Source organism: Streptomyces diastaticus subsp. diastaticus (assembly GCF_011170125.1).
Classification (GTDB): domain Bacteria; phylum Actinomycetota; class Actinomycetes; order Streptomycetales; family Streptomycetaceae; genus Streptomyces; species Streptomyces diastaticus.
On record NZ_BLLN01000005.1, the window covers coordinates 230,687 to 461,372 of the forward strand.

183 protein-coding genes and 8 pseudogenes (2 of these 191 cut by a window edge) are annotated in these 230,686 nt (G+C 73.1%); 77 read left to right on the forward strand and 114 right to left on the reverse strand.

What is annotated here, in order from left to right; all coding sequences use genetic code 11:
• The 5 genes in view from Sdia_RS18725 to Sdia_RS18745 are tightly spaced (at most 25 nt apart) and all read right to left on the reverse strand, a layout consistent with a single transcriptional unit that may run on beyond the window.
• Positions 1-89 carry the start of a DUF6039 family protein gene (locus Sdia_RS18725; protein WP_308693556.1) on the reverse strand. It extends 1,024 nt beyond the left edge of the window, so only the first 89 of its 1,113 coding nucleotides appear in the window; it begins with the start codon at positions 87-89; its stop codon lies off the left edge, out of view.
• A gap of 25 nt (positions 90-114) precedes the next feature.
• On the reverse strand, positions 115-2,409 hold the full coding sequence (fabD, locus tag Sdia_RS18730; protein WP_189500234.1) for an ACP S-malonyltransferase: 2,295 nt from the start codon (positions 2,407-2,409) through the stop codon (positions 115-117).
• 19 nt (positions 2,410-2,428) lie between these two features.
• Positions 2,429-3,235, reverse strand: coding sequence for an enoyl-CoA hydratase-related protein (locus Sdia_RS18735; RefSeq protein ID WP_100454150.1), 807 nt, complete (start codon positions 3,233-3,235; stop codon positions 2,429-2,431).
• Positions 3,226-4,461 carry a hydroxymethylglutaryl-CoA synthase family protein gene (locus Sdia_RS18740; protein WP_189500233.1) on the reverse strand — a complete coding sequence of 412 codons (1,236 nt, stop codon included), beginning with the start codon at positions 4,459-4,461 and terminating at the stop codon, positions 3,226-3,228. The genes Sdia_RS18735 and Sdia_RS18740 overlap by 10 nt, the downstream gene beginning before the upstream one ends.
• On the reverse strand, positions 4,462-5,340 hold the full coding sequence (locus Sdia_RS18745; RefSeq protein ID WP_100454146.1) for a DUF6039 family protein: 879 nt from the start codon (positions 5,338-5,340) through the stop codon (positions 4,462-4,464).
• A gap of 243 nt (positions 5,341-5,583) precedes the next feature.
• Here Sdia_RS18745 and Sdia_RS18750 point away from each other — a divergent pair, with 243 nt between their 5' ends.
• From Sdia_RS18750 to Sdia_RS18765, 4 genes are all read left to right on the forward strand, one after another.
• Positions 5,584-6,342 (forward strand): class I SAM-dependent methyltransferase, encoded by a 759-nt coding sequence (locus Sdia_RS18750; protein ID WP_185393640.1) that lies wholly within the window; start codon positions 5,584-5,586, stop codon positions 6,340-6,342.
• Positions 6,343-6,359: 17 nt separating this feature from the next.
• A complete protein-coding gene (locus tag Sdia_RS18755; protein WP_185393639.1) occupies positions 6,360-8,078 on the forward strand; it encodes an AMP-binding protein in 1,719 nt (572 codons plus the stop codon).
• Positions 8,079-8,334: 256 nt separating this feature from the next.
• Positions 8,335-9,024, forward strand: coding sequence for a TetR/AcrR family transcriptional regulator (locus tag Sdia_RS18760; protein WP_185393638.1), 690 nt, complete (start codon positions 8,335-8,337; stop codon positions 9,022-9,024).
• 57 nt (positions 9,025-9,081) lie between these two features.
• Positions 9,082-10,587 (forward strand): MFS transporter, encoded by a 1,506-nt coding sequence (locus Sdia_RS18765; protein WP_202854048.1) that lies wholly within the window; start codon positions 9,082-9,084, stop codon positions 10,585-10,587.
• Between the two features lie 76 nt (positions 10,588-10,663).
• Here the strand turns inward: Sdia_RS18765 and Sdia_RS18770 are convergent, their stop codons facing one another.
• Both Sdia_RS18770 and rfbA read right to left on the reverse strand, forming a co-directional pair.
• A complete protein-coding gene (locus tag Sdia_RS18770) occupies positions 10,664-11,878 on the reverse strand; it encodes a glycosyltransferase (RefSeq protein WP_100454137.1) in 1,215 nt (404 codons plus the stop codon).
• A 126-nt stretch (positions 11,879-12,004) separates the two neighbouring features.
• The gene (gene rfbA, locus Sdia_RS18775; RefSeq protein WP_100454134.1) at positions 12,005-12,874 is read right to left on the reverse strand and encodes a glucose-1-phosphate thymidylyltransferase RfbA; all 870 of its coding nucleotides are present in this window, start codon (positions 12,872-12,874) and stop codon (positions 12,005-12,007) included.
• Positions 12,875-13,099: 225 nt separating this feature from the next.
• On the opposite strand from rfbA, the gene Sdia_RS18780 reads away from it, so the two are divergent.
• The 3 genes from Sdia_RS18780 to Sdia_RS18790 are packed head-to-tail and all read left to right on the forward strand — an operon-like array spanning position 13,100 to position 17,025.
• Complete coding sequence (locus Sdia_RS18780) at positions 13,100-14,596, forward strand: cation:proton antiporter (protein ID WP_189500232.1); 1,497 nt, start codon at positions 13,100-13,102, stop codon at positions 14,594-14,596.
• Positions 14,597-14,612: 16 nt separating this feature from the next.
• Complete coding sequence (rfbB, locus tag Sdia_RS18785) at positions 14,613-15,602, forward strand: dTDP-glucose 4,6-dehydratase (RefSeq protein WP_189500231.1); 990 nt, start codon at positions 14,613-14,615, stop codon at positions 15,600-15,602.
• A gap of 19 nt (positions 15,603-15,621) precedes the next feature.
• Positions 15,622-17,025 (forward strand): NDP-hexose 2,3-dehydratase family protein, encoded by a 1,404-nt coding sequence (locus Sdia_RS18790; RefSeq protein WP_189500230.1) that lies wholly within the window; start codon positions 15,622-15,624, stop codon positions 17,023-17,025.
• A 73-nt stretch (positions 17,026-17,098) separates the two neighbouring features.
• Here Sdia_RS18790 and Sdia_RS18795 read toward each other — a convergent pair whose 3' ends face one another.
• Both Sdia_RS18795 and Sdia_RS18800 read right to left on the reverse strand, forming a co-directional pair.
• On the reverse strand, positions 17,099-17,623 hold the full coding sequence (locus tag Sdia_RS18795; protein WP_100454125.1) for a hypothetical protein: 525 nt from the start codon (positions 17,621-17,623) through the stop codon (positions 17,099-17,101).
• Positions 17,624-18,078: 455 nt separating this feature from the next.
• Entirely contained in the window at positions 18,079-18,444 is a 366-nt protein-coding gene (locus tag Sdia_RS18800; protein ID WP_100454122.1) for a DUF488 domain-containing protein, read from the reverse strand.
• A gap of 230 nt (positions 18,445-18,674) precedes the next feature.
• Between Sdia_RS18800 and Sdia_RS18805 the strand changes: the two genes are divergently transcribed.
• Positions 18,675-19,211 carry a DoxX family protein gene (locus Sdia_RS18805; protein WP_100454119.1) on the forward strand — a complete coding sequence of 179 codons (537 nt, stop codon included), beginning with the start codon at positions 18,675-18,677 and terminating at the stop codon, positions 19,209-19,211.
• Positions 19,212-19,645: 434 nt separating this feature from the next.
• A complete protein-coding gene (locus Sdia_RS18810) occupies positions 19,646-21,181 on the forward strand; it encodes an MFS transporter (RefSeq protein WP_189399391.1) in 1,536 nt (511 codons plus the stop codon).
• Positions 21,182-21,433: 252 nt separating this feature from the next.
• On the opposite strand, the gene Sdia_RS18815 is transcribed toward Sdia_RS18810, so the two are convergent.
• The 3 genes and pseudogenes from Sdia_RS18815 to Sdia_RS18825 all read right to left on the reverse strand — a co-directional run bounded on the left by Sdia_RS18815 (position 21,434) and on the right by Sdia_RS18825 (position 24,762).
• Positions 21,434-21,697, reverse strand: a complete 264-nt coding sequence (locus Sdia_RS18815) for a hypothetical protein (RefSeq protein ID WP_100454115.1) — start codon at positions 21,695-21,697, stop codon at positions 21,434-21,436.
• Between the two features lie 70 nt (positions 21,698-21,767).
• A complete protein-coding gene (locus Sdia_RS18820) occupies positions 21,768-24,149 on the reverse strand; it encodes a glycoside hydrolase family 65 protein (RefSeq protein WP_189500229.1) in 2,382 nt (793 codons plus the stop codon).
• Positions 24,146-24,762 (reverse strand): annotated as a pseudogene (locus tag Sdia_RS18825) (HAD family hydrolase). Before Sdia_RS18825 ends, Sdia_RS18820 begins: the two are co-directional and overlap by 4 nt.
• A gap of 165 nt (positions 24,763-24,927) precedes the next feature.
• Here Sdia_RS18825 and Sdia_RS18830 point away from each other — a divergent pair.
• Positions 24,928-26,475 (forward strand): ATP-dependent DNA ligase, encoded by a 1,548-nt coding sequence (locus Sdia_RS18830; protein WP_100454108.1) that lies wholly within the window; start codon positions 24,928-24,930, stop codon positions 26,473-26,475.
• Between the two features lie 291 nt (positions 26,476-26,766).
• On the opposite strand, the gene Sdia_RS18835 is transcribed toward Sdia_RS18830, so the two are convergent.
• Positions 26,767-27,498, reverse strand: a complete 732-nt coding sequence (locus Sdia_RS18835) for a GNAT family N-acetyltransferase (protein ID WP_100454106.1) — start codon at positions 27,496-27,498, stop codon at positions 26,767-26,769.
• A gap of 806 nt (positions 27,499-28,304) precedes the next feature.
• Here Sdia_RS18835 and Sdia_RS18840 point away from each other — a divergent pair.
• Both Sdia_RS18840 and Sdia_RS18845 read left to right on the forward strand, forming a co-directional pair.
• Complete coding sequence (locus Sdia_RS18840) at positions 28,305-29,864, forward strand: peptidoglycan-binding protein (RefSeq protein ID WP_100454104.1); 1,560 nt, start codon at positions 28,305-28,307, stop codon at positions 29,862-29,864.
• A 144-nt stretch (positions 29,865-30,008) separates the two neighbouring features.
• The gene (locus tag Sdia_RS18845; RefSeq protein ID WP_115069411.1) at positions 30,009-31,385 is read left to right on the forward strand and encodes an FAD-binding oxidoreductase; all 1,377 of its coding nucleotides are present in this window, start codon (positions 30,009-30,011) and stop codon (positions 31,383-31,385) included.
• A 183-nt stretch (positions 31,386-31,568) separates the two neighbouring features.
• On the opposite strand, the gene Sdia_RS18850 is transcribed toward Sdia_RS18845, so the two are convergent.
• The gene (locus Sdia_RS18850; protein ID WP_115069410.1) at positions 31,569-32,528 is read right to left on the reverse strand and encodes a LysR family transcriptional regulator; all 960 of its coding nucleotides are present in this window, start codon (positions 32,526-32,528) and stop codon (positions 31,569-31,571) included.
• 220 nt (positions 32,529-32,748) lie between these two features.
• On the opposite strand from Sdia_RS18850, the gene Sdia_RS18855 reads away from it, so the two are divergent.
• Complete coding sequence (locus tag Sdia_RS18855) at positions 32,749-34,032, forward strand: PAS domain-containing protein (protein ID WP_189500228.1); 1,284 nt, start codon at positions 32,749-32,751, stop codon at positions 34,030-34,032.
• 148 nt (positions 34,033-34,180) lie between these two features.
• Here Sdia_RS18855 and Sdia_RS18860 read toward each other — a convergent pair whose 3' ends face one another.
• Complete coding sequence (locus Sdia_RS18860; protein ID WP_100454096.1) at positions 34,181-35,680, reverse strand: DNA-binding protein NsdB; 1,500 nt, start codon at positions 35,678-35,680, stop codon at positions 34,181-34,183.
• A gap of 235 nt (positions 35,681-35,915) precedes the next feature.
• On the opposite strand from Sdia_RS18860, the gene Sdia_RS18865 reads away from it, so the two are divergent.
• On the forward strand, positions 35,916-37,073 hold the full coding sequence (locus Sdia_RS18865) for an aminoglycoside phosphotransferase family protein (protein WP_100454094.1): 1,158 nt from the start codon (positions 35,916-35,918) through the stop codon (positions 37,071-37,073).
• 379 nt (positions 37,074-37,452) lie between these two features.
• Positions 37,453-39,378, forward strand: a complete 1,926-nt coding sequence (locus Sdia_RS18870; protein WP_100454092.1) for an N-acetylmuramoyl-L-alanine amidase — start codon at positions 37,453-37,455, stop codon at positions 39,376-39,378.
• Between the two features lie 68 nt (positions 39,379-39,446).
• On the opposite strand, the gene Sdia_RS18875 is transcribed toward Sdia_RS18870, so the two are convergent.
• From Sdia_RS18875 to Sdia_RS18890, 4 genes are all read right to left on the reverse strand, one after another.
• Positions 39,447-39,947 carry a hypothetical protein gene (locus Sdia_RS18875; protein ID WP_100454091.1) on the reverse strand — a complete coding sequence of 167 codons (501 nt, stop codon included), beginning with the start codon at positions 39,945-39,947 and terminating at the stop codon, positions 39,447-39,449.
• A 148-nt stretch (positions 39,948-40,095) separates the two neighbouring features.
• On the reverse strand, positions 40,096-41,046 hold the full coding sequence (locus tag Sdia_RS18880) for a universal stress protein (RefSeq protein ID WP_100454089.1): 951 nt from the start codon (positions 41,044-41,046) through the stop codon (positions 40,096-40,098).
• Positions 41,047-41,188: 142 nt separating this feature from the next.
• Positions 41,189-42,682, reverse strand: a complete 1,494-nt coding sequence (locus tag Sdia_RS18885) for a fatty acyl-CoA synthetase (RefSeq protein ID WP_124287773.1) — start codon at positions 42,680-42,682, stop codon at positions 41,189-41,191.
• Between the two features lie 104 nt (positions 42,683-42,786).
• Positions 42,787-43,674 (reverse strand): universal stress protein, encoded by an 888-nt coding sequence (locus tag Sdia_RS18890; RefSeq protein WP_100454085.1) that lies wholly within the window; start codon positions 43,672-43,674, stop codon positions 42,787-42,789.
• A 283-nt stretch (positions 43,675-43,957) separates the two neighbouring features.
• On the opposite strand from Sdia_RS18890, the gene Sdia_RS18895 reads away from it, so the two are divergent.
• A complete protein-coding gene (locus Sdia_RS18895; protein WP_189500227.1) occupies positions 43,958-45,766 on the forward strand; it encodes a serine hydrolase domain-containing protein in 1,809 nt (602 codons plus the stop codon).
• Positions 45,767-45,813: 47 nt separating this feature from the next.
• On the opposite strand, the gene Sdia_RS18900 is transcribed toward Sdia_RS18895, so the two are convergent.
• Positions 45,814-47,004, reverse strand: a complete 1,191-nt coding sequence (locus Sdia_RS18900) for a methyltransferase (protein ID WP_189500226.1) — start codon at positions 47,002-47,004, stop codon at positions 45,814-45,816.
• Positions 47,005-47,066: 62 nt separating this feature from the next.
• On the opposite strand from Sdia_RS18900, the pseudogene Sdia_RS18905 reads away from it, so the two are divergent.
• A pseudogene (locus Sdia_RS18905) lies at positions 47,067-47,782 on the forward strand (nitroreductase family protein).
• Positions 47,783-47,993: 211 nt separating this feature from the next.
• Positions 47,994-48,839: an endonuclease I family protein gene (locus tag Sdia_RS18910; protein ID WP_189500225.1), complete on the forward strand. Its 846-nt coding sequence runs from the start codon at positions 47,994-47,996 to the stop codon at positions 48,837-48,839.
• 43 nt (positions 48,840-48,882) lie between these two features.
• Here the strand turns inward: Sdia_RS18910 and Sdia_RS18915 are convergent, their stop codons facing one another.
• Entirely contained in the window at positions 48,883-49,842 is a 960-nt protein-coding gene (locus Sdia_RS18915) for a PrsW family intramembrane metalloprotease (RefSeq protein WP_189500224.1), read from the reverse strand.
• 97 nt (positions 49,843-49,939) lie between these two features.
• Positions 49,940-50,602 (reverse strand): VanZ family protein, encoded by a 663-nt coding sequence (locus Sdia_RS18920; protein ID WP_189500223.1) that lies wholly within the window; start codon positions 50,600-50,602, stop codon positions 49,940-49,942.
• 161 nt (positions 50,603-50,763) lie between these two features.
• Between Sdia_RS18920 and Sdia_RS18925 the strand changes: the two genes are divergently transcribed.
• The 4 genes from Sdia_RS18925 (at position 50,764) to Sdia_RS18940 (ending at position 56,407) form a co-directional block, all read left to right on the forward strand.
• On the forward strand, positions 50,764-51,774 hold the full coding sequence (locus Sdia_RS18925) for a zinc-binding dehydrogenase (RefSeq protein WP_115069405.1): 1,011 nt from the start codon (positions 50,764-50,766) through the stop codon (positions 51,772-51,774).
• Positions 51,775-51,958: 184 nt separating this feature from the next.
• A complete protein-coding gene (locus tag Sdia_RS18930; RefSeq protein WP_181844092.1) occupies positions 51,959-52,537 on the forward strand; it encodes a TetR family transcriptional regulator in 579 nt (192 codons plus the stop codon).
• Between the two features lie 144 nt (positions 52,538-52,681).
• Positions 52,682-55,300, forward strand: coding sequence for an excinuclease ABC subunit UvrA (locus Sdia_RS18935; RefSeq protein ID WP_185393634.1), 2,619 nt, complete (start codon positions 52,682-52,684; stop codon positions 55,298-55,300).
• A 309-nt stretch (positions 55,301-55,609) separates the two neighbouring features.
• Positions 55,610-56,407 (forward strand): NAD(P)-dependent oxidoreductase, encoded by a 798-nt coding sequence (locus Sdia_RS18940; protein WP_100454069.1) that lies wholly within the window; start codon positions 55,610-55,612, stop codon positions 56,405-56,407.
• 159 nt (positions 56,408-56,566) lie between these two features.
• Here the strand turns inward: Sdia_RS18940 and Sdia_RS18945 are convergent, their stop codons facing one another.
• Positions 56,567-57,517, reverse strand: coding sequence for an ion transporter (locus tag Sdia_RS18945; RefSeq protein ID WP_100454066.1), 951 nt, complete (start codon positions 57,515-57,517; stop codon positions 56,567-56,569).
• Between the two features lie 155 nt (positions 57,518-57,672).
• Between Sdia_RS18945 and Sdia_RS18950 the strand changes: the two genes are divergently transcribed.
• From Sdia_RS18950 to Sdia_RS18960, 3 genes are all read left to right on the forward strand, one after another.
• A complete protein-coding gene (locus tag Sdia_RS18950; protein WP_100454064.1) occupies positions 57,673-58,740 on the forward strand; it encodes a hypothetical protein in 1,068 nt (355 codons plus the stop codon).
• A gap of 83 nt (positions 58,741-58,823) precedes the next feature.
• Positions 58,824-59,783, forward strand: coding sequence for a prolyl aminopeptidase (pip, locus tag Sdia_RS18955; RefSeq protein ID WP_100454062.1), 960 nt, complete (start codon positions 58,824-58,826; stop codon positions 59,781-59,783).
• 75 nt (positions 59,784-59,858) lie between these two features.
• Positions 59,859-60,881, forward strand: a complete 1,023-nt coding sequence (locus Sdia_RS18960) for a P1 family peptidase (protein ID WP_100454060.1) — start codon at positions 59,859-59,861, stop codon at positions 60,879-60,881.
• A 21-nt stretch (positions 60,882-60,902) separates the two neighbouring features.
• Here the strand turns inward: Sdia_RS18960 and Sdia_RS18965 are convergent, their stop codons facing one another.
• The 10 genes from Sdia_RS18965 to Sdia_RS19010 form a co-directional block, all read right to left on the reverse strand.
• On the reverse strand, positions 60,903-61,337 hold the full coding sequence (locus Sdia_RS18965) for an RNHCP domain-containing protein (protein ID WP_100454058.1): 435 nt from the start codon (positions 61,335-61,337) through the stop codon (positions 60,903-60,905).
• A gap of 11 nt (positions 61,338-61,348) precedes the next feature.
• Positions 61,349-61,681, reverse strand: a complete 333-nt coding sequence (locus Sdia_RS18970) for an RNHCP domain-containing protein (protein WP_100454056.1) — start codon at positions 61,679-61,681, stop codon at positions 61,349-61,351.
• A 275-nt stretch (positions 61,682-61,956) separates the two neighbouring features.
• Complete coding sequence (locus Sdia_RS18975) at positions 61,957-63,372, reverse strand: NADH-quinone oxidoreductase subunit N (RefSeq protein ID WP_100454051.1); 1,416 nt, start codon at positions 63,370-63,372, stop codon at positions 61,957-61,959.
• Positions 63,369-64,880 carry a complex I subunit 4 family protein gene (locus tag Sdia_RS18980; RefSeq protein WP_100454050.1) on the reverse strand — a complete coding sequence of 504 codons (1,512 nt, stop codon included), beginning with the start codon at positions 64,878-64,880 and terminating at the stop codon, positions 63,369-63,371. Before Sdia_RS18980 ends, Sdia_RS18975 begins: the two co-directional genes overlap by 4 nt.
• Before the next feature lie 97 nt (positions 64,881-64,977).
• On the reverse strand, positions 64,978-66,810 hold the full coding sequence (locus Sdia_RS18985; RefSeq protein WP_100454047.1) for a proton-conducting transporter transmembrane domain-containing protein: 1,833 nt from the start codon (positions 66,808-66,810) through the stop codon (positions 64,978-64,980).
• Positions 66,807-67,112, reverse strand: a complete 306-nt coding sequence (gene nuoK / locus Sdia_RS18990) for an NADH-quinone oxidoreductase subunit NuoK (RefSeq protein WP_100454045.1) — start codon at positions 67,110-67,112, stop codon at positions 66,807-66,809. Before nuoK ends, Sdia_RS18985 begins: the two co-directional genes overlap by 4 nt.
• The gene (locus Sdia_RS18995; protein WP_124287778.1) at positions 67,109-67,672 is read right to left on the reverse strand and encodes an NADH-quinone oxidoreductase subunit J; all 564 of its coding nucleotides are present in this window, start codon (positions 67,670-67,672) and stop codon (positions 67,109-67,111) included. Before Sdia_RS18995 ends, nuoK begins: the two co-directional genes overlap by 4 nt.
• Positions 67,673-67,715: 43 nt before the next feature.
• Positions 67,716-68,600: an NADH-quinone oxidoreductase subunit H gene (locus Sdia_RS19000; RefSeq protein ID WP_100454039.1), complete on the reverse strand. Its 885-nt coding sequence runs from the start codon at positions 68,598-68,600 to the stop codon at positions 67,716-67,718.
• Entirely contained in the window at positions 68,593-69,864 is a 1,272-nt protein-coding gene (locus tag Sdia_RS19005) for a hypothetical protein (RefSeq protein ID WP_100454036.1), read from the reverse strand. The genes Sdia_RS19000 and Sdia_RS19005 overlap by 8 nt, the downstream gene beginning before the upstream one ends.
• Complete coding sequence (locus Sdia_RS19010) at positions 69,855-70,190, reverse strand: NADH-quinone oxidoreductase subunit A (protein ID WP_100454034.1); 336 nt, start codon at positions 70,188-70,190, stop codon at positions 69,855-69,857. Before Sdia_RS19010 ends, Sdia_RS19005 begins: the two co-directional genes overlap by 10 nt.
• Positions 70,191-70,395: 205 nt before the next feature.
• Here Sdia_RS19010 and Sdia_RS19015 point away from each other — a divergent pair, with 205 nt between their 5' ends.
• Entirely contained in the window at positions 70,396-70,776 is a 381-nt protein-coding gene (locus Sdia_RS19015) for a DoxX family protein (protein WP_100454032.1), read from the forward strand.
• 326 nt (positions 70,777-71,102) lie between these two features.
• Positions 71,103-71,999, forward strand: a complete 897-nt coding sequence (locus Sdia_RS19020; RefSeq protein WP_100454030.1) for a fibronectin type III domain-containing protein — start codon at positions 71,103-71,105, stop codon at positions 71,997-71,999.
• Positions 72,000-72,345: 346 nt separating this feature from the next.
• On the opposite strand, the gene Sdia_RS19025 is transcribed toward Sdia_RS19020, so the two are convergent.
• The 3 genes from Sdia_RS19025 to Sdia_RS19035 all read right to left on the reverse strand — a co-directional run bounded on the left by Sdia_RS19025 (position 72,346) and on the right by Sdia_RS19035 (position 75,509).
• A complete protein-coding gene (locus tag Sdia_RS19025) occupies positions 72,346-72,906 on the reverse strand; it encodes a PadR family transcriptional regulator (protein ID WP_100454027.1) in 561 nt (186 codons plus the stop codon).
• An 89-nt stretch (positions 72,907-72,995) separates the two neighbouring features.
• Positions 72,996-75,026: an NADPH-dependent 2,4-dienoyl-CoA reductase gene (locus tag Sdia_RS19030; RefSeq protein WP_100454025.1), complete on the reverse strand. Its 2,031-nt coding sequence runs from the start codon at positions 75,024-75,026 to the stop codon at positions 72,996-72,998.
• A 96-nt stretch (positions 75,027-75,122) separates the two neighbouring features.
• Complete coding sequence (locus Sdia_RS19035; RefSeq protein ID WP_229831289.1) at positions 75,123-75,509, reverse strand: hypothetical protein; 387 nt, start codon at positions 75,507-75,509, stop codon at positions 75,123-75,125.
• A gap of 271 nt (positions 75,510-75,780) precedes the next feature.
• Between Sdia_RS19035 and Sdia_RS19040 the strand changes: the two genes are divergently transcribed.
• The 3 genes from Sdia_RS19040 (at position 75,781) to Sdia_RS19050 (ending at position 79,061) form a co-directional block, all read left to right on the forward strand.
• Positions 75,781-76,341: a rhodanese-like domain-containing protein gene (locus Sdia_RS19040; protein WP_100454022.1), complete on the forward strand. Its 561-nt coding sequence runs from the start codon at positions 75,781-75,783 to the stop codon at positions 76,339-76,341.
• 99 nt (positions 76,342-76,440) lie between these two features.
• Positions 76,441-77,547 carry a transposase family protein gene (locus Sdia_RS19045; RefSeq protein ID WP_229831287.1) on the forward strand — a complete coding sequence of 369 codons (1,107 nt, stop codon included), beginning with the start codon at positions 76,441-76,443 and terminating at the stop codon, positions 77,545-77,547.
• Between the two features lie 224 nt (positions 77,548-77,771).
• Positions 77,772-79,061, forward strand: coding sequence for an MFS transporter (locus Sdia_RS19050; RefSeq protein ID WP_100454020.1), 1,290 nt, complete (start codon positions 77,772-77,774; stop codon positions 79,059-79,061).
• A 22-nt stretch (positions 79,062-79,083) separates the two neighbouring features.
• On the opposite strand, the pseudogene Sdia_RS19055 reads toward Sdia_RS19050, so the two are convergent.
• A pseudogene (locus tag Sdia_RS19055) lies at positions 79,084-79,810 on the reverse strand (IS5 family transposase); the annotation flags it as partial.
• Positions 79,811-80,591: 781 nt separating this feature from the next.
• Here Sdia_RS19055 and Sdia_RS19060 point away from each other — a divergent pair.
• Positions 80,592-81,494, forward strand: a complete 903-nt coding sequence (locus tag Sdia_RS19060; RefSeq protein WP_189500222.1) for an alpha/beta fold hydrolase — start codon at positions 80,592-80,594, stop codon at positions 81,492-81,494.
• Between the two features lie 49 nt (positions 81,495-81,543).
• On the opposite strand, the pseudogene Sdia_RS19065 reads toward Sdia_RS19060, so the two are convergent.
• The 7 genes and pseudogenes from Sdia_RS19065 to Sdia_RS19095 all read right to left on the reverse strand — a co-directional run.
• Positions 81,544-82,724, reverse strand: a pseudogene (locus tag Sdia_RS19065) (cytochrome P450 family protein); the annotation flags it as partial.
• A gap of 252 nt (positions 82,725-82,976) precedes the next feature.
• Positions 82,977-83,699, reverse strand: a complete 723-nt coding sequence (locus tag Sdia_RS19070) for a chitinase (RefSeq protein ID WP_100454016.1) — start codon at positions 83,697-83,699, stop codon at positions 82,977-82,979.
• A 265-nt stretch (positions 83,700-83,964) separates the two neighbouring features.
• On the reverse strand, positions 83,965-84,480 hold the full coding sequence (locus tag Sdia_RS19075) for a lytic polysaccharide monooxygenase auxiliary activity family 9 protein (protein ID WP_100454014.1): 516 nt from the start codon (positions 84,478-84,480) through the stop codon (positions 83,965-83,967).
• 325 nt (positions 84,481-84,805) lie between these two features.
• Complete coding sequence (locus tag Sdia_RS19080) at positions 84,806-85,504, reverse strand: D-Ala-D-Ala carboxypeptidase family metallohydrolase (RefSeq protein ID WP_100454411.1); 699 nt, start codon at positions 85,502-85,504, stop codon at positions 84,806-84,808.
• A 210-nt stretch (positions 85,505-85,714) separates the two neighbouring features.
• Complete coding sequence (locus Sdia_RS19085; protein ID WP_189500221.1) at positions 85,715-87,010, reverse strand: cation:proton antiporter; 1,296 nt, start codon at positions 87,008-87,010, stop codon at positions 85,715-85,717.
• Between the two features lie 6 nt (positions 87,011-87,016).
• Positions 87,017-87,499, reverse strand: a complete 483-nt coding sequence (locus tag Sdia_RS19090) for a cation:proton antiporter regulatory subunit (protein WP_100454012.1) — start codon at positions 87,497-87,499, stop codon at positions 87,017-87,019.
• 724 nt (positions 87,500-88,223) lie between these two features.
• Positions 88,224-88,514 (reverse strand): DUF3040 domain-containing protein, encoded by a 291-nt coding sequence (locus Sdia_RS19095; protein ID WP_164380343.1) that lies wholly within the window; start codon positions 88,512-88,514, stop codon positions 88,224-88,226.
• Between the two features lie 514 nt (positions 88,515-89,028).
• Between Sdia_RS19095 and Sdia_RS19100 the strand changes: the two genes are divergently transcribed.
• From Sdia_RS19100 to Sdia_RS19110, 3 genes are all read left to right on the forward strand, one after another.
• Positions 89,029-90,048, forward strand: coding sequence for a HAMP domain-containing sensor histidine kinase (locus Sdia_RS19100; RefSeq protein WP_100454409.1), 1,020 nt, complete (start codon positions 89,029-89,031; stop codon positions 90,046-90,048).
• Positions 90,049-90,068: 20 nt separating this feature from the next.
• Positions 90,069-90,728 carry a response regulator gene (locus Sdia_RS19105; RefSeq protein ID WP_008409348.1) on the forward strand — a complete coding sequence of 220 codons (660 nt, stop codon included), beginning with the start codon at positions 90,069-90,071 and terminating at the stop codon, positions 90,726-90,728.
• Positions 90,729-90,822: 94 nt separating this feature from the next.
• On the forward strand, positions 90,823-92,178 hold the full coding sequence (locus Sdia_RS19110) for a radical SAM protein (protein WP_100454007.1): 1,356 nt from the start codon (positions 90,823-90,825) through the stop codon (positions 92,176-92,178).
• 271 nt (positions 92,179-92,449) lie between these two features.
• Here Sdia_RS19110 and Sdia_RS19115 read toward each other — a convergent pair whose 3' ends face one another.
• From Sdia_RS19115 to Sdia_RS19125, 3 genes are all read right to left on the reverse strand, one after another.
• On the reverse strand, positions 92,450-93,283 hold the full coding sequence (locus tag Sdia_RS19115) for a cytochrome c oxidase assembly protein (protein ID WP_189500220.1): 834 nt from the start codon (positions 93,281-93,283) through the stop codon (positions 92,450-92,452).
• A complete protein-coding gene (locus Sdia_RS19120) occupies positions 93,283-93,843 on the reverse strand; it encodes a DUF2243 domain-containing protein (RefSeq protein WP_189500219.1) in 561 nt (186 codons plus the stop codon). The genes Sdia_RS19115 and Sdia_RS19120 overlap by 1 nt, the downstream gene beginning before the upstream one ends.
• Before the next feature lie 174 nt (positions 93,844-94,017).
• Positions 94,018-94,533, reverse strand: a complete 516-nt coding sequence (locus Sdia_RS19125; protein WP_100453999.1) for a hypothetical protein — start codon at positions 94,531-94,533, stop codon at positions 94,018-94,020.
• A gap of 524 nt (positions 94,534-95,057) precedes the next feature.
• Between Sdia_RS19125 and Sdia_RS19130 the strand changes: the two genes are divergently transcribed.
• Positions 95,058-96,083: an FUSC family protein gene (locus tag Sdia_RS19130; protein ID WP_191835367.1), complete on the forward strand. Its 1,026-nt coding sequence runs from the start codon at positions 95,058-95,060 to the stop codon at positions 96,081-96,083.
• A 202-nt stretch (positions 96,084-96,285) separates the two neighbouring features.
• Here Sdia_RS19130 and pepE read toward each other — a convergent pair whose 3' ends face one another.
• Both pepE and Sdia_RS19140 read right to left on the reverse strand, forming a co-directional pair.
• Positions 96,286-97,017 (reverse strand): dipeptidase PepE, encoded by a 732-nt coding sequence (gene pepE / locus Sdia_RS19135; RefSeq protein WP_100453994.1) that lies wholly within the window; start codon positions 97,015-97,017, stop codon positions 96,286-96,288.
• Positions 97,018-97,021: 4 nt separating this feature from the next.
• Positions 97,022-97,855, reverse strand: a complete 834-nt coding sequence (locus tag Sdia_RS19140; protein WP_100453993.1) for an IclR family transcriptional regulator — start codon at positions 97,853-97,855, stop codon at positions 97,022-97,024.
• Positions 97,856-98,004: 149 nt separating this feature from the next.
• On the opposite strand from Sdia_RS19140, the gene Sdia_RS19145 reads away from it, so the two are divergent.
• The 4 genes and pseudogenes from Sdia_RS19145 to Sdia_RS19160 all read left to right on the forward strand — a co-directional run bounded on the left by Sdia_RS19145 (position 98,005) and on the right by Sdia_RS19160 (position 102,998).
• Positions 98,005-98,997: a DUF1177 domain-containing protein gene (locus tag Sdia_RS19145; RefSeq protein WP_100453992.1), complete on the forward strand. Its 993-nt coding sequence runs from the start codon at positions 98,005-98,007 to the stop codon at positions 98,995-98,997.
• Between the two features lie 41 nt (positions 98,998-99,038).
• Positions 99,039-100,712: an OPT/YSL family transporter gene (locus Sdia_RS19150; RefSeq protein ID WP_115069385.1), complete on the forward strand. Its 1,674-nt coding sequence runs from the start codon at positions 99,039-99,041 to the stop codon at positions 100,710-100,712.
• Positions 100,713-100,732: 20 nt separating this feature from the next.
• A complete protein-coding gene (locus Sdia_RS19155) occupies positions 100,733-101,449 on the forward strand; it encodes an AroM family protein (protein WP_115069384.1) in 717 nt (238 codons plus the stop codon).
• A gap of 266 nt (positions 101,450-101,715) precedes the next feature.
• Positions 101,716-102,998 (forward strand): annotated as a pseudogene (locus Sdia_RS19160) (MFS transporter).
• Between the two features lie 19 nt (positions 102,999-103,017).
• On the opposite strand, the gene Sdia_RS30790 reads toward Sdia_RS19160, so the two are convergent.
• Positions 103,018-103,662: an alpha/beta hydrolase gene (locus tag Sdia_RS30790; protein ID WP_371874276.1), complete on the reverse strand. Its 645-nt coding sequence runs from the start codon at positions 103,660-103,662 to the stop codon at positions 103,018-103,020.
• Between the two features lie 355 nt (positions 103,663-104,017).
• On the opposite strand from Sdia_RS30790, the gene Sdia_RS19165 reads away from it, so the two are divergent.
• Complete coding sequence (locus Sdia_RS19165; RefSeq protein ID WP_189500217.1) at positions 104,018-104,815, forward strand: TetR/AcrR family transcriptional regulator C-terminal domain-containing protein; 798 nt, start codon at positions 104,018-104,020, stop codon at positions 104,813-104,815.
• Here the strand turns inward: Sdia_RS19165 and Sdia_RS19170 are convergent.
• The 6 genes from Sdia_RS19170 to Sdia_RS19195 all read right to left on the reverse strand — a co-directional run bounded on the left by Sdia_RS19170 (position 104,802) and on the right by Sdia_RS19195 (position 111,008).
• Complete coding sequence (locus Sdia_RS19170) at positions 104,802-105,509, reverse strand: ribonuclease H family protein (RefSeq protein ID WP_100453978.1); 708 nt, start codon at positions 105,507-105,509, stop codon at positions 104,802-104,804. The two genes, Sdia_RS19165 and Sdia_RS19170, sit on opposite strands and share 14 nt — an antisense overlap.
• Positions 105,510-105,780: 271 nt before the next feature.
• Positions 105,781-106,662 carry a glycoside hydrolase family 19 protein gene (locus tag Sdia_RS19175; RefSeq protein WP_100453976.1) on the reverse strand — a complete coding sequence of 294 codons (882 nt, stop codon included), beginning with the start codon at positions 106,660-106,662 and terminating at the stop codon, positions 105,781-105,783.
• Positions 106,663-106,735: 73 nt separating this feature from the next.
• Positions 106,736-107,544, reverse strand: a protein-coding gene (locus tag Sdia_RS19180) for an IS5 family transposase (RefSeq protein WP_371874218.1) whose coding sequence is annotated in 2 segments (ribosomal slippage) — positions 106,736-107,196 and positions 107,196-107,544 — 810 coding nt in all. Because the reading frame shifts where the segments join, the coding sequence is not laid out codon by codon here.
• 141 nt (positions 107,545-107,685) lie between these two features.
• Positions 107,686-108,396, reverse strand: a complete 711-nt coding sequence (locus Sdia_RS19185) for a YoaK family protein (protein ID WP_189501024.1) — start codon at positions 108,394-108,396, stop codon at positions 107,686-107,688.
• Positions 108,397-108,493: 97 nt separating this feature from the next.
• A complete protein-coding gene (locus Sdia_RS19190; RefSeq protein WP_100453972.1) occupies positions 108,494-108,856 on the reverse strand; it encodes a hypothetical protein in 363 nt (120 codons plus the stop codon).
• 133 nt (positions 108,857-108,989) lie between these two features.
• Positions 108,990-111,008 carry a M4 family metallopeptidase gene (locus Sdia_RS19195; protein WP_189501026.1) on the reverse strand — a complete coding sequence of 673 codons (2,019 nt, stop codon included), beginning with the start codon at positions 111,006-111,008 and terminating at the stop codon, positions 108,990-108,992.
• Positions 111,009-111,653: 645 nt separating this feature from the next.
• On the opposite strand from Sdia_RS19195, the gene Sdia_RS19200 reads away from it, so the two are divergent.
• The 3 genes from Sdia_RS19200 to Sdia_RS19210 are packed head-to-tail and all read left to right on the forward strand — an operon-like array spanning position 111,654 to position 113,512.
• On the forward strand, positions 111,654-112,154 hold the full coding sequence (locus Sdia_RS19200) for a hypothetical protein (RefSeq protein ID WP_100453968.1): 501 nt from the start codon (positions 111,654-111,656) through the stop codon (positions 112,152-112,154).
• Between the two features lie 43 nt (positions 112,155-112,197).
• Positions 112,198-112,752, forward strand: a complete 555-nt coding sequence (locus Sdia_RS19205) for a SigE family RNA polymerase sigma factor (RefSeq protein WP_100453966.1) — start codon at positions 112,198-112,200, stop codon at positions 112,750-112,752.
• Entirely contained in the window at positions 112,739-113,512 is a 774-nt protein-coding gene (locus Sdia_RS19210) for a hypothetical protein (protein ID WP_189501030.1), read from the forward strand. Before Sdia_RS19205 ends, Sdia_RS19210 begins: the two co-directional genes overlap by 14 nt.
• Before the next feature lie 82 nt (positions 113,513-113,594).
• Here the strand turns inward: Sdia_RS19210 and Sdia_RS19215 are convergent, their stop codons facing one another.
• Positions 113,595-115,151 carry a serine hydrolase domain-containing protein gene (locus tag Sdia_RS19215; protein ID WP_189501032.1) on the reverse strand — a complete coding sequence of 519 codons (1,557 nt, stop codon included), beginning with the start codon at positions 115,149-115,151 and terminating at the stop codon, positions 113,595-113,597.
• A gap of 109 nt (positions 115,152-115,260) precedes the next feature.
• Between Sdia_RS19215 and Sdia_RS19220 the strand changes: the two genes are divergently transcribed.
• The gene (locus Sdia_RS19220; protein ID WP_115069376.1) at positions 115,261-116,466 is read left to right on the forward strand and encodes a sensor histidine kinase; all 1,206 of its coding nucleotides are present in this window, start codon (positions 115,261-115,263) and stop codon (positions 116,464-116,466) included.
• The gene (locus Sdia_RS19225) at positions 116,457-117,104 is read left to right on the forward strand and encodes a response regulator (RefSeq protein WP_100453957.1); all 648 of its coding nucleotides are present in this window, start codon (positions 116,457-116,459) and stop codon (positions 117,102-117,104) included. Before Sdia_RS19220 ends, Sdia_RS19225 begins: the two co-directional genes overlap by 10 nt.
• Before the next feature lie 501 nt (positions 117,105-117,605).
• Here Sdia_RS19225 and Sdia_RS19230 read toward each other — a convergent pair.
• Positions 117,606-118,535: an NADP-dependent oxidoreductase gene (locus tag Sdia_RS19230; RefSeq protein ID WP_100454408.1), complete on the reverse strand. Its 930-nt coding sequence runs from the start codon at positions 118,533-118,535 to the stop codon at positions 117,606-117,608.
• Positions 118,536-118,672: 137 nt separating this feature from the next.
• Positions 118,673-119,761 (reverse strand): MGDG synthase family glycosyltransferase, encoded by a 1,089-nt coding sequence (locus tag Sdia_RS19235; RefSeq protein WP_115069374.1) that lies wholly within the window; start codon positions 119,759-119,761, stop codon positions 118,673-118,675.
• Between the two features lie 196 nt (positions 119,762-119,957).
• Here Sdia_RS19235 and Sdia_RS19240 point away from each other — a divergent pair, with 196 nt between their 5' ends.
• From Sdia_RS19240 to Sdia_RS19255, 4 genes are all read left to right on the forward strand, one after another.
• Positions 119,958-120,749, forward strand: coding sequence for an SDR family NAD(P)-dependent oxidoreductase (locus Sdia_RS19240; RefSeq protein WP_189399437.1), 792 nt, complete (start codon positions 119,958-119,960; stop codon positions 120,747-120,749).
• 15 nt (positions 120,750-120,764) lie between these two features.
• A complete protein-coding gene (locus tag Sdia_RS19245) occupies positions 120,765-121,643 on the forward strand; it encodes a DMT family transporter (protein ID WP_115069373.1) in 879 nt (292 codons plus the stop codon).
• 229 nt (positions 121,644-121,872) lie between these two features.
• The gene (locus Sdia_RS19250; RefSeq protein WP_100453950.1) at positions 121,873-122,685 is read left to right on the forward strand and encodes a polysaccharide deacetylase family protein; all 813 of its coding nucleotides are present in this window, start codon (positions 121,873-121,875) and stop codon (positions 122,683-122,685) included.
• A 182-nt stretch (positions 122,686-122,867) separates the two neighbouring features.
• Positions 122,868-123,662, forward strand: a complete 795-nt coding sequence (locus tag Sdia_RS19255) for an SDR family NAD(P)-dependent oxidoreductase (protein WP_100453947.1) — start codon at positions 122,868-122,870, stop codon at positions 123,660-123,662.
• 81 nt (positions 123,663-123,743) lie between these two features.
• Here the strand turns inward: Sdia_RS19255 and Sdia_RS19260 are convergent, their stop codons facing one another.
• The 5 genes from Sdia_RS19260 to Sdia_RS19280 form a co-directional block, all read right to left on the reverse strand.
• Positions 123,744-125,072, reverse strand: coding sequence for a GAF domain-containing SpoIIE family protein phosphatase (locus Sdia_RS19260; RefSeq protein WP_189501035.1), 1,329 nt, complete (start codon positions 125,070-125,072; stop codon positions 123,744-123,746).
• 145 nt (positions 125,073-125,217) lie between these two features.
• Positions 125,218-126,219, reverse strand: coding sequence for a ferric reductase-like transmembrane domain-containing protein (locus Sdia_RS19265; RefSeq protein WP_189501037.1), 1,002 nt, complete (start codon positions 126,217-126,219; stop codon positions 125,218-125,220).
• 181 nt (positions 126,220-126,400) lie between these two features.
• On the reverse strand, positions 126,401-129,463 hold the full coding sequence (locus Sdia_RS19270; RefSeq protein WP_189501039.1) for a hypothetical protein: 3,063 nt from the start codon (positions 129,461-129,463) through the stop codon (positions 126,401-126,403).
• The gene (locus tag Sdia_RS19275; protein ID WP_189501041.1) at positions 129,463-131,325 is read right to left on the reverse strand and encodes an HSP90 family protein; all 1,863 of its coding nucleotides are present in this window, start codon (positions 131,323-131,325) and stop codon (positions 129,463-129,465) included. Before Sdia_RS19275 ends, Sdia_RS19270 begins: the two co-directional genes overlap by 1 nt.
• 116 nt (positions 131,326-131,441) lie before the next feature.
• On the reverse strand, positions 131,442-132,371 hold the full coding sequence (locus Sdia_RS19280; protein ID WP_229831678.1) for a hypothetical protein: 930 nt from the start codon (positions 132,369-132,371) through the stop codon (positions 131,442-131,444).
• A gap of 615 nt (positions 132,372-132,986) precedes the next feature.
• On the opposite strand from Sdia_RS19280, the gene Sdia_RS19285 reads away from it, so the two are divergent.
• Entirely contained in the window at positions 132,987-134,471 is a 1,485-nt protein-coding gene (locus tag Sdia_RS19285; RefSeq protein ID WP_189501043.1) for an oxidoreductase, read from the forward strand.
• Positions 134,472-134,570: 99 nt separating this feature from the next.
• Here Sdia_RS19285 and Sdia_RS19290 read toward each other — a convergent pair whose 3' ends face one another.
• The 3 genes and pseudogenes from Sdia_RS19290 to Sdia_RS19300 all read right to left on the reverse strand — a co-directional run bounded on the left by Sdia_RS19290 (position 134,571) and on the right by Sdia_RS19300 (position 136,344).
• Complete coding sequence (locus Sdia_RS19290; protein WP_100453934.1) at positions 134,571-134,957, reverse strand: VOC family protein; 387 nt, start codon at positions 134,955-134,957, stop codon at positions 134,571-134,573.
• A pseudogene (locus tag Sdia_RS19295) lies at positions 134,954-135,251 on the reverse strand (transcriptional regulator). Before Sdia_RS19295 ends, Sdia_RS19290 begins: the two are co-directional and overlap by 4 nt.
• Positions 135,252-136,020: 769 nt before the next feature.
• A complete protein-coding gene (locus tag Sdia_RS19300; protein ID WP_100453930.1) occupies positions 136,021-136,344 on the reverse strand; it encodes an alpha-amylase inhibitor in 324 nt (107 codons plus the stop codon).
• Between the two features lie 429 nt (positions 136,345-136,773).
• Between Sdia_RS19300 and Sdia_RS19305 the strand changes: the two genes are divergently transcribed.
• The 6 genes from Sdia_RS19305 (at position 136,774) to Sdia_RS19330 (ending at position 143,880) form a co-directional block, all read left to right on the forward strand.
• On the forward strand, positions 136,774-137,535 hold the full coding sequence (locus Sdia_RS19305; RefSeq protein ID WP_164380961.1) for a DeoR/GlpR family DNA-binding transcription regulator: 762 nt from the start codon (positions 136,774-136,776) through the stop codon (positions 137,533-137,535).
• Positions 137,532-138,479: a 1-phosphofructokinase gene (pfkB, locus tag Sdia_RS19310; RefSeq protein WP_189501045.1), complete on the forward strand. Its 948-nt coding sequence runs from the start codon at positions 137,532-137,534 to the stop codon at positions 138,477-138,479. The genes Sdia_RS19305 and pfkB overlap by 4 nt, the downstream gene beginning before the upstream one ends.
• A gap of 109 nt (positions 138,480-138,588) precedes the next feature.
• Positions 138,589-140,625: a PTS fructose transporter subunit IIABC gene (locus Sdia_RS19315; protein ID WP_189501047.1), complete on the forward strand. Its 2,037-nt coding sequence runs from the start codon at positions 138,589-138,591 to the stop codon at positions 140,623-140,625.
• Positions 140,626-140,717: 92 nt separating this feature from the next.
• The gene (locus tag Sdia_RS19320) at positions 140,718-140,996 is read left to right on the forward strand and encodes an HPr family phosphocarrier protein (protein ID WP_100453922.1); all 279 of its coding nucleotides are present in this window, start codon (positions 140,718-140,720) and stop codon (positions 140,994-140,996) included.
• On the forward strand, positions 140,993-142,663 hold the full coding sequence (gene ptsP / locus Sdia_RS19325) for a phosphoenolpyruvate--protein phosphotransferase (RefSeq protein ID WP_189501050.1): 1,671 nt from the start codon (positions 140,993-140,995) through the stop codon (positions 142,661-142,663). The genes Sdia_RS19320 and ptsP overlap by 4 nt, the downstream gene beginning before the upstream one ends.
• 935 nt (positions 142,664-143,598) lie before the next feature.
• Complete coding sequence (locus Sdia_RS19330; RefSeq protein ID WP_100453918.1) at positions 143,599-143,880, forward strand: hypothetical protein; 282 nt, start codon at positions 143,599-143,601, stop codon at positions 143,878-143,880.
• Positions 143,881-143,911: 31 nt separating this feature from the next.
• Here the strand turns inward: Sdia_RS19330 and Sdia_RS19335 are convergent, their stop codons facing one another.
• Together Sdia_RS19335 and Sdia_RS19340 are read right to left on the reverse strand one after the other, a co-directional pair.
• The gene (locus Sdia_RS19335; RefSeq protein WP_124287800.1) at positions 143,912-144,385 is read right to left on the reverse strand and encodes a GreA/GreB family elongation factor; all 474 of its coding nucleotides are present in this window, start codon (positions 144,383-144,385) and stop codon (positions 143,912-143,914) included.
• A gap of 186 nt (positions 144,386-144,571) precedes the next feature.
• A complete protein-coding gene (locus tag Sdia_RS19340) occupies positions 144,572-145,855 on the reverse strand; it encodes a YhgE/Pip domain-containing protein (RefSeq protein ID WP_100453914.1) in 1,284 nt (427 codons plus the stop codon).
• A 317-nt stretch (positions 145,856-146,172) separates the two neighbouring features.
• On the opposite strand from Sdia_RS19340, the gene Sdia_RS19345 reads away from it, so the two are divergent.
• The 8 genes from Sdia_RS19345 to Sdia_RS19375 all read left to right on the forward strand — a co-directional run bounded on the left by Sdia_RS19345 (position 146,173) and on the right by Sdia_RS19375 (position 152,983).
• The gene (locus tag Sdia_RS19345; RefSeq protein WP_100453911.1) at positions 146,173-146,514 is read left to right on the forward strand and encodes a PadR family transcriptional regulator; all 342 of its coding nucleotides are present in this window, start codon (positions 146,173-146,175) and stop codon (positions 146,512-146,514) included.
• Positions 146,511-147,473 carry a hypothetical protein gene (locus Sdia_RS19350; RefSeq protein WP_189501052.1) on the forward strand — a complete coding sequence of 321 codons (963 nt, stop codon included), beginning with the start codon at positions 146,511-146,513 and terminating at the stop codon, positions 147,471-147,473. The genes Sdia_RS19345 and Sdia_RS19350 overlap by 4 nt, the downstream gene beginning before the upstream one ends.
• A gap of 43 nt (positions 147,474-147,516) precedes the next feature.
• Positions 147,517-148,452 (forward strand): phosphatase PAP2 family protein, encoded by a 936-nt coding sequence (locus Sdia_RS19355; protein WP_189501054.1) that lies wholly within the window; start codon positions 147,517-147,519, stop codon positions 148,450-148,452.
• 695 nt (positions 148,453-149,147) lie between these two features.
• Positions 149,148-149,270, forward strand: coding sequence for a hypothetical protein (locus tag Sdia_RS30280; protein WP_262417723.1), 123 nt, complete (start codon positions 149,148-149,150; stop codon positions 149,268-149,270).
• Between the two features lie 358 nt (positions 149,271-149,628).
• Positions 149,629-151,026: a hypothetical protein gene (locus Sdia_RS19360; protein WP_189501056.1), complete on the forward strand. Its 1,398-nt coding sequence runs from the start codon at positions 149,629-149,631 to the stop codon at positions 151,024-151,026.
• 337 nt (positions 151,027-151,363) lie between these two features.
• Positions 151,364-151,735, forward strand: a complete 372-nt coding sequence (locus Sdia_RS19365; protein ID WP_191835368.1) for a hypothetical protein — start codon at positions 151,364-151,366, stop codon at positions 151,733-151,735.
• A gap of 4 nt (positions 151,736-151,739) precedes the next feature.
• Positions 151,740-152,588, forward strand: coding sequence for an IS5 family transposase (locus tag Sdia_RS19370; RefSeq protein ID WP_124287724.1), 849 nt, complete (start codon positions 151,740-151,742; stop codon positions 152,586-152,588).
• Positions 152,585-152,983, forward strand: coding sequence for a hypothetical protein (locus Sdia_RS19375; RefSeq protein ID WP_100457938.1), 399 nt, complete (start codon positions 152,585-152,587; stop codon positions 152,981-152,983). The genes Sdia_RS19370 and Sdia_RS19375 overlap by 4 nt, the downstream gene beginning before the upstream one ends.
• A 285-nt stretch (positions 152,984-153,268) precedes the next feature.
• Here the strand turns inward: Sdia_RS19375 and tpg are convergent, their stop codons facing one another.
• The 3 genes from tpg to Sdia_RS19390 form a co-directional block, all read right to left on the reverse strand.
• Positions 153,269-153,823 (reverse strand): telomere-protecting terminal protein Tpg, encoded by a 555-nt coding sequence (gene tpg, locus Sdia_RS19380; protein WP_129820410.1) that lies wholly within the window; start codon positions 153,821-153,823, stop codon positions 153,269-153,271.
• A gap of 3 nt (positions 153,824-153,826) precedes the next feature.
• Positions 153,827-154,219: a hypothetical protein gene (locus Sdia_RS19385; RefSeq protein WP_189500929.1), complete on the reverse strand. Its 393-nt coding sequence runs from the start codon at positions 154,217-154,219 to the stop codon at positions 153,827-153,829.
• 216 nt (positions 154,220-154,435) lie between these two features.
• The gene (locus tag Sdia_RS19390; RefSeq protein WP_028442350.1) at positions 154,436-154,972 is read right to left on the reverse strand and encodes a hypothetical protein; all 537 of its coding nucleotides are present in this window, start codon (positions 154,970-154,972) and stop codon (positions 154,436-154,438) included.
• Between the two features lie 210 nt (positions 154,973-155,182).
• Here Sdia_RS19390 and Sdia_RS19395 point away from each other — a divergent pair, with 210 nt between their 5' ends.
• The 3 genes from Sdia_RS19395 (at position 155,183) to Sdia_RS19405 (ending at position 156,649) form a co-directional block, all read left to right on the forward strand.
• Complete coding sequence (locus tag Sdia_RS19395; protein WP_189500931.1) at positions 155,183-155,707, forward strand: hypothetical protein; 525 nt, start codon at positions 155,183-155,185, stop codon at positions 155,705-155,707.
• A 79-nt stretch (positions 155,708-155,786) separates the two neighbouring features.
• On the forward strand, positions 155,787-155,993 hold the full coding sequence (locus Sdia_RS19400; protein WP_189500934.1) for a hypothetical protein: 207 nt from the start codon (positions 155,787-155,789) through the stop codon (positions 155,991-155,993).
• A gap of 374 nt (positions 155,994-156,367) precedes the next feature.
• Positions 156,368-156,649 (forward strand): DUF6087 family protein, encoded by a 282-nt coding sequence (locus Sdia_RS19405; RefSeq protein ID WP_229831670.1) that lies wholly within the window; start codon positions 156,368-156,370, stop codon positions 156,647-156,649.
• 254 nt (positions 156,650-156,903) lie between these two features.
• On the opposite strand, the gene Sdia_RS19410 is transcribed toward Sdia_RS19405, so the two are convergent.
• The 6 genes from Sdia_RS19410 to tap form a co-directional block, all read right to left on the reverse strand.
• Entirely contained in the window at positions 156,904-157,239 is a 336-nt protein-coding gene (locus tag Sdia_RS19410) for a hypothetical protein (RefSeq protein WP_189500936.1), read from the reverse strand.
• A 143-nt stretch (positions 157,240-157,382) separates the two neighbouring features.
• A complete protein-coding gene (locus Sdia_RS19415) occupies positions 157,383-159,692 on the reverse strand; it encodes a TniQ family protein (RefSeq protein WP_189500938.1) in 2,310 nt (769 codons plus the stop codon).
• Positions 159,689-160,816: an AAA family ATPase gene (locus Sdia_RS19420; RefSeq protein ID WP_189500940.1), complete on the reverse strand. Its 1,128-nt coding sequence runs from the start codon at positions 160,814-160,816 to the stop codon at positions 159,689-159,691. Before Sdia_RS19420 ends, Sdia_RS19415 begins: the two co-directional genes overlap by 4 nt.
• Positions 160,813-162,930, reverse strand: a complete 2,118-nt coding sequence (locus Sdia_RS19425; protein WP_189500942.1) for a TnsB C-terminal domain-containing protein — start codon at positions 162,928-162,930, stop codon at positions 160,813-160,815. The genes Sdia_RS19420 and Sdia_RS19425 overlap by 4 nt, the downstream gene beginning before the upstream one ends.
• A complete protein-coding gene (locus Sdia_RS19430; protein WP_229831671.1) occupies positions 162,927-163,718 on the reverse strand; it encodes a TnsA-like heteromeric transposase endonuclease subunit in 792 nt (263 codons plus the stop codon). The genes Sdia_RS19425 and Sdia_RS19430 overlap by 4 nt, the downstream gene beginning before the upstream one ends.
• Before the next feature lie 188 nt (positions 163,719-163,906).
• A complete protein-coding gene (gene tap, locus Sdia_RS19435; RefSeq protein ID WP_189500944.1) occupies positions 163,907-165,994 on the reverse strand; it encodes a telomere-associated protein Tap in 2,088 nt (695 codons plus the stop codon).
• A gap of 731 nt (positions 165,995-166,725) precedes the next feature.
• Between tap and Sdia_RS19440 the strand changes: the two genes are divergently transcribed.
• The 3 genes from Sdia_RS19440 (at position 166,726) to Sdia_RS19450 (ending at position 170,751) form a co-directional block, all read left to right on the forward strand.
• Complete coding sequence (locus Sdia_RS19440; RefSeq protein WP_189500946.1) at positions 166,726-168,369, forward strand: hypothetical protein; 1,644 nt, start codon at positions 166,726-166,728, stop codon at positions 168,367-168,369.
• Between the two features lie 140 nt (positions 168,370-168,509).
• Positions 168,510-168,773 (forward strand): hypothetical protein, encoded by a 264-nt coding sequence (locus tag Sdia_RS19445; protein ID WP_189500948.1) that lies wholly within the window; start codon positions 168,510-168,512, stop codon positions 168,771-168,773.
• Positions 168,774-168,903: 130 nt separating this feature from the next.
• The gene (locus Sdia_RS19450; protein WP_189500950.1) at positions 168,904-170,751 is read left to right on the forward strand and encodes a P-loop NTPase family protein; all 1,848 of its coding nucleotides are present in this window, start codon (positions 168,904-168,906) and stop codon (positions 170,749-170,751) included.
• Positions 170,752-170,973: 222 nt separating this feature from the next.
• Here the strand turns inward: Sdia_RS19450 and Sdia_RS30630 are convergent, their stop codons facing one another.
• Positions 170,974-173,364: a UvrD-helicase domain-containing protein gene (locus Sdia_RS30630; RefSeq protein WP_189500952.1), complete on the reverse strand. Its 2,391-nt coding sequence runs from the start codon at positions 173,362-173,364 to the stop codon at positions 170,974-170,976.
• A 460-nt stretch (positions 173,365-173,824) separates the two neighbouring features.
• On the reverse strand, positions 173,825-174,655 hold the full coding sequence (locus tag Sdia_RS19460; RefSeq protein WP_229831672.1) for a 4'-phosphopantetheinyl transferase family protein: 831 nt from the start codon (positions 174,653-174,655) through the stop codon (positions 173,825-173,827).
• A 22-nt stretch (positions 174,656-174,677) separates the two neighbouring features.
• Here Sdia_RS19460 and Sdia_RS30795 point away from each other — a divergent pair.
• Positions 174,678-174,860: pseudogene (locus Sdia_RS30795) on the forward strand (hypothetical protein); the annotation flags it as partial.
• A 31-nt stretch (positions 174,861-174,891) separates the two neighbouring features.
• Here Sdia_RS30795 and Sdia_RS19470 read toward each other — a convergent pair.
• Positions 174,892-176,574 (reverse strand): ABC-F family ATP-binding cassette domain-containing protein, encoded by a 1,683-nt coding sequence (locus Sdia_RS19470; protein WP_189500956.1) that lies wholly within the window; start codon positions 176,572-176,574, stop codon positions 174,892-174,894.
• 187 nt (positions 176,575-176,761) lie between these two features.
• Between Sdia_RS19470 and Sdia_RS19475 the strand changes: the two genes are divergently transcribed.
• Positions 176,762-177,538: a thioesterase II family protein gene (locus Sdia_RS19475; RefSeq protein ID WP_189500958.1), complete on the forward strand. Its 777-nt coding sequence runs from the start codon at positions 176,762-176,764 to the stop codon at positions 177,536-177,538.
• On the opposite strand, the gene Sdia_RS19480 is transcribed toward Sdia_RS19475, so the two are convergent.
• From Sdia_RS19480 to Sdia_RS19560, 17 genes are all read right to left on the reverse strand, one after another.
• The gene (locus Sdia_RS19480; protein WP_189500960.1) at positions 177,501-178,751 is read right to left on the reverse strand and encodes a cytochrome P450; all 1,251 of its coding nucleotides are present in this window, start codon (positions 178,749-178,751) and stop codon (positions 177,501-177,503) included. The genes Sdia_RS19475 and Sdia_RS19480 overlap by 38 nt on opposite strands.
• Positions 178,748-180,502 carry a non-ribosomal peptide synthetase gene (locus Sdia_RS19485; protein WP_189500962.1) on the reverse strand — a complete coding sequence of 585 codons (1,755 nt, stop codon included), beginning with the start codon at positions 180,500-180,502 and terminating at the stop codon, positions 178,748-178,750. The genes Sdia_RS19480 and Sdia_RS19485 overlap by 4 nt, the downstream gene beginning before the upstream one ends.
• A gap of 1 nt (position 180,503) precedes the next feature.
• Positions 180,504-182,804, reverse strand: coding sequence for a penicillin acylase family protein (locus tag Sdia_RS19490; RefSeq protein ID WP_189500964.1), 2,301 nt, complete (start codon positions 182,802-182,804; stop codon positions 180,504-180,506).
• Positions 182,805-182,808: 4 nt separating this feature from the next.
• Positions 182,809-183,114 carry a phosphopantetheine-binding protein gene (locus tag Sdia_RS19495; RefSeq protein ID WP_189500965.1) on the reverse strand — a complete coding sequence of 102 codons (306 nt, stop codon included), beginning with the start codon at positions 183,112-183,114 and terminating at the stop codon, positions 182,809-182,811.
• Positions 183,115-183,140: 26 nt separating this feature from the next.
• Positions 183,141-186,260 carry a non-ribosomal peptide synthetase gene (locus tag Sdia_RS19500; protein WP_189500968.1) on the reverse strand — a complete coding sequence of 1,040 codons (3,120 nt, stop codon included), beginning with the start codon at positions 186,258-186,260 and terminating at the stop codon, positions 183,141-183,143.
• Positions 186,257-194,050 carry a non-ribosomal peptide synthetase gene (locus Sdia_RS19505; protein WP_189500970.1) on the reverse strand — a complete coding sequence of 2,598 codons (7,794 nt, stop codon included), beginning with the start codon at positions 194,048-194,050 and terminating at the stop codon, positions 186,257-186,259. The genes Sdia_RS19500 and Sdia_RS19505 overlap by 4 nt, the downstream gene beginning before the upstream one ends.
• Positions 194,047-200,583 (reverse strand): non-ribosomal peptide synthetase, encoded by a 6,537-nt coding sequence (locus tag Sdia_RS19510; protein ID WP_189500972.1) that lies wholly within the window; start codon positions 200,581-200,583, stop codon positions 194,047-194,049. The genes Sdia_RS19505 and Sdia_RS19510 overlap by 4 nt, the downstream gene beginning before the upstream one ends.
• A gap of 164 nt (positions 200,584-200,747) precedes the next feature.
• Entirely contained in the window at positions 200,748-201,740 is a 993-nt protein-coding gene (locus Sdia_RS19515) for a cupin-like domain-containing protein (RefSeq protein WP_229831673.1), read from the reverse strand.
• On the reverse strand, positions 201,737-202,819 hold the full coding sequence (locus Sdia_RS19520; RefSeq protein ID WP_189500974.1) for an amidinotransferase: 1,083 nt from the start codon (positions 202,817-202,819) through the stop codon (positions 201,737-201,739). Before Sdia_RS19520 ends, Sdia_RS19515 begins: the two co-directional genes overlap by 4 nt.
• A gap of 44 nt (positions 202,820-202,863) precedes the next feature.
• The gene (locus Sdia_RS19525; RefSeq protein ID WP_189500977.1) at positions 202,864-203,748 is read right to left on the reverse strand and encodes a formylglycine-generating enzyme family protein; all 885 of its coding nucleotides are present in this window, start codon (positions 203,746-203,748) and stop codon (positions 202,864-202,866) included.
• Positions 203,745-204,995 (reverse strand): MFS transporter, encoded by a 1,251-nt coding sequence (locus Sdia_RS19530; protein ID WP_161499825.1) that lies wholly within the window; start codon positions 204,993-204,995, stop codon positions 203,745-203,747. Before Sdia_RS19530 ends, Sdia_RS19525 begins: the two co-directional genes overlap by 4 nt.
• Entirely contained in the window at positions 204,992-206,557 is a 1,566-nt protein-coding gene (locus tag Sdia_RS19535; protein WP_100457935.1) for a DUF885 family protein, read from the reverse strand. Before Sdia_RS19535 ends, Sdia_RS19530 begins: the two co-directional genes overlap by 4 nt.
• A complete protein-coding gene (locus tag Sdia_RS19540) occupies positions 206,558-206,698 on the reverse strand; it encodes a hypothetical protein (RefSeq protein ID WP_161499824.1) in 141 nt (46 codons plus the stop codon).
• Positions 206,695-207,720: a 2,3-diaminopropionate biosynthesis protein SbnB gene (gene sbnB, locus Sdia_RS19545; protein ID WP_100457934.1), complete on the reverse strand. Its 1,026-nt coding sequence runs from the start codon at positions 207,718-207,720 to the stop codon at positions 206,695-206,697. The genes Sdia_RS19540 and sbnB overlap by 4 nt, the downstream gene beginning before the upstream one ends.
• A 68-nt stretch (positions 207,721-207,788) precedes the next feature.
• Positions 207,789-208,826 carry a 2,3-diaminopropionate biosynthesis protein SbnA gene (sbnA, locus tag Sdia_RS19550; RefSeq protein ID WP_371874277.1) on the reverse strand — a complete coding sequence of 346 codons (1,038 nt, stop codon included), beginning with the start codon at positions 208,824-208,826 and terminating at the stop codon, positions 207,789-207,791.
• Positions 208,823-209,020, reverse strand: coding sequence for an MbtH family protein (locus Sdia_RS19555; protein WP_124287721.1), 198 nt, complete (start codon positions 209,018-209,020; stop codon positions 208,823-208,825). The genes sbnA and Sdia_RS19555 overlap by 4 nt, the downstream gene beginning before the upstream one ends.
• 86 nt (positions 209,021-209,106) lie before the next feature.
• A complete protein-coding gene (locus Sdia_RS19560) occupies positions 209,107-210,318 on the reverse strand; it encodes a diaminobutyrate--2-oxoglutarate transaminase (RefSeq protein WP_100457933.1) in 1,212 nt (403 codons plus the stop codon).
• A 696-nt stretch (positions 210,319-211,014) separates the two neighbouring features.
• Here Sdia_RS19560 and Sdia_RS19565 point away from each other — a divergent pair.
• Positions 211,015-211,260, forward strand: coding sequence for a hypothetical protein (locus Sdia_RS19565; RefSeq protein ID WP_124287722.1), 246 nt, complete (start codon positions 211,015-211,017; stop codon positions 211,258-211,260).
• Between the two features lie 99 nt (positions 211,261-211,359).
• Here Sdia_RS19565 and Sdia_RS19570 read toward each other — a convergent pair whose 3' ends face one another.
• The 6 genes from Sdia_RS19570 to Sdia_RS19595 form a co-directional block, all read right to left on the reverse strand.
• Positions 211,360-211,647 carry a hypothetical protein gene (locus tag Sdia_RS19570; protein ID WP_124287723.1) on the reverse strand — a complete coding sequence of 96 codons (288 nt, stop codon included), beginning with the start codon at positions 211,645-211,647 and terminating at the stop codon, positions 211,360-211,362.
• Entirely contained in the window at positions 211,608-211,982 is a 375-nt protein-coding gene (locus Sdia_RS19575; RefSeq protein WP_101281570.1) for a hypothetical protein, read from the reverse strand. The genes Sdia_RS19570 and Sdia_RS19575 overlap by 40 nt, the downstream gene beginning before the upstream one ends.
• Before the next feature lie 44 nt (positions 211,983-212,026).
• Positions 212,027-213,145, reverse strand: coding sequence for a hypothetical protein (locus Sdia_RS19580; RefSeq protein ID WP_189500979.1), 1,119 nt, complete (start codon positions 213,143-213,145; stop codon positions 212,027-212,029).
• A 328-nt stretch (positions 213,146-213,473) separates the two neighbouring features.
• Positions 213,474-214,282, reverse strand: a protein-coding gene (locus tag Sdia_RS19585) for an IS5 family transposase (RefSeq protein ID WP_371874218.1) whose coding sequence is annotated in 2 segments (ribosomal slippage) — positions 213,474-213,934 and positions 213,934-214,282 — 810 coding nt in all. Because the reading frame shifts where the segments join, the coding sequence is not laid out codon by codon here.
• A gap of 115 nt (positions 214,283-214,397) precedes the next feature.
• A complete protein-coding gene (locus Sdia_RS19590; RefSeq protein ID WP_100457938.1) occupies positions 214,398-214,796 on the reverse strand; it encodes a hypothetical protein in 399 nt (132 codons plus the stop codon).
• Positions 214,793-215,641 carry an IS5 family transposase gene (locus Sdia_RS19595; RefSeq protein WP_124287724.1) on the reverse strand — a complete coding sequence of 283 codons (849 nt, stop codon included), beginning with the start codon at positions 215,639-215,641 and terminating at the stop codon, positions 214,793-214,795. The genes Sdia_RS19590 and Sdia_RS19595 overlap by 4 nt, the downstream gene beginning before the upstream one ends.
• Positions 215,642-215,667: 26 nt before the next feature.
• On the opposite strand from Sdia_RS19595, the gene Sdia_RS19600 reads away from it, so the two are divergent.
• Positions 215,668-216,489, forward strand: coding sequence for a sacsin N-terminal ATP-binding-like domain-containing protein (locus Sdia_RS19600; protein WP_191835369.1), 822 nt, complete (start codon positions 215,668-215,670; stop codon positions 216,487-216,489).
• Between the two features lie 592 nt (positions 216,490-217,081).
• Here the strand turns inward: Sdia_RS19600 and Sdia_RS19605 are convergent.
• On the reverse strand, positions 217,082-218,047 hold the full coding sequence (locus Sdia_RS19605) for a hypothetical protein (RefSeq protein WP_189501309.1): 966 nt from the start codon (positions 218,045-218,047) through the stop codon (positions 217,082-217,084).
• Positions 218,048-218,125: 78 nt separating this feature from the next.
• Positions 218,126-218,359 (reverse strand): hypothetical protein, encoded by a 234-nt coding sequence (locus tag Sdia_RS19610; protein ID WP_189501307.1) that lies wholly within the window; start codon positions 218,357-218,359, stop codon positions 218,126-218,128.
• A gap of 333 nt (positions 218,360-218,692) precedes the next feature.
• Between Sdia_RS19610 and Sdia_RS19615 the strand changes: the two genes are divergently transcribed.
• The 3 genes from Sdia_RS19615 to Sdia_RS19625 all read left to right on the forward strand — a co-directional run bounded on the left by Sdia_RS19615 (position 218,693) and on the right by Sdia_RS19625 (position 223,048).
• Positions 218,693-219,088, forward strand: a complete 396-nt coding sequence (locus Sdia_RS19615) for a hypothetical protein (RefSeq protein WP_167795708.1) — start codon at positions 218,693-218,695, stop codon at positions 219,086-219,088.
• Positions 219,089-219,639: 551 nt separating this feature from the next.
• Positions 219,640-220,448, forward strand: a protein-coding gene (locus Sdia_RS19620) for an IS5 family transposase (protein ID WP_371874218.1) whose coding sequence is annotated in 2 segments (ribosomal slippage) — positions 219,640-219,988 and positions 219,988-220,448 — 810 coding nt in all. Because the reading frame shifts where the segments join, the coding sequence is not laid out codon by codon here.
• 1,175 nt (positions 220,449-221,623) lie between these two features.
• Positions 221,624-223,048, forward strand: a complete 1,425-nt coding sequence (locus Sdia_RS19625) for an MFS transporter (RefSeq protein WP_189499925.1) — start codon at positions 221,624-221,626, stop codon at positions 223,046-223,048.
• 78 nt (positions 223,049-223,126) lie between these two features.
• Here Sdia_RS19625 and Sdia_RS19630 read toward each other — a convergent pair.
• The 8 genes and pseudogenes from Sdia_RS19630 to Sdia_RS19665 form a co-directional block, all read right to left on the reverse strand.
• Positions 223,127-225,057 (reverse strand): annotated as a pseudogene (locus Sdia_RS19630) (helix-turn-helix domain-containing protein).
• Positions 225,058-225,133: 76 nt separating this feature from the next.
• Entirely contained in the window at positions 225,134-225,343 is a 210-nt protein-coding gene (locus Sdia_RS19635; protein ID WP_189499924.1) for a hypothetical protein, read from the reverse strand.
• 325 nt (positions 225,344-225,668) lie between these two features.
• Positions 225,669-226,466, reverse strand: a complete 798-nt coding sequence (locus tag Sdia_RS19640) for a 3-hydroxybutyrate dehydrogenase (protein ID WP_100453903.1) — start codon at positions 226,464-226,466, stop codon at positions 225,669-225,671.
• A gap of 122 nt (positions 226,467-226,588) precedes the next feature.
• On the reverse strand, positions 226,589-227,110 hold the full coding sequence (locus Sdia_RS19645; protein ID WP_100453901.1) for an NUDIX hydrolase: 522 nt from the start codon (positions 227,108-227,110) through the stop codon (positions 226,589-226,591).
• An 81-nt stretch (positions 227,111-227,191) separates the two neighbouring features.
• Positions 227,192-228,811 (reverse strand): apolipoprotein N-acyltransferase, encoded by a 1,620-nt coding sequence (gene lnt, locus Sdia_RS19650; RefSeq protein ID WP_100453899.1) that lies wholly within the window; start codon positions 228,809-228,811, stop codon positions 227,192-227,194.
• Between the two features lie 101 nt (positions 228,812-228,912).
• The gene (locus Sdia_RS19655; RefSeq protein ID WP_100453897.1) at positions 228,913-229,488 is read right to left on the reverse strand and encodes a PH domain-containing protein; all 576 of its coding nucleotides are present in this window, start codon (positions 229,486-229,488) and stop codon (positions 228,913-228,915) included.
• Positions 229,489-229,565: 77 nt separating this feature from the next.
• Positions 229,566-230,351 (reverse strand): glutamate racemase, encoded by a 786-nt coding sequence (locus Sdia_RS19660; protein ID WP_100453895.1) that lies wholly within the window; start codon positions 230,349-230,351, stop codon positions 229,566-229,568.
• Between the two features lie 92 nt (positions 230,352-230,443).
• On the reverse strand, positions 230,444-230,686 hold the 3' end of the coding sequence (locus Sdia_RS19665) for a TerD family protein (protein WP_100454402.1). Its footprint extends 966 nt past the window's final position; 243 of the gene's 1,209 nt are visible here — the last part of the coding sequence; its start codon lies off the right edge, out of view; it ends in the stop codon at positions 230,444-230,446.

The window sequence follows — 230,686 nt, forward strand, 5'->3', positions numbered from 1 at the left end:
ACAAGCGAAAGATCACAGGTCGCATTTCTCGAACATTTCCCCGCGAGGCTATTCAAGGGAATAGGGGGAGGCTGCTCATTATTGTGCACGGACAATGCGCCGGGCTTTGGGAATTCACGGTTCCGGGTGGCCGGCCAGCGTGTGCAGGCGGTCGGTCAGCACACCGGCCGCCCCGGTCATCAGCAGGCCGGCCACCACCTCCACGTGGCGCCGACGCCAGTCGGCCAGCTCCGTGCCGGCGACCAGGCGGTTGAACGCGCCCATCGCCGGGCCGCAGTGGATCTGGTAGTTGACGCGCTCCTCCGGGACGCCCCTGAGGGCCACCCTGGTGGAGTGCACGAAGTACCAGCGGAAGACCAGCGCCATCCGGTACCGCGGGTTCGCCTCGGCGCGCGCCAGTTCCTCCGGGCGCTTGGCAGCGAGGTGGCGCTCGGTCTCCCGCCAGACCTCCGCCAGCGAACGGCCGAAGCACTGCTCCTCCAGCGACCGCCGGGTGGCCTCGTCCAGCTCCTCGAGCGAGCCGTGCCGCTGGTAGAGCTGGTGGAGCTTGTTGGCCCGCGCCGCGAACAGCGTTCCCTTGCGCACCACCTGGACCCGCGCGCCCAGTTCGAACATGTCGCCCGCCGGCGCGTACGCGGTGTCCTGCACACCGATCCGGGCCAGCAGGTCCTTCACCTCGTCCGAGGTCCCGGCCTGAGGGGAGCACTGGTTCACCGAGCCGGTCAGCACGAAGTCGGCGCCCATCAGGAACGCCGCCGCCACCGCCTCGGGCGTGCCCAGCCCGCCCGCGGCCCCCACCCGGATACGCCATGGGCGGCCGTGGACCGCCGGCGCGGTCTCCCGCAGCCGGGCGATCGTCGGGAAGAGGGTGAGTGCGCCCGCGCCGTCGGTGTGCCCGCCGGAGTCCGCCTCCACACAGAGGTCGCCGCTGACCGGCAGTTCCCGCGCGAGGGCGGCCTCCTCGGCGGTGAGGCCGCCACCGGCCACGAGCCGGTCCAGGAGCGCGCCGGGAGCGGGAGCGGCGAACGCCTCGGCCATCTCCGGGCGGGAGACCTTCGCCACCACGTGGCGCCCGGCCACCGCCCGGCCCTGGCGGTCCCGGTGGGAGCCGCTGAACCGCACGCGCACCAGCGCGGGTGTGATCCGGGTGAAGCCGGCCGCCTCCACGCGGCGCACCCCGTGCCGCAGGAGGAGGTCGGCCACCGCCTCCTCACGGGCCGGATCGTCCGGCGTGTGCAGCAGGTTGACTCCGTACGGCCGGTCCGGGCCGGACTCGCGGGCCAGCAGGCCGAGCGCCGCGTCGATCTCCTCCGTGGGCAGCCCGCCCGAGCCGAAGAAGCCGAGCAGGCCCGCTCTGCCCATGCGCAGCACGAGGTCGGTCGAGGAGACGCCCTGGTACATGGAACCGGCGAGGTAGGCGTGGCGCAGGCCGTGGTCACGGCGGAACTCCTCGCTTCCCAGGTCCTCGGCGCAGAAGCGCGGAAGCCCCTGGTCCCGCCGCCCCGCCGGTTCCCGGGCCGGCCGCGGCGGCCTGCGCTCCGCGGCGCGGGCGGGCGGCGCCGCCTCGTACTGGCGGCGGGCCGTGTGCCACAGGTCGGTGAGGACGTTCCCGGGTCCCTGCTCCGTCACGTCGGTCGCCCCGAGGTCCAGCAGGTGACGCATGGAGGGCTCCCATCGGACCGGCTCGGCGATCTGCCGGACGAGTGTGCCCGCGACATCGGACCCGTACGGCCGGGCTGTCGCGTTGGCGATGACCGGCGTGTCCGGCTCCCGGAGGCGGAAACGGGCCAGGAACTCCGCGAAGTCCGCCGCGGCGTCACGCATGTGGCGGGAGTGGAACGGGGCGCTGACGCGCAGCGGCACGCTCCTGGCGAGGCCCTCCTCCTTCAGCCGGGCCGCCACCTCGTCGAGCGCCTCCCGCGGGCCCGCGAGCACGACCTGCGTCGCGGAGTTGTGGTTGGCGATGTCCACGGCCGCGGCCCCGTGGCGCTCCAGCGCCTTCGCCACCTCCGCGAGCGGGAGCCCCAGCACCGCGAGCATCGAGCCCGGGGCGGCGCGGGCCATCAGTTCCCCTCGGTGCCGGGTGAGCCGTACACCGGTCTCGAAGTCGAAGCAGCCGGCCGTGAACAGCGCGGCGTACTCCCCCAGGCTGTGTCCGGCCAGCACGCCGGGCGGGGGTGCGCCGTCCTCCCGGGCGGCCAGGGCGGTGAGGGCCTCCACCACGAACAACGCGGGCTGGACGTGCCTCGTGTCGCGCAGGAGCCCGCCGGAGTCGTGGAGGCACAGTTCCCCGACCGCCAGGCCGAGGATCTCGTCCGCCGCCGCCACGTGGTCGGGGAATCGTTTCAGGACGTCGGCGCCCATGCCGGGGCGGTGCGATCCTTGTCCGGGAAAGAGCCAGGCGTGCACCGAACCCCCTAGGCGTCCGTCATGGAAGATCCGTCGAAAACCTCACCGCCGCCTGTCCGGACGCGAACTCCGTGATCCGTCGGCGGACCGCGTCCGAGGACATCAGGCGGGAGAACTCACCGACCGCGAGGTCCTGCGTGGCGCCGTCGACGATCCACAGACGGCGCAGATACCGCTTGAGATCACCGACGACGGTCCCGTCGAACCGCGAGGCCCGGAACAGCAGCCGGCGCAGGAAGGGCCACGCGTCCTCGGTGACCTCGTCCACCAGCCGGCAGCGCTCGGCCTCGGCCGCCCCCACCGGCAGGGTGCTCAGCGCCATCGTGTGGGCACGCTGGAACCCGACGCGGCGCACGAGGAAGGGGAGGACCGAGCAGGGCATGAGCCCCCACAGCGCCTCCGGGAGGCTGAACTGGCTCCGTGCGGTGGCGAGGACGAAGTCGCTCGCGGCCACCAGCCCGACGCCGCCGCCGACCACCTGGCCGTCGACCCGTGCCACCACGATCCGCCCCACCGAGGTCAGTCGTTCGAGCAGGTCGTAGTAGGCGGTGCCCCCCTGGTCCGCGTCCGCGGTGCCGGGGCCCACCGCGTCGTACAGGTCCATGCCGCTGCAGAAGGTGCCGCCCTCGGCCTCCAGCACCACCAGGCGGCAGTCCTCGAGACGTTCGGCCAGGTCGAGGGCGGCGTCCAGTTCGGCGAGGAGGACGGGCGTGATGCTGTTCTGCCGCTCGGGCCGGGTGAGCCTGACGGTGAGCATCCCCCGGTCGTAGGCGAGGCTCAGCGTCCGGTGGGCCGTCGGCCCGGCGCCGTCGAGGGTCAGGTCCATCGGTACCTCCGGTGGAAGTCCCGGATCTCGTCGAGCACGAGCAGCCCACGCCCCTCGAACCGGCTCTCGTACACCGCCGCGTAGGGCGCGGGGTCGAACGCCTGGTCGCGCACGCCGCACATGCGCTGCGCGGCGCCGTCGGCGATCACCTCGTACTCGGCCATCGTCAGCGGGTGGCGGTCCTCGATGGCGCCCGCCATGTCCATCGCCGCGAGTTCCGCCGCGGCGGTGCCGGGGACGACACCGCTGTAGAACTCCGAGGCGCACCCCGAGCCGTAGGAGAACATGCCCACCCTGCGGCCTCCGGCGTCCGCGCCGTCCTGGTCGACCAGGGAGCACAGGGCGAGGTACAGCGCGGCGGAGTAGATGTTCCCGACGCGTGCGCAGTAGGCCAGCGACCCGGCGGTGCGGCGTTCGAAGTCGGCCTCGACCTTCTCCGCGGGCCAGCCCTTGAGCTTGCGCAGCAGGGTGCGGTGCGCGCCCTTGACCATGCCGGCGAACGGGGTGTGCAGGACCAGGCGGTCGAAGGTCTCGGCGATGTCCGCACCGACGACGCGTTCCGCGTAGTGCTGGTAGCTCTGCTCCAGACAGGTCATGTACGACAGCAGCGAGAGGTCGGAGTCGCCGGCCTCCAGGTCGGGCCGGGGCCGCAGGGTGTCCATGACCTCGTAGCTGTGGAAGCCGCTCGCTCCGGGGTCGAGGGCCAGGACGCGCGGGCGACTGCCGACGATCATGGCGACCGCCCCCGCGCCCTGGGAGGGTTCCCAGTAGGTGTCACGGGCCGCCGCGCTGGCGGCGTCGGCCGCCACCACCAGCGCCTTCGCCTCCGGGTCGCCCCCCGAGTCGAGCAGGGCGGCGGCGGTCCGCAGGGCGGCGGTGCCTCCGTAGCAGGCGTGTTTGGTCTCGAACGACCGGCAGCGCCTGCCGAGCCCCAGAGCGTCGTGCACATAGGTGCTCAGCGGCTTGCCGAAGTCCAGCCCCGACTCGGTGCCCACGATGACCAGTTCGATGCGGTCCCGCTCGTGAGGGGCGAGCGCCTCGACGAGTGGTTTGGCCGCGTTGACGGCGTTGGTGACCGCGTCCTCGCACGGCAGGTTCACCGACTTCTGCCGCATCATCAGGTTGCCGAAGCGCCGCATGTCCAGGCCCCGAGCCTCGAACAGGGTGCGGGTGTCCAGCGAGGCGCCGCCGACGTAGGCGTTGACCGCCTCTATCCCGAGGTCCATTCAGCCGCCGCCCGCGCCCGGGTAGTGCGGCACCAGGACGGTGTCGTGGAACGTCCCGTCGAGGAACATCCGCCCCCAGTTCCCTCCTCCTTGGCGGCTGGGGACCCACTGGGCCGTCAGGAGTTCGCGCAGCCGAGCGTCCTGGGACTCCAGCTCCAGGACACGCCGGTAGTCGTCGAGCGTGGGGAGGTGGATCAGCCAGTGCAGGCGGTCCTGCCGGCCCCACTGTTCCTCGTAGAGGAGGACCGTCGCGTGCCCTTCCAGCCGCTCGTTGACGCGGGCGAGCCAGTCCATGGCGAACTTCCGGCCCTCCTTGCGGAGCGCGAACCGCACCTGGCCGGTGCGGTGCACGACGACACGGGCGTTCGCGCTGTGCAGCATGTGCTCGGCGGACTGCCCGGCCTGGAAGCGCGCGGGCACGGCGAACAGGCCGTCGAGGTCCTCGTCCTCGGCGTGGGTGAAGCCGTGCTGCGGGACGATCACCCGCTCCTGGAAGGACCCTTCGACGAACATCCTCTCCCAGTTCCCCCCGCCCTGCTCCTCGAGCCGGTCGGAGGTGGAGACCTCCTGGAATTCGGAGTCGTGGTCGACCATCTCCAGCAGTCGGCCGTAGTCATTGGGCGCCCGCATGTGGATCAGCCAGTGCATCCTGTCCTGAACGCCGAACAGCTCCTCGTACAGGAGCGTCGTCGCATAGGGATGCAGCGATTTGTTGGTGAAGAACTGAAGGTCCCGCGCGAAAGACCGGGCTTCCTTTCTGAATTCGTAGGAGATCTGGCCGACCCGGTGGATTATCAGGCCTGCGTTCGCCGAGTTGAGCAGTTCCTCGGCGGGATGGTCGACCTGTTCCTGGGCCGGTGGGACGAAAGACCACGCCATGGTGTCGCATCTCCCTTTCCCGCACGGTTCTCCGGTGTCCCGGACACCGCGCAATACGTCGGTCCCGACGGTGCGGAGCACGCTAGCCGCGCCCGAGCGGCGCGCTCTGCTCAAAGTTGGGCAACGCCTCGGTGCCCGGCCTCCACTACAATCTCGCCGGAAGCGGACCGCCCGGTCCACTTGAGCCGAACCAGCGGCGGGGGCCGGTGTGAGGGTGTCCCGCCCGGATTGGAGTGCACGCCCATGGCCCAAGTCACCGCCGAGTCGCTGTCGTTCGACACCGCCGCCGACGAGTACGACGCCTACCACGGTGGTCTGGAACGCGGGCAGAAGGCAGCCGAGGACCTCGCCCCTCATCTCCTGCCCGGAACCGTCCTCGACATCGGCCTGGGCACGGGACTGGTCGATGTCGCCCTGCGCGAGCTGGGCCACCCCGTCATCGGCGTGGAACTGGCCCCCGAGATGGTCTCCCGGGCCCACAAGCGCCTGGGGGGACGGGTCGCCCTGGGCGACGCCCAGTCCCTGCCGTTCGCCTCGGCCTCCCTGCCCAACGTCGTGATGGTGCACGTCCTGCACGTCCTGGACGACATGGACCAGGCCCTCGCCGAGGTGTCACGCGTGCTCGCTCCAGGAGGGCGGCTGGTGACCGTGCACGGTGTGCCCATCGCCGAACCGGACGAGCTGGTCGAGGCCGAGGAGCCCCTCGCCGTCCTCAAGCCCCAGGTGCCCGACACTCCCGAACGACTCGCGGAGGCCGCCGCGAAGGCGGGGCTGCGGGTGCTGGAGGAGGCGGCCGTCAACCCGTACGAGATCGACCTGTCGCCCCATCAGTACGCGGACAGCATCGAGGGCCGCGTGTGGTCGTACCTCAAGAACGTCGGCGACGAGGACTGGCAGCGGCTCGTCGTCCCCGTCGCCGCGGCGCTGCGCGCCCTGCCCGACCCGGACCGGGAACGGCATCAGGTGTGGCGGGTCCCACTCACCGTCCTCGTCAAGGACTGACCGTCCAGGGAGCCCACATGGAATCCCCGACCATCGCCTCCAACGACGCCGTTCCCGATTTCACCTTCACCGACCTGCTCCGCGAACGGGCCCGGGAGGACCCTGACGGCGCCGCCCTCACGGTCGACGGAGGCGCCACACTGACCTACGGCGAGTGGCACCGCAGGGCGGACGCGGTCGCCGGCGGCCTGCTGCGCCTGGGCGAGGCCCGTCTGTGCCAGGTCGCCCTGTTCTTCGGCGGCCTCGACTGGGCGGACTACGCCGTCGCGTACCACGGCGCGCAACGCGTCGGCGCGACCACGGTGCACCTCAACGACACCATGCCCCCCGAGGAGGTCTTCCGAAGACTGGAAGAGTGCGGGATCAACGGGATCGTGCACGGCGACGGACTACGACCGCCCGCCGGTTTCACCGGCTGGACGGCGACCGTCGCGGAGCTCGGCGCGCACGAACCGCCCCCGCCGCCACGGCGCCCTGCCACCGACGCCGTCGCGGACATCCTCTACACCTCGGGCACCACCGGGCCGGCGAAGGCCATCACGGTGACGCACGGGAACATGATGTACGGGCGCGCCCGGCCCACCATCGACACCCTCGGGGAATCCGAGTACCTGGTGGCGGCCATGCCCCTGGGCACCTCCTCCAGCCAGGGCACCATCTCGCTGCCGCTGTTGTCGCGCAGCACGCTGCTCACGGTGCTGCCCGACTCCCCCGAGCGGACGGCGGAGCTGATCCAGCGTTTCCGCGTCGGCTCGGTGATGATCACTCCGGCGACCGCGCTGACCCTCGTCCAGGCGCGGGTGCACGAGCGGTACGACCTGAGCAGCGTGCACACCGTGACCAGCGCGTCCTCCGCCTTCCCCCCGGCCGTCGCCGTCAGACTGCTGGCCATGCTGCCGGGTGCCCGGCTCGCCACGGCGTACACCTCGCTGGAGGCGTCGCCCGCGGTGGTGCTCAACCTCTTCGACGCGGCCAAGCCGCTCTCCCTCGGCCACCCCGGCCACGGAACCGGGGTCCGGATAGCCGACGAGCGGGGGGACGCCCTGCCCGCCGGCCAGGTCGGGGAGATATGGCTGCACAGCGAGGCGCCCACGCGCCGCTACCTCGACACCGCCCTGGACAAGCGGTTCCACACCGGCGGGTGGACGCGTATGACGGACCTGGGGTGGCTGGACGAGGACGGCGAGCTGTACTTCTTCGACCGGGCGGCGGACGCCGTCCGCCCGGACGGCGGCCTGGTCTCCAGCATCGAGGTGGAGGCGGTCCTCTACGAGCACCCGGCCGTGCGGGAGGTGGCCGTGATCGGCACACCCGGCCACCACGGGGGCGAGGTGGTGACCGCGGTGCTGGTCCTGACCGCGCCCGAGGAACTGGACGCGGTCCGCGCCTTCGTCGAGGCCCGGCTGCCCGCCGCCAAGGCTCCCGTCCAGTACCTCACGACTGAGTCCCTGCCCCGCAGCTTCCTCGGCAAGGTACTCAAACGCGAGCTGCGCGACCGCTACGCGAATCCCGGCGTCCCGGCACAGCAACGGCGCGTGCCCGAGTCCGCCCTCACAAGGAGAACGACCATGCCGCTCGACAGCGACCTCCTCGACGTCCTCGCCTGTCCCGACCACCCCGACGCGGGGCTGCGGCACGAGGGGCGGGACCAGACCCTGACCTGCCTGGAGTGCGGTCACGGGTTCCCCGTGTTGCAGGGGGTCCCCGTCATGCTGCCGCAGCGCGCCAGAAAGTGAAGCGGTCGCTCACCCGGCCTCGACCGCGCCCGGCCGGGCCGCGGTGAGCGGCACGGCTGCCGGAACCGGCCGGCTCCGGCGCACCCGGCGGGCCGGGCGCACCCGCCGTCCGCCGGGCACGACCGGGGGAGGGCCGTGGCCGGCCGGCCGGCGCCGATGCCGGAAAATTCCCGGCACACGGCACCGAAGGCTGCCCACGGCCCTGCCGCGCACCGCACGATGCCGCCGTCCTCTCCCCCGGCACCCGGAGGTACACATGTCCACCCGCGCTCCCGCACGTTCCCGCACCGACGCCGTGCGCAACCAACAGCTACTGGTCGAGGCCGCCGCCCGCGCCTTCGCCGAGCACGGCCTGGGTGTCCCCATCTCACGGATCGTGCGGGAGGCAGGCCTGGGCAAGGGGACGGTCTTCCGCTGCTTCCCCACCAAGGACCACCTCGTGGCGGCTGTCGTACGCGAGCGGTTCGGCGAACTCGCCGAGACGGCCGAGTCGCTGCTCGCCGAGGAGGACGCCGGGAAGGCCCTGCGCTCCTTCATGGCGAGCACGGTGGAGGTGTACATCGGCGACCGGGGATTCTTCGAGTCGCTCTCCTTGCCGCCTCGCTCCCACCCGGAAGTCCGTGAGGTCGAGAAGCGACTGATCGACGCCGTGGAGGGGCTGCTGAAGCGGGCTCAGCGCCAGGGAGTGGTGCGCGCGGACATCACGCCGGTGGACGTCCTCCTGCTGCTGGGCGGTGTCCGGCAGGCCGCCGCTCCGTTGAGCACCACCGTGCCGGACCTGTGGCGGCGCTACCTCGGTCTCGTCTTCGACGGGCTCGCCCCGACGCGGGAGGAGCCTTCCCTGGCTCCGCCCGCTCCCTCCAGGGAGCAGTACGAGGACTCCACGCGGAGTCCGGCCCGGGACTCCCCCGCGCCCACCGAACGCGACCGCGAGGTCCATCCGTAGTCCGTCCGGCGGCACAGGCCGCCGGGCCGTCCCGTCCCCGTCGTCTCAGGAGTTCTCGTGACCGTCTCACCAGCGAACGACACGGACCCGGCCGGGGAGGAGGCCGCCCCCGGCGGCCCCGCCCGCCCGGGGCTGCTGCTCCTCTTCCTCTGTCTGGCGGACCTCATGGTCGTGCTGGACGCCACGATCGTGAACGTCGCCCTTCCGTCGATGAAGAGCGGGCTGGGCATGACCCAGACCGATCTCCAATGGGTCGTCAACGGGTACGCGCTGCTCTTCGGCGGCTTCCTGATGCTGGGAGGAAAGCTCGGCGACCTCTTCGGCCGCAAGCGGCTGTTCCTGATCGGCGTGGTGATGTTCACCGTCGCCTCGGTGGTCAACGGCTTCGCCGAGAGCTCTCTGGTGCTGATCGTCGGCCGCTGCCTCCAGGGAGTGGCGGGCGCGCTGATCGCCCCCACCGGCCTGTCGATCATCAACACCTCCTTCAAGGACACCTCCATGCGCACCAAGGCGCTCGGAGCGTGGGGCACCATCGCGGCGGCCGGTGGCGCGCTGGGCCTGCTGCTCGGCGGTGTCCTCAGCAGCGCCCTGTCGTGGCACTGGATCTTCTTCATCAACCTCCCGGTCGGGCTCGTGGTGCTGCTGGGGTCGCGTCTGATCCCCGACTCCCGCGAACGGGGGGAGAACCCGTCGGTCGACTACGTGGGAGCCGTGACCCTGACCGGTGGTCTGCTGCTGCTGGTCCTGGCACTCAGCCACGGGCAGTCGTGGGGCTGGACGTCCGCCCGCCTCCTCGGGACGGTGGCGACGGCGCTGCTCCTGCTGGCCGCCTTCCTGGTGGCCTCGGTCCGCAGCCGTTCACCGATCGTCCGGCTCGGGATCTTCCGCATCCGCACGCTGGCCGTCGCGGACCTGGTCCTGCTGATGCTGACCTCCGGCATCTTCTCGATGTTCTTCTTCTCCTCCCTCTACCTCCAGGACGTCCTGGAGTACAGCCCGATCCGCGCGGGTCTGGCCTTCCTGCCCGCGGCCATCGGTGTGATGGTGGGTGCGACCCTCGCGCAACCGGTGGTGAAGCGGCTGGGTCCCGTCGCGGTCGGCTCCGCCGGACTGGTGGTCGGTGCGGCCGGAATGCTGTTCCTCGCCCGGCTGCCCGTCGAGGGCGACTACGCCGGCGGCCTGCTGCCGGGGCTGCTGACGCTCTCGATCGGCCTCGGACTGGCCTTCGTCCCGGTGACGCTGCTGGCCACCTCCGGTGTTCCGGAGGAGGACGCGGGCCTCGCCTCGGGGCTCTACCAGACCGTCCAGGAGATCGGCGGGGCGATCGGCCTCGCCGTGCTGTCGGCGCTGGCGGTGCGCCGGGCCGCGGCGGAGCTGGACGGCTCCTCCGCGGCCGACACCGCGAGCCAGGTGGCGGCGCAGGTCGCCGGTTTCCGTACCGCGTTCCTCGGTGGAGCGGTGGCGCTGCTGGCGGGAGCCGTGGTGCTCGCGGCCCTGCTGCGTAAGCGCCATGTCGACCCGGTGATGGAGCAGGCGGCCAACTCCGAGGCCCAGCCGGCCTGACCGCGACGCCACGGCGGCCGGAGGCGCCGGCGCCCGCACACCAGCGGGCACCGGCGCCTCCGGCCGCCGTACCGCTCTACCGGGCGCCCGCCGGCTCCTGGCCCGCCGCGAGCCGCTCCAGCAGCCCGACGGCCTCCCGGGGGCCCGGCAGATCCCGCAGTTCGGACTGCATCCGCAGTGCCCCGGCCCGGTACTCGGGTTCCGAGATCACCTCGCGTACCGCGGCGCGCACGGCCTCGGAGGTGAGCGTCGCCGGCTCCACCACCTTCGCCAGTCCCAGCTCCGCGCACCGGCGCGCGTTGTCCGGGTGGTCCCCCAGGAAGGGCACGACGACCTGCGGGACGCCCGCGTCGAAGGCACCCACCACGGTGTTGAAGCCGCCGTGTGTCACCGCCGCCGCGCAGAGGGGCAGCAGGAGACTCTGCGGGATGTAGCGCTCCACCCGGACGTTCGCGGGCAGCGCCTTGAGGTCGGCCGGGTCGCTGTCCCGGTCGACGGTGGCGACCACGTTCACCGGCTCGCCCTCGAAGGCGGCCAGTACCTCGCGGAAGAGGCCGGGGAAGGCACCTGGCACCCAGCGGTTCGTGATGGTGCCGAAGGTGACGTACACCAGCGGGCGGTCGGGCAGCCGGCTCACCCAGTCGGGAAGGTCCTCACCGTGGGCCCGGTCGAAGGGCATCGGCCGCAGGGCGCGCAGGGTCTTCGGCCGGGCCCGCCCCGAGGGCAGATAGCTCGGTGGCGCGCAGCACAGGTGCAGGTGGCGATGGAGCATGTGCTGCTCCGGGTCGGGCGGCAGCCCGGCCTCCTCGCGGGCACGGTCGAGTTCACGCCGGATGTCCGCGCGCAGCGGCGCCATGTCGTACAGCGGTGTGGTGTCCAGGGCGGCGTGGGGAACGCCGAGGGCCTCGGCGGCGACCGCGCCCCCCGCCTCGTAGCTGTCCCGCACGACGACGTCCGGACGCCACTGGCGCGCGAGGCCGAGCAGGTCCGGCACCATGCGCCGCGTCCGTACGCCGTACATGGTCCGGGCTATGGCCACGCGGTCCATCTCGACACCGGCGGAGGGCAGGCCCCGCGCGCTCCGCTTGATCTCCAGGAACTCCGCGTCCTGGTCGCCGTCCCGGCTCAGTCCCGCCTCGAAGGCCCGGAAGCCCAGCGCCTCGGCGGACTCCAGCATCGGCCGCCCGGTGGCGAACGCCACGTCGTGGCCCGCCTGACGGGCGGCCGTGGCGAGAGGGACGAGCGGGTGGAAATGTCCGGGGGCCGGTGTCGTCGTGAACAGCACGCGCATCGCAGGACTCCTCACCTGTCGGTTGCCGAGGTGTCTACCGGACCCCTCACCGCGTCGGCTGCTCAACTGTGCCCAGACGGCCGTCCCGGGGAGGGCCCGGCCGACGGCCGGGCGGCCGTTCCGGAACTACCCGGGAGTTCCCAGCAGTTCCAGCAGGTAGCGGCCGTACCCGTTGCGGGCCAGGGGCTCGGCGAGCGTCCGCAGTTGCTCGTCGTCGATGAGGCCCCGGCGCCAGGCGGCCTCCTCGACACAGCCGATCTTCAGCCCCTGCCGCTCCTCGATGACGCGGACGAACTCCGAGGCCGCCGCCATCGCCTGGACCGTCCCCGTGTCGAGCCAGGCCACGCCCCGCTCCAGCACGGTCACGTCCAGTCGCCCCCGCCGCAGGTACTCGGCGTTCACCGCGGTGATCTCCAGTTCACCGCGGGCACTCGGCCGGACGCCCCGCGCGATCTCGACGATCTGGTTGTCGTAGAAGTACAGCCCGGGGATGGCGAACGCCGAACGCGGGTGGAGCGGCTTCTCCTCCAGGGAGAGCGCCCGGCCGTCGCCGTCGAACTCCACCACGCCGTACGCGCGCGGGTCCGCCACCCGGTGGGCGAAGATCCGCGCGCCTGCGGGCCGGGTGTGGGAACTCAGCTGTTCCCCGAGGCCGACCCCGTAGAAGACGTTGTCCCCGAGGATCAGCGCGACGGGCTCGTCCCCGATGAAGCGCTCCCCGATGAGGAGCGCCTGGGCGACGCCTTCGGGACGGGGCTGCGCGGCGTACTCCAGGCGCAGCCCCAGCCGGCTCCCGTCGCCGAGGAGGCAGCGGAAGGCGGGCAGCGCGTCGGGAGAGGTCACCACCAGGATCTCCCTGATCCCGGCCATGATCAGAGTGGTCAGCGGGTAATAGACCATCGGCTTGTCGAACACCGGCAGAAGCTGTTTGCACACCGCACGGGTCAGCGGCCACAGTCTGCTGCCGGTTCCCCCCGCCAGAACGATTCCGCGCATCGCCCGCCTCCGCGTCCGCCTGCGTCCGCTGTCCTCCCGGCCTCCCGGCCCCGCAGCATGGCAGCCGGGTCGTGAGCGCCCCGCTCAGGATTGAGCACAGCCGTCAGGGAGAGACCCCGGCGCCACGCGCGGGCGGGGCAATGCGCAATTGTGCGTATCCGCCCTCAGCACCACCTCCTACCGTCTGGCCCCACCGACGGCGGACGCTCGAGGGAGGCGGAGCAGATGGACGGGACACGGGGAACGGGCAGTTCCACGGGCAGGCGGCGCCTCGTCCTGGTGGCCTGCGTCTTCGTCGTCCTGCCAGCACTCGTCGGCGGCCTGGTGCTGTGGTACCAGGTGAGCGCGCACGGCACCGCGGCCCCGGGGCACCGGATCGTGCCGGGGGCGGACATGGCCGCCCGCCTGCTGATGGCCGCCGCCGTGGTGCTCGGCGCGTCCCACGCGGCGGGCCGCCTGGCCGTGCTGCTGGGCCAGCCGCCGGTGATCGGGGAGATCTGCGCCGGGATACTGCTCGGCCCCTCGCTCCTCGGGCGAGCCGCGCCCCAGCTGTGGGCCCGGCTGTTCCCCGAGGGCATCCTGCCGATGCTGGACGGCCTCGCCCAGCTCGGTCTGGTCTTCTTCATGTTCAAGGTGGGGCGTGACCTGTCCTCCGTACGCCTGCGCGCCCTGGGCGGACGGACCCTCCTGGTGAGCCTGGCGTCCCTGGCCGTGCCGTTCGCCGGTGGTGCCGTGGCGGCCGTCGCACTGGCGGACGGCCACGCCGGGCCGGCCGGCCCGGTCGCCTTCACCGTCTTCCTCGGCTGCGCCCTGGGCATCACCGCCTTCCCCGTCCTGGCGCGCATCCTGTCGGAACTCGGCCTCTCGCACACCGCCGTCGGCCGCACGAGTCTGCTCGCGGCGGCGATCGGGGACGCGGGGGCCTGGCTGCTGCTGGCCACGGCCGTCGCGGCGGCCGGCGCTGCGGGCTCCTCCGGACCGGGGATCGCCCTGATGGTCGCGGGGACCACGGTGGCCGCCGTCCTCCTCGGTCCGCTGCGGCGGGCACTCCGCCGGGCGCTGTCCCGGCGGTACGGGAACAACGGCGAGGAAGGCGCCGCCGGGCTCCCCGTGCCCCTCCTGGCCTGCGCCGTCTGCGGCTGTGCGGCGTTCACCTCGGCGGTAGGACTGCACGCGGCGATCGGCGCCTTCCTCGCCGGTGCCGTCCTGCCGGCCGGGAGCGGCCCCGTCTCCTCGGCGGCCGATCGCCTCGGGTCCTTCTCCGCCGGGATCCTGATGCCCTTCTTCTTCCTGGGCTTCGGCCTCTCGGTCGACCTGTCGGCCCTGTCGCCCGACTCGCGAACGGTGGTCACCGGAAGTGTGCTGCTGGCCCTGGCCGTCCTCACCAAGCTGCTCGGGCCGGGGCTGTGCGCGTGGGTGACGGGCATGTCCCGAGGGGACGCGCTGAAGTTGGGCGTCCTCCTCAACGCCCGGGGGCTCACCGAACTCGTCGTTCTCGGCATCGGCCTGCAGGCCGGACTCATCGACCGGCAGATGTTCACCGTGCTGACCGCCGTCACGCTCACCACCACGATCCTGCCCGCACCCGTTCTGCGGCTGATGGACCGGCGGGCGAAGCGGGCGCCGAGCGGTGCGTCCCCACCCGGCGCACCGGCCCGCGGCGCTCCGGAGGAGCAGGCGCCGCAGCCGTCGGGCGGGCCCTTGGCGCCGGAGGAGCGTTGACGAGAGGAGGACGCCGATGCGCGGGCGAACCCCAGCGCTGCTGGTGACCGGAGGAGCCGGGTTCATCGGGTCGCACTTCGTGCGCTCCCTCCTGGCGGGCGCGTATCCGCGGTGGGCCGGCGCGAGCGTGACCGTGCTGGACAAACTGGGCTACTGCGGCAACCTGGAGAACCTCGCTCCCGTGGCCGGCCACCCCGGATTCCGTTTCGTCCGGGGCGAGGTGGAGGAGACGGTCCTGCTCGACCAGGTCGTACCCGGCCACGATCACGTGGTGCACTTCGCCGCCGAGTCCCATGTGGACCGGTCCATCGACGGGGCGGGGCCGTTCGCCGTGACCAACGTGCTCGGCACCCAGCGCCTGCTCGACGCGGCACTGCGGCACGGCGTCCGGCGCTTCCTCCAGGTGTCGACGGACGAGGTGTACGGCTCCACGGACGAGGGGGCGTGGACCGAGGAGCAGCCCCTGGCACCGAGGTCGCCCTACGCGGCCACCAAGGCCGCCGCCGATCTGCTCGCGCTCGCCTGGCACACCACGTACGGGCTCGACGTGGTCGTCACCCGCTGCTCCAACAACTTCGGCCCCTACCAGTACCCGGAGAAGATGGTCCCGCGCTTCGTGACCAACCTGCTCCGGGACCGGCGCGTCCCGCTGTACGGCGACGGCTCGCACGTCAGGGACTGGGTGCACGTGGACGACCACTGCCGCGGCGTGGCCTCGGCCCTCGAACGGGGCAGGGCGGGGCAGGTCTACCACCTCGGCGGCGGCTGCGAACTGAGCAACCGCGAGCTGACCGGGCGCATCCTGCGGGCGTGCGGCGCGGGCTGGGAGATGGTCGAGAACGTCGCCGACCGGCGGGGCCACGACCGGCGTTACGCCCTGGACATCTCCAAGTCGACCGCGGAACTCGGCTACGCCCCGCGCGTCGGGTTCGACGAGGGGCTGTTGCAGACACTCACCTGGTATCGCGCGAACCGCTCCTGGTGGGAGCGGCTCGTCGGCGACTGACCGTTGACGGAGACGACACATGTCCGAGACAGACACCCACGGCCTTCAGCGGCGTCTTCGGCTGTCCGCGGCGGCCGAGGACAGTCCGGTGTTCCCCCAGGACCGCTTCGACGCATGGCTCGCCGGGCGCTCGGCGGAGCGGTTCAGGGTCTCGCGGGTCCCCTTCGCCGACCTCGAGCAGTGGTCCTTCGACTCCGGCAGCGGAAACCTGCGGCACCGCACCGGACGGTTCTTCTCCATCGAGGGGCTGTGGACGCCCGCCGACGGCCAGGACGCGGCGCAGGAGTACCAGCCGGTCATCGTCCAGCCGGAGATCGGCACCCTCGGCATCCTCATGAAGGACTTCGGCGGAGTACCGCACTTCCTGATGCAGGCGAAGATGGAGCCGGGCAACGTCAACACCCTCCAGCTGTCGCCCACGGTGCAGGCGACACGGAGCAACTCCGCTCGCGCGCACGGTGGTTCGACAGTCCGCCATCTGGAGTTCTTCGCCGGGCACGGACCGGGCGGGACGGGGCGGGGAAGGGTCCTCCTGGACGTCCTGCAGTCCGAACACGGCTCGTACTTCCTGCACAAGCGCAACCGGCACATGGTGGTGGAGACGCAGGAGGACATCCCCGAGCACGAGGACTTCAGGTGGCTGACCCTCGGCCAGATCCACCGGCTCCTGCGCCGGGACCACCTCGTGAACATGGACGCGCGGACGGTCCTCTCCTGCGTCCTGCCGGGCGCGGCGGGCCCGGCGCCGGCCGGCTCGTCCTTCGCCGACGCCGTGCTCCACTCACTGAGCCGCTCCGCGGCGCCCCGGCACTCCCTGCCCGAACTCATGAGCTGGCTGACCGGGGTGCGGACTCACGCACGCCCGCCCGCGCGACCGGTGCCCCTGAGGGCGACAGCCGCGGACGGATGGTTGCGGGGGCCGGACCGGCTGGAGCGCCGTGGCGGCGGGCCCTTCACCGTCGTCGGCGCCCGGGTGGAGGCGCCCACGCGGGAGGTGCCCTCCTGGACCCAGCCGCTCGTCGAGCCCACCGGCACGGCACTGAGCGCCTTCGTGACCGCGAGGCTCGGCGGAGTGCTGCACGTCCTGGTCGAGGCCCGTGCGGAGCCGGGGTGCCTCGACGGGCCCGAACTCCACCCGACGGTGCACTGCCTGCCGGGCGGGACGCACCCGCTCCTCGACCACGTCCTCGGCACACCGCCGTCCCGGGTGCGCTACGACGTGGAACTCTCCGAGGAGGGCGGGCGCTTCCACCATGCCCGGTGCCGCAACCTGATGGTGGAGGCGGAGGACGCTTTCCCGCTGGACGCGCCGGCCACCCACCGCTGGATGACGCTCGGCCAGCTCGCCCGGCTCACCGGCTTCGGCCAGTATGTGAGCATCCAGGCGCGCACCCTGCTCGCCTGCGCCCCGGCCGCGGTGTGACGGGCGCCCATGCCGCAGCGGGCCGCCTTCCGCCGGTACCGGCGGAAGGCGGCCCGCTGCGTCCGCGGACGGCTCAGGAAGCCGTCACACGGGTCGTCGCCGCGGGGGCGACGGTCTCGTCCGGGGTGCAGAGCACATCCAGACCGAGCATGTTCAGCCGCAGGTCGGAGGGGGTGAACGTGACGTCGCCCGGGGCGGGCGCGGTGACGGTCGCCGTACCGCCCTCCAGAACGACCGCCTCGCCGGCCGGTACGGCGGCCGTGTTGGTCAGGCCCCCGGCGACGGCGGTCCCGGAGCCGGTGCCCCCGACGGCGACGTCGAGTTCCCCCCGGACACCGCCGGCCGGCACCTCCTCGGTACCCGGAGTGCCGTCCTCGACGGTCACGGAAAGAGCGATCTCCTCTCCCTGCACGGCGGTCGCCGGTGCGGTGATCGTGATCTTCTCGGTGGTCTGCAGCGTGTCGCCGCCCGCGGCGCAGCTGTAGGCGGCGGACACCGTGTCGGCCGCGGCCGGGCCGGCCCCCAGGGCCAGCACGCCCGCCGCCGCGACGGCGGTGACGGCGCAGGCGGTCGAGCGCAGTGCAGTACGACGCATCATGGTCTCCCAGTCGTTGTCGTTCCGGTTTTCCGCACGGACGAGGGATCGGCCACCGGCGCACCTCACCGCCCGTGGTCGATCGCCCTTGCACCGTAGGCACTGCTTCACGCGGCGCAACGCTCACAGTTGAGCAGGCACCCGACGGCGGCCGACGACATGGCCTGAACCTGACGGGCCCGTTCCGGCGCCCTCCCGGTAAGGGCGCGGGCCTCGCACGACTGTTCGCGCGCACCGCGCCACCTCCGTCATCTCCCGCTGGTGGCTCACCCGACTCTCCCCAGGGCCCCCGGTCCGGCCTGCGCACCGGGCGGGAGGGCCGGGCCCGGATGAACCGAACGCGGCGGGACCCGGTCGGCGACGCCCGCGGGGCCGGCCCGCGCCATCACGGACGCCGGGGCCCCGGTCCGGTTCGTGACGGTGCGCCGGCCCGTGCCTTCCCCTCTCGCCGGCCGGTGTCAGCCCTCTGGTTCGTTCAGCCACTTGGCGAGCACCGCGGCTTCGCTGCGGTCGACGTCCTTGGTGGCCGTCAGCAGCGTCACCTTGGCGTGGGCCGCCAGGTCGCGCAGGTACCGCACAGCTTCCTCGTGCTCGGGGTCCCGCAGCTCGTCGATGTAGCGGGCCCGGAAGCCGTCGAAGCGTTCGGGGTCGTGGTGGTACCAGTGCCGTAGGTCGGTGGAGGGCGCGATGTCCTTCAGCCACTCGTCGAGATCGGCTCTGTCCTTGCTCATCCCCCGGGGCCACAGCCGGTCGACGAGCACGCGCTTGCCGTCCTGCTCGGAGGGGTCCTCGTAGATCCTGCGACAGGTGACAGGTCGGGTCATGGCAAGCGCCCTCCTCGGGCCTATCGGGTCGTGCTTCTGCCGACGCGCGTCCGGGGTCCGATCGGGCCCCGGGGGCCGATCGGTCCATTGTCGCCTCGGGTCACCGGCCTGTCGCGCCGCCGTGGCACCAGCCCCGCCCCCGTACGCCTACCGCGTGCGACGGGGCGGGGGCGGTGCCATGGTGGGAGAGGGAGGGAAGACCTGGCCGCGACCCCGGGAGGCGTACCGCTGTGACGTGTCCGACACGCCGGGACACCGGCCTGCTCCTGCTGCGGATAGGCGTGAGCGGGCCGTTGATCGCCCACGGCACCCAGAAGCTCTTCGGCTGGTTCGCAGGCGCCGGGCTCCAGGGCTCGGCGGAGTTCATGGAACAGCAGGGTTACAGGCCAGGCAAGTTGAGCGCGATCGCCGCCGGTCTCGCCGAGGCCGGAGGCGGGGCTCTGCTCGGTCTCGGACTCGCCACGCCCGTGGGCGGCGCCGCGGTCGCCGCCGGCATGACCGGCGCCGCCGCCGTACACACCCCTCACGGCTTCTGGGGCTACGCGGGCGGCTACGAACTCAACACCGTCTACGGCGTGGCCGCGGCCGCCCTCGCGCTGACCGGCCCGGGGCGCGTCTCCCTGGACCACGTCACCGGTCACCGCCTGGACCGCGGGTGGATGGCCCCGGCGGCGCTGGGAGCCGGTGCCGTTCTGGCGGCACTGGCCGTGGGCGCACGGCAGGTTCGGACGAGGCGGACCCGAGAGGGCTCCGACACCGAGTCCTGATCCGACCGGACCGAGGGCCGGGACCGCTTGGTCCCGCCGGCCCACCGAACCTCCTCCGAGGGACTCTCGGGCACCCGGCACCTGGCTCTCCCGGGCCTGCCCGCGTCCGGCCGGGAGGGCCGGAGGCACCTCCCTCGAACGGCACACGGCACCCGGATGGGCACGGCAGGGGAGGAAGTGCGGCCTCGCGGAGCGGCGGGCCGGAGCAGGTCCGGCGGGCAGCGTGTGCGGGTCCGCCCAGCCCCCGGCGCCCCGGCCGGACCGTGCGGCCGCCGCTCCTCGACGGGGCCGGGCGAGCGGGCGGCCACCCGGTCAGCCGCTCGTGCCGCGGTGCGGGCGGGCGGAGCGGGAGGAGCAGGCGCATAGTGCCCGGAGGAGAGGAGTCGGGCACCGTGCCACGGCCTTGCCGCTCCGTACGAGGAGGTGCCGAAGGAATGCCCCAGCCCTCGGATGCGCGCGGCCCCGGTGAGGAGGCCGCGGCGCCCGGCGACTCCGGCCTCGGGACCATCACGACGGCGGTGCCGGCGCGGCTGGACCGGCTGCCGTGGTCGCGCTGGCACTGGATGATCGTCGTCGGCCTCGGCACGGTGTGGATCCTCGACGGTCTGGAGGTGACGACCGTCGGGAACATCGCCAGCCGTCTCTCCGAGGAGGGCTCCGGGCTGCCGATCACCGCCGCGCAGGTCACCGGGATCGGGGCCGCGCTCTATGTCGCGGGAGCCTGTTCGGGCGCGCTCTTCTTCGGCCGCCTCACCGACCGGTACGGGCGCAAGAAGCTGTTCATGGTCACGCTCGCCGTCTACCTCGGCGCGACGGCCATGACCGGCCTCTCCTTCGCCCCCTGGTGGTTCTTCCTCTTCCGCTTCCTGACCGGTTTCGGTATCGGCGGCGAGTACGCCGCCATCAACTCGGCGATCGACGAGCTGATCCCCTCGAAGTACCGGGGCCGGGTCGACCTGATCATCAACGGCAGTTACTGGCTGGGCGCGGTGGGCGGGGCGCTGCTGTCCGTCGTCGCCCTCAACACCGGCCTCTTCCCGAAGAACATCGGCTGGCGGCTCACCTTCGGGCTCGGCGTCGTCCTCGGGCTGGCCATCCTGCTGGTGCGGCGGCACGTGCCGGAGAGTCCCCGGTGGCAGTTCATCCACGGGCACGGTGACGAGGCGGAGCACCTGGTCGACGCGGTGGAGCGGGGGGTCGAGAAGGAGAAGGGGCGCGCGCTGCCGCCGCCGGCCGGAGAGATCACGGTCCACCAGCGCAAGAGCATCGGTTTCGGACTCATCGCCAGGACGGTGTTCGCCCACTACCCCAAGCGGGCCGTGCTCGGCTTCGCGCTCTTCATCGGCCAGGCGTTCCTCTACAACGCCATCACCTTCGGCTTCGGCACGATCCTCACCACCTTCTACGACGTGGGCACGGGAAGTACCGGCTACTACTTCGCGGTCATCGCGGCCGGCAACTTTCTCGGTCCGCTGCTGCTGGGGCATCTCTTCGACACGGTCGGCCGCCGCGTCATGATCTCCAGTACGTACATCCTGCCGGGCCTGCTGCTGTTCGGCACCGCCTGGCTGTTCGACCGGGGTGCGCTCACCGCGACGACCCTCACCGCCTGCTGGTGCGTGGTGCTCTTCTTCGCCTCGGCGGGCGCGAGCAGCGCCTACCTGACCGTCTCCGAGGTGTTCCCCATGGAGACCCGCGCCATGGCCATCGCCTTCTTCTACGCGATCGGCACGGCCGCGGGCGGGATCTCCGGCCCGCTCATCTTCGCCGGCCTCACCGAGTCGGGCGTCGCCGGTGACACCGCTCTCGCGTTCTGCATCGGTGCCGGGCTGATGTGCGCGGCCGGACTCATCGCCGCCTTCCTGGCGGTGGACGCGGAGGGCCGCGGCCTGGAGGACATCGCCGCCCCCCTCTCCAAGACGGAGTCCGGGAACGGCGGGACGGCACGGACCGACGGCGGGGCGGCGTAGGCCCCCCACGGTCCGCAGGGCCCGCCGGCCACGGGGCCGGCCCGGCGGGCGTCCCGGTGGACCTGGCGACCGCCGTCGGCGTGGCGGCACCGCGCCCGTCGGCGGGGCTGCCAGTGTCCGCGTGATTTCGGAGCCCTGACGGGCCGCTGGTACCGGGCCGGAAGGCACCCGGCCGTTCGGACGGCACGGCGGCGGGCTCCGCTCCCCCACCACGGCCACGCCGGGAAACGCGACGGAACGAGGAAATTGCGGTCACACCTGCTGATCGTCCTGGATGGCCGTCGTCAGGGTCTCGGACAGGTGCCACGCCCTGGGCGGCGAGGTGACGCGTGAGCCCCGGGCGTACAGAACCGGCTTCGCGGACAGGCCGGCGGTGTCCGCGTCGGGGTTGTCGTCCTCGCCCCCGGCACCGTCCTCCGTCCGGCCGACCCGCTCGGCGAGGGCGTCGGCGTCCAGCCCCGCCCGCCGGGCGATCCCGACGACGTCCCCCTCGTCGACGTCCTGCCGCGAGCGCACGAGGGCGTCGTGCAGTTCCCAGAACTCGCCCTGGGCGGCGGCTGCCTCCGGGCCGGGCGCGACGGTCGTCCTAGTCTTCCAGCGTCACCCGGCGGGACTCCCCGGGCGTCAGTTCGAAGTGGCCCTGCGGCAGCGTGATGGTGATCGGGTACCGGTCCGAGGACGGGACCGCGATGTCCAGGAGTCCGGGGCTGGCCTGGATCTGGACGCCCCAGTGCCCCTGGTAGCGCAGGGAGAAGCGGTAGTGGGACAGTTCCGGCAGGGGCACGGGGTCCAGGGCCAGGCCGCCCGGCCGGGTCTCCAGGCCGGTCAGGCCGCTCTGGACCAGGTCGAGGGTTCCGGCCATCGCCCCGAGGTGGATGCCCTCGCCGGTGGTGCCGCCCTGCAGGTCGGCGATGTCCCCGCGCAGGGCCTCCAGGACGAACGTCCACGCGTCGGTGCGGCGCACCCGGGCGAGGACCCAGCCGTGGACCAGGCCGCTGAGGGTCGAGCCGTGGCTGGTGCGGCGCAGGTAGTACTCGACGGTGCGGCCCCACAGGGCGTCGTCGAAGGTGTGGCCGAGGCGGGCGAACAGCTCGGCGAGTTCGGCGGGCGAGAAGAGGTAGCCGAGCATGAGGACGTCGGCCTGTTTCGACGCCTGGTAGCGGTCGACGGTGTCGCCCTCGGCCTCCAGGATGCGGTCGAGCCGGCGGATGTCGCCGTACTTGGCGCGGTAGCCGTCCCAGTCGAGTTCCCGCAGTTCCCCGTATCCGTCGAACTGGCTGATGACGCCGTCGTGGAAGGGGATGTGGAGGTTGCGGGAGACCTCTTCCCAGCGTTCCTCCTCCTCGGAGTCGAACCCCGTGTGCAGGGCCAGTTCCGCACGGCGGGGCGCGGGCAGGTTGCGGAGCAGCTCCAGGGCACGGGTGATCACCCAGGTGGCGGTGATGTTGGTGTACGCGTTGTCGTCGAGGCCGGGGCGTTCCGCGTCCGGGTACGCCTCGTGGTATTCGTCGGGGCCCATGACGCCGAGGATCCGGTAGCGGCTCAGACCGGCGTCCCAGGTGGCCGAGCGGACCCAGAAGCGGGCGATCTGCAGCAGCATCTTGGCGCCCTTGGTGTGGTGGAAGTGGGCGTCGCCGGATGCCTCGTAGTACTTGACGACGTTGTAGGCGATGGCGGAGCTGACGTGGCGCTGGAGGTGTGAATGGTCCTCCAGCCAGCGGCCGGAGCGGGGGTTGAGGTGGAGCTGCTGGGTCTCCTCGCGACCGTCGCTGCCGCTCTGCCACGGATACATGGCGCCGCCCAGCCCGACCGCCTCGGCCGCCGCGACGGCGTGCTCCAGGCGGCGGTGGCGGTAGGTCAGCAGGGCCCGGGAGACTTCCGGGAAGTGGAGGTTGAGGTAGCGCAGGACGAACAGTTCGTCCCAGAAGACGTGCCCGCGGTAGGCCTCGCCGTGCAGTCCGCGGGCGGGGACGCCGGCGTCGAGTTCGGCGGTGTGCGGGGAGAGGGTCTGCAGGACGTGGAAGAGGTGCAGGCGCAGGATCTGCCCGGCCTTGTTGGGCACGTCCAGTTCGGCCCGGCGCCACAGGTCGCGCCAGGCGGCGCGCTGCTCGGCGACGAGCTGGTCGAAGGCGGGAGCGGTGCGGGCGTGTTCCACCGCGGCGTCGCGCGGCTCGCTGATCGCGCGGTCGTGGCCGGTGTACAGGGCGACGGTCTTGTCGATGACCTGGCTGTGGCCCGAGCGGAGGGCGAGGCGGAATCCGCGGACGCTGCGGCCCTCGGTGTCGGCCTCCCGCACGGCGGTGTCCGGCGGCAGGTCGTAGCGGGCGGCGAGCGCGATCTCGATGTCGGAGTTGTTGGTGGAGCAGGTCAGCCAGGCCACGTCGCCGGAGTTCGCGGCGCCGGTGCGCGGGGCGGTGAGGTGCCGGCCGTCCAGCGCGCGGTAACGGGCGACGCCGGAGTTGGTGACCGTGCCGTCCAGGGCCGCCTCGACCTCGACCTCACCCTCCCAGTTCTCGGCGGTCAGTTCCGTGCGCAGGGCGGCGAGGTGCGGGTTCTCCATGCTCACCAGACGGGTCTGGCGGACGAGCAGGAGGCGGCCGTCGGGGTCCTCGTAGCGGGTGCGGCGCTCCAGCACGCCGGCGTCCAGGCGGAGGGTCTGGCTGTGTTCGACGATCCGGGCGGTGCCGGGGGTGAACCAGGTGCCGCCCTCCACGCGCCGGACCCGCAGCGGGAGCCAGTTGGGGAGGTTGACCATGTCCTCGTTCTCGACGTCGCGGCCGGAGACGTGCGAGGTGAGGCGGTTGTAGATGCCCGCGGCGTAGGTACCGGGGTAGTGGATGTCGTCGGCGTCGCACTCGGGGAAGGCCCCACGGGTGGCGAAGTAGCCGTTGCCGAGGGTGCAGAGCGATTCGCGCAGCTGCTCGTCGGCGGGGACCCACTCGTCGTACTCCCAGGTCCAGGACGTCATGATGCCTCCTCGCGCGGATGGTCGGCGGTGTGGGTGAGGCCGGGTGACGCGGTCTCGGCCGCCCGGGTGAGGAGTTCGGCGAGGCCGCGGACGACGGTGTCGGCGCCGTGGGCCCGCCGGGCCGGTCCGTGGGCGCCGTCGCCGAGGCGGTCGGCACCGGTCACCGCGGCGAACCCGTCGCGGCGGCCGGCCTCGTGTCGGGCGAGGGCGTCCTCGACCACGGCGGTCCGGCCCGGCGGCCGGTGGAGGCGTTCGGCGGCGTGCGGGAAGAGGGCCGGGTCGGGTTCGCCGGGCAGGCCGAGGCGGCGGGAGCCGGCGACGGCGGCGACGAGACCGGCGGCCCCGGCCCGCCGGAGCAGTTCGGTGGCGTGCCGCGACGAGGCGGCGCCCCGTCGAGGCGGGGTCCTCCGTCGACGTGGCGGAGGTGGTCCGTCCCGGCGTCGAAGGGGCGACGCCGGGCCGGGCCGGCCGGTGGGTGTGCGCGGAGGCAGGCGTCGACCGCCTCCTTCCAGGCGGCGGCGTGGACACGCGCCGGGCCCGTCACCGCTCCGTCGACGTCGAAGACATCCGCGTCCGTCTCGCGCGGGGGTGGCAGAACGGTGGTCTGGGCCATCACGGGTCCTCCACGTCGCGGGGTCCGGAGGGTTCAGCCTCCCCCGCCGCCGGGGGCCGGGCCACTCGGGGCGGGGCCGGGCGGCACGGCGGCGGGGCCGTTCGGGTGAGCGGCCGGCGGGGTACGCGGGTGCGGGCGGGGCAGCGTGGTCCGACGATGGGTGGCATGGTGCTGGAGGAGTTGGCCGAGGTGTCGGCACAGGTCGCGGCCGTCTCGTCGCGGTCGCGCAAGACGGAGCTGCTGGCGGAGCTGTTCGCGCGGACGGAACCGGCCGAGCTGCCGGTGGTGATCGCCTACCTGTCGGGGCGGCTGCCGCAGGGCCGGCTGGGTGTGGGGTGGCGGGTGCTGCGGGACCCGGTGGCGCCTGCTCGGCAGGCGTCGTTGACGGTGGGGCAGGTCGACGCGGCGTTCACCGAAGTGGCGGCGGTGCGCGGCGCGGGGGCGCAGGCGGAGCGGCGGCGACTGGTGGAGGGGCTGTGGGGTGCGGCGACCGAGGCGGAGCAGCGGTTCCTGTACGGACTGGTGACGGGTGAGGTGCGCCAGGGCGCGCTGGACGCGGTGGCGGTGGAGGCGGTGGCGCGGGCGTCGGGCGTGCCGGTGGCCGGCGTGCGGCGGGCGGTGATGCTGAGCGGGTCGCTGGAGGAGGTGGCGGCGGCGGTGCTGGCGGACGGTGAGGCGGCGTTGGCGCGGTTCGGGCTGGTGGTGGGCCGGCCGGTGCAGCCGATGCTGGCGTCGGCGTCCGGGTCGGTCGCCGAGGCGGTGGCGGCGCTGGGACCGTGCGCGGTGGAGGAGAAACTGGACGGCATCCGGGTGCAGGTGCACCGGGACGGGGAGCGGGTGTCGGTGTACACGCGGACGCTGGACGACATCACGGTGCGGCTGCCGGAGGTGGTGGAGCTGGCGCGGTCGCTGCCCGCGGAGCGGTTCGTGCTGGACGGTGAGGTACTGGCACTGGACGAGGAGGGGCGTCCGCGGTCGTTCCAGGAGACGGCCGGCCGGGTGGGGTCGCGGCTTGACGTGGGGACGGCGGCCGAGGCGCTGCCGGTGTCGGTGGTCTTCTTCGACGTGCTCGCGGCGCGCGGGCGGGAGCTGCTGGATCTCGACTACGCCGAGCGGTCGGGGGCACTGGCGACGCTGGTGCCCGAGGCGGCGCGGGTGCGGCGCGCGGTCGTGGCCGATCCGGGTGCGGACGGCGCGGTGGAGGGTGCGGAGGCGTTCCTCGTGGAGGCGCTGGCGCGGGGCCATGAGGGCGTCGTGGTGAAGGGGCTGGACTCGGTGTACGCGGCGGGGCGACGGGGGGCGGCCTGGCGGAAGGTGAAGCCGGTGCGGACCGCGGACCTGGTGGTGCTGGCCGCTGAGTGGGGGCACGGGCGGCGGGCGGGGAAACTGTCCAACCTGCACCTGGGGGCGCGGGAGGCGGACGGTTCGCTGGTGATGCTGGGCAAGACGTTCAAGGGGATGACGGACGAGGTCCTGGCGTGGCAGACGGAGCGGCTGCGGCAGTTGGCGGTGAGTGACGACGGGCACGTGGTGGAGGTCCGGCCGGAGCTGGTGGTCGAGGTGGCGTTCGACGGACTCCAGCGGTCCTCGCGGTACGCGGCGGGGGTGACGCTGCGGTTCGCCCGGCTGGTGCGGTACCGGGAGGACAAGCCGGTGGCGGAGGCGGACTCGGTCTCCTCGGTGCGGGCGGCGGCCGGGTGGGAGAGCGGGTGACCTGCGCGAAGTCCGGGTGAGCGGTCGGCGCGGCCGGCCGGCGGGACACCTCGCCAGTGCTCCGGCGGGCCTGCCCCGCTCGCGTTCCGGCGGAGAGACCGGAGCGGGGCGGCCCGTCGGCGGGTGGCCCCCGAGGACCCTTCACCGCCTGCGCGGTGTCCACGGTGGTCGGTGCGTGCTCTCGGCGTGCCGGAGGGAGGTCCACGTAGCGCAGCTGCTCGGGCCTTCGGCCGGTGCGGTGCGCGTGCGTACCGGGCGCCGTGGACACCGTGCGGGAGGTGAGGGCGCCTCCTAGCCGGTGGCCGTGCGCGTGCGGACCTCGTGCGGCAGGGCCGCGGGGGCGCGCGCGCCCTGGAAGACGGTGTGGCGGCGCAGGGTGAAGCCCATCTGCTCGTAGAGCCGGATGGCGCCGGTGTTGGAGGCCGAGCCGTGCAGGCAGGGGATCTCGCCCCGGTCGCGGATGCCGGCGGCGACGGCGTCGACGAGGCGGCGGGCGAGGCCCTGTCCCCGGTGGGCCGGGTCGGTGCAGACGGCGCTGATCTCGGTCCAGCCCGGCGGACGGAGGCGTTCGCCGGCCATGGCGACGAGGGCGCCGCCTCGGCGGACACCGAGGTAGGTGCCCAGTTCGAGGGTGTGGGTCAGGAAGGGGCCGGGGCGGGTACGGGCCACCAGATCGAGCATCTCGGGGACGTCGGCGGGGCCGAGGCGTACGGCCTCCTCGTCGTGGGCGCCCCGGACCGCTTCGCCGGTCATCTGGACGCCGTCGACGCGGAACGTCGGCTCCCAGCCCGGGGGCAGGGCGGGATCGACGGCGGCGAGGGCGAGTTCGCCGCCCGGGCCCGCGAGGGCGGCGAGGTCGGCCCAGTCGCCGGGCCCCGCGTCGTCGGGGAGGGCGAACCACGGGGAGACGTCGACGGGGTAACGGGCGACCCGGCCGCGGCGTTCGGCGAAGTGGGCGTGGGGCCCGTTGAGGGAGGCGTGGCCCGGGTTGTCCAGCGGGTGCGGAGCGGCCATGGCGCTCATGCGGCGGGCTCCGCGGTGGCGCCGGGGCGCGGGCCGGGGCGCTTTGGTGGGAGGGGGTGTTCCGTGGGCATGGGTGTCGTCCTTGTCCTTCCGCTGTCGGTCCGCGCCGCGTCCCCGCCAGGGCGCGGCGCGGACGGGGCGGGCGCAGGCGGAGTGAGGCTCCGTTCTTCTCGGATGATCGCGCACGTGCCGGGCGGACCGCGAGCGCGTTCACGTGGTGGACACGGGGCCGTGGCGTCCGGTCCGCTCGGCAACGGGTCGTCCGCCGGAGCCCGAGCCGGCAAGAGGGCGCCCTCCCGCCGGCGTGAGAACGGTGGCCCTCCCGGTGGCGGTGGCGGTAGCCGTGGCAAGGGCAAGGGCGGATGCCTTCCGGCGCGAGTGGCGTGTGTCGACAGCGCGCCCCCGGCAGCACGTGCTCCAGGGGCCACGGGGGCGGCCCCGTACGGCGCCCCGGGGATGCGCAACCGGCGCCGGAAGCCGTCCACGGGCGGCGAGCTCGGGGCAGGTCCGGACCACGATGCGGAGGCCGTGGTGCCACGCCTGATTCAACGCGCGTATACACGCTCTGAGTTGGGCGGCAGCGGAATCATTGTCATGGCTCGATCACCCCACTACGCTGACCCCTCCGCGAGCCCCGGACGGCCCCACCCGTCCGGACGCCGCCGCCCCTGGACCGAGGAGCCCCGTTGCCGTATCCCCATCCCCCGTCCGCCGCGCGGCCCGGTGTGTCCACCGGCACCGCCCCCACCGCGGCCGGTACAACGTCCGGACCGGAGTCGTCCGGAAGACGAGAGGGAACCCCCCACATGACCGCAGGTCAGCACCACCGTCGCAGTGTCCCCGGCCGACGCGGCCGGCTGGCGGCGCTCGCCGCCTTCACCGTGCTCGCCTCAGGCGCGCTGACCGGCGTCGCGCCGGCTCTCGCCGCCGGGGCGGACCGGCCGTTCAACGAGGCCCTCGACCACGCCGCCGAGACCTACGACGTGCCGCGCGACCTGCTGGCCGCCGTCGGGTACGGCGAGAGCCGCCTCGACGGCCACGACGGACAGCCCAGTCAGGCAGGCGGCTACGGCGTCATGCACCTGGTCAGCAATCCGGACCAGCACACCTTGGAGGAGGCCGCCCGGCTCACCGGCGAGTCGCCCGCCGAGCTGCGCCGCGACACCGGCACCAACCTCCTGGGCGGCGCCGCCGTGCTGCGGGCCCGCGCCGACGCCCTCGGGCTGAGCGCGGCCGAACGGGACGACATCGACGCCTGGTACGCGGCGGTCGCCAAGTACAGCGGCGCCGAGCCGGCCACGGCCCGGCTCTACGCCGACACCGTCTACCGCTTCCTCGCCGACGGTCTGCACACCTCGGTCGACGGCGAGAAGGTCGAGGTCGCCGCCCGCGACGTGGCCCCCGAACTCCCCGAGGCGCCGGAGGTCGGCCCCGCCGCCGTCAGCCAGGACTACCCCTCGGCCCGCTGGGTCCCGGCCGCCGCGGGCAACTTCGCCTCGGGGCGCTCCGCCGCGATCAGCCAGGTGGTCGTGCACGTCACCCAGGGTTCGTACGCGGGGTCGATCAGCTGGTTCCAGAACCCGACGGCCCAGGTCAGCGCGCACTATGTGATCCGTTCCTCGGACGGCGAGGTGACCCAGATGGTCAAGGACGCCGACACCGCGTACCACGCGCGCAGCGCCAACGCCTCCACGCTCGGCATCGAGCACGAGGGGTACGTGGACGACCCGGCGTGGTTCACCGAGGCGATGTACCGCTCCTCCGCCGCGCTGACCGCCTACCTGTGCGACCAGTACGGCATCCCGAAGGACCGCTCGCACATCGTCGGCCACGTCGAGGTGCCCGGCAACGACCACACCGACCCCGGACCGCACTGGGACTGGGACCACTACATGGAGCTGGTCGGCGGGGAGAGCGGGGCGGTCGACGAGCTGACCTTCGCCTCCTACGCCACCCAGCTCAGCGGGTCGAGCGGACCGCAGGTCAAGGCGGTGCAACGGCTGCTGACCGAGCAGGACTACCAGCCCGGCGCGGTGGACGGCTCCTTCGGCCCGACGACGCAGACGGCCGTCCGCGCGTTCCAGCAGGACAAGGGGCTGGAGACCGACGGGATCGTGGGGAAGGCCACGTGGACCGCACTGCTCTCGGCGGGCACCACCCCCACGCTGCGCTCCGGTTCCTCGGGGGAGGCGGTGAGCAGGCTCCAGCGGGCGCTGACGGCGGCCTCGGGGAAGACCGTCGCCGTGGACGGCGACTTCGGTTCCGGCACGGCGGGAGCGGTCAAGGCCTTCCAGAGCGCGCGGTCGCTGGAGGCGGACGGCGTCGTGGGCGCGGCGACCTGGAAGGCGCTCCAGTCGGGCAGCTGACCGGCGGCCCGGCGCGCCCGTGCGGCCCGGTGGCGGGGGTCCTGCCCGCCACCGGGCCGTCCTGGTGTGAGATTCCTCCGTGCCGGCCGTGGCGGCACCGGGCGGAGAATGGAGGAGTTCCGTTCTCCAAGGAGGTGCCACAGCGTGGCGAACGCACCAGTCGACCGCATACCGGCCGCGAAGGTCATCACCGATCCGGCCGCCCTCGGCCGCTACCAGCACGACGAGGCGGAGTGGGCGCCGTACGGCACACCGCTGGCCGTGGTACGGCCCCGGACCGCCGAGGAGGTCCGCGACGTGGTGCGGTTCTGCCTGGAGCACCGGGTGCCGGTGATCGCCCGTGGCGCGGGCACCGGCCTGTCGGGCGGCGCCAACGCCGTGGACGGCGCGGTGATCCTCTCCTTCGAGGACATGGACCAGGTGCTGCGCATCGACACCGACGAGCGGTACGCCGTGGTGCAGCCGGGCGTCGTCAACGACGACCTGCGGGCCGCCTGCGCCGAGCACGGCCTGTGGTATCCGCCGGACCCGGCCAGCTCCCCGTGGTCGACGATCGGCGGGAACGTCGCCACCAACGCCGGCGGCATGTGCTGCGTGAAGTACGGCGTGACCCGCGACTACGTGCTGGAGCTGGAGCTGGTCAACGGCCGGGGCGAGCTGGTCCGGGTGGGCCGCCGGACCGCCAAGGGCGTGGCCGGTTACGACCTGGCGGGGCTGATGGTCGGCTCCGAGGGGACGCTCGGCGTCATCACGGAGATCACCGTGCGGCTGCGCCCCTCGCGTCCCCCGGAGCGGACGGTGGCGGGGTACTTCGACTCGGTGGTGGACGCCGGGCAGGCGGTCAGCGCGGTGACGGCGGCCGGGATCGTCCCCTCGGCGCTGGAGCTGGTGGACCGGCACTGCCTGGCGGCGGTCGACGCGTGGAAGAACATGGGGCTGTCCGCCGACGCCAACGTGGTGCTGCTGGGCCGGATCGACACCCCCGGCGCGGAGGGCGACGCCGAGGCGGAGCAGATGCGCGAGTGCTTCGAGAAGGCCGGCGCCGGGTGGGCCGTGGTCTCCACCGACCAGCAGGAGGCGGACGCGCTGTTCCAGGCGCGGCGGCTGGCCTACCCGGCGCTGGAGCGCCTGGGTCCGCTGCTGACCGAGGACGTGTGCGTGCCCCGGATGGCGCTGCCGGAGATGCTGCGCCGGATCGAGGAGATCTCCGAACGGCACGACGTCCACGTGGCCAACGTGGCGCACGCCGGGGACGGCAACCTGCACCCGCTGATCATCACGAAGGCCGGCGACGACGCGGCGAAGGCGCGGGCGCAGTTGGTCTTCGACGAGATCCTGGACGAGGCGATCGCGCTGGGCGGCACCGTGACGGGCGAGCACGGCGTGGGGCTGCTGAAGATGCGCGGCATGGACAAGGAGCTGGGCGAGGCGGTGCTGGGCATGCACCATGCGGTGAAGTCGGCGCTCGACCCGGCGGGCATCCTCAACCCGGGCAAGGTGGTGGCCGACCGCCGCGGGTGAGCGGAGCCTGCGCACCGGGGCCCGCGCGGGACCACGCCGTCCTCCCCGCGCGGCCCACGGAACCGCGCCCCTCCGGCTGAGGGCGGCGCTGAGGGCCTGGGAGCGGCGGCCCCGCCGAGGATGCCCCCGGGCGGCGGGGGCTCGTCGGGGACGGCGGTCACGGCGGACGGCGGGCCCGCGGTCTCAGGCCGGCGTACCGAAGCGAGGGTGGGCGGCGAGCCAGGCGCGGTAGCTGTCGCTGCGGCCCGCGGCCTCGCGGTGGGCGGCGCGGGCGTGGCCGAGGACGGCGCCGGCCGCGCCCGCGGCGGGCGAGCCGGGGTGGAGGCCGAGGAGGTGGCGCCAGCTGAGCGGGGCTCCCGCGAGGGGGCGGGTGACGAGGCCGGGGGTGGGCGGGAAGGTGGCACGGCAGAGGCCGACGGCGCGGCCGACCTGGACGAGGTGGACGCAGGAGGCGGTGTCGGTCTCGAAGACCGAGAGCGGAGTGAATCCGGCACGGGCGCAGGCGGCGGCGAAGCAGTCGGCGAAGCAGCCGTCCCCCGGCACGTCGGTCCACGCCTCGTGGGAGAGGCGGGCGAGGGGGATCTCCGTCTCGCCGGCGAGGGGGTGGCCCTCGGGGAGCATGACGAAGACCGGGTCCACGCCGACGACCTGCCAGACGAGGTCGGCCTCGCGGGGCGGGCTGCTCTCGCCGCAGACGCCGATGAGGGCGTAGTCGAGGCGTCCGGCGACGAGCAGGGAGCTGATCTCGTCGACGGACCAGGAGGTGTGCGTGGAGACGGGGGCGGCGGGTTCGGCGGCGGCGAGGCGGTCGACGAGGGCGCCGAGGAGTGGTCCGTGCGTGGCGCCGACGCGGAAGCGGCGGATGCGGTTCCAGGAGTTGGCGAAGCGGACGGCGTCGTCCTGGAGTTCGCGCATGGCGGGGAGGACGACGCGGGCGCGTTCCAGGACGAGTTCGCCGAGCAGGGTGGGTCGGGCGCCGGTGTGGTCACGGTCGAAGAGAGGGCCGCCGAGGGCCTTCTCGATGCGCCGCAGTTGACTGGAGAGGGCGGGCTGGGCGAGACCGAGGGCGGCGGCCGCGCGCGTGAGGCTTCCTTCGTCGGCGATGGCCCGTACGGTCCGCAGGTGACGCAACTCCAGGTCCATACCAGGAAGTTATGGCCGCCGGGTGGCGGCGGCAATACGCCGGAGGGCGGCGGTCGGCCGGGGGAGGCCGGGCCGGCGACCTCCAGGGCTTCCGGCATATGCCAGAAGCACCATCGGGTCGAGTATCGCCGAATCACTCCCGGGCGACCGGCCCCTGTGCCACAGTCGTACCCGGCCCGCTGTCGGCCGCCGTCCGCGTCCGCCCCGTCTCGGAGTACGTATGTCCTCGCGCTCCCCGGTCCACCCCGCGCCGGAGCCGTCCGCGCGCGGCTCGGTGCGGGCGCTGATCGACGGCACCCGGCGGTTACGGGGCGCATTGGACGCGGTACGGCAGGACGAGGAGGGCGGCGAGCCCGACCCGCCGCGCCGCCGCGCCCTCCACGACCTGGCGCTCCGCCAGCTGGACGCGGTGGGCGGGCACCTGGGGCGGCTCAGCGAGGGATGGTCCGGGGCCTCGCGCCCGGCGGTCCGGGGCGGCCCGGGGACCGCCGAGGGCAGCGCCGAGTGGGACCTGCTCACCGACGAGGTGTGCTGGTCCCCGGAGCTGTACCGCCTCCTCGGCCGCGACCCGGGCTCCCGCGCCCTGTCCCTGGACGAACTCCCCTCCCTCCTGCTCCCGGAGGACCAGCCGCTGCTCACCGCGATGGTCACCGACTGCCTGATCGACGGCAGGCCGCTGGACGGCGCCTTCCGCGTGGTGGGCGGCGACGGCGCCGTGCGCACCCTGCACATGAGCGGAGCACCGGTCCTCGACGAGCAGGGGTCCACCGCCTGCCTGCGCGCGGCCCTCCGCGACGTGACCGGCGCCCGCACCCCGGCCGGACGCACCCTCGCCGCTCCCCCGCCGTCCGCCGGCCCCGGCCCGGCGGCGCGGACCACGACAGCCGTACGCCAGCTGCCGCCGTGCCCGGGCGCCGAGCCGGACGGCCTCTGGTGCGACGTGCTGACCCTGCCGGACGGCCGCACCCTGCTGGCGGCGGGCGACCGCCCGCCCGCGCTCAGCCGGGACCTGCTCGCGGGCACGCTGCGCGGCCTCGTGGCCGCGGGCGAGGCACCCGAGGACGCGCTGGAGCTGGCGGCCGGCCTGCTCGGTGGTACCGGGACGGACCCGGTCGGACCCGCACTGTGCTGTGTGCACGACCCGGTGACCGGCACCCTGTTCTGGGGCCGCACCGGCGGTCACCCCGCTCCGCTGCTCCGGCGCGACGGCGTCCCCCTCCCGCTGGACCTCGGCGGACCGGAGGAGCGTCTGCTCCCCGGCGACCTGCTCCTCCTGCACACCCTGAGCACCGCCGGCCCTGCTGCGCCGGACCCTGGCCGCACCACGTCCACCGGTGTCCTGCTGGCCCTCTCCCCTGCCCTCGGCCCGGACCTCGATGCCGGCGCCTGCGCGGATCGGGCGGCCGAGGCGCTCGCCGAGTCGGCCGAGGACGGGCAGCGCGGAGCGGCGCAGGTGGTCGCCCTCCGGGCGGGCACCGGTTCGGGTCCGGCCGGGCACGGCTGAGCGCGGACACGCCGACGGGTGTCCGGGCGCCCGGACATGCGCCGGTCGCCGGTCGCCGGTCGCCGGTGAGAACCTCCGTCCACGACGCCTCGGAAGCACGCGGCGGGCCGGGTGTCGCGGGTGGGGCTTGCGTGGTGAGCCGGGCGCGTCAGGCCGGGGCGGCGCGCCGGCCGCCGACGGGCTTGGGCTGATCGCTCGGCATGACCATCTCGATCTCCTCGCGGAGACTCTCGATCCTCGGTGAGCCCGCGTAGTGCGCGGTGAGCCGGTACATCTCCCGCAGCCGGTCCCAGGTGCGGTGCGAGGAGTTGTCGCTCATCGAGGCGAGGGCCAGCCGCGCGTAGCGGTCGGCCTGCTCCGGATCGTCGGCGATGAAGCAGGCGGAGGCGAGCGAGAGGTGGTCGAAGATCTTCGACCGCTCCCGCTGCTCCGAGCGCAGCTCCAGGGCGATCTTGGCGTGGTGCTCGGCCTGCTTGGCCGCCGCCGGCTCGTGCTCGGCGAGGGTCCGGTAGGCGAGGGCCTGCATACCGTGCAGGTCGGCCTTGTCGAACATCTGCATCCAGTTGGGCGGCTCCTTGTCGCCGCGGTCGGAGACGAAGAGCGTCTCGGCCTCGCCGAGGGTGCGGCGCACGGCCTGGCCCCGGCCCATCGCCGCCTGCGCCCACGCCTCGATGGTGCGGAACATGGCGCGGGTTCGCGGCAGCGCCTCCTCACCGGAGCCGGTCTTGGCCAGCTTCATGAGGTCGAGCGCCTCGTCCGGCCTGCCGAGGTGCACCATCTGGCGGGCGGCGCGCGAGAGCGCCTCGCCGGCGCGTGGGCGGTCGCCGCCCTCACGGGCGGCGTGGGTGGCGATGACGAAGTACTTCTGCGCGGTGGGCTCCAGGCCCACGTCGTGGGACATCCAGCCGGCCAGGACGGCGAGGTTGGCGGCCACGCCCCACAGACGGCGCTGAAGGTGGTCCGGATGGCGGTAGGAGAGCATGCCGCCGACCTCGTTGAGCTGGCCGACCACGGCCTTGCGCTGGAGGCCGCCGCCCCGGGAGGCGTCCCAGGCACGGAAGATGTCGACGGAGTGTTCGAGTTCGGCGACCTCCTGGGAGCCGACCGGAGCCGCCTCGTAACGGTCGAAGCCGGCCTGGTCGGCGTAGCCGGCCCGGGGGCCCGGCAGGGCGGAGGGGGCAGCGGGGTCGGCCTGGAGCCAGTCGTACATGGCGGTGGAGAGCACGGAGCCCGCGGTGAGCGCGGCGCCCGCGCCCATCAAGCCTCGTCGGTTGAGCATGAGGTCCATTCCCGTGAATTCGGTGAGGACCGCAGCCGTTCGCTCGGGCGCCCATGGCACGCCGTCGGAGCGCTCGCCGCTCCCGCCCGGCCGCCGTTTCCCCGTGCGCCCGCGTCGAACCAGACCGAGATCCTCGATGGTCACGACACGGCCGAGTTGCTCGGTGAACAGGGCCGCCAGCACGGTGGGCACCGGGTCGCGCGGGATCTCTCCCGTGTCGATCCAGCGCCGGACCCGCGAGGTGTCGGTCGCCAGCTGGGGGTGGCCCATGGCCGCCGCCTGCCGGTTCACGAGCCGGGCGAGTTCCCCCTTGGACCAGCCGGTCAGGCCGAAGTGGTCCGCAAGGCGGGTGTTGGGTTGTCCGCTCACGTCAAGCCCCCAGGTTCTCGGCTGAGTTGACAGTAACCCCCTGTCAGTTGCTGAGCGACTATTCGCCAGGGTTCGCCAGGGTGCGCCAGATGGTGTGCCACCGGGGGGCGGGTGTCAGGTAGACATGCGCCTCCCCGACCCGGTGGCCGTCCCCCGCACTCCCCAGGGTGCGGCCCGGTGACCGGGCCGGGCGGGCGCGCACCTCACCAGGCACACGAAGGGATCTGTCAGGCTCATGTACGCAGCATCGTCCTCCGTGTCCGCCCCGTCCCGGCCGCCGCTCGGCACCCGCCCGCCCCGGGCGAGGGAAGCCACCCCGTCGGGCAGCGGCCCGTACCTCGACCCCGCGCGCCCTGCGGCCACAGTGCTCGCCTCCGGTCGGACCCGACGCGTCCCGGGGCTCGGCACACCACAGCTCAGCGGAAGGCTGGACCTGTCCGGCCCGCAGGGCGCGCAGTTGCGTTCGGCCGTCGCCGCCGTGCACCGCGTCTGCCCGGAGTTCCACCCGGTCCAGGTGCTGCGGCGCAGCCCGCGCTCCGTCCTGCTGGTCGGGACGAGCGGGCGCACCACCGCGGTCGCCAAGTGTTCAGTGGATCAGTCGGCCGAGCGGACGGCGCGGATCAGGCACGAGATAGCGACGTACCGTTCGTTCGTCCGGCACCGCCCGCCGGTACGGGTCCCGCGGCTGGTCGCCGCCGACCCGGACAACGGGACGCTGGTGATCGAGCGGATGGCGGGCCGGGCGGCGGCGCTCCAGCGCCACCCGGTGGAGGCGCCGCCCGCGGCCGACCTGCGGGCCGTGCTCGGCGCGGTGCGCCGCCTCAACCAGTGGCGGCCGCCGACCGGGATGTTCGGTGCTCCGCTGGACTACGCGGAGCGGATCTCCCGCTTCCACGCACTGGGGCTGCTGACCGACCGCGACCTCGGCGACCTCCAGAAGCTGCTGCACGGCATCGCCCGCTCCGCGGGCCGGGTCGCCACCCGCGAGTTCTGCCACGGTGACGCTCTCCTGTCGAACATCCTCCTCTCGCCCGCCGGCCCCGTGCTGGTCGACTGGGAGGAGGCCGGCTGGTACCTGCCCGGGTACGACCTGGCGACGCTGTGGGCGGTGGCCGGGGAGGCCCCGATGGCCCGTCAGCAGATCAGCCACCTCGCCCAGAGCAACGGCCCGGCGGCGCGCGACGCGTTCCTGGTCAACCTGATGCTGGTGCTGACCCGCGAGATCCGGGCGTGCGAGTCGGCGGTGCAGCGCAGCATGCGGGACACCCCCGCGGGCCCGGCCCGGGCGGGTGCCGCCCCGGCCGGTGAGGAGCAGCGGCTGCTGCTGCGCCGGCTGCACGACGACTGGGCGATGGTCCGCCGTGCGGTGCGGGCGGCGGTGGGCACGCGCTGACGTCCGTCCCCGGGTGCAGCGGCGCGGTCCGCCCTTGACGGGGGCGGACCGCGCCGCTGCACCCGGGACGCGGGCGGCAGAGGTGTACTCCTGTGACGCACCCCAGGCAGGAGTACCTGCGCTTCGGGAAGGGGCCGCAAGGGTGGCCGTGCGGGCGTGCCGGGCGCCGGAAAGGCGCCCCCGGACGACTGTTGACGGATCATCGTCAAGTCGGTACCACTGGTCCACGCCCCGCTTCGGTGATCAGGTACGCGCCGCGGTCCGGGCTCCCGCTGTTCCGCGCGTCCGGGCGGCGCGCGGCCCCGTCCCAGGAGGCCCTGTGCGAAGAAACGTCCCTGCTCTCTCCGGCGCGGGCGGGCGCAGAGCCCGCAGGACGGGGGTGGCGGCGCTGGCCAGCGCCGCGCTGGTGCTGCCGTTGCTGGGCGCGGCCCCCGGCCCTGCCCCGGCGGAGGCGGGCACCGGGCTCCAGGGGGCGTTCGCGGCGGCGGCCCGCGAGTACCGGGTGCCCGAGAGCGTGCTGCTGGGCGTCTCCTACCTCCAGTCACGGTGGGACACCCACCGGGGCAGGCCGAGTGTCACCGGCGGTTACGGGCCGATGCACCTGACCGACGCCCGCACGGCGCTGGCCCGGTCGACGGGCCACCACGGGGAGCACGGCGAGGACGCGCGGGGTGACGGGTCCCGGCCCGCCCGCGCCCCGGAGCCGGTCCTGCCGCCGGCCGGCGAGGAGCTCCCGGAGCGGCTGACGACGCTGCGCCAGGCGGCGCGGCTGAGCGGGCTGCCGGCCGAGCGGCTGCGCAGCGATCCGGCCGCCAACATCCGCGGCGGTGCCGCGCTGCTGGCCGAGGCGCAGCGGGAGCGCGGGGCGGCCCCCGGCGGGGACGCGGCCGACTGGTACGGCGCGGTGGCGGCGTTCTCCGGCGCCGAGGACCGGGCGACCGCCACGGCCTACGCCGACGAGGTCTTCTCGGTACTGCGCTCCGGCGAGGCGCGGACCACCGACAGCGGCGTCCGGGTGGTTCTGGCGCCGCAGCCCGGAGCGGTGGCGGACGCCTCCCAGACGGCGGGCCTCGGGCTGCGTGAGAGCGGCGCGAGGGGCTCGGTGGAGTGCCCGCGCACCGTCTCCTGCGAGTGGCTGCCCGCCCCGTACGAGGAGTTCGGCGAGGGCGACTACGGCAACCACGACAAGGCGGACCGGCCGCGCAGCGCGCGGATCGACTCCATCGTCATCCACGACACCGAGGCGACCTGGGACACCACGCTGGAACTGGTGCAGGACCCGGAGTACGTCTCGTGGCACTACTCGCTGCGCTCCACCGACGGGCACATCGCGCAGCACGTGCGGACCAAGGACGTGGGCTGGCACGCCGGCAACTGGTACACCAACGCCAAGTCGATCGGGCTGGAGCACGAGGGCTTCCTCGCCGACCCGGACGCCTGGTACACGGAGGCGATGTACCGGACCTCGGCGCGGCTGGTCTCGTACCTGGCGAAGAAGTACGGCATCCCGCTGGACCGGCAGCACATCCTCGGGCACGACACGGTGCCGGGGACCACTGCGGAGACGATCCCGGGGATGCACACCGACCCCGGACCGTACTGGGACTGGCAGCACTACTTCCAGCTCCTCGGGGCGCCGCTGAGGGCGTCGGCGGGGAAGAACTCCGAACTGGTGACGATCGCCCCGCGGTACGCGACGAACCGCCCCGAGTTCACCGGCTGCCAGAAGGCGGGGGAGCCCTGCGCGTCGCACGGCTCCAGCGCGGTGCGGGTGTACACGGCGCCGCGTGAGGACGCGCCGCTGGTCCAGGACATCGGGCTGCGGCCGGACGGCTCGCCGTCCACCATCGACGTCAACGACCTGGGCTCGCGGGTCTCGGCAGGGCAGAGCTACGCGGTCGCGGAGCGGCGCGGCGAGTGGACCGCGATCTGGTACCTCGGGCAGAAGGCGTGGTTCAAGAACCCGCGCCGGACGCCGGTGGCCGTGCCCGCCTCGGGCCGGGTGCTGACACCGAGGCCGGGCCTCGCGGAGGCCCCGGTGTACGGCAGGGCGTACCCGGAGAAGGAGGCGTACCCGGCGGGCGTCACCCCGCAGGAGCTGGTGCCGCTGCCGTACCGGATCGCGGCCGGCCAGCGGTACGCCACCGGCGGGCAGGTCCCGGGCGAGTACTACTTCTCGCCGACGTTCGACACGAGCGGGCACACGGTGGTGCGCGGGAAGCTGCGGTACTACGAGATCCAGTACGGGCACCGGGTCGGCTACGTGCGGGCCGACGACGTGGTGGTGCGTGCGGCGCGTCGCTGAGAGGCGCGGGAACGGCGCCGGCCGGGGACCGCTGAGGCGGTTCCCGGCCGGTGTGGTGTGCGTGGTGCTCAGCCCTGCTGGAAGAGTTCGGCGGGCAGCGGCTTGAGGAGGGCGTACAGGTCGTCGGTGATGGGTCGGTCCCAGGCGGCGACGGTGACCAGGACGTTGTCACTGCGGTCGAACTGGACGCAGGAGACGCGGCTCTCGGAGAGCTTCACGCGGCGCACGATCAGCAGGTTGTCGCCCTGCATCACGGGGACGTCCTCGGTGTCGACGACCTCGGTCTCCTCGTCGTTGCCGAGGGCGAGGAGGAGCTGGGCCACCTCGAACGGGGGCTGCTTGTCGGCGAGGTCACGGGCGGGGGAGCCCTCCGGGAGGTTGCCGATGACCATCGCGGGTCCCCGGCCGCCGAACAGGTCGTAGCGCAGAAAGACGCCCTGGCAGGAGCCGTCGGGCGCGGGCAGCAGCCCCGCGCCGAGATTGCCCGGCCAGTCCTCGGGGTCCATGGCCAGGACGTCGAAGTCCGGGCCCGCTGGTGTGGCGGCGCTGCGGCGGCGGAGGAAGGACATGCCGCCATGGTACGTGCACAGCCGTGCCGTGCGGCGGGCGGTGCCGGTGGGGATGCGGGCCGTTGACGCGAGGGCCGGCGGCCCTGGCGGGGCGGAGTACGGGGTGCCGGGGCCCGCGTCCGGCCGGGCCGGGCGCGGGCCCGTCGGGTCAGGCGGCGTCCTCGCCGGTGGACGCGGCGGCTTCCGCCAGTTCCTGGGCGGTGGGGACGACGGCGACAGGGGCGGGCGCGTGCAGAAGGACGGCGTGGGTGACCGAGCCGAGCATCCGCACGGGCGAGAAGGCGCGGGGCCGGTGGCGGCCGACGACCACCAGTTCGGCGCCACGGGCGGCGGCGACCAGGTGGCCGGCGGCGTCCCCGGGCGCGACCTGGGCCTCCACGGTGACCTGCGGGTAGGTGTCCTTCAGGGTGGCGACGCGCTCGGTGACGAGCTGGCGGCACTCCGCCTCGGCGGCCTCCTGGTCGGCGGCGGAGGGCATGTACTCGCCCGCGGCGGCCCAGGCGATCACGGGCCACGGGTACGCGCAGACGACGTGCAGCCGGGCGGAGCGCATCGCGGCCTCGCGGAAGGCGAAGGCGAGGACCGGGTCGGGACCGGGGCCGGCCGGGTCCGGGAACTCGGCGGACATCCCGAGGACGACGCGAGTGCCGGGCGCGGGCTCCGGGGCGTCGGTGTGGACCTCTCGGCCGGGGCGGGGCACGACGACGACGGGGCTGTCGGCGTCGCGGGCGCAGGCCATGCCGTTGGAGCCGAGGAGGAGGCTGGCGAAGCCGCCGCGGCCGCGGGAGCCGAGCACCAGGAGCTGGGCCTCGGCACCGAGCTCGGGGAGGATCGAGGCGGCGCTGGAGTCGAGGGTGGCGAAGGAGACGTCGGGCAGCCCGGGACGTCCGGCGAGGACCTGGCGCGTCTCGACGATGACGGAGCTGTCGGGGGCGTCGGCCCCGGCGGGGGGTTCGGCACCGCGCGGGGTGGCGGTGCGGACGGCGTGGACGATGCGGAGGGGGGCCTCGCGCAGACGGGCCTCCTCCAGGGCCCATTCCAGGGCGCGGTTGCTGTCGTCGGATCCGTCGACGGCCGCGATGACGGGCAGGGTGCTCATGGTTCTCGCCTCCGGGGCGCAGCGGTGGTGCGGCTGGTTCCGCTGCCAGCTTCGCTCAGTCCGGGGCCGGAAGGGAGGGACCTTGGTCCCGTGTCGCGGCCGAGTGGCCCCCGGCGGAGCGGGCCGGGGGGCGGGGCCGGGGTCAGCCGAGGCGGTCGCGGAGTTCGCGTTTGAGGATCTTGCCGCTGGCGTTGCGCGGGAGAGCGTCGGCGAAGACGATCCGCTTGGGCGTCTGGAACGAGGCGAGGCGCTCGCGGGTGTGGGCGAGCAGTTCGGCCTCGGTGGTCTCCGCGCGGGTGACGACGACGGCGGTGACGGCCTCGATCCACTTGTCGTCCGGGAGGCCCACGACGGCGGTCTCGGCGACGGCCGGGTGGGTGTAGAGGGCGTCCTCGACCTGGCGCGAGGCGACCAGGACGCCGCCGGAGTTGATGACGTCCTTGAGCCGGTCGACGACGGTGAAGTAGCCGTCCTCGTCGCGGACGGCGAGGTCGCCGGAGTGGAACCAGCCGCCGCGGAACGCCTCGGCGCTCTCCTCGGGCAGACCCCAGTAGCCGTCGCACAGCTGCGGGGAGCGGTAGACGATCTCGCCGGGGGTGCCGTCGGGGACCTCCGCGCCGTCCTCGTCCACGACGCGGGCCTCGACGAAGAGGACGGGCCGGCCGCAGGAGTCGAGGCGGCCCTCGTGCTCGTCGGGGCCGAGGACCAGGGCGAGCGGTCCGATCTCGCTCTGCCCGAAGCAGTTGGAGAAGGCGAGTTCCGGCAGGCGGGCGCGGAGCCGTTCCAGCACGGGGACCGGCATGATCGAGGCGCCGTAGAACGCCTTGCGCAGGGCGGTCAGGTCCCGGGTGGCGAACGAGGGGTGCTGGGAGAGGGCGATCCAGACCGTGGGCGGGGCGAAGAGGGAGTCGGCGCGTCCCGCCTCCACGAGGGAGAGCACGGTCTCGGGGTCGGGTCCGTCGAGGACGGTGTTGTCGGCGCCGACGGCGAGGTAGGGCAGCAGGAAGACGTGCATCTGCGCCGAGTGGTAGAGCGGCAGCGTGTGCAACGGGCGGTCCTGGGCGCTCAGGCCGAGGGTGTGCAGGGCACTGGTGTAGGCGTGGACCAGGGCGCGGTGGCTCATCATCGCGCCCTTGGGCAGGGCGGTGGTGCCGGAGGTGTAGAGGAGCTGGGCGACGGCCTCGGGGGCGGGCTCGGGACCGTCGTACGGGGGCGCCTCGGCGAGCAGGGCGAGCAGCGAGTCGTCGGTGTCGCGCAGCGGCAGCACGTCCGTGCCGTCGGGCAGGTGCCCGGCGAGGGCGGGGTCGGCGAGGACGGTGCGGCTGCCGGAGCTGGTGAGGATGTGGGTGAGGCCGGCGCCGGTGAGGTTCTGGTTGACGGGCACGTGGATCAGGCCGGCGCGCGAGCAGGCGAGGAAGCCGATGAGGTACGCGTCGGAGTTGTGGCCGTAGGCGGCGACGCGGTCGCCGGGGGCGAGGCCGCGGGCGGTGAGGACCTGGGCGGCGGCCGAGACGGCGCCGTCGAGCTCGGCGTAGCTCCAGACGCGGTCGGCGTAGCGCAGGGCGGTGGCGCGCGGGGTGCGGCGGGCGCTGCGGCGCAGCACTCCGTCGACGGTGTTGCCTTGGGGTGCCGTCATGGGCGTGATCCTCGGCCCGCCCGGGTGGGCCGGTCAAGGGTGGTGCGGCCGCCGGTTGCGGCGCGTCCCGGGAGACGGGCTCCGCGGGCGCGCCGCGAGCCGGGTCAGCTGTCGGCGGGCACGTCGCGGATGACGGCGACGGGGCAGTCGGCGTGGTGGAGCAGGGCCTGGCTGGCGGAGCCGAGCAGCAGTCCGGCGAAGCCGCCCCGGCCCCGGGCGCCGACGACGATCAGCTGGGCGGTGCGGCTGGCCTCGATCAGGGCGGGCCTGGTCCGGGAGCGGAGCAGACGGCGTTCGACCTGGACCTGCGGATAGCGGGCCTGCCATCCGGCGAGTGCCTCGGCGAGCAGGCGCTGCTCGTCCTCCTGGAGGCGGTCCAGGTCGGTGACGAGGGGCATGGGTTCGCCGGGGTTGCGGTGGGCGGGCTGGGTCCAGTTGCTCCAGGCGTGCAGGGCGACGAGCGGCGCGGCACGGCGGGCGGCGGTGGCGAAGGCGAAGCCGACGGCGCCGTCGGCCTGCGGGGAGCCGTCGAGGCCGAGGACGACGGGGCCCTGCGGGTCGGGCCGTCCGCGCAGGACCAGGACGGGGCTCTCGCCGTGGGCGGCGAGGTGGATGGCGGTGGAGCCGAGGAGGAGGCTGCTGAACCCGCCCAGGCCCCGGCTGGCGACGACGGTGAGGACCGCGTCGCGGGACTCCGCGGCGAGGACGGAGAGGGCTTCCCCGGTGATGAGTTCGGGGTCGGTCTCCAGGCCGGGCACGGTGGCCTCGGCGCGGGCGACGGCTTCGTCGAGGAAGGTCCTGGCCTGGTTGAGGAGGCCGCCCTCGGTGGGGCCGAGCGCGGAGGCGGTGAGCTGGACGTGGAGCATCGGCCAGATGAAGGCGTGGACGATGCGCAGCGGGCAGCCCCGGTCGGCCGCCTCGCGGGCGGCGGCGGCGACCGCGTCGAGGCTCTCCTCGGAGCCGTCGATGCCGACGAGTACGGGCCTGGTCATGCGGTGCTCCTGGGCGCGAGGTGTCCGGTGGGGGGCCGGTGGGCGGGCTGGGGCATGGGGACCTCCTTCGTTCCAGCTTTGCCCCGCGCGCGGGGACGTGCCCCGGGCCGCTGGTCCCTAGGGGCAGGACCTTCGTCCTTTCGGGGGGTTTGGCGTGGGCCGGTTGCCGGGCGGCGGGCGGCCCGCGGCGGAGCGGGCGGCAGGGTTGACACGGACCCGTCATGACATGAAAGTTTCGCGGGTCGGGCGTCATCTCGAAAGATTCTTTCAGGGGGTGCGGTTCATGGCCGAGCAGCCGGAGGACGGTCGGTGGGCGGGCGGGGTCTCCCGGCGCCGTCTGGGAACGGCGGCACTGGCACTCGGCGGGGCGGTGGCCCTGGTGCCGTTCCCCGCCGGTCCGGCCGCGGCGGTCCCCGCCGCGCCGGGGGCGGGGGCCAGGGGTGCGACGACGCTGCGGCGCGGCAGCGCCCGGCGTGCCGGACTGCTGGCGGGGCAGCTGCGCCGGCTGGTCACCGACGCGGAGCGGTTCCTCGGCCCCTCCCCCACGCACCCCTGGTACGCCGGGGCGGTGCTGCTGGCCGGGCGTGGCGGCACGGTGGCGCTGCACGAGCCGATCGGGCACGCGGTGCGCTACGAGCGGTACGACGAGGTGGCCGACACCGGGGTGGAGCTGCCCCCCGAGCGGCAGGTGCCGATGGCCGAGGACACCGTCTTCGACCTGGCCTCCGTCTCGAAGCTGTTCACCTCGCTGCTGGCGGTGCGGCGGCTGGAGCGCGGGGAACTGGAGCTCGGCGCCCCGGTCGCCTCGTACCTGCCCCGGTTCGCCGGCGGCGGCAAGGCCGGGGTGACGGTGGTGCAGCTGCTCACGCACACCTCGGGGTTCCCGTCGTGGATCCCGCTGTACGAGGAACCGACGCACGAGGCGCGGCTGGCGCGGATCTGGGCGCAGGAACTGGTGGCCGGACCGGGCACCGCGTACCTCTACTCGGACCTCAACCTGATCACTCTCCAGCTGCTGCTGGAGGAGGTGACGGGGACGCCCCTGGACGAGCTGCTGCGCGAGGAGATCACCGGGCCGCTCGGCATGACCCGGACCCGCTACAACCCGCCCGCCTCGTGGCGGCCGAAGATCGCGGCCACGGAGGACTCCCGGCCGCCCTGGGCGGGGCTGGACCGGGGCATGATCCGCGGTGAGGTGCACGACGAGAACGCCTTCGCCATGGGCGGGGTGGCGGGGCACGCCGGGGTGTTCTCCTGCGCGTGGGACCTGGCCGTGCTGGGGCGGACCCTGTTGAACGGGGGTGTGTACGGCGGGCGGCGGATCCTGCGCGAGGAGTCCGTGGAGCTGATGTTCCGGGACTTCACCCCGGAGTTCCCCGGCGACGCGCACGGCCTGGGGTTCGAGCTGTACCAGCACTGGTACATGGGAGCGATGGCGACGCCCCGGTCGGCGGGGCACACCGGCTTCACCGGGACGAGCCTGGTGCTCGACCCGAGTACCGACTCCTTCCTGGTGGTGCTCGGCAACTCGGTGCACCCGGTGCGTTCCTGGCGCTCCGGCAGCGCGCCCCGGGTGGCGGCGGCCGACCGGATGGCACGGGCGGTGCCGGTGAGGCCGCGCACGGGGCGGACGGCCTGGTTCTCCCAGATGGCCTCGGACACCACGGCGGTCCTCGCACTGCCACCGCTGAAGCTGTCCGGCGGCGGGGCGCGGCTGCGCTGCGGCCTGTGGTGGGACACCGAACCGGGCGCCGACCCGCTGGCGCTGGAGGTGTCGGCCGGCGGAGAGACGTGGGAGCCGCTGGCGTTCACCACCCGCCGCCGGGGCGGGGAGCCGTCCGAGCACCCCGAGGGGACGGCGGGCGGCTGGTCGGGCCGTGTCTGGCACGAACTGGAGGCGGACCTGGACCGGTGGCGCGGGAGCCGGGTACGGCTGCGCTGGCGGTACACGACCGACCGGCTGTACGTGGGCCGGGGTGTCTACGTCGACGCGGTGCGGGTGACCGAGGGGCGCCGGGTCCGTTTCGACGAGCGGCGGCCCGGGGACGCGGCGCGGATCGAGGCGGACGGCTGGGTCCGCTCGTCGGACTGACGGCGACCGGTCGCCGCGGCGCCGGGGAGGTGCCGGCGCCGCGGCGGTCAGCCCTTGACGGCCCGCAGGACGACGAACTTCGGGTCGGAGGCGACGGTCGCGCAGTTCCCGAAGAGGCGCCGCAGCCTCTGGTGGTGGCCGAGGTGGCGGTTGGCGACGACCCACAGCTCGCCACCGGGCCGCAGCACGCGCCGGGCTCCGGCGAACATCCGGCGGGCGGTGGCGTCGGTGACGGCCTGGTGGGAGTGGAAGGGCGGGTTGGTCAGCACCAGGTCGACGGAGGAGCCGGCGACGGCGGCCGGGTCGGAGAGGCCGTCGGTGACCAGGAAGGTGCCGCGCAGCGGGTCGGGAGCGTTGTCGCGGAAGGTCCGCTCGGCGGAGGCGACGGCCTGGTGGGACTCGTCGACGAAGACGATCTCCGCCTCGGGGCTGGTGCGGGCGACGGCGGTGCCGACGACGCCGTTGCCGCAGCCGAGGTCCACCACCCGGGCGGGGCCGGCGGGGGCCGGGAGCTGCCCGAGGAAGAAGCGGGTGCCGATGTCGAGGCGGTCGGCGCAGAAGATCCCGGCGTGGTTGGTGACGGTGCGGCCGGACATGGCTCCGATGCCGTCCGGCAGCGCGTACCGCAGCGGCCAGGGGCTCGGGGCGCGGTTCTCGCGGCGGGCCACCGTGGCGTGGATGAGGCGTGCCTTCTGCTCGGCCAGGGAGGTGCGGGTGGGCCCGACGATCCGCTCGAAGAGACGCAGGGTGGAGGTGTGGATCTCCTTGACCATACCGGTGCCGACGACGAGCGAGCCGGCGTGCAGCGCGGGGGCGAGCCGGTGGAGCTGGTCCTCCAGCAGGGCGAGGCTCTTCGGGACGCGGACGAGGAGCACGTCGATCCGCTCGGGCGGCGCGTCCTGGGTGGTGAGCAGACCGACCCCGGCGGCCTGCGGGTCGCCGGCCCCGGCGCGCGCGAGGTTGGCGCGGGTGGCGGAGCGGGCGAGGTGGGAGTCGCTGATCTGGACCGGCCGGTGCGCGGCGAGGGCGGTGGTGAGGGCGCCCCAGCGGTCCAGGGCGACGACGAGCGCGCCGCCGTCCGGCCGGTCCCGGCCGTCGGCACCGGCCAGGGCACCACTCTGCGCGAGGTGGCGCAGGAGGTAGGCGTCGGCGGCGTCCCAGGCGCGGAACGGGTCGCGGGGGTCCTCGGGGAAGCGGGTGAGGTCGTGCGTGCCCCACTCCGTGGTCAGACGGTTCATCGTCCGTCCAGGCTAGCGGAGGAGGGTGGGCCGGGGACGGGCGCGTCCGTACGCTCCCGGCCATGGACGATCCCGGAAGACCGGCGGACCCTGGCCTGTTCTCGCCCCGGTCGACGCTGCGGGCGATGCGCCGGCTGAAGCCCGACCCGGTCCCCGGCGGGCTGCTGGAGCGGCTGGTGCAGGCGGCGGTGCGGGGCCGAGCGGCTCCGACGCGCAGGGCTGCCGGTACGTGGTGGCGACCGACCGGGCGGTGACGGCGCGGCCGGCCCCGCTGTGGGCGCGGCGCGTGGACGCCTACCTGGCGACGGCGGGCCGTGCGGTGCCCGAGGGGATGGACCCGGCGGCGTACGCGCGGACGGTGGCCGACCGTCCGCCACCAGCGCGACCACTTCGCCGAGACGCCCGCGCTGGTCATCCCCTGCTACCGCTGGCCGGCACTGAAGCCGGAGGCGGCCGGGCCGAAGGAGTCGGCGACGGCACTGGGGGCGGCCGCCTCACTGCGGCCGGCGCGGCGGCAGAAGCGGATCCTGTCGCTGACCGAGGCGTCGAGCGTCTGTCCCGGAGCGCAGAACCTGCTGCTGGCAGCGCGCCGGCTCGGGCTCGCGGCCGACACCACCAGCTGGCGCCTGATGCTGGAGCGAGCACGAGGGGAAGGAGGAGCTGGCGATCCCGAAGGGCGTGAAGACCTTCGCGGCGATCCCGGTGGGGTGGCGCGCGGGCGGTTCGGACCGGTGCGCCGCCGCCCGTGGGGAGCGTGATCCGCCGCGACGGATGGTGACGGCGGCACGGACGGGTGGTGACGGCCGGTCAGGGGAGAACCGGCGCACCCCACTCGACACTTGACCTGCACATGATGGATACAGGGTGTTCATACGGTGCGGCGGGCGCTGTGGAAAGCTCCGGCAGACCGGAAAGCCACACACGCCCACCGCCCGGCCCCTCCCCCACTCCGGCGGCCGAGCGGTGTCCGTACCGAGAGGACACCCCACATGTCCCGTCGTCATATCCCCGGCCGTCGGCCCGTGCTGGCAGTGCTGGCGGCCGGCGCGCTGATCGGCACGCTCGGTGCCGCCGGGCCGGTGACCGGCGATCCCGCCACCGCGCCCGCCGCGACCGCCACCGCCACCGCCACCGCCACCGCCGTCGTACTGGACGACACGTACTACCAGGACGCGCTCGGCAAGTCGGGCGAAGAACTGAAGTCGGCGCTGAACACCATCATCAGCGACCAGACCAAGCTGTCGTACAGCCAGGTCTGGGACGCGCTCAAGGACACCGACGAGGACCCCGAGGACTCCTCGAACGTGGTCCTCCTGTACACCGGCCGTTCGCAGTCCAAGGACAGCAACGGCGGCGGCAGCGGCCAGTGGAACCGCGAGCACGTCTGGGCCAAGTCCCACGGCGACTTCGGTACCTCCACCGGACCCGGCACCGACATCCACCACCTGCGCCCCACGGATGTCCAGGTCAACTCCACGCGCGGCAACAAGGACTTCGACGAGGGCGGCTCGGAGCTCTCCGACGCGCCCGGCAACTTCACCGACGGCGACTCGTTCGAGCCCCGCGACGAGGTCAAGGGCGACGTGGCGCGCATGATCCTCTACATGGCGGTGCGGTACGAGGGCACCGACTCCTTCCCGGACCTGGAGCCCAACGACCAGGTCGACAACGGCTCGCAGCCCTACATGGGGCGGCTGTCGGTGCTGAAGCAGTGGAGTCAGGAGGACCCGCCGGACAGCTTCGAGCAGCGGCGCAACGACGTGATCTTCGAGCAGTACCAGCACAACCGCAACCCGTTCATCGACCACCCGGAGTGGGTCGACGAGATCTGGTAGTCCCGGACACCCCGGCCGCTGAGCCCCGCCCGCCGGGCGGGGCTCAGCGCTCTCCCCAGCCCGGCCACGACGGGGCGGTGCGCTCTCCCGCGGCGGCGTCCAGCGGGCGGGAGCGCCGGGCGAGGGCGCGCAGCCAGCCGAGCGCGACCAGGCTGACCACCAGCCAGCCGCCCCACTGGAGGCCGGTGATGAAGCCGACCTGGGCGGAGGTGGGCCGGGGCACGTAGCCCGTCTCCAGCAGGTGCCACTGCCAGTCGGTGCCGGTGAACAGCAGGGCGAGTGCGGCGGCGACCGCGTGCATGGCGTCCCACAGCGCGTGCAGCACGGAGAGCCCGAGCCAGGCCGCGACCACCGAGCCGGTCAGCCGCAGCCTCCCGGACCGGGCGGAGGCGGCGAAGAGCACACCGCCCGCGATCGCCGTCCACAGGCCGTGCCCGAAGGGGGCGAGCAGGCCGCGCAGGATCTCGGTCTGCACCAGGTCGGTCAGCGACAGGCCCTTCACGGTGAGCAGGGCGGTCAGCGCGTAGCCGGAGGACTCCAGCGCGGCGAAGCCGAAGCCGACGGCGGCGCCGAGGACCATGCCGTCGCGCGGCCGGTGCGGGCGCAGCCTGGCCGCCATCAGCCAGAGCGCGGCGATCTTCACGCCCTCCTCGATGAGCCCGACGCCCAGCCACATCCACGGCGAGGGACGCAGGAGCGAGGACTCCAGTACGGAGGCGCCCAGCACGCCGAGGGTGCCGCCGGCCAGGAAGGCCGCCATGAGGCGCTGCGGGGTCAGCACGCCGTCGGGCCCGGCCCGGTCGAAGGCCCACGCCACGAAGGTGACCGGCACCAGGAAGCTGCCGAGGAGCACCAGGGTGGGGATGAGGTTGGCGTTGCGGGTGGAGAAGGTGACGGCGACGGTCAGCAGCCACAGCAACAGGCCGACCACGAAGATGACCAGCCAGGGCCGGGGGCCGTGGCGGACGCCTCGCGCCGGGGCGGGCTGACGGTCCGGCGCCATGGACTCCCCTTCTCGGCTCGGCTGCTCGTCCGAGCCTCCGGCTGGTCCGGGGGCCGCGCCAGCGGGCCGGGTCCGGCGGGGTGAGCCGGTACTCCGGTCAGGGCGCCGGCTTCCTCCCCGCCTGCACGGCACCGGCTGCCGGCCTGGCCCCGCCGCGCCGGAACCGGTTCCGCAGCCCGGCGAGGCGCCCCGCTCGGGCCGCGGCCGGGGCCTTGTCCGGGGCGGGCGCGGGCTCGGCGGGGCCGGGGCGGGGCGCCTCGTCGGCCGTGGCGCCGGCGAGGGAGTGGTAGCGGTGGCCGATCCGGCGGCCGAGGAGCAGGTAGGCGAGGAGGGCGCCGCCCGTGTTGAGGAGGACGTCGTCGATGTCGAAGGCGCGGCCCTCCACCACGGAGCCCTGCGCCAGCTCCACCAGGACCATGACGACGGCGGTCAGTCCGACCACCCGCAGCAGCCGCAACCGGCGGGCGACCAGCACCGGCAGCAGCAGGCCGAAGGGGAAGCCGAGGAGGAGGTTGCCGCCGGCCTGCTTGAGGGCGGCGAGGAAGGTGTAGTCCTCGGCGTAGCTGCGCAGGGAGCGGCCGGGGGTGAGGTTGGCGTGGACCAGGTCGGCCGAGGCGGGTGAGGGCGTGAGCGTCACCTGCGCGAGGACGACCGAGAAGGCCACCATGGCGGCGAAGGCCACTGTCACGACCAGGGCGCGCGCCAGGGCGCGGACCCATGCGGCGCGGCGCGGTCGGGGGTCTTGCGCTCTGGTTGTCATGGACACCTGATGCCCCGGCGGGCCAGGGTCATACGCGCCGGTTCCGGCGGGCCGCGGGGCTCCTCGCCGGGTGGTGCCGCCGGTGCGGGAGTACGTTGGACGGTGGGTGTCGCGCCGTCCGGCGGCGGGCGCCCGCCGTACCGCGAGAAAGGCCCCTGACCATGGACACCATGCGCGCCGCGCGCCTCCACGTCCCCTCCCGCACCCTGTCCGTCGAGGACGTGCCGAAGCCCGTTCCGGGACCGGGTCAGGTCCGGGTGAAGGTCGAGGCGGCGGGCGTGTGCCTGTCGGACGTCCACCTGATCGACGGCACTTTGAGCCCGCTCTACCTGGAGGGGGAGACGGTGACCCTGGGCCACGAGGTGGCGGGCACGGTCGACGCGGCAGGCGAGGGCGTGGCCGGCTGGGAACCCGGGGAGCGGGTGGTGCTCCAGGCCGGGGAGTCACGGAACGGGACGACGTACACCCGCGGCGTCGACTACGACGGCGGCTGGGCCGAGTACGCGCTGGCGACCGCCACCACGCTGGTCCGGCTCCCCGACGCCATCCCCTTCAACCAGGCGGCGATCATCCCGGACGCCGTGTCGACGCCGTGGGCGGCGATCACCGGCACCGGTGACGTGCGTCCCGGGGAAGCGGTGGGCGTGTGGGGCGTGGGAGGGCTCGGCGCGCACGGCGTGCAGCTGCTGCGGGCGATCGGCGCGTACCCGGTGGTGGCCGTCGATCCGGCACCGGCGGCCCGGGAGCGGGCGCTGGCCTTCGGCGCGGACGCGGCCTTCGGCGCGGCCGACCCGGAGCTGCGGGCGAGGCTGCTGGCGCTGACCGGGGGCACCGGACTGGCGGCCGCGTTCGACTTCGCGGGGGTCCCGGCCGTGCGCGAGCAGGCGCTGACGGTGCTGGGCCCGAAGGGACGGCTGGTGCTGGTCGGCCTCACCGCCCACCCGCTCACCGTGGCCGACGGCACGCTCTTCAGCTACCTCCAGCAGCAGATCCGCGGCCACTACGGGTCGGACGAGCACCACGTGCCGCAACTGGTGGCGCTGGCCGGCGGCGGACGGCTCGACTTCTCCCGCTCCGTCTCCGGCGTGCTGCCACTGGAGCAGGCGGCCGAGGCGGTGCGGCGCACGGAGACCAAGGAGGGCGACCCGGTCCGGCTGGTCCTGCGCCCCTGACCTGGTACGACACCGTTCCCTGACGCCACGTCGGCAAGGGCTCCCGGCCATCCCTCCGGGCCTGCCCCGGAGGGATCGGGACGGGCCGGGTGAGGGGGGCCGGACCCCGTGTACTGTTCTCAGCGCAGTCGGCCCTCTGTCGGCCGTCTTCGCCCAGCCCACGGACCGGATACGGAGACTTCAGATGCTGGCCAGGGAACGGCAGCCGAGCCAAGCGGAACAGCACGGCGGCGGACGTACCGAGCCCCGCGCGGCCGGTCGCGGCGAGGGTCCGCTCGACCCGTACCGCCCCTCGATGTACTTCTACTGCGGCAACGAGCACGCGGTGGTCGAAGCGGCGCTGCGGGTGCTGGACGACCGCGTGCTGACGCCGGTCCGGCGGGCCGCGGGGACCGAGGGCGCCCGCACGGAGGAGCTCCTCGCGGTCTTCCTCGACACGATCCGCGACGTCTGGCAGGACCAGGGCCAACTGCTCGTGGCGGCCTGCGAGTTCATCGGCGAGGACGACGAGACCCGGGACGACTGGCGGGCCGCCTCCGTCGCGCTGGGCGACGCGTTCACGCCCGTCGTCTCCCGCGACCGGGAACGCGGCGCCCTGCCCACCGCGGGCGACGCGCACGCCCTGGTGGTCGCCCTGTGGTGGACGGTGGAGCGCACCTACTACATGGCGTACAGCGCCGGGCCCGTCCCGCGGGAGGTCAGCGAGGCCACCGCCATGCTGGGGCTGCTCACCCGCCGCACGCTCGGCCTCGCCGACGCCTGAGCCGTCGGCGAGCAGCGTCCCACGGCCCGCACGTGACTCCGTGCGGGCCGCTCGGGCGCCGTCCCTCCCGCCACTCCTGCCGCCGGTCACCCGGCCACCGGACGCCGATGGCGGGGTCCGGCCCCCGAAGGTACGTTGAGCGCCATGCCCCCTTCCTCCCGGCCGGTATCCGCCCCGTCGTCCGCCGGGGCGCCGGACGCCGGTGAGGACGGGCTGATCAAGGTCCGGGACGCCGCGGAGCACAACCTGCGCCACGTCGACGTGGACATCCCCCGCGACCGGGTGGTGGCCTTCACCGGGGTCTCCGGCTCCGGCAAGTCCTCGCTCGCCTTCGCGACCCTCTACGCCGAGGCCCAGCAGCGGTACCTGGAATCCGTCGCGCCCTACGCCCGGCGGCTGATCGACCAGGGTTCCGCCCCGAAGGTCGGCTCGATCACCGGCCTGCCACCCGCCGTCGCCCTGCGCCAGCAGCACAGCGGCGGCAGCACCCGCTCGACGGTGGGCACCGTGAGCCGCGTCTCCAACGTGCTGCGCATGCTGTACTCCCGGGCCGGCACCTATCCGGCCGGGCGGACCCCGGAGGACCTGGCCGGGACCTTCCCGCGCGACGCCGCCCCGCTGGACTCGGACAGCTTCTCGCCCAACACCGCGGTGGGCGCCTGCCCGACCTGCTCGGGCCTGGGCCGACTGCACACGGTCGACGAGGCCGCACTGGTGGGGGACGACTCGCTGAGCATCCGGGAGGGCGCCATCGCGGCGTGGCCGGGGGCGTGGCAGGGCAAGAACTACCGCGACATCCTCGCCGAACTCGGCATCGACATCGACGCGCCCTTCCACACGCTCCCGGCCGAGCGCCGGGAGTGGCTGCTGACCACCGACGAGCAGCCGACGGTCACCGTCCACCCGGTGCGCGACGCCCACCGCGTCGCCCGCACCTACCAGGGCACGTACATGAGCCCGCGCAAGTGGGTCAGCCACACCTTCGCCACCTCCAAGGCCGCGCACCTGCGGGCGAAGGCCGCCTCGTTCATGACCCAGGAGCTCTGCCCTGCCTGCCACGGCAAGCGCCTCAAACCCGAGGCGCTGGAGGTGACGCTCGCCGGGCAGGACATCGCGTACGCCACCTCGCTGCCGCTGGCGCGGCTCTCGGCCTTTTTGGAGCAGGTGCGCGGCCACCCCGACACCCTGGCCCTCCCGGCCGGGCGCAGGCAGGCCGGGCACGCGCTGATCGCGAGTCTCCAGGACCAGCTGGGCACCCTGGTGGACCTGGGGCTCGGCTACCTGGCCACGGCGCGCACCACCTCGACCCTCTCCGGCGGAGAACTCCAGCGGCTGCACATGGCAACCCAGCTGCGCAGCGGCCTGTTCGGCGTGCTGTACGTGCTGGACGAGCCCTCGGCCGGACTGCACGCCTCCGACACGGAGTTGCTGCTCACCGCCCTGCGGCGGCTCCGGGGGAGCGGCAACAGCGTCTTCGTGGTGGAACACAACGCGCAGGTGCTCGCCTCGGCCGACTGGATCGTCGACATGGGGCCGGGCGCCGGCCGGCACGGCGGGCGGGTCCTCCACAACGGGCCCGCCCGTGAACTGGGCGCCGTGCGCGACTCGGTGACCGCCCGGTACCTCGCGCCGGACGCGCCGCCCGCACCCGCGCCGAAGGAGCCGCGGCAGCCGGCCGGACAGCTGCGGCTGCGCGGGGTCACCGGCAACAACCTCCGCGACCTGGACGCTGACTTCCCGCTCGGCACCCTGACCGCCGTCACCGGGGTCTCCGGATCCGGGAAGTCGACCCTCGTCCGGCGCGCCCTGGCCGAGACGGTCCGCGGCCACCTGCACGGGGACGGCGAGGCGGACCGCGCCACGGCGCAGAACGACGAGGAGGAGGACGGCGTTCCCGCCTGGGCCCTGTCCGAGGACCGGGTGACGGTGCGGTCCGGCGCGGGCCTGGAGCACGTCGACCGGCTGGTGGTCGTGGACCAGAAGCCCATCGGCCGCACCCCCCGCTCCAACCTGGCCACCTACACCGGGCTGTTCGACAGCGTCCGCAAGCTGTACGCCGCCCAGCCGACGGCACGTGAACTCGGTTACACCGCTAGCCGGTTCTCCTTCAACGTGCCCCAGGGGCGCTGTCCGCACTGCCTGGGCGACGGGGTCGTCAGCGTCGAGCTCCTCTTCCTGCCCACCGAGACCTCCCCGTGCCCGGTCTGCGAGGGCGCCCGCTACAACCCGGGCACGCTCATGGTGCGTCACCGCGACCGGACCATCGCGGACGTGCTGGCGATGAGCGTGGAGGAGGCCCAGGACTTCCTGCACGACGTGCAGCCCGCCGCCCGCATCCTGGACCTGCTGGCCGACATCGGCCTCGGCTACCTGACGCTGGGCCAGAGCGCCACCACGCTCTCCGGCGGCGAGGCGCAGCGGATCAAGCTGGTGAGCGAACTGCACCGGGCGCCGCGCGGCCACAGCCTGTACCTGCTCGACGAACCCACCTCCGGCCTGCACCCGGCCGATGTCGACCTCCTCGTCGGCCACCTCCAGCGCCTGGTGGACGAGGGCAACACGGTCGTCGTGGCCGAGCACGACCTGCGCACCGTCGCCGCCGCGGACTGGGTCTTGGACCTCGGCCCGGGCGCGGGCGACGACGGCGGCCGCATCGTCGCCCGGGGACGCCCGCGGGACGTCGCCGAGGCGGGCGGCACCGCGACCGCCGACCACCTGCGCCGGTACCTCGCGACACGGGCGGGGTCGCCGGGCGGCGGGTGACGGGGCCCGGCGGGAGCCGCCGCAGACGACGCGGCACGTCGCACGCACCCGGCCGACGCGGGGCACGGCCCACCGCGCGTCGCCGGCCCCGGTCACAGGGGGCGTCCGCCACCTTCTGCACGCCGTCCGTGGTGGAGGGGGCGTGCGTGCCCTCGGCGCGCCGGGCACGAGCTCTCGCACGGGGCCAGCTCAGGCGTTTCCCGGTGTGGCGAAGGGGGCAGTCCCCCGCTCGGACAAATGGGGAGCTCGGGGCACGCGCCGGGCGCCGTGACCACCAGGGACATTCCGGCCATCCCCTAACATCACGGCATGGAACGCATCGCCTTTCTCGGCCTCGGCTCCATGGGAACGCCGATGGCCCGTCGCCTGCTGGCGGCCGGACACCCGCTGACGGTATGGAACCGGACAGCCGCCAGGGCCGAGCCGTTGCGCGCGGAGGGGGCTCGGGTGGCCCACTCCCCCACCGAGGCGGTCCTCGGCGTCGGGCTCGTCGTCACCATGCTCTCCGGCCCTCGGGCGCTCGACGACGTCACCGACGAACTGCTGCCCGCGCTGGGGCACGGGACCGTCTGGGTGGAGATGTCGACGGTCGGCCCCGACGCGGTGGCCACCCTGCGCGACCGGCTCCCCGAAGGCGTGCGGCTGGTCGACGCCCCCGTGATGGGCAGCGTCGACGCGGCGGCCTCCGGATCACTCCAGGTGCTGGCCGGCGGGGAGCTGGAGGGTCCGGCCGCCGAGGTCCTGGAACGCTTCGGCTCGGTGCGCCGCTGCGGTCCCTCCGGTTCGGGGGCCGCGCTCAAGGTGGTCCTCATCAACGCGGTGATCGGCGGCGTCGCGGTCGTCGCGGAGTCCCTGCGCCTGGCGGACGCCCTCGGCGTCGACCCGGCCGGAGCCCGGGAGGCGCTGGCCGCCGGGCCGATGGGGGGTGCGGTACGGCGGACCCTGTCGGACTCCGCGCACTACACCGTGGAGCTGGCCGCCAAGGACGTGGGGCTGGCGACCGGCGCGGCCCGCCTGCCCGTCCTGCGGGCCGTCGGGGAGGAACTGCGTTCCCGCGCCGATCTCGCGGGGCAGGACCTGTCTGCCCTGCGGAACGCACGCGCGTAGGCGGCCGCCCGGCCCGGCGGCGTGTCGGCCGGAGCGGGGACGCGCCCGCTGCCCCGTCGCCTCCGGTCTGACGCACCGCGCTGCTACCGCGCGGGCGAGAGCCGGGCGGCCGGGCCGCTCCCGGCCTCGTCGGCGAGATGGAGCGCGGCTGGCGCGCCGTCAGCGGCGGGCGTCGCCCGCGGCCACCGACGAGGCGGCGGGTCCGTGCCGCACCTGCGGCGCCCTCGGCGCGTTCGCCGGCGCCACCTGGGTGAGGGCGCGTTCGGCGTCGTCCAGGGCGGTGCGGGCGGCTGCGATCCGGGCGCGTAGCAGGGGCAGGGGCTCCGGCGCGGCGGGCGGGACCGCGGCGGGGGGCTTCGGGCTTCCGGAGTCGGACTCGGCCTCGCGCCGGGCCTCGTCGAGGGAGCCGATGACCACGCCGATCAGCAGGTTCACCAGCAGGAACGAGCCGAAGAGGACGAACGAGGCGAAGTACACGATCGTCCAGCGGGAGATCTCCAGACCGGTGCGGACCGCGTCACCGAGGCCGTCCAGGGTGATGAGGAGGAAGAGGGTGAGAGCGGCCCGGCCCAGGGAGCCGAAGTGCTCGGGGTCGTCGTCGGCGAAGAAGGTCCAGCCGACCATCGCGTACACGTAGAGGAGCAGGCCGCCGACGAGGAGGAAGCTGAGGGTGCCGGGCAGGCTCTTGCCGACGGCGACGAGGACGATCCGCAACTGCGGCAGGAAGCGGGCCGCGCGCAGGACGCGGGCGAGCCGCAGCAGCCGCAGCACCGTGGTGTTCTCGCGGAGGAAGGGCAGGAAGGCGCCGGTGACCACGGCGAGGTCGAAGAGGTTCCACGGGTCGCGGAAGAACGCGGCCGGCCGGTCGGCGTGGGCGGCGAGGCGGAGCAGGATCTCGGCGGCGAAGGCGGCGAGGAAGAGGTGCTCGGCGGTCTTGAGGAGCGGCAGCCACCCGGCGACGACACCGGTGTAGGTCTCGGCACCGAGCAGCACCGCGTTGGCGACGATGAGGACGAAGACGGCGCGGGTGAAGAACGGCGAGTCGACGGCGCGCGAGGCGCGGGCCGCCAGTCGGGTCGTTGAACGAGTGGTCGTCCGCGCGTCAGCCATCGGCTGTCTCTCCTGTCGTGCCCGGGGCCCCGTCCCGGCACGGGTGCGCCGGCGGCGGCACCCGCCGAAGTGGATCTTACGAGCCCGCGTGCGGGCTCCCGGCGGGTTCCGGCCGGGCGGGGTCGGAAGCGGCCTGGCGAGGGGAGAATGCGCGCATGAGGACAGGGGCGGGCGGCCCGAGTCGGGCGCGCGGGGCGTCGGCGGCGGTGGCGACACCGGTGGCGCTGTCGCTGGGACTGCTGGTCGTCGCCGGGTGCCTGCTGGGCTGGTACGTGCCGGGTGCGCTGGCCGAGGAGGCGGCGTACCGCTCGGCGCCGTTCTGCCCGGGGGCTCCGGCGCCGACGGGGTCGCGGGAGTGCCTGGACGCGGTGCCGGGCACAGTCGTGGCCAAGGAGCCCGGCGGTGGGCGGGGCTCGCGGCTGCCCGGGCTGCGGTGGACGACGGACGGCCGTAGCGCGCCGTCGTGGGTGCGGCTGGAGGAGGAGGGCGCGCTCTTCTCCTCCGTGTCCCCGGGTGACCGGGTGCGGGTGGTGCGGTGGCGGGGCGCCGAACGCGCCGTGGTGGCGGGCCCGTTGCGGCAGGAGACGGCGGCGACGCCGGTGGACGGGCACCGGCTGCCGTACGCGGTCGGGCTCGGACTGGTGCCGCTTGGCGGAGTGTTCGGGTGGGTGGCGTACGGGTGGGCGCGGCGGCCGGAAGGGGCCGCGCGGGCCTCGTGGCCGGTGTCGGTGCCGATGGCCTGCGGGCTGGTGCTGGGGGCGGTGGGGTTCTTCGGGCCGCTGGTGACCGACGGGCTGCTCGACGCGCTGCTGCTGAGCGCCGGGACCGCGGTGCCGGTGCTCGCGGCGGGGGCGTGGCTGCTGCGTCGGCGGCGGAACCGGCCGCCAGGGCCGGTCGAGGTGCTGCCGCGGCTGCCCGGGCGGGAGCGGTGCTTCCCCGGCGCGGTGGTGGGCGCGGTGCCCTGCGAAGTGGCGGGATTCAGCACGCTGGTGGCGGGGCCGGAGGGGTTGGCGGTGGCGGCGGGTGAGGAGCCGGGCGCGGCCCGCTGCCGCGTACCGGGCTCGGTGGCGGCCGTCCGGGTCCGGCCACGGGCGCACACGGACGCCCGCGCGGTCCGGGCCGGGGCGGGTGACTGGGTGGTGGAGTGCCGGGACGGGGACCGGGAGGTGCTCGTGGTGGCGGCCAGGGAGGACCTGCCGTGGGTCCTGGGCGTCCTCCGGTGAGAGGGGCGGACCGACGCTCGGGAGCGGGGCGGGACTTGTAGGCTCGGCGCCTCGTGCCACCGTCGACCTCCTGGAGTGCCACCGTGTCCGTCCCTCCTTCTCCGCCGCCGGCCGGGGCCGAGCCGCACGACTCCGGGATGCTCGACGTGGGCGACGGACAGCGGATCTACTGGGAGGCCCGCGGCAACCCGCGAGGGAAGCCGGCTGTGGTGGTGCACGGCGGGCCCGGTGCGGGGTGCCCGCCCCGCGCACCCCGGGCGTTCGACCTGAGCCGGTACCGCGTCGTCCTCTTCGACCAGCGCAACTGCGGGCGCAGCACCCCCCACGCGTCCGACCCCTCGGTCTCACTGCGGCACAACACCACCGACCACCTGGTCGCCGACATGGAGCGGCTCCGGCGTCACCTCGGCATCGGCCGGTGGCTGCTGTTCGGCGGCTCCTGGGGCTCCACACTGCTCCTCGCCTACGCCGAGCGTCATCCGGAGCGGGTCGCCGAGATCGTCATCCCGTCGGTGACGACGACCCGCCGCAGCGAGATCGACTGGCTGTACCGGGGCGTGGGGCGGTTCTTCCCCGAGGCCTGGGACCGGTTCGTGGCGGGCTCCGGTACGGCGCCGGACGGGGACCTGGTCGGGGCGTACGCACGGCTGGTGGAGGACGCCGACCCGGCGGTGCGGGAGCGGGCGGTGGCCGACTGGCTGGCCTGGGAGGACGCGGTGGTCTCGGCGGAGGGGCAGGGGGCACCGTACGCGGGGCGGCCGTCCGACGCGCAGACGGCCATGGTCCGGCTCTGCGCCTGGTACTTCTCGCACGGCGCCTGGCTGGCGGAGGGGGCGCTGATCCGGGACGCCCACCGGCTCGGCTCCGTTCCCGGTGAACTGGTGCACGGACGGCTCGACCTGGGCGGGCCGGTGCACACCGCGTGGGAGCTGGCACGGGCCTGGCCCGGAGCGCGGCTGTCCGTGGTGGAGTCGGCCGGGCACCTGGGCGGCGCCGAGACGCTGGCGCGGGTACGGGCCGCCACGGACGGCTTCGTGGCCTGACGGCCCCTCGGCACGGGACGTAGAGTGCGGTCGGCCGCGGGGAGGTTCCCGTGCGGCCGGGCGGGAGGCGGACGGATGGCGGGCGACGGGCGGGGACGGGCGCTGCGGCTGCGGGACACCGGGCGGGCGGTGGGGCGGATGGTGCCGGGGCCGCTCAACGCGATCACCGACGTGCCGGGGCTGCTGGTGGGGCAGACCACGCTGGACGACGACGAGCGGGGGGTGTACTCGGGCGTGACGGCGCTGGTGCCGGTGGCGCTGGAGGAGGCGCGGGCGGTTCCGGCCGGGTTCCACATGGTCAACGGCTACGGCAAGTTCGTCGGCGCGACCCAGCTGATGGAGCTGGCGGAGCTGGAGACGCCGGTGCTGCTCACCTCCACCCTGTCGGCGTTCCGCGCGGCGGACGCGCTGGTGGGGTGGGTGCTGGACCGGTCGGCGGCACCCGTGACCTCGCTCAACCCGGTGGTCGGCGAGATCAACGACTCCTGGCTGTCGGCGGAGCGCCGCCCGGTGGGGGAGGCGCACGTACACGCCGCGCTGGAGGGCGCCGACGCGGGACCGGTGGCGATGGGCAACGCCGGGGGCGGCACCGGCGCCTGCGCGCTGGGTTTCAAGGCCGGCATCGGCTCGGCCTCGCGGAGGGTGCCGCTGGAGGGCGGTCCCGCCACGGTGGGGGTGCTGGTGCAGGCCAACATGGACGGCGACCTGCGGGTGGCCGGGCGGACCGTACTGCCCGAGGAACTGGGGCTGGAGCGGTCGGGCCACACCTCGCCGCGCGGGTCGTGCGTGGTGGTCGTGGCGCTGGACGTGCCGTGCACCGGGCGGCAGCTGGAGCGGATCGCCGCCCGCGGGGTGCTGGCGCTGGGCCGGGTCGGGGCGGCGTTCAGCCACGGCAGCGGCGACTACGGGCTCGCCTTCTCCACCCGGGTCGCCGAGGCTCCGGTGGTGCTCTCCCCCGGCGAGCTGAACCTGGTGTTCACGGCGGTCCTGGACAGCGTGGAGGAGGCGGTGGTCGACGCGCTGCTGGCGGCGCGGACGGTGCGGGCCCCCAGCGGCCGCACCGCCCACGCGCTGCCCCACTCGGTACTGCTGGGGTGAGCGGGGGCGCCTCGCCCGCCGCTACCTACCGGGCACCACCCCCGCCAGACGGGCCAGCCCCGGGTCGGCCAGGGGCCTGAGGGCGAGCCGGATCAGGGCCAGCGGGTGGTCGTCCCCGGCGGGCCGGTTGGCCTTGAGCGTGCCGCAGCCCCGGCACCGGTGGATGAGCAGCCACTCCCCGTCGTCGCGGACGGTGAGGGTCAGGGCGTCCATCGGCGCCCGGCACTCCTCGCCCCGGTCGCCGGGTGCCCGCCCGTCGACATGACGGCTGGTCAGGCAGTACGGGCAGTGGTTGCGGTGAGCGGTGCCGGGGGCGCGGACGGGGACGTCGCGGCGGCAGCCGAGGCAACGGAAGGCGTCGCCCCGGTGGCCGTGGCGCCCGTGCAGCACGTCTTTGGGCCGCTGGGCACGGCGGCCGGTACGGGGGTTGCGGCGGGCTCGGTCTCTGCGGGGCATCGGCGGGCCCCTCAGATCCGGCCGAGGAGGTCGAGCGGGAACGGCGGCTGGGCGAGCGGCCGGACCGCCAGGGCCATCAGCGCCACCTGGTGGTCGTCCGCGCGGACGGGCGAGGAGGTGAGCGTGGCGCAGGTGGTGCAGCGGTGGACGAGCCGCCACTCGCCGGGCCCGTGGACGGCGACGGCGAGCGGGGCCATGGAGGCGCCGCAGAGGCCCGCGTCGTCCTGGTGCCGGGCGTGCAGGCACTGGGGGCAGTGGTCGCGCGGGCCGTCGTAGGTGGACGTGCCGCAGGAAGAACAGTGGAAGGCGGTGGGGTCGGTGCGGTGTGTGGTGGTGTGGGACACCCGGATACTCCTGGCCGGTGCGGTGTGTGGTCGCGGGAACGGCGGGAGCAGGCCGAGCGGGCCTCAGAAGCCTGGTTCGACGGGCGGTGGTCCGGTCGGCGGACGGGTGTCCGCATCGCGGTGAGGCGCGCTCGGCGCGGGCCGGTTCATCAACACCTGCTCGGTTCGCGGGCACGGCAGCCGGGGGCGGCCGCGCGGAGTCGGGGACAGCGGTGAACGTAGCAACGGCGTGGCACGCGCCGCCACCGGTTTTCCCGCCTGCCGACGGCGGGCGGTCAGTGCGCCGCCGGGCCGGTGAGCAGGGCGAGGACCGGCCCGGCCGCGACGCCGAGGGCCAGGGAGGCGGCGGCCGCGGTGTGTGCGGTGCCCCGCGCGAGCCGGTCCGCGTTCCCGGTGGGCGGGGCGGGGCCGGGGGTGAACGCGGGGGCGAGCCAGCGCAGGTAGTAGAAGAGGGAGACGAGGGTGTTGGCGGCGGCGAGGACCGCGAGCCAGCCGTATCCGGCGTCGAACGCGGCGGCGAACGCCTCCAGTTTGCCGAGGAAGACCGCGGTGGGCGGGGTGCCGACCAGCCCCAGCAGGCAGACGGCGAGGCTGCCGGCGAGCAGCGGGCGGTGGCGGACCAGGCCGCGCCAGGTGTCGGTGGTGGTGGCGCGCGGCAGGGCGCAGACGACGGCGAAGGCGCCGAGGTTGGTCAGGGCGTAGGCGGCGACGTAGTAGAGGAAGGCGGGCTGGGCGAGGGCGGTGCGCCCGGCGACGGCGACGGGCATCAGGAGGTAGCCGACCTGGCTGATCGCCGAGTAGGCGAGCAGGCGGCGGACATCGCGCTGGAGGAGCGCGGCGAGGTTGCCGAGGGTCATGGAGGCGGCGGCGAGGGTGGCGAGCAGGGCCGGCCAGGGGACGGCGCTCCCGGCCAGGGGGACGGCGCCGAGGCGGAACAGGGCGGTGAGCGCCCCGGCCTTCGGCAGGGTGGTGAGCAGGGCGGCGACCGGCGGGGCGCTGCCCCGGACGGTGTCGGGCAGCCAGAAGTGGCCGGGGACGGCACCGGCTTTGACGAGCAGGCCGCCGAGGACGCCGAGGGTTCCGGCGGTGAGCAGCGCGACCGGAGCTGCTTGGGCGCGGGCGATCTCCGGATGGGCGGTGGTGCCGGTCGCGGCGTACAGGAGGGTGGTGCCGGTGAGCAGGACGACGCCGCCGAGGGCGCCGAGTACGTAGAACTTCAGGGCGGCCTCGGTGCCGGGGCCGTCCTTGGCGAAGCCGGCGAGGGCGTAGCCGGGGATGCTCGCCAGCAGGTAGGCGGCGGCGATCAGCAGGACGTCCTGTGCCCCGGCGAGAAGGAGGGAGCCGGTGGCGGTGAGCAGGACGAGGACGTGGTACTCGCTCTCGCGGGGGTGACCGCGCAGGGGGCCGAGGCTGAGGGCGGTGACCAGGAGGGTGGCCCCGCACAGGACGAGGCGGACGGTGGTGGTGAGGGGGTCGAGGGCGTAGGCGCCGCCGAAGGCGGTGGCGACCGGTCCTGGGGCGGCGACGACGGCGGCCGTGGCGGCGGCGAGGCAGGCGAGGGCGGAGAGGACGGCGACGGTGTACTGGCGGCGCCGGGGCAGCCAGGAGCCGAGCAGCAGTCCGGCCACGGCGGCCCCGGCGAGGAGGAGTTCGGGCAGCAGGCCGAGCGGGTTCTCGTCCGTCGCGGTCATCGGGCCAGCAGCTCCAGGACGAGGCCGGAGGCGGGTTCGACGGTGTCGAGGAGGGGGCGTGGGGCGAGGCCCACGAGGGTGGCGAGGGCCAGCAGCGGCAGGACGGCGGCGGCCTCGCGGGGGCGCAGGTCGGGGAAGGCGCGCGGGCTGCCGGGGGCGGATGGCAGGCGTGGCGGGCCGAGGAAGACCTGCTGGTAGGCGCGGAGCAGCAGGGCGGCCGTCAGGAGGATGCCGAGGACGGACAGGGTGGTGGCCACCGGGCGCGGGCCGAGGCTGCCGGTGAAGATCTGGAACTCGGCGACGAAGCCGGAGAAGCCGGGCAGGCCGAGCGAGGCGAAGAAGGCCACGGCGGTGGCCGCGGCGAGGACAGGTGCGGTGGCGGCGACACCGGAGTAGGCGGCCATGTCGTAGGTGCGTCCGCGTTCGTGGAGGGCTCCGGCGAGGAGGAAGAGGGCGCCGGTGAGCAGGCCGTGGCTGACCATCTGGGTGACGGCGCCGCTGACGGCGAGGGTACGGGCGCTCTCGCCGCCGGGCGCGGCGGCGGACGCGGCGGCGCCGAGGGCCAGCACGACGTATCCCATGTGGGTGACCGAGGTGTAGGCGATCATCCGTTTGAGGTCGCTCTGGGCGAGCGCGACCAGCGACCCGTACAGCACGGAGACGACGCCGAGGACGACCGCGACCAGCGCGTACCGGCGCCAGGCTCCGGGCAGCATCGGCATGGCGATGCGCAGGAGACCGTAGGCGCCCATCTTCAGCAGGACCCCGGCGAGGATCGCGGACCCGGCGGCGGGCGCCTGGGTGTGGGCCAGGGGCAGCCAGGTGTGGAACGGCACTGTCGGCGTCTTGACGGCCAGTCCGGTGCCGACGGCGAGGAGCACGAGACCGGCGGCGACGGGCCGCCCGGCGAGCGGGTCGGCGCGGGTCAGGTCGGTCATGTCGAAGGTGTGCGGTGAGGCGGCGAGGTAGAGGCCGATGAAGCCGAGCAGCAGGGCGAGGGAGCCGAGGAAGGTGTAGAGGAAGAACATCAGCGCGGCGCGGGCCGCCTCGGCGCGGCCCCAGCCGGCGATGAGGAAGTACATGGCGACGATGGACAGGTCGAAGAAGACGAAGAAGAGGATGAGGTCGAGGGAGACGAAGACCCCGAGGCAGGTGGTCTGGAGCAGCAGGAAGAGGGCGCTGTGGGCGCGTACCCGGCGCCGCTCGCGCCACGAGTGCAGCGCACAGGCGAGGAAGAGGACGCAGGTCAGGGCGATCAGGGGCAGGGAGAGGCCGTCGGCTCCGACGTGGTAGCCGACCCCCGCCGAGGGAATCCACCGCACCCGTGTCTCGTACGCGAAGCCCTCGGCGGCGCCGTGTTTGGCCCACAGGACGGCGGTGGCCGCGAGCAGCAGCGCGCAGGTCGCGGTCCAGGCGGTGCGGTGGACCGCGTCGGGCGTGGTGCGCGGCAGGGCGAGCAGCACCAGGGCGACGGCGGCGGGGGCGAACACCAGGACCGTGAGGAGCACGGCGGGGCCTTTCTGTCCGGTCTCGGCGGGGTGGGGTCACCGGGGCGCCGGTGCGGGGCGGCGCGTCGGGAGAGACCTCGCCCGCCGGGGCACTGGCTCACCGGACGAGGACGAAAACGACGGCGAGGGCGGTGAACGCGGCGACGGCTTGGGCCAGGTACTGGTGGAGCTGCCCGGTCTGCGGCCGCCGCGCGCCCGTGCCGGCCCGGCGGACGGCCGCCGCCAGCGCGTTCACCCCGTCCGCCAGGCCGCGCTCGGCGAGCCGGTCGGTGCTACGGGCCAGCGCGAGGGCGCCGTGGGCGACGGTGTCCGTGGCGCGTTCCAGGACCCGGGTGTCGAAGGCGGCGGCGAGGCGCGCGGCGGCCAGGACGGGGCGGACGACCAGGGCGCGGGCGGCGCGTTCCAGGCCGAGCCAGTCCGTGAAGGGGGCGGGCAGGTCGAGGCGCGGCCCGCCCCGCGACCAGGCCCACGCCGCGGCGGCGAGGGCGAGCCCGCCGGACAGGGCCGCCTCCCCCAGGTGGGGCGCGGGCCGGCCGCCGGAGTCGAGGGTGCGCTCCAGAGCGGTGCGCAGGGGTGGCAGGGCGAGCGGGGTGAGGGCGGCGCAGGCCAGCGCGAGCAGGGTGAGCGGGGCGAGCAGCGCGGGCCGGGCGGGGGGCGCGGTCGCGGGCGGGGGCGCCGGTCGCCACACGTACCAGAGGGCCTTGGTGCTGTAGACGGCGGCGAGGGCTGCCCCGGCGAGGCCGGTGGCGTAGAGCCAGGGGTCGCGGGTGAGGGCCGCGGCGAGCAGGACGTCCTTGGCGGCCCAGAGGGCGAGCGGGGGGAGCCCGGCGAGGCAGAGGGCGCCGGTGGTGAAGAGCGGGCCGAGGGCGCGGGGAAGGCGGGCGGCGCCCGCGAGGCCAGGGAGCAGACGGGTGCCGTAGGCGCTGAGCCAGGCACCGGAGAGAAGGAAGAGCAGGCTCTTGGCGGCGGCGTGGGCGAGGAGTTGGAGGGTGCCGCCGGTGGTGGCGCCCGCCCCTGCGGCCAGCACCATGAAGCCGAGCTGGGCGCAGGTGGAGGCGGCCAGGAGCTGTTTGAGGTCGCGTTGGGCGACGGCGACCAGGCCCAGCACGAGGGCGGTGGCGGCGCCGGCCCAGGCGGTCAGCTCCGCACCCCAGCCGGTGGCGGCCAGCAGCGGGCCGGTACGCAGCAGCAGGTACGCCCCCGCGGCGACCATGGTGGCCGAGTGGAGCAGGGCGGAGACGGGGGCGGGGCCGCGCATGGCGCCGGAGAGCCAGAAGCTGAACGGGAGCTGGGCGGACTTGCCGAGTGCGGCGAGGATGACGCCGGCCGCGGCGACGGAGCGCCAGGGCTCGTCGGTGCGGGCGAGGTCGTCGAGGGCGAGGGACGCGGCCCCTCCGGCGAGGCCGGCGCCGGCCGCGACGTAGAGGCCGAGGTCGCAGCCGCGGGTGGTGAGGAAGGCGGTGGTGGCGGCACCGGTGGCCTCCCGGTCGCGCCAGCCGTGGCCGATGAGTGCCCAGGAGGTGGCTCCCATGACCTCCCAGCCCGTCAGGAGGACCGGCAGGGTGGCGGCGGTGACGGTGGTCAGCATGGCGCCGGTGAAGATCAGCATCAGGCCGGTGAAGCGAGCCGGGGAGCCGGACGGGCCGAGACCGGCGCGGCCGGCGAGCAGCACCAGGGCCGCGACGGCGGCGACCGTGACGGCGAGCGGTGCGGAGAGGCCGTCGACGGACAGCCGGGCGGGCAGCCCCGGCAGGAAGGGCGCGGTGGCGTCGGCCCCGGCCCGGGCGGCGACGGTGGCCAGTGCGCAGGTGGCGACGGCGAGGACGGCGCCCGCGGTGGGGGCGGCCCGGTCGGCGCGGTGCCCGGTGAGCAGCAGGACCGCGCCGCCGGCCAGGGGCAGGGCCGGCAGCAGCCAGAGCGGGGCGCTCATCCGCGCAGCTCCGCGGCCTGGTCGGTGAGGTCCTTCTCACCGGTGCGGAACAGGGCGGTGACCACGGCGAAGCCGACCGCCATCTCCAGGGCCATCGCGGTGACCGCGAGGACGACGACGACCTGGCCGCCGGCGTCGGCGGGGGCGAGATGGCGCCAGGCGGCGGAGGCGGCGACGATCACGGCGCCGATCATCAGCTCCAGCCCCATCATCAGCATCACCACGGACTGCTGGGTCAGCACTCCGAAGAGGCCGGTGCAGAACAGGGCGGCGGCGAGCAGCAGCAGGAACGTGAGAGTCACCGGCCGACACCTCCGCGTACGGGATCGTCGGGCCGTTCGGCACGCAGGTCGTCACCCCACCGGTCGTAGCGGCCCCGCCGGGTGGCGAGGACGACGGTGGCGACGATGGTGGCGAACAGGGCCGTGCCGAGCGTCATCATGGTGAGCATCTGGGGCCCCATCAGGGACATGCCCAGTTCGAAGGTGGGGTCGGCCGGCGGCCGGCCGGTGGCGGCGGGCCAGTCGGCGGTGAGGATCCCGGCGGCGAGCAGGGCGAAGAGAGCGGCGCAGAGCACGGCGGCGGCGCGGGTGTTGTGGAGCATGGCCATGGGCATCAACCCGGCCGGGTTCATCATGAACATGATCATGAAGACGGCCATCACCGCCATCTCGACGGTCATCATCAGGATGATCACCACTCCGAGGTACTCCAGGCCGAGCAGCAGCACCTCCCCCGCGACGCACAGCAGGGCGGCCAGCAGGGCGAAGGTGGCGCGGGCCATCGAGTCGAACCGGAAGACCATGACGCCGGCCGCGACCGCGAACAGGCCGAGCGCCCACGCCAGGATGTCGTTCAGCACGGCGCGCCCCCACTCCTCGCGTCCGGCCCCGCCGGCCGCCGCCTCATGGCAGCACCACCACGGCGACGACCAGCGCCTGGAGGACCGCGAGCGGCGTCAGCACCACCCAGGCCAGTTCGGTGTACCGGTCCATGCGGACGCCCGGCAGGCGGCGGCGCAGCCACAGCAGCAGCGCGAGCACCGCCCCGGTCTTCACCAGGGTCCAGGCCCAGCCGGGCAGCAGCGGGCCGTGGCCGCCGCCGAGGAAGAGCGGGACGGCCATCGCGGCGGAGGTCAGCAGCAGCAGGCGGCGCCCGCCCAGGAGCAGGAGGCGGTCGGCGCCGGTCAGTTCGGACGCCACACCCCGGGCGAGGTCGCGTCCGGCGGGCTGGCCGAACGGCCCCCAGAAGGCCATGGCCGCCGCGCTCAGGAGGTAGAGCGCGAAGGCGGCCGGCATCCACACGGCGAACCACAGGCCGCGCTGCGCGTCGGCGATCTCCGTGACGCGCAGCGATCCCGCTCCGAGCGCGGCGGTGGTGAGGGCCAGCATGTGCGGGATCTCGTAGGCGAGGCCCTGTGCGAGGAAGCGGTAGCCGCCGACCGCCGACAGGGTGGAGCCGGGTCCCCAGCCGGCCAGCCAGACCGCCGCCCAGGCCAGCGCCTCCATGGCGTTGAACCAGACCACGCCGTCGCCGAGGTCGCTCACCGGGGTCGAGCCGAGCGGGACGACGGCGGCGGCCAGGACGGCGGCCACCGGCAGCAGCACGGTGCCGGTGCGCGTGGCGAGGGTGTCCGCCGCGACGGTGCGGCGCGGCTGCTGGACGAGCAGCCGCAGCACCTCGCGCGCGGGGGCGGCCGAGCGGGCGTCGGCGCACGCCACGGCGAGGGCGGCGGGGACGAGGAGGACCGGCAGGGCGGCGGCCGTCCACAAGGGCGCGGAGTCAGCCACGGGTCACCTCCCCGGCGGCCACCGGGGCGAGTTCGTCCGGGTCGGGGTCGAGGCTGGCGAGGGTGAGCCGGGCGGCGGCCAGTTCCGCGCCGCGCAGCAGGGGCGGCAGGACGTCCAGCAAGGCGCGGGAGGGCGGGCACCGCCCCGCCAGGCCCCCGCGCGGCCCCGCCGGGTCGTCCGGAGCGAGCGGCCGGGGATCGTCGCAGGCGGCGGCCGAGCGGGCGGCCTCGGTCAGCCACCGCACCGTCCGGTCCCAGGCGTCGCCGTCGGCGGCCAGTGCGGGACCGCCGATCCCGGCGGCCAGGGCCTGCTCACGCGGCAGGACCCCGATGCCGGAGGTCAGCCACCGCAGGGTCCGCGAACGCCCCACCCGCCTGGTCAGGCGCTCCACCGCGTGAGCAAGTTCGCGGGCGGGGGCGCCGGCGAGGGCGGCGTCCCGCAGGCGGCGGGCGCGGGCGGCGGCGTCCGGCCAGTCGGCCACCGCCAGGAAGCGTCCGAGGCTGTCGAGATGGGCGGCGCACCGGCGGCGCGCGGCCGCGCCCCGGCTCACGGGGGCCCCGGCCGCCGCCTGCCGCCAGGGCTCGTCCCAGAACGGTGGCCGGGGCGCGGGCGCTGCCTCGACGACCTCCACGCCGGTCACCTCCTGCACCACGTCGCCCTGGAGGGTGAGCCGCAGCACCAGACCGGCCGGCCAGTCGGGCAGCACGGGCCCGAAGGGGACGTGCAGGCGGTCCAGCCGCAGCCCGTCGCGGTCGTCGGCGCGCTCGGCCAGGGGGAGGCCGGAGATGAGCGCGGGGGTGTCGTGGGAGTGCGCCGCCGAGCCGTCCGCCCGGTCGTGGCCGCCGTGGTGGCCGGTGGGGCCCGGCGTTCGGCCGTCGTCGCGCACGGGCCCGCCGTTCCCCGGAACGTACGGTCCCGGGTCTTTGCGCGCGCGCTGCCGCTCTGGTCCGGCGGCGCCCCGCAGCAGCGCCGCGTGTCCCGCGTCCAGCGCCGCCCGGGCGCCGGGTGGGTCGTCGATCCGGACCAGGGCGCGGGGCTCGGCCAGGGCCGTCCACGTCCCGTCCAGCCACGCGGGCGCCTCCTCGCGGGGGCTGCCCACGAGCACCAGGAGGTCGGCGGCGGCCGGCGACGGGGCGTGCGGCCAGCGGCGGTCGCCCAGTTCACGCTCGACGGCGAGCCGGGCGCGGGTCGCTCCGGGGAGTACCGCGGTCAGTACGGCGGGGCGGGCCAGCGCGGCCTGCCGCAGCGCGCTCCTCAGCTCCACCGGAAGGCGCCCTCCCGCCAGGCGTAGGCGACGGCCGCCAGCAGGATGCCGAGGAAGAGGAACATCTCGACCACGGCCGGGGTCCCCGTCTCCCGGACCACCCGCACCCACGGGTACATGAAGAGCATCTCCATGTCGAAGGCGAGGAAGACCAGGGAGACCGGGTACCAGCGGACGTGGAAGCGGCTCGCGGGGTGCTCGGCGGGAGCCAGTCCTCCACTGAACGGCGGCAGCGCGCGGGCGGGTTCGCGGCGCACGGCGCAGAACCGCCCGGCGCCGTACAGGAGCAGGACGCCGAACAGGCAGACGGCGAGCAGCAGGAGCACCGGGCGCCCTTCCGCACCTGCCACGCGCGCTCCTCCTCATGGAACCTCCGCCGGTCCTCGGCCGGAGCCAGCATGCCAGCCGAACCTTCGCATTCGTTCCCAAAACGCCCCAGGGTACGGAGAATGGCGGGTGCGGCCGACCGCCTCCCCGCCGACCCGCCCCGTAGCCTCGGCGTGTCCCGACGCCGCTTCCCAGGAGGCCGCCGTGCCCGCACCCTCCCGCTCCGCCCTGCTCCTCTCCGGCCTGCTCGCCGCGGCGGGCGCCGCGCACTTCGCGGCGCCGAGGGGGTTCGACGCGATCGTGCCGAAGGCGCTGCCCGGCGAGCCCCGCCACTGGACACGGCTGAGCGGCGTGGCGGAGGTGGCGCTCGCCGCCGGGGTCGCGTACCCGCGCACCCGGCGGTCGGCGGCCGGACTCACCGGGGCGTTCTTCGTCGCCGTCCTCCCCGCCAACCTCCAGATGGCCGCCGACTGGCGCGACCGGCCCGCCCCGCAGCGCGCGATGGCCTACGCCCGGCTCCCGCTCCAGGTCCCGCTGATCCTGTGGGCGGAGTCGGTCAGGCGCGGGGCTGCGCGCCGGTCCTGACGCCTCGTCGGCAGGGCCGCACCCGCGCCTCCCCCGGGGGTCATTCCCGCCGAAACGTGCGGTCAGCGGACTTTCGGCTGCCACCGGTCCGCGGCCGCCTCTTGATGAAGGAGGGCCCGCTGTGCCATACAGGTCCAGACCAATAACTCCGGTGGAAGGCTGCCCTCGTGCGTGGAACTCCAGAACTCCCAGCCCCCACGGCCGCCGGCGCCCCCGCGGCGGGCCCGGCGCCGCGGCCCGCGCTCCCCCGGCGTGCCGCCCGGGTTCCGCTCCTGGTCGTGGCCGTGGCGGTGGCGCTCACCGGGTGTTCCCTGGGCGGGAGGACGGTGGAGCCGGACCGCCCGCCCACGGCGCCGACCGGGGTGACCGCCGTGGCCGGCAGCGCCACCTCGGTCCACGTGATGTGGAACCAGTCGACCGACGACAAGGGCGTCGAGCGGTACGAGGTACTGCTCGACGACAAGAAGGTCAAGGAGGTCCCGGCCGAGCGGCACATGGTCGACATCACCGGCCTGCGCCCCGGCACCGAGCAGGTCTTCACGGTGCGGGCTCTGGACACCGCGGGCAACGAGGGCCCGGCCAGCAAGCGGGTGTCGGTCACCACGCCGAAGCAGGGCCCCGAGGACACCCGCCCGCCGACCGCTCCCGCCGAACTGACCGCCGAGTCCGGCGGCAGCCGGGCCGCCACCCTGACCTGGACGGCCGCCAAGGACGACGAGGCGGTCGCCTCGTACGACATCTACCAGGGCGACACGAAGATCCACAGTGCCGGCGGGGACAGCACGTCGGCGGTGGTGACGGGGCTGCGGCCGGGCACCGCCTACCGGTTCACCGTCAAGGCGCGCGACGGCGCGGGCAACGTCTCGCCCGCCTCCCCCGAGGCCCCTCTCACCACGGCGGGGAAGGGAGCGCCCGAGGCGGGCGCCGCGCCGACGGAGCTGGTCGCGACCGCGCGGCACACCGGCGAGGGCCACTACATCGACCTGACCTGGGTGGCGCCGAAGACCGGCGGTGAGGTCACCGAGTACCAGATACGGCTGGACGGGAAGCAGGACACCAGCCTCGTCTGGGGCGGCGAGGTTCCCGAGGGGAAGGCCGAGTACACCTTCTTCGTGGGCAAGGAGGACGGGGTGAAGCACCGCGTGAAGCTGCGGGCCAAGCTTCCCGACGGCACCTGGGGCGGGTTCTCACCGGAGCGGACCGTGGTGACCGGGAAGGAGTGAGGGCGGCGCCGTCGGGCGGAGGCAGCCACCCACCAGCGGTGTCGCGCACGGGGACGGGTGCTCCGTGGGACGGGCGGGCCGTCGGTTCCGGCCACCGGCACGGGCCCCTGGGCCGGCGGCGCGCCGGGCGTCCCGCCGGTCTCCCGCCTCCCGGTCAGTCCGCCAGGCGCCTTCCCCGCCCGCTCCGCCCCGCCCGCTCCGCCCCCGGCAGCCCCGCACCGGCGGAGGCATTCGGGCCGCCCCACCCACCCCGGCCTTCGCACGAGGGGAGCGGGAGTGGGTCATCGTGAGCGGCCGCGCCGAGGGCCGCTGCAGGCGGCGGCGGGCGCGCGGCACTGAGCGTCCCTCAGGAAGGGGCCCCCGCCTCACCGGCCGGGCGCGCCAGTTCGTCGAGCGCCTCGGTCAGCCAGGTCGTCCAGAAGGTCTCCAGCTCGATGCCCGCCCGCAGGACGATGTGGCGCAGCCGGTCCTCGCGCGGCCGGTCCGGCACGGGAGGGAAATCCCGGCGCTCGATGGCCTCGTACTCGGCGAGCTGCGCGCGGTGCAGCTCCAGGTGACGGCTCAGCTCCTCCTCCAGCCCGACACCACCGACCACGGCGGCGGCGCGCAGCCGCAGCAGCAGCGGGTCCCGGACGGTACGGGGGTCCTGCGGCTCGGCGGCCCAGCGGGCCAGTTCCTCGCCGCCCGCCGACAGCACCTCGTACTCCTTGCGGCGGCCCCGGGCGGGCTTCTCGGTGGGCAGGGAGCGGATCAGCCCCTCGCGTTCGAGGCGGCCGAGCTCGCGGTAGATCTGCTGGTGGGTGGCGGACCAGAAGTAGCCGATCGACTTGTCGAAGCGGCGGGTCAGCTCCAGTCCCGAGGAAGGCCTCTCCAGCAGGGCCGTGAGGATCGCGTGCGGCAGGGACATGGACCAATCCTAAGGAGTGCGCGGGCCTGCCCGGGCCGGCCGCCGCCCGTACCCGGCCATGACGGCCGGGCACGGGCGGACACCGCGGGTCAGAGCGTCGCGGCCAGTTCGGTGCCCTGCTTGACGGCGCGCTTGGCGTCGAGTTCGGCGGCGACGTCGGCGCCGCCGATCAGGTGGGGTGCGCGGCCGGCCGCGCACAGCTCCTCGTAGAGGTCGCGGCGGGGTTCCTGACCCGCGCACAGGACGACGGTGTCGACCGGAAGCGTGCGCTGCTCGCCCTCGACGGTGAGGTGCAGGCCCTCGTCGTCGATGCGGTCGTAGGTGGCTCCCGCGACGGTGGTCACGCCCCGGTGGCGCAGCTCCGTGCGGTGGATCCAGCCGGTCGTCCTGCCCAGGCCCGCCCCGACCTTGCCGGTCTTGCGCTGGATGAGGTGGACGGTGCGCCCGGTGGCGGGGAGTTCGGGTTCGCGCAGACCGCCGGGGGTGGCGTACGTGGTGTCGACGCCCCAGTGGCGGAAGTAGGTGGCGGCGTCGCGGGAGGCCCCGTCGCCGCTGTCGGTGAGGTGGGCCGCCACGTCGAAGCCGATGCCGCCCGCGCCGATGACGGCGACGCGGCGGCCGACCGGCACCCGGTCGCGCAGCACGTCGAGGTAGCCGACGACGGTGGGGTGGTCCACGCCGGGGATGGCGGGGACGCGCGGGGTGACGCCGGTGGCGAGCACGACCTCGTCGTACGCGTGCTCGGGGAGGTCGGCGGCGGTGACGGACTTGCCGAGGCGGACGTCGACGCCGTGCTCGGCGAGCTGGACGCGGAAGTAGCGGATGGTCTCGTCGAACTCCTCCTTGCCGGGAACGCGCCGCGCCACGTCGAGCTGGCCGCCTATCTCCTCGGCGGCGTCGAAAAGGGTGACGGCGTGGCCGCGCTCGGCCGCGGAGACGGCGCAGGCGAGCCCCGCCGGTCCGGCGCCGACGACGGCGACGCGCTTGCGCAGCCGGGAAGGGGCGAGGACCAGCTCGGTCTCGTGGCAGGCGCGCGGGTTGACCAGGCAGCTGCTGATCCGGCCGCTGAAGGTGTGGTCGAGGCAGGCCTGGTTGCAGCCGATGCAGGTGTTGATGGTGTCGGCGCGGCCGCGCGCGGCCTTGGCGACGAAGTCGGGGTCGGCGAGGAAGGGCCGGGCCATGGAGACCATGTCGGCACGCCCGTCGGCGAGGACTTCCTCCGCGACCTCGGGGGTGTTGACGCGGTTGCCGGTGACCAGCGGGACGGTCACGGCGCCCCTCAGCTCACGGGTGACCCAGGTGAAGGCGGCGCGTGGCACCTGGGTGGCGATGGTGGGGACGCGGGCCTCGTGCCAGCCGATGCCGGTGTTGATGAGGGTGGCCCCGGCCTCCTCGATCAGCTTGGCGAGGGCGACGACCTCCTCCAGCGAGGAGCCGCCGGGGACGAGGTCGAGCATGGAGAGGCGGTAGATGAGGATGAAGTCCTCGCCGACCCGCTCCCGGACCCGGCGGACGATCTCCACGGGGAAGCGGACGCGGTTCTCGTAGGAACCGCCCCAGCGGTCCTCGCGGTGGTTGGTGCGCGCGGCGATGAACTCGTTGATGAGGTAACCCTCGGAGCCCATGATCTCGACGCCGTCGTACCCGGCGGAGCGGGCCAGGGCGGCGGCCCGGACGAAGTCCTCGACGGTCTCCTCGACCTCGTCGTCGGTGAGAGCGTGCGGGACGAAGGGGTTGATCGGGGCCTGGACGGCGCTGGGGGCGACGAGGTCCTGATGGTAGGCGTAACGGCCGAAGTGGAGGATCTGGAGGGCGATCTTGCCGCCCTCGCGGTGAACGGCCTCGGTGACGACACGGTGCTCGGCGGCCTCGGCCTCGGTGGTGAGGCGGGCGCCGCCCTCGGCGGAGCGGCCGCGGTCGTTGGGGGCGATGCCGCCGGTGACCATGAGGCCGACGCCGCCCCGGGCGCGCGCCGCGTAGAACGCGGCCATCCGGTCGAGGCCGCCGGGGGCCTCTTCCAGGCCGGTGTGCATGGAGCCCATGAGCACGCGGTTGCGCAGCGTGGTGAACCCGAGGTCCAGCGGGGTCAGCAGGTGCGGGTAGTCACTGGCGCTGCTCATGGCGGCCCTCCGTACGGCGATGTCGTACGGACAGTTCTAGAGGACACCCCCATCGTTGTGCAACTAGTTGCAGAAGGGAGTGGCAGCGGTCACGCGCTAGGCCCGGTGGGCGCCCGCGCCACCGCTCCCGCCCTGGCCGGCGGGAGGATCGTCGGAGAGAGGGGACGTCCCGAGGTCGAAGCCCTCGGGACCGAGCGGGTCCCCGCCGGCCTCGCTGCCGCCGTCGCGGACCTGCGCCACGTAGCCGAGGGGGAGTTCGTCGCCGTCGACCGTGATGGCCTCGACGGCCCCCGTGGCCGGGTCGATGTCGGCCTGGATGCCGGAGCCCACGTAGCGCGGGTAGCCGCTGGCACCGAGGTCGCCGGTGGCCTCGACCCGGGCCTCCCGGAGCGGGGAGCCGTGCTCCGGGCGCCCCTCCGGGTCGGTGAGCTGGGGCTTCAGGACGACGGTGTACCAGCGCGGGTGCTCGCTCATCTCGCTCATGGCGCGAGGCTAGCGGCCGGCGCGCCGGGGGCCGGCGCGGCGCGGAGGGGCAGGCCGGCCCGACACCCGGAAGGGGGCGTGGGCGGGGCGACGGGGGGCAGGTGCGGCGGCAGGGAAATCCCCCGCGCTTGATACGGTGGGGGGTATCGGAGGCGCTCGTTCAGACCGCCGCCTCCGCCCGTCGGGCGCCCGCCTCCCCGGCGGTCCGCCCCACGCGTCCGTGCACGCGTGCGGCACGCACCTTCCCCACCCGCTCCAGGAGGACGCCCCCGTGACCATCTCCCCCGCCGACCTCCACGCCCGCGAGACGCCGAAGACGCTCGTGCTCGACGTCCGGACGCCGGGCGAGTTCGCCGCCGGACATCTGCCCGGCGCGGTGAACCTGCCGCTCGACAGCGTCTCGGCGCTTCTGCCCGAACTGCAGGACGCAGCCGGGCGGCGTGAGCTGTTCGTGGTGTGCGCCACGGGCCGCCGCTCCGCCGACGCCTGCAACCGGCTGGCCACCGTCGGCATCCCCGCGACCGGCGTCGAGGGCGGCGTCAGCGGCTGGACCGCGGCCGGCCTGCTCCTCGAACCGGGGCCGGCTCCGTCCCGTGCGGTCTGGGCGATGGACCGGCAGGTCCGCTTCGCCGCCGGCTCGCTGGTCCTGACCGGCCTGCTCCTCGGCCGCCGCGCCCCGCGCGCCCGGCTCCTCTCCGCCGGGGTGGCGACCGGCCTCGTCTACTCCGGCGTCAGCAACACCTGCGGCATGGCGGCACTGCTGGCCAAGCTGCCCTTCAACCGCCCGGCGCCCACGGTGCTGGACACGGCCCGCGCCGCCCTGCGCGACTGAGCCACCCCGACCTCCGCGCGCGCGAGAACCGCCCCCGGCAGCGGCGGGTCGCACGCGCGGAGATCCCCCACCGCCGGCGGCTCGGACCACCTTCGCCGGATGACGGAACCTCCCCACCTCGCGGCGGTCCGCACGTCGTACGACACCGCCGTCGCCGAGCACGCCGCCCCCGTCGAGGATCTCGCCGCACTCACGAGCTCGTGCAAGGTTGGCGGTGACGTCGACCCTGCCAGCTCGTCAGGCCGTTCGCGGTGGGGATGCAGGCACGTGGGTGTGGATCATGTCGGAACGTCGGGGCACGGGCCTTTCAACGGCTGTGATTGCCGACTCGGTCGCGGAGTTGGGACCGATCTGGCAGGCACGCAGGGTTTCGAGCTACTCGACGGACCACGCCGGCGAGCGGTCGGAGCGGGCGCGAAGTACAAGCTGGTCTTCGCCGACCGGCTCCTGGCCACACTCGTACATCTGAGACACGGCGTCACCCACGACGTACTGGCCTGCTGGTTCCAGGTGGACCGGTCGACCATCCCCCGTGCCGTCGGCGAGATCCGGCCGCTCCTCGCCGGCCGAGGCTGTCGCATCGACGGTGGTCTGCGACTTCACACGCTTGCCGATGTGATCACCGGCCTCGGCGCCACCGGCCGGACCGCGCTGATGGACGCCACCGAGATCCGAGTCCGTCACCCGGGCGCACACCTCGGCGGACGCAGCCGCTTCATCTTTGGCAAGAGCCGCATCAACGCCATGAAAGCCCTCGTCGTCACCGACCAGCGCGGACGACCACTGTTCTGCGGCGAGGTCCGGGCCGGCTCCGTCGCCGACATCACCCAAGCCTGTGACACCGACGTGGTCGACCTGCTCGCCGACACCATTGACCTGCACATCCTTGCCGAAGCCGGCTACCAGGGCCTCGCGGCCCAAACCCACGGCCAGGTCGTCACCCCACCACGCAAACGCCGCGGCAAACACCTCGAACGCTTGCAATGGCTGATGGCACACCACGAAGCCGCCCGCTTCGCTCACTCCTCAGCCAGAAACCGCGTCGAGCACGGCACCGCCCACCTCAAGAAACTGGAGGACTCTCGCCCGACACCACACCCACCGGGACACCTGCCCGACACCATCAGAGCCATCGTCGGACTCCTGACCGACCAACAAGCAACCCACCACACGAAGGCACTCGCGCTGCACGTGCTGGCCGCGTGATCAAAAGGCCGACCGCAACATCAACACGTCTTCATCCCAACCATGCACGAGCTCGTTGGAATCCCTAACGAAATAGGACCTGGAGGTTGACGAGAGCGAGCAATTCTCCAACGGGTACAGCAGTCCTTCCGCAGCGGAGACCACGCCGACTGGGCCGGATGTCAGAGCCGTGTGGCACTGTCGCCTCGTGCTCATCTTCATCGTCGGATCGATCGGGGGACCCGATGGCGGCCAGTGATGAGGCGGCCGAGGAGACTAAGGAAACCGGTGTCGCCGCACTCCCGGGGGTGTACGACGAAAGGCACCGCGAGGACCGGCTGCCTCGGGCGTACACGCTGTGGCTCGTCGGCATCCTGGTGTCGCTCGTGGGCAATTCGGTCTTCTACTTTGCCCTCGGCTGGGCGGCCAGCGAGTATGGCGGGAGCGTCGCGGCGCTGGCCCTGAGCGCGATCACGCTGCCTCGCGTCCTGTTCCTTCTCGTCGGAGGGGCGGTCAGCGACCGCGTCAGCGCGCGCCGCGTGCTGATCACCAGCGACGCGGTGATGCTGATCTTCTCGCTCTTTCTCGCGGCTGTCGCCTACTCTCTGGGAGCTCCGCCCTTGTTGCTCATCGCAGCGGGCGTTGTGGTCGGCATCGTCGACGCGTTCTATCTGCCAGCTTCAGGGTCCATGCCCCGACGGTTGGTGGACAAGGCTCAGTTGCCTCGTGCGTTGTCCCTCCGGCAGGTCGGCGGCCAAGTGATCAACATGGGAGGCGGCCCGTTGGCCGGCGTGCTGGTCGGCCTGGCGGGGTTCGCGGGCGCCGCTGTCGTCAACGCGGTCACCTTCGCCTTCACTTTGGTTGTCCTGATTGCCGTCCGCCCCCAGCAGCACGTGCCTCCGGCTCCGAAGACGGACGGTCTCCTGAAGGAAGCCTTGAACGGGGTGAAGGTGGCCTTCTCCCATCCAGTGCTGCGCCCGGGGCTTTGGCTCACCGGGGCAGCAGCCGGTTTCCTGCTGCCCGTGCTCTCTCTGCTGGTCCCCCTGCTTGCACGCGAGGAGGAGTGGGGCGCGGGAGCCGCCGGGCTGGTGTTCGGAGCGCAGGGCGTGGGCATGGTCGCGGTCACCCTGGTGGTGGTGAAGCGCGGCCCACTGGGGAGGCCTGGTCTGATGGCGGCGAGCGCGCTGATCCTGGCGGGTGGGGGCGTGCTCGCGCTCGGCCTCTCCCCCAGTGCGACCGTCGCCGTCGGCGGCGGCCTGGTCATCGGAATCGGCAACGGAACCTTCTCCACGCACATCGCGCCGCTGGTCCTGGCGTCATCACCCGACTCCCACCTGTCGCGAATTCAGGCGGTTCTGGCGCTTGTGCAGAGCTTTGCCCTTTTACTGATGAACAACGTGCTCGGTGCGCTCGTCGACCTTCAGGGCGCCTCCGTCACCGTCGTCGTTTGTGCCGTCACACTCGTCAGCGTGGGGCTTACGGGTCTGGCCTCGGGCCCGCTCCGAAACGACCGAACGGGACTGACGCGTCGCTGACTGCAACCGCCGCTCGGAAACGCTACCGCAGCGTCTTCAAGCACCGCCAACAGATCAGAGCGCAGCCGAGGATGAGGAACGCTTCGTGGAAGTCGTCCCGTTTCTCCCAGATGCGAAGTCGGCGGAACCAGTTCAAGTGGGCGAACGCGCGCTCAACTACCCACCGTTGAGCCCCCAAGCCGGACCCGTGCGCGGCGCCGCGGCGGGCGATCAGCAACTTCACACCGAGGTACCAAGCGAGACGGCGGAACTTGCCGTGGTCGTAGCCGCGGTCGCCCAGCACGATGTCCGGACGGCGCCGGGGTCGGCCGCGTTTGCCACGCACGGGTGGCACCGACTGGAGCAGTGGAATGAGCTGAGTGACGTCGTTGCGGTTGCCGTCGGTCAAGGTGACGGCGAGCGGCATCAGGTGGCACCTACCGCCCGTCCCGCCCCGGTCGACAGGGCTTCGTCCCGCCTTTGAGCCCCTTTTAACGCCCGGATGCGGGAGCCGTCGACGGCCGCCCGGGAGAAGTGCAGGGCGTTCGCGCTGCGGAGTTCGGCGAGGAGGGCCTCGTGCAGTCGGGGCCACACACCGGCCTCGATCCACTCCGCCAGACGGCGCCAGCAGGTCATCCCCGAGCTGAAGCCGAGTTCCCGCGGTAGGTGTCCCCAGGCGATCCCGGTGTGCAGAACGAACAGGGTGCCCTGGAACACAAGCCGGTCCGGATGCCGCTTGCGCCCGGGTGACAAGTTCGGCGCTCGACCATGGGCAGCAGCAGCTCGATCACCGCCCCCAATTCGTCATCGACATACCACGACTTCGACCGAGCCACTCCATACCCCCGGATCAACAGCCCCAGAGCGATCCAACCACCTTGAAGATCATTTTGTTAGGAGTCCTTCAGACCCCCCGCCCGCGCGACAACGACCGCGCTCGCCGAAGCCGGCCGGGCGACGGCAGTACCTGGCGGCACTCGGCGTTCCGGCGTTCGGCGTCGGCTTCTCCCGAAGAGGGTCGCGCCGGCCCGCGCCGCCCCTCCGGATTCGCGGTCCACCGTCGGCGCCACGCCCCGCACCGGACCTCGGTGACGACGCTCACGGCGGCGTACTGGCCCACCACTCGACCCACCGCACTCCGCCCGGGTCGCTCACCGCGCGTTCGCGGAGCCCCACCGCACCCCGGCTCTCGGCGGCCGCCTTCCGCCCGCAGACCAAGTGGACGCCGCCCGCACCACAGCCGGACGCACGCTACGGCGGCCATCCGTCTCGTACACCTCCCGCCGCCTGCCGCCGTACCCACCTGGCGGGACCTCTCGGCGAGGCCGCGTTCACCGCCGTCACCGCCCAGCTCGCGCAGGCGCCCGACGCGTGGCTGACCTGCGCTTCACCGGCCCCATCACCCACAAGCGGATCGGCGGCCGGACCGCCCGGCCGCCTCCACCCCGAGGAGCCTTGACATCACACCCACCAAACGAGACGATACGTCTCGTTGCGCTGATGGCCGGCGCATCACCCAGACCGGCCCGGCTTGAGGACCGAGGAGTACGCATGACCCCACCAGCCACGACACCCCGCACACACTGGATCGAACCCGTACCCGGCGTCCGCCTGTGGGTGGAGGAGCACGGCGACCCGGACGCCCCCGCCCTCCTCCTGGTGATGGGCGCCGCCAGTTCCGGACTCGCCTGGCCCGACCCGCTCGTCCACGGCCTGGCCCTGCGCCACCGGGTGATCCGCTACGACCACCGCGACACCGGCAGATCGACCTGGTCCTACGCCGAGCAGCCGTACGCGGTGTCCGACCTGGCGGGGGACGCGGTCGCGGTCCTCGACGCCCTGGGCGTGGAGCGCGCACACGCGGTCGGCATGTCGCTGGGCGGCATCCTCGTCCAGCTCCTGGTCACGGACCATCCGGACCGCCTGCTGAGCGCCACCGTGCTCGGCACCTGCGCCGCCAGCGAGGCGCCGTGGACTAGGGCCGACGGCACCCGGGCCACCCCGGCCGACCTGCCGCCCGTCGACCCACGGCTGATCGAGGCGTGGTCCCGGCCCCCCGAGGAACGGGACGAGGCAACGGAGATCGAGCACCGGCTGCGCCACTGGAAGCTGCTCAACGGCGACCAGGTCCCCTTCGACGAGGCGTTCTTCCGCGACCAGGAAGAGCGGATCATCCGCCACACGGGCCACAGCGGGGCCAGTACGGCCCATGCCCAGGCCGACCAGTCCGGCCTGGTGCGCACCGCCGGACTGGCCCGCAACCAGGTGCCGTTCCTGGTGATCTCCGCACCGGCCGACCCGGTCTACCCGCCCGGGCACGCCGTGCACCTGAGCCAGGCGGTGGGCGCCGCCCGGCTGGTGGAGGTCGCGGGCCTGGGCCATGCGCTGCCTCCGGCGGTCTGGCCCCGGCTGGCCCGCGCGATCGAGGAGCACACGGCGCGAACCGGATCGTGAACGGCCGACGGCGCCCGGGAAGCCCGTCCGCGTCACGGCAGGGTCGGTGCAGGCGGACGGGAAGGCGCCGGACGCTGCCGCCGACGCACCCGGCGATCGGCGGCAGCGTCTCCTCCGGCTCGGCCAGGGCCGGCCCGGGGAACCGGCCGAGGAGGCGTTCCGGCGTGACGGTCGCCTCCAGCCGGACCGGCGGCGCGCCGAGGCAGGAGTGCGGGCCGAGCCCGAGCGAGAGGTGCCGGGGCCCGGTCCGGGTGAAGCGAAGCGGTCGGCGTCCGGCGCGTGCGTGGCGGGGTCCCGGCCCGCGGTGGAGTACCCGGCGAGCACCGGCGTACCCGAGGCCTCACCCTCTACTTGAGGCTGAGGCCCCGGGTGGCGTAGCGGAAGGGGAAGGCGCTGACGGGGCTGTCCCGGCGCAGGAGCTCCTCGACGGCCTGGCCCCAGGTGGCATGCCCGCGCAGGACGAGGCGAGCTGGTCCCGGCGGGAGCACAGGGCGCGGACGGCGTTGGTGACGAGGTGGAGGGTGGTCCCGAGCCTGGCGACCACCAGGAGAAACAGGGGACCGAGCAGTTCGGCGGGTGCGAGCCGTCCGCCGCCCTCGTCGCGTGCGGTGGTCAACGCGCTGGTGAGGTCGCCACCGGGAGCGGCGGCCCGGGTTTCGGCGACCTCGCCGAGCAGCACGAGCAGGGCGCGGTGCGCGCTGAGGGTCTCCCCGGGGTCGGCGCCGGTGGCGACCACACGTTCCGACAGGGCGGACAGGCGGTCGTGGTGGGCCGGGTCGACACCGAGGAGTTCGCCGATGACCGCCATCGGCAGGGGCAGCGCGAACAGACGCCGCGGGTCGGCGGCCCTCCGCCACCGCCTCTGCCTCGTCGAGCAGGGAGTCGGCCGGCGCGACGATGCGCGGGCGCGGCGCCTCGACTCGGGACAGAGTGAAGGCGGCGGCGACCGGCACGCGCAGCCGGCGGCGACCGGGGTCGTCCGCGGTGGTCACACCGGGCACGGTGGCGAAGGTCCGCAGCGGCCGGCCGTCGGGGAGGCGCCCCTCGCGCAGGTCGGTGAAGCGGCCGGACCGTTGGCCACGTCAGGACGGGCGAGGAAGGCCCCGCGCATTCTCGTGTCCGAGAAGGGCCACACCCGCGATCTCCCCCGGCGGCACGACCCGCGCCACCAGCCCCCCGGGCGAGCAGCGCGGCGTTGTCCGCGTGCGGACACCCTCCGCCGGGTCTCATCCGGTGCACCTCGTCAGCCGGGGCCCGGTCCCTGCGCGGATGTGGGTCCACCGGCCAGCGGGGCCTCTCGTCCGGCGGGGCGCCGTCCGGACCGGCCGCGGGTGTGTCCCGCGGCGGACGGTGGAGGCGGCCCCGCGCCACGCGCCCGCCCGGCCACGTCAGCCGGTCCGGCGGCCCCGAGGGGGCGCACGGCGGCCCGCCCGGCGCCGAGCGGGAACCGGGCGGGCCGTGACGGTGCGTCACCGCGGACGGTCAGCAGCTGAGGTTGGCGCCGGGCTCGACGCCGAGGACGTCGGTGAAGCTCTCGTAGAGGTCGATACGGCTCTGGACCTGGCCGGGATTTCCGCCGTTGCATTCGATGCTGCCGTTGATCGCGCGAATGGTCTCACCGAATCCGGCACCGTTCACGATGGCGTCGTGCGGGGTCATGCTGCCCGCTCCGGACTGCGTGTTCCAGAACCAGAGGCCGGTTTTCCAGGCGACGGCGGAGTCATTCTGCACGAGGTCGGGATTGTTGAGCAGATCGATTCCGAGGTCGTCACCCGCGGCCTTGTAGTTGTAGTTCCAGCTGAGCTGGACCGGTCCGCGTCCGTAGTACTTGTCGTTGCCCGCGGGGCAGCCGAAGGGCTGGGTGCTGTCGCAGTAGTGCGGGTAGTTCGCCTCGTTCTGCTCGACGACGTGGACGAGGCCGCCCGTCTCGTGGCTGACGTTGGCGAGGAAGGCGGCGGCCTCCTGCTTGCGCGTGGTGTCGCTGCCGGAGTTGGTGAAGCCCGGGTAGGCGCTGAGCGCGTCGGTGAGGCCGGAGTAGGTGTAGAAGGAGTTCCGGTTCGGGAACATCGACTCGAACTGCGCCTCGCTGACGATGAAGTCGTCGGCGGCGCGCGGCTCGGCCTGCGCGGTGGGCGAGAGGGCGAGCGCGGAGAGGGCCAGCGCGGAGGTGGCCGCGGTCAGCAGCCCGATCAGGCGGGTACGCATGGGGTCGCTCCTTGGTCCGGCCGCCGCCGCACCATCGGCGGCGGCCCGGGGGCACGTGGGGGAAGGAGAGCCCGCGACGGCGAGGAGGTGCCGGGCGGGCCGGGGGGGGGTACGCCGTAGGGCGTACGGGCCGGTCAGGTGGCGCGGGGCTGCCCCACCGCGGCGGCCGGCTCGTCTCCGGCCGCCACGTACGCCCATGGGGTCCCCGTCCCGGGGAGTCCCGGCCGCCGGTCGTCAGGGCACGGTGCGGCCGGGGTCGGTCACGTCAGCTGACGTTGACGTCGATGCAGGCGTAGAAGGCGTTGCTGGTGTCGGCGACGTTCCACACCGCGAGCACCTTCTGCTGGCCCTTCAGCCCGCCGAAGTCGACCTGGTGGGTGACGGTCTCGCCAGGCTTGGCGCCGCCGTCGTCGAACTCGGCGATCTTCTGGCCGCCCGCGTAGTACTCCCAGGTGGACGTGGCGTGCTGGGCCGTCAGCTTCCACTGGAAGGAGGTGGAGGAGGAGACCGGAGTCACGGCCCACCCCTTGGAGTCGTCGTCCAGCTCGGAGAAGCGGGAGTTGCCGCCACTGCACGAGCTGAGCCCCTTGGGGCCTTCCACCGACTGGGGCTCGTAGGTGATGTCGCCGCAGCTGACCGTACCGGCGGCGCACTGGGCCTGGCGGCTCGGCGGGTCGGAGATGTAGCCGTGGGCGCTGGCCGTCGAGGCCGGCAGGCTGAGCGCGAGGGCGGGTGCGACGATCGCGCCGACGAATGCGGCGCGCTTCTTGAGACCACGCATGCAGAAACTCCTTCACTTCGTCCGGTTCGACGCGCCTGATTCGTGGGGGAATCCCTGGCGTGCTTCTCCGGCGACGGGTGTGGGGACCTGGAAGTGCAAGGCCGGCGGGAATTCCCCCATCTCGCAGGCAGGCGGCAACGGGCCCCCGCCGTAAGGGAATTCTCACTTGGACTAGACCATACAGGCCGTCACGTACGCGTCAAGAGTGATGCGGAACATGCGCCTCTGCTTCCCTCCGGTCGCCGGGTGCGCCGAGAACGCCACGGGCCCGCTCCTCCGCCACCCGGGGAGGGCGGACGGAAGGCGGGCCCGCGCGGGGCGTCGGTCAGATGCCGCAGGTGGGGGCGGACCAGTGGCGCGAGGCGCGGTGGTCCACGTGGGTGTGGTCGTTGTGGCCCGGGTAGCCGGGGCCGAGGATGCCCCGGAAGCCGTGGTTGCGGGCCTGCTTGGCGAGGGTGCACAGCGAGTGCGGGCCGGCGCCGAGGTCGGCGGAGTCGCCGTAGAGGTGGCGGCTGTTGGTGGCACCGCCGACGGCGGAGTTGCAGGACTTGGAGCGGAATCCGCTGGTGACCCGGATCGGCTTGTCACCGAGGGCGTGGCGCAGCGCCTCCAGCTTCCACATGGTGCGCAGGGCGTTGGACTTCGCGGTGGCCGCGCCGACCGCCCCGCCCGACCAGGTGCTGTTGCACTTGTTCAGCTCGGCGTACGTGAAGTGGACCGGGGTGCAGTCGTTGTCCTGGAGCGCGTAGATCTTGTTGTACGTGGCGGGGCCGGCGACGCCGTCCGAGGCCAGGCCGTAGGCGGACTGGAACCGCTTGAGGGCCGCCTTGGTGGCCGGCCCGAAGGAGCCGTCGACGGCGAGGACGGCTCCCTGGCCCGGGTAGCCGCCGAGGCGGATCTGGAGCTGGGTGACGTCCGCCCCGCTCGCCCCCTCGCGGAGCGTCCGCGACCAGGTGTAGCAGCCGTCGGCCTGAGCGGGTCCGGCCGCGACGACCGCCGTACCGGCCATGAATGCCATGACCATGACACATCTGAGCAGAGTCTTGAGGATGCGCGACACCGGGGTCCTCCCGTGGCTGGGCGAAAGTTGGCACGAGCGTGACGGCACCGGGGCGATCCGTCAACGCGTGAGAGGCCCACCGCCAGGCCCATCGCGGACCCACTCGCGAACGCCGCGGGCCCGGCCTGCGCGTGGCAGGCCGGGCCCGGGAGGCGGCGTCGCGCGCCGGGGGGGTCAGCCACTGGTGCGGGCGGCGTCCTGAGCGGCCTCGGAGGCGGCGTCCAGAGGGGCGGCCGTCTCGGCGCCGGCCCCGCCGCCGTCGGACACGTCCCGCACGGCCGCACCGGCGGGCGCCGCCGGGAGCGGGGCGCCCGGCTTGCGGGCGGGCGAGAGGCGGCGGGCGATCGGCTCGGTCCAGCGGGCGGCGAGCGGGCCGACGATGACCAGGATCAGCACGTAGGCGGTGGCGAGCGGGCCGATGCGCGGCTCGACGCCGACGGCGAGACCGGCGATGACGATGGAGAACTCGCCCCGGGCGACCAGGGTGCCGCCCGCGCGCCAGCGGCCGGCGGGCTTGATGCCCGCCCGGCGGGCGGCGTAGTAGCCGGTGCCGATCTTGCTCAAGGTGGTGACGACGGCCAGGATCAGGGCGGGCACGATGACCGGCGGGATCGCGGCCGGGTCGGTGCTCAGGCCGAAGAAGACGAAGAAGACGGCGGCGAACAGGTCGCGCAGCGGAGTGAGGAGGCTGCTGGCGCCCTCGGCCACCTCGCCGGAGAGGGCGATGCCGACGAGGAAGGCGCCGACGGCGGCGGAGACCTGGAGTTCCTGGGCGATGCCGGCGACGAGCAGGGTCAGGCCGAGCACGACGAGGAGCAGCATCTCGGCGTTGTCCGAGGAGACCGCGCGGCTGATCAGGCGGCCGTGCCGCAGGGCGACGTAGAGGACGGCGCCGACCGTGCCGAGCGAGATGAGCAGGGTGATGCTGCCGCCCGCGAAGCTGACGCCGGCCAGGAGGGCGGTGAGGATGGGCAGGTAGACCGCCATCGCCAGGTCCTCGATGACCAGGACGCCGAGGATCACCGGCGTCTCGCGGTTACCGAGCCTGCCGAGGTCGCCCAGGACCTTGGCGATGACGCCGGAGGAGGAGATCCAGGTGACGCCGGCCAGGGCGACGGCGGCGACGGGCCCCCAGCCGAGCAGCAGCGCGGCGGCCGCGCCGGGCAGCGCGTTGAGGGCGAAGTCGACCGCACCGGACGGGTACTGCGTCTTGAGGTTGGTGACCAGCTCCGAGGCGCTGTACTCCAGGCCGAGCAGGAGCAGGAGCAGGATCACCCCGATCTCCGCCCCCGTGGCGACGAACTCCTCGCTGGCCTGGAGCGGGAGGATCCCCCCTTGGCCGAAGGCGAGTCCGGCCAGGAGGTAGAGGGGGATCGGAGAGAAGCCCACCCGCCCCGCGAGGCGTCCGAGAATCCCGAGAGCGAGGATGATCGCCCCGAGTTCGATGAGCATGGCTGTGGTGTTGTGCACGGGCTTCTATCCTCCGGTGATCAGTTCGGCGACGGCGTCCACGCCTTCGCGCGTTCCGACGACGACGAGGCTGTCGCCGATCGCGAAGCGGAAGTCGGGGGTCGGCGAGGGCACGGCGGCGGTGCGGCGCAGCACGGCGACGATGGAGGCACCGGTGCGGGTGCGGGCCTGGGTGTCGCCGAGGGTGCGGCCTGCGTACGGAGAGCGCTTGGTGACGGGGATGTGCTCGGTGACCAGGTCGATCTCCCTGTGCTGGAGGTGGGCGACGGGGTCGGGGGTGAGCAGCGGGACGAGTGCGGCCGCCTCGTGGGGTTCGAGCGGGGCGGCGTCACGGCAGTTGTCGTCGTCCTCGGGGTCGTGGAAGGCGAGGATGCGGCGGCCGTCGTGGTGGACGACGACGGAGAGGTGGCGGCCCGCCTCCGTCTCCAGGTCGTAGCGGGTACCGACGCCGGGCAGGGCGGTGCGGCTGGTGTGGGCGGTGGGCTCCATGGCGGGCTCCAGATGAGGCGCGGGTGACGGATGGCGGAAACCGCCGGGCGCGTCCGGGCAGGAGGGCACGACGGCGTTTCCGAAGGGGATTGTGTATCACCCGCGGTGGTCAGAACACGTCAGCCCCGAACAGCTCGGAACATGTCCGTATCCGGGGGACTCGGTGTACCGGCGGTGCACCAGGTCAGGGGCGACGCCGCGTCAATAACCGGAACGGCGCGCCGGGTCGCCGCAAGGATCCGGGACGCTGTCGCGCGGCGCGTTGTCCACCCGGTGCGACCTGGGAGGACACGGGGCCGACAGGGCGCCTGCGGCGGGCAGCGGCGCGAGGCGGTGACTGGCGCACCTCATGGTTCCCCCTCGCCGTGCCGTGGAACAGGGCCGTCATTCTCCCAGAAAGGGCCCTTGTGAAATGAGCAATTGCCTGCTCAACGGAGCGCAATGACTCGGTAAAGGATTGTAGCGCAGGGAAAAATGCACAAAGAGAATAAATGCGAATAAAGAGGGAGAAATACGGCGTGAAATTGCCGCGAGTGGGGCAGCCGCCCGGGCGGGCGCACGGCCCGTCTCCCCACCGTCCGCCGGCGCCCGGCAGGCGCCCCGGACCGGCACCGCGGCGCGCTCACCGGCCCCCTCCCCCGGCCCGGCGGCCAGGGCGCCCCGGGCCCGGTTCCCGCCGTGCGCCCCTTTCCGCGAAGAAGCCGGCTCAGTCGCCGTGCGTCGGTCAGCGCGAGCTGAAGAGGCCGCGCGGGCGCGGACGGTCGGGATCGAAAAGGTGCACCGCGATCCCGGCCACGACGAGCCCCGTGGCGAGCAGCAGGCCGTGCCCGACCCCGATGCCGACGCCGAGGGCGGTCAGCCCCGCCAGGAGCAGCAGCCAGGCGCGGCCCCGGCGGTACTCGCGGGGCGGGCGCGGCTCTCCGGCGTCCATCGCCTCACTGAAGCGGGGGTCCTGGGCGTGCAGGTGATCCTCGAGCGCGCGCAGTCGCGCGTCCTGGGCCATGTCGTGTGCCATCGGCTGCTCCTCCCCGCCTCGTGCCGGCCCGCCGCTGCCCGGCGTGCGCCCGGCGCCGTCCGGACCGGCCCTGACGGCACCTGCCCGCGCCGTCCGCTTCCCGTCGCTGACGCGCCCGGCCCCGTGCGCCGTCACTCGCACGTCCGGCGTTGCCGTCGGGTGGGCCCGTCACCGCTCTCACGGACCGGCGTCGGCGCCTCGCCGGTCGTCCCACGACTGGCAGTTGCCGCTCCGTATTCCACGATCGTCGGCCGAGGTCCGCGAGGCCATCGGGCCTGGCACCCAAATCGGTGGCTCCGCAACGTGCAGGCCGCGCGGGCGGAGCCCCCGGGGCATGGGTGCCGTCACCCATCGGACTGCGGTGAAGGCCCTCCGGCCTCACGCGCACCGGCGGTACGGCGGCACGTCGGGGGCCCGTGGCCCGGACGGGGCGGCGACGGGCGATAGTGGGGGCACGAACCGGAAAGGTGCGAGCGACGTGACGCATGACAGGAATGAGGGCCGCCAGCCGGCCCTGTCGTTGTTCTGGCGGATCTTCCTGCTGAACGCGGCGGTGCTGGTGGCGGCGGCAGCGCTGTTGCTGCTGGGGCCGATCACCGTCTCCACCCCGGTGCTGCTGACCGAGGCGTTGATCCTCACCGGAGGGATCGCCTTCATGCTCACCGCCAACGCGGCGATGCTGCGGATCGGCCTGGCGCCGTTGCAGCGGGTGACGCGGGCGATGACCACGATCGACCTGTTGCGGCCCGTGCCCCGTACCGAGGTGGTGGGGCACGGCGAGATCGCCGATCTCATCCGCACCTTCAACACCATGCTCGACCGGCTCGAGGCGGAACGCGCGGCCTCCAGCGCCCGCGCCCTCTCCGCGCAGGAGGACGAGCGGCGCCGCATCGCGCAGGAGCTCCACGACGAGGTCGGCCAGACCCTGACCGCCGTCCTGCTGGAGCTGAAGCGGGTCTCCGACCAGGCACCGGCGCCGGTCCGCGACGAGCTGCGCACGGTCCAGGAGATCACCCGGGGCAGCCTGGACGAGATCCGGCGCATCGCCCGCCGCCTGCGGCCGGGGGTCCTGGAGGAGCTGGGCCTGGTCAGCGCGCTCAAGTCGCTGACCACCGAGACGCCCACGCCGGACGGACTGGCCGTCCGACACCACCTGGAGCCCGACCTGCCGCAGCTCGGGCAGGAGGCCGAGCTGGTGGTCTACCGGGTCGCCCAGGAGGCGTGCACCAACACCGTGCGGCACGCCGCCGCCTCCCGGCTGGAGCTGCGGCTCGCCGGGACCTGGCGCGGGGTGGAACTGCGCATCCGCGACGACGGCCGGGGCGTGGGTGACAGCCCGGAGGGCGCGGGACTGCGCGGGATGCGCGAGCGCGCCCTGCTGATCGGTGCGGAGCTGCAGGTCGGCCGTCCGCCGGGCGGCGGGACCGAGATCCGGCTGACCGTGCCCACCGGCCGGCCCGCGTCCGCCGAGCCGGACCGTACGACCGCCCCCGCGGCTGCCGCCGCCGACCCGACCCCCGCCCGCCCCGACTGAAGCGACGGAAACACCTGATCATGTCCGAGTCACCGAAGACCCGCATCCTGCTCGCCGACGACCACGCGCTGGTCCGCCGCGGGGTGCGGCTGATCCTCGACAGCGAGCCCGACCTGACCGTGGTGGGTGAGGCCGGGGACGGAGCCGAGGCGATCGAGCTCGCCCGCGCCGAACAGCCGGACCTCGCCATCCTGGACATCGCCATGCCCCGGCTGACCGGGCTCCAGGCGGCCCGCGAGCTGACCCGCCTCCAGCCGCAGCTGCGCATCCTGATCCTCACCATGTACGACAACGAGCAGTACTTCTTCGAGGCGCTGAAGGCGGGCGCGGCGGGGTACGTGCTGAAGTCGGTGGCCGACCGGGACCTGGTGGAGGCGTGCCGCGCGGCCATGCGCGACGAGCCGTTCCTCTACCCCGGGGCGATCACCGCGCTGATCCGCAACTACCTGGAGCGGGCCAAGGACGGCGGGGAGCTGCCGCCGAAGGCCATCACCGACCGTGAGGAGGAGATCCTGAAACTCGTCGCCGAGGGCCACTCGTCCAAGGAGATCGCCGACATGCTCGTGATCAGCGTGAAGACGGTCGAACGCCACCGCGCCAACCTGCTGCACAAGCTGGGCCTGCGCGACCGGCTGGAGCTGACCCGGTACGCGATCAGAGCCGGCCTCATCGAACCCTGACCCGGCCCGCCCAGAGGCGATACGTCCGCATTACCGTGGGTCCGGGCGGCCGCCCCGCCGCCGCCCGGACCGTACGACCCCGAGGAGCACCCGCATGACGAGCCCGACCGAGACCCGACGCACCGAGCTGGTCGAGCAGCTCATGGAGCGGTACCCGCACGTGCCACGGGAAGCGGTCATCAAGGAGGACCTGCTGCGCGGCGGCATGGCCTTCGACCCGTCCGCGCTCAGCGACAACGAGGGCGGCGAGGTGAAGCCGAAGTCGTACTTCATCTTCTCCTTCGACCACGGCACCCTCCCCGAGCTGGGCGAGGCCGCGCTGCGGCGCCCCCCGGAGGAGATCGTCCTCACCGGCGGCCCGTACGAACTGCGGCGCACCGTCGTCTCGGTCCGCGTCAACCCGTCCTCGCCGTACCGGGTGGCGGCGGACGCGGACGGCGTGCTCGGCCTGTACCTGGACGGGCGGCGGATCGCCGACGTCGGCCTGCCGCCGATGCCGGACTACTACCGGCACACGCTGGCCAACGGCAAGTCGGTGATGGAGGTGGCGCCCACCATCCAGTGGGGCTACCTGATCTACCTGACGGTCTTCCGGGTCTGCCAGTACTTCGGCGCGAAGGAGGAGTGCCAGTACTGCGACATCAACCACAACTGGCGCCAGCACAAGGCGGCCGGCCGCCCCTACACCGGGGTCAAGCCGGTCGAGGAGGTGCTGGAGGCGCTGGAGATCATCGACAAGTACGACACGGCGGGCGCCTCGACGGCGTACACGCTCACCGGTGGTTCGATCACCTCACAGGTCCAGGGGAAGGACGAGGCGGACTTCTACGGGCAGTACGCCAAGGCCATCGAGGACCGCTTCCCCGGCCGCTGGATCGGCAAGGTCGTCGCACAGGCCCTGCCCCGCGAGGACGTGCAGCGCTTCTACGACTACGGCGTGCGGATCTACCACCCCAACTACGAGGTGTGGGACCGCCGGCTCTTCGAGCTGTACTGCCCCGGCAAGGAGCGCTACGTCGGCCGCGACGAGTGGCACCGCCGCATCCTTGAGTCGGCGGAGGTCTTCGGCGCGCGCAACGTCATCCCCAACTTCGTCGCGGGGGTGGAGATGGCCGAGCCGTTCGGCTTCACCGACGTCTCCGAGGCGATCGACTCGACCACCGAGGGGCTGCGGTACTTCATGTCGCGCGGCATCACCCCGCGCTTCACCACCTGGTGCCCCGAACCCACCACCCCGCTGGGCAAGGCACAGCCGCTGGGCGCGCCGCTGGAGTACCACATCCGGCTGCTCGACTCCTACCGCTCGACGATGGAGGAGTTCGGCCTCTCCTCCCCGCCCGGATACGGTCCGGCCGGTGCGGGCCGGGCGGTCTTCTCGGTCAGCTCCTTCATGGACAGCCTGCGCCCCGGCTCCGAGGCACCCGAGCCGACGTCGGGCCGCAAGGGCTGACTGCCCGCCAGGCCCTCCGGCCGGTACGTGGCCAGGCCCCGCCCGGCACGGCCGGCCGCCGGGCAGGAACCGCCGCCGTCCGCCGCCCCGCCGCCGGCCGGGTGCGGTGCGGCGGTGCCGACACCGGGGCGGCCGCCTCCCCGGACGGCGGCACGGCCTTGCCGGCGGGGACGGTTCCACCGTCCCCGTTCCGCTCCGAGGAGGGCCCGGTCAGGCAGGTACGCGTGCGGGTGCCCCGCCGGGCGCCGGGGCTCGCCGCTCCGAGGCAGCCTCAGACGACCACGGGCGCTTGCCGGGCGGCTGCTCCCCGTCGGTCCCCGCGGCCGCGCTCCGGGCGCCAGGTGGTGACCAGGGCGGCGGCGAGCAGGAGTTCGGCGATGTCGCCGCCGTAGTACATGATCTCCGCGCCGCCCCGCACCTGGTCGGCCGGCGCGTGGACGTCCACCCAGAAGCCGCCGTACATCAACTGGGAGATCACCGCGTGCGCCGTGACGGCCACGCCGAGGCAGACCAGCCGCACGGGTACGGCGGGCCGGGCGGGAGCCGGGTCGGGGCCCGCGATGACGTAGGCGAACAGGCAGCCCGACAGCAGGAAGTGGGCGTGCAGCAGCCAGTGTGCCGCCGGGTGGCCCAGGGTGGCGTTGTAGAGCGGGGTGAAGTAGAGGACCGCGAGGCTGCCCGAGGAGAGCAGGAGCGCCACCGCGGGATGGGCGACCACCCGGGCGGGCGGGCTGTGCAGGACGGCGGTCAGCTGCCGTGCCCGGGCCGCGGGCAGGGTGCGCAGCAGGAGCGTGACGGGCGCGGCCAGGACCAGCGCGAGCGGCGCGTACATGCCGATCAGCATGTGCTGGGCCATGTGGCCGCGGAAGTCCTCGTGGGCGAAGACGGCCACGGGCGGCAGCAGGGCGACGCCGAGCAGGGCGGTCCCCGTCAGGAAGCCGGCGGTCCGCCGGCGGCTCCAGCCGAGGGCCGCGTTGCGGTGGCGCGCCCGGCGGGCCAGCAGCAGGTAGCCGGCAGCGGCCGCGAGCAGGACGAGGCCGGGCAGCAGCCACTCCGCGAGGCCGCTCTCCGTGCCGTCCGCGTGCGCGGGCGTGTCGTGGTGCATCAGGCGCGCCGGTCCGCGGGGTCGGCCGGGGTCCCCGGGCCGAGGGGCCGGGCCCCACGCTGGATCAGGTGGCCGCCGACGACCAGCAGGGCGCCCAGGACGAGGAAGCCGATGTCCCACCAGAGCTGCTGGTCCCCGGCGTGGACGTGGTGGATACCGAGGATGTGGTGGTCCAGGACGCCCTCGACCAGGTTGAACAGGCCCCAGCCGACCAGGACCCACCCCCACAGCTTGCGTGAGGCCCAGACGCGACGGCGACGGTGGGTGACACGGGCGTGGAGGAGAGCCAGGCCGAGCAGGACCGAGAGCCAGCAGACCGTGTGGAAGATCCCGTCCCACACGGTGTTCATCTCCAGCCCGGAGACGGTGTCCGGGTTGTAGAACTTGACGCCGATGTTGTCCGTGTCGGTGCTGGAGAGCATGTGGTGCCACTGCAGCAACTGGTGCAGGAGGATGCCGTCGACGAAGCCGCCGAGCCCCACACCGAGCAGGAGGCCCGGCAACCGGATGCTCACCGGTGGTGCCGCTGCCGCCCGGGGCTCGCCCGTCGTGGTGGCCATCACGTCTCTCCGCTCCTCGTCCTGGCTGCCGGACGTACCGGCAGGGACAGGTTCGCCTCCCGGCGAGCGAGGGGCGCCCGCCGCTCCGCCATCCGGCCTAGCCGGGCCCGCGCGGTCACCCTCGCCGGGGGCCGCCGAGGGGCACCCGGGCCGGGACGGCGGCCGCCCGTCGGCTCATCCCCGCTCCTCCTCCGGCCCGTCCGGGCGGAAGGTGGCCGCGGCGGCCTCCTCACGCAGTTCCTCCAGGCGGGCCGTCTGCTCCTCGGCGCGCCGCAGGAGGCGGTCCAGGGCTTCCGGGTCGAGGCGTCGGTCCGTGCCGGCGAGGATGCGCAGAGTCCGCCAGCAGCAGGCCTTGCCCTCCACGCCCAGGCGCATGGCCTCCAGTTCCAGGACGTTGCTCAGCGGCGACCGGGAGAGGAGGTGTCCGTTGGTCTTCAGCCGCCCGGCCTTCTCACCCAGCCGCCCCAGCAGGAGGCGGCTCCGGCTGGGCGCGACGCCGAGGTCGCGCATGACGCGCATCAGCGAGGCCCGGTCCTCCGCCACCTCGTCCGCGAGGCGTCGCAACTGCCGCGCGGCGCTCTCGTCCCGTCCCGCCCGGGCCGCTCGCCGCAGAAGTTCGACGCCGCCGGCCGCTCCCGCGAGGTGATCGTTGAGGTAGATCGCCAGTGGGCTGGCGGAGAGCTTCGTCATGGCTTTCCCTTCTGCCCCGTGGGCAGTCCGAACGACGGAGTCCGGCCTGCCCGGGAGGCATGGGGCCTTCGGAGCTTCGCCGGCCGGCCGCCCGGCCCCGGACGGGGCGACGACGGCTTAACCCGCCTTCCCGGGAGTCCGGGCCCGTATGTGGGACCGTCGGAGTGACGCGGCCCCGCGGCCGGGGGCGGCGGCGCCCGGTGAGGTCTCCCCGGCCACCGGCACGCTGCCCCCGTACGGCCGCTCCGCTTTCCCCGCCCGCGCCTCTGTGCTCAGAATGCGCTACGAAGTCGAGCGACCCGAAGGAACGGCATGGCCCAGGGCTTCTCGCTGAACCCTCGCTGTCCGCGGGCCGCCGGCCGGTGCTCCGGAAGGGACGGCGCGCCGGTACGCGACTTGGCCGTCCGGGCCGGTGCGGCGGCTGCGGGCGCCGGGCACTTCGCCGTCCACCGGGCCGCAGGAGCCTCCCGACGGTCCCCCCGTTTCCGCCACGGTCCGACCGGGCCTCACCCCTTCGAGGCCGGATGAGCCGGGCCGGCGAGGCGTGGGGACGCGTTCGCGGGAACTGGTGGCCGGTTCTCCAGCAGGCGGTCGCCGCCGCCGTCTCCTGGTGGGCCGCCGGTCTGGCCTTCGACCACCACCTGCCGGTCTTCGCCCCCATCGCCACCCTCGTCGCCCTCAACACTCCTCTGGGGGGACGCGGCACCAACGCGGTCCGCGTGGTCTCCGGGGTGATCGTCGGGGTCGTCGTCGGGCATGCCGCCTTCCGGCTCCTCGGACACGGAGCCCCCGCGATCGGCACGGCGGTACTCGCCGCGCTCCTGGCCGCCCTGCTCCTGGGCGGTGAGCGCATCACCATGGCCCAGGCGGCGGTGAGCGCCGTCGTCTCCGTCGTCGCCGGTCAGCAGGCCGGCCTCGTCCGCGTCGAGGACGCGCTGTTCGGGGCGGCGGTGGCGCTCGTCTTCAGCCAGGTCCTGTTCCCCGCCCACCCCGTCACCCTGCTCGTCCGGGCCCAGACGAAGGCACTGCGGGCGCTGGGCGACGTCCTCGACGTGACGGCGCGCACGCTGAGGTCGAAGAACGAGCGGATCGACCGTTTCTGGGACGACCTGCGCCCGCTCTACTCGCTCCTCGACGACCTCGCCGAATCCCGGGAGCGCGCCACGGCCGTCGCCCGGCTCACCCGCTACCGGCGCGGGAACACCGAGGCCGTCCGACGGGAGATCGCCTCCGCCCGGCACCTGAACCTGCTGGGCAACAGCTGCCTCACCCTCATCCGGGGCGCCATGGCCCTCGACGAGGGCCATCGGGCCGCGTTCGCCCCTGGCGTGGAGGCCCTGACCCGCACCGTCGGGCTCCTCGCCGACGAACCGCGTACCGAGGCCGTCCGCGGGCGCGCGACCCGCGCGGCGGAACACATCGTCCCAAACGCCCCGGACACCACGTCGCCGCAAGCGACCGCCGTCTGGCAGAACCTGCGACTGGCCGTCGGGGACCTCACGGCCTTCGCCTCGGCGGAGCGGAACCCGCCCGGAGCCCGGCAAGGGTGACCGGCGCTCAGTGCCGCTCCTCCACCGGTCCGGTTCCTCCGGCACGCTGAGGGCGCCCGGACGCCCGCTCGCACAGGACCGGACGCCGCCCGCGCGCGGCGCGCCGTTCTCGCCGACGCGCCGGCCGGTCACCGCTCCCGGGGCCGGTCACCGCGTTGCCCGGGGACCTCGGGACGGGCCGTTCCCCGGGAGCGGGGCGCGGTCAGGCGTCGCGGTGGTCGAAGCGTGCCTTCGTGGCCATCAGTGCGCTGAGGTCGGCGCCCGGGGCGTACTCCACCGGTTCCGCCCCGGCGGTGAACAGCCGGGCGCCCGCCTCGATTCCGCCGAGCGTGAGAGTGTCGTCGTCCCCGCGCAGCCAGGTGCCTTCGCGCAGCCCGAGGACGGGGACGTCGTTCTCCTCCAGGAACTGGGAGAGGCGCTCCTCGCGGGTCTCGCCCATGTGCGTGCCGGAGGGGTCCGGGTCGAGGTAGTGCGGGTTGATCTGGAAGGGGACCAGACCGAGCGCGGCGAAGGAGGCGGGCTCGACGATCGGCATGTCGTTGGTCGTGCGCAAAGTCGGACAGGCCATGTTGGTGCCGGCGCTGGAGCCCATGTACGGCAGCCCGGCGCGTACCCGGTGCGCGAGGGTGTCCACCAGGCCGGTGCGCTGGAGGGTGGCCAGCAGGCGGAAACTGTTGCCTCCGCCGACGAAGACCGCCTGGGCCCGCGCGACCGCCGCGCGCGGGTCGTCCTCCGTGTGTATGCCGCGCACCCGCCGGCCGAGCTGCCGCATGAAGGCGGCGACCTTGGCGGTGTAGCTGTCGTGGTCGGCCAGGGCGTAGGGGACGAACAGCAGTTCCTCCACGCCGGCGAGGTGCTCCGCGACGGCGTCCCGGGCGTGGTCGAGGTAGGGGCGTCCCGGCGCGGCGGAGTTGGACAGGAGGAGCAGCTTCACGGGATCAGTCCTTCGGAGATGAGGTACGGGGGATCGGGGCGGGGGCGGGATCCGGGCGGCGGGTGTGCATCTGGCGGGGGGTGAGCAGTTCGCCGAGGGACTCCCCCGCCGAACGCAGTGGCACGAGCAGCTCGTTCTTCCGGTCGTCGAGCTGGTCGTGGGGGCCGACGAGGGTGAGCGAGCCTATGGGCTGGGAGCGCACGAGGACGGGCACCGCCAAGCCGGCCGTCGCGGGGTCGTACTCGCCTTGCGAGTAGGCGAAGCCCTCGGAAGGCACCCGGGACATCAGCGCCTCCACCTCCGCCGGGTCGGTGACGGTCAGTTCGCTGAAGCTGGCCATGGGCCGCCCGTAGAGGAGGCCGGCGCGGGTTCCGGGGGCGAGCATGCCGAAGTAGGCGCGTGAGGTGGCCCCGGCGTGTCCGGGGTAGAGCTCGCCCGCGAGCCGGTAGGCGCGCAGGGGGCCGGAGGTGCCGTCGGCGGAGTCGACGCAGCGCAGGTGGGTGCCGTCGGGGACGGCGAAGAGGGCGGTGACGCCGCTGGCCGCGGCCAGCTGGCGCAGGGTGGGGCGGACGAGGCCGGCCATGCCGCTGTGCCGCTCCCAGGCGGTGGCCATGTGCCAGACGGCGGGGCCCAGCCGGTAGCGGCGCGTCACGGGGTCGGACACCAGGAAGCCCCGGTGCGCGAGGGAGGCCAGGAGCCGCTGGGCGACGGACTTGTCCCAGCCGAACTCCGCGGCCAGGTCGGTCACGCCCCACTCCTCGCGGTCGTGGGAGAAGGCGAGCAGGGCCAGCAGGGCGCGGTCCGCGGTCTGGAGTGGTGCTCCTCGATCGGTGGTCACGCCCGGCACTCTACCCCGGGCGCATCTGCTTCTCTCATATAGAGAAGTGGTTGCGTTCCGGGGGAGGCCGGAGAGAGCCTGACCCACCTGCGCACCGCTTCGGCGATCAGGCCGCGCAGCACCGCACCACTACGCACCAGGGAGCCGCAGTGCTCAAGCACGTACTCGACGTCATCGAACTCCTCGACCGTCCACAGGCCGACGGACACGCGCTCGCCGCCCACCTGCGGAGGGTGCTCGAACGCGCGGCCGAGGAGAGCGGCCGCCTCTCCCCCGCGGCCGTCCTCGACCAGGTCGAGGTGACGGTGACCCGTGTCGAGGGCCCCAAGGGCGGCACCGACTTCGTCAAGGTCGTCGTTCCCGGCAGCGCCGGGGCCCGCTGTGGCGGCGGCGCGCCCACACTCGGAATCCTCGGACGCCTCGGGGGCGTCGGCGCCCGCCCCGAACGCACCGGCATCGTCTCGGACGCGGACGGCGCCGTCGCCGCGCTCTCGGCCGCCGCCAAGCTCCTCGACATGTACGGGCGCGGAGACGTGCTCCAGGGGGACGTGATCCTCAGCACGCACGTCTGCCCGGACGCGCCGACGCGGCCGCACGACCCGGTGCCGTTCATGGACTCGCCCGTCTCCGTCCTGGACTGCAACCGCCAGGAGATCGACGAGGCCATGGACGCCGTCGTCTCCATCGACACGACCAAGGGCAACCGGCTGCTCAACCACCGGGGCATCGCCCTGTCGCCTACGGTCAAGGAGGGCTGGATCCTGCGGGTCAGCGACGACCTGCTCGGCGTCCTGGAGACCGTGACGGGCGAAGCCGCCCGCGTACTGCCCATCACCACGCAGGACATCACTCCCTACGGCAACGGTGTGCACCACATCAACTCGATCATGCAGCCCTGCGTGGCCACCTCCGCGCCCGTCGTGGGGCTCGCGCTGACGGCCCAGTCCGCCGTGGCGGGCTGCGCCACCGGCGCCAGCCACGAGGGCGACATCGCGGCGGCGGGCCGCTTCGCCGTCGAGGCGGCCAAGGAGTACGGGCGGGGAGTCGTCCGTTTCCACGACCCGGAGGAGTTCGCACGCCTCGTGTCCCTCTACGGCCCGATGACCCGCCTGCAGTCGACCGTCGGAGCCACCGAGGACTGAGACGTCCCCGGGCAAGACCCACCCCGAGCACGGAGCCCCCTATGAGCGACACCACACCTGCGGCGGCAGACACCGCGCAGGCCAGGTCACACCCCAGAGCGCTGGAACCCGTCACGCTGATCCTGACGGTGATCCTCAGTGTGCTCGGCGCGGTCATCGGCCTGGTGCTGATCACCACCCTGGGCATCGCCCCCAACACCTCGGTGATCGGCGCGCTGATCGCCATGCTCATCGGGCGCCTCTCCTTCGCCGCACTGGCCCGGATGCGTGATCCGCACCGTCAGAACCTCGTCCAGTCCGCGATCTCGGGCTCCACGTTCGCCGCCGCGAACTCGCTGGTCACACCGATCGCCGTCCCCTTCCTCCTCGGCGAGCCCGGGCTGGTGTGGCCGATGCTCGGCGGCGCGGTCGTCGGACTGCTCGTCGACAGCTGGGTGCTCTACCGGGTCTTCGACTCCAAGCTGCTGCCCGCCTCGGCGGCCTGGCCCGCCGGGATCGCGGCGGCCGAGACGATCAAGGCGGGCGACGAGGGCGGCCGCAAAGCCCGCCTGCTGGGGATCAGCGCGGTCGTCGGCTTCGTCGGCTCGCTCTTCAAGCTGCCGATGAGCGCCGCGGGCGTCGCCTTCCTCGGCAACATCTGGGCGCTGCTGATGTTCGGCGTGGGTCTGCTGGTCGCGCAGTACGCCCCGGGGCTCCTCGACACCGACCTGAGCGCGAACTACGTACCGCACGGCGTCATGATCGGCGCCGGGCTCGTCGCTCTCGTGCAGGCGGTGCTGATGATGCGCGACCGCAAGAGCTCCCGGGAGACGACACCGCCTGGCCAGGCGGCGGACGTCTTCGACGAGGCGAACCGCACGGTCGACCGGGGACGGCTGCGGCGCGGGCTGCTGGAGGGCCTCGTCCTGTTCGTGGCGGGCGCCCTGCTCATCGCCCTCATGGGCGGGGTCGTCTCCGAGATGAGCGGGTGGGGTCTGGTGGGGTGGGTGCTGCTGGCCGGCGCCGCCGCGCTGGTCCACCAGCTCATCGTGGGGCTGGCCGCGATGCACTCGGGCTGGTTCCCCGCCTTCGCGGTCACCTTGATCTTCCTGATCCTGGGCCTGGTCCTGGGCATCCCGATGGTGCCGCTCGCCCTGCTGGTGGGATACGCCGCCTCGACCGGACCGGCCTTCGCCGACGTCGGGTTCGACTTCAAGGCCGGGTGGCTGCTGCGCAAGGGCGCCCTGCCGTGGCATCCGTACGAGATGGCGGGCCGGCGGCAGCAGTACATCGCCCAGCTCGTCGGGTTCGCCGTCGCCGTCGTGGTCGTCATGATCGCCTGGAAGCCGTTCTTCGCGGACGGCCGCGTCCCGCCCGTCGCCCAGGTGTACGTCGACACGATCAAGGCCGGCCTCACCGACACCCACGCGCTGACGATGATGGTGCTGTGGGCGATCCCCGGCGCACTGATCCAGTTCTTCGGCGGCTCCTCCCGCCAGATGGGCGTGCTGCTCGCGACCGGTCTCCTCGTCGCCACCCCGCAGGCGGGATGGCTGGTGCTCGCCGCCCTCGCCGTCCGCGTCGCGTACTCCCGCTGGAAGGCACGCGGCGGCGGGGACGCGCCGGACGAGGCGAACGCCCAGCCCGACGCCGACAACGACCTCGCCCTGGTCGGCGCCGGCCTGGTGGCGGGAAGTTCCCTCAACGACGTGAGCCAGATCTACAAGGCCGTGTGAGACAAGGAGAGGCTGACACCATGCGCACCCCAGGGCTCGGAATGGTGACCATCGGGCAGGCCCCCCGGGCCGACCTGGCCGCGGACGTCGAGCCGTGGCTCGGCGGGCTGACGCGGTACGAGCACGGCGCCCTCGACGAGGACGTGTTCGACGGTGAGCGCGGAGAGGCGGCGCGCTCCGCACTCGCCCCCGACCCGGGAGAGCCACCGCTCGTCTCGCGGCTACGGGACGGCACCTCCGTCCTGCTGGGCCACCGCGCGCTCGCCCCCCGTATGCGGGACGCCGTCGCGCGCTGCGAGCAGGACGGCGCGGCCGCGACCCTGCTGCTGTGCACCGGCAACTTCCCGCCCGTGCCCGCACGCCGCCCCGTGCTGTACGCCGAGCCTCTCGTCCAGCACGGCGTGCGCGCACTGGCCGGCGAGGACCCCGTCGGCATCGTCTGCCCGCTGCCCGCCCAGCGTGAGGATGTCGAGCGGCGCTGGTCGGGCCTGCTGCCGGGCCCCGTACGCGTGGAGCCGAGCGACCCGTACGCACCGGACGCACCCGCCCGGGCGGCGGCCGCGGCACGGCGTCTGGCGGAGGCCGGCAGCCGCTGGGTCGTGCTGGACTGCATCGGCTACACCGAGACGATGCGCCGGGCGGCGGACACGGCGGGCCGCCCCGTCCTGCTCGCCCGCGCCCTCGCCATCCGGCTGGCCGCCGAAGCCGCTCACGCGGCAGCCGCGGTTGCCCCGTGAACGCCGGCTTCAGGCCCACCGCGGCCGGCTCGGGCCGGCACGTCGACACGGTGCCTCCGCGGCCGGGGGAACCGCGACGACTGCTCCGCCCGGTCACCGACGACTTCGACCGGGGCTGATCCCGGTTCCGTACGGACCGGAAATCGCGGCGGTCGCGGAGGCGGCGGGCGGAGGGTGCTTCGGAAGGGGCGGTGCGGGTGACGGGAGTGTGTCGACTCCGTCGGACCGCGCGTGAGCGGGGGGTGCGCGGGGGCAGGGTCAGGACCATGGCAGACACCGTCACGGTCACGACCCCTTCCCGGCGCCCCCTGCGGCAGCTCCTCGCCGCCTCCGTCGGCAACGCTGTCGAGTGGTACGACTGGTACGCCTACACGTTCCTCGCGACCTACATCGCCGCTCAGGTCTTCCCCGAGGACGCCGACGACTCGCTGGTGCCGCTGCTCGCGGCCTTCGCCGTCTTCGCGGTCGGGTTCTTCATGCGGCCGGTGGGCGGCCTGTTGATGGGTGCCGTCGCCGACCGGCGTGGCCGGCGCACGGCGTTGACGGTGACGATCCTGCTGATGGGCGGCAGCAGCCTGTTGGTGGGGCTCACCCCGACCTACGCCTCGGCGGGACTGCTCGCGCCGGTGGTGCTGGTGGTCGCGCGGCTCCTCCAAGGGCTGTCCGTGGGCGGGGAGTTCGCCGCCTCGACCACCTTCCTGGTGGAGTCGGCCGGGCCGGGCAGGCGCGGCCTGTTCTCCAGCTTCCAGTACGTCTCGACCACCGTCGGGCAGCTGGCCGCCTCCGGCGTCGCCGCGCTGCTCGTCTCCTCGCTGTCGTCGGGGCAGATGGACGGCTGGGGCTGGCGGGTGCCCTTCGTCCTCGGCGCGGTGCTGAGCCTGGTCGGCTTCTGGATCAGGCGCGGCGCGCACGAGACGCGCAGCGCGGAGCAGCGGGGCGCGCCCGAGCCCCGCCTGTTCGACGCGCTGCGCCACCACCCGCGCCAGTCCCTGCTGATCTGCGGGATCACCGCGGGCGGCACCCTCGCCTACTACACCTGGACCTCCTACCTGCCGACCTACGCCGAGCTGAACGTCGGGATGGACAAGGCCGACGCCCTGCTGGTCGGGACCGTCTCGCTGGCCGTCTTCGCGCTGCTCCAGCCGGTGGGCGGGATGCTCTCGGACCGGTACGGGCGCAAGCCTGTGCTGCTGTTCTTCGGGATCGGCTTCGCCCTGCTCCCCGTGTCACTGCTACGGGCGCTGACCGGGTCGTGGCTGTCGCTGCTGCTGGTGCAACTGGCGGGCATGGTGCTGCTGACCGGGTTCACCTCGGTCTCGGCGGCGGTCAACGCCGAGGTGTTCCCGGCGAGGGTGCGGGCAGCCGGGATCGGCTTCCCCTACTCGCTGACGGTGGCGCTCTTCGGCGGTACCGCGCCGTACGTGGGGACGCTCTTCAAGGATCTCGGCCACCCGGGGCTGTTCCCCTGGTACGTGAGTGTGCTGTGCCTGGTCTCGTCCGTGGTCTACCTACGGCTGCCGGAGACCGCCACAAGGAACTGGACCGGTGAGCCGCTGAGCCGGCGGGCCTCAGTCCGCGTGCGCCGCCGCCAGCCAGGGCCGCAGGACGGGCAGCACGGCACCGGGCTGCATGGCGCCGGTGTGGTCGAGGCCGTCCAGGACCCGGACCTGCCACCCCGCCGCCTCCAGGCGCGCGCGCTCACGGGTCAGCGGTCCTGCCATGTCCACGGTCACGCCGCCCCACTCGGGCCCGTAGGGGATCACGTCCGCCGATCCGGCGAAGCAGAGCCGGGGGCAGTCGACCAGGCACTGTGCCGCCGCCTCGTCGAATCCTTCGAGGGCCTGGTAGAGGCCGAGGAACTGGCCGGTCTGCGCACCGTCCGCCGCGATCTGCACGCCGGACCAGTCGTACTCCTCTCCCCCGCCGGACGGGGTGTCCCGCTCCGGCCCGGCGGCGGGTGTCCTCGGGCGCAGCGCCATGGTGTGGGCGGCGGCGGTGACGCGCAGCATCTGGGCGTAGGGGCCGCCGAGCGGCGGGAAGCCGCCCATGGCGAGGGCGGTGAGACGGTCGGTGCGCAGGGCGAGCTGGAGTCCGGCGAGCGCGAGCCACGAGTACCCGTAGTACGCGAACCGGCCGGCGCCCGCCGCGTCGGCGACCGCCAGCAGGTCGGCGGCGAGGTGGGTGGGGGTGAGGGCGGCGGCGGGGTGGCGCATGCAGTGGCCCTCGTAGTCGAAGGCGACGACCTGGAAGGCGTCGCCGAGTCCCTCCGCCAGGGCGCGCGGCCCAGGGCCGGGTCCATCCCCCAGCGGCGCAGTTCCCCGGCGGCCGCGCCCTCCTTCGGTACCGGGTCGACGGGGAGCAGCACGGTCGGTCCGCTTCCGTGGATCTGGTAGGCGACGCGGGTGCCGTCGTGCAGGGGCGCGGTGGGCATGAAGCCTCCCTGGTCGGGTGCCGTGGCCCGGCACCGGCAGATTCCGTACAGCGTAAGGAATTACCTGCCGGACGATACCGTACGGCGTGAGAAGTCGTGCGGCGCAGGGAGCCGCACGGTGGGAAGAGGTGACAGCGTTGAGCATCATCGCCGGTCAGGGGGACGCGGCCCGCTCGCTGAAGTTGCTGTGGGGTGCGGCCGGGGGCGAGCGCAGGAGCCCGGGGCCCAAACCGGCGCTCACCGTGGAGGCGGTGGTCGCGGCGGCCGTCGAGGTGGCGGACGAGGGCGGTCTCGCGGCCCTGTCGATGCGGGCGGTCGCCGAAAGGCTGGGCCGCTCGTCGATGGCCCTGTACACCTACGTGCCGGGCAAGGCGGAGCTGGTCGACCTGATGTACGACCGGGCGCACGCGGAGCTGCCCGGCTCGTACCCGCTGGACGAGGGGTGGCGGGCGGCGGCGACCGCCTGGGCGGCCGACCTGCGCGCGCTGTACCTGCGCCACCCGTGGCTGCTCCAGGTCTCCTACGCGCGGCCGGTGCTCGGGCCCTGCGAGCAGGGCGTACTGGAGGCGCTTGCGGGCATCCTCTTCGCGACCGGCCTGCCCGCGGACACCCTGCGGGCGGCGGCCAGTTCCCTCTTCGACCTGGTGCGAGGCGCGGCCCGGACGCGGGCGGAGGCGCGGCTCGCGACGGCGACGACGGGGGTGGCGGACGCCGAGTGGTGGGCGGAGCGTTCGGCGCGGCTCGGCGAGGTGGCGCCCGATTTCGCGGACCGGTTCCCGCTGTCGGTGCGGCTCTCGGCCGAGGACGCGGGCGGCGGGGCGCCGGCCTCGTGGGAGGAGCGGATGGACGCCACCCACGCGGCCGGGCTCGCGCTGCTGCTGGACGGGGTGGAGGCGACCGCCGGGGCGCCACCGGGCGGGGTCAGCCCGCGCTGACCGCCTCCCGGCAGTCGGGGTGGCCCCAGCTGCTGCCGTTCTTGGTGATCTTCTCGCCCGCCGCGTAGGGGCGGCCGCAGCCGCAGCGGCCGGGGAACTTCGCGGTGATGGCGCGGGCGGTACCCGTACCCTTGCGCGCGCCGGAGCGGGCACCGCCCTTGGCCTTGGCCTTGGGGGCGGCCGCACGGGAGGGGTCGGGCTCGGGCCAGGGCGAGCCGAGTGCGCTGCCCGCCGCCGCCTGGGAGGCGGCGACGTCGGTGGCGGCCTGGTCGGCGAGGGCGTTGAGGGCGTCGCCGCCCACCTGGTGCGCGGCGACGTGCACGAAGGCGACGTCGCGCCCGGCCAGCAGGGCGTCGATGGCCACCACCAGTTCCTGATTGGCGACGGGCTTGCCGGCGCTGGTCCGCCAGCCGTTCCGCTTCCAGCCGGGCAGCCAGGTGGTGACCGCCTTCATCGCGTACTGCGAGTCCATCCGCACCTCCAGCGGCACGGACGGGTCGGTGGCCTTCAACAGCTCCTGGAGGGCGGTCAGCTCGGCGACGTTGTTGGTCGCGGTGCCGAGCGGCCCCGCGGCCCAGCGCTCGGGGCTGCCGTGGGCGTCGGCGGCGACCCAGCCCCAGGCGGCCTTGCCCGGGTTTCCCTTGGAGGCTCCGTCACAGGCGGCGATGATGCGATCGTTCATGGCCCGCATCATGCCAGCGCGGGTACGGGGTACGTCCACTCCGTGCCGGCCCGGACGCCCGGGACGGGCCGGGACGGACCGGCGTCGGCGCGGGTCAGCTCACGGCGGCGAACGGCACCAGGGTGGGCGCGGTGGCGGACGCGCCGCCGGGCCGGGCCCACAGGCCACGGGCGGCGGCGGGGTCTCGGACGACGGGACGCACGGCGGGACGGGGAGCGCGCGCGGGACGGGGGTGCGTCCGGCGCCTCGGCGCCGGGCACACCCCCGTCCGGGTGAGGCCGGGTCAGCAGTACAGGTTGGCGCCGGTGGTGGTGCCGAGGATCTGGGCGAAGGAGGTGAACTTGTCGACGCGGCTCTGGACCTGGGCCGGGTTGCCGCCGTCGCACTCGATCGAGCCGTTGATCGAGCGGATCGTCTCGCCGAAGCCGTGGCCGTTCACGATGGCGTTGTGCGCGGTCATGGTGCCCGGGCCGTTCTGGGTGTTCCAGTACCACAGGCCGGTCCGCCAGGCGACGGAGGCGTTCTGCTCGACCAGGTAGGGGTTGTTCAGCAGGTCGATGCCGAGGGCGTCGCCGGCGGCCTTGTAGTTGTAGTTCCAGCTGAGCTGGACGGGACCGCGCCCGTAGTAGGCGGCCTGGCCGGCCGGGCAGCCGTAGGGCTTGCCGCCGTCGCAGTAGTGGGGGTAGTTGGCCTCGTTGGTCTCCTTGATGTGCACCAGGCCACCGGTCTCGTGGTGGACGTTGGCGAGGAAGGCGGCCGCCTCGCGCTTCTTGACCTCGTCGCTGCCGGTGTTGGCGAAGGCGGGGTAGGAGCTGAGGGCGGCGGTCAGGCCGCTGTAGGTGTAGAAGGAGTTCCGGTTCGGGAACATCTGGTTGAACTGGGCCTCGCTCACGACGAAGCCGCCGGGCTGTTCCCCGCCCCCGCCGGTGCCGCAGGCGCCCTGGTCGGCCCAGACGTCGGAGCTGCCCGGCCGCTCGTTCTGCGTCCACCACTTCGCGGTGTAGTTGCGGCCGTCGTACGAGGCGCTCTGGCCGCCGGTGTAGACGGCGGTGGCGTTCCAGGCGGTGGCGCAGGTGGCGGCCTGTGCGGTGGCCGCGGGGAGGACGACGAGCGCCGCGACGACCGCGCTCAGCGCGATCAGCAGGCTCATGACACGTCGGATCACGTGATCACACTCCTTGGGTGCGGCGCGACGTCGGCCGCGCGCCGCCGTGGATGCGGCCAGCTAAGAAGTCATCTCATTTGGTGAGCCTGCGGTAGCAGATGAGAGTGCAGGCGATGCTGGTGAAGGCGAGGAAGTGGTCGGCCTTGCGTTCGTAGCGTCGGTGGAGGCGGCGGCAGCCGGCAAGCCAGGCCATGGTGCGTTCCACGGTCCAGCGGTGACGGCCCAGCCGTTGCGAGGACTCGACTCCCTTACGGGCGATGCGGTGGGTGATACCTCGCTCGCGTAACCATCGCCGCAGATGGGCATAGTCGTAGCCCTTGTCGGCGTGAAGCTTGCCGGGCTTGCGCCGTCGTCGGCCGCGCCGCGAGCGGATTGGCGGGATGCCCTTCACGAGCGGGATCAGTGCCTGGCTGTCGTGGAGGTTGGCCCCGGAGATGCCGACGGAGACGGGCAGACCCGACCGTTCCGTGACCAGGTGGATCTTCGAGCCGTACTTGCCCCGGTCGACAGGATTCGGACCCGTCAGGTCCCCCTTTTCAGGGCCCGCATGTTCACCGAGTCGATTGCGCACCGCGACCAGTCCAGCTCCCCGCGGGCACCGAGTTCGTCGAGAACCAGGCGGTGGAGTTTGGCCCACACCCTGGCCTTCGACCACTCCGAGAACCGTCGGTGAGCAGTCGCTCCGGACGGGCCAAACGACGCCGACGGCAGCTGCTGCCAGGTACAACCCGACGTGGCTACGAAGACGATCGCGGCCAGCACCTCCCGGTCGCCGTGCCGACGCCGACCACCGCCCTGAGGTCGCGACGGCGCCTCCGGCACCACCCGCTGGAACAACTCCCACAACTCGTCCGGCACCAACCGCTCAACGATCCCCACCATGACGCACAGAATACCGAGTGCCCCAAATGAGATGGCCTCTAAGCGAGCCGGGTCTGAGCATGTCAAGGTCTAGACCAAGAGGCATCCCCGGAGCGTCCCGAAACGCGTCGGTCCGAGGACGCCCGCCCCTCCCCCGCGGCCTCACGCCTCCCCGGACGGGGCCTCGTCACCACCCCCGCCCGCCGCGACCACCACGGCCGCCGCCACCAGCACCGCCGGGAGGAACAGGGCCACTTCGGGAGCGACCCCTCGGACCAGGACGGCGCCGCACGCCCCCGCGAAGAGGCAGGCGAGACGGGCGAGGGCCCAGCCGTCCACCCCGCCGGGCTGACGCGCGGCGAACCCGGCCACCATCGTCGTCAGCGTGCTGGTGAAAAAGGTGGTGGGCGCCCCCTTGCGGCCCAGCGAGAGGACGGCGGTGGCCTGGGCGCCCATCGCCGCCGACAGCGGGACCAGCAGCAACCCGGCCGCCGGCCCTCCGGGGTCGGGCCGGTCCGCGACCGTCCAGACGGTGGCCACCGCGGCCAGCGCCACCGCCTCGACGCCCAGGCACAGGAGCGCACCACGCGGCCAGACACGTCGTCCTCCCTTGCGCCCGGCCAGCGGCACCGCCAGCACGGTGCCCACCAGATACCCGGCGAGCGCCAGCGCGGGCGCCCACACACCCTGGCTGCGCTCCCCCGCCGCGGCCGCGCCCAGCAGTACGAGGTTGCCGGTCATGATCCCGGCGAAGGCGCCGCCGAGCGCCACCACCGCCAGCACGTCGGCGGCCCCCGAGGCGAAGCTCAGCAGGAGGAGCGCCGAGCGGCCACGCCTGCGGGCGCCCTCGTCCACCGCTTCCCGGTCCGGCACTCCCCCACCTCCCGCCGCCCGCCGCCCGCCTGGGGCACCGGGCGGGCTCCGTCACGCAGGGCCGGTACTCGGGTGCGCCTTCGGGCCCTGCCCGGGTTCACCGTACCGAGGCGTCCGAGCTCACCTCGGGGTCCCACCCCAGTTCCCGCAGCCCCCGGCGGATGGCCTCGCGGCGGGGCGGGTCGATGGCGCCCATCTTCAGGTCGGCGCGGGCGCGTTCGTCGACGGCGAGGGCGAGGGCGCTGTCGAGCCGCCCGGTGCGGCGCCACGCCGCGCGGCGACCCTCCTCGGCGCGGAGGTAACTCTCCGTCTCGTCGTACTCGGAGGTGCCCTCGGTGGCCGCGCCGAGCTGGCCCTCCCACTCGGAGAGCTGGCGGGCCAGGTAGACGTCCACCGCCTCCCGGGCCATGGCGGCGTCCTCGGACTCCTGCGGTTCCGCGCCCTGCGCAAAGTCGCTCATACCGGCACATTAATACGGCCGGGGAGGGCCGGGCAGCTCGGAGCGGGCGCCGGAGGGACCGGCGCGGGGCACGGGCGCCGCCCCGGGGCAGGGCCCCGGGGCGGCGGTCGTGTCGCGCGCGGGCGCGGTGCGGTTACGGCAGGACGATCTTCCAGCTGTTGACGCGGCCGGTGTCCGAGCGGGCGGTGTCCTGGACGCGGAGCTTCCAGGTGCCGTTGGCGGTCTGCGCGGAGGCGTTGACGGTGTAGGTCTCCTGGACGTCGTCGGCCGAGTCCGAGGAGCTGGCGTTCTTCAGCCGGTAGGCCGTGCCGTCGGGGCCGACCAGGTCGATGACGAGGTCGCCGCGCCAGGTGTGGCTGATGTCGACGGTGACCCGGAGGGCGGCGGGGGCGTTGCCGGCGCGGTTCGCGACGGTGATGTCCGAGGTGACCGCGGCGCCGGCGTCGGGGATGGCGACGGGCGTGGTGTTCTCGAAGGTGGTGCCGCCGCTGCCGCCGCCGGAGCGGGCGCCGACTGCCACGCCGGCCCAGGCGTCCTGGACGGCCTTGTACTCGGCGCTGCTGGTGCCGTACAGCTCGCCGGCGACGGCCAGGGTGCCGGTGCGGGCGCCTGCGTAGTTGGTGGTGGAGGTGAACTTGGTGGTGAGGGCCTTGAACCAGATCAGCGCGGCCTTGTCGCGGCCGATGCCGGTGACGGGCAGGCCGTCGGCGGTCGGCGAGTCGTAGCTGACGCCGTTGACCGTCCTGGCCCCGCTGCCCTCGGAGAGGAGGTAGAAGAAGTGGTTGGCCGGGCCCGAGGAGTAGTGGACGTCGACGGAGCCGATGCCGGAGTACCAGGAGTCCTTGGACTTGCCGTCGCGGGAGGGCTTGTCCATGTACCGCAGCGGGGTGCCGTCGCCGTTGATGTCGATCTTCTCGCCGATGAGGTAGTCGCCCTTGTCGGCGGCGTTGTTCTCGTGGAACTCGACGGCGGTGGCGAGGATGTCGCTGGTCGCCTCGTTGAGGCCGCCGGACTCGCCGGAGTAGACGAGCCTGGCGGTGACGGAGGTCAGGCCGTGGGTCATCTCGTGGGCGGCGACGTCGAGCGAGGTGAGCGGCTTGGCGTTGCCGGCGCCGTCGCCGTAGGTCATGCAGAAGCAGCTGTCCTGCCAGAAGGCGTTGACGTAGTTGTTGCCGTAGTGGACGCGGGAGTAGGCCCCGGCGCCGTCACCCCGGATGCCGGAGCGGCCGTGGACGTCCTTGTAGTAGTCCCAGGTGGCCTGCGCGCCGTAGGCGGCGTCGGCGGCGGCGGTCTCGGTGTTGCTCGCCCGGCCGTTGCCCCAGACGTCGTCGGGGCCGGAGAAGAGGGTGCCGGTGCCCGAGGTGGAGCGGTTGAGGTTGTTGGTGCGGTGGTTGCCGCGCCCGGCGTCGGTCAGGTTCCAGGTGGAGCCGGACCTGGTGCTGCCGAGGGTGACGGTGCCGCTGTACCGGGTGTTGCCGGTGCCGTTCTCGACGGCCTGCCACTCGTGGAGCTTCTCGCCGGTGGCGGCGTCGGTGACGACGTGCAGTTCGTTGGGGGTGCCGTCGTGCTGGAGTCCGCCGACCACCGTCTCGAAGGCGAGGACGGGCTTGCCGTCGGCGTTCCACACCACCTGGCGGGGCGCGCCGTCGGTGGTGGCCTTCTCGGCGTCGTGCGCCTCGGCGGCGTGCAGCGCCTGCTTCCTCGCGGCCGACGGGGCGATCTCCGCCTCGGTGGCGATGCCCTTGAGGGCGTTGCGGGACGCCTTGGTCACCGTCGCGGGGGTGCCGTCGGGGGCGGCGGCGACCACGAGGTCGCCGCCGAGGACCGGCAGCCCGGCCCAGGTGCGCTCGTAGCGGGTGTGCAGGGTGCCGTCCCGGTCCTTGACGACGTCGCGGACCAGGAGTCTCTCCTTCTCGCCCAGGCCGAGTTCGGCGGCGACGGAGCCGGTCTTCGCCTCGGCGGCGCGGATCAGCGCGGCGCGCTGGGCCGGGCTGACGTCGGCGGGGAGGGCGCCGGTGCGCGCGGCGGCGGGTTCGGCGGCCGGTGCGGGGTCGGCCGCGGCCGCCGGGGCCGTGGTAGCGGTGACGGCGAGCAGCACGGCGGCGGCGAGGGCGCCGCCGGCGACGCCACGCCGGTGGGAGGTGGGTCTCAACACGGACTCCTTCTGCGTGACCGCGGGTGCGCGGTCCGGGGGTGACGGGGCGGCGGGTGGCCGTCCCCGGGCAGAACGGAAAGCGGAGGAACACCGTGGGGGGAGGGCCGCGTGGCGGTGGGGCCGTGGGGTGCCGCGCGGCGGCCGAGGGGAAGATTCGCAGAGCCGGCCGCTCCTGTCAGGTGCGCGTCAACTAAATGGCCGGATCGCGTCCGCGCCGACGGCCCCGGCCCGGACGCGGCACCGGTCGTCCCCGGGGTTGTCCGCCAGGTCGCCGCCGACCGGCCCGGAGCTGACGTGCGGCCGGCGCCGAGGCGGAACCCCGGACACGGCCACCGCGAGGCGGGGGCGGCGGGGTGCACGCCGCCTGCCGCGTACGGCCTTACCGCCCGGCGGCCCTCACCTCGCTTCCCCACCGCCCGTGTCCGCGCGCGAGCCGGCGCCGGAACGGTTCCGTCCAGATCCCGTCCGGCCGGAAAGCGCCCCTGGCCGCCGCATCCGGCCACCGGCGCCCGAAAAAGATCCGGAACCGTGCAACCTCCCGCCCGCCGCCGGGGTGAGTAGGGCGAGGAGTCCACCTCGACCCGTGCCGGGGAGCGCCGATGCCCCGGGACGGCCGTACGCCACGCAGATCCGGGGAACACCATGCCGAAGAGACCACTCGTCCCAGCAGCCGCCCTCGTGCTGGCCGTCACCGGCCTGCTGGTGCCCGGGGCGGCTCACGCGGCCGAGGCCCGGCCGGCGGCCTCGTCCTGGAGCCGGTCCGCCGTCGTGGTGGCGCCCGGCGAGAAGCTGGAGCTGGGGCACGGGTACGCCATGACGCTCACCCGCGAGGAGCGGTGCGTCGGTTCGGCGGGCGGGCGCATCTGCAAGAGCGTCACCGACGGCAACCAGCCGGCCGGCACCGTCAGCCTCCAGAGCTTCGGCGAGGAGGGCCGCACGCTGTACTCGCCGCTCTACGTCGGCCCGGGCCGCGCCGCCCGGATGACCGTCACCGCCGCCGGCCGGACCCTGGAGGCGCGGGTGGTCGCACTGGCCGGACGTCCCGGCTACGCCACCGGGTACGTCTGGAGCGCGGCCGAGGACCCCGCCGACCGGACCGTGACCGTCTACGACGCCACCGGCCGTGTCCTCGCCCGATACTGACCTGACGTCGCCGAGGCACCCGGCGCGGCTCCCGGAAAGGGCCGTGCCGGGGTTCCGGCCTGCCCGGACGGACTCCTCGCCGGATTTCGAGACCTTCGCCGCCGCCCGCTGGCCGGGGCTGCTGAGGACCGCTTACCTGCTGACCGGGGACCATCACGAGGCGGAGGACCTGGTACAGGTGACGCTGGCCAAGCTCTACCCGGCGTGGCCCCGGGTGCGGGGCCTGGACGAGCCCGACGCGTACGTGCGGCGCGCGCTGGTCAACAACAACCTCAGCCGGTTCCGCAAGCGGCGGGTGGTGCAGCTCCTCACGTCGAGGCTGCCCGAGCGGGCGCAGGAGGGCGGCGCGGCCCGTACCGAGGAGCGCTCCCTGCTGCTGGAGGCGCTCGGCACCCTGCCGCCCCGGCAGCGCGCGGTGGTCGTCCTGCGGTACTGGGAGGACCTCAGCGAGCAGCAGACGGCCGAGGTGCTGGGCTGCTCCCCGGGCAATGTGAAGAGCCAGGCCAGCCGGGGCCTGCGCAAGCTCCGGGACCACCCGGCGCTGGCGGAGTTCCAGCCCCGCCCCGGACGGGAGGAGCCCGCCGATGAACGCCTCTGATCCGGCCGGACGGGACGGCGTCCCGGCTGCCGGCGGGGCCGAGGACCAGGCGGCCCGGTCACTGCGGCGTGCTCTGCACGGCGCCGCCGGCCCTCTGGTGCCGCCGCCCTACCCGGCGGCGCGCGTCCGCCGCATGGGCCGCCGCCGGGTACGCAACCGGCGGGTCGCGGCGGTGGTCCCGGCCACCGTGGCAGCCGTGCTGATGGTGGCCGCGGTGCCGCAGTGGCTCGGTTCCGGCACCGACCGGAGCCCCGCGGCGGCCGGTCCCGCTCCGTCCGCGACGCCCGGACCGGGCGGCGGCCCCACGCCGCTCCCGGAGGCCGCGCGGCCGCCCCGGCCGTCCGGCAACCCCTGGCCCGCCGTCCGGACGGCGGCGGCGGGTGAGCCGGTGGACGTCGGCCGCGGTCACCGGATGACGCTCGCCGGAAGTGAGGTGTGCCATCGCGACACGGGCGGGCCCGGTGGCGGTGTGGACAGCTGCAAGAGCGTCACCGACGGCAACCAGCCGACCGGGACGGTCAGCCTCCAGCAGTTCGGGGAGCTGGTCCGGCCTCTGTACATCGGCCCGGGACGGCCCGCCCGCATGACCGTGGAGACGGGCGGCGTGGTACACCGTGCACAGCTCCTGACCCTGGCGGGCGACCCGGGCTACGCGGTGGGCTACACCTGGGCCGACCAGCCCCGCGACCCGTCGAACGAGCCGCCTCCGTCCGTCAAGGTCTACGACGCCGACGGCGAGGTGCTGGCGGAGTTCCCCTGAGGGCCCGCCCCCGTACCGACGGGCTCCGGAGCAGCGCGGGGGGCCGCTCCGGAGCCCGTCCCTCTTTCCTCTCCCCCGCCTCTCAGTCGTGCGGCACGGCGGGCGGTCCTACCGGCGCGGCCTGCTCCGCCGCCACCGGGCCCGACCTGCTCCGGTGCTTCCGGAGGAGAGCCGCGCCCCGCGCCACGAGCACCGCCGCCGCGGCCAGAGCGGTTCCCGCCGACCACACGAAGAGGGCCGGCCAGACATAGGTGATCTGCTCCAGCGTCCCGGCCCGGCGCATCAACAGGCCCAAGACGTCGTTCAGGTGGAAGAACAGCAGCACGGGCAGCAGGTACGGGACGAGGCGCAGGCCGAGGCGGAGCGGGCCGCGGCCGGCGCGCCGTGCCCACCTCCCGGCACGGGCCACGGCACGTACCGCCAGGGCGAGGGCCGACAGCGTCAGCACGGCGAGAACCGGGTCGGCGGTGTCGGTGAAGGGGGCCCGCTCGGCCGGAGCCCGGCCTTCGGCGAGGTCGACCAGGCCGTCCACGAGGAGCGGGGCGTCGTCCCCGGAGACCATGCCGGTGTTGGTGACCACCGCGATGCCGACGCCGGACTCGGGGAGCAGGGTGGCCATGGAGTTGTGCGTGAAGAGGCTCCCCGTGTGCTCGATCCGCAGCGGCTGCCCGCTCTCCGCCCGCCGGTTCCACCCCATCCCGTACGTCTGGCCGGGCGGCGGGGTGCGGGTGAGCCGGACCGCCTCGGCGGGCGCGACGCGGCGCCCGGTGGGCGAGATCCCGTCCGTGTGCTGCGCGATCAGCCATTTCCCCAGATCCTCGGCGGTGCTGACGACGCCGAAGGCGCCTGCGGTGAAGAGGCGGGGATGGGCGCGTTCCCAGGTCCGCCCGTAGGCCCGGACGTGCCCGCGGGCCGCGTCCGGCATGTCGGCGGTGGTGTCGGCGGTCTCGGTGCGGCTCATGCCGAGGGGCGCGAACAGCCGCTCACGCAGGTGTGCGGCGTACGGGGTTCCGGTGGCGGCCTCGACGAGGCGGGCGGCGACGGCGTAGTTGGTGTTGTGGTAGCTCCAGGTCGTCCCGGGGTCTGCCGCGAGCCGGGTGCCACGCAGCGCGACGACCGCCTCCTTGAGCGTGTGCGGCTGCGGGAGGACGAGGTCGGGGTGGGCCGAGTCGGCCATCCCCGAGGTCTGGTGGAGGAGTTGGCGCGGGGTGATGCGCTCTGCGCGGGCGTCCGCAGGGGCGAACTCGGGCAACTGGTCGTGGACCGGCCGGTCGAGGTCGACCCGTCCCTCTTCGGCCAGCCCGGTCACCGCCAAGGCGGTCATCGCCTTCGACAGGGAGGCCACCGGCACGGGGGTCCGGGCGGTCATCTCCTCCCCCGCCGCGGTGTGCCCGTAACCGGCGGCGAGGACCACTCGGTCGCCGCGGGTGACCGTCACCGTCGCGCCCGGCACTCCCGTCCGCTCCAGGTGGTCGCGGACGAAGCGGTCGGCTGAGGCCCGGTCGAGGACCGGCGCCCGGGCCGGGACGGCGTGGGCGGGCAGGGAGGACGGGACGAGCAGGGCGGCCGTCAGCAGGAGGCCTCCGACGAGTCGGGCCGGCCGGCGGTGACCGGGGGGACGGGGTTGGGGTGTGGTCATGCCGGAGAGCCAACCGCGCGGCAGGGGGCGGGCGCAGTCGTGCGGGTGGGACGGAAAAGGTGGTGCCGGCACTACCGACCGGCCCCGGCCCGCTCCGTACTGTCGGGACATGCACGCGCGCACGGCCTGGCAGGCCCTGGCCCACCGTCCCCTCGCCTTCCTCACCACCGTCTGGCCGTGGCGGGCCCTGGCCTATCTGCTCTCCGGAGTGCTGGCGGGGGCGCTCACGCTCTCGGTCCTGGTCACCGGTCTGCTGGCCGGGCTGGTGCTGCTGCCGGTCGGGGTGGGGGCCGCCGTGCTGCTCGCCGTGGTCCTCGGTGGCGGAACGGTCGCCCGGGTGGAGCGTTGGCGGCTGCGGCTGGTCGACCTCGACCCGGCCACCGCCGATCACCGGCCCGTGGAGCAGCCGGGCGTGCGAGCCGGGTTGCGGGAGCGGCTGCGGGAGCGGCGTACCTGGCGGGAACTGGGGTTCACGGCGGTCTCCATGACGGCACTGTGGTGGATGGACCTGCTCGTCCTCGCCTTCGCCCTGGCGCTGCCGGTGCTGTGTGTGACCGCGCCGCTGGACGACCCGGGCGCCTGGCCGTGGGTACTGATCGGTCTCGCCCTGATGCCCGCGGCGCCGTACACGATCACCGGCTGGGCCGGGGCACGGGCGGCGCTGACCCGGCTGATGCTCGCGCCGCGGGACACGGAGCTGACGGAGGTCCGCGCCTCGCGGACCAGGCTGGTCGGGGCCTTCGACGCAGAGCGGCGCAGGATCGAGCGGGATCTGCACGACGGCGCCCAGCAGCGGCTGGTGTCGGTCAACGTCATGCTGGGGCTGGCGCGGCTCGACGCCGGTCCCGAATCACCGCTCGGCCGACGGCTGGCCACCGTGCAGGGCGAGTTGACGACAGCCCTCGGGGAGCTGCGCGAGCTGAGCAGGGGCGTCCACCCCCGCGCGCTGACCGACCAGGGCCTGGCGGCGGCCCTCACCAACCTCACCGCCCGCTCGCCGCTCCCGGTCTCCGTGGATGTGCTGCTGCCGGGCCCGCTGCCCGCGCCGGTCGCGAGCACCGCGTACTTCGTGGTCGCCGAGGCCCTGGCCAACGCGACGAAGCACAGCGGCGCCGACCGGGCCGAGGTGCGGGCGCGGCTGCGCACGGACACGCTCGTGGTCACCGTCCGCGACGACGGGGGCGGGGGCGCGGACCCCACCGGGTGCGGCCTGACGGGGCTGGCCGACCGGGTGGCGGCGGCCGACGGCATACTGCGGCTGTCCAGCCCGCACGGCGGGCCCACCCTGCTCCACGTGGAGATCCCGTGTCACTGAAGGTCGTGGTCGCCGAGGACGCGGCGCTGATGCGCGAGGGGCTGGTGGGCGTGCTGACCCGCTTCGGCCACCAGGTGTGCGCGGCGGTGGGGGACGCCGAGGCACTGATGGCGGCGGCCCGCGCGCACCGGCCGGACCTCGTCCTCACCGACATCCGCATGCCGCCCGGCCTCGGTGACGACGGGCTGCGCGCCGCCGTCGCGCTCCGCCGCGACCGCCCCGAACTGCCGGTGCTCGTCCTCAGCCAGTACCTCGAACAGTCCTACGCCACCCACCTGCTGGACCTCGGCGGCCAGAGCGGCGTCGGCTACCTGCTGAAGGACCGGGTGGCCGCCGTCACCGAGTTCGCGGACGCCGTGGCCCAGGTGGCGGGCGGGGGAACGGTGCTGGACCCGGAGGTCGTACGGCAGTTGCTGCGGCGGCGGCAGGACCCGCTGGGCCGGCTGACGCCCCGCGAGCGCGAGGTGCTCGCCCTGATGGCCGAGGGCCGCTCCAACGCGGCCATCGCCCGCTCCCTGTACGTCTCGGTGGCCGCGGTCAACAAGCACATCGGCAGCATCCTGCAACGCCTCGACCTCCCGGTGGACGGCGACGCCCACCGGCGGGTGCTGGCGGTACTGGCCTACCTCCGGAACTGATACCCCGCCGGGTCAGGCGGGGGGACGCCGGCCGGTCGAGGCGTGCGGGGCAGGCGGAGGGGTGGGTGGCGGGGCTCTGCCAGGCGCTCCCGGGGGCGGTGGCCGGGGCGAGGAGGATCACCGGACAGGGCCGAGGAGCCGGGTGGGAGCGACCCGTTCGGCGGTGGCGCCGCGTTCCGGCCGCGACCGGGGCCGGAACGCGTGGGTGCCGGATCGTCCGGTGAGGGGCGTGGGCCCTCGGTGAGGCGTTCCGCGACGGCACCGGTGCGGTACCGGCAGGCGGTGTCGACGAGCGTGATGCCGAGTTCGACCGCGTGCCGGGCGACGGCCGGCGTGTTCCGCGCCCGGGCCGGGTCGCGGCGGCAGGTGCGCCGCCCCGGGGCCGAGCCGCCGGGCCTCCGGCTCCCCGCCGGTCCGTGACGCGCCCGCCGCCGCAGGCCACCGCGGCCCCTGCCGGGACCGGGCCACGTCGGGGGCCGGTCCGGGCGTGCGGCCGGCCCCTCACTCCACCGTGAGGACGATCTTGCCCGTGGTCCGCCCCGTCTCGCCCCGCCGGTGTGCGGCCGCCGCCTCGGCCAGCGGGAAGACCTCCTCGATACGCGGCCGCAGCGCTCCGGCGGCGACCAGGTCCGCGACCACGTTCATGCCCGCGTGGTCGGCCTCGACCAGCATCGTCACCATGCGCGCCCCCCGCTCGGCGGCCCGCGCCGTCTCCTCGGACGGGCCGGCGAGCAGGGAGACCAGGGTGCCGCCGGGGCGCAGCAGGCCGATCGAGCGGGACCGGGTCTCGCCGCCGACCGGGTCGAGCACCGTGTCGACCTCCTCGACCGCCTCGGCGAAGTCGGTGGTGCGGTAGTCCACGACCTCGTCGGCGCCCAGTTCGCGCAGGAGGTCGTGCTTGGCGGCGCTGGCCGTGCCGATGACGTACGCGCCGTGCGCCTTGGCGATCTGCACGGCGGCGTGGCCGACGCCGCCCGCCGCCGCGTGGATCAGCACGCGCTGTCCGGGACCGATGCCCGCGGTGTCGAGCAGCGCCTGGTAGGCGGTGAGGGAGACGAGCGGGAGGGCCCCCGCCCGGACGTGGTCGATCACCGAGGGCTTACGGGTGAAGGCGCGGGCGGGCCCGACGACGTACTCGGCGTGCGACCCCGGCCCGTGGGGGTAGGGCAGCATGCCGAAGACCTCCTCGCCGGGCGCGAAGAGGGTGACCCCGTAGCCCAGGGCCTCCACGACGCCGGAGACGTCCCAGCCGAGGACGAGGGGGAGGCGGTCGACGAAGCCGGCCTGTGCGCGGTGTTTCCAGTCGGTCGGGTTGACCCCCGCCGCGCGGACCGCGACCAGGATCTCCCCCGGCCCCGGCTCGGGCTTCGGCAGCCGGGTCTCGCGGAGGACGTCGGGGCCTCCGTAGGTGTCCTGGATGATGGCGCGCATCGTGGCTGCGTCCTGCGTCATGGGTCCAGCTTCACGGACCGCCGCGTTCCGCACCACGCCGGGCCGGTGCCCGGGTGAAGGCCGGTCCCCTCCACCTCGCCGGCGGACACCGCCACGGGCGGCGCACGGCCGGCCGGTCAGCGCACGGGGCGCGTGAGGAGGTCGACGGCGTCCGCCGTGAAGGCGCCCCGGCCCCGCTCCACCTGGCCGGTGCGCTCCGGCCCGGGTCCGAGCAGCCGCCCGACCGCCGCCAGCAGCTCGCCCCGGTCGCGCGCGTACGTGGTGAGGCCGGCGGCGGCCATGCTCCGCGCCCCGGCCAGGCCGTGGCCGGGCAGCGGCCGCCAGGTGACGACGGGCACTCCCGCGGCGAGGGCCTGGGCCGCCGTCTGCCCGGCGGCGTTGTCGACGAGGAGCCGGGCCGAGGCCATCAGCCCGGGCATGTCGTCCGTCCAGCCCAGGGCGAGGGCGCCGGGCACGCGGGCGGCCCGGCGGCGCAGCCGCTCGTCGCGGCCGCAGAGCAGTACGGGCCGGCAGCCGTGCCCGGCGAGCAGCCGGGCGGTGCTCACGGTGTGCGTACCGACGCCCCACGCGCCGGTGGACAGGAGGACCGGCGGTGGCCCGGCCGGCACCCGGGGGGCGGTGGCTCCGAGGTCTCCGGAGTGGTCGGCCGCCCGGTGGAAGGACGGGTCGACGACGGGGCCGGAGACGGCCGCCGGGCGGCCGGTGGCGGCGCGGGCCGTGGTGGCACCCCGCTCGGTGAGGCAGACGTACAGGTCGTTGCCCGGGTGCAGCCAGCCGCGGTGGACGGCGAAGTCCGTGACGAAGACCGAGGCCGGGGTGGAGAGGGCGCCCTCGGTGCGGAGCCGTCCGGTGATCTGGGCGGCCAGATGGAAGGCGGGGACGACCAGGTCGGGACGGAAGGCGCGGACACGGCTCAGCAGCCGGTTGCGGGCCGTCGCCGCCAGGGGCGCGCTCCCGGGACGGGGTCCGTCACCCGGGGAGAGGAACAGGGCGTAGATCGCCGCGTACAGCGTGGGGGCGTGGCGCACGGTCCCCCGGTAGAAGGCGCGCAGCGCCGGTCCCGCGGCCGGCGGCAGGAGGGTGAGCACGTCGCAGATCTCGGCCGTGGCGCCCCGGGCCCGGAGCCTGCGGGCCAGTTCGGCGCAGACGGCGTCGTGCCCGGCGCCCATGCTCGCGCCGAGCAGCAGGACTCGCGGGCCTCCCATGCTCCTCCCCTCGCCCGGCCGGTGGACTCGTCCAGGGCTTGCATGCCGCGTCCGGCCGGGGGCGCAATCGGCCCGTTCGGGTGACCTGGCGGCGGCGTGCCCCGGCGTTGGACGAGCGGTCCGCCCGCCGAGCACGGAAGCTGAGAGCCTGGCGTGCCGCGAGGAAGGGGACTGGCATGCGCGAGAAGTGGCCGGCATGACGCGGCGTCCGGGACCCGTGGCGCAGCCCCGGCGCACCGTGCTGGTCACGGGTGCGTCCTCGGGCATCGGTGCCGCGGTGGCGAGGATGCTGCACACGGATCCCCGGTGGCGGCTGCTGCTCAGCGGTCGCGACGACGAGCGGCTCGCCGCGGTCGCGGCCCGGACGGGCGGCGAGGCGGTACCCGCCGATCTTTCGGCCGAGGGGGGCTGCGAGCACCTGGCCGAGGAGGCGCTCCGCCGTGCCGGGCGCGTCGACGCGCTGGTGGCGGGGGCGGGGATCGGCTGGGCGGGTCCGTTCGTGACGATGCCGCCCCGGGAGATCGACCGCGTCCTGACCGTCAACCTGGCCTCCACCCTGCGGCTGGTCCGGCTGCTGCTGCCCCCGATGGTGGCTCGCGGTTCGGGCCGGCTGGTGCTGATCGGCTCGATGGCCGGCTGGGTCGGGGTGGGGGACGAGGCGGTCTACTCGGCGTCCAAGGGCGCTCTGCTGACCTTCGCGGACAGCCTGCGCCGGGAGCTGGCCGGTACCCGGGTACGGGTCTCGGTGGTGTCGCCGGGCGCGGTCGACACACCGTTCTTCGCCCGGCGCGGCACCCCGTACCACCGCAGGCGCCCCCGTCCGGTCTCGGCCGAACGGGTGGCGCGCGGGGTGCGGGACGCACTGGTGCGGGGCCGGGAGAACGTCCTGGTGCCGGGCTGGCTGACGCTTCCGGCCCGGCTGCACGGGGCGGCGCCCGCCCTGTTCGGTGCCCTGGCCGACCGCGCGGACCCACACCGTGCCGACTGAGGCGGAGGCGCCCCGGTGACCATCCTGACGGTCGTACTGGCGCTGCTGGCGGCCCTCGGCAACGCGGCCGCCTCTGTGCTCCAGCGGCGCGGCACGACGCTGGTGGACGACGGCGGGCTGGACGTCGCCCGGTGGTGGTCCTGGGCGGCACGGCTGATCCACCGGCGGGTGTGGTTGTGGGGCGCGGGACTGCTGGCGCTCTCCGGCCTCTGCCAGGCGGCCGCGCTGGCAGCGGGCCCGCTCGCCGTGGTGCAGCCGGTGATGACCACCGAACTCCTGTTCACGATGGTGATCGGAAGCGTGGTCTTCCGCCGCAGGCCGGACGTGAGGACCCGGTGGGCCTTCGTCGCGATGGCCGTCGGACTGGCCGCGTTCATGGCGCTGCTCTCGCCCTCGGGGGGCGGCTCGACCGTGCCGGGTTCGCGATGGCTGTGGTGGGGAGTGGGGCTGGCCGCGCTGACGCTGCTGCTCACCGCGTCGGCGTGGCGGCTGCCGCCGGCGCCCGCCGCGGCGGTCCTCGGCACCGCCACGGCGATCGGCTTCGCCTGCACCGCCGCGCTGGTCAAGGACGCGGTGGGCCGGCTGCCGGACGGGGTCGGGGCGCTGGCCACCGCCTGGCAGTCGTACGCGGCGGTCCTGGTGGGACTGGGCAGTTTCCTGCTGCTGCAACTCACGCTGCGGGCCGGGCCGCTGGTGGCCTCGCAGCCCGCCATGACGCTGGGTGACGCCTTCCTCAGCGTGCTGCTGGGGTCGGTCCTCTTCGGCGAGGAGCTGTCCCTCGGGCTGCGGCTGCTGCCTCAGGTGCTGGCGCTGGCCCTGCTCATCGCGGGCACCGTCCAACTGGCCCGCTCCCCCTTGCTGACCTCCTCGGACGGTCAGGAGCGGCCGTGGTGAGCGCCCCGGACACGGCCGCGCGGCCGGCGCCGGAAGGCGTCGCGGCTCGTGCCGACCCGCGACGCTTCCGGGCCGCCGCCGCGCGGCCGGCGCACGGGGGCCGCCCCGCCACGCCGGAGGTGCCCGGGCCCGCGGCGGGCCCCCGGTGGGCACGGCCGAGGGGGACGTCGCGCCTCTCCGGCGTCCGAGGGGGCGCGCCGGCCCCGCCCCGGCCGAGAGGAGCCCGCCGTTGAACTCCCCCCACCCGGCCGGACGCGCCGGTCCCCCCACGGGCGCGGGCCGCGGCGGGGCTGTTGCCGGGGCGGTGGCCGGCGGAGCCCTGGCCGTCGCCGCGTGGCACATCGGCCCGGCGGTGACCTGGCTGCCCGGATTCCGGGCGGTGTGCTGTCCCGGACTCGACGGCCGGGGAGCACCCGGCCGGGTGGCGCTCACCTTCGACGACGGGCCCGATCCGCTGAGCACACCACACTTCCTGCGGGTGCTCGACACGCTGTCGGTGCGGGCCACCTTCTTCGTCCTCGGCAGCCGGCTGGAGCGCCATCCCGAGCTGGGCCGCCGGATGGCGGCGGCCGGGCACGAACTGGCGGTGCACGGCTGGGAGCACGACCGCCCGTGGCTGCCCCGTCCGGGCCGGGACGCGGCGGAACTGGCCCGGTCGGTGGCCGCCGTCCAGCGGGTCACCGGGACGCGCCCGCTCTGGTACCGCCCGCCGTACGGCATCCTGACCGGCGGGCGGTGGGCCGCCGCCCGCCGGGCGGGGCTGCGCCCGGTGCTGTGGTCGGCGTGGGGCCGCGACTGGACCCCCTGGGCGACCGGGCGCGGGGTGGTCGCCGAGGCCGCCTCCCGGCTCGGCCCGGGTGGCACACTGCTGCTCCACGACTCGGACGCGTACGCGGCTCCGGGCGCCTGGCGGGCGACCCTGGCGGCGCTCCCCTGCCTGGTCGCCTACTGCGGAGCGCGGGGACTGGCGGTGGGGCGGCTCGCGGACCACGGGTGCCCGGGCACCGTGGGTCCGTTCGCCTCTCGGGGCACGGCGAGGTGAGCGTACGGGGCCGGGGCCGCTCTCCCCGTCGCACGTCCGGCAGGCAGGGCGTATCAGAGGCGGCCATCATGGGCAGGCGTTGCGGCGCACCGCGTTGCGTACGGCGGCGGTGGCCGTCGGGTGCGCGGTGAGGCCGGTCCGCAGCGGCGGCCGTACCGACGACGCGAGGAGTTCCGAGCAGTATGCAGATCTCTCTGGACGGCAGGACCGCTCTGGTCACCGGTTCCACCCAGGGCATCGGCGCGGCGATCGCCGCCGGCCTGGCCGGGGCGGGCGCCCGGGTCGGGGTCAACGGCCGCGACGCCGACCGGACCGAGGAGGCGGTGGCCCGGCTGCGGCGCGAGGTGCCGGGCGGCGAGCTGTTCTCGGCCCCCGGCGACCTGGCCACCGACGAGGGCCTGGCCGAGGTCCTGGACCGGCTGCCGCAGACCGACATCCTCGTCAACAGCCTCGGCGTCTTCGGCGCGCGCGAGGCGCTGGAGATCGACGACGCCGAGTGGCGCCGCTACTTCGAGGTGAACGTGCTGACGGCGGTCCGGCTGATCCGCGCCCACCTGCCGAGCATGAAGGAGCGCGGCTGGGGCCGGGTACTGAACATCGCCAGCGACTCGGCGGTGGCGGTCCCCGCCGAGATGATCCACTACGGGGTGTCCAAGACGGCGCTCCTCTCGGTCTCCCGGGGTTTCGCCAAGGAGGCCGCCGGGAGCGGCGTCACCGTCAACTCGGTGATCGCCGGCCCCACCCACACCGGCGGCGTGGAGGAGTTCGTCCGCGGGCTGGTCGGGGACGACCTCCCGTGGGAGGAGGCGCAGCGGGTGTTCATGCGCGAGTACCGCCCGCAGTCCCTCATCCAGCGGCTGATCGAGCCCGAGGAGATCGCCCACCTCGTCGTCTACCTCAGCTCTCCCCTGGCCTCCGCGACGACGGGCGGCGCGCTGCGGGTGGACGGCGGATACGTGGACTCGATCCTGCCCTGAGCGGCGGCCCGGCCGGCCTGGCCGCCGGTCCGAACGACGGGCCCCGGACCGCTGCCGCGCGCAGGACGCGTGCCCGGACGGTCAGTCGTCCCCGGGTACGCGCAGTGCGAGCAGGGCGGTGTCGTCGCTGGCCCAGCCGCCGTGGTGGGCGGCGAGGGCGCCGGTGATCCGGTCGACGGTGGCGGTGGCGTCCAGGCCGTGGGTGGCGGCCAGGGTGGCGTGCAGATCGGCCTCGCCGAACAACTCCCGGGCGGAGGCGGGCGGCGTACCGGGTGCGGGGCGGGCCTCCAGGGCGCCGTCGGTGTAGAGCAGCAGCAGGTCACCCGGGGTCAGCCGGAACCGGGTGTCGGTCAGGCCGATGGCGTCGAGGACCCCCAGCAGGGTCCCGGGGCGGCCCACTTCGCGGACCCGGCCGTCGGCACGGCGGACCAGGGCGGGCGGGTGGCCGGCCAGGCAGATCCGTCCGGCGACCCCGGCGCGGGTGCGGCGGAAGGTGGTGTGGACGGCGGTCAGGAAGAGCGGCGCCTCCTGCGTGATCATGGCGGTGTTGAGGCGGGTCAGCAGCCGCGCCGGGGACAGCACCTCGCCCGCGTCGGCGCGCAGGGTGTAGCGCGCCATGGAGGCGACCTGGGCCGCCTGCACGCCCTTGCCGCAGACGTCGCCGAGGACGGCACCGTAGTAGGGGCCCGCCGCGTGGAAGAGGTCGTAGAAGTCGCCGCCGACGCTCACCTCGTCGCGGGCGCTGGCGGAGGCCGGTGCGTACGCGGCGGCCGCGTCGAGTCCGGGGAGGGGGTGCAGGGCGGGTGGCAGCAGGCCCTGCTGGAGGGTGCGGGCGAGTTCGGCGGAGAGCCGGTGGGCCCGCTGGGAGGCGGCGAGGCTCTGCCGCAGGTGGATCTCGGCGGAGGCGGAGCCGGCCAGGGTCGCCAGGGTCGCGCGGTCCTCGGCGGTCCAGGGGCGCGGCGACTCGTCGACGACGCAGAAGCTGCCGAGCACCTCGCCGCCGGGGCCGAGCAGCGGGTAGCCGGCCCACGCGCCGATCCTCATGGGGCCGATGCCGGGGTGGTCGCGGGTGCGCGGGTCGTGGGCGGCGTCCTCGACCATGAAAGGCTCCCCGCCGAAGCCGACGAGGTAGTAGCAGAAGCTCTCCCGTACCGGGTTCTCGCGGCCGTCGATGACGTCGACGCCGACGCAGGACTTCCAGTACGAGCGGTCCTCGTCGACCAGGGTGACGAAGGCGCGTCCGGCGCCGGTGAGCCGGGCGGCGAGCGTGGCCAGGTCCTCGAAGACCGGCTCGGGACCGCTGTCCAGCAGGCCGGTCGCGCGGACCGCGGCCAGGCGCGCCGGGTCGGAGAGCGCGCCGGGCAGCCCGTCCGCCCGCACTCCTCCGGGAAACTCGCCGTCACCGGCCACCCGATCCCCTGCCTTCCGCACCCTGGCCGCCCCCGGGCCGCCCGGCCGGCTTCCGGCGGGGACGGCGCCTTGTCCCTGGGAAAAGGCTAGGCGGAGCCGGGGCGGGTCACCACCGCTGGTGGTGGTCACCCGCCCCGGCGGGCGCCTACTCGGACCCGTGGTCGTGCGGAGCGCTCGCCGGCGGGCCGGCGGGCCGGGTGCGGCCGCCGTCGTGGCCGCTGATCGCGACGGCGAGGACGCCGGCGACGACCGCGGCGGCCGTGAGGCGGCCGAGCGCGCGGACGGCCCACTCCGGGAGCCTCGGCCCGCCCGGGCGGCCGGGGGCACCGAGGCGTTCCGCGCGGCGGGCCGGGCGGGCGAGGCGCAGGACGAGGAGGAGGGCGACGGGGATCTGGAGGAGCCAGAGCACGGTGCGCGGCCATTCCCCGTACCAGACGTTGGTGCCGTACAGCAGGGTGTGCCAGACGCTGAGCACGTAGACGGCGAGGACGAAGCGGTGCAGGCGGCGCCAGGTGCGGGCGCCGATGCGGTGGCGCACGTAGAAGAGCAGGCCCAGCGGGAGGGCGAGGTAGAGGGCTCCCTGGCCGATCGGGATGGCGACCTGGCCGGTGCCGGAGTCGTACCAGCCGGGCACGAAGGAGTCGGCGAAGGCGGACCAGAGCCGGGCGGCCCAGGCCGCGCGGGTGTCGTGGCGGACCAGTTCCGCCGCGAACATCAGGGCGTGCGCGAACATCAGGGCGGTGGTGGTGAGGCTGGTCGTGCGGTGCCACCGCTCCAGGGTCCGCCGGGGCGGCAGCCGTACGGCCCGGGGCCCGGAGAGCACCAGGCCGAGCATGACGGTGCCCCACGCCCAGAGCAGCGCGGACCAGCCGAACGCCTGGCTGAGCAGGTACATCCAGTAGGCGCGGGGGTCGTCCATGAACGGCATCACGGCGGCCGTCGAGGAGGTCCCCGTCTCCATACGGACCCAGAGGAGGGCGAACACGGCGGCGGTGACGCCGACGGCGGCGGAGGCGTCCGGGATCGCGGCACGCAGGTCTCCCCGGAGACGGGGCGCCGACTCCCGGCGCCCGCCCGTGCCTCCCCCCGCCTCTCGCGTGCGCGTCCTGTCCGGCTCCTCCGGTACGGGCGAAGCGGGGCGCTGCATACGTCGGCCTTTCCTCGCGGCGGGCAACCACGTGACTCGCGTGCACAGTGTGGCGGGCACCGGCCCCGCTGCCGAGAGCGGAACCGGCCGACATGATCCGGCCCTCCGCCCCGGTCCGGTGCCTGGGGCGGTGTCGCCGGCCCCGGACGGCGCGTACACGCGCCCGCCCGGGGCCCGCCGGTCATCGGTCAGTCGGTCCTACGTTGTTGGTGGGTTGGACGGGCCGTCGTAAGGTGTCGCCCGCCGCGAGGTCGTCGCGGACAGCGGTCAGGATCTCCGCCGCCTCGTGCAGCCGGGCGCGCTCGCAGCGGGCGGCGGCCTCCGTCAGCCGGGTCACCGCCGCCTGCGTACGGCCGAGGCCCCGGCCTTCCACCAGGGCGGCGATGCGGACGGCCTCGGCCCGCCGTTCCTCGCCGTCCGCGCCGCCGGAGTCGAAGGCGGCGACAGCCTGTTCGGCCTCGGGGAGTGCCTCGGCGAAACGCTCGGCCTCGGCCAGGACGCGGGCCCGCCGGTAGTGGACGCTGCCCGCGGCGAACCAGTGGACGAAGTCCTCGTCGTCCTCGGGGACGGCGGTGCGCAGCGTGTCGGCGTCCGCGAGGTGACGCAGCGCCTCCTCGGTGCCCTCGGCCCCGCGGGCGGCCATCGTCAGACGCGCGAACTCGCAGGCGGTCTCCAGCAGCATCGGCGGGTCCGGCGCCTCGGCATGGGCGGCGAACGCCCGGGCGTAGGCGGCGCGTGCCGCCTCCCAGCGGCCGGCCAGCGCCAGCGCGGTGGCTGCCTCGGCGGCGACCAGGGTGAGAGTCGCCCCGGCGTCCTCCCAGCTCGCCACGGTGTCGGCCAGCCGGAGGAACTCCTCGGCGGCCGGAAGGTGTTCACCGAGCTCGCGCAGGCCCCGGCCGAGGGTCAGCCGGGCCTGGGCGAGCAGCCGCCGGTCGAGTCCGGCCGCCGACTCGTCGCCGACGACGGACTCCAGTACGGCGACCGCGTCGGCCTGCCGGCCGGTGCGGACGAGGAGATCGGCGAGCTGGAGCCGGGCGTCGGCGGCGTCGTCCGGCTCTCCCGCCCGGTCGAAACGGGTGGCCGCCTCGGAGAAGTGGCGCACCGCACCGGCCAGATCACCGGTGTGTGTCCCGGCGTGGCCGAGCAGCAGGTATGTGGGCGCCATCGGGAACAGCGCGTCCTCGTACCGGACCGCTTCGGCGAGTGCCCGGTGCAGCAGCGAGGCGGCTTCCCCGGGCTTGCCCAGGGCCAGGAGGACCTGGGCGAGCAGGGCCCGGACACGGGTACCGCGCCAGGGGCGGCCGGAGCCGTCGATCTCCTCCAGGGCGGCGCGCAGTTCCGGCTCGGCCACGGCGTGCTCGCCGAGCCGGGCGGCGACGTCACCGGCGAACACGCGGGCGGCACCCCGCTGGTGGGCCACACCGAGCCGGCCCGCCTCGGTGTGCAGAGTGGCGCGCGATGCCTCGAACCGCTCGCGGACGGGCGCGGGAATCTCCGGTGCGGAGGCGAGGAGCGCGTGGTACGCGGCGAAGACCCGGCAGTGCAGCACGGTGAGGTACTTCTCCGCGGTGGCCGAGCCCGGGGCGGGTCCGGTGGCGGGGAGCGGCCCGGGGTCGTCGCCGGTGGCGTCGTGGGCGGCGGTCCGCTGCTCCAGGAGCCGCTCCGCCTCCCGCAGGAGGGCGTCGAGCGCGGCCCGGAGCTCGGGGCTGTCGGGCGGGCCGGCCGCGGCCCGGCCGTCGCCGGGGCCGTCCTCGTCGTCCGCGGCCCCGGTGGTGACGACGGCCCAGGAGAGGGCGCGGGCCCGGGCGACCAGCGCGTGCCAGGGCATCCTGGCGGCCTCGTACAGCTCGGCGGTCTCCTCCATCGCGGTGCGCGCCGCCCGGTCGCGGTCCTCGGCGTGGAGGGTGTGGGCGCGCTGTTCGGCGAGTTCGGCGCGCAACCGCTGCTCGGGGCCGAGCGTGTCGTCGTGGCGGTACCCGTCGGCCGCCGCGGCCTCGGCGATCCGGTCCCAGAGCGGGGTGTCCCCGGGATGGCCGACGGCGGCCATCCGGCGTGCCTCACGGACCAGTGCGGCGAAGTCCTCGGGCATCTCGCGGGCGGGGGCGGCGGCGGGGGCCGGGACGGCGGCGGGGCCGGTGAGCACGGTGCGCAGGCCGAGCGGCAGCGGCTCGTCGAGCAGGGGGCGCCGCGCCACCCGAAGGCGGCGCGCGTCACCGACCGCGGTGGTGCCGTTGCGGGTGTCGAAGGCGGCGGCGAGCCGGTCCGCCTCCTCGCGGACCTCGGCGAGGAGTTCACCCGCGGTCCGGTTGCGGCCGGGCGGACCGCCGACGGGCGTCCGCGCGTGGCCCTCCTCGACCAGCCGGGCGAGCAGCACCTCGGTGCCGGTGAGGAAGCCGAGGCGGGCCAGTGGGGCGCCGGTGGCCTCGAAGAGCGGGCGGTTCTCGGCGAGGATCTCCACACCGCGCGCGGTGTTGCGTGAGAGCGCGCAGAACTCCAGGTGCAGGCCGAGCTCCTCCTGCATACCGGTGCGGCCGCGGATCTTCCGGTAGCCGGTGAGGTGGTGCGAGCGGGCCTCGTCGGTGCGGCCGAGCCGCAGCAGCGGCAGCAGGGCGTGCGCCTGGCTCGTCTGCGGTTCGTCGGAGCAGCCGACGGCGCCGTCCAGGACGGGCCGCAAGGTGTCGAGCGCCCCGGTGTCGTCTCCCGCGTCGGCCTGGTGCAGCGCGTGGTGGCGGGTCTCGCAGGCCTCGCAGTCGCTCAGATCGGTGCGGGTCCTGGTGGCCCAGAGGTCGTAGGCGCCCGGCACACCGTCACCGGTGTGCCGGGCGACGTGGTAGCGCATGGCGGCCACCGGCTGCAGGCCGTGGCCGGCGTCCTCGTACCGTTCGCGCATCCGGTCGATCCAGCCGTGGACGGTGGTCAACGGCATGCCGGGGACCTGGAGCAGTGAGGTCGTGACCCACTTGAACCGCCAGTGGATCTGGTGCTCCGCCCACTCGCTGAAGGCGTCGGGGGTGCTCTCGTGCAGCTTCAGCAGCCGGGCGAAGACCACCGGCGACTTGCGGTGCTCCCCGGTGAACTCGTAGGCGGCCATCAGTTCGAGGAGCGCCGTGACCAGGAGGCCGGCGTCCTCGAACGCCTCCGCGGCCTCGGCCAGTTCCTCGGCGGTGACGGTGCGGTGCAGGCCGTACGGGCGGTCGTCGTTCTCGCGCAACGCGTCGAGCACCGCCTCCGGAGTCTCCAGCATTACGCGTCCTTCCGGGGCTGGGTGCCGGGCCCGGCCGGGCCCGCCGGGTGCATGGCGTGGGTGAGCAGGCCGATGAAGGCCCGGTTGAGCAGGGCGCTCTCGCTCGCGCGGAGCGGGCGGCGGCTGAGCAGCAGGGCCTGGCCGTAGAGGGCTTCGGCGGTGGTGGTGGCGAGACCGCTCTCGGTGATGGTGAGGGCCTGGCGGACCAGGGGGTTCAGGTGGTTGAGGACCAGCTGGGCGCGGGGCGTCCCGTCGCGCAGCGAGCCGAGGATGTCGGCCCACAGGCCGTCGCTACCGGAGGCGAGGGAGGAGCGGATCCGCTCGTGGCGGGCCTCGCGGTTGTCGAGGAGCAGGGCGGGCGCGGTGACCGGCTGGAAGTCGCGGAGTACCACGTCGCATTCGTGGGCGCCGACGGTCTCGCGTGCCAGGGCGAGGAAGGCGGCGGCGCGGAGTTCGGCCGACGGGTCGACGGCGTCCAGGTGGGCGGTGACGGTGGCCGGGTCGAGGTCGGTGACGGTGCTGCCGGGCCGGATCTCGGGGAGCCGGTGGACGAGGTCGCGGTCGTAGGTGTAGCCGCCGTTGACGACGCCGAGTCCGGCGGCCGAGGCGATGGGCGCGACCTGGCGGAACTCCTCGACGCTGCGGGTCACCAGGACGGTCGGGTGGTTGCGGGCGAACTCTTCGAGGGTGACGTCGCCGTCGGTGGTCTCGAAGGGCAGCCAGGGCAGGACGACCCGCAGGAGTTCGTCGTCGTGGCGGGCCAGGGCCTTCACCGCGAGGTGGTGGGTGTCGATGAAGCGGTGCAGGAGGGCGGGGTCGCTGGCGGCGAGGCCGGTGAGCCAGTCGCGGACGCGCCGGCCGAGGGCGTCGCGGACGGCGGAGAGGGTGCCGTCCTCGTAGAGCGCCTCGCGGGAGGCGGTGGGGCGCAGGCTGGTCGTGTCGACGACGCAGCGGACGAAGAAGGCCCAGTCCGGAAGGAGTTCGGGCGCCTTGTCGGTGAGGAGCATCCCCTTGAGATGGACCCGGTGTCCGGCGCGCTGGGCGGGGCTGACCGCGGTGGGCAGGACGTAGGCGACACCACGCAGTCCGGCGGCGGGCAGGTCCAGCTCGATGGTGTCGAGCGGGGTGAAGCCGAAGGTGGTGCGGCAGTACGCGGTGAGGGCTTCCCGGCGGGCCAGCGGTGAGCCGTGCGAGCGCTCCCAGGGCGGGGTGTCGTTGATCCGCGTGACGGTGCCGCGCGGGTCGACGACGGTGACCTCGGGCTTCAGGAGGCCGCCGAAGTGGCGGGCGAGGCCGGTGACGCGTTCGGGGCTGGTCCACTCGGCGTTGTCGGCGCGCGGGGTGAGGCGGACGGTGGTGCCCGGCTCGGGCATCGCGTCGGCCGGCAGGGTGCGGATGGTGTAGCGGCCGTCGGCGTGGCCGCGCCATTCGACGGTGGGCGCGCCGGGGTCGGCGGCGGGCCGGCTGATCACGGTGATCTCGTCGGCGACGACGAAGCAGGCGAGCAGACCGATGCCGAACTGGCCGATGAACTCCCCGCGGGCGGACTCCAGTCCGGCCCCGTCCAGGCCGCCCTCGGCGTGCCGCTTGGAGCTGCGGCCGATGGTGGCGAGGAAACGGTGCACGTCGGCCTCGGTGAGGCCGGCGCCGGTGTCGGTGACGGTGAGCGACTCGCCGGTCCGCACGGTGATGGTGGCGGGGGCGCCGGGGTCGGCGGCCCGCCGGGCGGTGATGGCGTCGGCCGCGTTCTGGAGGAGTTCGCGCAAGTAGACGCGGGGGCTGGAGTAGAGGTGGTGGGAGAGCAGGTCCACCAGGCCGCGCAGGTCGACCTGGAAGCTGTGGGCGGACTCGGAGTGGAGCACCTGTCGGTTCCCTCGTCGGGCGCGCGGCGGCGGGCGGGGCGGGCGGCCCGCCGGCGGGCCCCGGTCTCTGCGGGGCCCGCGGTCACGGGCGGGCTGGGGTGGGGGCGCGGGCCGGCTCAGCGGGCGGCGGCGCGGTTCTCGCGGTAGGCGGTGGCCGGGTCGGCGTCGAGGTAGTACCAGGGGAAGCGGGTGATGATCCCGTCGGTGCCCTCGAAGCAGGGCTTGGCCAGTTCGCGGTCGCCGGTGAGCGAGAACGCCATGGCGAAGGTGTTGTACACCTGGAGCCAGCCCTGTTCGTAGGCGAAGTCCTCGTGCCAGATGGAGCGTTCGGCGGCCTCGGTGAGCGAGGCGGTGACCTCGGGCTGCCCCAGGTACTCGGCGTCGGCGCCGGAGTCGAGGGCGAGCCACTGCTCGATGTGGGCGAGGGCGACGAGCTGGCCGAGCATACTGCCGGCGGGCGCGTCGCGCACGGCCCGGTTCGCGAAGGCGTGCATCTCCTCGTGGGAGCCGCCCCACTTGTCGCAGAGCTGCTGGAGGTGCTGCTGGTGGGCGCCGAGGTGGTGAGGGTGGCGCCGGACGGCCGCCTCGAACCGGCGGCGGGCGACGGTCTGCCCGGCCTGGAGGCCGCGGCCGCTCATCTGGAGGAAGTACCAGGGGCTGACCCACTCGGGCTCACGCTCGGCGGCCGCGTAGAGCCACTTCTCCGCGGTCCGCAGCCGGTTGTGGAAGACCTGGAACTGCTCGCGTGAGACGTGCTGGGCCCGGGCCCCGGTGCGCGCCTCCCAGCCCCAGTTGACGTGCCGCGCCCCGGCGACGAGCAGCGGCAGCGCCGAGCCGGGCTCGGCCTCGACGGCCTGGGGTATCCAGTTCTCCACGTTCGCGGTCTCGGCGACCGCCGTGATCAGCCAGGTGCGGTCCTCGGACTCGGGACGCTCCGTCAGCTGCTCGCGCACGGCCGCCCAGTCGGCCGCCTCGGCCGCCTCGCGGATGCGCCCGACCTCGGGTTCCCCCTGGTTCTCGTCCACCTCGGCGGTGGAACGGCCCATCCATCTTTTCAGCGAGGACCCCGCCCCCCGGAGCAACGCCATGACAACCCCCTGCCGCGCGCGGTCCCGACGGACCGTCCGCGCCTCGTCCGCAGGTAGTTGAGTATCACGCCCGGACGACATCCGCACACTCGTTTGACGTGCGGGTTCGCGGGACGGGGCGCCCGCGCGGCCGTGTTCCTGGCCTGTGCGGGAGCGTGCGGATCCCCCGCGCGGAATCACCGCCGCCGGAACCCGGCGAATCCCGTACGGCGGGCCGCATTCGGTCCGCCCTCCCCTCACGCGCAGACACGGAATCCGGGCCTCGGGAATCCGTGGGCGGTCCTGGGATTACCTGCGGCGGCCGTTCCGGATATCCACTGCGTCGACCAGCGACACCGCCTCCTACCTGCCCGTTTTCCGTTCCCGAAGCCCCGATGGGGAGGCGTCCGGTCACTCCTCGGCGGAACGCACGCGCATTTCCTTCACCCCTTGATCACATTCCGTCCCCGGGAGCGGGCACGCGACAGCGCGCCGACGGCCAGAAATCGCCCGCGCGAATTCCCGCTTTCCGCTCCGGACTTCCGCCTTGTCGTTCCCCGCACCTCGGCGAGGGGACGCCCGTAGTCTGTAGCCGTGCTGATCTACGACGAACTGACCGCGGCCGAGCGCGTGTTGTGGGACGCCTTCCCCGAAGGACGGTGGGTGGATCTGCGCACCGGGGTGGCCGAGGAGGACGATCCCGCCGGAGGCGCACGCTGGGGAGCCGCGCGCACGGTGCGCGCCGAGGTGGTGTCCGCTCTGCTGCTGGGGGGCGGCGACCAGCAGCCGGGGAGGGTCGCTTCGCTGCGCCTCGCCGGTGCCCGGATCACCGGTCCGCTCGACCTCTCCGGCGCGGAGATCAGCCACATCGTCTGGCTCAAGGGGTGCCGTCTGGAACATGCCGTCAGCCTCCACTCCGCCTCGACGCGCACGGTCCGCATCACCCGCAGCCGGGTGCCCGGCGTCGATGCCCGGCTGGCCCGCGTCGGCGGCCACCTGGATCTCACCGGAACGGCCGTGGAGTCGGGCCGCCTCGCCCTGATCAACGCCGAGGTGGCCGGGGAGCTCGTCCTGAACGGCACCCGGATCACGACGACCGGGAAATGGGCAGTGTTCGCGGGCGGCCTGGTCATGGGCGGCGGAGTCTTCTGCCGTAAGGGCTTCACCACGCGGGGCGGCGTGAGGCTGTCGGGTGCGCAACTGCCCGGCGGCCTTTTCATGCAAGGTGCGCGGCTGGCGAACCCCCACGGTGAGGCGCTGGTCGCGGACAGCGCGACAGCCTCGGTGGTGAACCTCTCCGAAGGCTTCAGGGCTGTCGGGACGCTGCGCCTGCGCGGCGCCCGGATATCCGACCTGCTGACCCTCGACGGAGCCACCCTCGACGGCGAGGGGACGGCGCTGTTCGGCGTCGGCATGGAGGTGGGCACCTTCGACTTCGGCCTCGCCGCGACGCCCTCGGGCGCGGTCGACCTCCAGGGCGCCCGCGTGACCGCCCTGCACGACCGCGAGCGGAGCTGGCCCGACGAGGTGCGGCTGGACGGCCTCGTCTACGGCTCGCTCCGCTCCGGGGGAACGCCCCGCCGGGGGGACGTGGCCCGGCGCCTGGCCTGGCTCCGCCGCAACCCCGGCTACGCCCCGCAGCCGTACGAGCAGCTCGCCGCCTCCTACCGCCAGGCGGGGCACGACGACGACGCCCGGCGGGTCCTGCTGGCCAAGCAGCGCCACCGTCGCACCACGCTGAACCTGCCCGGCCGGGTGTGGGGCCGTCTGCTCGACGCCGCCGTCGGCTACGGCTACCGGCCCTGGCTGGCGGCGTTGTGGATGGGCGCGCTCTGCCTGCTCGGCAGCCTGGTGTTCCGCACCCGCACGCCGGTGCAGACGAAGGACGGGGAGGGCGCCCCGTTCAACGCCTTCGTCTACACCCTCGACCTGCTCTTCCCCGTCGGTGACTTCGGCCAGCGCGGTGCCTGGCACTGGACGGGCGCGACCCAGTGGCTGGCGTATCTGCTGGTCGCCGTCGGCTGGGTGCTCACCACAACGGTCGTGGCCGGCGTCTCCCGCACCCTGACGAGGAACTGACCACCACGCGCGCGTCGGCGAAGCCCCCGCCCGCCGGCGGGTGCCGCTGGGCCGGCCGGTCACCCGTCAGCCTGTCGGCGGCGTGAGACGCCCGGCGGCCTACCCGGTGTGCACGATCTGGATCAGGTTGCCGCAGGTGTCGTCGAGGACGGCGGTGGTGACCGGGCCCGTCGTCAGCGGTTCCTGGGTGAAGCCGACCCCCAGCCCGCTCAGCCGGGCGTACTCCGCCGCCACGTCGTCCACGGCGAAGGAGGCGGCCGGGATGCCGTCGTGGACCAGTGCCTCCTTGTACGGCTTGACGGCGGGGTGGCCGTCGGGCTCCAGCAGCAGTTCGGTGCCCTCGGGGGCCTCCGGGGAGACGACGGTCAGCCACCGGGCCTCGCCGAGCGGGATGTCCTGCTTCTTCACGAACCCGAGCGCCTCCGTGTAGAAGCGCAGGGCCTTCTCCTGGTCGTCGACGAAGACGCTGGTCACGTAGATCCTCATGGCGCGCTCTCCGGTGTGTCGGGCCTGAGCCATCGGGTCGCGATGTGCTCCGGCGGCTCGGTGTTCAGGTCGTGGGACTCGTGGCGTCCCTGGCGCCGGGCGCGGACCGGCTCCGCGGCTTCCAGGACGGCCGGGTGCCGGCAGACCGCCTGCCGGGACAGCCCGGGGCCGTGCTTGGTCACCAGCCGGGTACACAGCTCGCTCGAACACGGTCTGGCCGTCCCGCTCCACCAGCTCGTCGAGGGTGAGCCGTCGGGTGGGGGCGGCCGGCGCCTTGTGGACATCCTCCGCCATGGCCCAGTCGAGAGCGAGCCGGCCCGGCCGCGCGCGACACCGGCCGAGGTCGCCCGCGCCGATCCGGCGTTACCCTCGGCGGCCCTCTCCGGCCGGTGCTGTGCCGTACGGATGCGGCAGAGCGCCGGCCGGCCTGCCGGAGCGGGGCGGGCGCGGGCGCGGGAGGTGCGTCCGTACCGGCCGGGGTGGCGCCGGATCGCCGGGGCCGACGTCGTCGCGCGGGCCGAACAGGCGTGCCCCGGGGCGGCTGGACGCAGGTGCTGGAAGGCGCGGGGGACCCGCCGGCTCGGCGAGGGCCGACTCCGGATCACTTCCCATGCTCATCCGCCCCGCGGGACCGGAGACGCCGACCTGCTGTCGCTCCGGTCACGCCCCGCCGGGACCGGGTGACCTGGGACAAGCCGCACCGGTACGCGATGGCTGCCCGTGCGACCGGGGTGATCACCGGGGCGGACCGGCGCCCGGCACCCGAACCGCTGCGCGCGCTCCTCGGCGCGGCGGGGGCGGAGATGCTCCTGCTGCTCGGCTCCCCGAGGAGCGCTACGCACCTGGTGGCTCCGACCGGCCAGGGACTCGGGCCGGTGGGACGCCACCTGAAGGTCCTGCACGAGGCAGGGCTGATCCGGCGCCGCCGCACCGGACGCTCGGTGCTGCACCACCGGCCCGCCGCCTGCGCGTCACCGGCCGAGGCCGCGGGCGGCGCGCAGGAGCCGAGCGGGGACGCGGCCGGCCCGTGGCCGGCCGCGTCCCCGCCTCCGGAAAGGGCGGCTCAGCAGAGCGCGAGCCCGTCGAACTGCGGGGCGAGACCGCGCTTGGTCTTGAACTTCTGCCCGGGCTTCAGGGTGTTGCAGTCGGAGTCGGGGGCGAAGGACCACACCACCTTGACCCGCTTCGTGGTGGAGCACTTGTTCGTCACGTAGGCGGTCTTCGAGATGGTGCCCTTGTCGACCGTGACCTTGACGCACGTGGGGGCCGCGGCGCTCGCCCGGAGACCGCCGGCGGAGGCGGCATGGGCGGTTCCGCTCATGGCCAGCACGGCGGCGCCGGTGAGGCCCACGGCTGTGAACCGCTTCATCCGCGAGGACTTGCGCACTCGACATCTCCTGTCTGTTGCTGTCGGGACGGTGATGAACTGTACGGCTGCCGTGCGGCGCCACCCGGCCTTGTCGCAGAGCGCTGACACTCGTGCGACGAAGCCATGACGCCACCCTCCGACCACCACCTTCGGCCCCGCCTCGACGGAGGACGGCAAGGCGGCGGAAGCCGCCCACAAGGGGGTGGTGCCGACGCGCGACGCCGGCCCCGGAGGCGGCGCGTGACGTTCACGCCCGTCCCGGAGTTCCCGTCAGTGGCCACGGGCGGCCGCCCGCTACCGGTGAGGGCCGGCCTGGACCGGCCGAGCCCCTCCCGTCAGATCCGCCTGGCCCGGCCTCCGACGTCCGAATGTGTTTACTTCCCCGAGCAGCGCGCGTAGCATCCGGGAAACCCACAAGGTCGGTCATGGAAACGGATGTAAACCCACATGTTCGCAGCGGAGCGTCAGCAGGAGATCCTGCGGCTGGCTCATGAGAGCGGCCGGGTGGACGTGCTCTCCCTCGCCGACGAGTTCCAGGTGACCGCCGAGACGGTGCGCCGGGACCTCAAGGCGCTCGACCGGGCCGGTCTGGTTCGCCGGGTCCACGGCGGCGCCATCCCGGCGGGCCACCTCGGGTTCGAGCCGGACCTCGCCGAGCGCGACGCCCTCGCCGCCGACGAGAAGGACCTCATCGCCCGGGCCGCCCTCGCCGAGCTGCCCGCCGACGGCAGCGTCATCCTCGACGCGGGCACCACCTCCGCCCGCCTCGCCGCGGCCTTCCCGGTGGAGTCGACGCTGACCGTGGTCACGCACGCGCTGCCGATCGCGGCCCGGCTCGCCGACCACCCGGGCATCGCCCTGCACCTGGTCGGCGGCCGGGTCCGGCACCGTACGCGGGCGGCGGTCGACGCCTGGGCGCTGCGGGCACTCGGCGAGATCAAGGCCGACGTGGTCTTCCTCGCCACCAACGGCTTCGGCCCCGAGGACGGCCTCACCACACCCGACCTCGCCGAGGCGGCGGTGAAACGGGCGGCCGTCCGCGCCGCGCGGCGAGTGGTGCTGCTCGCCGACTCGGCCAAGTTCGGGCAGCAGCACTTCGCCCGCTTCGGCGACCTGGCCGACGTCGACCTGCTCATCACGGACTCCGGACTCAGCGACGAGGACGCCCGCGCCGTCGAGGCGCGGGGACCGGAGGTGGTCCGGGCGTGATCCTCACCCTCACTCCCAACCCGAGCCTGGACCGGGCCTACGAACTCCCCTCGCTGGGCCGCGGTGCCGTCCTGCGGGCCACCCGCGACCGGGTCGATCCGGGCGGCAAGGGCGTCAACGTCTCCCGGGCCGTGGCCGCCGCCGGTCACCGCACCGTCGCGGTCGTCCCGCTCGGCGGGGCCGAAGGGGCGCTGCTGGCCCGGCTGCTCGGCGAGCACGGCATCGAGGCGGCGGGGGTGCCCGTCGCCGGTTCGACCCGGGTCAACATCACCCTGGTCGAACCCGACGGCACCCTGACCAAGGTCAACGCCGCCGGGCCCGAGCTGAGCGGCGCCGAGGCCGAGGCCCTGTTGGAAGCGGTGCGCTCGCGTGCCCTCGGAGCCGACTGGATCGCCTGCTGCGGCAGTCTGCCCCGGGGGCTGGGGCCCGAGTGGTACGCACAGTTGGTGGCCCGCGCCCACCGCGCCGGGCGCCGCGTCGCCCTCGACACCTCGGGGAGCGCGCTCGGCGCCACGCTCGCCGAGGAGCCCGACGTGGTCAAGCCGAACGCCGAGGAGCTGGCGCAGGCCGTGGGCCGGCCGCTGGCCACCGTCGGCGACGCCGTCAAGGCCGCCGGTGAGCTGCGGGAGCGCGGCGCCCGGGCGGTCCTCGCCAGCCTCGGCGCCGACGGCCAGTTGCTGGTGGACGCGACCGGCGCCTGGTTCGGGCGCGCCGATCCGGTGGCGGTACGCAGCAACGTCGGCGCCGGGGACGCCTCGCTCGCCGGGTTCCTCGCGGCGGGCGGCCGCGGCCCGGCCGCGCTGGCGGCGGCGGTGGCACACGGCACGGCGGCGGTGCAGCTGCCGGGCAGCGTGATGCCGGCCCCGGCCGACCTCGCGCCCGACGCCGTGACCGTCACCGACGCCGTCCCCACCGACCGTCCCCTCTCGGAGCCGGTCCGATGACCACCCCCGTCCCCCGCCCCGCCGCGCCCGTCCGCACGTCCCGCCGGGCCGCGCCCTCGTCCCCGTCCCCCACCGCCGTCAGGGCGGTCCGCCCCCGAGGAGCCGTGCGATGAGCCAGCTCATCACAGCAGACCTGGTCGATCTCGATCTCTCCGCCGACACGAAGGAGGCAGCCGCCCGGTCACTGGCCGAACGGATGGCCGCCGCCGGACGCGTCACCGACCTGGAAGCCTTCCTCGCCGATGTCGCGGCGCGGGAGGCGCAGATGCCGACCGGCCTGGACGGCGGCATCGGCATCCCGCACTGCCGCAGCGCCCATGTCACCGAACCGACCCTGGCGTTCGGGCGCAGCCCGGCGGGCATCGACTTCGGCGCGGCGGACGGACCGGCCGACCTGGTCTTCCTGATAGCGGCCCCGGCCGGGGCCGACGACGACCACCTGACCATCCTGTCGGCGCTGGCCCGCCGGCTCGCCGACGGCGCCTTCACCGAGGCCCTGCGCGCCGAGCGGGCCCCGGACCGTGCCGCCGCCCTGGTCCGGGGTGAGACGCCGCCGCCCGCCGCGGAGACGATGCCCGGCGGCCGGCCGGACACCACGGATCCCGAGGCTCGCCAGGCCCCCGCGGCCGCCCCCGGTTCCGACGACTCGGGTCCCGTCCCCTTCCGCATCGTGGCGGTCACCTCCTGCCCGACCGGTATCGCCCACACCTACATGGCGGCCGAGGCGCTGCAGCGGGCGGGCGAGGAGGAGGGCGTCGATCTGCGGGTCGAGACGCAGGGGTCGGCCGGTTTCCGCCGGATCGACCCGGCCGTCGTGGCCGCCGCCGACGCGGTGATCCTCGCCCATGACGTGGAGGTCCGCGAGAAGGCCCGCTTCGCGGGCAAGCCGGTGGTGGACGTGGGCGTCAAGGCCGCCGTCAACCGGCCGGCCGCCCTCATCGCGGAGGCCCGGGAGAAGGCCGCGCAGGCCGGTGCGGGGGCGCCCGCCGCCGCACCGGCGTCCCCGCGGACCACGGGGCCCGCGCCGATGGACGAGGACGCGGAAGGTGAGGGTTTCGGCACCCGGTTGCGTACCTGGCTGATGACCGGCGTGAGTTACATGGTGCCGTTCGTCGCGGCGGGTGGCCTGCTGATCGCGCTGGCGTTCGCCCTCGGCGGTTACCAGATCGGCGACGCGCCCTCGGTCGCCGAGCACTTCGCCTGGGGCGAGGCGGCGAGTTGGGCCGCGCTGATGTTCCAGACCGGGCAGGCCGCCTTCGGCTTCCTGGTGCCCGTCCTCGCCGGGTTCATCGCCTACGGCATGGCCGACCGGCCCGGGCTCGTCCCCGGCTTCGTCGGCGGCGCCATCGCCGTCGCCATCGACGCGGGCTTCCTCGGCGGCCTGGCCGCCGGTCTGCTCGCCGGTGCGGTGGTCGCCTCGATCCAGCGGCTCTCGGTCCCGGCGGCGCTGCGCGGGATCATGCCGGTGGTGGTGATCCCGCTGGTCTCCTCTGCGGTCGTCGGGTTCCTGATGTTCGTCGTGGTGGGCGGCCCCATCGCCTCGTTCCAGAAGGCGATGACCGACTGGCTCGGCGGACTCTCCGGCGCCAACGCCGTCCTGCTCGGCGTGCTGCTCGGCCTGATGATGTGCTTCGACCTGGGCGGCCCGGTCAACAAGGTCGCGTACGCCTTCGCCGTGGGCGGGCTCGCGACGCCGACCGACGGCAGCCTGAAGGTGATGGCCGCGGTGATGGCGGCGGGCATGGTGCCGCCGCTGGGCATGGCGCTGGCCACCACCGTCCGGGCCCGGCTGTTCGGAAAGGCCGAGCGGGAGAACGGCAAGGCCGCCTGGGTGCTGGGGGCCTCGTTCATCAGCGAGGGCGCCATCCCGTTCGCCGCGGCAGACCCGCTGCGGGTCATCCCGTCGGCGATGGCCGGCGGCGCGGTCACCGGCGCCCTCTCGATGGCCTTCGGCGCGACCCTGCGCGCTCCGCACGGCGGCCTGTTCGTCGTCCCGCTGATCGGCGACGCGCTGCTGTACGTGGTGGCGATCGCCGCGGGCACCGTCGTCACCGCCGCCCTGGTCGTCCTCCTCAAGAGCCACCGCGGGCGCACGGCGGCACCGGCCACGGCCGGCACACCGGCGGGCGAGCCGGTCTCCGCCTGACTCCGTCCCGGACGCGGCCCGGGCCCTCCCCGGGCCGCACGCCCCCTCCGTTCCCCACCCTCAGAGTTCCCCTCTCCCAGGAAGGCCCTGCCATGCCCGAGCGCAACGTCGTCATCGGTTCGAGCTCCGGACTGCACGCCCGCCCCGCCGCCCTCTTCGTCCAGGCCGCCGCGCGCCAGCCGGCCGCCGTCACCGTGGGCCGCCCGGGACAGCCGGCGGTCGACGCCCGCAGCATGCTCTCCGTGCTCGCCCTCGGCGCCAAGCACGGTGAGGCACTGGTCCTGACCGCCGAGGGCGACGGCGCCGACGCGGCCCTCGACGAACTCGCCGCCCTCGTCACCGCCGACCACGACGCCGTGGAGCCGGCATGACCCCCGCTCCCCTGACCGGCATAGGGGTGGGCGGCGGCACCGCCTGGGGGCCGGTGGCCCGGATGGCGCCGCCCCCGGCGCTGCCCGCCCCCCGTGAGGTGGCCGCCGCCGAGTCGCCCGCCGAGGCCGCCGCCGCACGCGCCGCGCTCACCGCGGTCGCCGACGACCTCGCGCGCCGTGCCGCGGCGGCCGACGGCGAGGCGGCCGACGTGCTGACGGCCCTGGGCATGATGGCGGCCGACCCGGCGCTCGTGGACAGCGCCGAGGCCAAGGTGTGCGAAGGCCGCGACGCGCCGCACGCGCTGGCGGAGGCTTTCGCCGGGTTCGCCGCCACTCTGCGGGCCGCGGGCGGCTACTTCGCCGAACGTGTCGCCGACCTCGACGACCTGCGCGACCGGGCGGTGGCCCACGCGCTGGGCCTGCCGATGCCGGGGCTGCCGGACCCCGGGCACCCGTACGTGCTCGTCGCCGCCGACCTCTCCCCGGCCGACACGGCGCTGCTCGACCCGGCCCGGGTGCGCGCGCTCGTCACCGAGGAGGGCGGACCCACCAGCCACACGGCGATCCTCGCCAAGATCCTCGGCCTGCCGGCCGTCGTCGCCTGCGAGGGCGCCGCCCTCCTGACGGACGGCTCACCCGTCCTGGTGGACGGCGGCGCCGGGACCGTGCTCACCGACCCCTCCCCTGAGCAGGTGGCGGGCGCCGCCGCCGAGGAGGAGCGGCGCAGGCGGACGGCGGCCGCCTCCAGCGGCCCCGGGCGCACGGCCGACGGCCATCCGGTCCGGCTGATGGTCAACCTGGGGGCGCCGCACGAACTGGCGGCGGCGGCCGAGGCCGACAGTGAGGGCGTGGGGCTGTTCCGCACCGAGTTCCTGTACCTCGACCGCGCCACCGCGCCGGGCGCCGAGGAACAGCGCGAGACGTACCGGAGGGTCTTCGACGCCTTCGCGGGGCGCCGGGTGGTCGTCCGCACCCTGGACGCCGGTGCGGACAAGCCCCTGCCGTTCGCGACCGCCGCCGACGAGCCCAACCCGGCACTGGGCGTGCGGGGTCTGCGGACCGCCGTCCGCCATCCGGAGCTCCTCGACACCCAGCTCGCCGCGGTGGCCCACGCGGCCCGCACGACCGGGGCAGAGGTCTGGGTGATGGCCCCCATGGTGTCGGTACCGGCCGAGGCGCGGGCCTTCGCCGAACAGGCCCGGTCCCACGGGCTGCGTACGGCCGGCGCGATGGTCGAGGTACCCGCGGCGGCGCTGCGTGCCGGGCAGTTGGCCGAGGGGTGCGACTTCCTGAGCATCGGGACCAACGACCTCGCCCAGTACGCGTTCGCCGCCGACCGGATGCTCGGGTCGCTGGCGGCCCTGCTCGACCCGTGGCAGCCGGCCCTGCTGGAACTGGTCCGGCAGAGCGCCGAGGCGGGGACGGCGCACGGGCGGCCCGTCGGGGTGTGCGGCGAGGCTGCCTCCGACCCGCTGCTCGCCCTGGTCCTGGTCGGCCTCGGGGTGACCAGCCTGTCGGCGGCCCCCGGCTGCCTGGCCGGCGTCCGGGGCTCGCTCGCCTCCCGCACGCTCGCGGAGTGCCGCGAGCTGGCCGGCCTCGCCCTGGCGGCGCCGGACGCGGCCGGGGCCCGTAGGGCGGTCACGGCGGCCGCCCGCCCAGCGGCGTAGCCGGACCGCGGACAGGGACGGGCCCGTACGGCGACGACCGCCGGACGGGCCCGCGGCGGTGTGCCTTCCGGCCCGCACTCGTGCGCGCGGCCCGGCCCGGAAGGCGGCGGGAACGCTCGGAGCGGGCACCCGGCGTGGGCTCCGGGGCCGAGGCGCCGCCCGGGGCACCCGCGCACGTCGGCCTCTCGTCGGCGCTCGCGCGCACGAGCGGCCGCTGCCACGCCCGCGTTCGTTCCTGAGAGTGCCGGTCCCACGCGCGCGGCGTACCGCCCGTGGGGTGAACCCTGCCTCGGATCAGGACGCTCGTGCTCGTTCTTGGCCTCCCCGCCTCCGGCCGCGCGGTCTCTGCGGCCTCATCCGTGGCGTGCGGTCCCTGCTCCCGTCCTCGGCCTCCGCCCCCGGCACGGGGGCGCGCAGTCGTCCTCCGCAGCTCCCGAGCGGCATCACCCCTTCTGAGGAGACACGGTGCCCGGTACTCGGTACTCGGTACTCGGCTTGAGGGCCGGCATGTGCTGCCGACCGGCGGTCCCGGCGATGTCGGCGGGACGTCCGCCGTACGCCACCGACCCGCCCGGCGGACGGAGGCGCACGTACCGCCGGGCGGGGGGCCCAGCCGGCTTCCTCAAGCCCTTCCCGCGCCGTGTGCGTGCGCTGCTCGGCGTGGGCGGCTACCTCACCGTCGGGGCCCGCGACCTCACCCGCCGGAGGGTCACCCGCAGCCCGCAGATGAGCGGGCCGGGCCCGCCGGGGCCTGTGACCTGGCCCTGCCGTCCTTCCCGTGCGTATCCCACCGGAACGGCGCACGATGGAAGGAGCCACACGCCGGCCGGACGCACGGGAGGACACGGCCCGGCCGGGAGTCACCGGTCGAGGCGACCCGGCGCAGGCGCTCACGGGCAGCGCGGAGTTGTCGGCGCGCACCTCAGGGAGGACGCATGGCACACCACCACAAGACCAACCAGGAAGTCGAGGGCGCCTCGGACCGCGACCGCGGCAGGGGAATGCCCCGCCGCCCGGACGAGGACAGGCTGGAGCGGCGGACGGTCAGCGAACGGGAGGCCGCGGGCCTGCCCGGGGACGCACCCGAGAGCGCCGACGCCGCCTACCGCGCGAGCCACGACGAGGTGGCCCGCGAGGCGGACGCGGGCGAGATCCCCACGGGCGACCGGACCCGTAAGTCCCGCGACGCCTTCCCGCCGACCCGCTACGAGGACTGACCCTGGACGGGCCGCCGCTCCGTGTCCCGCCCTATGCTGGGGGTGCCTCTCCGAGGGAGACCACGGTGGCGGCGGCCTCGCCGTCGGGTGTCCGGTATCGCACCGCGTCGCCGGGCCGGCGGCCCCTGAGCGCCCGGCCCAGCGGGCTCTCGGCCGTGACGAGCGAGGTGTCCGGCCCTTCCGTCACCTCGCCGAGCGTCACCGTCTGTTCCGTGCCGTCGTCGAACCGCACGGTGACCGTGCTGCCCACGCCGACCACCCCGACGGGCGGCGGCCCCGCGTCGTCCGCCTGACGCAGCCGCGTGGTGATCTCCGTGATCCGTGCGTCCAGCCGGGCGAGGTCCGCGCTGCGCCGCAACTCGTCGGCGTCGTCGGCACGGTCGCCGACGACATCGGTGTCCCCCAGGGTGGCGGCCACCGTCTCGCGCTCGGTACGGACACCGGCCAGCTCCCGCTCAAGGGCATGGCGGGCGGCGGCGCTGATGGGCAGGGGATCGCTGGTCATGCCTGCTCCTCGCAGAGAGGGACGACGGTGGGGCGGCAAAGGCGTGTACATGAGGGAACGCCGCATACGTCACCGCATGTGACACACCTGCACCGACATCATGACTCGCTCCTCACGGGCACGCTGGTCGAGGGGGCGGCGCGAGGCGGCGGGCGCGGGCACAGGGGGTGACGGCGGCCGGGCGCCTCACTCCGGCCGGGGCACCATGCGATGGAAGCCCTTGCGGTCGTAGTAGCGGGCCATGGCGAAGCCGAAGGCGAGCGCGGCGGTGAAGCCGACGGCGATCATCACCCAGGCACGGCCGAGCCCGGCGTCGGCACGGGCGTCGAAGTAGAGGATCGCCCGGACGCCGGAGGCCAGTTGCCGCATCGGCTCGAAGACGCCGAGGACCCGGTAGAACTCCGGCACCGCCTCCAGGGGCACGGTGGCGCCGGAGGAGGGCAGCGCCAGGGCGATGAAGACGAACATGGCCACGAGCTGGCCGATGCCGCCGAAGGCCGCGTTGATCGCCTGGACGCCGAGGCCGACGGCGAGGCTCGCGCAGTAGGAGAACAGGGCGAGCAGCGGCAGGTGGGGCGCGTCCATGCCGAGGATGCCGATGGTCGCCACCATGATGAGGGCGGTGGTCAGCACCGTGAGCCCCGCGGTCATCCCCATCTTCACCAGCAGGGTCGAGGTCCGGCTGACCGGGACGGTGGGCCTGCGGCTGTGCCACGGGCCGATCTCGCTGTCCGCGTACCCGAGTCCGGTGTCGACACCGTTGTGGATGATGTTGCCCGCCAGGAAGCCTGCGAGCACCAGCAGCAACGTGTAGTAGAAGGCGCTGAGCCCCAGGCCGCTGCGCGGGCCGATCGGGTGTCCGACCTCGGTGCTGACGGCGATCGGGTCGCGCAGGAGCAGGCGGTCGGCGGCGTCGGCACCGCCGCCGGCCGCCGCCACGAGCCGCTCACCGAGCGAGCGTGACGCCTCGCCGGCCGCCCGCTCGGCCACCTGGTCGGCCAGCGCCGAGCCGAGGCTGCCCATGCCCGGATTGGTCAGCACGGTGAGGGTCGGCCGCTCCTCGGCACTCCCTCCGGCCAGCGCACGGACCGAGTCGGTGAAGTCGGAGGGGATGACCAGCGCGCCGTACACCTGCCCGGAGGCCAGTTGTTCCTGGGCCTGCGCCCGGGTCAGGCGCCGCCACTGGACCTTCTCGCCAGGGGAGGAGGAGACGACGGCGGAGCTCAACCGCGCACCCAGGTTCTGCCGCTCGCCGGACGGCGGCCGGCCGGTGTCCGCGTCGACCAGGGCGACCGGCAGGCGGTGCAGGCTGCTGTCCGGCGTGAGGATGCCGCCCATGTACAGCAGGGAGAGCAGCAGGGCGACCAGTCCGCTCAGCACGGCGGGGAAGACCCACAGCTTCCGGCGGCGCAGCAGGGACCCCGCGCTCGCGCCGGCGGCGCGAGGCGGCGGAGGTGACGCGGAAGCCATACAACTCCCCAGTTCTCGAGGCGCCGGCACCGGCTCGGCCCGGCGGGGGCGTCCGGAGGCGGTCACCGCTTCGGCGCACCGCCGGGGGCGGCCGGTGCGGCACGACCGTAGACCCGTCGCAGGGTGCCCCGGCGCTCCGACACTCCCTCACCGGGGCGCTCACCCCGCTCGGCGGACGACCGCCGCGGGTTGCGGCCCGCGCCCGGCGCCGGATCCCTGGCCGTCGAGCGGGCTTGACGGTACAGGCGCCGAGCCCGGGAGCCGTGCGGCCAGGGGGGCGAGCGACGATACTTCGAGGCTCGATATATGATCTCCTCATGACCCGACAGAAACCATCCCTGACGGAACCGCAGTACTTCATCCTCGCCGCCCTCATGGACGGGCCGTTGCACGGCTACGGCATCATCAAGGCCGCCGGGCAGGCCACCGAGGGGCGGCTGCGGATCGCCGTGGGCACGCTCTACGGCGCGCTGGAGCGGATGGAACGAGCGGGGCTGGTGGCCACCGACCGCGAGGAGATCGTGGACGGGCGGGCCCGTCGCTACTACCGGCTCACCGAGGACGGGGCCGTGATGCTCCGGCGGGAGGCGCTGCGGATGCGGCAGGCGGCGGCCGTCGTCATGGGACGCACCGGTCACGAGGGGACGGCACCGGCGTGAACCGTCTGCTGCTCGCGACCTACCCCGCGTCCCACCGGTCCCGCCACGGGGACGAGTTGCTGAACTGCCTCGCCGAGACCTACCCCGGCCGCTCCTGGCCGCCGCCCCGGGAGACGGCCGCCCTGCTGCGCGGTGGGCTGGAGGTCCGTGCCCGCACGGTCGCCGACGACCCGGCCCGGCCGTGGTGGCTGGACGGCATCCACCTGGCCGCTCTCGTGCTCGCCGCGCTGGCGCTGATCCCGTACCTCCAGGACGTGTGGCACTGGGCGCTGCGGATCGACCCCGGTGACCAGGCCATCTCGTTCCACTTCTCCGGCTGGTACCCGTGGGCGGACGGTCCCGGGCGGCCCCGGCTCCTGCCCTACGGGCTGCTGCCGCTGGTCTGCCTGGTCGCGCTGTTGCGCGGCAGGGCCTGGCTCGCGCTGCCGGCCTCGGCGGCGATGGTCTGGGCCGGTGCCACCTTCGGCGGCAACACGCTCTTCGGCACCGAGGGCATGGCGGGGCTCGGCTACTACGGGCTGGGCGCGCCGCTGACCGTCCACGACCTGGTGCTGTCCGGGACACTGGCCGCCGCCTGCGCCGTACTGGCGTTCCGCCGGCCGGGCCGGCTGCGACGGCACACGTTCGGCTGGCTGGTCCCCGTCGTGCTCGCCATGTTCGTGGCGGGCGGACTGCACCTCGTCGCGATCAGTCCGGCCTTCCAGCGCGGCCTGTTCGTCGTCGAGGTCGCCGGGCTGCTCGCCGCCTGGGTGGCGACCGCGGCCACCGGCGATCACCGGTGGCTGATCCCCGTGGCGGCGTTCGCCTTCGTCCGTGGCCAGGCGATCGTCGTCCGGCCCAGCGGTTTCATGGGGTCCCTGCCGGACCTGGTCGTCCTCCTGCTCCTCGTCGCACCGCTCCCGGCTCTGGCGATCGCCGCCCAGCGCCGGCAGCGGCGGACAGTGCTGGAACTGCCGTAGCCCCCGCGCGGTGACGCGGGACAGCCAAGAGAGGGAAATGAAGATGACTCAGCAGGACGCGTCACCGGAGCTCGCGCGCCCGGCTCCTGGCCCCGGCTCGGAGGCGGCGGCCGGGACCGGATCGGTGCGGGCCGGCCGCCCGCGGCTCCCGGCGCCGCTGTGCCTCCTGGCGTTCGCGGCGGTCTACCTGCTCGCCGTCTGGACCCCGTTCGGGCAGCGGGCGGAGAACGCCCTGATCGGCGGGAACGGCGCCCGGCCGGCGTGGATGTACGACTGGTCGGGCGCGGCCTACGGGTCCTCGGCGCTGCCGCCCATGGAGAACACCGCCCTGCCCACCCTGATCGTCGGCACGGTGCTCGTCACCGCGGTCGCCCTGGCCCGCCGGCGCTGGTGGCAGGGGTGCGCGGCGGTCGGCGTCGTCATCGCCACCGTCGGCGCCAAGGAGTTGGCCAGGGCCGTGCTGCCCCGCCCGGATCTGGTGGACGCGCGTGTCTCACTGGTCGAGGCGAGCTTCCCCAGCGGCCACGTGGCCGTCCCCGCCGGGCTGGTCCTGGCCGCGGTACTCGTGGCGTCCCCGCGCCTGCGCCCGTACGTCGCGGGTGCCGGCATGTTGTGGCTGGCCGTGACCGCCGGCACCGTCCTGGCCACCTACCACCACCGGCCCAGCGACGTGCTCGGCTCGACGCTGCTGGCCTGCGCCGGCTACGGCCTCGCGGTGCGCCTGCTGCCGTCGGCCCACGCACCCGCCGCCGCACACCGGCCGCGTGCGCTGCCCGCCGTGGCGCTGAGCCTCTCGGCGGTCGGCGCCCTCGCCGCGGGCGCGCGGGACGACTCGCTCACCGAGTCGCTGGTCTTCGCGGCGACGGCCTTCCTGTGCGCGGCCCTGTTCTGGTTCACCACGACGCTCCCGCTTCACCCCCGCACACCGCGCCCGAACCGCGCGTCACCGCAGAGCGGACGGCGCCCGGAGCACCCCTGAGCCGCCCCGTCCCTCGCCCGGCGGCCGGGCCCGTGCCCAAACGGAGCGGGGCGTCGGCTCAACCCGCCCGGCGCGGCACCGCGGTGGGCCGCCGTCGCCGGACTCCGGGCCGACTCCGCGCCCGCCGCGGCGGCGCTCACCGCCCGGCGCGGCACCCCCACCGCGGTCCTGGACGCCCCTCGCCGACGGCACCACTCCCCCCGGCGGCCGCGTGGGCCGGCCCCGCGCGGCCGCCGCTTCGCGCGAGGACGAACGAGGCGGGCGGGTACTCGGCACGCGAGCCGGCCGGCCCGCCCCGCGCTGTCCGGAACCTTTGGCCCAGGCCGGCGTCGCCGACGCCAGCGAGACCGCCCTTCGGGTCCGCGGGAACTGCTCGGCCCCACGCCGGTCCTGCCGAGGTGTCCGCCGGAGCGCTGCACCCGGCTTCGGCTGCTCCCGCCCGGGCCGCGCCCACGACGGCCCGCGCCCCCGGGCGGCCCGCAGGGCTGCGGACACCGCAATCGCGCCCGGCGCCGTAACGCGCGTTCCCGACGCCCGGACGGCAGGCGCCGGCTTCCGCGGCGTCCCACGACGGACCCGGGTGGCGCCCGCGCGCACTCCCGCGTCCCGAACTGTGGTGCCCCACCACATACGCCCGTGACCAGCCCCTTCCTACGGTGTGGCGACACGGAAACGTCCCCGCCAACTGTCCGGAAGTGGTGCTCATGTCCGCCCCCGCCGCCTCACCCCCGACCCCGTCCAACCTCAAGCGCATCGTCGGCGCGAGCCTGGTCGGGACCACCATCGAGTGGTACGACAACTCATCCGATCGGGTCTAGGACCTGCGGTTTTCCATAATTCCAGCCTTCGAAGCCAGCACGGAACCAGCACGGGGTTCGTGGCGTGCCGACTTGGTGCCGGCCGACCTGCGTCGCAGCGTGCTCCACAGCCCCCAACGGCCTCCGAACACGGTTGCTCAGTGTCACCAACAGCCCGAGCCGACAGGGATAAGCCAACCGCCCGATGAGGGACAACGCCGTGCGAATCGCCGAAGCAGGCGAGGTGCACCTCACGGCCCGGTGCCTTCGCCCCCTGGTCTGCCAGACGGACTGGTGATCGCGCCTGCCTTGCCGAGACAGCGTGAGCGCTCATGCGCACTTGCGTGCGCCCGTACCTGCGCCCGTACGGTGCCGAGCCATGTCAGCATCTGCGGAAGAGGTACTCGACCGGCTCAGCACAAAGGCCCCCGTCCGTATCAACTCGACCGCCGCTCTGGTCACGGACACGAACAAGGCTGCCGCGGCCATCGATCGACAGCGCGCACGGAAGCAGGACGATAAAGAACCGAGTCCCCGTAAACCCGAACTCGGACCGTTACGAGACACCGACCGACAGGATCTCGTCTCCACCCCCTGGAACCTGCTGGGCATCTTCGCGCGAGCCACCACCCTCGCCCGCCAGGGACGCGGCAGAGGACTGGCCGAACACTGGCAAGGACTGAAGTACTGCCAGGCCCTGGCCACCGGTCCCAGCGGCCACATGGCCCTCACCGACGAGGGCCAGAGCCCGGAACTCTCCTACAGGGCCATGCAGGCACGGGAACTGGGCCGAGCCTTCGGACTCGCCGTCGCCGAACGCACCGTCCGGAACCGCTTCCCGGACCACATGGTCTCCACGCTGGACGCGGAAGCCGTACTCCTGGCGGGCTTCGCGCGCTCCGGCCCGCGACCGTCCCTGGGCGCCCGGCCACGACCCGACTTCTTCATCGAAGCCTGGCGCCCGGGCGAGCCGTCACGCGTCTTCGTAGTGACGGTCAACGGCAACCACCAGAAGGCAACCAGGCGCACCGCCAAGGCCGACCGCTCAGCATTCAAGCAACTGGTCAGGGGCAGCGAGCGCGCCGAGCACTTCCACCTCGCCGAGTGGAACACCACCCCGTGCCTCTTGATGTCCACCGAACTACTCGCGCCGGACGGCACCACCGTCAACGCTCTGCAGGCACCGGGCGAAGGACTGCTGCCCGCAAGGCCAACCACAGGGCGAGGGAGTGCGGACGCAGTGCTGTCGGAACGGAACCTCGCGTACGCCGGCGCGGTGAAGGTACCTGCCGACGGCCACAGAGAACGGATCCAGGACGGGTTCCTCATCCCCCGCAAGGAGCTCGGCTGGTACGGCCAACTGCTCGCGCGCACCGAAGCCGCAGGCCAGCTGGCCTTCGCCGGAGCCGGCACCGACATCGCCCAGTACCTGACCGACAAACAGGGCCACAAACACTACAAGCAGCAGACCTTCGCCGGTTCGTCCAGCGTCCGGGACGCGCGGCACAAGATAGGCCCGACGGTCTATGTCGGAACCAATCAAGTGTTCCGACTCAACCGGATCCGCGTCGAGGCGTTCTCAGGGATAGCCGAGGAACTGTACGACCTGCTGGTCAAGGGACAGGTGGAGGCATACCGGGACCGGACGTACGAGCTACGCGACACCTACCCGACCAGCACCACGGCCCCACTGTGGGGTCCCGTCTCCTTCGGCGACGACGGCACCGTGATGGCTCTGCGGGTGCTGCCGACGCAGGACACTGAAGAGAGCTCTTGAGGGAGGGAAGGGCTTCCACCTTGATCGTGAACATCGGTTGTCATGCAGCGATGGCCAGCGTAGTTGATCTCTGTTCGAAGGCGACCGGCGCGAGGTAGCCGATTGTGGAGTGCCTGCGCTGGTGGTTACCGAGCCCAGTGGCACCAACTCGGAGCAGACGGCCAAGCCTACTGGCATCGTCAAACCAGTGAAGTCCGGCATCGTACACGCCTCGCGCCAGGCGTCGCTTGGTGTCTGACTCGGCAACACCCGAACGAGACAAGCTCCTTCGACTGCTCATGCAGGGGCGACTACACCGAAAAGGAAAGCTCACTCGACTCTGTGAAGGTGCTGCCTCATGAACATCCTGGACATGGATTCCTCAGCCGGTGAACAGCTCCTCCCTCTCGCCCCGCGCCCCGTCAACGGCGCTGCCAAGGAGCCGGTCCCCAGCGATCGGTCGGAGAATGATGCCGCCCGAATCATTCTCCAACTGAAGCAGAAGCACGCTGAGGCCAACGCCGCCGGCCTCGGCAGCCCTGAACTGGACGCCTTTCATAATTTGATCGTCAGCCTCGTCGCAGAGGCCGACGACCCGAAGGCCGTCATCGCATACGTGGCGGAACTCTTAGAGGGCGGTTCGAGAGTCTTTGAGTGGTTCTGCTGTCGCCTGATGGTGTGGTGGCAGGGCGGAATCTGCCGGTCCACGGGTGCTGATCTGGTGATGTGACCGGGTGAGCGAACGCAAGCTGTACCCGAGTGACTTGTCGGACGAGCAATGGTCGTTGATCGAGCCGGTGATCACCGCGTGGAAGGACCGGCACCGCTCGGTCAGCGGCCACCAGGGCGCCTACGAGATGCGGGAGATCGTGAACGCGATCCTCTACCAGGGGCGGACCGGCTGCCAGTGGGCTTATCTCCCGCACGACCTGCCGCCCAAGAGCGCGACCTACTACTACTTCGCCGCCTGGCGAGACGACGGCACTGATCAGGTCATCCATGAACTCCTGCGCTGCCAGGTCCGTGAACGCGCCCGCCGATTAGAGGACCCGACCCTGGTGGTCCTGGACACCCAAAGTGTCCACGTGGCCGCCGGGGTCCCTGCCGCCACGACCGGTCATGATCCGGCCAAGCGGGTGCCCGGCCGCAAACGCGGACTGGCCGTGGACGCCCTCGGCCTGGTCATCGCGGTCATCGTCGTCGCCGCGAACACTCACGACAACGCCGCGGGCGTCGTCCTGCTGGACCAGGTCGCCCAGCACGCAGGAGGAAGCGTCCGCAAGGCCTTGGTCGACCAGGGCTTCAAGAACCAGGTCGTCGCGCACGGCGCCGGCCTGGGCATCGATGTCGAGATCGTCGCACGCAACCCACAGGTCAAGGGGTTCGTGCCGCAGCCGAAGCGGTGGAGGGTCGAGCAGACCTACGGAGTCCTGATACTGCACCGGCGCCTGGTCCGCGACTACGAGTACCACCCCTCCTCCTCCGCCTCCCGCGTCTACTGGGCGATGACCCACGTCATGACCCGGCGCCTCACCGGCGCGAACACCCCCACCTGGCGCGAGGCGTCGGCGGCGGCAGCGTGAACATCCGTCCCCTGCTCGACGCCCTGGAACTTCAGGAAGACGCCGCCCGGGCCCTGGCCGACGACCTCCGCGCACAGATCGACGACCTGCAGACCCGGCTGCGGGAGGCCGAGACCCACCTCGAACACCTCGCGATCACTCGCACGACTGTCACCGGCCTCGCCGACCGGCTCCCGAACATCGCACCGGAGCTGCCCGAGCACCCGGACTACCCCCGCATCCTCGACGCCTTCAACCAGACGACCGGACCGCTACGGGCCAAGGACGTCTGCGAAGCCCTCGGCCACGAACTGCTGCCGAAGAACGTCGAAGGCACCCGCGCCAAGCTGAAACGCCTGGTCAGACTCGGGATCCTCACCGAGGCCGAAACCGGCAACTTCGCCAGGAAGCAATAGCCGAGGGAACTCCCTACCAGCGACCCCGCTGCAACCTCAACCGGAAACGGACATCAACTCACGAACCGCCCTCTCAGGTGCCTCAGCCAAGGGTACGAAGCGGGTCCGACAACCGGTCGCCGTTTCCCCGGCCGCCAAGGGGGCGCCTGCCGGGCTGGGCGGGCACACCCTGTCAGCAGGCCGGGGTCAGGGCTCGCTGCCGAGTGCGCGCAGCACCGGGGTTGGCAACCATCGTGCTTCGGCTCACGACGACGGGCGGCCGCTGTGCCCTGGCCCGTCAGCCCGTCAGTAGGAGACGTCGAAGTAGTCGATGTCGGTGAGGGCGACTTCGAGGCCTGTGGCGCGGCGTCCGCCGTCCTTGAAGTACACCTCCTGCAGTCCTTCGGCGACGATGTCACGCATCTGCTGGTCGGTAGCGCCCTGTTGCTGGGCGTCGAACAGGCGGCGGGCGTAGGCCGGCGGAAGGTGGACGGTCAGGCGGCGCATCCTGCCGTCGTCGGTGGTACCGACGGGCGCGGTGTAGCCGAACCGGGCCCGGGTCTCCACGGTGATGCCGGTGCTGGTGGCGGCCTGCTTGCGGCGGCGCCCTCGGACCTTCGGCTGCCAGCGGGCGCGTACGGCCGTCTCAATGCGGTCGGCGATGGGCTTGGGCGGGTGCTTGCGCTCGCCGGTGCGGTAGCGCTCCACCGACCGCCGACTGACACCAAGCTCCGCCGCGACGGCCTTGGTGGTCTTCAGCTGGCCAATCAGGAAGTTGATGCGGGCCTTGAGGCCCTTGGGGGGCTCACGGGTGAATGCTTCCTGGTCGGCCCGCTCGATAGCGTCCTCGATCTCCCCCACCGGTCAGCTCCCGTCCGTGAGCGGGCTGTGGCCGTAACGCTGGGGGATCAGACGGGCGGCTGCAGCGGGGGCGAGGTCCACGACCAGGCGCTCGCCCACAGCGGAGGCCGTGGTGGCGTCGGGCGTGAGGTAGCCGAGGGCGCGCAGCCCGCCAACCGCTTTACGGAAGGCGTCGCGGCCCTCGGCCGCCAGACGCTCGTCGCGGGTGAGGGAGACCAGTTCACTGACCGTGGGCTCCTGGCCGGGGGTGTAGCCGGTGGCGAGTTCGGCCAGGACGCCGCGGGCGCGCCAGGTCAGACGCATGTCCCGCATCGCCCGCGCGAACAGCGCCGGGTCGTGGGCGGGCGGGGCAGTGGGAACGGGCCACTGCGGGGGCAGGGCGTCGGGGGTGTTCATCGGTGACGGCTCCTTCGGTGCGGTTCGGTATCCGCGCCGGCCTGGGGCTCGGACGGTCCTGCCGGTGTCGGTGGCCACGGTTCTACTCGCCTTCGTCGAAGACGGCGTCGTGTAGGTTCGCGCCGCCGCTGTCATTCCGGACCGCGGTGACCTGCTGCTTGTGCTGCTGTCTCATTGAATGTCCCGCGGTTCCCGTCTCAGTACGGTGGCATTTCCTCATGCGGCATCGCCCTGCTGGTCCTCGCCGGGGTTCCAGGTCTGGTCGAACCAGGTGATGAAGTCCATCACGGTGCCGACGCGGGCGATGCGCTCGTGGATGGCTCGCTGGTCGTGTCCGGGAAGGAAGTCGCCGCGTTCGATCGGTTTGTCGCAGCCGCAGTTGCACTTCCGGTTGTCCAGTGGGGACTTGAAGTAGGTGATGGGGTTCTGCTGAGCTCCGTTCGGCGCGGGTTTGCCGATGTAGTGGTCGTACACCGGATGCCCGGGGCTGAGGATGCGTCCTTCGAAGGCCCGCCGGCCGTCGGGGGTGTCGACGACCCGGTCGATCTCCATGGCCTGCCTGATGATGACGTCTCCACTGACGACGGCGAACCGCTCTCGCTCGACACGTTCGCCGGGGATCGCCCAGGTTCCCCGGGCGATGTCATGGAGCTGCTGGTCGGAGAGCCCTTCGGTCCATCCGATCTGTGACCGCGCGAAGGCGTCCTTGCGCGGGTCGATCAGCCTGTGTCTGCCCAGCGTGATCTGGATCAACGCACCTCCTTGAGACCATCTCTTAACGGAGTCGATGCGTCTAAGGTAGCGGAGATGCGCCAGACCATCAATCTTCCTTGAAACGGGGTCTCATGGCCTTGCGGCTGTCCGCGTCCGCAGCCAGCGGCCGAGACATAGAAACGGCCCGCTTCCTGACGAGTTGACGGGATGCAGCCCCCAGGTGAGGATCACCCCGGAAAGGGGGCGGCAATGGGGGAACTGCCCGGAGGATTCGGCCCCGGGGACCGGCGCGCTGCATACGTGCGTGCCCTGTACGGGGATCTACCGACCGCGTTCACGATCCGCTGCTCCGCACAGAACCAGGGCTGCGGACGGAGCCGGGGAGTCGCCCTGGCTCTACCCCCTGGCGCGGAACATGCGCTGGTACTGCTGCCCACCATGGCGGCGCAACTGCCGATCCTGATCGAGCGCAACTTCACCGGAGTGGTGACCGGACCGTTGTGCCCACGGAAAGGGCACAACGAGTTCAAGGACAAGGGCATCGCGCACGTAGCGCCCGGCGCGCCCAAGGCGAAGGAGATCGCCGAGAAGTTCGAGTCTTCAGGCTCGACCCGGACCGTCATCGTGTGCGTGGACCTTGGAGCGCTGCGCCCCGGATTCGAGGAGTTTCACCGCACCGGCAAGCCGGGCATCGTATGGTGGTCGCCCGGAGAATCGGACACGCTGCTGAAACCCGAGTGGCAGCGCACCGCTATCCGCATCCAACCTGCATAAGTCAGCCACTGACGGTAGTCGGAAGTGCGGCCGTGGCACGCCGGAACCCTTGGAGGGTTTCGTCGTGCTGTTCAAGTACATGCTTGCGCTGGCTGGCTCGTTCCTGTTCTTCGTTGATCCTCTGCTGGCCTCCGGCATGATCCTGTTCTTCGCGCTCGCCATGCTCGCTCTCGTCGCTGCGGCGACGGCAGCGGCTCTGTGGTCCAAGCAGGCCCGCCGCCGTGAGGACGCCCGCCAGGTTCTCCTGATCCTGTGCGAGTTCTTCTTCGCCCCGAAGAAGAGGTAACCCCCGCACCGTCGAGAGGGCGAGGCTGACGGCGGAGGGGCTGCTGCGGCTCCCAGGTCGAGGCCGGTGCGGCACAGGCGCCCGGGGCAGGGGTCGTCACTCTCCCCGCCCGGGGCGCCTGGAGCGTACGGGCCCAGTCAGGGTCTGGGCAGCGGCAGGCCGGGCATCTGCGGGTGGCGCAGGTGCTGCCCGCCGTCGTACACGTGCAGCGTGAAGGACTCCGGGCCCGGGGCGCCAGCCGCGTCGCTCCCGGCTCAACACGCTGCTCGAGGCGGCCCGCCCGTACGAGACCGCCGCCGTCGATGAGGTACGCACGAGGGCGGAGGAAGTCGCCGCCCGCCCGACGGCGATCGCGGCCTGAGAGCATCGAGCGCATGGGCAAGCACCGCCGACCCGAACCAGCCGTCCCGCGCCGTGCCGCACGTGAACGCCGACGACCCGCTCGCCGCGTACAACAAGCGACGCCGACCGCCGATGGACATCTACCGCCGTCACCGACCGATGCACGGCGGCGCAGCCACCTCCGGCCCGACGAGCCACGGATCCTGGAGGAGTGGGACGACTTCACCTACCAGGTGGCCGGCACCGCACCAAACCTCGCCGAGGCCCAGAACTGGGTTGCGGAACTGGCGCTCGACGACGACCCCGCCGCGTGAGGGAGGGAACTGGCGATACGCGTAAAACCCGCCACTAGGTGACCCAGTGTGATGTATCAGTGCGCTGAGTTGAGTTCGCATACGCTCCGTGATCTTGAGCCGGGTCCTCTTGGGGGCCAACCGGAATACTCGGCCCCTCTGACGCCCCAGCCTTCTTGAGGATGCCCGCAGGTGCGGTTCGTGCACCACCCTGGAACGCAGCGGCGCCCGCCCCGAGGTCGGATCGGGACGGGCGCCGACATCGGTCGGGGCCGCTACTGGCCGCCGGTCGCGTTGAAGCGGGCTACCTCCTCCTCGTGCCGCTTCGCTGCCTCTGCGGACGCCGCCGCGAAGGTCTTGACGGCCGCCTGTACCGGGGTGGGGGTCTCGGGGTACGTCTCGTCGAGGTCCCGGATGCGCAGGGCGCGTACGTCGTCGGGCAGGTCGTCGAGACCGCGGAGTGCTTCGACCTCGGCGAGCTGGTACGCGGCGGTCGCCTCGGGGCGGGATGTCGAGTGGTGGTTGAGGTAGATGCCCATCTCAAGGATGCGTCCGAGGGCACGCTTCGTGATCTGTTCTTCCTGCGCCTTGGTGTAGGTCGGCCACGACACTTATGGGTCCTCCTGGGTGGTGAGTTGCCTTGATCGATTGTGTGCCCAACTGCAGGCCGCGTGGGAGCGTAGGCAGGATTTGGGCACGAGGTGAGGCGCGCGGCTGTCACGGGCCCCAGGGTGGTTGGAGGAGATACGGCAGGTCAGCCCTTCCGGGCGGGCCGTCGACCGGGAAGGTCGTGCTGCCGGCCCAGGTAGCTGATCATTCCGAGCGAGAAGCCGGTCTCCTCGGCGAGCTCGCGGCAGGTGCGTCCGGCGGCCCGTTCCTCGCGGAGCCAGTCGAGATCGATCTGGCGCCAGCGGGTCGCTTTGCCCTCGCGGGTCATGCCGTACTCGCGGACCAGGACCTTGATGGCGTCCTCGTTCACGCCGGCGCGCTTCGCGATCCACTTCAGCGGTCGGTATTCCTCGAGGTAGAGGCGGGCGAACGTGTCCTTGGGGAGCGCGGCGCGGGCCCGGCGGATGGTCGCTCCTCTCTCCCACATCGCGGATCTTCTGGGGGGTGCCGGCTGCTCCTGCAGGACGAAGCGGACCGCGTCATGGCTCACCCCCAGGCGGCGGGCCGCTCCAGCTGTCGTCAGGGATCCGTCCCGGATGAGGCGATGCAGGAGGCCCAGGTCGATGTCCCCGAGGTCGCACCCGGGCAGGTCGAGACCGTCGATGATGTCCGTCGGCGGCTGCCAGGTGAGAGGCTCGTCGTGGATGCCCTGCCGGGCGAGGAACTCGCGTGCGTGCTCTTCGAGTTGGCTCACCAGCCCGGGGGTGAGATCCGTTTCGAAGGTCCGCAGCATGGTCCGCAACTCCGGGGTGGCGGGCGCGTAGGCGGCCGGGGCGACGGTGGCCGGGAGGCCGCTGATCCGCTCGAACAGCAGCGCCCGGGCAAATAGGTGCCGCCGCACGCCGCCGGCGTCGAATTCGATGTCCCGGCAGAGCTGTGTCCAGGTGTCCAGAGGAAGCAGATCGCGGTAGTCGACCGCGCGGCGGCGGTCGTAGTCGATCGGTGACCCCTCCTGGTCGAGGTAGTCCGCCAGCGCGTACAGGCCGAGGCTGATCGCCGTGAAGTGTCCCCGCTTCGTGAGCCGTTGCGCCATGTGGGGACCGAGCCTGTCCTCCGCCGGGGACCGGAGAATCCGGGTCGCTGTAGTGAAATCCCCTCTCGCGCCGCCGACGAGCAGGAGGTAGCACGACAGGGCCAGACGGATGGTGCGCGACAGAGACCCGCTCACAGGGCTCAGCCGCGCGGACCACGTCGGCCAGAGCTGCGTCGGGATCCAGCGGGCCCGCTGAGCGGTCCGGGGGGCCGCCGCAGAGACAGGCCTGCGAGGCAGCCGGTCCGCGGTGCGGTACCGCAGCTGGTCGCTGTGTTTGAGGCGGGGGGCCAGCGTCGCGAGGTGGATCGCGTCGAAGACCTCGCTGGTGTGGTTCCACCGGTGTGCGACCTTGAGGGGCATGGTGCCGTCGGCGTCGCTGATCAGGTGGCGAAGGGCGTCTCCAGCCACATGGGCGTTGTCGTGCCCGAGGATGTGCAGGGCCGCGCTGACCGCGAGGGCGGCGGTCGCGGCCCGCCGTGGGGCCAGACGGCCCGGCAGGGTCTCCTCGGCGGGGTCGAAGGCACGCACCGCTTCGGGCTCGGGATGCTGATGCGCTGACAGGATCTCGGGCGGGACAAAGTCCACCAGGCGCTCAGGGACGCGGCGAAGGAGGATGCAGGCCAGGGCCCGAAGGTCACCGAACAGCGCAAGACTGGACTGGGGCTCATCCTGGTAGACGCCGAAGTCGGCCTGCCCCATGGAGATCGCGTTCTCGATGAGTCTCTGGGCCGCGATCACCGGCCCCTGCCTGGTGAGCTCGATGGCGTCGGCCTCCTCGAGCGGCTGACCGCAACGTACGGCCCGCGAGGAGTCGTCCTTGGCCGGGCTGTGGCACTGCCCCGGAACAAGCGGGTGCCGTGTGGTCGTGGGGAAGTGCCGTGGCGTACGGCTGCAGCGCGGGCAGGCGTCGACCAGCAGCAGACGGTGATCCAGGCAAGCGAAGGACCAGCCGAGTCTCCATGTCAGCAGCCATCTGCCGCCGTTCTCGGCCAGGCAGGCCGGGCAGTAGCGGGACCCGCGGGCCCGTCCCCAGACATGCCGCGCTGCGACCCGACGCCGCTGGGGGGCGATCACGTGGACCCGCTGGTCGTAGCGGGCCAGGGTCATCGCGTGCATCTGCGCCGGGGGCACGCCGGCCGACCATGCGGCCCTCGCCGCCTGGTCCTCATCAAGGAGCGTGACGAGGTGCCCCAGGATGCCCGAGCTCACCGGCCTGGACGGGCTGCGCGGCAGCAGGCCCATGGCGGAGAGAACGTCGCCGGTGTTGGTGCCCAGCCGGTGGGCGATCGCCTCCCACCAGGAGTCGAGTGCCTCGCCTGGGTGGGGGGCGAGACGGATCGGCAGGGTCCGCGCGTGCGTCACCGGCGAACCACCTGACGGGACCGGCGGGAGCGCTGGCCCTTCAGGAGATTGCGTACGTCGTCCTGGGCCAGGTGGGCCGCCTGGTCGATCTTGACGCGGCTGAGCAGTTCCTCATCGAGACGCTCGGCGCCGGTGCGCGCGGCTCGCTGGCAGCCGCGGTTGATGAGGGTCATCAGCGACCCGATGTGGCCGCTGGAGCGGATGAAGAGGTAGTCGAACAGGTCGTCGGCGAGCATTCCCCGGTACTTCTCCCTGAGCACCAGGCGCTTCTCCAGGGCCAGCAGCAGCTGCCGCCACTCGGCGCGGCCCTGATCACTCTTGAGCTCGAAGGACCGCATGTCCAGGCGGGTCGTGCGCCGGCCCGTCTGGGCCAGGACCGCGTTGTCGTAGGTCTCGCCCTCGGAGAACAGGCCACGCGCGGCCAGGCCGACGCCGACGAACAGCAAGGTGACCGGGAACTCGTTCGCGATGTACTTGAAGTGGTTGCTCACCTCGACACCGCCGGTCGCCCTCCATCGGAGGAAGTGCAGATCGTCGACGATCAAGAGCTTCACATCACACGAGAGCACACAGTCCAGAGCGCGCTGGGCGAACTCGGCCGTGGTGCCGGTGACGCGTCCGGGGTGGCCGAAGAACTCCAGCATCGCCCGGTTGAAGTCCTTCATCCCGGTGTTGCCGGTCAGGCCTACCCGGCAGACGGGGAGCCGTTCGTGCCCGCCGTCCGTGAACGCGCCGCCCTCGGCGATCTCCCGGCGGTGGAAGTCCCGGGCGAAGGCCAGCACGGCAGTGGTCTTGCCCAGCCCGGGAAAGGCGTCCACCGCGACGGCGCCCTTGGCCTTGTCGCCGTCCTGCTGGTTGCTGTCGACGATGTCCCACAAGTCCTCGTGCACCTCGGCCAGCTGCGGGGTGCGCAACGGGCCGAGGTTCGCGTGCCACACTCGCCGGGCCCGGTCGTACTCGGCCCGCGCCCGCTCATTCAACGCCACATACGCACTGCGCGGCAGCAGTTCGGGCTGGACACGCGGCGCCGCGTCCGCGAACGCCGCCCAGCCCTCCTTGCGGGACAGGGTCAGCGCGTCCAGGCGGTGGACGTCTCCCGGCGTCCAGGTGTTCTCGCTGTTCACGCGTCCTCCAGGGCGTCGGTGTAGAAGTCGCTGTCGTCTTCCAGCTCCACCAGCTCGGCATCATCAGCCACGTCGTCGTCGCCCGCCTCGGCCGCGAGCTGCGGACCAGCCGCGTCCGGCAGGTCCATCAGGCGCCGCACGCTCGGCAGCGTGGCGACGCTCTCCTCGGGCTCGGGCAGGTCCAGGGCCGCCTGTTCCCGGGCGAGCCGCAGCGCCATCCGGCGCTCGACCAGCGTGGTGCCCAGGCCGAGGTTCCACCGCTCGAACAGGTCCCGGACCGCGGCCTTATCGTCCGGGAACCGGTCCCGGGCCGCGGCCAGACGGCGGGCGTACTGAAGTGCCTCCTCGCTCACCGGCATGTCCCGCCCCGGCGCGTGCTCCCAGGCCAGCGCGTGCCACCGGCGGCTCGCGGGATCGCGGAAGTAGACCGCGTTGATGTCGTCCGGGTTCACCGCGATCGGCCACTTGCCGTCCCGCTCATCGCTGAGCAGCCCGCGGTAGGGGTCCAGGGCGGCGCCGTTGTAGCGGCGCGCGTCCAGGTCGATGCCGTAGTGCTGGATCTTGCGGCGTTCCACCCGCAGGAACTCGAACGCCAGGTCCGGATCGCGCGGCACCTCGATGTAGCCGGCCCGGTGCAGGCCGTGCTCGAACATCGCCGCCGGCGACATCCGCAGCCCCGGAACGCCCGGATCGACCAGACTGGTGTGTGGCCTCACGTGATACACGCAGGCCACCCACTCGCGGATGATCGCCTCAAGTTCGTGGAGGAAGAAGAACGCCTCCCCCTCGGACCTCTCTCCCCTCGAGTGCAGATCGGGCCCCTTGTAACCGGGCAGGCCCTGCAGCAGGTCCTCGCGTAGGGTCAGAAAAAATCTCTCCAGCGGGCCCTTGTCCCGGCCCGTCCGGAGCCTTGCTGGCTGCACCGATATCCCCAACCGGCGACAGACGCTGGTCAGATGCTCCGAGACGAACACCTTGCCGTGGTCGACCAGCACCGTCTCCGGCACCAGCGCCGGTGACGCCGCCGAGCGCATCGGCCCTTCCAGCGCCGTGGCGTCGATCAGGACCGACCTCGGGATGCCGTGCTCGGGCCAGAGGGCGTGCGCCGGCCAGTCCGCTCCCGCGGGCCGGGGCCTGAACGCCTGGTAGAGGGCGTCGCTGGCGTCCACCGCTTTCGTCGACACCGGGGTGATCCTGATTCCGCAGATGCAGCGGGTGTACCAGTCCATCGCGACCGTGAGCTCCGCCTGCAGCCACTGCAGCGTGACCGGGTCCAGGGCGAACACGTCCAGACGGTTGGTGTCCATCAGCAGGTACTCGCCCGGCCGGGTCGGCCGCAGCTTCCCGTAGACCCCGCCGGGCCGGGCGGCAATGTCCCGGTTCCGCTTCGTACTCAGCCGGAACGTCGGATGCCGCCGCTCAAGGCCCTCCAGCAGGCGGTAGGCAGTCGCCCGGCTGGGCAGGTCCTCCTCCTCGAACCCCCTGGCCAGCAGCCGGGCACGGGTCCGCTCAATGACCATCTTGCGCGACGGCTTGGACTGGCCCGTGTGCTCGACCATCACCTCCAGTGCCGCCTCCGACCACACCTCCGCGTTCCGGTGCCCGGACCGCGGACCGCTGCGAGCCGGCACCAGTCCCGCCTCACCGTCCCGGCGAAACGCCGACACCCACCGCGCGACCGTGCGCGCGGCCACCTCGAGCTCGGCCGCCTTCGCCGCGTACCGGCTCTCCATCGGCTCAACCGGCGCGTAGTCGGCGCGGGGCTCCCCCGCGGCCGCCAACTCCTCGCTGCCGCTGCGGAACCCGGTGAGCACCTCCCGCACGTGCGCGGCCCTCTCCAGCACGCGCTCGCGCTCCGCGGTATCCAGCTGGTCCAGCACCACCGCGGCCACGTCCTGCGGGTCGTCGGAGGCCGGTCCGGGCCCGTCCGGGATGACGCGGGCGCGGTCCGAGAGCAGCAGTTCCTTGACGGCCAGCCGCAGCAGCCGTCCCCGCCCGTCCTTGAGGACCACCCCGCCGCCGGCCTGCGTGCTGGCGAGCTCCACCACCTCGACGACCTCGCCGTCGTAGGAGAAGCGGGTCCCCACTCCCACGCGCACCGCGGCCCAGTTCACGACGCGCTCCTGAGCACGCTGCGGGCACTGAGCGGAACGCTCAGGTCGGTCAGCCACTGCTGTTTCCACAGCAGATGCAACACCGCGGCGCGTACCAGCGGCGCCGGACGGCCCGGCAGGCAGGCGAACGCCTCCCCCAGCGTCTCCCCGTCCACCACCCGGTCGCGTACGTCGTCGAGGATCGCCGGGTCGAAGAGCCAATCCGGACGATCCGGCGGTGGCTCCTCGTCCACCGCCTCGTCGCCTTCCTCCTCGAGCAGGTCCGGCTCGAACAGCCAGTCGCGGCGGTAGCCCGCGAGGAAGCGGACGTTGGCCAGCTCGGCGTCCGGCGGCTCGCTCCACACCTCGTAGCACCAGCCGCGGGCCTCGACCGCCTCACGAGTCCAGGAGAAGGTGAACGCGTGCTCCGGCCGGGCCACCCAGTGCCGCGGCTTGACGTCCACTACCAGCGGGCCCGCCGTGGTGGCCATCAGGTAGTCCGGGATGTGCCGGCGCAGCGCACCGTCCACCTCGGCCCGCAGCAAGAAGGGCTGGGCCACGATCCCGGTCACGCCCCGGTCGAAGTCGGCGTAGAGCAGCCGTGCCAGCTCCAGCCGCGACTCGTAGATCACGTGATCCGACTGCGTACTTGACCAGTACGAACCCGAGTAGTGCTTCTGCCCCATGTACCAACGGAACGTCCGCCACGGCTCGGCCGCGTAAAGCATCTCAAGCGGCACCGACTCCCAGGCGAGGTCCTCGCGCACCTCGTCCTCGGCAAGCCGGACACACACCTCTACATCCACCATCCGCCCCCAGTGCCCGTGTAACTGACCTTGATCCGCAGGACAGTTACACGGGCACTGGAGTACGAACGGCCACACGCGCCTTCGATCACTCGAAAGGGTGATCATTCCAAGCCAGGGATCTCAGAACCGCGTCATAATTGCTACTCAAAGGTCATCGCTCGCGAGAACATGACGCGGATTCTGAGTACCTACACGTCGCCGCCCTTGATGTGCCGGGCGGGGTTGAGGCCCTGCTCCATCAGGTCGACCGCCCACAACATCGACTGGACACCCTCAAGCTTCGCCAGGCCCGGTGTGGGCCCGAGGCGGAAGCCGCCGGGCTGCGGCTTGCCGGAGGCCGCGTACGGGAGGAAGGCGAGCGGGCTGTCGCCGGGGCTCGGGTAGACGACGCAGTCGGACAGCACGGCGAGCGGGAACAACCCGGTCATCTTCGCCATATTGGTGAGCTTGCGGTGCATGTTGACCCGGGCCTTGGAGATGACGGCGGCGCGGATGTCGGGGCGCCAGGTCGGGCGTTCCAGGGCCGGCCATCGGTCCCCGTCCTTGTAGTTCTTGCCCTGCGGGCGCTCGCGGAGCTTGCCGACGCCGCCCTTGACCGTGGCCTTGATGGCCGCGAGGACGGCGGCCAGGGCCGGGTCGGTCTGCTTGTACCGCTCCATCGCCGCGAGGAACTCCGTGTCGGTGAGGTCCTTGGTGACGCCGAGGTCGGCGAGTGTGTCGACGTACGCATTCTTGAGCCGGTCGTGCCACGGGTCGAGGTACGCGCCGGTCTCGCGGCGCAGGTACGCCTCGATCGGCGCCACGTTGTAGCCGAGCTCCTGGGCGTAGGCGACGGTGTGCGTCTGGTACCAGGCCGGGCCGGTCGGCCGGGTGCCGTCGGGCGTGAACGGGCTGGGCAGGCGCGGGTCCAGCTCCACGTGGGAGAGGTCGACCAGCCAGGAGCCGGGGATCTTCGGGTTGAACTTCGGGCCGACGAAGTGGTCCGGGGCGGACAGGCCGACGACCAGCCGGGCTGCGGCCGCGAGGAACGCGGTGTTCAGGTCAAGGCCGACCGCGTACGGCAGCGTGCACTCCTCGTCGGTGAGCAGGTTCACCGGCCGCACCCACTGGTAGGCCTCTTCGTTGAGGAAGCCGCCCTTCCAGCCGGAGTTCACGACGACGGGGTGCTCCGGAGTGGCCTCCGGCGGCGCCGGGTTCATCGGCTCCGTTCCCAGCGAGCCGGGGTTGTGGCCGCTGACCCAGTTCCCGGTCGCTTCCTCCCGCACAGCGCGCGTGGGCGGGCGCAGCGCCGTCATCAGCTCCAGCCCGGAGACAGCCGTGGAGCCGCGCGGGGTGATGACCCGCTGGGCGTAGACGCCGAGGACGCGTGCGATGTCGGCCGGCTCCATGTCCGCGACGCCGGGCCAGGAACGGGCGTCGAGGGCGTCCCAGGACAGGATCGCCAGTTGCACGCACTGGCGCTCACGCCCCTGGGCCTTGCGGTAGATCCGCGCCCACGGCCCGAAACCGCGCTGCGTGAGCTGCCACTTCGCCTTCGCGACTTGCTTGACGACCGGGTGGTCCGCCGGCAGGCGCAGGGAGCGGCGCTGCTCGTGACCCTCCAGGCGCTCCGGCAGTCCGAGCTTCACGGCGGCTGCGGCGGTCAGAACGACCAGCGGGTCGGAATCCTTGCCGTACCGGTTGAGCTTCGGTGCACCGAGCCCGGACTCCTTGAGCGTCCACTCCACCAGCTCCGGGATCGTGGTGGCCGGGCAGTCGAGCACGATGCCGCCCGTGCCGTACGCGCAGCCGTCACCGTCCAGCACGGCGAGCGGGCCGTGCGGGAAGCGCGGGTCGACGGGGGGCTTCGTGGCCTTCTGCGACGCCGGACGCCGCGACGTCGCCGGGCCCGCGGAACGCTCCGGGGCGGCGGGAGCCTCCACCACTGCGGACGTCTCGGGCGCGGCCGGGCCGGTGAACGTCTGCGGAACCGGCTCGGGCTGGGCTGCGGGCGCCGGGGCGGGCGCGGCGGCGGAAGCTGCGTGGGCTGGATACTTCGCCGCCCAGCCGTTCAGCAGCCGCTGGTACGCCTCCAGGCGTGGCGACTTCGGCTCAGAGCGCCCGTTTTCGTAGTTCTTCACCGTCTGCGTTGACGTCTTCAGCGCGACCGCGAGACGGGCCTGGGTGATGCCGGCGGCTTCCCGCAGCCGGGCACGCTCCGCCGGGGGCGGGAGCTGCGGCTCCTCCTCCAGCAACGCGTCGACCGACGCGAACAGCTCTTCCTCGGTAGTTGCCATGCCTGAACACTAGCAAAACTTACCCCACTATTTAACCCATTTATTAACCCGATCGAATGCAGTGGAGGTGAAGCACGCGAAAGGCCGCCCGGCAGATGCCGGACGGCCTTCGCAAAGTCTGAACCCTGGGCGTACGGCCCACCCCATGCCAGGGCTGCCAGGGACGAGTCCAAGGTCTTCCCGGTCAGCGTACCCAAGCGCAGGGCGATGCCGGGGCATGGGCGCCACGCCGGGCCGGTTCCGTGAGGTGACGCCCATGGTTGGTGGAGACCGACGCCCTGACCGCGCCCGTACATGCGCCAGGCCAGGTTCCCGGTAGTGCCCCGGGCCACCTGGCCTCACGTCTTCCAGGAGCCCACGGCTCCCGACGTCTCCAACAGGCTACTGCGCCCAGCGCGCGGACATGAAGCTCGTCAGGCGCAGTTGAAAGAAGCAGCCGGTCTTCTTGGCGTCGGCGGCCGGGCTGGCGGTGTCGACCGGGACGCGCGGGTGGACGCAGTCGAGGTCGTACGCCTGCGCGTCCTCGCGCGCGCTCCCTCGCGGGCGGCCAGGCCGTGCGCCCGGAACAGGGCGAAGGTCTCATGCGGCGGGGGCTCGCACGAGCCGCTGGGACGGTCGGCGAGCGGCGCGAGGTCGACTGGGCCAGGTGAAACGCCCGCTCCTCTCGGGCTGATCGGCCGGCGTCCCCGATGATGGAGACCGCCCCCGGACAACGGATCAAGGGAGTACGCATGGCGGTGGAGGCCGGCACACGGCAGGAGGAGCGCGTCGCGGGACGGGTGTGGACGGTACGCCTGGACCCTCACGGCCGCCCGTCCGCCGGCGCGGTGAAACTCTCCTGCTCCCGCCCGGCCTGCGCCGAGCAGCGCGTCCCCGGCGGCGCCGCTGCGGGACGCAAGGCCGCGATCGGCCACGTCAACACACACCTGGCCCGCATCCGCGAGGGCGGCGGGCCGCGCGGCGCGGCGTGGTGCGCCTGCCGCGCTGCCGACTGCGCGTGGCACACCCCCGACCTCACTGTCGGACGGCGGGGCGGGGCGAACCCGGCGGCGGAGGCGGTGCGGTGCGGCGGCCCGGTGGTCCTGACGGTGTACGCGGACCGCGCCGGAAGGCTGTGGCGGATCGCGGAGATGTGCGCGCGGTGCGCGGCCGCCACCCCCGACTGCCGGGTCCTGGACACCGCCCCGCCCGTGTCCCGCACCGCCCCGGCCGGGGCAGGTCAGGCATTGGGCGAGCCGGACATGCAGCCGGGGCCCGCAGTCGGCACGGTGGGCGAGGGCGCGGCGACGGTGTTCTCCGACCGCGCCTCCTCCCTCGCCGCCGACGCGACTTCGGCTGCCGTGCCGACTGTGCTCCCCCGCGCCCGCACCGGCTCACCGGCTCAAGCGTCCCGGCGGGCGAAGCGGTGGGGGAAGATCGCGCAGCGGACCGTGCCGCACGACCTCGAGCCCGATGTCCTGCGCCTGGAACTGGTCGAACTCGGGGATGCGTTCCGGGCCTACCAGCAGCGCCCCGAACCCGACCTCGTCCTGCTGGCCCATCTCCACGAGCGCAAGGCCCGCGCGTTCGCCCTGTGGGCCGACGTGAGCGGTGACGGCTCCCTGCGCCACGAGGCCAAGCGCGCCGAGAAGGCCGCGCAGACCACCCGCGAGATGCACGCCAACCGTGGCGGCCAGGTGGCCGGCGACACGGTCAGTGGGGACGGGCCGGTGGTGGAGCGGCTGCTGACCCGGCAGCAGGCCGTGCACGCACGCACCGTGCTGGACTACGTCGCCGCCCACGCCCGGCGCCCGGAGGCCGAGGTGCGCCTGGCGATGCTCATGCTCACCCTGCGGGCCGCGCGCGCCGGCACCGGGAACATCACCGGCCAGGACCTCACCGGCTGGCTCCAGGCCGATGCCGAGCGGGTACTTCAGCATCTGGTCGCGGACGGGTGGCTGCGTCTGCCCGGCACCGTCGCCGAGGTGATGGCCTCCCGGTCCGAGGACCCCACCGCCATCACCGTCCCCACCCTCCTGCCGGAGCGGCCCCGCCCGTTCGGCTTCGGCAAGACCACCCGCGCGAGGATCTCCGGCTGGGCCCAGAAAGTCGTGGGCGACCGGAAGCTCCGCAAGAAGAAGCTGGGTGCCACCGCCCGGCTCCTGGCCCTGTACACCGCCGCCCACACCCGCCCCGACGGACGCCTCGGACGCCCCGAGGACGGCGGGCTGCTCCTGGACCAGGTCGCCACGTTCGCCGCCCTGGCCCCCGGCCAAGTCGCCGAGCACGCCGAGCTGCTGGTCGCCGCCGACTGGCTCACCGAAGCCGACACCGCTGGGGGACGGCTGCGCGGACAGCTCACCGAGCGCGTCCTGCCGCTGTCAGGGCTGCTGTGACACGCCCCGCCCACCGTGCCGGCGGCCTCGCGTACCGCCACCCCCGGGTGCGCGCACGCAGCAGCGGCATCGGGACCGTCCGGCGCACAGGATCGGCTCAGGCCGGTGACCACCAAACGCCCGCATCGGAGGTATGACCTGTGTCAGGACCGGATCTACCGCCGGCGACCGCGCCGATGACCGTCGAGGCGCTGATAGGGCGGTGGCCGACGGGGGCCGAGAAGGTGGAACTCGTCCACGGAGTGATGGTCTTCGCCAGCCATTTCGACGAACGGGACCTCGATACGGCCCGGCGCGCCTATCCAGGCCGTCGCCCCGTCATCAACGCCGACGGCGGCCTGGAGATCCATCCAGCCGGCCCCGGCCGGCCCGTCCCGCTCCTGGGCGATCCGCACCACCTCTGAGTCGCCTCATCGTCCCGGCGGCCGATCGCACCATGGCAGGGAACCGGCCAGGTGCTCTCCGGGGCCGTCACCCATACGGCTGAGGGTCGTTTCCGGTGTGGACCAACACATCGGATGCTAAGGAGGCCCAGTGGGCCCGTCGTTTGTAATCGAGCGGCTCGAATTCCAGCGGGGCGACGTCTGGTACGCCCGCTACTTCAGGGGCCTGGTGACCTTCCTCGTGGGCCACTCCAAGGCCGGAAAGTCCACCGCGCTGGAAGCGCTGCTCTACCCATTGGGCCTTCTCACGGCAACCGTCATGCCGGAGGTCCGCGGCTGCCGGCAGGTCCGGCTTGTCTTCCGGGTTGCCGGAACCCGCTGGCAGGCCACCCGCAGCGGATCGAACCCGCGGGCACGGGTGTCCTTGAAGAACCTCGACGACACCGGCGAGATCGAGCACCTGCTGCCGGTCACGAGCGCGAAGGCCGGGGAGATGACGGCCGGCGCCTTCGTCCAGGACCTGCTCGGCCTGCCGCAAGCGGCCCGGGGAGCCACGCGTGTCGGGCTGGACGACTTCTACAGCACCGTCATGGCGCTGCGGCAGAACACAATCGCCTCCGAGTTCCTCGGCGGAGGAAAGGACGAGGCGAGGGTCCTTGCCCTGGAAGTGCTCCTTGGCCTGTGGAACGAGGACCTTGCCGGACTGGAGAAGAACGCTTCAGAAGCCGCGTCCCGGTACCGGGCGGCACGGTCCGCTCTGGCGGCGTTCAAGAAGCTACGGGACAGCGGCGCTCTGGCCGACCCGGCCAGCGTCCGCGCCGCGTACGAGCAGAAGCAGCGCGAGCACCGCGCAGCGGCGCAGCGGTGGCAGGAGGCCGATGCGGCGCTCAAGGTCGCCGTCGGGGAGCGCGGGCGGCTCGTCGCCCTGCACCAGGCGGCCGAGACCCAGCGCAGGAAGAGTGCGAAGCAGGCTGTCGCCGCCCACGCCAAGGTGAACGGCGCCACCGCCGAGCACGCACGCGCCGAGGGCGAACTCGCCACCCTGCTGGCACCCATGCCGCAGGACTGCACCTGCTGCGGACAGCCCCTCCCCGACCGGGAGCCGGGCCTGTGCCTCCAATGCGGTCAGTTGCACGACGGCTTGGAAGACCGGCGCGAGCAGCAGATCGCCGCGGCCCGTGCGAAGGTGGACCGGCTCCTGCTCAGGCTGCGGAGCCTTCAGGAGGCGTCGGCTGCCGCCGGCGACCAGGCCGCCGAGGCAGATACGGCAGCCGCGGCCGCGCTCACCGCCCGCGACGCCTACGACGAAGGCCATCTCCAGCCTGCCCGCAAGGCCGCGCAACAGGCCGAGAAGGAGGCACACGGCCTGAGCCGCGACGTCGCCCAGCTCAAGGAGCGCCTGGAGTCGGCCGACTACATCAGCGCCCAGGAACAGGTCATCCGGGCGGCCAAGGAACAGATGGACGCGGCGCAGGCCGCCCGGGACGCCGCGGTCACCGCCCACGACGTGCGCCGCAAGGAAGTCACCGGCCGCTGGTCGGAGTTCTTCCTTGCCCGGCTGAAGCAGATCAACCCCGACGTCGAGACCGCCCACATCGACCCCGCCGACTTCACCACCCGCGTCAAGGAACGGCACACAGCCGACAAGACCTTCGCCGAGAGCTCGGTCGCCGGAAGCCCCAAGGTGGCCACCAACGTCGCGCTGCTGCTGGCCCTGCGCGATCTCGGCCGGGTCGACCGCGGCGTCCGAGTGCCGCCGCTGATGGTCATCGACTCGCCGCTGGCCGGCCTCGGAGCACAGGGCCTGGACCACGACACCGGCCTGCGCCTGATCGACACCCTCATCGACATCGCCGACGACCCCTCCCCCGACGGCTACGCCTGCCAGGTCATCGCCGCCACCAACGACCCCCTCCCCCGCCCCTATCCCGGCGTGCGCGAAATCCGCATCGACACCGACAACCGCTTCTTCGACCACGCCCCACGCCGCGACAACTGACCCTCTGTGCCTGCACTTTCATAGAAGAGCCCAGGACGGCCGCCAGCCGTCGCCACGCCCGGATGGCCGACGCCCACAGCTGCGCCACCGCCTGGAAAGGTGCAGCCGCGGGCCCGCCACGGGGCCCTCACCCGCCTCGCGGACGTACAACGAGGTCGGCACCCTTCCCGCCCCGCTCGGCTGAAAGACGGTTGACGGAACTTAAGCAGCCCGCCGTGGCTTTCAGCGGCGGGCTCCCTCGTGCAGGTGCCGGCGCAGCTGTGCGCGCAGCTGCGCCAAAGGGGCGCTCGCGCCGAGCCTCCGCAGGAAGTCGGCGGCTTCCCAGGTGATCAGGCCCCCCTGGCGGGAGAGGTACAGGCCGACCTGGTCGATACCGAACTCGTCGTCGTAGTCCAGCAGGAGGTATCCGGCGAGCTGGTAGATCTCCTCGCGGCCCAGGCGGCGGGGGTCCTTGGTGGCTTTGCAGTCCAGCAGCAGGCCGCCGAGGATGTAGTCGGCGTCGGCACCGCCGATGTCACCACTGCCCGCGAAGACCGGACCACACACGCGGGCCCGTTGCGGTAGAGCCCGGAAGGCGGCGAACGGTCCCTCGGCGAGCCGCATCTGCTGGTCGATGTCGGTCACGACGTACTCGGGGACCGCCGCGGTGAGGTCGTCCAGGGTCGTGGCGGGGGTGGCAGAGCTGAGCATGCTGAAGCGGCGGATCTCACCGGTGCGGGCGATGTCCTCGAAGAAGCCGGCCACGAAGCACAGCCGGATGAGCGCGTTCTCTTCCAGGCTGCCGGGGTCGGCGAGGTAGGCATCGACGGTGACCAGCAGCTCCCTGCCCGCCGCGTGCAGGGCCTTGCGGGCCCCACGCGCCGGTGCGCCGCGCAGCGGTCCGGTCTCGTCAAGGAACATGACGCCGGCGACAACGGCCAGTCCGAGCCGCCCACCGAGGCTGAGACGGAGGCGGTAGTCGACGGCGTGCCCGAGGGCCGACCCGTTCGGGTACTGCACGTCAATCGGCTGCACCGGGTGAGGGAGGCCGGCGATACGCGCCTGGTAGTCGCCCACCAGGTTCTGGCTATTCGGGAGGTGTGCGGCCATGAACTGCGAGATCGGTGAGGAGTCGTACTTCAGCTGCCCAGTCAAGGACAGCTCGATCATGGGCCGCCCGGCCACCGTGCCGTCCCGGCCGGCGTCGGCCATGGTCTTTTCGTACTCGTCGATCCAGGCGATGCCCTCGGTGTCCAGCAGATGGCGGGCACGGGTGACCGCGACGTAGATCAGGCGGGCCTCGCTCGCATTCAGCGCGCGCTGCAGGCCCAGGTCGTCCACCGACGGGGCCATGAAGCCCTTGCCGATGCGTACCGACGGCCACTCCCGTCCCTTGGCCTTGTGCGCGGTGGAGACGGTGACTTGCGCCTTCTCCACCGGAGAGAGGCGGTCCACCGCGGCGATGATCTGGTCAGGGCCGTAGGTGTCGACCAGTTGCACGATCGCTTTGAGATCCTGGCCGGCCTTGTCCTGGTCGGCGTACTCCTGCACCTCGCCCCAGGAGGAGAACAAGAACAGCTCCGGGTGGCTGGTGCGCTGCCCGGCCTTGAGCTCGATCGCGGCCTTGGCGATGCGCTGCAGCGCGCTGCCCCCGCCGGTCAGCGCCACCGGGACGCCGAGCTCCAGGTAGGACAGGACCTCGCTCATCGCGTCCACGTTGCCCCGGCACAGCACCGCCTCGGGCTGGGCCACCTCGCCGACGCGGGAGCCGGGGCCGTGGCCGGTCAGCTGCATCTCCGACTCGGCGTGCCCCAGCCACCGGTTGGCCACCTCGGCGATGGCCGGGCCGAAGCGGAAGGACTGGGTCAGGCGCAGTTGCTCGGCCGGGAAGCCGGTCATCACATCGCGCGCGTTGCGCCAGCCGTAGATCTGCTGGGCCGGGTCCCCGACACACACCCGCTGTGCGTCCTGGGCGAGGAAGACCTCCTCCAGGACAGGGTTGGTGTCCTGGGCCTCGTCCAGCAGGACGAAATCCGCCCCGAGCTGCGGGGAGGTCATCGCCCACAGCTTCATGTAGTGGTCGTGCTCGAACCGCAGCCGGCCCGCGGGCGAGCAGATGTCCTCCCACGCACGATGCGCGTAGGGCAGCAGAGTGCGGGCGAGATAGTCCTGGCCAAGGCCGTCGAGGCCGTTGACCGGCTCCATGTGGCGGGCCATGACCTGCCGGTCGGTGGTGTAGCAGAACTTGCGGACCATGCCCATCACCAGACGCGCGGCGTGAGTGACCTTGATCCGGGGGGAGCCCACGTCAAGGTCGCGGGTGATGCCGAGCAGGCGGGCGGTGTGCTTGGCGGGGATCCTCGCCGAGGCGTCCAGACGCTCACGGTAGTGGTGGCCGACAGCACGGAAGGCCAGGGAGTGCGCGGTACGGCACTCCACGTTCGGCCCGAAGCGTGCGCGGGCGTCATCGGCGATCGCCCGGTTGAACGCCACGTACAGCCCGCGTCTGCGGGTCGCGGCGCCCATCAGGATGAGTGTCGAGGTCTTGCCGGTTCCCGCTCCGGCGACCAGGGCCAGGTCCCGGCCGGAAGCGAACACCTCACGGGCAGCCTGCTGCTCCTTCGTCGGCTCCATGGCCAAGGGGTTCCTCTCTGGGAAGCGCGGCTTCATATACCGCAACCCCAGAGGCTGAAGCAGCCGATGACCAACCGTCAATACAGTCATACGTTCGGTAGCCAGTTCCAGCCGAACCTGGGCGGGCCTGCAACGCGGCACCGAGAGCCTGTGTGCTGCCGGTTTCCCCCTCCCCCGCCCCTCGGCGATCCACCCCGTCGACGCAATCAGGCCAACGAACTTCCTTGATTTCGAGAGGAGTTGTCGGTCCTGGTTTCTATGCTGCCGCAGGTTGGGGAACCGGTCGGCACCGCGCTGGTGCCCGGCCGCGTGACCAGATGGGAGGTGCGGGATGCCGACGTGTACCCGCCGGGCCAAGTCGACCCGGCGCTTATGCCGCCGCGAGGCCCCCGAGTGGCCCCGCTACGACGATCTTCCCAGGGGTACCAACGGAACTCGCTGGTCAGGGGCTGTCGGGTGCTTACGTAGATCGTTTCCCACGCTGGCGGTGCGATTTTCCCGCAGCCCTGACCAGTGGCGGATCAGGGTCGCGGCCAGCCCGAGACGGGTCGACGATGCCCACCAGTACCGCCGTGGCCACATGCCCCTGCTCTATCCCGCCTCGGGTTCGCCAGCGCCCCGTGAAGTGTTGGATCCGCTCTCCGGCCACGACCGGGCCAGGGACGAGGAGAGTCGCCGTAAAGGTCCCTCGGTCGGGATCGGGGGCGACGACGCACTCACTGAAGTCCAGCCATTGAGCTGTCATCGGAAACCACGCCTTGAAGACGCTCTCCTTGGCGCTGAAGATCAGCCGGTCCCAGGCGGTGTCCGGGCGTCGCTCCGAGAGCCTCAGGGCGGCGTCACGCTCCTCGGAAAGCAGTACGGCTTCTTCGACTCCGTCAGGGAGCGGATCATGCGGCTCGGCGTCCACGCCGATCGAGATGACCACCGAGCGGCGCGCCACAGCTGCGGCGCGGTAACCGTCGCAGTGTGTCATGCTCCCGACGATCCCGTCGGGCCACACCGGGGACCGGTGCTCTCCAGGCAGACTCGGCGCCGAAGGCACGCCGAGTCGCGCCATTGCCGTGCGTGCGCACATTCGCACTGCGGCGAACTCACGCCGACGCTTCTCCACAGCCCTGGCAACCAGATCAACCTCTTCCGGGTACAGGGACGAGGTGACGTCAGGGGGATCGGCGAACAGCTCAGAGACCTCTATGCCACGGGGCAGCAGCCCTGCCAGAAGTGCTGATGTGCCCATGCAGCCGCATGCAGTCGCCGAAGGCATGTCGTTCAGGCTGGTCCCCGCCATGTCTCGAAGTCCTTCATCTGTAAACGCCGAGCACCGCAGAGTCCGTGCCCGCGTCGACCACGCCTTCGCCCGCATGAATATCTACACGATCCTCCGCGACTTCCGGCAACGCGGCGATGACCTCCATCACGCCGTCCAGGCCTTCGCCCACAGGCACAACCTCGCCCTCACCGCATGGCTAGAAGGCCGCGATCACAGGTCCTGACCTGCCCGAACACAACCTTCTGCAACACCCTTCAGCGCGAACGACGTACGCGACCCTCGTCCCACACCGGTTCTGGCGACTCACGGACCCGGCCGTCCTCGCCGAAGACGAGGAAGCGGTCGAAGCTCTTGGCGAACCAGCGGTCGTGGGTGACGGAGACGACCGTTCCCTCGAAGGTGGAGAGGGCCTGTTCGAGTGCCTCGACCGAGTGGAGGTCGAGGTTGTCGGTCGGCTCGTCGAGTAGGAGCAGGGTGGCGCCGCTCAGCTCCAGCAGCAGAACCTGAAAGCGGGCCTGCTGTCCACCCGAGAGGGATTCGAAGGTCTGCTCCGCGGAGCGGGCGAGACCGTACCGGTCCAGGGCGCGACCGGCCGTCTCCCGGTCCAGTCCTCCGCGGCGCTCGTCGCCGCGGTGGAGGATGTCGAGCAGTGTGCGGCTCTTGAGGTTCGCGTGCTGGTAGGTCTGGGCGAACCAGCCGGGTCGTACGCGCGAGCCGAGCTGGACGCGGCCTTCGTGCTCCACCGATTCGGGCTTGATGGTGCTCACGGGCTGCTGCTCGACATCGGGGTCGGTGCCGCCGCACGCCATCAGCCGCAGAAAGTGGGACTTGCCCGACCCGTTGCTGCCGAGGACCGCGACGCGTTCACCGAACCAGATCTCCGTGCTGAACGGTTTCATCAGCCCGGTGAGTTCCAGGTCCTTGGCGATGACGGCGCGCTTGGCGGTCCGTCCGCCCTCCAGCCGCAGGCGCATCTTCTGCGGGATGGGGATTGCCTCGGGCGGGCCCGCGGCCTGGAACCGCTGAAGGCGTGATTCGGCGGCGCGCAGCCGCGAGGCCATGTCCGAGTTGTACTTCGCCTTCTCCCGGTACATGAGGATCAGGTCCTTGATCTTCTGGTGCTCCTCGTCCCAGCGGCGGCGCAGTTCGTCGAGCCGTTCGTTGCGCTGTTCGCGCGCCTCGTCGTAGGTGGTGTACGTCCCGGTGTACGTCCAGGCTCTGGCCCCGGCGCCGCCGGGCTCCAGGGTGACCATCTTCGTGGGCACCCGGCTCAGCAGTTCGCGGTCGTGGCTGATGAGGAGGACCGCCTTGTCCGTCTTCAGCAGCTGCTCCTCCAGCCACTCCTTGCCGGGCACGTCGAGGTAGTTGTCGGGTTCGTCCAGGACGAGGACGTCGTCCTGCCCGCGTAGCAGCGTCTCCAGCACCAGCCGCTTCTGCTCGCCCCCCGAGAGGGTGTCGACGGCCCGGAACCGCGCCCGTTCCCAGGGGACGCCGAGGGCGGCGGTCGTGACGACGTCCCAGTGCGTCTCCTGCTCGTAGCCGCCGGCCTCGGCCCAGTCGGCGAGCGCCTGGGCGTAGGCCATCTGCTCGTCGTAGGAGTCCCGCTCGATCAACGCCAGTTCGCTCGCCGCGATCTTCCCGGCGGCCTCGCGGATGACGGGCGGGGCCACGGACACCAGCAGGTCCTCCACGGTGCGGCCGTCCCGGTAGCCGCCGACGAACTGGCTCATCACCCCGACGCGTCCGCCGTGGGTGACCGCTCCTGCGTGCGCGGCGATCTCGCCCGTGATGATCCGGGTCAGGGTGGTCTTGCCGGTGCCGTTGGGCCCGATCAACGCCACCCGGTCGCTCTCGCCGGCCCGGAAGGTAACATCGGCCAACAGCGGTCGCCCGTCGGGGAGAAGGAACGAAACCCGATTGACGTCGATGTGCCCCATGTCTCTTCCCCACCTCGTTCGGGTCGCCGCACCGCACGATAACAAGAGATCTCCTGGGGTCCTCAAGTCATTTCGGGGCGCGGGAGGGGCACCGGGCCGCATGGCGCGGTTGGGGCTCGCGCACTATCGGCCAACCGTGGTCAACTTCCCTTCCTCCGCGCCGAAACAGGGGGGTATTTTCGGCCTCATGACTGAGCCTCGACGTTCCACTGAGCCACGCCGCGCCAAGGAACCCAAGTGGCTGCTGCGCAAGCCCGACCCCGAAGCCGCCGCGAGGCTCTTCTGCTTCCCCTACTCGGGGTGTGGCGCCTCCATGTACCATCGCTGGCCACGCCGCATCGGTGAGGTGGAGGTGTGCCTGGTCCAGCTGCCGCACCGGGAGAGCCGGGTGAGGGAGCCGCACTACGGCACGTACGAGCAGCTGGCCAGGCCGCTGATGGACTATCTGCTGCCCTTCCTGGACCGGCCGTTCGGCTTCTTCGGGCACTGCGGGGGTGCGCTTCCCGGGACGGAGCTCGCGATTCAGCTGCACGAGGCGGGGCTGCCCGTGCCCCAGCAGTTGTTCCTCTCGTCACAGGTCGCACCCCAGGACGGGCCCTACGGGCGGTTCTTGAACATGACGGACCACGAACTAGCCGTACGGCTTAGCGAGTTGATCACAAGTCTCGGCGGCAACCCGGACCCGCGGCTGGTGCAGCTGGGACTCGGGTTGCTCGGGCAGGATCTGGAGGCCAATCGGCAGTACCACCGGGCGGAGCCGGTGGTACTGCCGTCCGGGATCACGGTCATCGGTTGGACGGAGGATCGGGAGATTCCGATGGATCTGATGGGCGGCTGGAAGGCGTGGTCCCGGGACTGCCGTCATGTGCTGTTGGAAGGCGAGCACTACGACTTCCTGCACGCCCCCCAGGCGTTGCTCGACGTGCTCAGCGCCGGGCTGTCACCTTCAGCGGGAAGTGCTTGATCCCCGCGGTGAAGTTCGAGACCAGGTGGGCGATCTCGCCCGCCTGGTCGAAACGCTCGACCCTGGCGAAGATCTCCCGGAGCGTCAGCTCGAGGGTGATCTGCGCGGCCACGGCCCCGATGCAGCGGTGTGGGCCGTGGCCGAACGCGATCTCCCGGTTCGGTCTGCGGCCGACGTCGAAGCGGAACGGGTCGGTGAACACGTCCTCGTCTCGGTTGGCCGAGGGGATCCACGCGACGACGCCGTCGTCCTTGCGGATCTTCCGGCCCCGGATCTCCACGTCCTCGACGGCGTACCGCAGGAAGTGGATGACGGGGGACGACCAGCGCAGGGCTTCGCGAATGCCCGGCTTGAGCAGCGACTCGTCGCTTGCCCACTTCTCGTACTGCGCGGGGTCGTCCAGGAGATGCAGGATCGCGGCGGATACGGCGTGCCCGGTGTTCACGTTCGCGCCGAGGAGCAGGCTGTAGCAGTTCGAGACGATCTCGCCCTCGCTGAGCTTGCTCCCGTCCACGCGCAGTGTCATCAGCCTGCCGATCAGGTCGCTGTCGGCGAGGTTGGGCGGCGGCTTGCGGCGGCGTCTGCGCACCTGGTCCGCGAAGTAGGCGAACAGGTCGTGGTGCGCCTGGTGCAGGGTCGCCTCGACGCCGCCCTCGACCTGGTATTCCGGGTCGTCGGGGGCCACCGTCATCAGTCCGCTGCGTACCAGGTCCGGGTAGTCCTCTTCGGGCAGTCCCATCAGGATTCCCGAAACGATCATGGGCAGGGCCGTCATCGCGGCGCCCATGTCCCAGGTGTCGCCGGATGCCATGGGCGCGAGGAGCTTGCGTACCGCCTCGTGGATTCTCGGTATCTGCGGGCGCAGTGCGGAGGGTGTCATCAGTTGGTAGAGCGGGCGGCGGACGTGGGTGTGCCGCGGCGGGTCGCTGACCGCCATCTGCCGGCCGCCCGCGGGGTCGGGGGTGCCGAGCATTTTGAGGATGGCGCCGCGTGACGAGGTGAACGACTCGTGTTCGCCGAGTACTCGGCACACGTCGTCGTATTTGGTCACCGACCAGAATCCGCGGCCGTCCGGGAGCTGTTGCCAGAAGACGGGTTCCTCGTGCCGCAGGGTGCACCAGTTGGCGTGGGGGTCGCCGTGGCTGAAGGTGAGTGGGTCGTACAGGTCGACGTCCTGGAGCGGTACGTTCGCCCGGGGGACGGTGATCCTCATCGTGTGGCGCCTTCCGTGCCGAGTATGTCGCCGATGGCCTCGGCGAATTCCTCGACGCTTGGGTGGTGGAGCAGTGCGCGGATGGGCAGCTCCACGTCGAAGACCAGCTCGGTGCGGCTGATCAGGTCCATGGCGAGCAGCGAGTTGCCGCCCAGTTCGAAGAAGTCGTCCAGGATGCCGACCCGGTCAAGGCCGAGTGCCTCGGCCCACATGTCGCACACCAGTTGCTCGGTCGCGGAGCGGGGGGCGACGTAGTTGTTGTCGGCGTCTCTCGGGGTGCGGCCCGGTTGCGGGAGTGCCGTCGGGTCGACCTTGCCGTTGGCCGTGATGGGGAATTCCTCGACGGTCAGGAACGCCGAGGGAATCATCGCCGCGGGCAGGGCCGCGCGTAGTGCTCTGCGTAGGCGTGTGGGCAGCGATTCCGGGTCGTCCTCGTCGGGGGTGGGCATGAGGTACGCGGTCAGCCTGTGTTCGCCGGTGTTGTCGGTGTGGGCGAGTACGACGCTTTGCGCCACTCCGGGCAGGGTGGCGATCTCGCGTTCCACCTCGGAGGGTTCGACGCGGAATCCTCTGATCTTGACTTGGCGGTCGCCGCGGCCGAGGAACTCCAGGCCGTCGTCCGTGCGCCGTACGAGGTCGCCGGTGCGGTACATGCGCGCGCCGGGCACTTCCGCGTAGGGGTCGGGGACGAAGCTGACGGCGGTGGCGGACGGTTGTCCAATGTAGCCGCGGCTCAGGCCGGCGCCCGTGACGTGGAGTTCGCCTGTCTCGGCGGGGTTAAGGGCCTTGTCGAGGGTTCGTACGCCCGTGTCTCGGATCGGGCGGCCGATGGGGACGGATCCGGTGACGGGGCCGGTGACGGTGTGACATGTGGTGAACGTCGTGTTCTCGGTCGGCCCGTATCCGTTGATCAGTCGGATCGACGGGTGGCGTGCAACGAATCTGTTGACGTGGTCGACCGACAACACATCGCCGCCCGCGAGGAGTTGACGCAGTCCGGCGAGGTCGTCGAGGTGGTGGTCGACCATGCGGTGGAACAGACCGGCCGTCAGCCACAGCGTGGTGACTTTTTCGTCGGTCAGGGTCGCCACGAGTTCCTCTGAGACCAGGCGGCCGGGCGGGTGGATGACCAGCCGTCCGCCGGTCAGCAGCGGGGCCCAGATCTCGAACGTCGACGCGTCGAAGGAGACGGGCGCCAACTGGAGGAACGTCTCCTGCGGGCCCAGGTCGGCGAACCCGCCGCGGATGAGCCGTATGACAGCCCGGTGCGGCACCGCGACGCCCTTGGGCAGCCCGGTCGATCCGGAGGTGAAACTGATGTAGGCCAGGCCGTCGGGGTGGACGGGCCGTGGGTCGAGCGGGGGGTGTTCGTCCATGGTGTCCAGGGCGAGCACCCGCGGCCCTTCGCGTACGGTCCGGTCCGTGGCGGACACGACCGCGACCGCGCCGGCCGCCGTGGCCAGCTTCTCGCGGCGCGCTTCGGGGATGCCGACCTCCAGCGGGAGGTAGGCCGCGCCGGCCTTCAGCACGCCGATCATCACTGCGATCAGGTCATGGCCGCGTTCCAGTTCGACCGCGACCACGTCCTCCACGCCGACGCCGTGTGCGACGAGCCAGGCCTCGATCCGGCCCGATCGTTCGTCGAGTGCGCCGAATGTGACGTCGGTTCCGCCGGACGTGACCGCGACCTCGTCCCCGCGGTCGTGGACCTGCGCGGCGAACATCTCCGGGAGTGTCGTCAGTGTGGGCATGTCAGTTCCTTTCTCCAAGCTCTTGGGGCACAGCGGGTATCTCGGTCGCTTCAGGGACTGCGGGCCGAAGCACGAACGTGCAGACCGCGTCTGGCGGGCGCACGGCCGTGCCGGGGTTCGACCACCGTGCGTGGCGGTCGTCGAAGTGGACACTCAGAGGGTGACCGGACTGGCCGGCGGGCAAGTCGAAGCAGGCGTCGCCGTGCGGCGACAGCACGGCTCGTCCGGCGGCGGCAAAGCCCGGTACGCAGGTGCGTACGGTGTGCAGCGCGCCGGGCTGGGGGGTTGCGGGGACGCTCAGCAGTGGGGCGGCCCACGGCACCAGTGCGACGAGTGGGTGGTCGAGTCCGACCTGGTTGGTCTCGCCCCAGGTGCGCCGTCCGTCCCGCGCGGTGGCCTCGACGGCCTCGGTGACGCATTCCTCGACGAGGCCGGGGGGCAGCAGGGAGGCGTCGTTCGATCGCAGGACGGCGAGCAGCGGTCGGTCCACGCAGCGGAAGGCGTAGCGGAAGTCCGGTTCGAGTTCGCGGCACGCGGCGAGGAAGGGGGACAGCACGCGTCGGGCGAGCACGGCCCGCAGCCGCACCAGGACGGGGAACGCGCGGGAGTCCGCTCCGGCAGTGCCGTCCCACGCCGCCAGCAGGGCGGCGGTACGGTCGTCGCGCCCGGTCAGGACGCGCACCGCGATGTCGCGGTAGGGCTCGTACAGTTCGGCCGCGGTGTCGTGCTGGAGCGCCCGCATGGCCTCGGCACTGTCCGCGCCCGCGGTCAAAAGGTGCCGGATCCGGCGGGCGCGGACGCCGGGGTCGCTGTCGTATCCGATCCGGTACGGCTTCTCGGGGAACGCGCTGTCGTTGGCCGACACCAGGATGTTGTCGGTCGGGTCGACCGATCGGGGGCGCTGCGCCCCGGTGAGATGGCCTTCTCCCGGCCGTTTGGGGAGCAGTCCGGTCGCCAGGTGCGCCAGGTGTCCGTCCGTGTCGGTCAGGAGCACGTTGAGCGCGATGCCCTCGGCCTCCTCCAGCACCTTGATGCCCTCTTCGACGCTCCTGGCGTGGGCCAGGCGCTGGAGTTTCAGGTCGCAGGCGCGCGGGTCGTATCCGGTCCAGCGCATGGCGACCCGTTGTCCCAGCAGCGGCCGCGGCGACACGGGCAGGGAGTCGGACCAGGTGGTGCGGGTCTCGACGGGGGAGCCGCCGCGCACCCGGATGCGTCCCACGCGTTCTTCGGTCCGCTCCGCGGGGACGAGGTCGAGAACGTCGGCGGTGAGGTTGGTGATGCCCCAGGCGAGGTGTCCGTTGGTGCCGGTGAGCACGGCGGGCAGGCCGGGCACGGCGAGCCCGCGCACGGTCCCTCCCGGCCACGCCAGATCCACCTCGTACAGGAGGTTCGGCAGTGTCAGCGGCAGGTGGGGGTCGCAGGCGAGCAGGCCGGCTGCGGCCCAGCAGTTGGACCCGGCGACGGCTTTGTCCACGGTGACGAGGTCCTCTGCCGCGCCGCGGTACCGGGCCAGTCCTTCGGGGAGGTCGCCGCCGCCCGGCAGGAAGAACGCGGCGACGTCCGCGGGCAGGGCCGCTCGCATCACGGCCTCGGCCCGTTTGTCCTCCTCGTTCCAGGACAGGCCGTGGAACGTGGACAGCGCGATCAGCACGCTGTCCTCGACGGTCCAGGGGCGGGGGCCGTAGGACAGGAAGCGGCTTTCGAACGGGTGGTGTGCCAGTGCCGCGTTCACGCCATCCGCGAAGGCCTCGAGCAGGTCGCGTTCCGGCGCCTGGAGGTGCCGGGCCGCCGTCTTCGCGGCCTTGCCGAACCCGAGCCGCCGGTAGTGCTCGTCGACGGGCACCGCGGTCCTGCCCCACACTTCGGCGAGCCGTCCGGCGGCGGTACGGCGCATCAGGTCCAGGTGGAAGCCCCGGTCGCGGCCCATGACGAACCCGAGCGCGCGCACGGCATCCCGCCACGACGCGGCCTCGATCCGGGTCACTCCGTCCTTTCGCACACCGGCCCGCACTTCCGCGTCGAGTCCGGGCACCTGTATGTCACCGCACGTCGGCCGGGAGGCGACCAGGGTGCGCGCCATGCGTATTTCGATGGCCAGGCGGGGCCGGTGACGTCTCAGGAGGCCCGCCAGGGCGCCCGCCGCGAGGGCCACCACCAGGAGGGGGGCCCAGGGCGGAGCGAGCAGACCGGCGAGCACGGCGACGACCGTCGCGGCGAGCGTCACCGTGCCCGTCGACCGCGCGGTGGGCAGCCGCCACAGCCGCCGATACCGCGGGCGGTGGGCGGAACACGACGTCGCCACCGGCTCAGATCTCCCCTTCGTGCGTGGTGTGCGCGCCGGCTGCCCGCAGACGGTCCAGTTCGGCTGCGATGTCGGTGACCGTCTCCAGGTCGAAGAACGTCTCCAGGTCCAGCTCGATCCCCGTCCTCTCGGCGATTTCGTGTACGGCGCGCACGGCGAGCATCGAGTGCCCGCCGAGTTCGAAGAAGTCGGTGTCCAGCGGGGCGGGCGGGGTGTCGAGGAGTTCACCGAAGATGCCCGCGACCAGGGCTTCCGTCGGGGTGGGGGGACGCTTTCGCGCCGTGTCTTCGAGGTGGTCGTTCAGGGGCACTTGGGGTCCTTCCGTGTGGGGTGGGTTCATGGCCGGTCGATCGCGCCGTGCAGGACGTCGCCGATGGAGGTCAGCCACCGGTGTGCGGTCTGCGCGTCGGTCACCTGGGGCCGGTAGACCAATTCCAGCCGCAGTCGGCTCGACTCTCCCGACACGTCGAGCAGCAGGTCGAGATCGGTTTCGGGTTCCGCGAGCTCCGTCGGGGTCACCTCGATGTCGGGCAGCGACACTCCGGTGCGCCAGGCGCTCTGCTGGGTGACCTTGACTTGGAAGAGCGGGAAGCGCCCCGCCTGCCGCGGCGGGTTCACCGCGGCGACGATCCGGTGGAACGGCAGCCGGTCGTGCTCGTAGGCGCCGAGGCACTGGCGGCGCGCGAGCTCCACCAGGTCGCGGAATGTGGGCGTGGGCGCGGCGAACCGCACCGGCAGCTGGTTCACGAAGGTGCCGATCAGGTGCTCGCTGTCCGGCCACGACCGGTTCACCGAGTCCATGCCGATCACGATGTCGTCCGTGCCGCTCGCCTCGCGCAGCACCTGGCAGAAGGCGGCCATCACGGCCATGAAGGGCGTCGCGCGCAAGTCTCGCGCCAGTTCCACGACCGCACGGGTCTCGGCCTCGGTCAGCTCGTGCACGACGTGGCGGGCGGTGAAGTCGGTGGACCGGGGCCGTTCCCGGTCCAGCGGGAGGTCGAGCACGGGCCTGGCCCCGGCCAGCTGTCCGGTCCAATAGCGTTCGAACTCGGCGGCCTCCGGGCTGTCCAGCCACTGTTTCTCCTGGCTGACGCAGTGACCGAACGTCGTTGCTGGGAGCGGCACTTCGGTGTCGCCGTCGACCCACCGCTGGTAGTACTCGGCGATCTCCCGGCCCAGTACGACCAGTGACCAGCCGTCGGCGACGAGGTGGTGCAGTGTCAGGGTCAGAACGTGCAGATCGGGGCCTGTGCGCCGGAGGGTCGCCGTCATCAGGGGTGGGCGGGCGGTGTGTGAGGACAACCCTTGGCCTGCGGCCGGTCCGCCGCTGTCGGCGGGGTCGTTGCCGGCTTCGAGGTGTTCCAGTGTCACCGCCGCCTTGTCCCACACGGTGCCCACCGGGATGGCGCGCTGCTGGGAGAAGACGGTGCGCAGCGGTTCGTGCCGGAGCACGACGGCATCCAGGGCGTGCTGGAGCGCGCGCGGGTTCAGGTCGCCGCGGAGGGTGAGTTCGAGCCGGAGGAGCTGTGGGGCCTTGCGCTTGTGCAACTGCTCCAGGAACCAGAGCCGTTCCTGGCCCGAGGACAGGGCGCCGGGCGGCACGTCGGCCCGGTGCGGTGCGGTCGTCTCCAGGGCGGCATGCAGTCCGCGTGGGGTCGGGTTGACAAGAAACGCCCGCAGTTGTGTGCCGGGGGCGTCGAACCGTTTGCGTACGCGTGACACCAGTGTCATGGCGCACAGCGAGTCGCCACCGGCCCGGAAGAAGTCGTCGTCCGGGCCCACCGACGGCACGCCGAGTGCCTCGGCGACCACCGCCCGCACGTCGTCCAGGCGCACGTCGGCGACCACCGCCCGCGCGCCGTCCGGGGCGGGGCCGGTCTGCTCGGCGGGCGCGGGCGCGGTCAGTTCTTTCAGGGCCCGGTGGTCCACCTTGCCGGAGGTATTGGTGGGCATCCGCTCCAGCACGGTCACCTGATGTGGCACCAGATAGCCGGGCGCGTGGGCGCGTACCTCCTTGTATACGCGGGTGCCCTGTGACGTGTCGGGGCCCGTGACGAACGCGTGGAGCCGGTCGCCGACGAGCACGCAGGCCGCCGCGACCACGCCGGGCACCCGCAGCAACTGCGCTTCCACGTCGCCCAGTTCGACGCGGTGTCCGCGGATCTTCACCTGGCGGTCGCGTCTGCCGAAGAAGTCGATCGCCCCGTCGGGCCGGCGGGCGCCGCGGTCCCCGGTGCGGTAGAGCCGCTTGCCCGGTGTGTCGCCGAGGTGGTCCGGCACGAACGCGAGCGCGGTCTTCACCGGATCGGCGATGTAGCCGCGGCCGACGCCGATCCCGCCGACCAGCAGCTCTCCCTCCTCCCCGGGCCGGACCGCCCGGCCTTCGGCGTCCATCAGGTGGATGCGGGTGCGCAGGTTTTCCCGGCCAATGGGGGGAAAGGCCGCCTGCGCGCATTCCTCGTCGGTGACGAAGTGGTGGGTGACGTCGTCCGAACACTCCGTCGGGCCGTACGCGTTGACGATCGGGATGTCAGGGCAGTACGCGTACCAGCTTCGGGCGACTCGGGAGGGGAGCGCCTCTCCGGTGGCGATCAGGAAACGCAACGAGCCGAGGGCGGCTCGCAGTTCGGTGTCCTCGCGCAGTTCGTCGACCAGTACGGACAGGAACGAGGGCACGATCTCCAGCACTGTGACCCGGTGTCGCCGCACCCAGGCGGCCAGCTCGGCGGGTTCGGAGATGTTGTGCGGCGAGGCGACCGCGGCGGCCGCGCCGATCGTCAGTCCGGTCAGGCATTGCCACACCGAGATGTCGAAGGACAACGGCGCGGTGAACCCGATGACGTCCTCGGGCCCGAGGTCGAGGTCTTGGACCTTGGCCGCGATGTGATTGTCCATGCCCTCGTCCTCGACCATGACGCCTTTGGGGGCGCCGGTGGAGCCGGACGTGAAGATGACGTACGCCAGATGGCGAGGGTGGCGGGCCGCGTGCTCGGCACCGGCGGACGCCGTGGCCGCGACCGGCGTGCCCGCGAGCTCCTGGCCCGTGGGCGTCGTTTCCGGGTCCGCGGTGAGCACCGCGGGGCCCAGGCCGGCCGCGTACTCCTCGTGGCCGGGCCGTGCGAACAGCAGGTGCGCGCCCGCCGTCCCGCACACTTGGCGGGCGCGGTGAGCGGGCGTGTGCGGCTCGATCGGGACGAAGGCCGCGCCCGTCCGCAGCACGCCGAGCACCATGGCGACGTACTGCGCGCAGCGGTCGGAGACGAGCGCCACGATCTTCTCGGGACCGGCGCCTCGCGCGCTCAACTCCCGTGCGTACGCGGCCGATTCACGACCGAGGTCCGCGTAGGTGCGTATTGTTCCGTCCTCGGTGACGGCCATCGCGTCGGGTGCTTGGGCGAGTCGGCGCTGGAACGCCGTCAGCAGGTCCGTGCGGGCGGTGAGCAGGTCCGTGTTCATCGTGCCTCCTGGAGGAGAGACTCCGCGGTCGCCGACAGCGCGGCGCCGATGTCGTCCAGCAGCCCCCGTGCCCTTACACGGTCGAGCGTCGCCGGTTTGTACCGCAGTTCCAGCACCAGTTCCCCGTCCTCCGGTACGGCGTTGAGCACCAGGTCGCAGGTCGTGGCGCTGATCGAGCCGGAGAACAGATCACCGTCGGGCCGGTAGGGCGTCATGCGGACGCCTCCGATCCCGTCGGCCTCGCGGTACTCCTCCTGCATCACGAACATGGCCTCGAACAACGGGTCGACGCGCATGCGGTCCGGGTAGGCGGCGTTCAGCGCGTCGAACACGTCCTCGAAGGGCAACTCCTGGTGCTGCTGCGCCTCCACGCACACGCGCCGGCTCTGCGCGACCAGCTCCGCCAGGGGCGCGTTCTCCTCGACGTGCAGCCGCAGCACCGCCGTGTTCACGAACAGGCCGACGGCGTCCTCCGCCGCGCGGCCCATGCGGTTGGCGAGCATCGTGGCGATACGGATGTCGTCCTGGTCGCTCCATGCGCGCAGGGTCGCGGCGTACGCGCTCAGCGCGAGCATGAACTCCGTCATGCCGTGTCGCTGGGCGGCCTGCGTCACGCGTGCGGTGTCGGCGCGTGGGACGCGCAGCCGGCAGCTCGCCGAACGCAGGCGTTCCGTGACGCCGCCCTCGCCGAACCGCGGGAACCTGGTCGTTTCCTTGCCGCCCAGCCGGGCCCATGGTGCGGCCAGGGTGTCGAGCCAGTAGGCGCGTTGGCTTGCGGCGTCGTCGCCGAGCAGCCAGTTCTGCCGCTCCAGGGCCAGCTGCCCGCTGCCCGGCGCAGGCGGCAGTTCGGGCAGGCCTTGTCCGGCCGCGAGGTTCGGGTAGATCCGGGCCGCCTCGTCGAACAGCACCGCGAGCGACCAGCCGTCGCAGACGAGGTGGTGGACGTTGAGGAACAGCACGTGCCGGTCGTCGGCCACGCGGTAGATCGTCGCCCGCAGCAGCGGCGCGGTGCCGAGGTCGAAGGGTTCACGGATCGCCTTGGCGATCAGCCTGTCGCACCGGGCGGTCGGGGCGGGGCGGCCTCGCAGGTCCTCGTACGCGATCGCGAACGGCACCTGGGGTTCGACGATCTGCGCGGCCCTGCCGTCGTCGTCGACGGCGACGCGGGTGCGCAACGCCTCGTGCCTGCGGACCAGTTCCGCGAAGGTCTCTTCGAGGGCGGGCACGTCGAGCGGCCCGTGCACCTCCACGGCGCCCGGCATGCCGAACAGCGCCAGCCCGGGCAGCTTGCTCTCCAGCAGCCACATCTGGTGCTGGGCCTTGGACAGCGGGTACGCGCGCACCTCGCCGCTCGCATCCGCCTGCGCCTGGTTCGGTGCGGGTGCCGTCCCGGGCCCCTGGGCCAAAGCCCGTGCCGTGGCCGCGATGGTGGGGGCGTCCATGAACGTGCCCAGCGGCAGCGTGCCGCCGTCCTGGGTGCGCAGTCGGTTCACCACCCGTACGGCGGTCAGCGACGAGCCGCCGACCTCGAAGAAGTCGTCGTCCACACCGAACGCTCCCGGTCCGAGCACCTGGGTCCACACGTCCGCGACCTCCCGTTCCAGCGGGGTGCGCGGGGCGATCGCGGCGGATTGCGGGCCGGTGGACTTCAGCCGTGCCAGCGCGCGCCGGTCGATCTTGCCGTCGGCGGTCACCGGGAACGCGTCCAGGACGACGTAGCGGTGCGGCACCGCCGTGCGCGGCAGCCTGGGCCTGAGGTGGTCTCGGATCTCCTGCCCGGTCACCTCGGCCCCCTCGACGGGGCGCACGAACAAGGTGAGGGTCGCCGTCCCGTCCGGGTGCCGGCGGTCCACGGCGGCCGCTTCGGCCACCTTGGCGTGCAGTCGGGCGTGGCTTTCGATCTCGCTCGGGTCGACGCGTACGCCGCCGATGGACAGCTGCCCGTCGAGCCTGCCGAGGAACTCGATGTTCCCGTCCGCGTCCCAGCGGGCCCGGTCGCCCGTCCTGTGCAGTCGGCCGCCGGGGGTGTCGCTCCACGGGTCGGGTACGAACTTGAGGGCCGTCAGGGCCGGTTCGCCGCCGTAGCCGTGGGCGACGCACGCGCCGCCGATGTAGAGGTCGCCGGCCACGCCGTCGGGCACCGGGTTGAGGTCGGCGTCGAGGACGAACAGGTCGACGTTGCCGATGGGCCTGCCGATCGGCACGTCGCCTCGGCCGCCCGCGGCCACGTCGCAGGCGGTGGCGTCGATGGCGGTCTCGGTGAGGCCGTAGACGTTCACCAGCCGTACCGGGCAGGTTTCCAGAAATCTGTTCGCCAGGGCCCGCGGCAGTACGTCGCCCGCGCACTGGATCAGACGGAGCGTCGCCAGGTCCTCGGCGCAGGTCGGTGAGTCGAGCAGCGCGTGCAGCAGGCTCGGGGCCACGTGCAGACAGGTGATCCGGTGGTCGCGCACCGCGGCTGCGACCAGGTCGGCGTCGCGGCCTCCGTTGTCAGGGAGGGCGACGAGGGTGCCGCCCGCGGCGAGCGCCTCCAGCATCTCGATGATCGCCGCGTCGAATCCGGTGCTGCGGGTCATCAGAGTCCAGTCGACCTCGGTCGGATCGAAGTGATCGCGGCCCCACTGCAGCCGGTTGACGATCGCGGCCTGGCCGACGACGACGCCCTTGCGGTTTCCGGTCGAGCCGGAGGTGTAGACGATGTACGAGGGGGCCTGGGCGGGCAGGGACGCCACCGGAACGGCCGCTGTCGGTGCGTGCGGGATGTCCTCCGTGAGCAGCAGCGGTGTGCCGTGGTCGGTGAGCCACGCCAGACCGTCGCGGAACCGGTCCGCCGACACGACCGCGCGGACCGACGCGCCGTCGAGGACGTGGGCGTGGTGCAGCCTGCCGTCGTCGGGGTTGAGCGGCACGTACACGGCGCCGATGTGCTGGGTGGCCAGGAACGCGGCGACCTGGTCCTCGTTGGCGTGCAGGAGTACGGCGACGGCGTCGCCCGTGCCCACACCGTGGGCGACGAGTCGTTCGGCGACGGCCTCGGCGCGCAGTGCCAGTTCACGGTACGTCCACGCCCGGTCGGCCGTTTCGACGGCGTGCCTGGCCGGGTTTCGCCGTACTTGGTCCGCGAACAGCGTGTGCACGGTGTGGCCGGTGGCCGGCCTGCGCGTGCCCCGGCCGCGTGCGACAAGTCTCGTCTCGGCGTCGGCGCCGAGCAGGCTCGCGGCGCGGCAGGAGGCGTCCGGCCGGGCCACCAGGGCGAGCAGGGCGGCGCGGTACGCCCGGATCGCGAGGTCCATCGTGGCGGTCGGCACCAGCGAGGCGTCGTGTTCCAGCGACAGCCTGAGATGGCCGGTGCGCATGTCGACGGTGAAGTCGGCGCCGAACGCGTAGTGCGTCGACTCCTGTTCGGTGATGCCGGTGATCTCCAACCGGCCGGAGCGCACGAGGTCGTGTGTGACGTGGAAGTCGGTGAAGTTGAAGCCGGTGTCCACGATCGGACGGCTGCCGTAGCTCTGTTGGATGGCCGCGTGCGGGTACCAGCGGTAGCGCATCAGTTCCAGCTCGGCCGCGTGCACGTCGCGGGCGAGTTCGGCCCAGGTCTGTCCGCGCACGGCGGTGCGCAGCGGCAGATTGTTCAGGAACAGCCCCAACACCCGGTCCGCATCGGGTTGTTCAGGGCGGCATGCCACGGTGAGGCCGGTGACCACGGTCCGGTTGCCGGACAGCCACGCCAGCACCCGCATGTGCACGGCCAGCAACAGCGACTTCAGCGGCACGCCGACCTCGGCCGCGACGGTGTGCAGATCGTCGACGACGCCGTGCGGCAGCGGTACCGGGTGGTGGCGCATGTCCGGCGGTCCGGTGCGTTCCGTGGCGAGGTAGGTGGGGTGGGGTGTGGTCCGCTCGCGCCAGTACTCCTGGTTGCCCGGGTCGTCCAGGGCCCGTCGTTCGAGCGCCACGTAGTCGGCGAATCCGCTGCGCAGCGCGGGGATCGGCCGGGCCGTTTCGCCCTCCAGGAGGTCGAGGTAGCGGGAGGCCAGTTCCTCGAAGAACAGGTTGACCGACCACCCGTCGAGGATCGCGTGGTGGTGGGTGAAGACCAGTTGGAAGCTGTCCGGTGACAACACCACGACGACGAACTGGTACAGCGGGGCCGCCGACAGGTCGATCGGTCTGCTGCTCTCGTCCCGCAGCAGTTCCTCCAGGTATGCGGCCTGTTCGGCGGCGTCGAGGTGCTCGATGTTCTCGTATCGCAGGGGGAGTTCGATGGTGCGGTGCACGACCTGCATCGGTGCGAGGCGGTGGCCGAGGTCGAAGCCGGTGCGCAGGACGGCGTGCACGCCGACGACGGTTTCGGTGACCTCCCGGAACAGGGCGGGGTCCATCGGCGCGCGCAGGGTGTAGCTCAGCATGATGTGGTATTGGGCCGCCGCGGGCGCCAGTTCGCTGTGGTAGACCATGCCGGTCTGGAGGGCGGTCATGGGGTAGGCGTCCTCGACGGAGTCCGGGAACGACGTCGCCTCCCGCTCGGGCAGCAGACCGAACGGCCGGACCCGTGCCGGGGTGTGGTCCTGGGAGGCGCCGGCGGTCGCGGCGAGTTCCGCGAGCATCGGCTTGTCGTAGACGTCCCGCACGGTCAGGTGAACGCCTTGTTCGTGGGCCAGTGTCACCAGCCGGATCGCGCGCATGGAGTCGCCGCCGCGCTCGAAGAAGTCGTCCGTTGTCGAGATCGTGTCGACGTCCAGCGCTTCCCGGTACGCCTCGACCAGCACCTCCTCGACCGGGTTGGCGGGCGCGACCGTGTCCCTGTCCGACGGTGCGGGCCGCAGGGCCGCGACGGCGGCGCGGTCCAGTTTCCCGTTGACCGTCAGGGGAAGGGCGTCGACGACCGTCACCGTGGCGGGCACCATGTGGCGTGGCAGTGCCAGTCGGGCCTCGCGGAGCACGTCGGCGGCCTGCGGGCGCTGCCCGTCGACGGCGGTGACGGCGGCCACGAGCCGCTCGTCGGCCACGGCGGCCGCCGCCGCGGCGATGCCGGGTTGTGCCGCGAGGGCCTTCTCGACCTCGGCCAGTTCGATGCGGAATCCGTGCAGTTGCACCTGTCCGTCGCGGCGGCCGAGGTAGTGCAGGCTGGTGCCGCGCCGCCGTCCGAGATCGCCCGAGCGGTACATGCGGGCGCCGGGGACCGGGCTGAAGGGGTCGGGCACGAATCGTTCGGCGGTGAGCCGCGGCAGTCCCGGGTAGCCGTTGCTGACGCCGGGTCCGCCGACGTGGATCTCCCCGGCGCAGCGGTCCGCGCAGGGGCGGCCGTCGCGGTCGAGGAGGTACAGGGCGCCGCCGGGCAGCGGCCCGCCGATGTCGCCGGCCTGCCAGGGTGCGGTGTATTCGGGTTCGATCCGCTGCCAGGATGCGTGCACCGTGGTCTCGGTGATGCCGTACATGTTGACCAGTCGGCCGTCCGCGATCTCGTACCAGCGTGCGGCGAGCCCGTGGTCGAAGGCTTCGCCGCCGAAGATCACGCATCGGATGTCGCGCACCCGCTCGGGCCGCTCGGCGGCCACCGGCAGGAGGACGGAGAACGCCGACGGGGTCAGGTTCAGTACGGTGACCCGCTCGCGTTCCAGCAGCCGTGCGAACGCCTCCGGTTCACGCGTGACCCACGACGGCACCACGACGAGGGTGCCGCCCGTGGTGAGGCTGCCGAACACCTCCCACACCGAGAAGTCGAACGCGCAGGAGTGGAACAGCGTCCAGGTGTCGTGCGCGCCGAACCCGAACTCCGCGGCCGTGCCGTCCAGCAGGCTCAGCACGTTGCGGTGGGTGACGTGCACGCCCTTGGGGCTGCCCGTCGAACCGGACGTGTAGATGACGTAGGCGACGGCGTCGAGCGGCACGGGCGGGCACTTTGGTGCGTCGGCGCCCTCGTCGGCCAGGGCCGTCAGGGTGTCCGCGTCGATCAGAAGGCGGGCACCGGCGTCCGCGGCGACGGCCTCGACGCGGGCCTGCGGCCATGCCTCGTCCAGCACCAGGTACGCGGCCCCGGCGCGCACCACGCCGAGCATCGCCACGACCAGGTCGATGCCGCGCGGCAGCAGCACCGCGACGACATCGCCGCCGCGCACGCCTCGCGCGCGCAGCCCTCGGGCGACGGCATCGGTGCGTGTGTCCAGGTCGCGGTACGACAGTGTGTCGCCCATGTGCCGCAGCGCGTCGGCTTCGCCGCGCTGCGCGGCGGCCTGGGCCAGGCGGGCGGCGAGCGAGTCGGGCGCGGCGGGCGCCTTGCGCGGTGTGGCGCCGACGCTCCAGGCATGGCCGTCGCCGACGGGCAGCTCGGCGAGCGGCCGGTCCGGGTCCGTGACGGCGAGGCGGACGATGCGCTCCAGCAGGTCGGCGAGTACCGCGGCGTCGTCGTCCGCGACGGCCCGCCGGTCGAACTCGACGCCGACCGACAGGGTGTCGCCGTCGTCCTGAACGAGGAAGTTCAAGTCGTATTTGGCGCTGTTGTGTTCGATGTCGAGCAACGACGTCCGCAGGCTGTCGAAGTGCGGTGCGGAGACGGCCGGGCCCACGTCGGTGACGACGACGTTGAACAGGCCGCCGTCCCGGGTCACGGGCCGGACGCCCAGTTCGTCGCGCACCACCTCGACGGGCAGCCGGGCATGGTCGACGGCGGCCAGCACCGCCGACCTGACGCGTGCGACGAGGTCGCGGAACGCGGGGCGCCCGGTGAGGTCGACCCGGACCGGGACCATGGCGACGAGGTGCCCGATCAGGCGGTCGAGGCCCGCCCGGTCGCGCTGGGCGACGGGGGTGCCGACGACGATTCGGCGGCGGTCGCTCACGTGCGCCAGCAGCACCGAGACCGCGGCCGACAGGACGGCGAAGGGGCTCGCACGGCACTCGTGGGCGAGTACGCGAAGCGTCGCCGTGGTCTCAGCGTCGATCCGCACCGTGTGCACGCCGCCGCCCTGCCCGGTCGCGGGTCGCGGCAGCGGCAGCAGGCCCGCTTCCGGGTCGCTGAGCCGGTCCCGCCAAAAACGCCGGGCCGCGCTGTGGTCGGCGTCGCGAACCTGGGCGTGCTGCCAGGCGGCGTAGTCCACCATGTCGAAGCCGCCGGAGGCAGGTGTCTGCCCGTTGTAGCGGCGCGCCAGGTCGTCGACGAGTATCCGGACGGACTCGCCGTCGGCGATCAGGTGGTGTAGGGCGACGAAGAGCAAGTGGTCGTCGGGAGCCGACCTCAACAGCCTTACCCGCAGAGGTGGTTCGGCGTCGAGCGCGAAGGGGACGGCGGCGAGTTCCGCGCACCGGCGCCGCCGGTGTTCGACGGAGACGTCCTCCACGGCCAGGGGGACCGTCGTGTGGGGCAACACCACCTGCCGGGGTGTGCCGCGTTCGGCTGGGAAGACCGTCCGCAGCGACGGGTGCGCCGCGCGAACCCCGTCGAGGGCCGCGTCCAGCGCGGCGACGTCGAGCGGGCCGCGCATCCGGACGGCGCCGCAGATGTGGTGGACGCCGGCTTCGTCCGCCAACTGGGCGGACGTCCACAGGCCGCGCTGGCCCCAGGTCAGTTCGCCGCTGTCGCCGCTCGCGGCGGGCGGCCACGAGGGCGCGGTCCGCGCCGCCAGCAGGCTCTTCAGGTCGTCGCGGTGCACCTTCATCTGCGCCAGCAGCTCGGGCGGGATGTCGCCGCCCGTCGACCGGAACTTGATCCTGCCGTCCTCCAGGCGCAGGCTCACGCCCAGGTAGTCCAAGCGTCGGATCACGTCGTGTGCGGTCGTCTCGTGTGCGGTCATCGCTCCCCCTCCATGGCTTCTTCCGGGCTCGCCGCGCACGCGGCCAGCACCTTCAGGTAGCGCTCGGCCAGCCGCGCGATCCCCGTGCCGCCGTACCGGTCCGCCGCGTACCGCAGCGAGCAGCGGTAGCCGCCCGCGCGGGGTTCGATGTCGAGCGTGAGCGGGTACGGCGAGGTGCCGTTGTCGATCTCGGTCAGTTCGGTGGTGACGCCGTCGAAGTCGGGTGTCGGGTCGGCCGGCGGCTGCATCACGACCATGACGTCGAACGGTGTGTGCGTCGGGTCCGCCTCGTGCGTGACCGCCCGTACCACCTGCTGGAACGGCGTGTAGCGCGACCGGTAGGCGCGCAGCGAGCTGTCCCGTACGTGCTTGAGCGCGTCGTGGAAGGAGTCCGTCGGGCCGAGCGGGACAGGCAGCAGCGACACGTTGAGCAGCGGCCCCACGACGTCCTGGAGCGCGGGGTGGTCCCGGTTCGCGATCAGGGTTCCCAGGACGATGGTCTGCGGTGTGTCGCCGCCGCGCAGCAGGGCGGCGAGCGCGGTCGCGAAGACCATGAAGGGGGTGGTCCCGGTCCTGCCCGCGCACTCCCGGACGGCTTCGGCCGTCCGCTCGTCGACGTCGAACCAGTGCCGGGGCGCGCCCTGGGCACCGTCCGGTCCTTCGACGAGTGGGGTGGTGGGGGCCGCCACGTCGGGCGCGGTGACGGGGCGCGCGGGGAGCGCCCCGTGCCACTCGTCCGCGAGGCCGGTCGCGTCGGCCAGCCAGGTGTGCTCGTCCACGCAGTACTGCGCGTACGTGTAGGGGTTGGCGGCCGGTGGCCGTCCGTTGTAGTGGTCGGCCAACTGGCGCAGGAAGACGGGCAGGGAGCCGCCGTCGCACACCAGGTGGTCGATGGTGACGGCCAGATGCCATTCCTCGGGTCCGCCCCGGACGAGCAACGCCCTGAAGGGGAGTTCCGCGGGCAGGGCGAACCCGGTGCCCGCCTCCTGTGCGATCACTTGCTCCACGGCCTCGGGCCCGAACTCCGCGACCGCGCCGCGCAGATCGGCGTGGGCCAACTCGAACTCCTCGACGGGCGCGGGTTCCCAGTGCGGTACGCCGTCCACCTCGGTGAACCGAGCCAGCAGTACAGGGTGCGCGGCGAGCACCGCGCGCAGGCTCCGCTCCAGCCGCGCGGGGTCGAGTGGCCCGGTGAAGCGCAGCACGCCCGGCATGTTGTAGACGGGGCTGCGGGCGTCGAGTTCGCGCAGGAACCAAAAGCGCTGCTGCGCGGCGCTCGCCGGCACCGGGTAGGTCACGAAGGTCGCCGCCGGGGCGAACGAGGTCCCGGCGCGTGGGCTCGCGTGCCGTACCGCTTCCACGAACTCGTCCAGGCACGGGTGCGCGAAGACCGACTCGACGTCGAATTCTATCGCGAGGGTGCGGGAGACCCGGTCGAGCATCCGCAGCGCGAGCAGCGAATGGCCGCCCAGCAGGAAGAAGTTGTCGCGCCAGCCGATGTCCGGGCGTTCGAGGACCGCGCACCAGGCAGCCCGTACGGCGGCGGCGACCTGGTCGTCGCGGATCTCCGCGGCCTCGTGCGGCGCGGCGGGCACGTAGGTGAGTGCCGCGTGATCGACCTTGCCGTTGGCACTTCGGGGCAGGCTCGGCCACCGTACGCACACCGAGGGGATCATGTGGCGGGGCAGCCGGTCGCGCAGCGCGTGGCGAATGCGGGCGTATGCGTCGGCGGCCACTTCCCGTGCCGGGCCGTCGGCCGCGGGCTCCTCGTCTCCACGGGCTTGTCCGGTCGTCGGCGAGGCGTCGGGCGCGGTGCGGTCGTCGTCGCCGTACGCCAGGTGGGCCACCAGGGAGACTCCGTGTGGGGTCTCGTGGGTCTTCACCGCCGCGTCCGCCACGCCGGGCAGTTCGCGCAGCGCCGCCTCGACCTCGCCCGGTTCGATGCGCAGTCCGCGCACGGAGACCTGGCGGTCCGCCCGGCCGAGGTATTCCAGCACGCCGTCTCCGGTGCGCCTGCCCACATCGCCGGTTCGATACAGTCGGGCGCCCGGTGGCCCGAAGGGGTCAGGCACGAACGCGATCGCGGTCCGGCGCGGGTCTCCCAGATAGCCGCGTCCGACCCCGTCGCCGCCCACGCACAGCTCTCCGACGACGCCGAACGGCACGGCGGCCAAGGTGTCGTCCAGCACGTGGATCGAGGTGTTCGCCAACGGCGCCCCGATCGGCACCGGCCGGGTTTGGTCGTCCTGCGGTGTGACCTTGCCGATCGTCACGTCGTCCGCGCACTCGGCGGGACCATAGGCGTTGTATAGCGCGACGGACGGGCACGCGACGTGCCACCGGCGCGCGATGTCCCAGGTCAGCTCCTCTCCCGTGGAGATGACCGCGCGCAGACGGTGGAGCCCGCGGTGCACGCCCTCTTCCAGGATGGCCGCGATCATCATGGGCACGATCTGGAGGACGGTGATGCCGTCGTCGATCGCCGCCGCGAGCCGGGCCGGGGACGCGCCGTCGGCGATCCTGGTCCGCGCCCCCGCCGCCAGTCCGGTGAGGAGCTGCCACACGGAGATGTCGAAGGACGTCGGGGCCGTCTGGCCAACGCAGTCCTCCGGGCCCAGGCCGAAGTGCTCGACCATCTGCCACACATGGTTGGTCAGGCCCCGGACCGTGACGACAGCGGGCTTCGGCACACCCGTGGAGCCCGAGGTGTGGATGACGTACGCGCCGTCCGCCGCTCTCGCCCGAAGCGCCGGCCCGTGCGCGGCCTCGCCGCGCAGCAGTTCGGCGATGTCGAGCATCGGCGCCGCACCGCGGTCGACCAGCGGGCGGCCGCGGCCGTCGGTGACCACGACGCCGGCGTCGAGCGCCGCGACCATGCGGGCCGCGCGCACGGGTGCCTCGGACGGCGAGATCGGCACGTAGCAGCCCGAGGCCTTGTGGATGCCGACCACGACGGCGACGTAGCCGGCGGTGCGCTCGGCGCACACCACCACGTTGGCGTTCGGGCCCACGCCGGCGTCGACCAGCACGGCCGCCACATGGTTGGCGCGGCGGTCTAGTTCGGCGTAGGTCAGTGTCGTGGTGCCGTCGTCGACGGCCACGGCGTCGGGTGTGGCTCGGACGTGCCGGTCGAAGGCCCGCAGGTAGTGGTCCTCGCGCGGCACCGTGCGGCCCGTGCCGCTCGCGAGGACCTCGCGCAGGCCGTCGTCGTCCAGCAGCGGAAGCCGTGTCACGTCGGCGCCGGGGTCGTCCGCCAGGGCCGTCAGCATAGCCAGGTACGAGGCGACGAACTGCCGGGCCTGCGCCCGGGGCAGCAGTGCGCTGTCGTACTGGAGCCCGCACTCCAGCCCGTCCGCGAGTTCCGCGACGTTCAGTGCAATGTCGGTCTGGGCAGTCGGGTCAGGCACGGGATGGGCGCGGAGCTGTCCGTCACCGAGGGGCAGCGCGGCCGACGGGTCGCCGAGCACGAGCCCGGCGGCGTCCGGTCCGCCCGGCAGGGCCCGGGTGTAGTGGCTGAACATCGCCTGGAACACCAGTGGCGCACCGGATTCGCGGTCCGCGTCGAGCCGTCCCGCCAACAGCGGGAACGGCAGCTCCTGGTGGTCCAGTGCGTCCAGTACGCGTCGCTGGGTGGCCCGGGCGAACGCGTCGAAGCCCTCGCGCCGCCACACGGAACGGATGGGCAGGGTGTTCACCAAGTAGCCGACGTGCTCGACGAGTTGCCGATCGGTGCGGCCCGCCACCGGCACCCCGACCACCAGGTCCGCCTGGCCCGATACCCGGTGCAGCAGTGCCTGGAACGTCGCCAGCAGCACGTTGTGCGAGGTCAGGCCCTCCCGACGGGCGAAGGCGGCGAGTCGCGACCCCACGTCGGCGGGCACCCGGAACGACAGGGTCGTTCCCGCCCAGCCTCGTCGGTGGGTCGCCGAGGGAGGTGCCAGGACGGGCAGTTCACCGACCAACTCCGCACCCCAGAAAGCGTGCAGGGCGTCGGCGCGGGTGAGTGCGGCGGCCTCCAGCTCGACCGGCAGCGCACTGTGGGGAGCGGCCGGTACGGGGGTGTCCCGCGGGTTCGCGTCGCGTGCGTACTCCTCGGTGAGCCCGGCCAGCAGCACCGACAGTGACGAGACGTCGCAGACGAGGTGATGCAGGGTGAGGACGAGGATGTGAGTGTCGCCGCGCAGCAGGATCCCGGCCCGTATCAGCCAGTCGTGTTCGAGGTCGAACGGTGTGGTTGCCTGCCTGCGGATCCACCTCTCGACCTCGGCCTCGGTCCAGCTCGCCGCGTTCACGACGTCCGGGACGACCGCCGCATCGGGCCGTACTTCGGCGATCGGTTCGCCCTCGACCTCTCGGACCTTCAGCCGCAGGGAGGCGTGCCGGGCGACGACCGCGTTGAGCGCGCGCGTCAGCCGGTCGATGTCCGCGGTGAGGGTGAAGGCACGGGTGATGTTGTAGGCGTAGCTGCGCGGGGCGGTGCGCTGAATGAACCACAGGGCCCGCTGGGTCTGCGTGAGTCGTGGGCCCCCCGCCGCGGTGGCCACGGCGGTGTGGGCGGGGGCGTCCAGCGCCGTGCGGGCGAGCGCGTCGAGTGACGGCGCGCGCAGGACGGCGCTGGGCGGCAGCCGCACCCCGAGCAGGTCCTCGAGCTCGTGCTGGAGGCGCACGGCGACCAGCGATTCGACGCCGAGTGAGGCCGGCGCGTCCCGAACGTCGATGTCGTCGGTGCCCAGCAGATCGCCCAGGTGCGCCGCGAGCCCCTCGGCCAGCCAGTCGGCTCGCGCCCGGTCGTGTGCGGCGCCGAATCCGCCCGCGCTCGCCTCGGCTGTCTTCGCGGCCAGGGTCGAGTCGGTCTCGGCGTCCGCCGTCGACCGTGCCAGGTACGGCAGTTCGTCGAGGAGGAACCGTCGTTTCGCGGCGAATCGCTGGATCTTGCCGCTGGAGGTCTTGGGGATCGCGCCGGGCGGCAGGAGGCCGACCGTGTGCGCGCGGACGCCGTAGGTGCGCGCCAGTGCGCCGCGGATCCGCCGGGTCAGGTGCGGGTACTGCTCCTCGGGCGTGCCCGCCCGCACCTCCTGGAGGACGACGAGCACATCGTCGTCGTCCGCTCCGAAAACGGCGCCGCAGCCCGGTCGAAGCGCCGGATGCGCGGCGGCGACGTCGGTCTCCATGTCCTCCGGGTGCAGATTCCGGCCGCGGGAGATCACCAGGTCCTTGAGCCGTCCGGAGACGTACAGCCGTCCGTCGAGGACGAATCCGAGGTCGCCGGTGCACAGGAACGGCTTTCCGGCCACGGGCAGGCCGAAGGTGCGACGGCTCGCTTCCGGATCCGCCCAGTAGCCCGCGCCGTTGCTCTTCCCGGCCACACAGATCTCTCCGACGCGGCCGTCGGACACCGGCTCGCCGGTGTCGCGGTCGACGACGCGCAGGGCCGTGTGGTCGGACAGCCGGTAGGAGACCAGTTCCCTGACCGCGCGATCCGTGCCCGGCGCGGCGGTGCCCGCTTCCAGTGACGCCACGTCGAAGGACCGGCTCCGGCTCGGTTCCTCGGCTTCGGCGCTCGCCACCAGCAGGGTCGCTTCCGCGAGCCCGTAGCACGGCGTGTGCGCCTCGGCGCGGAAACCGCTGCTCGCGAAGGCCTCCGTGAACGCCCGAAGGGTCTGCGGCAGCACCGGCGCGGCACCGTTGAAGGCGACCCGCCACGTGCTCAGGTCCAGGCTCTCGCGTTCCTCCTGGAAGGACTTGCGGACGCAGAGGTCGTACGCGAAGTTCGGGCCGCCGCTGACGTCCGCCCGCTCCGCCGCGATCGTCTCCAGCCATGCCATCGGTCTGCGCAGGAAGGTCAGCGGGTCGAGGATCACCGCCCGCGCCCCGGCGTAGAGCGGCTGCAGGAGCCCGCCGATCAGACCCATGTCGTGGTGCAGCGGCAGCCAGCTCACCACCGTGGAGTCCGGGCGCACGCCGAACGCCCGGTTGATAGCGGCCTCGTTGTCCATGAGGTTGCCGTGTGTCACGACGACACCCCGGGGGGCCCGGGTCGATCCGGAGGTGTACTGCAGGAACGCCACGTCGTCGGAGCGGATGTCGGACACCGGGGCTTCGGCGTCCGACAGTGTCTCCGCGTCGATCCACGTGAGGTCCATCGACCCGACCGGGGTGGCGGCGAGCAGTTCCCGCAGCGGCGCGACGGACACGACCGCGCGGGCGTCGCAGTCCCGGGCCACGCCGACCACGCGCTCCAGCCCCGACTCGTTGGTGGGCAGCGACAACGGCACCGCGATCACGCCCGCCTGGAGGCACCCCAGGAACACGTACGCGAACTCGGCTGTGGGGGGCAGCAACAGCAGCACCCGGTCCCCCGGGTTCAGCCGGGCCCGCAGGGCACCGGCCGCCGCCGAGACGCCCGCGCTCAACTCCCCGTAGGTGAGCGAGCAGGGCCGTCCGAGCTCGGGTTCCGGCGCGAACGAGAGCGCGCGCGCCGGGCCCTGCCGCTGAGCGTGCTCGTGCAGGGTGGTGATGAGATTGCCGTGCATGGATACCCGGTCCCCTCGCATGTGCCGCCGGATCGCTGCGTGTGGTCTGAGGTGCCGCAGGAGTTGCGTGATGTGCGCGTCACCGTGCGAGCCTCGTAATGTTCGAGTTGTCGCGGAAGCCACGTGCTGTTCGCGGTGCCGTGTCGCCCACGTCGCCGCGGGAGTTACGTGATGTTCGAGTTGCCGTGGGAGAAGTCGCCGCGCCGCACCAGGTCGTACAGCCGCTTGCCCGTACTGGACGGGCTGAAGAAGAAATTCATCGGCTCCGGCCGGTCCAGCACGCCGTGCCTCACGAAGTCCCGCGCGGCGGCGGCCCAGTGCGTGGGGCCGAGCTTGAGCAGCACCTTCGCGTACTCCTGGAACGGCATCGGCGGTCCGAACCAGTGGTTCACCGAGACCGACGGCGACAGCGCCCGGAAGTCGTGCCAGCAGCCGCGCGGCACGAACAGGACGTCGCCGGGGCGCACGACCGCGCCGTACAGCGTCGCGTCCTTCAGCAGCGGGTTCTTGACGAGGTCCGCGTGGGCCAGGTCGAGGCTGCTGTTGACGAGGTTGTCCGGGAACGGATAGGCGGCGGGCGTCTGGTCCCACGGGATGAGCACGACTTCCTTCTCGCCCCAGATCTGCACGAAGAGGTTGTCGTTCAGGTCGGAGTGCAGCATCGACCGGGTGCCGGCCGAGCCGATCCAGGCGCGGGTGTCCACGGCTTCCTGCTCCGGGCTCAGCAGCGCCCGGAAGTCGTGGTCCTCGGGCGGCAGGATCTCCTCGATGCGCACGTGGGCGAGGTAGCAGGGCGGCCCGTCCCGGAGCATCTCCTCCAGGAACTCGCCGAACGTCAACTGCCGCTCGTAGTCGTGCTGGTCGCCGGGATAGAGCACACCGCTGGTCGGCAGCCCCATCAGCGCGGTGACCCGCTTGTCGCCATGGGACTTCGCGAGCCGGTCCGGCGTCCAGTTCTCTAGGGCCGGCCACGCGTCCGTCAGCCCGGCGAACAGCATCGGGCTGCGCGCCTCGCCGATCGCCCACTCCAGGTCGGCCGGGGTGGCATCGGTGAGCCTGGGCAGCGGGCGCATGTCCACGCCCTGGGAGCGGAGCCGGTCGCGCAGCAAGTTCTGGTGGGTCACCCGGTCCGGGTGACCCACGTCGGTGTCGCTCATGCGGTTCCGTTCAGATAGGTACCGCCCCGGCCACGGCGTCGCACGTCCAGCGTGGCGCAGTGGAAGGAGCCGCCGAAACTGTAGACGTGCCGGAAGTCCACGGGCACGCAGGTGAAGCCCCAGTCGGTGAGCGCGTCCAGCAGCGGCTGCTCCTGACGCTCGACGACGATGGTCTTCTCGTCGAGGGACAGGACGTTCATGCTCAGCCAGGGGCTGCAGAAGTACATCGGCCAATCCGGGCCCAGCGCCGGCTTCGGCGCCTCCAGGATCTCCCAGTCCCGGAACAGCGGGTTCGGTATGTATCGGTCAGGGTTGACCAGGAGTTTGCCGGGGGCGAGCGGCACCATCGTGGCGTCGATGTGCATGGCGTGTGGGTCGTTGACCGGCACCTCGTGCACCCGGAATCGGGAGCCGAGCGCGCGGCGCATCCACTCGATGCCGAACTCGTTGGTCACGTGGCTGCGTTGGACTATCAGGTCGTCGCCGAACCGCATGAAGTCGGCGGCGTCGAAGACCGGCTCGAAGTCCGAGACCGCCCAGCCCGTCTCGGTCGCCGCGTCGAAGTCGCCGTCGAACAACGTGTCCTTCAGCTCCGGTTGGGGGGCGGCGAGCCAGCCGCCGCCGCGCCGGAAGTACGACTTGATCAGGCCGCGGAAGGCGTCCACCTCGTGCTTGCGGCAGCGCCACGACATCGGCGTCTCGACGATGGTGTCCCCGACGACGATCAGCAGGTCGCGGGGCATGCCCGACGAGTTGCCCGCACTCTGCCACTGTGGCGTGCCGAACGTCCGTGCATGGTCGGCGGGTTCGGGCCGTACGACCGTGATGCCGCGCTCCCGGAGGACCGCCGCGAACCCGTCGAGTTCCTCCTCGGCTGCGGCGGCGTGCTCGGCGGGCAGGGGTGTGCCGCCCCGCTCCTTGAAGATGCGCACGGAGTCGTGCGGCAGGGTCGGTCCCATCGACTCCTGCCAGGTCGGGAACACGCCCCCGGCGAGGCTGCCGACGACGACCTCCTCCAGCGGATCCCATTCGGTGTAGGAGTTGACGACATAAAATTCTTCCTCGGAACGGCCGGACAATTACTTTCCTCTTCTCGTTGAAACGCTTGGAATGATCTGGTCACTCAGACCGCGCACACCCGGAAACCCACGTCGTAGCAGGTGTAAAGGAGCAGCGAATAAAGCCTCAGGGTGACCCGCATGGTGGCGGGGTTGCAGTCGTTGAAGAAGGAATTGCCGCGTACGACACCGAGTTCCATGGCGCCCTGTTTGGTCCTCAGCGACTGTGTTCTGTCGGCGCGGAACGGGTACGGGTGCCATCCCGTCGACACCCATTCCCAGACGTTCCCGGCGATGTCGTTCAGGCCGAACGGGCCCGCGGCCGAGGGGTAGGCCCCGACCGGGGTCGTGTCGCCGACGAACATGCTGTGGTTGCAGACATCGGGCGTCGGCTCGTCGTCGCCCCACGCGTAGGTCCGGCGGTCCGTGCCGCGGGCCGCCTTCTCCCACTCCGCCTCGGTGGGCAGGCGCACGCCCGCCCACGCGCAGAAGGCGAGGCAGTCGGCCCGGCTCACGTGGGTGACCGGGTGGTCGTCCTTCTTCTCGACGTCGGAGCCGGGCCCGCGCGGCGTGTGCCACGCGGCACCCGCCACCTCCAGCCAAAGATCGTCCTGCCCCAGTGTGGTGGTGTCCGCTCCGCCGACCCACACCCAGCTGCGGCCCGTCTCCTCGGCGGTGGTCCGGTGGCCGGTCGCCTCGACGAACCGCCGGAAGTCCGCGACCGTCACGGGCGAGCGGGCGATCCGGAACTCCGGCACGTCGACCTCGTGGGCCGGCGCGGCCTGGTCGGGGGTGCCGTCCGGGCGCACCCGGTCGACGCCCATGGTGAACGGGCCGCCCGGAATGGTGACCCAGTCGAATTCCGTACGCACGCCGATCGCCCCCGTCCTGCTCGTGCCGCTCGTGTCGGACGCTCCGACCGTCGCACCTGTGCCGACCGATTCGCTCATGTCGTCACCGCTTCCTGCGTCTCGTCCTCGCCCGCCTCGCGCACGGCCCTGATGGGCCCGAAGAAGACGAAGAGCGCGGACACGGTGGACACCAGCGCGCCGAGGAAGATCGTCGTGGGAACGCTCGTCCACACGGCCAGCCCGCCACCGAGGAGGAAGCCGAGCGGCCTGGGGCCGGAGAAGATCATGCGCATCGTCGCGTTGACCCGGCCCAGCAGGTGGTCCGGGGTGACCGTCTGACGCAGCGTGTACTGGTTGATGTCGTACCAGGCGTTGGTGAATCCGGCGATCACGTTGACGACCACGATCACGGCGATCGCGGCACCCATCTGCGAGAGCGGGAGGAACAGGTACGCCACACCGCCCGCGAGGATCGAGTGGACCAGCGTCGGGCCGAGTCCGAACCGGCCGACCACGCGCGAGATCGTCATGGCGCCCAGGACGTTCGAGACGCCGGTAACCGCCGCCAGCAGACCCACCTGCCACGGCGAGAAGTGCAGTGTCTTGTACAGGAAGATCAGGTACACAGACTGGAAGATCGCGACGCCGAAGTCGAACGTCGAGTTGGCCACCGCGAGCCGCGCCAGCACCGGGTGCTTGACCACGAACCGCAGCCCCTCGCGGATCTCCGCCAGCATCGTGCGTGCGTCCAGCTTCGGCTTCTCCCGCGCCGTCTCCTCGGTCTTCATGAAGAGCAGCACCACCACGGAGATCAGGTAGGACACCGAGTCGACGAACACCGCCTTGGCCGGGCCGATCGCGGCGACCAGCGCACCGCCGATCGCGGGGCCCGCCGTCTCCGCGACCGAGTCGGTGGCGCTGAGCCGCGCGTTGGCGCCGAGCAGCCCCTTGGCGCCGACCACCTGCGGCACCAGCGACAGATAGGCGATGTCGAACACCACAGTGAAGGTGCCCATCACGGCGGCCACCACGTAGATGACCCACAGCTCCCGGTAGCCGGCGAGGTACGCGAGCACCAGCGCGCCCGCGGCGAGCGCGCGGCCGGTGTCGCACACGATGAGCGTCAGGCGCCGGGGCCACCTGTCCACCAGCGTTCCCGCAGGCAGGGCGAACAGCGCGAAGGGCACGACCTGGGCCGCTCCGATCACGCTGACCTGGAACGGTGTCGCTTGGTAGACCAGGATGGCGAGTGTGGGGATCGCCAGCATGGAGACCTGGGTGCCGAACTGACTGACCCCCTGCCCCACCCACAGCTTGAGGAACTCCCCGCCCAACCTCGGCTTCACTCGGCAACTCCTGTCGTGGCTTCGGCCGGACGTGCCGACCAGTACTCCGCGACAGTGGCCAGCGGGGCGAATCCCGCGCCCAGCACTCCGTCGTGGAAGGTCTTCAGTTCCGCTCCGCCCGCCTGTGCCCGCCAGCGCCGAATGACGAGCTTGCCGAGGCAGTACATGGCGGAGTCGAGGTCGGTGGGGATCGTCAGCGCCTCGCGGGCCGCCTCCTGCGGCGCCCACCCGCACACTCCCACCAGGTGCCGCGCCGCGTCCTGGAACTTCCAACGGCGCAGATGGACGGAGAGGAAGATCAGCAGACGGGACGCCGACACCAGCGCGGCCCGCAACTGCGCCAGCTCCACCAGGGGGCGGCCGTCGGCCAGCCCGTGTTCGACGGAGAGTTCCTCGGCGTAGTGCGCCCAGCCCTCGGTGAACCCGGCGGTGCGAAAGCAGGTACGCACGATGCCGGGCAGGCTCTCGCTCGCCTTCGCGTGGAGGTAGTGGCCCGGGAACGTCTCGTGCACGGCGATGACTTCGAGCATCGGCTCGTTGAGGTACTGCCGCCACACCCGTGCGCTCGGCCCGTCCGAGGTGAGGTCGGGTTCGGGCAGGTACAGCACATGTGGCCGGCGGACGTCCTCCAGCGGTCCGGAGATCACGATCTCCACGGCGGCCGTGCCGTCGAGTTGACGCATCCGCCGGAACTCCGGCATGGCGGTGGGATCCACGCTCACCACGTCGACGTCCCGCCAGAAGTCCCGCAGCCGCCGCACGATCGTCTCCGTCGTAGCGAGGACCGGGCCGCGCAGTGCCCGCGCGCTCAGCAGTTCGGCTGCGGTGCCGCCGAGCGCTCGGGACTTGCGGTCCAGCTCGGCCGCGTGCCGGTCGACCTCGTCGCGCGCCTCGGCCAGCAGTTCCTCGACCGGGATCTCGATGCCTTCCTGGGTGCGCAGCAGCCCGGCGAGACGGTCCGGGCCGAGCAGCGCGGCGACCGGCTTGGCGTCGGACACCGTCGCGGCGTAGCTCCGCAGGGCACGTGCGGCCGACTCGGCGCCCGGCACCGCGCCGAGTGCGCCGTCCAGGTGCGCGGCCTGGCCGCGCGCGAGTTCCGCCGCGCGCAGCCGCAGCCCGGCGGGGAGTGTGTCGTCCAGCCGGGCGGCGGTGGTCTCGAGATATCCGGGCAGGGCGCGCAGATGCGCCGCCAAGGCCTCGTCCCGCCGCCGCGCCGTCAGCTCCTCGTACACGTCGACGTCGGTCTCCGCGAGCGGGCCCAACGGGTCGGTGTGGGCGATGCGCAGCTCCTCGGCCCGGAACCGCTCGGCCTCGACTAGGAGGGCGGCGGCGCTCAGGTCGGCCCGCCGTTCCCGGTCGTCGGAGTGCGTCGCGGCGAGTCGGGCGCCGAGCGAGGCCAGTGCGGCGGGGTCGGGTCCGGAATCCGGCAGCACACCGTCGTACTCGTGCGCGCCCGCCAGCCTCGCCTTGTGCGGGTAGCGCGCGAACAGCGTCCCGACCGCCTCGGACACCACGTCGGCGTCCGGGGCGACGGGCGGTCCGTCATGGTCGACAGCAAACATCTACGCGCCGCCCTCGTCGCTTTCCTCGTCGTCCTCGAACGCGATCTCGTTGTCGACCTCTTGCAGCATGGTCTGGAGTTCTTCGTTGGACACGGAATCGAGTTCGTCCGCGTCGACCAGTTGGGAAAGAATCATCGTCATCCTCCGTATCGGGACAGCTCGTGGAAGAAGTCGTCGACGACCACGCCGTCGGTGTTCCGGTCGTAGACGTGTCGCGAGACGACGAGGTCCAGCACGCCGAGTCCGAAGGGCGAGAAGACCACAGTGCGGTCGTTCGGCGGGGTGAACCGCCCGGTCAGCACGTCGTACAGGGTGGTGTGCACGTGGTCGCGGTTGCCGGTGGCCTGCTCGGCGAGGTGCACCGAGGTGGCGGCCTTGAGGCAGTGTTCGACGTCGTCCACCACGTTGCAGCTGTCCAGTACGACCTCCGGCGAGAGGTCCCGCAGCGACACGTGCAGCACCAGTGGGTGGTGCACGAACCAGGCAGGGTCCTCGACGTGCGGTGTGCCCGCGGTCGTCGCGAAGAGCAGCAGGTCCGACGAGCGCACCAGACTCTCCAGGTCGTCGTGGACGGTGGTGCGCGGTGCACCGGCGCGTGCCAGGTATCCGGCGAAGCCCCGGGCGTGCTCGGCGCTGTGGTCGAAGAGGCCCACCTCCTCGCACTCGACGCCGGCCGCCCGGAGGTGGGTGTGCACGAACCGGGCGATCAGCCCGGTGCCGACGATGCCGAGCTTCCTCGGCTTCGGGCGGCCCGCGCCCAGCTTGACGGCGGCGAGCGCGGCGGACGCGGCCGTGCGGACCGCGCTGATGACCGAGCCCTCCAGGCACGCCAGCGGGTAGCCGGTCTCCTGGTCGTTGAGTACGACGACTGCGGACGCCCTCGGGATGCCCTTCTCCACGTTCGCGGGGAAGCTGGAGATCCACTTGATGCCGGAGACCGCGACGTCGCCGCCCACCGAGGCCGGCAGCGCGATGATCCGGTCGGAGGGCCGGTCGGGGAACCTCAAGAAGTATGACGGCGGGTTCACGGTGCTGCCGTCGCCGTGCAGGAGGTAGCCGTGTTCGACGAGGTCGAGCAGTTCCTCCTCGCAGCCGTCGAGGGCTTCGTGGACCGCCTTCCCGGAGATCACCACGAAGGCCCGTGGCGCGGTGGTGTCAGCCATGCTCTGCCTTCCGGTCGTGCTCGTTTCCCGGGTCAGGTCCCGCTCCCCGGTGGTTTTCTGAGACTCCGTCATGTCTGGTTGTCCCGGTGAGTGCCGAGCGCGGGGCTCGTGGCGCCGAACCGCCGGGCGACCCATGCGTCGTCGTAGACGGTGTCGGCGTATCTGTCCGCGAGGTCGGGTGCGATCGCGACGGCGCGCAGCCGGCCTCGCGGATCCTTCTCGTCGAGCCATCGCAGCGCGCCGCTGAGGACGGTCCCGGTGGAGCCGCCGAACAGGAACCCGCCGCGCGCCATCTCGCGGCAACGGCGCACGGTCTCCTCCTCGGCCACGTGCACGACGTCCGCGAACAGTTCGGGCTCCAGCAGCGGCGGTCGCACGCTGGCCCCGAGGCCGGGGATCGCCCTCGGCTTCGGAGCGCCGCCGAAGCTGACCGAACCCTCGGCGTCCACCGCGATCACCTTGACCTTGCCGCCGTTGTCCCGGAAGTACCTGGCGCACCCCGTCACGGTGCCCGCTGTGCCGACGCCGACGAACAGCGCGTCGAGGTCGGGGAACTCCTTCGCGATCTCCGGTGCCGTGGTCTCGTAGTGGGCGATCCAGTTCGCCGGGTTGGCGTACTGGTTCAGCCACACGTAACGGGAGTCCTCGGCGCTGCGGGCCCGGACGTAGTCCAGCCGGGTCTGCAAGTAGCCGCCGTTGGCGTCCTGTTCGGTGACGACGACGAGTTCGGCGCCGAGCGATCGCAGCAGGTTCAGCGTGCTCGGGTTGCACCGAGGGTCGGTGACGCAGACGAACCGCAGCCCCTTGTTCGCCGCGATCATCGCGAGCGCGAGGCCGAGGTTGCCGGAGGACGATTCGATGAGGATCGAGTCGTTGCCGAGCCGCCCGCTCTGTTCCGCCGCAGCAACCAGCCCGGCCGCGGCGCGCAGCTTCAGCGAGCCCGCGAAGTTGAAGCCCTCGACCCGCAGCAGCAGATCGCGCCCGAACGTCGGCCGCAGGTCGACGTAGACCTGTGATTCAAGCGGTTCGTACGGAGCGGTGACGACCCGCAGACCCGCGGTTTCCCCGGCCCTGGTCTTCCCGACCCCCGCGGTGGCCTCGTTCACACGCTCGCTTCCCGGACGCTCTTGGGCCGCATGTCCGTCCACACCGTCTCGATGTGGTCCAGGCACGCCGCCCGGGACCGGGCGGGACCGTCCGCACGCCAGCCGGTCGGCAGGTCGCGGTCGGCCGGCCACAGGGAGTACTGCTCCTCCTCGTTGACCACCACGAAGTACTCGGCATTCTCGTCGTCGAACATGTTGTTTCCCCATCCAGGAACAGGAATCGGTGGTGTCGGAATGGTCAGCGTGGTCGGAAGGGTTCACACGGCCGGAAGGGATCGGGTCACGCGGCCGCGCAGGACGCGGCGAGCAGGTCCAGGCCCTGTTCGAGTTCGGCCGATGTGGTCGTCAGCGGCGGCATGAGCTTGACGACCTGACCGCGTTCGCCCGCGGTCTCCACGAGCAGCCCCCGGGCGAACGCGGCGGCGCACACCGCGCGGGCCTGCTCGCTCGTCGGAAACACGAGTCCGTTGACGAGTCCGACGCCCCGGACCGTCCAGGGCGTGCCGGCGGCCAGCTCCGCGAGCCGGTCCCGGACCAGTTCGCCCTTGGCGAGGGTGTCCTTCTCCAGGACGTCGTCGGCCCAGTACGTCTGCAGCGCCTTGGCCGCGGTGATGAACGCGAGGTTGTGGCCTCGGAAGGTGCCGCTGTGTTCGCCGGGCGACCAGACGTCCAGGTCGGCGCGGATCAGTGTGAGCGCGAGCGGAAGTCCGTACCCACTGAGGGACTTGGAGAGACAGACGATGTCCGGTACGACGTCGGGCTCACCGTCCCCGGTCGATTCGAAGCTGAAGAACGGTCCGGTGCGGCCGCAGCCGACCTGAATGTCGTCGACGATCAGCAGTACGCCGTGCTCGCGGCAGAGCGCGGACAAATCGCGCAGCCACGCGGCAGACCCGACGTTGACGCCTCCTTCTCCCTGCACGGTCTCGACGATCACCGCGGCCGGTCGTCGCTCGGCGAACACCTCGGCCAGACCGGCCAATTCGCCGTGTGGGAGCGGAATTTGATGCAGGGGTGCCACACCGTGGGCCGACCGGCTGATGGCGTTGTCACTCACACTCATCGCGCCGAGACTCATGCCGTGGAAGGAATTCTCAAACCCGAGCACCAGATGTCGTCCCGTGACCTTCCGGGCCAGTTCCAGCGCCGCTTCGACGGTGGCGGCTCCGGTCGGACCGGTGAACTGGACGCGATAGTCGAGTCCGCGGGGTGTGAGCAAGTACCGGTCGAGCGCCTCCAGCAGTGTCCGCTTGGCGACGGTGCTCATGTCGAGCGAGTGCACCACGCGGTTGTCGGTCAGATAGTCGAGCAACTCGCCCTTGATGTGCGGGTTGTTGTGCCCGTAATTGACACCCCCGGCACCGGCGAAGAAGTCCAGATACCGATTGCCGCTTTCATCGGTGAGCCAACTGCCTTCGGCCCGGTCGAAAACCACGGGCCAGGTCCGGCAGTAATTTCGGACGGCCGATTCGTAAGCGCCGAGAATAGCGATCCCCCCAGAATCGACTCGTGTTCCTCACGGATAGAAGACGCACCACCCGCTGTCCACGGGATGCTAACTACGGCACATCGCACAGGTCAACGGTGTAACTCCAGCCAAACAGGCCACAGTTGCCCCTCTTTTGTCCCGCCTCGTCGTCGAACCTGTCACCGAACCAATCTCCCGCCATGCTGCCGCGCTCCTGGCCGACACCGGACTGCACGGACACAGTCCGCCGTCGACGCCATGCTCAACGCCACCACGCCGCCCCAGGCCGACCACGGTCTTCACCGCCTCGCCAGGCGGCGTCTCCTGCTTCGTGTGTGGCGAGGCGTACGACGTTGATCGCGGTCGCGTGAAGATGTGCTGGAGGTGGGTCTTGCGCTCGCCCGGTAGCGGCAGCGGCGGGCGCCGTGTCCGTTGACGGGCCTCGTGCCCGATCCCCTCGATGCGCGATCGGACCGGAATACGTGCCTCCACGCCACGAGGGAGGGGCACTTCCGTCTCCTCCGACTCATGGGTCACCCTCAAGGCCGATCCGCACCCTGCGCGCAGACCTCCGTCTGCATCGGGCCCGCGGCGTACGGGTCGCGGCCGAGCTCGACGAACGCGCACGAATCTTCCTCACCCACCAGCGCTGACCGGCAGCCCGCCGGTCAACTTATGCAGCCTGACGACAACAACCCGCCTCGACGAACGCAACCAGCAGTGACCGATACCTGGAACGGCGAACCGCTGGCAGACGCCAAGAGCGCGAACGAGGACATCCACTACCGGATCCACGACGCCGGCAGCGGAGCGCTACTGGGATTCGGCACGGGCCGTGGTGGTGCACTGGGAGCCGTAGTGGCCCACTGCCGGCGTGTGGAAGACGCCCACCCCGGCCGCCACCTGGTCATCCGCGCCTACGACGGTCCGGCCGGAATGGCCTTCGACCGCCCTGCAGGACCGTAACGCGTTCACCGCCCGCCGTGCGGCCACCGCGAGCCCCACACCCGTCGCTCTACGCCCCACCCCGCCCGGTCGCGGCCGGCGACGGGGCGGGGCTGCTGTTCAGGTGGTCATGCGGCGGTCGTAGTCCTTGACCTGCTTCGCCAGGTCGTCTTCGGGGATGCCGGTGAAGGCGCTCATCTGGGCGTAGGACAGGCCGGCCCTGAGTCCGACCAGCGCGAACTCGTAGAGGGCCTGGTTGATCCGGGCCACGGCATTGCCGAGGGAGACCATGCCGAGCTCGACACCATCTGCGGCCGGCAGCGTCCCTTCGATCTTCAGCTCCGCCAGGTCGCGCACCGCACTGGTGATCAGGTAGGTGACGGAGCCTCGGCATGTCGGAGGGGACATTGACCGCCCAGGCCCGCTCGTGTGGTTCCGGTGAGGTGCCGGAGAAGTCTGCTGGCGCGAAGGCTCAGCTCCTCATACAGCTCGAAGGCCGAGCAGCGTTCGGCAGGCGCCTTGGCCTGGTCTTCTTCCAGCAGCGCATCCAGAAGCTGACGGGCCTGATCCAGTTCCTCCTCATCGGCCGGGAGGTCAAGCGGCAGCGGCAGCACGGTCGAGATCGCTTCCATGACCGTCTGGTGGGGTACGCCGTGCCGAACGGCCAGGGCCCTCGGCAGCCTGTCGCCCGCCTGGTGGTCGCGGCGGATCGCTTCGAAGAGTTCTGTCCCCGGCTCGGCCATCGTCTACTCCTTTTGTATGCGGGCTGGTTGGGTTCCAGCAGGGCTCATGATGCTGCCCGGCTCGGTGCTGGTGTGCCGCCCGCGCTGCTGGCGGCTGCTGGCCGCCTGGAACGCGAGGTGGGGGCCAAGTGCCGCTTCGTGCCTGGTGCCTGGTGCTCGTGCAGGCTGCAGGCGTGGGCTGCTTCGGTCACAGCCGCGTGGTCCCAGGACCTGAGGTGGGGCAGGGAAGCATTGTCCGCGCGCCCCTCCAGCTGCCCGAAGTGGCGGGCTGCCTCGAGCAAGTCCACTGCCCAGGACGGTGTCCGCATCTCCCGGCCACGGCTCGTTCGGGCCGGGGGGGCAGTCTGGGCGGCAAAGACTCGCACCGCCAGCGCCGCGGCGTGGACGGGATGGGCGACGCGGGCGTGCAGTCGGTGCGCGAGGAGCGCGGTCGGCTCATCGGGCTCGGGCGGGAAGCGGCCGACAGCAGGCAGCGGGAGCACCGTATGGCCCAGGCGGCGGGCTGCCGCCTCGATCACGGCGCGGCTGGTCGCGCGCCGAGTGGGCAGCATGAAGCACGGCTCGCCCGGGTGAGGCAGGGACTGCTCGCCTGCCTCCCACCACGCGAACCGGTCGGCGGACGACGGCGGGCCGGGCGCGCCCACGGCGCGGCGGGCCGCGGTCAGGCTGTGCACCGCTGCGTGCGGGAGGGCGGCGAGGATGGCGGCCAGGGCGAGTGGGAGGGGGCCGTGGCACAGCAGGGTCAGACGGATTTTGGTGAACTCCCGCAGGACGAAGAGGTGCTCGAAGTGCCGGGAGCTGATGCGATGGGTCCGGGTGATGATGACGTGATGGATGCGCAGTGCGAGCATCCAGGTGGCGACCACACGCCAGGCGGTCTGGGCGTTGCCCGTCCAGTAGGTGCCGTCCTCGCTCCCGGCCACAGGGAGGTGTTTGCCCATGCTGCGAAGGAGGTCGTGGGCCAGGGCGGCGGGAGCGCTCGCCACGGGGGTGGGGTGGACGGTGATACGGCCCAGCGCGGGGGTGTGGGCGGCCATGAAGGCGTAGTCGTCGTGGGGGTCTTGTACCACGACGAGCGGGGGCAGGCCCGGGCTGGTGTGGCCGGGTGACCATGTGGGTTTCCAGGAGCCGGTGGTGGCGGGCACGGTGGTCGTACGCGGCATCGGCATCATCGCGGCCTGGGCGGTGTCGGGTCAGTAGCGGGTGCCGACGCCAAGCCGTCTGCAGCGGCTTGTGCGTCCGTAAGGGGGTGGACGGCCAGGCCGAGGGCGAACAACACGTCCGGGTGGGGAGCCGGTTGTTTTCCGGAGGGAGCGAGCAGGCGTCGGTTGGCCAGGCGGGGGATCTGCTCGGCCGGCAGGTCGGGGGTAAGGCCGCTGGCGGTGTGATGCAGCAGGCGGGTGACGGCGGCGGCCTCACCGGGGGCGAGGGAGGCGGCGGTGTGGCCGCAGTTGTGCAGGTTCTGCCGCTGCCCGGCGCTAAGAAGTCATCTCATTTGGTGAGCCTGCGGTAGCAGATGAGAGTGCAGGCGATGCTGGTGAAGGCGAGGAAGTGGTCGGCCTTGCGTTCGTAGCGTCGGTGGAGGCGGCGGCAGCCGGCAAGCCAGGCCATGGTGCGTTCCACGGTCCAGCGGTGACGGCCCAGCCGTTGCGAGGACTCGACTCCCTTACGGGCGATGCGGTGGGTGATACCTCGCTCGCGTAACCATCGCCGCAGATGGGCATAGTCGTAGCCCTTGTCGGCGTGAAGCTTGCCGGGCTTGCGCCGTCGTCGGCCGCGCCGCGAGCGGATTGGCGGGATGCCCTTCACGAGCGGGATCAGTGCCTGGCTGTCGTGGAGGTTGGCCCCGGAGATGCCGACGGAGACGGGCAGACCCGACCGTTCCGTGACCAGGTGGATCTTCGAGCCGTACTTGCCCCGGTCGACAGGATTCGGACCCGTCAGGTCCCCCTTTTCAGGGCCCGCATGTTCACCGAGTCGATTGCGCACCGCGACCAGTCCAGCTCCCCGCGGGCACCGAGTTCGTCGAGAACCAGGCGGTGGAGTTTGGCCCACACCCTGGCCTTCGACCACTCCGAGAACCGTCGGTGAGCAGTCGCTCCGGACGGGCCAAACGACGCCGACGGCAGCTGCTGCCAGGTACAACCCGACGTGGCTACGAAGACGATCGCGGCCAGCACCTCCCGGTCGCCGTGCCGACGCCGACCACCGCCCTGAGGTCGCGACGGCGCCTCCGGCACCACCCGCTGGAACAACTCCCACAACTCGTCCGGCACCAACCGCTCAACGATCCCCACCATGACGCACAGAATACCGAGTGCCCCAAATGAGATGGCCTCTAAGAGGGCGGTTCGTGAGTTGATGTCCGTTTCCGGTTGAGGTTGCAGCGGGGTCGCTGGTAGGGAGTTCCCTCGGCTATTGCTTCCTGGCGAAGTTGCCGGTTTCGGCCTCGGTGAGGATCCCGAGTCTGACCAGGCGTTTCAGCTTGGCGCGGGTGCCTTCGACGTTCTTCGGCAGCAGTTCGTGGCCGAGGGCTTCGCAGACGTCCTTGGCCCGTAGCGGTCCGGTCGTCTGGTTGAAGGCGTCGAGGATGCGGGGGTAGTCCGGGTGCTCGGGCAGCTCCGGTGCGATGTTCGGGAGCCGGTCGGCGAGGCCGGTGACAGTCGTGCGAGTGATCGCGAGGTGTTCGAGGTGGGTCTCGGCCTCCCGCAGCCGGGTCTGCAGGTCGTCGATCTGTGCGCGGAGGTCGTCGGCCAGGGCCCGGGCGGCGTCTTCCTGGAGTTCCAGGGCGTCGAGCAGGGGACGGATGTTCACGCTGCCGCCGCCGACGCCTCGCGCCAGGTGGGGGTGTTCGCGCCGGTGAGGCGCCGGGTCATGACGTGGGTCATCGCCCAGTAGACGCGGGAGGCGGAGGAGGAGGGGTGGTACTCGTAGTCGCGGACCAGGCGCCGGTGCAGTATCAGGACTCCGTAGGTCTGCTCGACCCTCCACCGCTTCGGCTGCGGCACGAACCCCTTGACCTGTGGGTTGCGTGCGACGATCTCGACATCGATGCCCAGGCCGGCGCCGTGCGCGACGACCTGGTTCTTGAAGCCCTGGTCGACCAAGGCCTTGCGGACGCTTCCTCCTGCGTGCTGGGCGACCTGGTCCAGCAGGACGACGCCCGCGGCGTTGTCGTGAGTGTTCGCGGCGACGACGATGACCGCGATGACCAGGCCGAGGGCGTCCACGGCCAGTCCGCGTTTGCGGCCGGGCACCCGCTTGGCCGGATCATGACCGGTCGTGGCGGCAGGGACCCCGGCGGCCACGTGGACACTTTGGGTGTCCAGGACCACCAGGGTCGGGTCCTCTAATCGGCGGGCGCGTTCACGGACCTGGCAGCGCAGGAGTTCATGGATGACCTGATCAGTGCCGTCGTCTCGCCAGGCGGCGAAGTAGTAGTAGGTCGCGCTCTTGGGCGGCAGGTCGTGCGGGAGATAAGCCCACTGGCAGCCGGTCCGCCCCTGGTAGAGGATCGCGTTCACGATCTCCCGCATCTCGTAGGCGCCCTGGTGGCCGCTGACCGAGCGGTGCCGGTCCTTCCACGCGGTGATCACCGGCTCGATCAACGACCATTGCTCGTCCGACAAGTCACTCGGGTACAGCTTGCGTTCGCTCACCCGGTCACATCACCAGATCAGCACCCGTGGACCGGCAGATTCCGCCCTGCCACCACACCATCAGGCGACAGCAGAACCACTCAAAGACTCTCGAACCGCCCTCTTACACGAGTGCGCGGGAGTACGCCGGGCGTTCGCTCTTCGAGCTGCTGCAGAACGGTTATGACGCACACCCAAGGGGCCGGTGTGACGGGCAGGTGCATGTGCTGCTGGATGAGGAAGAGGGCGAGTGGGGGACGTTGTACGTCGCCAATGGCGGCACGCCCTTCGCGTGGAGGAACGTCGAGAGGGTCTGCGAGCTGGCGCAGAGCTCCAAGGCGGTTGGGGAGGGGATCGGGAACAAGGGCGTCGGGTTCCGAAGCGTCCTGTTGATCAGCGACGCGCCCGAGATCTTTAGCGCCGATCCTGACGGCCCCAACGGTCCTGAACTGGACGGCTATTGCTTCCGGTTCGCGCACAGGGGCGATGTTGAGGCGTTCCTGGGCGATGAACCAAACGCCCACGAGGTGGCCGCTGAATTTCCGCCGCTTCAGGTGCCCTTGCCGCTGGACGAGGTGCCGGCGATCTGTCGGGAGCTCGCCGCCAAGGGGCATGTGACCGTTGTGCGACTGCCTCTTCTGAATGAGGCGGCCCGGGCCGAGGTCCGGCTGCGGCTTCGCGAGCTCGCGGAGGCGAAGGCGCCCGTGATGCTGTTCCTCGACCGACTCGCGAGCCTGACGCTGGAGCGACGGGCCACCACACGACGGGCACGGCGGGAGAGCAGCTTGCCGTCTCCTTCGCGACCGTGGATCTGGGGCTCTCTGGAACGTTTCTCGTGGCCCGGGGCAGCGTGGAGAAGGAGCGTCTGAACAGCGCGCTCGACGAGGCCGTGGGCCTAGGGCTCCTCGACGACACCTGGCAGCGGTGGACTTCGTCCGCAGCAGTGGAGATTGCCGTTCCGCTGCCCGCCGTGCGACGGCCGCGACGGGGGCAGATCTATACCTTCTTGCCGATGGGCGAGGATCTGACGGCGCCGTTCCCCGGTCATGTGAACGCCCCGTTCTTCACCAAGATCGACCGCACCGGCCTGCCCTCTGAACACCCGCTCAATACGCTGCTGTTCGACGCCGTCGCCGAGACCTGCCTTGCGGCTGCAGCGATGTTGCGCGCGGTGCCGCAGGCCGAATTGAGGCGGCTGGCCGTGGATCTCGTGAGCTGGGAGAGCGGCAAAGGCTCAGCCGGGCTACTGCGCGCGGCAGCCCGGCGAGTACACGGCGGCGATCTCGCCGACGTGCCACTCGTACCTGTTCTCGCCGCCGATGACGCCAAGCGGGATGCGGCCTGGGCATCCCCCCGGGTCGCGATCCTGTGGCCTGACCTTGAGTTGACCGTCCTCACAACACACCGCGCCCACGCATCGGGAGTCGTGGTGGCGGACCCGGCCGTGGGCGGCGAACGCCTTCATCGGCTGGCGGCCACGTGCAAGTCCCTCGCCTGCCCATTGGAGCCGGACCGGGAGACACTCGCTGGGCATGTGGAGCGGATCGTCGCAACCCTCCCCCGTCCGGCCTCCCGCCCCGCTCCTTCATCCCCTGCCGCACCCCGTCCGCGTTCCGCGCCCCGTCCCGACGCGGTCCTCGACCAGTGGAGCGAACGCGCCAGGACAACGCTCCCACCAAGCTCCCTTCCCGCCAGGGCGCTCGCCAGGCGCCACGGAAGTCCGTACTCGCCACTCATCTCCTCAAGCAGCAACTCCCGCAGTGTCGGGTCGGCCATCCGCAAGAAGGCGCCCTCGAACTGGAAGAGCTCGTCGATCACCGCCGCGCACTCGAACAAGGTTCGTGTGCTGAGCGGGCCTTCGGAGGTGTCTATGAGCTTCAAGGCCCCTGTAATACTGACGGGCGTGTCCTCAGGGCGCTCCACCATCTCCGCGCCCGCGCTCTGGCGCCACGCGTCTTCCAGGGAGTGCTCGAACGCCGCCTGGGTGTCCCAGGACGTGGCATCGGACTCCCTCAGGCCCTCCGGGTCCAGCAGAACGTAGAAGGCATGGTAGAGATTGAGCCAGTTTAGCTCGTTGTATCTCAGCTCTCCGCTTGTGTACTGGGGATAGCGCTTGAAGGAGAGGAAGGGCAGCCCGTTGCTCCGGGCCCCATGGAGGAGCTCGGTTTGCTGCCGGCTCATCTGGGAGATCGTGTAAGCGGCCAGTTGGTCTCTCGTTCGCCGTAACAGGCTCAGCAGGACGCCGACGGTTGATCCGTGATAGCGCGCCCAGTGGCTGCTCTCGTGCACGTAGGTCTTGTGCCAGGAGGCGACTGAGGTGACGAGGCCCTTGGTGCGCGTGCGGGTCGGGTCCTGGAAGAGGATCTGGCTGCGCAAGTTCAACTCGGCGCCGCTGGAGTTCTGCAGGCGGGGGGAATGGACGGTCATTGGGCTGCGCCTTCCGGGCTTTCCGGGTCCTCGTCGGCGCTTTCGGGACGAGGACCCAACTCGTCCACTGGTCCGCGGTCACGTGCGCGCTCGACCAGGGCCTTGAGAGCGTCGTGCAGTGTTCGTAGCCAGTCCGGCAACGACGGAGACGGCGATCTCCGCCCACTGCCCGTGACGCAAGGAATCGCGTCTGTCCTGGCGCAGGGGTGTGAGTGTGAGGGTGCATTTTCCTGCGAGGTGCGGATCTGCCTCGATCTCCCGCGCGAGCACCTTCAAGTTCGCGGTCTCGCCCCGGTATTCAAAGATCAGCATGGCGGGAGCCTACAGCGGCCCCCAACCCTTGGGACGCCCGGACATCGCGGCGCCTATGACCGGGGCGTGCGGGTGTGGTGCAGATCGCTGCCTGGCGGGTGGTGGAGGGGTGTGAAGTTCGAGACGTCCCAAGTCACGCTGGGCTCGCGGTAGCATCCGGGCAAGACACGGCGTGCCCGCCACTCACGGCTCGGTGACCTCGTCACTAGAGCTGCCGTCAGGTGCTCGGCCAGTAATCCGCCCCGGCTGATTCCGATCGCAGCACGAAGCGCCAGCCTGTTTCCTAAGGGACCATTGCGGCAAGCTGAAGCCATGGGGGAACCTACCAGTCGCGTGTCGTTCCGCATCAGCTTCACCGAGTTCATATCCGACCCAGACGACGATGACTGCCGACGCCGTGCAGTGACCATCCCGGCCGACCGGATCACGTTCGATAACGACCACCTGATCCTGTGGGTCGGCGACACGGAGCGCGTGCGCTTCCCCATGGGCACCGTCAAATCCATCGAAGTCGTCCACGCCCCCAGCACCAGCCGGCGCGTGGATCCGGATCAACTCCGCGCCCGCTACCCGAACTTCGGCAAGGCGTGGAGCAGCGCCGACGAAGAGAGACTCCTCTCCCTGTACCGAGCGGGGCAGCGCGACTACGACGTACTGGCCACCGAATTCGGACGACAGCCCTCCGCAATACGCTCCCGTCTCGGCCGGCTCGGCCTGGAACAGCTATGACCGAAGCGGGACCAGAAGCCGCGATCCGCAACGTGGCAGAACTCGCCCACCACGTCCATTGGATCCACGCGTGGCCCGAGAAACCGACATGGCGCGACCGACTCCGGCGATGGGCATATCCCGAGATCTATCGCTTCGACCCAACCGCCACCCCACCGAGGCCGTGGCTGGACCGGCCTGCCGGGGCGTACGAACGGACAGGCTGGCGTATCCGAGTCGCCTACGTGGGGGACGAAGTCGCGTTCGAGGTCGAATACGTGGTGTGCCGGCCTTGCGCGATCGGCTGGGTGGAATCACCCGTCTCCTATCCTGGCTACAAGCGGTTCGGACTCGCCTCAGCCGCGCTTCGATCTCTACGCCACCAATACCCCGGACTGGAGTGGCACACGGGCGGCGGGCACTTCCGCGATTCCGAACCCTTCTGGATCTCCGTCGGCGCGGACGTCCCCGGCGGTTACACCCAGCAGGAAAGGTGTCACCACGTGGAGCCAAGGCGAGTGAAACGCACCTAAGAGGCCATCTCATTTGGGGCACTCGGTATTCTGTGCGTCATGGTGGGGATCGTTGAGCGGTTGGTGCCGGACGAGTTGTGGGAGTTGTTCCAGCGGGTGGTGCCGGAGGCGCCGTCGCGACCTCAGGGCGGTGGTCGGCGTCGGCACGGCGACCGGGAGGTGCTGGCCGCGATCGTCTTCGTAGCCACGTCGGGTTGTACCTGGCAGCAGCTGCCGTCGGCGTCGTTTGGCCCGTCCGGAGCGACTGCTCACCGACGGTTCTCGGAGTGGTCGAAGGCCAGGGTGTGGGCCAAACTCCACCGCCTGGTTCTCGACGAACTCGGTGCCCGCGGGGAGCTGGACTGGTCGCGGTGCGCAATCGACTCGGTGAACATGCGGGCCCTGAAAAGGGGGACCTGACGGGTCCGAATCCTGTCGACCGGGGCAAGTACGGCTCGAAGATCCACCTGGTCACGGAACGGTCGGGTCTGCCCGTCTCCGTCGGCATCTCCGGGGCCAACCTCCACGACAGCCAGGCACTGATCCCGCTCGTGAAGGGCATCCCGCCAATCCGCTCGCGGCGCGGCCGACGACGGCGCAAGCCCGGCAAGCTTCACGCCGACAAGGGCTACGACTATGCCCATCTGCGGCGATGGTTACGCGAGCGAGGTATCACCCACCGCATCGCCCGTAAGGGAGTCGAGTCCTCGCAACGGCTGGGCCGTCACCGCTGGACCGTGGAACGCACCATGGCCTGGCTTGCCGGCTGCCGCCGCCTCCACCGACGCTACGAACGCAAGGCCGACCACTTCCTCGCCTTCACCAGCATCGCCTGCACTCTCATCTGCTACCGCAGGCTCACCAAATGAGATGACTTCTAAGAAGGCTGGGAGAGCTACCTCCATCGCCCGGGAGGAGCGTGCCGATGGTTCATGCAGGGCGGAGGGTGCCTGTGGTCATCACCCACGGGCGGCAGGGACGCAGCGTGCCTTGGCATGCTCGGATGGCCCCGGCTCGTCTACCAGTCCGCCACGGGACGGAATGCTGGTGCATCCGAGGTCCGGGCAAGCAAGGAGGCACTGACAACGCACGCCAGGAATACATGAACTCCTCTCCCAACGAGTGCAATCGCAAAGTATGCGCACCCTGGAAGCGTCACAGGAACACGGACCGCATGAAGCGCCAGCCGCATCGTGCGCGCCAGCGCAGCCGATCTCAGACGAAGCCGCACCGGAGCGCTCCGATGACTTCGTCGTCTCACGGCTCGACTCAAAGTCCCGTCAGGACGGACCCCGGCGGGGCCTCGCCGTATCACTCGCCTATCACGCAACCATCACCAACTGTGCGGCCTCTCCCGGACCAGAAGGCCCTGACCTGGTACTTCGTGCCCGCGCTGGACCGGCGTAGACGCCCCCGGACGGTCTTTACAACCTGTGCCATGTCGTACCGTAGGACTCGCACGCCAACACCACAGATCACGGACCAAGATCCGGACCAGGTGCGGACCAACCTCGCTCAACAGCAGACGATCCCACCCTTTGTCGCAGCTCAGAGGCGATGGTTAGCGTGTACCACCAGCAGACGAAGAACCTCCTGGGACCAGGATGCACCGTGCCCAGACGCAGCGCCTTGCCCGTGCCGACGGCGGCTGAGCGGCAAGGCCGGACTCGGTCTCTCAGTCCGGTCACCTGCCACGCAACGACTCTGAGGCGATCATCCCGGATGCCCGAGTTCAACGGAGCGTAGTCAGCACCAAGTCAGCACGGGACAGGTGAGGACGGGTGATGACGTGGGATTTTAGTCAGCACCAAACCAGCACGGGAGTCAGCACGGCACCGTCAAATCGTGCTGAACTACGCGTCCCGGACGACCCTCGTTTTGACCACCACCGGTCCCCTGAGACGCCTTTGCATGAGCCGGCATGGTGGCCGCGCGCATAGCTGGCCCTCGAACTATGTTGTCTCGCCACATGTGCGCCTGACCTGCGGATTCCTACGGTGTGGCGACACGCAAAACGTCCCCGCAACGCCAGGAAGTGGTGCCGATGTCGTCGCCCGCAACCGCTCCACCAGCCCCGAACAACCTCAAGCGCGTCGTCGCCGCGTCCCTCATCGGCACCACCATCGAGTGGTACGACTTCTTCCTCTACGGGTCGGCCGCCGCTCTGGTCTTCAACAAGGTCTTCTTCCCGGACTCCGACCCGCTCGTCGGCACCCTGCTCTCCTTCCTCACCTACGCCGTCGGTTTCGCGGCGCGGCCGCTGGGCGCACTGGTCTTCGGGCACTACGGCGACCGGCTGGGCCGCAAGAAGCTGCTGGTCATCAGCCTGCTGATGATGGGTGGCGCCACCTTCGCGATCGGCCTGCTGCCCACCCACGCCACCATCGGCACGGCGGCGCCGCTGCTGCTGACGGTGCTTCGGCTCGTCCAGGGCTTCGCGCTGGGCGGCGAGTGGGGCGGGGCGGTGCTGCTGGTCTCCGAGCACGGGGACGCCAAGCGGCGCGGCTTCTGGGCCTCCTGGCCGCAGACGGGCGCGCCGGCCGGACAGTTGCTGGCGACGGCGGTGCTCGCGGTGCTCACCGCGCTCCTCTCCGAGCAGGCGTTCGTCACCTGGGGCTGGCGCATCCCGTTCCTCCTCTCCGGACTGCTGGTCCTGGTCGGCCTGTGGATCCGGCTCTCGGTGGACGAGTCCCCGGTGTTCAAGGCGGCACTGGCCCGCTCCGAGGCGCGGCGCTCCGAGGGCGCGACGGAGAAGCTGCCCCTCGTCTCGGTGCTGCGGCACCACTGGCGTGACGTGCTGGTCGCGATGGGCGCCCGGATGGCGGAGAACATCAGCTACTACGTGCTGACCGCGTTCATCCTCGTCTACGCGACGACTGCGGTGGACCTCCCCCAGCAGACCGCGCTCAACGCCGTCCTCATCGGCTCCGCCGTCCACTTCGTGACCATACCGATGTGGGGCGCGCTCTCCGACCGGCTCGGCCGGCGCCCGGTGTACATGATCGGCGCGGCCGGGGTCGGCCTGTGGATGTTCCCGTTCTTCCGGCTCATCGACACCGGGAGCTTTCCGGCGCTGCTGCTGGCCGTCACGGTCGGCCTGGTCCTGCACGGGGCGATGTACGCGCCCCAGGCCGCCTTCTTCTCGGAGATGTTCGCGACCAGGATGCGGTACTCGGGCGCGTCGATCGGCGCGCAGTTCTCCTCGGTGGCCGCGGGTGCGCCCGCGCCGCTGATCGCCACCGCGCTGCTCGCCGAGTACGACAGCTCGGTGCCGGTCTCGCTGTACGTGATCGCCGCCGCGGTGATCACCCTGATCGCGGTGGGCGTCGCGCAGGAGACCCGCCACCGCGACCTGACCGACGTGCCGACCGGCTCCGAGCGGAAGGCCGGGGTGGCGTCGCGGGGTGCGGCACCCGCCGGCCGGGCGGAGGCGGGCTCGTCCGCCGGTTCGGCCCGCCCGCCGGTCTGACCCCGGTCCGCCCCCGGACGGTCCGGCCACCGCGCCCCGCCTCCCCCGTGTCCCACGGGGAGGCGGGGCGCGGCGCTGTCAGCCGGTGAGCGCGTCGGCCAGCCGGTGCAGGCGCAGGGCGAGCTGGATCTCCAGGGTGCGGGCAGGGCTCTGCCAGTCGTCGCCGAGGAGACGCGCGACGCGGTCCAGGCGCTGGGCGACGGTGTTGACGTGGACGTGCAGGGTGTCCTTGGTTCGGGCCGGGCTGGAGCCGGCCGCGTAGTAGGCGTCGAGGGTGCGGACGAGTTCCGTGCCACGTCTGCGGTCGTAGTCGAGGACCGGGCCGATGGTGCGTCGGACGAAGCCGGAGATGTCGCGGGGCCCGGCGAGCAGCAGGCCGAGGAAGCCGAAGTCCTCGGCGGCGGCGCCTTGACCGGAGCGGCCGAGCAGGCGCAGGGCGTCGAGGCAGCGGCGGGCCTCGGTGTAGGCGGCCGGGGCGGCGTCGGCGGCGGGCAGCGGGTGCAGCGGCGCGGAGGCGCCGACGGTGACGGGTTCGTGGACGGCGGCACCGAGGTGGACGGCGGTGCGGCGGGCCAGCCCGGCGGCGGTGTCGCCGTCGGCCAGCGGCAGCAGCAGGACCGTGCCGCCGTCGCGGGTGGCGGCGAGCCCGTGGCCGGTGGCCGCGAGATGGGCGGCGGCTGCCCACAGGCGGCGGCGGACGGCGGCCTCCTCGTCGACGGAGGCGTCCGGGGCGGCGTCGGGCTGGGCGGCGAGCACACGTGCGGGGTGTCGAGGCGGGCGCCGAGCCGGTCGGCGCGCCGGCGCAGCAGGGCCGGGTCGCGGTGGCGGGCATCGAGCAGGTCGTCCAGGAGTTCGCCCCGCACGCGCTGTTCGGCGTCGCCGGCGGAGCGGCGGGCGAGCAGCAGCAGGGAGGTGACCATGGCGGCGCGTTCGAAGGTGCGCTGGTCGACCGGGTCGAGGGCGGGGTGGCCGCGCAGGACGAGTCCACCGAGTTGCTGGTCACCGGCGGCGACGGCGGCTATCCAGTCGTCGCCGTGGCGGACCGCGTGGCCGTCGGAGCGCAGGGCGCCGGCGGCGGCCTCGGGCACGGTGTCGATGAACTCGACGCTGCCGTCGAGGACCTCGGAGACGGCGGCGGCCACATCGTGCACGCCGCCGCCGCGCAGGACCAGTTCGGCGAGGCGGTCGTGGACGTCGGAGGCGCGTTCGATGACGGCGCTGCGGTCCTGGATGATCTCGTGGGCGTGTTCGAGTTCGCTGAGCGCGGCGCGGGTCCCGTCGAGGAGGTCGGCCGACTCGATGGCCGCCGCGGCCAGCGCGGCGAACGAGCCGAGCAGCGCGGTCTGGGCACGTTCGAAGACCCGGGCACGCCGGTCGGCGGCGAACAGGACGCCGATGACGTGCGGGCCGAGCATCAGCGGGACGCCGAGGATCGCGACGAGCCCCTCGTCCTGGACCCCGGTGTCGATGACCGAGGTGTGCTGGAAGCGGCTGTCGTGGAAGTAGTCCTCGGTGACGTAGGGGCGGGCGGTCTGGGCGACGAGGCCGCCGAGGCCCTCGCCCATGCCGAGGCGCAACTGCTGGAAGCGGGCGGCGACCGAGCCCTCGGTGACGCGCATGAACGTGTCCCCGCGCGCGGGGTCGTTGAGGGTGAGGTAGGCGACGTCCGTGCCGAGCAGCGAGCGGGCCCGCTGCACGATGGCCTGGAGCACCGAGTCCAGGTCGCGCGGCCCGGCGAGGTCGTGGGCGGTCTCGAAGAGGGCGGACAGCTCGGCCTCGCGGCGCCTGCGGTCGGCGAGTTCGGAGCGGACCCGCAGCGCGAGGCGCTTGGCGTGTTCGAGCGCGGCGAGGTGCGCCTCGCAGGCACCCGCCTCACGGGCGGCGGGCACGGGCTCCTCGTACGCCTCGACGGTGGCGCCCCGGGCGAGGAGTTCGAGGAACGGCGCCTCGGCACCGGGAGAGGCGAGGGTGCCGGGGGTGGGGTGCGGCCCATCGTGCGTCATGTCCATCAGGAATACCTGTCGTGCCGGTGCCCCGCCAGCCCCTGGAGCCCCTGGGGCTGGCGGGGAGGGTGGGAGGCTGAGGTCAGGGGCCGGCGGCCGGGCGGCGGGCCTCGGCGGTGGGCTCCGCGTCCAGCTCGGCCGCCGTCGGGCCGTCGTACTCGCCCATGTCGTCGGCGTCGTCCAGCTCGGCGAGCCGTGCGGCAGGGGCAGTTCGTGGCGGCGGCCGCGGTGTGCCCAGGACGCCAGTGCCCGCGGGGGCAGCTCCCCCGGAGCAGGCGGCGGCCGAGCACACGGGCGTCGGCTTCCTGTCCGGCCGTGCCGCCCGGCGCAGGGCCGACGAGGCCCAGCTCGTCGAGGGCTCCGGGCAGCGGCTCCCGTACGTCGTAGGCGGCCTCGGCTCGGGTGAGGGCGGCCAGGCGGCGGAGCGTGGGGCTGTCGAGCCCGGCGGCGAGCGCGTCGCGGGCGGCCTGGACGAGGTCGTGGGCCGGGAGTTCGCCGATGCTCCACGGGACCGCCCTGTCCTGGAGCGAAGGGGCTGCCGTGTCCGGTGTCATCCGCCCAGTCCTCCCCGGGGTGGCGTGGTCGAGTGGGTTTCGCCGGGCTCCCGCGCGGTGCGGTCAGTGCGCGGTCCAGCCTCCGTCGAGGGTCAGCGAGGAGCCGGTGACGAAGCCGCTCCGCGGGCCGCAGAGGTAGAGGACGGCGGCGGCGACCTCGTCCGGTTCGGCGAGGCGCTTGACCGCGGTCTCCCGCAGCATGATCTCCTCCAGCACCTCCTCACGGCTGATGCCGTGCGCCTCGGCCTGGTCGGCGACCTGCTGCTCGACCAGCGGGGTGCGGACGTAACCGGGGTTGACGCAGTTGGAGGTCACGCCGTGCGGCGCCCCCTCCAGGGCGGCCGTCTTCGACAGGCCCTCCAGCCCGTGCTTGGCGGCGACGTAGGCCGCCTTGAAGGGCGAGGCACGCAGGCCGTGGACGGAGGAGAGGTTGACGATGCGGCCCCAGCCACGCGCGTACATGTGGGGCAGGGCGCCCCGGATCAGCCGGAAGGGCGCCTCCAGCATCACGGTGAGCACGGTGTGGAAGGCGTCCGGGGGGAACTCGTGGAGCGGGCGGACCAGTTGCACACCGGCGTTGTTCACGAGGATGTCGGCCCCGGCGGCGGCCGCCTCGGCGGCGTCGAGGTCGCGCAGGTCGAGCGGGCGGGCCAGGACGGTGCCGGGGAGCCCCCGCGCCCGCTCGGTGAGGGCGTCGAGCCCGGCCGTGTCGCGGTCGGAGGCGCGGACCGCCGCGCCGGCCCCGGCGAGGGCGAGGACGCAGGCGCTGCCGATACCGCCCGCCGCGCCCGTGACCAGGGCGGTCCGCCCGGTCAGGAAGGGCTCGGCGGGGTGGGGCTCAGGGTTGCGGGGCGCTGTCATGATCCGACCCTAGGCAGCGGCCCGGGCGCTCCCCATAGGGCCGGAGCCCACACTTCGCGCCTCCGCGGTGGGGCGGCGCCATGTGGGCCGGGTCACAGGAGCGCCGGCCGGACGTCCCTCGCTCAGCCCTCGGGCGCGTCGGTGCGCGGCAGTTCGCGGGGGTCGGTGAAGGCGGGGTCGAACCAGGTGGGGGTGTCGGCGGGGGCCTGGGCCTGCTTGATCCGGTAGGCGGAGAACTCGGCCAGCTCCGGCAGATCGTCCACGGCGAACCAGGCGACGTCCAGGGATTCGTCGTCGTTGACCCGGGGCTCGCCCCCGACGGCCCGGCAGCGCAGGGTGATGTCCATGTACTGGCAGACGTCCTGGTTCGGGTAGGTCACCGGCTTCAGGGCCTGGACCAGGACGACGCGCTCGGGGACGCAGAGCACGGCGGTCTCCTCGTACACCTCGCGGACCGCGCACTGGGCGGGCTGCTCCCCCGGGTCGGGGATGCCGCCGATGATCGACCAGCGGCCGTTGTCGGCGCGGCGGCCGAGCAGGACGCGGCCCTCGTCGTCGAAGACGACGGCGCTGACGCCCGGCAGCCACAGAAGCTGGTGCCCGGCGGAGGAGCGGAGGGTGCGGAGGAAGTCGGGAGTAGCCATGCGTCCGACCCTAACCCCAGGCCAGGGCCCCCACGCGGGCGCGTGGAGGCCCTGGCGGCGAGGGGCGTACGCCCTCTCGGGTCAGGCGTCCGGACCCGCCGTGCGGCGACGGCGTACCGCGCCGGTGGCGACCCAGCCGATGCCGACGGCGGCGAGTGCCACGAGGGCGGCCTCGGGGAGCGCGCCGAGCCGGGTGGCCCAGGTCTGCGAGGAGCGCAGCGGCAGTTCGGCGACGAGGGAGGCGGGCTCGAACATGCCGGTGCGCTGCACCAGCTCCCCGTCGGGCCGGATGACGGCGCTGACGCCGCTGGTCACGGGCACCGCGACGGCGCGGCTGTGCTCGACGGCGCGGACCCGGGACATGGCCAGCTGCTGGTAGGTCATCTCGCTGAGGCCGAAGGTGGCGTTGTTGCTGGGCACGGAGAGCAACTGCGCCCCCGCCTCGACGGTTTCCCGGACGGCACCGTCGAAGGCGGCCTCGTAGCAGGTGGCGATGCCGACCCGGCTCCCCGCGAGGTCGAAGACCCCGGGTTCGGTGCCGCGGCTGAAGTCGGTACGGACCATGTCGACGTACCCCTGGCTGAAGACGCTGATCAGGGAGCGCAGGGGGATGTACTCGCCGAAGGGCTGGATGATCCGCTTGTCGTAGGTGTCGACGGGGCCCTTGTCGGGGTCCCAGAGGATCTGCTGGTTGTACAGCTTGCCGTCCTCGGTCTCGACCACGCCGCCCACCGAGATGGGGGCCTTGACGGTGGCGGCGGCGGTCTCGATGACGGAGCGGGCGTCGTCGTTGGTGAAGGGGTCGATGTCGGAGGAGTTCTCCGGCCACAGGACGAAGTCGGGCCGGGCGGCCTCGCCCCTGGCGACGCGTTCGGCGAGGCGGGCGGTCTCGCGGGCGTGGTGGTCGAGGACGGCGCGGCGCTGGGCGTTGAAGTCCAGGCCCATCCTCGGCACGTTGCCCTGGACGACGGCGACGGTGGCGGTGCCGTCCTCGGCGCGGTCCGAGACCAGCGGGCGGGCCGCGAGGGCTCCGGCGAGCGGGAGCAGGAGCGCGGCCACCGCGCCGGTGGTGGCGGCACGGCGCAGGGTGCCGGTGCGGCGGCGCAGGTACAGCTGACGGGCCAGTTCGCCGAGGCCGAACCCGCACAGGGCGACGGCGAAGCCGAGCAGCGGGGTGCCGCCGACGGCGGCGAGCGGCAGGAAGACCCCGTCGGCCTGCCCGAAGGCGACCTTGCCCCAGGGGAACCCGCCGAACGGTACGCGGGCCCGGGCGGCCTCCCCGGCGGTCCACAGGGCGGCCGCCCACAGCGGCCAGCCGGGGAGCCGGGCGACGAGCGCGGTCAGGCCGCCGGCCACGGCGACGAACAGGGCCTCGGCGACGGCCAGCGCCAGCCACGGGCCGGGGCCGACCTCGACCCCGGTCCACACCAGCAGCGGCAGCAGGAAACCCAGGCCGAAGAGGGCGCCGAGTCCCAGTCCCGCCCTGAAGCCGCGCCCCCGCAGCAGCAGGCCGAAGGCGGCGAAGGCCGGCAGGGCCAGCCACCACAGCACCCGGGGCGGGAAGCTGACGTAGAGCAGCACCCCGGCCAGGGCTGCTCCGGCGGCGAGGTACAGGGCGCGCAGCAGGCGGGCGGCGCGGCCGGGCCGCACGGGCGGCGGGGGGCCGTCGGTCCCGTCGGCGGGGGCGATGGTGGCGGTCACGCGTCGGAGTCTACGGCGCGTGCCGCGGGCAGGGTCAGCACGTCCCGCGGGCCGCCCGGGATGCGGGGGCGGCCGGCGCCGTCCGGGATGCGGGGTACCCCCTATTGCGGGGAGCCGGCTTCCGGCAGGCGGCTGCGGATGGCCAGGACGGCGGCGCGGGCGTCGTCCACGGTGACGGTGAGGCTGTGGCCGTCGGTGAGCCGCAGGACGACGCCCTCGCCGCGCCGTACGACGACGGCCATGCCGCGTTCCGGGCGCCACCGGTACCCCCAGCCGCCCCAGTGGCGTGGACAGACGCTGGCGGCGTAGTCGACGGCGGCGACGGACTCCAGGAGGATGCGGCGGCGGGGGAAGCCGAGATGGCCGCAGCGCACCTCCAGCGCGTCGTCGTCGACCCGCACGGCGACGTGGACGAAGGCGAGGGTGCCGTAGAGGATGAGCAGCCCGGCGGCGATGCAGCCGACCACGGCCATGACGAGCGGGGTGATGCCGGAGGCCCACGAGGAGTCCACGGCCAGTTCGACCCCGAGGGCGAGGCAGGCGGCCCCGGCGACCGCCAGCACCCACTGGAGGCGGCCGGAGGCGCGTCCGGTCCAGGTCTCGACAGCCGCGTGCGCGTGCGGCGGGTCGTCGGCGGGACGGGAGGCGGGCTCGGGTTCCCTCATACGGCCGACCATACGGAGAGCCGCGTCCCCGGGCAGGTCGCGCGGGGCGTACGAGGGACCTCGCCGCGTCGGTCGCCGGGCCCGGTCCGTCAGTGGCCGGCGGCGACCGGGGCCAGCAGACGGCCCTGTGCGTAGCTGAGGGCGGCGGCGGGCAACGGCTCGGCGCGGCCGCTGAGCAGCACGGTGAGGGTGCCGGTGGCGGGGGCGGCCGGGTCGGGGGCGAGGCCGAGGCGGCGCAGGGCCTGGGCGGCGACCGCCGGGGCGGAGCCGTGCAGGGTGAGGGGTCCGGTGCCGGAGCTCTCCAGGGCGGTGCGGATGGCGTCGCCGACGAGTTCGTAGTGGGTGCAGCCGAGGACGACGGCGGTGACGGTGTCCGGGGTGCGGGCGGCGGCGGCCGCGATGGCGTCGGCGACGGCCGCGGGCTGGTCCCACTGGACGGCGTCGGCCAGACCCGGACAGGGCACCTCGGTCACCGGGGTGCCCCCGGCGAAGTCGGCGATGAGCCGGCGCTGGTAGGCGCTGCCGGTGGTGGCGGGGGTGGCCCAGATGGCGACGTGGCCGCCGGCGGCCGCAGCGGGCTTGATCGCGGGGACGGTGCCGATGACGGGCAGACCCGGCTCGAAGCGCTCGCGCAGCGCGGGCAGGGCGTGCACCGAGGCGGTGTTGCAGGCGACGACCAGAGCGTCGGGGCGGTGCGCGGCGGCGGCCTCGGCGGCGGCCACGGCGTGCGCGCTGACGTCCTCGGGCGTGCGGGGGCCCCAGGGCATGGAGTCGGGGTCGGAGGAGAGGACGAGATCGGCGTCGGGCCGCAGCCGGCGCACGGCGGCGGCGGCCGCCAGCAGGCCGATCCCGGAGTCCACGAGGGCGATCTTCACCTGGTCACCATAGTCGATGACCTGCTGCGGGGCGTCGGCGCGGGGGCCCGGACGCGGGTTCGCGGGAGTGCGCGGCGGGGGCCGCTCCAGGGCTACTTGCGCCCCGGGGTCCAGCGCAGACCCCAGCCGTACGCCTCGTCGAGGGCACGCTGCGGGCTGGAGGCGCGGCCGGGCACCAGGTAGCGCGCCTCCCGGTGGACGACGAGGCCGTCGGGGCCCTGGGTGAGCAGGGCGAGGGCGCAGACGGGGGACGGCACGTCGCACTCGTCGAGGGAGAAGGTGACGGGGGCGCCGTGCTGGGGTCGCAGGGTCACCGTGGCGTGCAGGCCCGCGAA

Bases quoted from the DNA above. Each gene is read 5' to 3' on its own strand.
- Sdia_RS19190 (WP_100453972.1), bottom strand. From the start codon at position 108,856: ATGAGCGACTTTGCGCAGGGCGCGGAACCGCAGGAGTCCGAGGACGCC.
- Sdia_RS19365 (WP_191835368.1), top strand. From the start codon at position 151,364: ATGAACATCCTGGACATGGATTCCTCAGCCGGTGAACAGCTCCTCCCT.
- Sdia_RS18790 (WP_189500230.1), top strand. From the start codon at position 15,622: ATGTCCGAGACAGACACCCACGGCCTTCAGCGGCGTCTTCGGCTGTCC.
- Sdia_RS19130 (WP_191835367.1), top strand. From the start codon at position 95,058: ATGAGCCGGGCCGGCGAGGCGTGGGGACGCGTTCGCGGGAACTGGTGG.
- Sdia_RS18950 (WP_100454064.1), top strand. From the start codon at position 57,673: ATGAGGACAGGGGCGGGCGGCCCGAGTCGGGCGCGCGGGGCGTCGGCG.
- Sdia_RS30790 (WP_371874276.1), bottom strand. From the start codon at position 103,662: ATGCGCCACCCCGCCGCCGCCCTCACCCCCACCCACCTCGCCGCCGAC.
- Sdia_RS19500 (WP_189500968.1), bottom strand. From the start codon at position 186,260: ATGAACACGGACCTGCTCACCGCCCGCACGGACCTGCTGACGGCGTTC.
- Sdia_RS18865 (WP_100454094.1), top strand. From the start codon at position 35,916: ATGTACGCAGCATCGTCCTCCGTGTCCGCCCCGTCCCGGCCGCCGCTC.
- Sdia_RS19440 (WP_189500946.1), top strand. From the start codon at position 166,726: ATGGCGGTGGAGGCCGGCACACGGCAGGAGGAGCGCGTCGCGGGACGG.
- sbnB (WP_100457934.1), bottom strand. From the start codon at position 207,720: ATGGCTGACACCACCGCGCCACGGGCCTTCGTGGTGATCTCCGGGAAG.
- Sdia_RS19405 (WP_229831670.1), top strand. From the start codon at position 156,368: ATGGGCAAGCACCGCCGACCCGAACCAGCCGTCCCGCGCCGTGCCGCA.
- Sdia_RS18800 (WP_100454122.1), bottom strand. From the start codon at position 18,444: ATGACCCGACCTGTCACCTGTCGCAGGATCTACGAGGACCCCTCCGAG.
- Sdia_RS19360 (WP_189501056.1), top strand. From the start codon at position 149,629: ATGTCAGCATCTGCGGAAGAGGTACTCGACCGGCTCAGCACAAAGGCC.
- Sdia_RS19330 (WP_100453918.1), top strand. From the start codon at position 143,599: ATGGCACACCACCACAAGACCAACCAGGAAGTCGAGGGCGCCTCGGAC.
- Sdia_RS19025 (WP_100454027.1), bottom strand. From the start codon at position 72,906: ATGTCCCTGCCGCACGCGATCCTCACGGCCCTGCTGGAGAGGCCTTCC.
- Sdia_RS19210 (WP_189501030.1), top strand. From the start codon at position 112,739: ATGAACGCCTCTGATCCGGCCGGACGGGACGGCGTCCCGGCTGCCGGC.
- Sdia_RS19240 (WP_189399437.1), top strand. From the start codon at position 119,958: ATGACGCGGCGTCCGGGACCCGTGGCGCAGCCCCGGCGCACCGTGCTG.
- Sdia_RS18760 (WP_185393638.1), top strand. From the start codon at position 8,335: ATGTCCACCCGCGCTCCCGCACGTTCCCGCACCGACGCCGTGCGCAAC.
- Sdia_RS19255 (WP_100453947.1), top strand. From the start codon at position 122,868: ATGCAGATCTCTCTGGACGGCAGGACCGCTCTGGTCACCGGTTCCACC.
- Sdia_RS18810 (WP_189399391.1), top strand. From the start codon at position 19,646: ATGCCCCAGCCCTCGGATGCGCGCGGCCCCGGTGAGGAGGCCGCGGCG.
- Sdia_RS19510 (WP_189500972.1), bottom strand. From the start codon at position 200,583: ATGCACGGCAATCTCATCACCACCCTGCACGAGCACGCTCAGCGGCAG.
- Sdia_RS19220 (WP_115069376.1), top strand. From the start codon at position 115,261: ATGCACGCGCGCACGGCCTGGCAGGCCCTGGCCCACCGTCCCCTCGCC.
- Sdia_RS19355 (WP_189501054.1), top strand. From the start codon at position 147,517: ATGACTCAGCAGGACGCGTCACCGGAGCTCGCGCGCCCGGCTCCTGGC.
- Sdia_RS19385 (WP_189500929.1), bottom strand. From the start codon at position 154,219: ATGAACACCCCCGACGCCCTGCCCCCGCAGTGGCCCGTTCCCACTGCC.
- Sdia_RS19505 (WP_189500970.1), bottom strand. From the start codon at position 194,050: ATGACCGCACACGAGACGACCGCACACGACGTGATCCGACGCTTGGAC.
- Sdia_RS19280 (WP_229831678.1), bottom strand. From the start codon at position 132,371: ATGGGCCGTTCCACCGCCGAGGTGGACGAGAACCAGGGGGAACCCGAG.
- Sdia_RS19395 (WP_189500931.1), top strand. From the start codon at position 155,183: ATGGGGGAACTGCCCGGAGGATTCGGCCCCGGGGACCGGCGCGCTGCA.
- Sdia_RS19605 (WP_189501309.1), bottom strand. From the start codon at position 218,047: ATGACCGTCCATTCCCCCCGCCTGCAGAACTCCAGCGGCGCCGAGTTG.
- Sdia_RS19535 (WP_100457935.1), bottom strand. From the start codon at position 206,557: ATGTTTGCTGTCGACCATGACGGACCGCCCGTCGCCCCGGACGCCGAC.
- Sdia_RS19125 (WP_100453999.1), bottom strand. From the start codon at position 94,533: ATGACGAAGCTCTCCGCCAGCCCACTGGCGATCTACCTCAACGATCAC.
- Sdia_RS19230 (WP_100454408.1), bottom strand. From the start codon at position 118,535: ATGCGCGCCATCATCCAGGACACCTACGGAGGCCCCGACGTCCTCCGC.
- Sdia_RS19540 (WP_161499824.1), bottom strand. From the start codon at position 206,698: ATGACGATGATTCTTTCCCAACTGGTCGACGCGGACGAACTCGATTCC.
- Sdia_RS18975 (WP_100454051.1), bottom strand. From the start codon at position 63,372: ATGACCGCGACGGACGAGAACCCGCTCGGCCTGCTGCCCGAACTCCTC.
- Sdia_RS19110 (WP_100454007.1), top strand. From the start codon at position 90,823: ATGACGAGCCCGACCGAGACCCGACGCACCGAGCTGGTCGAGCAGCTC.
- Sdia_RS19290 (WP_100453934.1), bottom strand. From the start codon at position 134,957: ATGAGGATCTACGTGACCAGCGTCTTCGTCGACGACCAGGAGAAGGCC.
- Sdia_RS18910 (WP_189500225.1), top strand. From the start codon at position 47,994: ATGTCCCGTCGTCATATCCCCGGCCGTCGGCCCGTGCTGGCAGTGCTG.
- Sdia_RS18885 (WP_124287773.1), bottom strand. From the start codon at position 42,682: ATGACGGCACCCCAAGGCAACACCGTCGACGGAGTGCTGCGCCGCAGC.
- Sdia_RS19120 (WP_189500219.1), bottom strand. From the start codon at position 93,843: ATGGCCACCACGACGGGCGAGCCCCGGGCGGCAGCGGCACCACCGGTG.
- Sdia_RS19570 (WP_124287723.1), bottom strand. From the start codon at position 211,647: ATGTCCCCTCCGACATGCCGAGGCTCCGTCACCTACCTGATCACCAGT.
- ptsP (WP_189501050.1), top strand. From the start codon at position 140,993: ATGACCCCCGCTCCCCTGACCGGCATAGGGGTGGGCGGCGGCACCGCC.
- Sdia_RS19035 (WP_229831289.1), bottom strand. From the start codon at position 75,509: ATGAGCGAGATGAGCGAGCACCCGCGCTGGTACACCGTCGTCCTGAAG.
- Sdia_RS19095 (WP_164380343.1), bottom strand. From the start codon at position 88,514: ATGGCACACGACATGGCCCAGGACGCGCGACTGCGCGCGCTCGAGGAT.
- Sdia_RS19525 (WP_189500977.1), bottom strand. From the start codon at position 203,748: ATGAGCGAATCGGTCGGCACAGGTGCGACGGTCGGAGCGTCCGACACG.
- Sdia_RS19200 (WP_100453968.1), top strand. From the start codon at position 111,654: ATGCCGAAGAGACCACTCGTCCCAGCAGCCGCCCTCGTGCTGGCCGTC.
- Sdia_RS19155 (WP_115069384.1), top strand. From the start codon at position 100,733: ATGCGCACCCCAGGGCTCGGAATGGTGACCATCGGGCAGGCCCCCCGG.
- Sdia_RS18735 (WP_100454150.1), bottom strand. From the start codon at position 3,235: ATGGACCTGACCCTCGACGGCGCCGGGCCGACGGCCCACCGGACGCTG.
- Sdia_RS19340 (WP_100453914.1), bottom strand. From the start codon at position 145,855: ATGGCTTCCGCGTCACCTCCGCCGCCTCGCGCCGCCGGCGCGAGCGCG.
- Sdia_RS18930 (WP_181844092.1), top strand. From the start codon at position 51,959: ATGCTGGCCAGGGAACGGCAGCCGAGCCAAGCGGAACAGCACGGCGGC.
- Sdia_RS18960 (WP_100454060.1), top strand. From the start codon at position 59,859: ATGGCGGGCGACGGGCGGGGACGGGCGCTGCGGCTGCGGGACACCGGG.
- Sdia_RS18780 (WP_189500232.1), top strand. From the start codon at position 13,100: ATGGACGGGACACGGGGAACGGGCAGTTCCACGGGCAGGCGGCGCCTC.
- Sdia_RS18830 (WP_100454108.1), top strand. From the start codon at position 24,928: ATGGTGCTGGAGGAGTTGGCCGAGGTGTCGGCACAGGTCGCGGCCGTC.
- Sdia_RS19050 (WP_100454020.1), top strand. From the start codon at position 77,772: ATGGCGGCCAGTGATGAGGCGGCCGAGGAGACTAAGGAAACCGGTGTC.
- Sdia_RS18935 (WP_185393634.1), top strand. From the start codon at position 52,682: ATGCCCCCTTCCTCCCGGCCGGTATCCGCCCCGTCGTCCGCCGGGGCG.
- Sdia_RS19400 (WP_189500934.1), top strand. From the start codon at position 155,787: ATGCTTGCGCTGGCTGGCTCGTTCCTGTTCTTCGTTGATCCTCTGCTG.
- Sdia_RS19315 (WP_189501047.1), top strand. From the start codon at position 138,589: ATGAGCCAGCTCATCACAGCAGACCTGGTCGATCTCGATCTCTCCGCC.
- Sdia_RS19305 (WP_164380961.1), top strand. From the start codon at position 136,774: ATGTTCGCAGCGGAGCGTCAGCAGGAGATCCTGCGGCTGGCTCATGAG.
- Sdia_RS18750 (WP_185393640.1), top strand. From the start codon at position 5,584: ATGGCCCAAGTCACCGCCGAGTCGCTGTCGTTCGACACCGCCGCCGAC.
- Sdia_RS19475 (WP_189500958.1), top strand. From the start codon at position 176,762: ATGACTGAGCCTCGACGTTCCACTGAGCCACGCCGCGCCAAGGAACCC.
- Sdia_RS19640 (WP_100453903.1), bottom strand. From the start codon at position 226,466: ATGACAGCGCCCCGCAACCCTGAGCCCCACCCCGCCGAGCCCTTCCTG.
- Sdia_RS18895 (WP_189500227.1), top strand. From the start codon at position 43,958: ATGGCCGAGCAGCCGGAGGACGGTCGGTGGGCGGGCGGGGTCTCCCGG.
- Sdia_RS19655 (WP_100453897.1), bottom strand. From the start codon at position 229,488: ATGGTCGGCCGTATGAGGGAACCCGAGCCCGCCTCCCGTCCCGCCGAC.
- Sdia_RS19070 (WP_100454016.1), bottom strand. From the start codon at position 83,699: ATGCGTACCCGCCTGATCGGGCTGCTGACCGCGGCCACCTCCGCGCTG.
- Sdia_RS19645 (WP_100453901.1), bottom strand. From the start codon at position 227,110: ATGGCTACTCCCGACTTCCTCCGCACCCTCCGCTCCTCCGCCGGGCAC.
- Sdia_RS19105 (WP_008409348.1), top strand. From the start codon at position 90,069: ATGTCCGAGTCACCGAAGACCCGCATCCTGCTCGCCGACGACCACGCG.
- Sdia_RS18755 (WP_185393639.1), top strand. From the start codon at position 6,360: ATGGAATCCCCGACCATCGCCTCCAACGACGCCGTTCCCGATTTCACC.
- Sdia_RS19485 (WP_189500962.1), bottom strand. From the start codon at position 180,502: ATGCCCACACTGACGACACTCCCGGAGATGTTCGCCGCGCAGGTCCAC.
- Sdia_RS19555 (WP_124287721.1), bottom strand. From the start codon at position 209,020: ATGTTCGACGACGAGAATGCCGAGTACTTCGTGGTGGTCAACGAGGAG.
- Sdia_RS18770 (WP_100454137.1), bottom strand. From the start codon at position 11,878: ATGCGCGTGCTGTTCACGACGACACCGGCCCCCGGACATTTCCACCCG.
- Sdia_RS19335 (WP_124287800.1), bottom strand. From the start codon at position 144,385: ATGACCAGCGATCCCCTGCCCATCAGCGCCGCCGCCCGCCATGCCCTT.
- Sdia_RS30630 (WP_189500952.1), bottom strand. From the start codon at position 173,364: ATGGAGCCGACGAAGGAGCAGCAGGCTGCCCGTGAGGTGTTCGCTTCC.
- Sdia_RS19575 (WP_101281570.1), bottom strand. From the start codon at position 211,982: ATGGCCGAGCCGGGGACAGAACTCTTCGAAGCGATCCGCCGCGACCAC.
- Sdia_RS19090 (WP_100454012.1), bottom strand. From the start codon at position 87,499: ATGGAGCCCACCGCCCACACCAGCCGCACCGCCCTGCCCGGCGTCGGT.
- Sdia_RS18880 (WP_100454089.1), bottom strand. From the start codon at position 41,046: ATGAGCACCCTGCCCGTCATCGCGGCCGTCGACGGATCCGACGACAGC.
- Sdia_RS18890 (WP_100454085.1), bottom strand. From the start codon at position 43,674: ATGACCAGGCCCGTACTCGTCGGCATCGACGGCTCCGAGGAGAGCCTC.
- Sdia_RS19080 (WP_100454411.1), bottom strand. From the start codon at position 85,504: ATGGTCATGGCATTCATGGCCGGTACGGCGGTCGTCGCGGCCGGACCC.
- Sdia_RS18900 (WP_189500226.1), bottom strand. From the start codon at position 47,004: ATGAACCGTCTGACCACGGAGTGGGGCACGCACGACCTCACCCGCTTC.
- Sdia_RS19460 (WP_229831672.1), bottom strand. From the start codon at position 174,655: ATGGCGGGGACCAGCCTGAACGACATGCCTTCGGCGACTGCATGCGGC.
- Sdia_RS19030 (WP_100454025.1), bottom strand. From the start codon at position 75,026: ATGAGCAGCGCCAGTGACTACCCGCACCTGCTGACCCCGCTGGACCTC.
- Sdia_RS19235 (WP_115069374.1), bottom strand. From the start codon at position 119,761: ATGGGAGGCCCGCGAGTCCTGCTGCTCGGCGCGAGCATGGGCGCCGGG.
- Sdia_RS18835 (WP_100454106.1), bottom strand. From the start codon at position 27,498: ATGAGCGCCATGGCCGCTCCGCACCCGCTGGACAACCCGGGCCACGCC.
- Sdia_RS18965 (WP_100454058.1), bottom strand. From the start codon at position 61,337: ATGCCCCGCAGAGACCGAGCCCGCCGCAACCCCCGTACCGGCCGCCGT.
- Sdia_RS18920 (WP_189500223.1), bottom strand. From the start codon at position 50,602: ATGACAACCAGAGCGCAAGACCCCCGACCGCGCCGCGCCGCATGGGTC.
- Sdia_RS18985 (WP_100454047.1), bottom strand. From the start codon at position 66,810: ATGAGCGCCCCGCTCTGGCTGCTGCCGGCCCTGCCCCTGGCCGGCGGC.
- Sdia_RS19515 (WP_229831673.1), bottom strand. From the start codon at position 201,740: ATGAGCGACACCGACGTGGGTCACCCGGACCGGGTGACCCACCAGAAC.
- Sdia_RS19115 (WP_189500220.1), bottom strand. From the start codon at position 93,283: ATGCACCACGACACGCCCGCGCACGCGGACGGCACGGAGAGCGGCCTC.
- Sdia_RS18820 (WP_189500229.1), bottom strand. From the start codon at position 24,149: ATGACGTCCTGGACCTGGGAGTACGACGAGTGGGTCCCCGCCGACGAG.
- Sdia_RS18945 (WP_100454066.1), bottom strand. From the start codon at position 57,517: ATGGCTGACGCGCGGACGACCACTCGTTCAACGACCCGACTGGCGGCC.
- Sdia_RS19170 (WP_100453978.1), bottom strand. From the start codon at position 105,509: ATGATGCGGGCCATGAACGATCGCATCATCGCCGCCTGTGACGGAGCC.
- Sdia_RS18745 (WP_100454146.1), bottom strand. From the start codon at position 5,340: ATGGCGTGGTCTTTCGTCCCACCGGCCCAGGAACAGGTCGACCATCCC.
- Sdia_RS19320 (WP_100453922.1), top strand. From the start codon at position 140,718: ATGCCCGAGCGCAACGTCGTCATCGGTTCGAGCTCCGGACTGCACGCC.
- rfbA (WP_100454134.1), bottom strand. From the start codon at position 12,874: ATGCGCGGAATCGTTCTGGCGGGGGGAACCGGCAGCAGACTGTGGCCG.
- Sdia_RS19150 (WP_115069385.1), top strand. From the start codon at position 99,039: ATGAGCGACACCACACCTGCGGCGGCAGACACCGCGCAGGCCAGGTCA.
- Sdia_RS18940 (WP_100454069.1), top strand. From the start codon at position 55,610: ATGGAACGCATCGCCTTTCTCGGCCTCGGCTCCATGGGAACGCCGATG.
- Sdia_RS18875 (WP_100454091.1), bottom strand. From the start codon at position 39,947: ATGTCCTTCCTCCGCCGCCGCAGCGCCGCCACACCAGCGGGCCCGGAC.
- Sdia_RS19430 (WP_229831671.1), bottom strand. From the start codon at position 163,718: ATGGTGGATGTAGAGGTGTGTGTCCGGCTTGCCGAGGACGAGGTGCGC.
- Sdia_RS19345 (WP_100453911.1), top strand. From the start codon at position 146,173: ATGACCCGACAGAAACCATCCCTGACGGAACCGCAGTACTTCATCCTC.
- Sdia_RS18925 (WP_115069405.1), top strand. From the start codon at position 50,764: ATGGACACCATGCGCGCCGCGCGCCTCCACGTCCCCTCCCGCACCCTG.
- Sdia_RS19075 (WP_100454014.1), bottom strand. From the start codon at position 84,480: ATGCGTGGTCTCAAGAAGCGCGCCGCATTCGTCGGCGCGATCGTCGCA.
- Sdia_RS18850 (WP_115069410.1), bottom strand. From the start codon at position 32,528: ATGGACCTGGAGTTGCGTCACCTGCGGACCGTACGGGCCATCGCCGAC.
- Sdia_RS19265 (WP_189501037.1), bottom strand. From the start codon at position 126,219: ATGCAGCGCCCCGCTTCGCCCGTACCGGAGGAGCCGGACAGGACGCGC.
- rfbB (WP_189500231.1), top strand. From the start codon at position 14,613: ATGCGCGGGCGAACCCCAGCGCTGCTGGTGACCGGAGGAGCCGGGTTC.
- Sdia_RS18795 (WP_100454125.1), bottom strand. From the start codon at position 17,623: ATGATGCGTCGTACTGCACTGCGCTCGACCGCCTGCGCCGTCACCGCC.
- Sdia_RS19480 (WP_189500960.1), bottom strand. From the start codon at position 178,751: ATGAGGATCACCGTCCCCCGGGCGAACGTACCGCTCCAGGACGTCGAC.
- Sdia_RS18740 (WP_189500233.1), bottom strand. From the start codon at position 4,461: ATGGACCTCGGGATAGAGGCGGTCAACGCCTACGTCGGCGGCGCCTCG.
- Sdia_RS19270 (WP_189501039.1), bottom strand. From the start codon at position 129,463: ATGCTGGAGACTCCGGAGGCGGTGCTCGACGCGTTGCGCGAGAACGAC.
- Sdia_RS18915 (WP_189500224.1), bottom strand. From the start codon at position 49,842: ATGGCGCCGGACCGTCAGCCCGCCCCGGCGCGAGGCGTCCGCCACGGC.
- Sdia_RS19060 (WP_189500222.1), top strand. From the start codon at position 80,592: ATGACCCCACCAGCCACGACACCCCGCACACACTGGATCGAACCCGTA.
- Sdia_RS19470 (WP_189500956.1), bottom strand. From the start codon at position 176,574: ATGGGGCACATCGACGTCAATCGGGTTTCGTTCCTTCTCCCCGACGGG.
- tap (WP_189500944.1), bottom strand. From the start codon at position 165,994: ATGGCAACTACCGAGGAAGAGCTGTTCGCGTCGGTCGACGCGTTGCTG.
- Sdia_RS19215 (WP_189501032.1), bottom strand. From the start codon at position 115,151: ATGACCACACCCCAACCCCGTCCCCCCGGTCACCGCCGGCCGGCCCGA.
- Sdia_RS19625 (WP_189499925.1), top strand. From the start codon at position 221,624: ATGTCGTCGCCCGCAACCGCTCCACCAGCCCCGAACAACCTCAAGCGC.
- Sdia_RS19580 (WP_189500979.1), bottom strand. From the start codon at position 213,145: ATGCCGCGTACGACCACCGTGCCCGCCACCACCGGCTCCTGGAAACCC.
- Sdia_RS18840 (WP_100454104.1), top strand. From the start codon at position 28,305: ATGACCGCAGGTCAGCACCACCGTCGCAGTGTCCCCGGCCGACGCGGC.
- Sdia_RS19045 (WP_229831287.1), top strand. From the start codon at position 76,441: ATGACGGAACCTCCCCACCTCGCGGCGGTCCGCACGTCGTACGACACC.
- Sdia_RS18855 (WP_189500228.1), top strand. From the start codon at position 32,749: ATGTCCTCGCGCTCCCCGGTCCACCCCGCGCCGGAGCCGTCCGCGCGC.
- Sdia_RS19610 (WP_189501307.1), bottom strand. From the start codon at position 218,359: ATGCTGATCTTTGAATACCGGGGCGAGACCGCGAACTTGAAGGTGCTC.